This window comes from Streptomyces sp. NPDC050085 (assembly GCF_044460595.1).
In the GTDB taxonomy this organism is placed as follows: Bacteria; Actinomycetota; Actinomycetes; order Streptomycetales; family Streptomycetaceae; genus Streptomyces.
Window position 1 is genome coordinate 705,018 of the sequence record NZ_JBITJZ010000001.1, and the last position, 230,686, is coordinate 935,703.

Genomic DNA, 230,686 nt, shown 5'->3' on the forward strand with positions numbered 1-230,686 from the left:
CGGCCCCCCGCGGGGGCGGGGGGGGGGGCCCGCGCCGGGGGGGGGGGGGGGGGGGGGGGGCCCGCCCCCCCCCCCCCCCGGGGGGGGGCCCCCCCCCCCGGGGGGGGGGCGGGGGGCCCCACCCCCTTTTCCGCGGTCACCGCACGACGTCGAAGACGTTCTTCTGCAGACCGTTGGCGTACGCCTCGTGCTCGACGAGCCGCAGCTTCTGGGCGTCCTTGTCCGTGGCGCTGAACAGGCGCTTGCCCGCGCCGAGCAGCAGCGGGAAGACGAGCAGGTGGTAGCGGTCGATGAGGCCCGCGTCCGACAGGTTCCGGTTGAGGGTCGCGCTGCCGTGCATGATGATCGGGCCGCCCTCGGTCTCCTTCAGCGCGGCGACGTCGTCGAGCGAGCGCAGGATCGTGGTCTCGCCCCAGTCCGACACCAGGGCGTCCTCCTTCAGCTCGGTGGACACGACGTACTTCGGCAGCGTCTTGTACCGCGCGAAGTCCTCCATGCCGGGCCACACCGGACTGAACGCCTCGTAGCTGACCCGCCCGAACAGCATCGCGGCGGCCTCCTCCTGCTCACGCCCCTTGATCTCGAAGGCCTCCGGCAGGAACTCGATGTCCTTGAAGGTCCAGCCCGCGTTCCGGTACCCCTCCTCGCCACCGGGGGCCTCGACGACACCGTCGAGCGAGACGAAGGCAGTGCTGATCAACGTACGCATGTGAATCTCTCCCAGTGGTCAGCCATGGTTCCAACATTCTTCATGACTGCGGGTCCCGGGAAAACTCATCGCGGACGGTCAGAACGGAGAACCCCTGGAAGGTCTCCCCCCGGTCCACCACCTCCGTGGTCAGTCGCGCCTTGCGCAGTGACTTCCGTACGTAGGCGAGGACTTCGCCCCAGCGGTGGGCGTCGCGGGCGACGGGGCGGGCCGTGCCGTCCCCGTCGATCAGGCACGGGACCAGACCGCAGGAGCCGATCGCGCCGTCCTCGACGTGGACGAGTGCCACGGCGGTGATGCGGGCGGCCGGGTGGAAGGGGAAGGCGGGAGAGCCCGGGCGCGGATAGAAGCCGTACTCACCGAACGCCTCCCTCAGGTCGGCCTGGCTCGTGCGGTCGGGGTCGACGCCGTGGGCCCGCAGGTCGTCGGGGAACCGCGGCAGGTCGAACACGATGTGCCCGAGGCCGTAGAACACGGGGGTGCGGCCGATGAACTCGACGCCGCGCCACAGATGGTGGTGGTGGCCGAGGATCAGATCGGCGCCCGCCCCCGCCAGGAGTTCGGCACAGAGCCGCTCGTGATCGGTGATCACCCAGGGCCGGGTGTGGTCGCCCCAGTGCACGCTGACCACCACGAGACCGGCCCGTGCGCGGGCGTCCGCGACGGCCTTCTCGACTGCCGCCCAGTCCCGTTCGTCGAGGACGGACACCACCTTGGCGGGCACGCCCGGGCAGATGTGGCCGGGCAGCGGCGCGGTGTAGCAGTCCTCGGAGCGCAGCGGTGCGACGCCGGGGGCTGCGGGGCCGGCCTGGGCGCCGATCGGCAGGACGGACGCGCAGGCCACGACCGCGATCTCGGTGCCGCCCACCGGGAGGACCACCGGGCGCAGGGCGTCCGTCAGCGTCGGTCCCGCGCCCACCGCCTTGACGCCGCGGTCGGCCAGCGTCGCCACGGTGTCGGTGAGGCCGCCGTGGCCGGCGTCCATCGCGTGGTTGTTGGCGAGGGACAGCACGTCGAACGCCGACAGGGGCGCGGCGTTGGCGGTCGCCACCACCGTCGACGCGGTCATGCCGGGTGCCACGGGGTGGGTGTCGGTCAGGACGCCCTCGAAGTTGCCGAGGACGAGGTCGGCCGCGTCCAGGAGCGGCCGCACCCCGTCCAGCGCGTGCTCCGGGCGGGCCCGGTCGACGAGGACGTCCCCGACCGCCGCGAGGGTCCACGTGCTCATGTGCGGACGAGCCGGTCGGCGATCGCGCTCCACAGCGTGTGCCGGGCCGCGAGGGCGCGCCGGACCGTGACCGCGCACTCGGCCCACTTGTCCTCGTCGTCGGCGCACAGGTCGATCAGCATCTGCATCGCCATCGGGGTGTGCTGCTCCCCGTCGAGGTCGATGTGCCGGACCAAGTAGTCCTTGAACGACGTGAGTTGGGGCTGTGCGTCCTCGATGCGCAGCACGCGTTCGAACATCTCGGGGATCAGGTCCTCGCGTCCGAAGGCGAAGGCCGCCGCCTGGGCGTGGACCGGGGCGGACTCGATGATGTCCCAGGTCCCGGCGACGAAGTCGGCGGCGGCCGGGGGTGCTTCGGCGAGTTTCAGGGCTTCGGGCACGGGCGTGCCGGTGCCGAGCCGCCGGATGAAGGAGTCGATGGGCGTGCGGTCCGCGCCCGCCTCGGCCATGGCACGGAGGTACAGCTCGAAGTGGCTGAGGTACCCGTCGCCGAACTCGTCGCTCTCCTCGGTCAGGACGATGTCGTTGATCAGCCGGCGGCTGGTCGTCGGGCCCTGCGGCACCCAGGGCACGGCCACGCAGGTGAGCTCGTGCTGCAGGCCCTTCAGGAGCGACATGAAGTCCCATACGGCGAAGACGTGGTGCTGGAGGAAGACCTGGATGCGGTCGAGCCGGTCGAGGAGGTGGTACATCCGGTGGTTCACGATCAGGGCCCGGTCGGGCTCGATGGCCTGCTGCAGGCCGGTGAGCCCCGGGTGGGTGCGGTTCCAGTGGTAACGGTCGGACATCATGCTTGGCTCCGGTGGAGAGAGTGCCTGGGGTCGTGGACGAGGGAGGGTTCGCGGGCGCCGAGCCCGTCGAGTCGCGCGCTCATGTCGCCGAACGCCGAGCGCCAGCAGCCGGGATCGTCGATCCGCAGGCCGAGGCGGGCCAGCTGTTCGCGGGGCGGGGCGCTGCCGCCCGCGCGCAGGAACGCCGTGAAGTCGGCGCCGAAGGAGGCCGGGGCGCCCCGGCGGCGGTGGTGCAGGCCGATCGCCGTCAACCAGGCGAACGTATAGGCGTAGTTGTAGAAGCGGCCCTGGAAGATGTGCGGGATGCGCATCCAGCCGAGGCGGTGCAGCGGGCCGGGGGTGAGGGCGGATCCGTAGGTGGCGCGGTGGGCCTCCTCCCACAGGGTGCCGAGTGCGGGGGCGTCCAGGACGTTCCCTTCGGCGCGCAGGTCGTACGCCGCCTGTTCGAAGGAGGTGACCAGGGCCTGCCGGAACACGGTCGTCACGCAGCGGTCGAGCCACAGTTCGGCGGCCGCCGCCGAGGTGTCGGGGTCGCCCTCGGTCATGAGCCGGTCGAGGACGGCCAGTTCGGCGAAGCAGGCGGGTACTTCACTGAGCGCGGTCGGCGCGTCGAAGACGAGTGCCGGTTGCGCCTCGGCGGCCAGCACGAAGGCCACGGCGTGGCCGAGTTCGTGGGCCAGGTCGAGCAGATCGGCGGGCCGGCCGTCGTAGCTGACGAGGACGAAGCAGGTCCGCTCGGACGGGACGGGCAGCGAGAAGGCGCGGGACACCCGGCCGGGGCGTGCGTCGGTGTCGATGCGGCCGTCCGCGACGATGCGCCGGGCGATGCGGGCCATGTCGGGCGAGATCCGCGCGAAGGCGGCGCACACGGTCTCGACGGCTTCCGGCAGGTCCATGCGCAGGCCACCGCGCGGCCCGCAGAGCGGGGCCCGCTCGTCCCAGGGCGCGAGCGAGGAGGCACCGAGCCGGTGGGCCTTGTACGTGAACCACCGCTCGGCCAGCGGGCGTTGGCGCTCGGTCTCGGTCAGCATGCGGTCGACCGTGGCGGGGTCGAGGCGGTTGTCGAGGTCGCTGAGCGCCCGCGGCCGGGCGATGCCACGCAGCCTGTCCGTGGCCAGGTGGTCGGCGACCAGGGTGTCGTAGGCGAGGGCCAGGGTCGCGGCGTGCGGTGCCAGGCCGCGGGCCAGGGTGTCGTACGCGGAGCGGCGCACCGCGCGATCGGGGTGCGCGAGCCCGTACAGGGACTCGTCGTACGGGGCGAGCAGCCGGTCGTGCAGCAGCCCCCAGGCCTGCGCCGCGGGTTCCCGCGTCGCGAGGACCGCCTCCTCGTGCTCGGGCAGCCGGTGGGCCGCCGCTTCCCGCGCGCTGCACAGCAGATGGCGGTAGGGAGCGAGCAGCGGGTCCCGCAGGAGCTGCTGCGCGCGGGCCTCGGGCAGCGCCTGCCACTCGGTGTCGAAGAAGCGCGTCGACCGGTCGACGACGTCGTTCACGGCGTCCGCCTCCAGAGCGAGGCGGGCGCCCTTGTCTCCGTACAGGTCGAGGGACTGGTGGAGCGTCGCGTACGACACGAGGTGCAGCAGGCCCGCACGCGTCTCACCGAGGTCGTTGAGGAGCCGCGCGAGGTCGCGCGGGCCGAGGCCCGCCACGCGGCCGCGCCAGCGTTCGGCGCAGCCCCGGGCGCGCGCGGCGACGGCCGGGCCGCCGGGCGGCGGGGCCAGGGACGACAGATCCCACTGCATCCCGCTATCCCTCCGGCCGGGTGGCGCGCAGCGAGAACAGCAGGGGCAGCTCTCCCTCGACGTGCGCGGGGAGCCGGTACCTGCCGTCCTCGCACCGCTCCAGATAGGGCAGTACGGGGAACGACGCCGAGGGGAACTCGTGGACGAACTCCAGGCGCAGGCCGGCGTCGACCACGCTCGACACGATCGCGCCGAGCGAGTGGGCCCAGGTGTACCCGGACTCGGTGACGTCGTCGGACGCGTCGGTGTAGGTGCCGTGGAGTTCGTGCGCGATGGGCTCGGCTCGGTCGAAGTACGGGTAGCGCAGCACCGGTTCGCGGACGCCGTCGTCGAAGTCCAGTACGTGCAGGACCGGGTGGTACTCGGCGACGTACAGGACACCGCCCGGCGCGAGGAGGCGGGCAGCGGAGCGTGCCCACCGGGCGATGTCCGGTATCCAGACGACGGAGCCGAACGACACGTAGACGATGTCGAAGGTGCCGTCGAGCGAGGCGGGCAGGTCGTCGATCCGGGCACAGGTGAACTGCGCGTCCAGGCCTGCCTCTTGGGCGAGTTTCCCGGCCGCCGCGACGGCGGCGGGCGAGAAGTCGACGCCGGTCACCCGCGCTCCGCGGCGGGCCCAGCTGAGGGTGTCCAGGCCGAAGTGGCACTGGAGGTGGACGAGGGAGCGCCCCGTCACGTCGCCCAGCTCGGCGGGCTCGAAGGGCTGCAGGGTGCTGCGGCCGCGCAGGAAGCCCTGGACGTCGTAGTGGTCACTGGTCACGTGGAAACCGGTCCAGGTGTCCCACAGTTCGCGGTTGCGGTCGACGCAGCGGTCGGGCTCGTCGGGCGCCCTGGTGGTGACGCGGGGTGTACGCATCGGGATCTGTTCCCCTCTTCCTTGCGGTCCGGTGGCCGACCGGCTCAGGCCGCGCTGCGGGCGGGCAGGTGGGCGCAGACGGGGCAGTCGTCGCGGCGGCTCCAGCGTTCGGACTCGCGCGGCACCACGTCGTCGAAGTAGGCCTCCATCAGACGGCCCTGGGACGTGGAGGGAGCGATGCCGGTGGCGAGGCGGACGACCTCGGCGAGTACGTGCGCGGTGTAGAGGGTGACGAGGGCGCCGAACGCCGACATGTCCTCGGGGAACCGCGGCTCGGCGGCGTTGCTCTCGGCCCATTCGGTCTTCCGGGCGCTCAGCCCGGCCGAGACGGGGTCGCGCTCGGCCACGTCCGCCTTCCAGCACTCCACGCACCCGGTCACGCCCGGGATCATCGTGTAGTAGGCGATGCGGCGGCTGTCCACGCCGCCGGTGATCAGGGTCGCGCCCGCCCTGACACAGGCCTGGTTGATCCAGTTGACGACCTGCATCTTCGGCATGTCGACGGCCGACAGGACGAGGTCGCGGCCCTCGACCACGGCGAGTGCCTCCTCGGCGCAGCCGATGTAGGTGGACCTGGTGTCGAGCTTGAGCAGCGGGTCGTAGGCGAGGATGCGTTCGGATGCGACCTCGATCTTCGCGCGGCCGATGTCCTCCTCGCGGTAGAGGATCTGCCGGTTGAGATTGGACAGTTCGACGGTGTCGAAGTCCACGATCCTGATGTCGCGCACGCCGAGTCCCACCAGGTCGTACAGCATGTGGCTGCCGACGCCGCCGAGGCCGAGGAGGACGACGCGGTAGTCGCGCATCCTGCGCTGCAGGGCGTACTTGCTCGTCGTGAGGGAGCTGTAGTTCTCGAGGAAGCCGAGGTTGCGCTTCCAGCGCTCCAGGTGGTGTGCGTCGAGCCCGGTCTCCGCGGCGCCGTCCTCCAGGAGTCCGGCCTGGTCGAACTTCCGTATGGCGTCGGCTATTTCGTCCTCGGGCAGGTCGGTTCCCGAGTCCTTGAGAGCGGCGCGCACCTCGGGCAGGGTCCGGGTGCCGTCGAGAAGGCTGACGAACGTCTCGACAGCGTGGCTCTCGTCGGCCATCTCCACGCATTTGCCGGGCAGTTGGATGTAGAGCTGGTCGGCGACGCGGTACACCGGCAGGGTCGGCTTGATCCGTGGTTTGCTGCTGTTCGACATGGCTTGTCCCCCGTTGTCAGGTGGTGTGGGGCGGGAGGGGCGGGGGGGGGGGGGGGGGGGGGCGCGCCCCGGCGGGGGGGGGGGGGGGGGGCGGGGGCGGCGGGGGGGGGGGGGGGGGGGGGGTGGGGGGGGGGGGGCCCCGGGGGGGGGGGGGGGGGGGGGGGGGGGGGGGGGCGGGGCGGCTGACGCCGCACGCCCGCGTGGTGCATCAGGTGGCGACGGCGCGGCCGGCAATGCTCGTCTTGCGGGTCTTGAGGACGATCGACATGCTGTTCACCTCCCCGGCGAGTGGATCCGACGGGTTCCACACTGCCGCCGCGGCCGGTCCCCGGGTATTGGCACATACCCCAGGTCGTTCCGCCCGTCAGGTGCTCATGGCAGCCCGGACGACCGCGCTGGCCAGCGCGGCCCGCGAGGGGACGCGGAGCTTGGCGAAGGCGTGCGAGAGGTGCATCTGCACGGTCTTCTCGGTCACTTCCAGCCGGTGCGCTATCTGCCGGTTCGTCAGCCCCTCGCTCACCAGGGCGGCCACCTCGCCCTCGCGCCGGGTCAGGAGCTCCACGGCGCGCTCGCCGCCCGCGGCGGGGTGCGCGGCGCGGCCCAGCACGCGGCGGCGCTCGGTCGACGCGGTCCGGGCCAGTGCACGCGCCCCGCAGCGAGTGAACACATCCTGAACCAGGGCGAGTTCGGCCGAGGCGCGGCGGCTGTCCCCGCCCGCCGCGAGGGAGGTGGCGGCGAGCAGCCGGGCCCGGTGGGCGTCGACCGTCTGCCCGGCCGCGGTGAGCCCTTCGTACGCGGCGACGGCCATGCCGTAGGCCGCTTCGGGTTGCTCGACGAGGAGCACGTGGCCCCGCGCGAGCAGCGCGAGCCCGGTCCGCCCCGGCAGGCACAGGGGCCGGGCCACGTCCATGGCCCGGCCCGCCCAGTACGCGGCCGTGTCGGTGCGCCCGTCCGTCAGCGCGGCCCGCGCGAGCAGCTCGCACCAGTCGACCCGCGACCACGCGTCCACCGCGGTGAGGGCGGCGCCGCCCACCTCGTGCACCGCGGCCAGGCACGCCGTCGCGTCCCCCGCGGCGAGCCGGGCCTCGGCGACGGCAAGGACCACCGACGCGCCGAACCAGTCGTCGGGGACGCGCGGCTGCCGGCCGAGCGCCGCGTCCCCGGCCCGCAGCGCGGCCTCGTGATCGCCGGTGGCGACGGCGTTCCGGCAGAGCAGCGCGAGCGCCGCGGCCCGCGCCTCGTGCGCCCCGCAGCGCACCGCGAGGTCGAGCGCCTCCGTCGCGGCGCTCTCCGCCTCGCCGAGCCGCCCGGCGAGCTGGGCGGCGAAGGCGCGGCCGGTCAGCAGGTGCATGAGGGCGAACTCCCGTGCCGAGCCGCGCGCGAGGGTCACCGCCCGGTCGAGATGGGCCAGCGCCTCGGGCTGGCGGCCGAGCAGCGCCTCGCTCCAGCCGAGCCACACCGCGGCGTCGAGCCGCTCCACCACCTGCCCGTCGAGCAGCCCGTCGAGGTGGGCGGCGGCCGACGTCCGGTGCTCCCGCGCGGTGGCGACGTCGCCGGTCAGTACGCCGGTCAGGGACAGCAGCGCGTGCGCTGCCGTCGCCCTGGCCCGATCGCCGTACCGCTCCGCGTCGTCGAGGGCGTGCGCGGCCCGCTCGGCGCATTCGGCGGGCCTGGCGTCCGCCAAGTCGCCGTGGGCCAGGGCGAATTCGAGGACGCCGACCGCGTCCGCGTCCTGGCCGCCCACGCCCCGCAGCGCGTCCGCCAGGAGGGACCGCGCGGCGGCGCGACGCCCGAGGGAGCGCTCGGTCAGTGCGCAGGCGGCCACCGCCTCGGCATGGCGTCCGGCCGGGTCGCGCGGCAGCTCTTCGAGGACGGTGTGCAGCAGGTCCCGGCTCTCCTGCAGCCGCCCGATGGCCCCGAGCAGGCGGGCAAGACGCAGCCGGAGCCGGTCCCGCAGCGCTCCGGCGTCGGCGGGCAGCAGGCGCAGGGCGGCGCGCAGCCAGCGGACCGCGTACTCGGGCCGCTCCAGGCGCACTTGACGGGCGGCGTCCGCCAGCACGCGTACGGCGTCGAGGTCGCCGGCCCGGCCCGCGTACTCGATGTGGCGTGCGAGATCCGGCGCGTTCGCCCCGCGGCGGGTCAGCGTCGCCGCGACGCCGGTGTGCACGGCGACGCGCCAGCCCGGCGGGGCGCTGCCGTACACCGCGTCACGCAGCAGAGGGTGGCGGAAGGTGAAGCTGCGGGGCGCCTCCGCGGGCCTGACCAGGTCCTCGCCGACCAGTTCGTCCAGCGCGGCGAGGACCGGGAGTTCGTCCATGCCGACCGCCGACGCGACCAGCTCCGAGGTGAACGACTCGCCCACCACCGAGGCGGCCCGGGCCACTTGGCGGGCCGTTGCGGAGACCCGTGCGAGGTCCCTGGCGATCTCCGCCTCGTACGCGGCGATCACTCCGTCGCCCCCGCCCGCTCCGTCTGCCCCGTCCGCCCCGTCCGCCCCGTCACTGTTCTTCTCACCGCGTACGTCCCCGGCGCGGGTCAGGAGCTTCAGATAGAGCGGATTGCCCTCGGCCGCCCGGTACAGCGCGCGCGGGTCGCCGCCCGGGCGGGCGGCCGGGCCCGTCAGGCTCGCGGCCTCCTGCTGGGAGAGCGGGCCGAGCCTGATCCCCTCGACGAGGAGTCCACCGGTCAGCGCGGTGCCGAGGAGAGCGCGCAGCGGCGGGGACGCCTGCCGGTGCCGGTAGGCGAGGGCGAACAGGACGGGGGCCTTCGGCGGGTGCCCGAACAGCCCGTGGAGCGTCGAGAGGCAGTCGGTGTCCGCGCGTTCGAGGCCGTCGAGCAGGACCACGAGCCCCGCGGCGGGCGCGATCGACTCCATCCGCTCCCTGAGGTACGACGCGTCGACGGGCCCCTCGGCGTCCAGGAGCGCACGGAACACCTCCGCCGTGGTGCCCGCACCGTGCGCGGCCGCTCGGCCCGCCCGCACCGTGCAGCCGGCGGCGGCCGCGGTCCGCCCCAGTTCCGCGAGCAGCCGGGTCTTGCCGATGCCGGGTCCGCCCGTGATCTCCACCACCTGTCCCGGACCTTCGCCGAGCCGTGACACGGCGCGCGCGAGCGTGCGCCGCTCCGCCGACCGGCCGACCATGGGCTCCGCTGTCTTGGCCACTTCCGTCCTCCCCGTGTGGACGTGTCGCGGACACCTCGCCGCTGTGGCGGGCGCCCGTGCCGATATCCGGGGTACGGCTGCGGCGGTGCGCGCGTTCAGTAGGAATTCAGGGAGTCTGCAGGTCATAGGGGGAAGCTCCGCTTCCGTCCCCCTGCGCGGAGCCCTGCACGGAGCCCTGCACGGAATGAGCCCATCCGGCACGGACACGCAATTTGCTGCGCAGGTCATGGGCGTCGGGGAGGCCGAGTTCGGTCGTCAGGGCCAGGGACCGGCGCCAGGCGTCGTGGGCCCGGCCCGTGTGGCCCGCCTCCGCGTGGGTGTCGCCGAGGTAGGCGAGTCCCACGGCCTCGCTGCGCCGCTCCCCCGCCCTGCGGAAGAGGGCGAGGGCCCTGTCGTAGCACTCGACCGCGCGCTCGTAGCGGCCCAGGCGCCGGTGGATGTGGGCGAGGCTGTCCCAGGTGTGCGCCTCGGCACTGAGGTCACCGACGTCCTGTACGAGTGGCAGGGCCCGGCGGCAGTACGTGAACGCCTCCTGGAACCGGCCGAGTTCGGCCAGGTACCAGCCGATGTCGTTGAGCGTGACCGCCTGGCCGCCGCCGTCCTCTGCGGCCCGGAACTGCTGGAGCGCCTGGTAGGAGTGGCCGAGTGCCTCCTGCGCCGCGCCGTGTGTCCAGGCCATCTTGGCGAGGTTCTGCCGGGCTCGGGCCTGCCCGGCGTGGTTGCCGAGCCGCCGGTAGAGCTCCAGGGCCCGCGTCAGATGGCGCCGGGCCCTGCGCGCGTCGTGGCGCTGGAGCAGCGCCAGGCCGAGCCCGCGGTGGGCGGACGCCTGCCCGGCCGCGTCGTCGTGCGCGAGGGCCGTGCGCAGGGCGGTGGTGTGGGCGTCCGTGAGGGCCTGCCAGTGACCCTGCCGTTCCAGGTAGGTGGTCAGCGTCGCCGCCAGCTGCCAGGTGTAGGCGTCGCATCCGGGCGGGGTCCGTTCGATGGCCGACAGCAGCACGGGGTGTTCCGCGGTGAACCACCCCAACGCCTCCTCGTAGTCGGCGGGTTGGCGGACCAACGCGCCCGGCGCCGCGGGCCCGAGCTCCATCGGGTCGCACCGCCGGGTCAGCAGGGCGTCGGCCGCGTGCGCGGTGTGCAGGTAGTGGTCGAGGACGCGGCGCGTCGCCGCGGCCGCCCCGGCCCGGTCGTCGTCGGCGGCGGCCAGCTCGGTGGCGTAGGCGCGCAGGAGGTCGTGGCAGGAGTGGCGCCCGGCCGGCTGCTCCGTCAGCAGGTGCGCCGCGGCCACCTCGCGCAGCAGCACCTGTACGGTCCTAACGCCGGTGCCCGCGAGGGCGGCGAGCGCCGTGGCGTCGGCGCTGGGCCCCGGGTGCAGGGCGAACAGCCGGAACAAGCGGCCCGCCTCGGGAGTGAGCATCCGGTACGACCAGTGGAGCACCGCCCGCACCCCGGTGGCCGGATCGCCGGTGTCCAGGACGTCGAGGATGCGCCCGTCAGGACCCAACTCCCGTGCGCAGTCGGCCAGATCGAGGTCCGGGCGGGCGGCGGCACGGGCGGCGACGACGGCGAGCGCGAGCGGCAGCCCGGCGCACCGCGCGACGATCTCCTCGACGGCCTCGGGCGCACCCTGAAGACGGGGCGCGCCGAGGCGTACGGCGAGCAGGGCACGGCACTGCGCGGGGTCGAGCAGCCCCGGGGTGAGCAGGTGCGCCCCCTCGGAGACGGCCAGGCCGGTCAGCGGGTCACGGCTGGTGACCACGGTGAGGCAGCCGTGTGCGCCGGGCAGCAGCGGACGCACCTGCCCCGCGTCGCGGGCGTTGTCGAGGACGACCAGGACGCGTCGGCCGGCCAGCAGGCTGCGGTACCGGCCCGTGAGCGCCTCCAGGGTGTCGGGGACCTGGCCGGCGGGGACCCCGAGCGCGTCGAGGAAGCCGCGCAGCGCGCGGTCCGGGACCAGGGGCGCACCGCCCGGGTCGAAGCCGCGCAGGTTCACATAGAGCTGCCCGTCGGGGAACGCGGCCCGCGCCCGCCGGGCCCAGTGCACGGCGAGCGCGGTCTTGCCCACGCCGGCGGCGCCGGAGATCACCGCGACGACTCCGCCGGAGGAGGACTCGCGCAGGCCCGCAAGGAGACCGTCAAGCCGGGTCAACTCGTGGGCACGGCCGACGAACCCGTGCACCCCCATGGGGAGTTGAGCGGGTGCGGCGGCCACCGGTGCGGCCTCGACGACCGGCGGGCGGGGTCGTGCGGCAGCCGTTCGGGGGCTGTCCTTCAGGATCAGCTCGTGCAACTCACGCAATTTGGGGCCCGGTTCGGTGCCGAGCTCGTCGACCAGACGGCGGCGGATCCGCGCGAAGCAGCGCAGCGCCTCGGCGCCGTCCCCGGTCGCGTGCAGTGCCCGCATCAGCACCTCGGTCAGGGGTTCGGTCAGCGGGTACTCCTCCAGGAGTTCGGTCAACCGCCCGATCGCGGTGGCCGGTTCGCCGCCGCGCACTTCGAGGTCCGCAAGGCGTACCGCGCTGTCCACGCGCTCGCGCCGCCAGGCCTCGCGCACCCGGTCCGGCCAGGTGCCGTGCAGACCGGACAGCGGCTCGCCGCGCCACAACACGAGAGCCTCGCGCAGCAGGGCGACGCGCTCCGAGTCGGGGAGCGTGCGCTCGCGGGACCGCCCGGCCAGGGCGCGGAACCGGAGCAGGTCGACCGCGTCGGGGGCGAGGTCGAGCTGGTAGCCGCCGGAGCGCCGCAGCACGGGTAATCGACCCGCGTCGGCTCCCTTGCCGACTGCCTCGGCACTGCCGTCCGCCTGCCCGGTCAGCCGGCGGATCCGCGCGAGATGGGCGTACAGGGAACGGCGCGCCCCGTCCGGCGGCGCCCCGCCCCACACCCGCTCGAGGAGCGTCGCGACGGGGACGGGCCGCCCGGCGTCCACCGCGAGGGCGGCGAGCACCGTGCGGCGCTGTGGCGGCCCCACGTCCAGCGACCGGCCGGGCACGAGCACCTCCACCGGCCCGAAAAGGCACAGCCGTACCACCATGTCGCGCCCCCGTTTCGCCCCCGTCCGACGTCCGTCCGGCGTCTGCCCGACGTCCGCCCGACGCCCTCCACGGTCCTCGCACGCGCCTGAGCAGGGCGACAACCTTTCGGCAAAATTTCGGCCGCACCGCCCCCACACGCTGACTCCATGTCACTTCCTTCGCCCACGGGCCATCTCGCCCTCCTGGCAGCCGAGTTCGACCGCGGCCACGACGTGTGGCGTTCGCGGACGGGGTCGGTGTGCGTGGCCGGGCCCGATCAGGCGCGGGCCGTCATGGGCAACAGGGACGCCCTCGTCGCCGACACGTCCGACTTCTACCGGACGCGGCGCGGGGTCTTCGGAGACCGCACCGAGCAGACCGGGATCGGGCGCGCCGCCCGGCTACTGATCAAGCGTCACCTCTCCGACCACCGAGGGGAGTTGGCCGGCCTGGTCGCCGATCGCCTCGCGCCCACGAGCGACTGGCCGGACGCCGCGAACCTGCTCGTCCTGCACCATCTGCGCGACGTCCTGCTGCACCCGGGCGCGCCGCCCTCCGTGCACGCCGTGCTCGACGAGATCGTGCGGCGCGGTGTGCTGGCGGGCGCCCGCGACCGCCACGGGGCTCCGTCCAGGTTCCTCTTCCGCCGCCGCGCACACACGGCCCTGCACCGGGAGGTCCTGGCCCGTCGGCAGCGTGGCCGGGCCGAGCCGCCGCGTGACGTGCTCGACGTCGTCGTGACGGGCGCCGCGCCCGAGGCGTACGTGCCGGACCTGGCGGAGGTGTACCTCTCGTTCCTCTTCGCCACGGTCGGCTCGATCGGCTTCGCGCTCGCCTGGGCCGTCCTGCTGACCGCGACGCACCCCGGCTCCCGCTCCGCGCACCCGAGTTGGATCGTCCGCGAGGCGCTGCGGCTCTGGCCCGTGGCCTGGCTGTTCGCGCGGACCCCGAGCCGGGCGCAACTGCTCGGCGGCACCGAGGTGACCGGGAGCGACCGGCTCGCCGTCTGCACCTACCTGGTCCACCGGCACCCCGCGTACTGGGAGCGGCCCGACGAGTTCCTGCCGACCCGCTGGTCGGGCTCCGTGCCCGACGAGGCGTATCTGCCGTTCGGCCACGGCCCCCACACCTGCGCGGGCGCGACGGTCGCCCTGCGCCTCCTCGAGGACCTCGTCGAACTCCTCACCCGTGACTGGCAGTTGTCGGTCACCCATGACGGCGACGGGCCCCAGCTGGGCCCGGCGCTGGCCCCGCCGCGCTTCACCGCGCTGCTGAGCCGCCGAGACGTTCGCCCCGGAGGGAGGTGAAGCACCATGCGCGCGCTGTATCGCCAGGCCAAGTCGGTCCTCAACATCCGACGCCAGTACGAGTACTTCTGGTACCTCTACCACCACATCTGACCGGCCCGGCGCGGGGACGACCGCCCGGTCGGCCCCGCGCCTCCTCTAAGGGGCGCCCACGATGACCACCCCGCAGCACCCGGACGACTTCCTCACCCTGATGCGGCTGCGCAGCGACGCCGAGGACGGCATCTTCTGGGTCGACGACGAACGGCTCGCCGTGTTCACACCGGACGCGGCCCGCCACATCAGCGCCACCACCTGGCACCGGTTCGTCATGCACGACCGCCTGATCGACGTGGTGCGCCGCCGCCGGAGCGCCGAGATGCCCTGGAGCCGGGTCCGCTCGGCCTGGCTCACGCAGTTGCACACGCTCGCCACGGCCGAGCACCACGGCCGACTGATCGACCGCATGGAGCGCGTCATCGACGCGCGGCTCGGCGAGGACGTCGACCTGTCGATGCTCGCCCAGGACGTGGCGGTGCGCTCCCTGCTGCCCCTCGCCCTGTCAGGGCTGACGGCCGCCGAGGACCGACTCGTGCGTCAGGACCTCGAGTTGAAACTGGCGCGCCTGGTGTCCACCGACCCCGGGTCGACCTGGCAGCACCTCAGGTCGCTCTCCGTGCAGGTCCGCTCCGGCCTGGTCGTCCGCCGCGTCCTGCGTGAACGTGCCGCGGGCCGGCGCCCCCGCAGGCCGGACCTGACCGATCCCTTCGTCGACCTGCTGCCCGTCCTCGGGATGGACCGTGCCCTCGACGTGGTCACCGCCGTCCTCACCGCCATCGCGGGCCCGCCCGGCACGGCCGCCGCGAGCCTGCTGTACGAGTTCGCCCGCCGCCCCGACTGGCGGCGCAGGATCGCCGACGAACTGCGCGCCGTCGACCCGGCCGAGTTCCGCGCGGCACCGACGAACGTCGCCCCGGTGACCCACCGCTTCGTCAAGGAGGTGCTCCGGCTGTGGAGTCCGCCGCTGCTCCTCGTACGCCGCTCCACGCACGCCTTCGACCTGGGCAGGACCCGCCTGGAGCCGGGCCAGTGGTACCTGCTGAGCCCGCACATGATCCACCGGGACGCCCGCGTGTGGAAACGGCCCGACGACTTCGACCCGGACCGCTTCCTGCCGGGCGCCCCGCACGGCCCGGCCGACCGCTCCTGCTACGTGCCCTTCGGCTGGGCGCCCAAGAAGTGCATCGGCGCGAACATCGCCACCGTCCAGCTCATGGCCCTGTGCCAACTCCTGAGCACCCGTTACGACTTGACCCCGGACCGGCCGGACGAGGCCACCATGGCCCTGCGCTTCGCACCCGTCCCCGAGAACTTCCGGGGCCGGCTGACCCGCAGGTGAGCCGGCTCCGCGTTCACGAACGGGGCGGCCCGTCGGCCGCGACGCCCGGCTCCCGCCCGGCCATCAGCGCGAGATACACCACGAGCGACGCCCCGAGCCCCACGGCCCACCCGTAGTCGGCCAGCGGTTTGAGGAACGGGATGATGCCGTCGGCCGGGAACGGCCCGGCCTTGTTCCCCTTCGCGTCGAGCGTCGAGTACGACCCGCCGACCGCGAGCACGCCCCCGACGGCGAAGGCGACGACGGCCCGCCAGTTCCAGCCGCCGCTGTACCAGTACCGGCCGCCCTCCGCGTACAGGTCCGCCAGGTGCAGCACCGTCCGGCGGATGATCCAGTAGTCCGCGATGAGGATCCCGGCGACCGTCCCGAGCAGCCCGCCGACCACCCCGAGCCAGGTGAAGATGTACAGCTCCGGCGAGGACGTCAGCTTCCACGGCATCACCAGGACGCCCACGACGCCCGTGATGATCGCGCCCGTACGGAAGTTGATGACCTTCGGGGCGAGGTTCGCCAGGTCGTAGGCCGGGGACACGACGTTGGCCGCGATGTTCACGGAGATCGTCGCGACGAAGACGGTGATGAGCGCGAACAGCAGCCCGAAGACGTTGTCGGTCTTGCCGGCCAGCGCGACCGGGTCCCAGATCGCCACCCCGTACACCTTCTCCGAACCGGCCGTCACCAGCACGGACATCAGGGCGAACACGGTCATGGTGGTCGGCAGTCCCAGCGTCTGCCCGAGCACCTGCGCCTTCTGCCCCTTCCCGAACCGCGTGAAGTCGGGGATGTTCAAGGACAGGGTCGACCAGAAGCCGATCATGCCCATGAGGCCGGGGAAGAAGACCTTCCAGAAGTCCGCACCCCAGCCGACCTTCGACGGCTCGTGCAGCAGCGGCCCGAACCCGCCCGCCTTGTTCGCGATCCACACGAGCAGCACGACCGCGCCGACGAGGACGAAGGGCGCCGCCCAGTTCTCGAAGCGGCGCAGGGTGTCCATCCCCCGGTAGATGATGGCGAGTTCGAGGACCCAGAAGACGACGAAGCAGAGCCACAGCGTCCACGGGTAGCCGCCGATCTGCCCGGCGTCCGCCCAGCCCCCGAAGATCTTCCCCAGGAGCACGAAGATGCCCTGGCCGCCGATCCACGTCTGGATGCCGAACCAGCAACAGGCCACCGCCGCCCGCACCATGGCGGGCAGGTTCGCCCCGCGGATCCCGAACGAGGCCCGGGCCAGGACCGGGAAGGGTATGCCGTACTTCGGCCCGGCGTGCCCGGTCAGCAGCATCGGCAGGAGCACGATGACGTTCGCGAGGCCGATCGTCAGGACCGCCTGTTTCCAGTCCATGCCGAGCGCGACCAGGCCCGAGGCCAGGGTCCAGGACGGAATGCAGTGCGCCATGCCGATCCACAGCGCCACGAAGTTGTACGTGGTCCAGCGGCGTTCGGCGAGTGGAACGGGGCGCAGGTCGTCGTTGGCGTAGCGGCTGCCGGCCGGATAGGCGTCGGCGGCCAGTTCCACCGCGGGCGGTGGCGGAGCCGTGTTGGTCATGGGGAGGTCCCTTCTACGGAAGGACAGGAGGGGGACGAGGGAACAGTGCGGGCATGCGGGTGCCGTGAACTTCCTTGCGCTGTACGGGTGTTGCTAAGCCGGGGGTCATGCGTTCACCGCCGGAATCACGTCCCGGCCGTAGGCGTCGATCACCGCCTCCTTCGCGTCGTGCATCGCGTACACGGCGAACTGGTCCACGCCCAACTCCCGGAGCGCGCGCAGCTTTTCGACCTGTGCGGCGACGGGGCCGATGAGGCAGAACCGGTCGACGATCTCGTCCGGCACGAACGCGGTGTCCGGGTTGCCCGAGCGGCCGTGGTGCGCGTAGTCGTACCCCTCGCGCGCCTTGATGTACTCCGTCAGCTCGTCCGGGACCATCGACGAGTGCGCGCCGTACTTCGCGACCAGGTCGGCGACGTGGTTGCCGACCATCCCGCCGAACCAGCGGCACTGCTCGCGTGCATGGGCGAGCGCCTGCTCCGAGTCGTCCTCGGTGACGTACGCGGGGGCCGCCACGCAGATCTTCACGTCGTCCGCCGAGCGCCCGGCGGCCACGGCCGCGTCCCGCACCGCCTTCACCATGTACTCGGTCAGGAACGGATCGGCGAGCTGGAGGATGAATCCGTCCGCCTCCTCACCGGTCATCTTCAGCGCCTTCGGCCCGTACGCGGCCATCCAGACGGGGAGTTCGGCGCCCGGGCGCACCCAGGGGAACCGGACCACGGCGCCGCCGCCGAGGTCGGCCTCGTCGCCCCTGCCCAGCGCCCTGATCACCTTCATCGCGCCGCTGATCCGCGCGAGGGTGTTGGGCGTGCGCCCGGCGACGCGCATCGCGGAGTCGCCGCGGCCGATGCCGCACACGGTGCGGTTGCCGTACATGTCGTTCAGCGTCGCGAAGGTGGACGCCGTGACCTCCCAGGTCCGCGTCCCCGGGTTCGTCACCATCGGACCGACGATCAGCCGCTCGGTCTCCGCGAGGATGCGGCTGTAGATGACGAACGGCTCCTGCCACAGCACGGCGGAGTCGAACGTCCACCCGTGCGTGAACCCCGCACCCTCCGCGCGCTTCATCAGTTCCACGACCCCGGAGGCCGGCGGGTCGGTCTGCAGGACGAGTCCGAAGTCCATGGGAAAGCCCCTTAGTTCAGGTTCTGACAGGCTTCAGGTACTCCAGCGCACGCCGGCGGATGCTGCCACTTCAGGCCATGCCGAACCCTGTACAGCGCTGCCTCGATCGCCACTCGAGGAGGCACAATCCTGGACTTCTTCCTGGGGGTTGGCAAGAGGTGGTCTACGCGCGTCCAGCTTTTGTCGCCCGGCTGCGGCGGGACGAGTCGACCGCGCTCGGTGAACCAGGTCCGAAGGAACGGTCCTCGCTCGAACGGCCCCCGAAACCTTGCTCGTTACGTGGCCGTGAACGTCCAGTAAGTTCCAGCAGATCGCGCTTCTCGGACCTGAGTCGTGGTGTACGTCGATGATCACGTAACGGGCCGGAAACGGACCGGCGCACCGACCATGCCGCCCCGACGGAGCCGAGTCCGTCGGGGCGGCCGAGCAGTCTCGCGGTCAGGCCGGTGCCACCGCCCGGCCGGTCTGCGGGGAGATCATCCCCGCACACAGTCCGCGCGCCGCGAGGCCCTGCGCGATCCGCGGTATCGCGGCGCGGGTGTTGGCGGCCCAGTCGTGCATGAGGATGACCTGGCCGCTGGTGAGCCGTGCGGCGGCCTGGACTATCGCGTCGGTACTGGCCCCGTTCCAGTCCTGCGAGTCGACGTCCCAGATGATCTGCGTCAGGCCGTACTTGGCCGCGACCGACTGCACCGTCGCGTTGGTCTCGCCGTACGGGGGACGGAACAGCCGGGGTGTGCCCCCGCCCGCTTGACTGATCGCCTGCTGGGTGCGGGAGATCTCCGACTCGACTTGTGCCGGGGTGAGTTGGGGCAGGTGGGGGTGGGTGTAGCTGTGGTTGCCGACCCACATCCCGGCGGCGACCTGTGCGCGCACGAGGGAGGGGTTGGCTGCGGCGTACTGCCCCTCGTTGAACATCGTGGCGCGCAGCCCGTTCTGTCTGAGCACGTCGAGCAGGGCCGGCGTGCTGCTCGACGGGCCGTCGTCGAAGGTGAGCCCGACATAGCCGGTGCAGGTGGCGGCCTGCGCCGGGGCTGCGGCGTTGACCGTGAGACTGCAGGCTCCGGCCAGCGTGGCGGCGGCGAGCCCGGCTCTCAGGGATCGTGACGTGCGCTGCGGGTGGATTCTCATGCGGGGGTCCTCCGGCCTGCGGGGCGAACTCGCTCAGTACACCGTGATGTTGGAACTGCCACTGCTCTGATAGCCCTCGGTCGCCAGGATCATGTAGTACGCGAAGGAGCCCAGCGGCATCCCGGCCCGGCCCCAGGCGTCGAAGTGGTTTCCGGTGGTGATGGTGCCGCCCGTGCGCTTCGCCTGCCGCACGCTCCAGTACTGGTCGAAGGTGCGCGTGCCCTCGACGGACGGAGCGTTGTACCGCGTCGTCCGGTAGATGTCGTAGGTGCCGCCGTCGCTGGTGACGGTGCCCTTGTACGTGCCGGTGGGCCGGTAGGTGCCCCAGTTGTCGACGATGTAGTACTCGACGAGCGGGTTCGACGTCCAACCGTAGAGCGCGAGATAGGCGTTGCCGGACGGGCTGAAGCCGCCGTAGTAGTTCACGGTCCGCCGGGAGCCGTTGGCCCAGCCCTTGCCCGCGACGAAGTTCCCGGTGTTCCGCCATGACGTGCTGTAACTGCCGCCGGAGGACAGGGTCATGGAGACCGTGCCCGGGGCATCGGTCCAGAACGAGTAGTAGTAGCCGTTGTTGGTGCCGGTCTGATTGGTCGTGACGGTCGTGTCCGCGTACGCGGTGCCCGGCAGTGCCAGCGCGGAGGCCGCGACGGCCATGGCTCCGGTGGTGCCGAGGAAGGTACGGCGGCTCATGGGTGGTGTGGGGGTCTTGTCGCTCATGTTCATGCTTCCTCCTGGTGGGACGCGAGAGGCTGCACAGCCATTGAGGTGCGTGTCGACGCCGTCAGGTTGCTGCCGCACCTGGACACTGTCAACAGTTTCGACATTGAAGACGAAACTTTAGAAGCCACAGGCTGTGCGGCGGTATCGCGTCCGCCCTGGTCAGAGCCTCAACTGGGCCATCTCGCAAGAGGTCTGACGACGCGAGCAGCAGGTCGGGCAGCAGGTCGGGCAGCACAACGGGGCGTCCGCCCCACGAAGGCTTCGAAACTTTTTCGACGTGGTGAGAAGCTCAGTCACGCGGTCGTCGGCACTCCGCCGTGCTCTGTCGCACGACCAGGCTCGTCGCCAGCTCCAACCGGGTCGCCACCGGCTCCTCGGAGCGGAGACTCATGAGCATCTGCGCCGCCCCTTCGGCCATCTCCCGCAGGGGTTGGTGGACCGTCGTCAGCGCGGGGCTCGACCACTGGGCCAGGGGTACGTCGTCGTAGCCGACCACGGACAGGTCGTGCGGGACGCGCAGGTCCCGCAGCCGGGCCGCCTCCAGAACGCCGAGGGCCTGGAGGTCGCTGCCCGCGAAGATCGCGGTCGGCGGATCGGCCAGGTCGAGCAGTTCGGCCGCCCGCTCGCGACCGCCCTCCACGTGGAAGTCCCCGTACCGGACGAGTTCGGGGTCCGCCGCCAACCCCGCCATGCTGAGCGCCGAGCGATAGCCGTCGAGGCGGGCCAGCGAGCAGAGCATGTCCTGCGGGCCCGTGATGATGCCGATGCGGCGGTGTCCGAGCTCGACCAGGTGCCGCGTGGCGGTCAGCCCTCCGCTCCAGTTCGCCGAGCCCACCGAGGGCACGTCGGGGTCGGGGTCCCCGGCCGGATCGATGACGACGAACGGGATGGAGCGGGAGCCCAGTCGCTGCTTCACTTCAGCGGGCAGTGTCGAGAAGACCAGGACCACGCCGCGTGGCCTGCGCCGCATTACCCCCTCGATCCACTCGGGCCCGGGGGCGTGGCGCGTACCGCTCTCGGTGAGCACCACGCTCGCCCCGTTGGCCTTGGCCACCTTCTCCACGCCGCGGATGAGCTCCAACGCCCAGACGCTCTCCAGCTCATGGAAGACCAGCTCGATGAGCGGCGCCTCACCGGCGACCCGGTTCGTGCGGCGGTAGGCGTGCTCGTCCAGGACGCGCTCCACCTTCATGCGGGTCGGGGCCGCCACGTCACGTCGTCCGTTGAGCACCTTCGAAACTGTCGAAATGGAGACCCCCGCCTGCTGGGCCACCTGCGCCAGGGTGATGCGGCCAAGGCCCTCGTCATCTCGCATGACCAGGAGCATAGGGCAGCATCAACCGCCCTCCCAGAGGGACGAAACCTTTCGACGGGTGAGCGCGGCCTCAGCCGAACAGCCGCCGCTGGATCTCCCTGCGGTAGTCCTCGAGGGTCCGGTTGAGGTGCGCGGCGGCGGCCTCGGCGGCCCGCTCGGGATGACCGTCGCGAATGGCCCGGTAGATCGCCTCGTGTTCCTGGACGGCCAGTTCGGCGCCGTCGCCGAGCTCGTCGTGGATGCCGATGGCGCTGGACTGCCGCTGGAGCCGGCGGGCGTCCCGCACGGAGCTGACGAGGAAGGTGTTGTGCGAGGCGGCGGCCACGGCCGCGTGGAAGTCGTCGTCCGCCCGGTTGAACTCCTCGACGTTCCCGTGCACGAAGCCGTGCCTGCACAGTTGCATGGCGACTTCGATGCTGCGCAGCTCGGAAGGGGTCGCGCGGGTGGCCGCGAAACTGCCGGCGGCCATCTCCTGCACCCTGCGGAACTCGAACAGCATCAGGACGTGGTCGAGGTCGACAGGGCGGAAGAAGCCGCCCCAGCGACTCGTGACGAGCATGCCCTCGTCGTCCGCGACGAACAGCCCGCGCCCCTTGTGCGCCCGCACACGGCCGAGTGCCGAGAGGATCTTCACGGCCTCCCGCACGACGGCTCGGCTCGTGCTCAGCGTCTGCGCCAGGTCGTTCTCCGTGGGCAGCCGCTCGCCCGGCACCAGCCGCTCCTGGGCGATGTACTCGAGAATCCGCTCGGCGACGATCTCGTAGCCGGGCCGGTAGTCGCGCGGCTCCTCGCCCGAACCGTTCACCGCGGCGGCCCCGGTCGCGGGCGCGTGGTCCATCTGTCCTGCCTCCAGGGCTACTTGACGAGGGCGGCTCGCTTCGCCGGGAGCCGAACTCATCGTAGCCCAGCCAATAATGAGTCGTATTCATATGCTCGTGACCTTGCTGGTGAACCACGCACTCTGGACACCCACACCGCCCCAACTCCCTTGATTTTACGGGGATTCGCAGGGAAAAGAACGTCGCCACCCTTGACGCCCCTCTCGATAGGGCGACTAATTTCATCCCCAACAGCACGCATAGAGCCGCCATCTGCCCTCACACCCAGTGGAGTCGCTCATGCCCTTCAACAAGCGTTCGGTCACCGTGACCGGCTACGCGGCGGCCATGATGCTGACCGCGGCCGCCTGCAGCGGCTCCGCCTCTCCCACTGACACCAGGGACGGATTCGCCCAAGTCCGCCAGGAGAAGGGCACGTTGACGGTATGGGTGGACGCGACCCGGCTCACCGCGGCCAAGGAGTACCAGCGGCTGCACCCGGACGCGAAGCTCAACATCGTCACCTTCGACGGCAATGCGAACGGGTCGAACTACCTCCAGACCAAGGTCCAGCTCTTCGACCGCACCAGGAAGGGCTGGCCGGACGTCGTCTTCAGCTCCCAGAACAACGAGGTGACGTGGGCCGTTGACGCCCGCTTCGCCGCACCGCTGAACAAGGGCCTGATCCCCGGGGCCACTCTCGGGAAGTTCGCCAAGGGCGCCAACGACGTGTGCACGGTGAACGGCACCGTGTACTGCCTGCGCAACGACCTTTCCCAGACGGTGCTTTGGTACAACGCTCCGCTGCTGAAGAAGTTCGGGTACAAGGTGCCCACCACCTGGGAGGAGTACCAGCGCCTCGGCACGCAGGTGGCCGCCGAGCACCCCGGCCGTCTGGTGGGTGACGCGGGCGACTCCTTCACGCCCGAGATCTACCTGTGGGCGAGCAAGTGCGGCGCGAACCACATCACGGGCGCCAAGTCCGTTTCGGTGAACACCACCAGCCGGGCCTGCACCAGGATGGCCCGGCTCATGGACGTACTGATCAAGAACAAGTCCCTGTCCACCAGCGGCGTCTTCAGCACCGACTTCGCCAAGAACAAGGCCGACAAGATCCTGCTCATGCCGGGGCCCGCCTGGTACGGCGGCGCGGTGTTCAGGGACACCCTCAAGACCCCGGCCAAGCAGATCGCGGTGGCGCCCATGCCGCAGTGGCAGGGGGAGACGGCACCGGTCACCGGCAACGTGGGCGGCGGCACCTGGCTGCTGTCCCAGCACTCCACCCACATCAAGCAGGCCACCGACTTCCTGAAGTGGGTCACCACCGACAACGCCTACCAGGGCCGGAAGGCGCCCGGCTTCCCTGCCTACGCCCCCGCCGCCGAGGCCTGGCTGAAGGCGCAGGCCTCCGCCGGGTACTTCGCCACTGACCTGGCACCGCTGAAGGACGCGTCCGCACAGGTCTGGGCGGGCTGGGGGTCGGGCCGGTTCAGCCAGGAGGCGATCTGGGCCGCCACGGTCAAGCCCGGCATGACGCAGGGCAAGTCGATCGTCTCGCTGCTGCCCGCCTGGCAGGAGTCGATCGTCAAGTACGCGAAGTCCGACGGGTACCAGGTGTCCCAGTGAGCAGTACCGCACGGCAGAGCCGGGCCGGTACGGCGTTCGTCGCCGGGTACACGCTGCTGCTGATCGCCTTCGGTGTCCTCCCGACCGGCTACGCCGTCTATTTCGCCTTCACCGAAACCGGAGGCAGGTTCACCGGGTTCTCCAACTTCCTCACCGCGGCACGGGACTTCCGCTTCATGGACGCCGTCGGCCATGTCGCGGTGTATCTCGTCCTGTGGCTGGTTTCCCTGGTGGTGCTCGTGGTGGGCCTCGCGCTGGGCCTGCACCGCCTCGCCTCCGGGCCGGTCACCAGGACGCTGCGCTTCCTCTACTACGTTCCCGGTGCGCTGGCGGGCGCGGCAAGCGTGCTGGTGTGGCTGTTCATGCTCGATCCGACGGTGAGCCCGGTGAGTTCACTGCTCGGGGCGCTCGGCTGGGACACGTTCGGCCAGGTCGTCGCGCCCGGCAATCTGCCGCTGCTGTTCACGGTCATCGCGTTCTGGACCGGGGCGGGCGGCTGGATCGTCGTCATGTACGGGGCACTCGACAACATCCCCGTCGACGTGATGGAAGCTGCCCGCATCGACGGGGCGGGGGCCTGGCAGACCGCCTGGCACGTGCAGATCCCGATGCTCCGCAAGTGGATCGTCTACATGGTGATCCTGGCGTTCGCGGGCGGCGCGCAACTGTTCGTCGAGCCTCAACTGCTCTCTCTGGCAAGCGTGGGCGCGGCCGGCCGGGACTACTCCCTCAACCAATTGACGTTCGACTTCGCCTTCCGGATGAACAACGTGAACGGAGCCGCCGCGATCTCCGTGGAGCTCCTGGTCGTCGGCGTGTCGGCCGCCGTCCTCTTCGTCGCACGGTCGGGATTCTTCGATGCCGATTGAGGTCTCCGTGCGGCGACTGCCGTTCCGGCTGCTGTCCGGCGGGGTGCTGCTCCTGTTCGCCCTCTTCTTCGTGCTGCCGATGGTCTGGCTGGTCCTCGCGGCGACCAAGACCGACCAGCAACTGGTCCACGACAACCCGCTCTCCTTCGGCTCGTTGCACGCGCTGAAGCACAACTGGGACGCGCTCACCGCGTTCCAGGACGACGCCATCATGATGTGGCTGCGCAACTCTGCGCTGTACGCGGTGGTCTCGCTGGTCATCACGGTGGGGGTGTCCGTGCCCGCCGGCTACGCCCTGGCGATGACCACCTTCCGTGGCCGTCGCACCCTGCTCGTCGCGACGCTCGTCGTGATGCTCATGCCGAACGCCACGCTGGTGGTGCCGCTGTTCCTGGAACTCAACGCGGTGCGGCTCATCGGCACGATGTGGTCGATCGTCCTGCCGTACTCGTTCTATCCCTTCGGCGTGTATCTGACGTACATCTACTTCTCCACCGCCGTACCGAAGGACCTCCTCGCCGCGGCACGGATCGACGGCTGCTCGGAGTTCGGCGTATTCCGCCGTGTGGCACTCCCCCTCGCAACGCCGGTCGTCGCGCTGGTCGGCTTCTTCAGCTTCGTCGCCAACTGGACCAACTACTTCCTGCCGTACGTGATGCTGCCCGCCGACGATCAGATGCCGGTGCAGGTGGGGGTCGGGACCCTGCTCAGCAGCGTGCCGTCGTTCAACCCGACGGTCGGTGAACTCGCCGTCGAGCGCCCCCAGTTGGCGCTCGCCACGCTTGTGGCCATCACGCCGGTCCTGATCGTCTTCCTGTTCGCCCAGCGCTTCCTGGTCAGCGGCATGCTTGCCGGTGCGACCAAGGAGTGACCCCCTGAACGGAGATCCTCCGCATGCCCCACAGCGCTGACAAGGTCCCCTCGGGCGCGCCCGAGATCCCGGCCACGGTGCCACTGCTCGAACCGCCCGGCTGGGCCGTCGCACAGCGCGCCCTGTTCGACCTCCTCGACCACGCGTGGCGCCGCTTCGCCCGGGACTTCACCGGCCCGGACGGCCGCCTGGACTACACCGGGCGGCTCAGCACGCGCGACGGCGTCGACGACTTCTACGAGGTGTTCTTCAACTGGCCGCAGCTGTACCTCCTCGGCGGCGCCGACGATCTGCTCCCGGCCGCCGAGCGGCACTGGGCGGGCGTCACCACGCAGCTCACCGAACTCGGCATGCTGCACGACGAGTTCGAGCGCGGCTACGACTGGTTCCATCAGGGCGAGAGCCTGCTGCTGTTCTACTTCCTGTGCATGGCCGCTCCGGACCGTTGGGCCGAACGCGCCCTGCGCTTCGCCGACTTGTACGTCGACCCGGCTCACGGCAATTACGACCCCGGGCACCGGATCATCACCCGGCCGCACAACGGCAGCGACCCGACGCGGCTCGGCCTGTTCGACGGTGACGTGTACCCGTGGCTCCCGCAGGAGGCAGACACGTACGGCTACCCGCTCGACTGGCTCCCCGAGGCGGGCGGCGGGCCGTACCCGCTCTCCGCCGACCCGCGGCTCGGCCCCCGGATGCGGGACCGGACGGGCGCCGGTGACACGGCCGTGAACCTCGCCGCGACCGGGCTCGTCCTCAACGCCTGGATCCTGTCCGGCGACGAGCGCTACCGGAACTGGATCGTGGAGTACGTCGACGCGTGGCGCGAGCGCACGGAGGCGAACGGCCGGCTCGTCCCCGACAACGTGAGCCCGGACGGCACGGTCGGCGGCCTCCTCGAGGACCGCTGGTACGGCGGCCACTACGGCTGGTCGTGGCCGCACGGCTGGCACAGCGTCGGCCACGCGGCCTGCGTCGCGGCGCTCGCGGCAGCGACGGTCACCGGGGACGACACCTACCTCTCGCTGGTCGCCACCTCGCTCGACGAACTCATCGGCCGCGGCAGGGTGATGCCGTTCAGCGAGTCGGACTCCAGCCTGCCGCCCAAGTGGGAGGCCGAGCTCGGCCCGGACGTGCACACGCCGACGCTCCATCTCCCCTTCCGGCACGGCGACTTGGGCTGGTTCGACTACAACCCGGCGACCCTGCCGGTACCGATGGCCCTGTGGCATCACACGGGTTCCGCCGAGGACCGCGCCCGCCTTGAGCGGCTCCGCAAGGCGGAGGGCTTCGACTGGCGCACGGTGCGGCCGTTCCGCGCCAAGGAGGAGTCGGGTCACGAGAAGGCATGGTTCGCCTTCCTCGCCGGGGACGACCCGGACTACCCGCAGCGCATCCTCGCCGCCGCACAGGCCCAGGTCCGGCACCGGCTGCGGCGCATGGACCGCTACCGGGGCCGCGAGGTGGACGAGGCCGACATCCACGTATGGCAGCAGTGCAATCCGGTGGTGACCGAGGCGCTGGTGCAGTTGACGTGGGGCGGCCCGCAGGTGCTCTACGGCGGCGGACTCCAGCAGGCCCGGCTGCGCTACCACGACGCCGACGCGGGCCGCCCCGGTCTGCCACCGGACGTGGCCGCCCTGATCACCGCCATCGCCCCGGAAGCGACCACCGTCGAGTTGGTGAACCTCTCCCCCGACGCGGAGCGCACGGTGGTCGTGCAGGCCGGCGCGTTCGCCGAGCACACCATCACGGCCGTCCGCCACACGGCGTGCGCGGACGATGCCTGGATCGGCGACCTGTACGACTACGGCCACACCGAGCCCACGGTCACCGAGACCCAAGTGGCCTGCGACAGTGCGCACTTGACCGTACGACTGCCCGCGTCGACACGAGTCCGGGTGACGCTCGCACTGCGGCTGCGCAGTCGCACCCCCAGCTACGGCGGGTAGCTCCCGTAGCTTCCTTGAATGTTTCGGAAATGCTTACGAAATATTGAGCGAAGCATTGACGCCGTTCACCGGATCCCTATCATCCAGATTGCTCGACATTCCGGCCTATGTTCGATATCACGAACACCGCTTACTCAAGGATGACGAGGTCCCCCCATGCTCAGACGAAGTCTTGGCCGCAGACGCCTGTCTGCGGTGATCGCCGCCGCGGTCACGGTCCTGATCGCTGTGGCGGCGACGCTCGTCGCAGGTCCGGCGCAGGCAGCAACCAGCGGCGCCCTCAAGGGAGTTGGCTCTGGCCGCTGTCTGGACGTGCCGAACGCGAGCCAGACCGATGGCACGTCCCTGCAGATCTGGGACTGCTCCGGCGGCACCAACCAGCAGTGGACGGCGACGGACAGCAGCCAGCTGACGGTGTACGGGAACAAGTGCCTGGATGTGCCGGGCCACGCCACCACGGCCGGTACCCGGGTGCAGATATGGAGCTGCAGCGGCGGAGCGAACCAGCAGTGGAAGGTCAACTCCGACGGCACGGTCGTCGGGGTGGAGTCCGGTCTCTGCCTGGACGTCACCGGCGCGGGCACCGCCAACGGCACGGCGGTGGAGCTGTGGACCTGCAACGGCGGCAGCAACCAGAAGTGGACCGGGCTGTCCGGGACGACGCCGCCCACCACGTGCTCCCTCCCCTCCACCTACAAGTGGTCGTCGACCGGTGCGTTGGCACAGCCCGCGAACGGCTGGGTCTCGCTCAAGGACTTCACCAACGTCGTGTACAACGGCAAGCACCTGGTCTACGCGTCGAACGTGTCGGGGTCGGGGTACGGCTCGATGGCGTTCGCCCCCTTCACGAACTGGTCCGACATGGCGTCGGCCAAGCAGACCGGGATGAGCCAGGGCACGGTGGCGCCCACGCTGTTCTACTTCGCGCCCAAGAACATCTGGGTCCTTGCGTACCAGTGGGGTCCGTCGCCCTTCATGTACCGCACGTCGAGCGACCCCACCAACCCCAACGGCTGGTCCGCGGCGCAGCCGCTGTTCACCGGCAGCATCCCGGGCGCCGCCCCGATCGACCAGACCCTGATCGCCGACGGCCAGAACATGTATCTGTTCTTCGCCGGCGACAACGGCAGCATCTACCGGGCGAGCATGCCGATCGGGAACTTCCCGAGCAGCTTCGGATCCTCGTACACGACGGTCATGAGCGACAGCGTGAAGAACCTGTTCGAGGCGCCGCAGGTCTACAAGGTGAAGGACCAGAACCAGTACCTCATGATCGTCGAGGCGCGAGGAGCCACTGAGCAGCGCTACTTCCGCTCGTTCACGGCCTCCAGCCTGAGCGGTTCGTGGACGCCGCAGGCCGCCACCGAGTCCAACCCCTTCGCGGGCAAGGCCAACAGCGGTGCCACCTGGACCAACGACATCAGCCACGGTGACCTGGTCCGCAACAACCCCGACCAGACCATGACCATCGATCCCTGCAACCTGCAGCTCCTCTACCAGGGCAAGTCGCCCACCGCGGGCGGCCCTTACGACCAGCTGCCGTGGCGGCCGGGCGTGCTCACCCTGCAGCACTGACCGAGACACACACGTTCATGGGAAGGGGCCCGGCCGACACATGGTGTCGGCCGGGCCCCTTCCTCAGGTCAGTTCCGCAGGGACCAGTGCTGGTTCGCACCGCCCGTGCAGCTCCACACCTGGATCTTCGTGCCGTTCGCGGTCCCCTGACCGCTGGCGTCCAGGCAGAGTCCGGACTGTGCCGCCGTGATGGTGCCGTCGGCGTTGACGTTCCACTGCTGGTCCGGCTGCCCGGTGCAGTCCCAGATCGCCGCGGCGGTGCCGTTGCCCGCGGACTGGCCCACGCCCAGGCACTTGTTGCCGTAGACGACCAGCTGCTTGCTCGCACTGTGGGTCCAGCGCTGGTTGGATCCGCCGTTGCAGTCCCACAGTTGGGCCTGTGTGCCGTTGGCCGTCGTGAAGTTGTTGATGTCGAGGCAGCGCCCGGACTGCTGGCCGACGATCTCCTGGTTGCCGGTGGTGGGCGGTGGCTGGTCCGAGCCGAACTGGGTGAAGAACTGCCACACCGCTCCCGACGTCCAGGTGTGCCACCCGTCGCCGGTCGAGCCGTCGATGGGCCCGGGGTCGTGGCCCGCTCCGTCGAACGCGGCCCAGACGACGGGGTGTCCTGACGTGCAGCCCGAGTAGGTGGTGATGATGTGCGTCAGGCTGCCGTAGGCGGGCTCGGGCGGGTTCTGCGGGGTGCAGCCGTTCGCCTTCACGAACGTGTCACGCAGGCCCCGGCCCAGCGAGATGGGCAGCACGTTGTCCCTGATGCCGTGCAGACCCATGTAGGCGATGGGCTGGGTGCCGCCGTTGCATCCGCTGAGGTTCGCGCCGGAGTAGACCGCGACCGCGCGGAAGACGCTCGCCCGGGCGCAGGCGATGGCGTACGACATCCCACCGCCGTAGCTGAAGCCGCCCGCGAACAGCTGCGTGGTGTCGACGCACAGACCGGCCTCGATCTGGTTGACCATGGCGTCCACGAAGGCGAGGTCCTGCCCGCCGGAGTTGGCCCAGCCGTTGTCGATGCCCTGAGGGGCCACGAAGATCGTGCCGTTGTTCGCGGCGTCGGCCAGGCGCCGCAGGCCGTAGTAGGACCAGTTGTAGCCGTCCGTCCCGCCCGAGTCGACGTCGTTCGCCGTGCCGCCCCGCCAGTGGAAGCCGAAGACCAGCCGGTACGGGTGGTTGCTGTCGTACCCGGCCGGGACCCGCAGGATGTAGCTGCGGTTCAGGCCGGCGGCCTGGATGGTGTGGGTGCCGCTCGTCAGCGTCGGGGCCTTTCCGCAGCCGGCGGTCGCCGAGACGGCGGCGGCCTTGGCCGATGCGGGGGCTTCGAGGCCTCTGCTGAACGAGGTGCCCGCGGCTGACAGTACGAGAAGTACCGCAGCCGCGATGGCCGTTAACAGGGGTATCCGTTTCATGTACTCCTTCTTCCGGGTCTTCTTCCGGGTCTTCTTCCGGGTCTTCTTCCGGGTCTTCTTCCGGAGCTGCCTTTCGTCGTCACAGTCCCGTGATGGTCCACGCGTTGTTGGTGCTGGAGTTGGGCGTCCACATCACCGTGGTCGCGCCGGCCGTGGTGCTGCCGCTGCCGTCGAGCGCGGTGCCGGTGCCGCGGTTGACGATCTGGTAGCGGCCGCCGCCGAGGCTGGTGAGGGACCACTGCTGGTTGTTGCCGCCGTTCCACGCCGCCTGACGGGCGGGGGCTCCGTTGGTGGCGTTGCCCCAGCTGTCGGCCGCCATGCCGTTGGTGCGGTTCATGATCCGGTAGTAGCCGTTGCCGAGGTCGATCAGCTGCCACTGCAGGTTGGTGCTGCCGTCGTAGTTCCACTGCTTGAGGTTGGAGCCGGAGGCGACATTGCCGCCGCTGTCGAGCACGAGACCGCTGGTGGCGTTGGCGATCTTCACCCAGGTCGTGGGGCCGCCCGGCGGGCCGAGGACGGGGATCTCTCCGGAGAAGGTGAGCTTGACCGTGTACGCCAGGGCGTTGAACGGCGGGTTGGACGAGGGCATGGCGAGGTGCAGCCCTGAGGTGTCCTGGGTCGGGGCGGGCAGGTTGACGTACGTTCCGGCGGTGTTGTCGAGCAGTTGGGCGCGGGTCAGGCTGCTGAGGTTGATCTGGTTCGAGTTCAGCGTGGTGATGGTCAGGGTCGCGCCCTGCCAGCCGAGCGCGGTGGCGTACAGGACCTTGTTGTCCTGGCTGCGGGTGAACCTGACGTCCTGCGGCTTGCCCGCCACCGGGCCGCTGAAGGAACCACCGCCCATCTTGGTGGGGCCCTCGCCGTAACTGGTCCAGGACCGGGTCCCGTAGATGGCCTCTCCGAACCGCCCGAGCCAGTCCCCCATGCCGAGCAGGATCGACTGCTGCCCGGAGGGGATGGTGCCGTCGGCCTTGGGCGCGATGTTGAGGAGCATGCTGCCGCCCTTGCTGACCCGGTCGATCAGCGAGTGCAGCATGGCCTGCGTCGAGTAGTAGCCGATGCCCTCCGTGTAGCACCAGCTGGAGGAGGAGATGCTGTCGTCGGTCAGCCAGTACGGGGTGAGCAGTCCTGCCGGGCCACCGCGCTCGAAGTCGAAGACCTCGCCCTTGTTGTCGAGCCCGTCCTTGTAGGTCGCGGCGACGTCCTTGTTCCAGGCGACCGCCTGGTTGTAGTAGTGCGCGAGGAACTGGAGCCGGTACGACTCCTGCACCAGGTTCAGGTCGAAGTCCTGCCAGACCAGGTCCGGTCGGTAGCCGTCGATGACCTCGACGAGCTTGTCGTACCAGAGCTTGTTCTCCGCGGTCGCGCCCTGCTGTCCGTAGAGGATGCGCAGGGCCGGGTCCGACTGGGACGGCACGTGGTCGTAGAAGCCGTTGAAGTGGTACGCGTGGTGCAGCGAGGCCATGAACTTCAGGCCCTGGCCGCGGATGGCCTGCGCGTGCCGGGCGACGAGGTCGAGCTTGGGTCCGTGGCGCACCGAGTTCCACGGGTTGGCGGCGCTGTTCCACATGGAGAAGCCGTCGTGGTGCTCGGCGACAGGACCGGCGAACCTGGCGCCCGCGGCCTTGAACAGCCGCGCCCAGGCCTCCGGGTCCCAACTGCCGCCCTGGGAGACCAGTTTGGGGGCGAACTGCACGAAGTTGCCGGCCTTGTCGCGGGCACCGTCGATGAAGTTGTGGTACGGCCACGCCGAGAGGTCGCCGTAGGTGGCGATGTGGTGCGTGTTCTCGTTCGAGCCGCCGATGTACATGTTGCGCGGATACCACTCGTTGCCGTACGCGGGGACGCTGAAGACGCCCCAGTGGTAGTAGATCCCGAACTTGGCGTCCTTGAACCAGGCCGGGGCCGGGGGGTGTTGGTCCACGGAGGACCAGCTCGGGGTGTAGCTCGCGGGTCCGTCGGTCGCGGCGGCCTCGGGCGCGAACCGCAGCAGGCCGAAGGCCGCGGCCGCGCCGGTCGCCGCCAGCAACCGGCGTCTGCTGATGGGGAGAATGGGGAGAGGGGAGGAGCTCATGCGGGGCCTTTCAGCGTCAGAGGGGATCGAACTCGTGTCGAGGTGGATCAACTCCAGCTGTCAGTAGGTCAGTTGCGGGTCCACTTCTGGTTGCTGCCGCCGGTGCAGGTCCACAGTTCGAGGAGGGTGCCGTTGGCCGTGCCGGCGCCGGTCGCGTCCAGGCACAGGCCGGACTGGGCGCCGGTGATGGTGCCGTCGGCGTTGAGGGTCCACTTCTGGTTGCCGCCGCCGTTGCAGCTCCAGATGTCGACCTTGGTGCCGGGGCTCGTGCCGCCGCCCGACGCGTCCAGGCAGGCGTTGCCGTAGACGCGTAGATCACCGGCCGATGTGTTGGTCCACTGCTGGTTGCCGCCGCCGTTGCAGTCCCACAGCTCCACCTGCGTGCCGGACGTCTGCGACTGGTTCGGCACGTCCACGCACCGGCCCGAGCCGACCCCGACGATCGGGGACACCGTGCCTCCGCCGCTTCCGCCGCTGCCCGGGGTGAGGGACAGGTTGTCGAACTGCGCCGTCTCCGTCTGGCCGGTCGCGTAGCCGACCTGCCCGGCGGTCCACGTACGGTCGCTCACGGAACCGACCGTGGCACCGTCGATGACGGCCGAGATGGTGGTGTCGGCGAAGGTCAGCGCCAGGGTGTGCCACCGGTTGGTGCCGAGCGCGGTCGTCGTGCCGTGGGCGAGCGTGGTGACGCTGCCGTTGGTGCCGGAGCTCAGGATCGACCACGCTCCGGTGTCGCTCACCCGCAGGTGGTAGGCGTTGAGCCCGCCGGTGCTGCTGTAGTCCTGGGTGCCCGCGCGGCCCAACACCTCGGCGTATCCCGGCTGTTCGAGCAGGACGTCGGACGACACCGTGTAGTTGCTCCAGCTCACGTCGCCGAGCAGGGCGTGCGGATCGGACAGCGCGTCCCAGGTGATCGGCTTCTGCGGGCTCATCTGGCGTACGCACTTTCCGCTGCGGCCGCCGCCGCAGCCCGCCACCTCGAAGGCGCCCTGCCAGTCCATGAGGTACTTCGCCTCGGCGCCGGACGTGTAGCCGTCGAAGGAGTCCTTGTACGGCAGGCTCATCGCGGCGGAGGCGGGTCCGGTGGCGGTGCCCTTGCCCTGGCCGGTCGTGGTGGTCAGCGTGTAGACGTGGTGCGGCTGGACCGTCAGGCTGAAGCCGCCGCCGGACGGGGTGAGGTCCGCGCTGTGCACCAAGTAGTCGGAGGAATTACCGGAGTTGGTGTCGGTGGACCAGACGTGGACGGCCCCGGTGGACAGTCCTCCGGTGACGTTGAAGTTGAGCGTCTGGGCGCTGCTCGCGTCCATCGTCTCGATGACCGTGGAGTAGTCGGAGTTGTTCGTGGACTTCAGCGAGACGTAGCTGCCGTTGCTCCGGTTGCCGCCGATGTAGCCGCTGGAGGAGTCGAGGTAGTGCCAGCCCGGGGCGGTGAACTGGGTGGTGTGCGCCATTACCCAGGCGTTCTTGCCGATCGAGTAGTGCCCGGACCACGGCTGCGAGGCCAGGGCAAGCCCCATGGTGGGATACGGGATGTTGGGCGTGACCGCAGCGACCACCGGCCAGTTGAGGTACGCGGTCATCCGGCCGTCGATGTAACCGCGGTTGATGCCGCGGGCCATGGCCGGGGCTCCCCCGTTGTAGTCGTCCGAGCCGTTCTCGCTCGCCCACAGCTGCTTGCCGGACGAGGTGGCGGCCGAGGGCACGGAGCAGTTGGTCTGCGCGGACCGGTAGCCGCACGGGTAGTGCGTGCCGATGGCGCTCACGGCGGAGGCGAACGCCGGATCGGAGTTGATGTCGTTCGCCACGGCCCAGTCCGAGTCGGCGGCGACGATCTTGACGCTGCCGTAGCCGTTGCTGTTGAGCGCGGTGCGCAGCTGCTTGTACCAGGAGACGTTGTAGCCGCGCTCGTTCCAGCCGCCGAGGTAGTCGATGGTGAGCCCGTGCTGTTTGGCGCAACCCAGCCAGGAGACAAGGTAGTTGACCATGTCGGTGGACCAGAAGTTGCCGCCGCCGATCCAGCCCGGGGCGCCCCAGGCGAGTCCGTACAGCTTGATGTCCGGGTTGCGGGCCTTGGCCTGCTCCATGAGCCACCACTCGTAGCCCCGGTCGCAGTTCAGGTCGGAGCGGGTGTGCTGGTGGCTCGGTTCCGCGCCAGAGGTGGAGTTGGTGTCTCCGCCGACCTCGGCCTTGAGGATCTGCAAGGAGGCGCCGTAGCCGGGCTTGAAGAGGTAGTCGAGGACCTGGCCGCGCTGCGGCTCGGGATAGTCGATGAGGAGCCGGCTGTTGCCGCCTCCCCCGCTGATGGCGCCGACGCCGTCGAAGGTCCGGCCGGCGGACGCGCCGTTGAGGGTGACGGAGGTGGCGGCCTGGGCCGGACCGGCGGCCGTTCCCACGAGGCCGCCGGCGGCCAGGACGAGGCCCGCGAGCACGACCGTCGAGGCGCGCATGCGCCGCAACCGCCGTCTGAATGCTGACACGTTGGGTTCCTTTCGCAGCTCGAAGAGGTCCACTCAGCGCAGGACGAAGTCCTGGTTGGTGCCCGGCGCGTTCTTGCACTGCCACTGGTCCAGTTGCTGGCCCGCGGTGCTGACCGCCCGGTAGACGTCCAGGCACAGGCCGCTGTTGCGGTTCTGGAAGGAGTACGAGCCGTCGGACTGGCGCACCGGCAGCCACTGGCCGCCTGCCGCCGCGCCCGGGGCCTGCTGGACGATGTCCGGAGTGCCCGCCGTCGTGGAACTGTCGGCGACCGCCACGTCGAGGCCCGAGTTCTGGGCGCGCAGTTCGCCGTAACCGCTCGACGTGGGTACGAACTCGAACTTCTGGTTGCTCTGCCCGTTGCAGGTCCACTGGTCGATCGCGGCGCCCGCACTGGAGGAGTTGCCGTACACGTCCAGGCACAAGTTGTCGTGGGCGGCGACGAGTTGGTGGTAGCCGACCGGGAATCCGCCCCCGCCGGCCGAGGCCGGGGTCACGTACACGGAGAACGCGTCGTGCGCGCTCTGGAACGTGAACGGCACCGTGATCGAGCCGCCCGAGGCGCTCACGTTCTGGTCGTACACGGTCTGGGGCGCACCGAGCGGCGCCTGCTCCGGGATGCGGCGCACGGTGACGTGCACGCTGCCGTCGCCGGTCAGCCAGGGCACGGACGACAGCCCGTCGAAGGTCACGGACGCGGCGCCGGTGTAGCCGTTGGAGTCGCCGATGACGGCGACCGCCCGCTTGTTGACGGAGTCCTCGGAGGCCGCGATCGCCGTCGAGCCGACCTGGCCCGAGGTGTCGACGAGCGTGCCGGTCATGTCGGCGTAGTCGCGCATCGCCCACCAGTTGCCCGTCGGCTGCCAGGTGCCGCCGCTCTGGGTGAGCACACCCGTCAGGTTGGGGATCATGCAGCACACCCAGTTGCCACGCATCGCGTCGGCGTACCCGGACTGTGCGAACCGTGCGAGGTACCAGGCGGTGACCCCGGCGGTCTGCCGGTCGGCGGGCTGGTACTCGTTCGCGGACAGCGGCAACTGCCCGATGCCCGCCGAGGTCAGGGCGGAGCGCAGGCTCTGGGAGACGGTGACCGGGTCGTCGACGTCGCCCTCGTCATGGTTCGTGATCATGTCGGGCACCGTCCCTGCCGCCTTCACGTGCGCGAGCCAGGTCTGCCACTGCGCAGCTCTGCTCTGCGGGGTGAACGCGAAGGACGGGCCCACGATCTTCGCGCCGGGGGCGATGCGCCGGATCTCCCGGTAGGCGGTGTCCCACATCTGGAAGTACTGGGCGCTGTTCACACCCCGGGTCCAGAAGACCGAGATGTCCGGCTCGTTCCAGATGTCGTACGAGAAGGTGAGCCCTGACGCCTGCAGCGGGCCCACCGTCGCGTCGATGAAGCTGATCCAGTTCGAGCAGTCGCCGTTGTCGCAGGGGTACTTGGTGGTCGACGGCTGGCCGCCGTTCGCGCCGTAGATGTCGCTGACGAGCACCTGGTACTGAGCGTGGTAGGGCGGCTTGGTGAGCCGTTTCGCCTGCGAGACGATCGAGTCGAGGTCGGCCTTGGTGGCCGAGCCGTTCTGGTAGTTGTCCTTGATCCAGCCGCCGGAGAACCATCCGCCGCCGCGGAACGCGTTGATCCCCAGCGGCTGGAGGTACTGGTCCGCGGGCTGGCTGCCGTCCTGGTTGATGCCGTAGAGGAAGCCCTCCCCCACGCCGGTCGACGGCCCGCGCGTCGACGCCAGGTTCACCGTCAGTGCCGTGGCCGCGGCGCCCTGGCTCGGGGCCGTCGCGAAGAGCGCCAGCATCAGGGCCAGGACGATGCCTGCCACCAGTGCGGGACGGCCGGGTCTCACTCTCGTACTCATCCGATCCTCCACCGGTCACTGCTCACCGGTCAGTGACCACTGATCAGCGGTCACTGATCACCGGTCAGCTCAGTGACCACTTCTGGTTGGGTTGGCCATTGCAGGTCCACAACTGCACGCGCGTGCCGTTGGCGGTGGCGGCGCCCGTCACGTCCAGGCACAGGCCGGACAGAGCGCTGGTGATGGTGCCGTTGCTGTTGAACGTCCACTGCTGGTTGGACTGTCCGTTGCAGGTCCAGGTGATGACCTTGGTGCCGGGGCTCGTGCCCTTGTCGTAGGCGTCCAGGCACAGTTGGCTGCTGCCGGAGTACACGGTGAGCTGGTTGCTCGCGGTGCGGGTCCAGGTCTGGTTGGTCGCGCCGTTGCAGTCCCAGATCTGCAGCTGCGTACCAGCGGTCGTGGACGCGCCCGGCACATCGAGGCACTTGCTCGCACCCACCGCGTGCACCGCGCCCGTCGTGCCGCCCCCGCCGGCCCCCGTCCCGTATCCGGCGGCGGTGATGGCGGCCTGGACGGCGTTCTCGGTGGCGTCCGAGGGGTAGCCCGCCGTCATCGCGCCCTCGAAGAACTCGCCGACGCCCGAGACGCTGTTGTCGCCGCCGGTGCCGAGCAGCACGGAGCTGTCGACCTTCATCGGCGAGTACCCGTTCGGCAAGGGGCCGGAGAAGGTGGTGGTCAGGCCGCCGCTCGCGCCGTTTCCGTATTTGAGGGTGAAGTTGGTGGTGCCGTTGTTCTTCAGCCACGCGCTGACGAACGGATAGTGCACACCCTGGTTGTTCGGGTCCTTGTTGGAGCCGGTGTTGGTGTGGAACATGCCGTTCTCGAGGTCGGCCTCGACCCACGGTCCTGTGCCGGTGCAGCCGCCGAACCAGCAGGCGTTGCCCCAGTAGATGGCGTTCATGGTGGCGTTGCCGGTGTCGGTGTGGGTGTTCTCGCCGCTGCCGTAGTCGAAGCAGCACCACTGGTTCGTGTAGTTCGACGAGGTCACCATGTAGATGCCTTCGGGCTGGGAGCCCGTGGCGACACCCTTCGCGTGGTCGATCCGGTAGCCGACGCCCTGGTTGACCTTGACGCCGAAGACCTGGTGACCGGCCGCGGTCACCGGCAGGGCCATCGCGTCGGCCCCGACGTCGGAGCCGTTCGGGCCCGGGCCCTTCCAGTAGCCGCCCCAGGAGATCGGGAGGTCGTTGTGCAGGGTCGTCTGGTCGTAGATCTTCGTGATCGTGCAGGAGGTGCCCGCGCAGAAGGACACCTGGGACGCGGCGTCGGCATACCCGCCCGGGGCGAGCACTCCGATGTCGCGGTACGTGTGGTCGGAGTTCCGCTGGATCTGGTAGAGCGGCCCGTTGTACGCGGCGAAGAGCGCCCTCGTCGTGGCATGTGCCGTGACACACGGTGTGCCGCCCGCGGCGTAGAGGTCGCAGGGCAGGGACGCGTCGGCCGCCACGGAGGCGTGGACGGCCGGGCGGGCCTCGGCCTTGGTCGGTGTGCCGAACGCTGGTGTGCCGAGGACGGCCAGGGCCATCGCCAGGGCGATGAGGAAGACGGCCGGGAAGTGCCTTCTTCGGCGCGGGAATCGCCCTTCACGGCGATCGGCTAATGATCCGGGCATGACGAACCTCCTGAGCGGGGGTGCCGGTGATGAAGAGGTACGGTGCGGGGTCAGCCGAGCGTCCACCGCTGGCTGCTGCCTCCGTTGCAGGTCTGCAGCTCGACGAGGGCGCCGTCGGCCGTGGCCGCGCCCCTGACGCCCAGGCACAGTCCTGACTGGGTGCCGGTGATCGTGCCGTCGGACTTCAGCGACCACTGCTGGTTCCGCTGGCCGTTGCACTGCCAGATCTCCACCTTCGTCCCGGGCGTGGTCTGGTTGTTGTACGCGTCCAGGCACATCTGGCTGCTGCCGGAGTACACGGTGAGCTGGTCGGAAGTGGTGTGCGTCCAGGTCTGGTTGGTGCCGCCGTTGCAGCTCCAGATCGCCACCTGGGTGCCGGGGGTCGTGGTCGCGTGGGGTACGTCCAGGCACTTGGCCGCGCCGACCGCGTGCAGCGGACCGGTCACGCTGGTGCCTCCGCCGCCGCTGGTGCCGCCCGCGACCCGGTACATGACCGTGCCGTGCGCCGGGACCGAGGCGCTGATGGTGCCGGAGGTGGTCGAGGTCGCCCCTGACCACAGGTCGGTCAGGGTGTAGGAGGACGCCCCGGTCTTGCCGATGGCACCGGCGGTGGTGCTGATGGTCGCCGTCGAACCCGTCTCGTTGAACAGGGCGACGGACACGTCCCCGTTGGCAAGGGGCTTGGCCAGGACGTCCAGACCGCCGGAGGAGGACACCATGGTGCCCTGCTTGCCGAGCGGGTCCTGGTCGACCGCGATCACCCGGGAGTTGGTCAGGATCGACAGGGTGTCGGGGCTCGCCGAGGGAATGTTCGTGCCCGCGATGAGCGGCGCGGCCATCTCCGCCCACAGGCTGAACTCGCTGCGGCTCTCGGTCGCCGTCATCGAGCCATTGCCGACCTCCAGCATGTCCGGGTCGTTCCAGTGGCCGGGGCCCGCGTACGAGGCGAGGCCCACGTTGCTGTGGAAGATCGACAGCATGCTGGAGTAGTTGGCGCTGATGTCCCCGGTCGTGCGCCAGCTGTTGCCGACGTCCGCGCCCCAGGTCCACACGTTCTCCTGGCCCCAGTTGCACAGGCTGTACAGGATCGGCCTGCCGGTGGCCGCGAGTGCGTCCCGCATGGCGGTGTACCGGGTCTTCGCCGGGACGCCGGTGTTGTTGCAGTTGTCGTACTTCAGGTAGTCGACGCCCCAGGCCGCGAACGACTGGGCGTCCGTGGTCTCGTGTCCGAGGCTGCCCGGGTAACCGGCGCAGGTGGCGGTGCCCGCGTCCTCGTAGATCCCGAGCTTGAGCCCGAGCGAGTGCACGTAGTCGGCGGTGCCCTTGATGCCGTCGGGGAACTTGGCCGGGTCCGGCACGAGGCGCCCGCCGGAGTCGCGGTTGTGCGTCATCCAGCAGTCGTCGATGTTGACGTAGGTGTAGCCCGCGGCCTGCATGCCGTTGGTGTGCATCGCCTGGGCGGTGGACTTGATCAGCGATTCGGAGACGTTGCAGCCGTACGCGTTCCAGTCGTTGAAGCCCATCTGCGGGGTCGGCGCGAGTCCGTTGCCGAGCGCGGCGGCGGGCCGCGCCGTGCCGAGGGAGATCAGGGGGACGGCCAGCGCGAGCAGCAGGGCGGTGAAGGCGAGCGCCAGGGTGCGGCGCAGGGGCAACGACCGGGGACACCGGTCCGTCGCGGCGTTCATGGGCATGAGTCATCGGCTCCTGGGGCGAGTTGAGGGGGTGCGGTCAGCGGTAGCCGGCGGCGGTGACGTTGGCCTGCACCGCGTTGTCGGTGGCGTCGGAGGGGTAGCCGGCGACCATGGCTCCTTCGTAGAAGGTCCCGGCGCTCAGATTGGCGCCGCCGCCCGGCTTGCAGCAGTCGCCGCCGCTGCCGAGGACGATGGCCCCTTGCTTCTTCATGGGGCTGTATCCGCTGGGCAGTCCGCCGTCCCAGAGGGTGGTCAGGCCGCCGGTCTGCGCGTTGGCGCCCTTGAGTGCGAACCTCGATGTGCCGTTGTTCTTCAGCATCGCGGTGACGAACTTGCTCGTGAACGCCCGCTGGTTGGTGTTCCAGGACTGGCTGCCGCCGGAGTACAGGCCCCATTCGAGATCGGCCTGCACCCAGGGACCGCTGCCGGAGCAGCCGCCGAACCAGCACTGCGTACCGAAGTTGATCGCGTCCATCGCCCCGGCCGCGTCGGCCTTCCGGGTCGTCTCGCTGTTGCCGTAGTCGAAGCAGCAGCCGTTGTTGACGTGGGTGCCGCTGGTCACCATGTACGCGCCCTCGGGTGCGGAGCCGGTCGGCACGCCGGTCAGGTGACCGTCTCGCCAGTAGCTGTTGCCGGGGTTGATGTACAGCGAGTACGCCTTGGTGCCTCCGGCGGTCAGCGCTTCGGAGGTCGCCTTCGCGGGGCTGCTCTGGCTCGATCCGGGGACCTGGTCGGAGCCCTGGTACCAGAGGTCGTTGCCGTGCCCCGACTGGTCGCGGACGACCGTGATCACACACGTGGTGCCCGCGCAGAACGCGTCCTGCGCCGCCGCGTCGGCGAAGCCACCGGCCGCGAGCACGCCGATGTCCTTGGTCGCGCTGTCCGAGGAGCGCCTGACCTGGTAGAGCGAGCCGTTGTACGCGTGGGAGAGCGCCCGCACCGTGCTGTGCGCGGCCACACACGGCGTACCGCCGGCGGCGTAGATGTCGCACGGGCCCGATCCGCTGGGCGGCGGGGTCGGCGCGGTCCACTTCTGGTTGCTCTGGCCGTTGCAGGTCCACAGGATGACCGCGGTGCCGTTGGCCGTCGCCGCGCCGCTGACGTCCAGGCAGAATCCGGACGCGGTACCGGTGACGGTTCCGTCGGAGTTCTGCCGCCACTGCTGGGTGGCCCGCCCGTCGCAGGCGCGGATGACCGCCGCGGCACCGGGAGTCGTCCGGGTGTCGTACGCGTCCACGCACCGGGTGCCGCTCATCGTCCGCAGCTCGCCCGCCGTCGTGAACGCGAAGGACTGGTTGGCCTGGCCGTTGCAGTCCCAGATCTCCAGTGCGGTCCCGGACGTGTCGGTGTTGCCCTTGACGTCCAGGCACCGGCCCGACGCGGCGCTGACCAACGGCGCCGCGGACGCCTCCGCCGACCGGCTCGGCGCGATCGCGAGCACCAGGGCGAGCAGTGCCATCACGCAGACGGCCGCGACGGCGGGCAGGCGTGGGAGGCGAGCCGCGGGGCGGCGGGCCGGAGCGGATGAAGGCTGCATTCCGTGTCCTCCTGTCGGCGCGCTCTCGGGGCCCCACAGGAATCGCGGGTCGCCGGTTCGCCTCACTTGAAGTTCCAGTGCTGGTTGGCGCCGCCGTTGGAGTCCCAGATCTGGACGGGGGTGCCGTTGCCGGTCTGCCCGGCGGGGAGCTCGAGGGCCCGGCCGGAGGCGACGTTGATCAGGGTGTACGAGCCGTCGGCGTTCTTGCTCGCCCGCCAGTGCTGGTTGGCGCCGCCGTTGGAGTCCCAGATGATCACCCGTGTGCCGTTGCCGGTCTGGCCGCCGGGCTCGTCGAGCACCCGCCCGCTGCCGATGTTGGTCAGGGTGTAGGAACCGTCGCCGTTCTGGTCGGCCCGCCACCGCTGGTTGCTCGCGGTGCCGTTGGCGTCCCAGACCTGCAACGTCGTGCCGTTCGCCGTCTGCCCGGACGGGACGTCGAGGACCCGGTTCGCGGCGACGTCGCTCAGCGAGTACACGGTGCCCGAGACGGGGCCCCCACCCGGATTCCCCGAACCGCCGCCGCCCAGCGCGGACAGCACGGTGTCATAGGCGGGCTTCTTGTTGCCGTTCCCGTCGAACAGCAGCGGGTTCTCCCCCGTGCGCCACGAGTCGGTGTCCCTGATGCCCCATGTGGTGATGCCGGTGCAGCGGGCGACGTTCATGCACGCCTTGACCGTGTTCGCGTACGCCGTCGGCGAAGCCTGCGCGATGTCGAGTTCGGTGAGCTGTACGTCGACGCCGAGCGCGGCGAAGTTCGACAGCGTGGTCTGGAAACTGGCGGGCGCTCCGCCGCTGCCGAAGTGGGACTGGAAGCCCACGCAGTCGATGGGCACGCCGCGGGACTTGAAGTCGCGCACCATGGTGTAGACGCCCTGCGTCTTCGGGGACGACCAGTCCTCTATGGAGTAGTCGTTGTAGCAGAGCTTGGCCGCCGGGTCGGCCGTCCGCGCGGTGCGGAACGCCTCCTCGATGAAGCCGTCGCCCAGCAGGTTCTGGAACACCGACGAGCGGTGCCGGCCGCTGCCGTCGTCGGCGAACGCCTCGTTGACCACGTCCCAGGCGTAGATCTTGCCCTTGAAGTGCGTCATCTCGGTCGTGATGTGGTTGTTCATCACGCTGCGCAGGGTGTTCGCGTCGCCGATGGAGCTGACCCAGCCGGGCAGTTGGGAGTGCCAGACCGTGGTGTGCCCGCGCATCCGCTGTCCATGTGCGAGGGCGTGGTTGACGATCTGGTCGGCGGGCCCGAAGTTGAAGTTGCCGCGGGACGGTTCGGTGGTGTCCCACTTCATCTCGTTCTCCGGGGTGATCATGTTGAATTCCCGGTCGAGAATCGTGGCGTACGTCGAGTCGCCGAGCTTCCCGGCGGCCACGGCCGTGCCGAAGTAGCGGCCGCTGTCGGCCGCCGCCGTGCCCAGGGTGCTGCCCGCCGCGTGGGCGGCGGTGCTCACGGGACCGGCCAGGGCAAGCGCCGTACCGGCCGCCAGACCTGCGACCAGGGCCACGGCCCTGCGCCGGCGGGGTTGTGTGTCGAGCCAGGACATGAGGGGTCAACCTCCTGGGGGGTGGGGTGGAAACACCGGGACGGTGTGCCGGTGCCACGGAGGGGGTCGGTTCAGGCCGGCGGGCCCGCAGCTCACGCCGGTGCGGTCCACTTCTGGTTGGCGCCGCCGTTGCAGTCCCACAGCACCAGTTGCGTTCCGTCCGTGGTGGACGAGCCCGGGTCGTCGAGGCAGCGGCCCGAGGCCGGGTTGCGGTAGCCGCCGTTGTACGGCTGCCACTGCTGGTTGCTGCCGCCGTTGCAGTCCCAGATCTCGATCCTGGTGCCGTTGGCGGTGCCGCGGCCGGTGACGTCGAGGCACTTGCCGAGCGCCCTCAGGGTGCCGTCGGAGGGCGCGGACCACTGCTGCGCGGCAGCGCCGTTGCAGGACCAGATCTGCGCGGCGGTCCCGTTGGCGCTGTTGCCGCCGTTGACGTCCAGGCACTTGCCCGCGATCCCGGAGCGCACCTGACCGCCCGTCGACACCGGCGGCTTGATCCAGCCCGCCGCGTCCGCCGCCTGCACCCCGGCGTTGAAGGCGTCCGCCATCTTGCGGAAGCCGTTGTCGTTGGGGTGCAGGGAGTCGGACAGGTCCGCGGGGGTCAGCGCGCCCATGTCGACCAGGCGTACGTGCTTGCCCGCGTCCTGCGCGGCCTGGACGATCCCGGGCAACTTGGCGTTGAAGGCAGCCCTGTTGGCCTCCTCGGTGGCGCTGGTGGAGACGATCACGGTGCCGACGAGGACGGTCGCGTCGGGTGCGTCCCGGGTGATCTGGTCGATGAGCGCGCGCATCCGGTCCGGGGCGGTCGGGATCTGGTAGTTCCCGTTGAGGTCGTTGGTGCCGATCTCCAGGGTGATCACGTTCGGGCGGTAGGCGGCGAGGACGGAGTCCGTGATCCCGGCGATCTGGTCGATCCGCCAGCCGGAGTGGCCCTCGTTGTCCGGGTCGGCCATGGTGCCGTTGCGCCCCGAGCCGACGAAGTCCAACGAGTGTCCCTCGGCAACGAGTTGGGATCTCAGGAAGTCCCGGTAGCTGTTTCCCGACGGGCTTCCGACGCCCCAGGTGATCGAGTCGCCGAGCGGCATCAGGCGCAGCGGGGCGGGCGCTGCGGCTGGTTCGGCGGCGGCCGCCTGCGCCACGGGTAACGCGGCGCCGACGCCGAACGCTGCGGTCAGCGCCGCGGCCAGCAGTACCGAGCACTTCTTCATGGTGTTCCTCCCTGGGTGCGGGACAGTGGGCGGGGATGAACGGGCACACGGACAGATGGTTCAGCGAGGCGTGAAGTCCTGGTTGCTGCCCGCCGTGTTCTTGCAGGGCCATTGGTCCAGCTGCTGACCGAGGTTGCCGCCGCCCCCGTGGACGTCCAGGCACAGGCCGCTGTTCTGGTTCTGGAAGGAGTACGAGCCGTCGGACTGCCGCACCGGCCGCCACAGCGCGCCGGTCGCCCCGCTCGCCGCCTGCTGCACGATGTCGGGCGTACCGGCGGTGGTGGAGCCGCCCGCGACCGCCACGACGAGCCCGGAGTTCTGCGCCTGCAACTGCCCGTAGCCGCCCGCGCCCGGCACGAACTGGAACTGCTGGTTGCTCTGCCCGTTGCAGGTCCACTGGTCGATCGCGGCGCCCGCACTGGCGGAGTTGCCGTACACGTCCAGGCACAGGCTGTCGTTGCCGATGACGAGGCGGTGGTATCCGGTGGGGAATCCGCCGCCGCCCGAGGCCTGAACACCCGCCTGCTGGATGACGTCCAGGGCACCCTGCGGCCAACTCGTGCCGCCCACCTGGACGTTGCCGGTCAGGACGTTGTTGTGCGGAGGGCCGGTGGCCACGTACGTGTTGCCGCCGTTGTACCAGTTGCCGGAGAACGTGCTGTCGTCGGTGTGGTTGTTGGCGTTGGCGTTGGTGAGCGCCCAATTGCCCGCGTCCTGCACCACGTTGTGCGACACCGTCAGGTACCGGGAGCCCTCGTCGAGGTACAGCGCGGTGGTGCGGTTGTTGTCGTACATGTAGTTGTCGGAGATCACCGAGCCGGGGTTCGCCGACAGGTTGTAGATGCTGCCGCCGTCGAACATCGCGTTCTTGGTGTCGTGGATCAGGTTGTGGGTGACGGTGTTGTTCTTGAGCGTCGTCGGGGTGGTGTAGACGGGCTGGTAGTTGTACGTGCCCCGGTTGACGTAGTCCTGGCTGCCGCCCGGGTCGTTGGCGCCCCAGCCCCAGCCGATGTCGATGCCGTCGTAGGGCAGGTGGTCGCACTGGTTGTGGGCGATCGTCGCGTTCGTGACGTACGTGGACAGGATCGCGGCGGTCTCCTTGTAGTCGGTGCCGACCCCGCTGACCTTGTTGTTGCTGATGGTGATGTTCTGGTTGGTCATCTTCGGGTTGCTCGGGTGGTGTGCGTCCGGCTGGATGCCGCCGACCTGGATGCCGCTGCCCGCGAGGTCGGTGAAGGTGTTGCCGGAGATCGTGACGCCGTTCGCGCCGAGGCCGGTGCCGGAGGCCGTGGCGACGGCGTCGTTGCCCACGCCGAGGCCCGCCTGTCCCAGCTCGGAGAAGGTGTTGCCGGAGAACGTGACGCCGGTGGCCGCGGAGACCTGCACGGCCCCGGGCATCTGCGCCCAGCGGTTCCGGGTGGCCTCGAACTGGGTGCATCCCGACTTGCAGGTGCTCAACCAGTTGTCGGGCATCGCGAAGGCACCGGTGATGTGCGCGCCACTCTGCTGGTCCGCGTAGCCGTCGGGTCCGCTCGGGCCGAGCCAGGAGGTGCCGGTGAACTTGATGCCGCTGAAGGCGAGACCGGTCGCGGGGGTGTCGTAACTGCCGCTGACGCCCAACAGGCTTGGCAGACGCGGGAGTTCCACGGAGAGATTGTTCGGGTTCTGGCCCGTCTCGGCCCGGTAGTAGAGGTCGCCGGTGGACGCGTCGAGGTACCACTGCCCGGCCTGCTGCAGGAACGCGTAGTTGTTCTCCAGGTACATCTTCCCGCCGGCGAACGGCGCGTTGATGGTGTCGTAGCCCCAGGAGTTGTTGTTCCACGCGGGCTGCCGCATGGTGAGGGTCCTGCCGCTGATCGACTGGACCGGTGCGTAGCGGTCGGTGAAGGAGTTGATGCTCTCGACCTCCATGTGGCTCTGGTCCGTCAGACCGGCCAGGTAGTCGAGCGACGAGTCGTTCACGGTCAGGCCGGTCTGGGTGAACGTGAAGGCGGAGCGCGGCACTTGGACCGCCGCCCGTGGCGCCTGCTTGCCGTTCACATAGAGCTGGCGGGTGGAGATGCCGGTGCCGACGTGGACCGACCAGATGTTCTTGGACTGATCATGCACCTGCCAACCAGTGACAGCCTGGGCGCCGGTCACGACCGGCTGCTGCCCGGCCGTGGCCTGGTAGGTGATGGTGTGCCCGTTCTGGCCGCCGTCGCCGGAGCCGAAGGCCAGTGGCTTGGACAACCGGTAGGTGCCACCGGCCAGATGGACGACGACGTCCGCGTCGGCCGACAGCGCGTGAGCGGGCTGGCGCGCCTGGTCGATCGTGGCGAACGGCTGCCCGGCGCTGCCGTTCCCGCCGGGCACCGCGTCCGGCGACACGTACAAGTCGGCTGCCGCGGCCCGGAGTTCGGCCGGTGCCGCGTACGCGACCCCCGCGGTGGCCGGGCCCCCGACCAGTAGGGCGAGCAGAGCCACGGGGGCGGCCCACAGGCCGCGGAGCGACGCTCTGGGTCTGGACATGGTCATCCTCCGATGACGGTGACGGCGATGGCGATGGCGATGGCGATGGCACATGGTGTGTGGTCGTCCGGTCGTGAGGGGTCCGTGACCGGCGGCGGGCCGGTCACGGACCGGTGGCGTCCAGCTCAGCCGAGGCTCCACTGCTGATTGGATCCGCCGTTGCACGTCCAGAGTTCCGCCAGGGCGCCGTTGGCCGTGGAGGCGCCGGTGACGTCGAGGCACAGCCCTGACTGGGTGCCGGTGACCGTGCCGTTGGAGTTGATCTGCCACTGCTGGTTGGCGCCGCCGTTGCAGGGCCAGGTCTCCACCTTGGTCCCGGCGGACGTCTGGTTGTTGTACGCGTCCAGGCACATCTGGGTGCTGCCGCTGTAGACGGTCAGCTGGCCCGATGACGTGCGGGTCCAGGCCTGGTTCGCCGCGCCGTTGCAGTCCCAGATCTGCAGCTGCGTACCGGCCGTGGTGGACGAGTTCGGCACGTCCAGGCACTTGCCCGCGCCCACCGCGTGCAGCGCGCCCGTGCTCGTACCACCGGAGGAGTTCGCGTATCCGGCCGCGGTGATGTTGGCCTGCACCGCGTTCTCGGTGGCGTCCGACGGGTAGCCCGAGGTCATCACGCCCTCGTAGAACGTGCCTTGGGCGCCCTTGCTGTTGTCGCCGCCGATGCCCAGGATGATGGCGCCCTGCTTCTTCATCGGGTTGTAGCCCGCGACGTTGGGGCGCACCCCGTCGTAGAAGGTGGACAGGCCGCCGGACTGCGCGTTGCCGCCGCGGATCGCCCAGTGGTTCGGGCCGCCCTTGACGACGGCGGTCGTGTACCGGTGGTTGATGGTCGGGTCGTTCGCGTTGTAGTGCTGGTTGACGCCGGAGAACAGGCCGTTCTCCAAGTCGGCCATGATCCATGGGCCGTTGCCGCTGCCGTAGCCCCAGACCTTGATGTTGCCGAAGTAGATGGCCTCCATCGTGCCGTTGCCGTCGTCGTTGTTGTCGGTCTCGGCGTTGCCGTAGTCGAAGCAGCAGCCGCCGTTGTAATGCGTACCGTCGAGGATCGCGTACATGCCTTCGGGGTTGTCCCCGGTCGCGATGCCGTTGGTGTGGTCGTTGCGGTAGCCCGTGCCGGGCGCGACGTAGACGCCGTAGGCCTTGTGGCCGGCCACCGTGGTGGGCGCGGCGGTCGCGTTCGCGAGGTTGTCGGGGCCGCCCGCGGCGCCGCCGCCGGGCGCCTGGGTGAGGTTGTTGCCGCGGCCCGACTGGTCGTAGATGACCGTGATCAGGCAGGTCGTGCCCGCGCAGAAGGCGTCCTGTGCGGCCGCGTCGGCGTATCCGCCCGCCTCCAGGACGCCGATGTTCCGGGTGGTGTTGTCCGAGGCCCGCCGGACCTGGTAGAGCGACCCGTTGTACGAGGCGTACAGCGCGCGCGTGGTGCTGTGCGCCGCCACGCAGGGTGTGCTGCCCGCCGCGTAGATGTCGCACGGCCCCGATGTGGCGGCTGTGGCCGTGCCCGCGGTGGCCGTGGCGCCGACCAGGGTTCCGGCGACGAGCGCGGCCGCGGCCCCTGCCCGGGCGAGCCTGCGCCACCGTACCGCCTCGAGCAATCGGCCGAGCCCACCACGTGGGGGCAGCAGGTGGCGTCTGGTACGTGTGGTTCCCATGTGAACTCCCTACGTGCAGTGCCGAGTTGGGGGAATGGCGCTGAGGTGGCGCGAGGCGCGTGCGGAAGCACGTGGACGCGCCATGGTTCGGCGAGAATCACAGAGAGGTGTCGGTGGTCCTGTTTCCGGTTCCACAGGGCACCGAGGGGCCTGAGCGGCTTGTTGCCGAATCGATTCGACTGCCGATTCCCGTACTTCGCAAGCTCTCTGCGCGCCTGAAAAGTTTTCAGTGTGACGACAGGTGTGCGACGGTACGGCTCCCGCCGGTCCTGCGCCGGGAGCCCCGGACGCGGGCGAATCAGCAGTTCACAGCGGACACGCGGGAGCGAGGCAGCCCGCGTCCCCCCGTTCGCGCCGTATACGCGGCACGGCAGCACGTCGACTCCACGCACCGCTGGTCGCACCCGCCGTCGAAGCGCTTGCGTCGAACCGATTCGCTCACCGCCTCGCTCGCCGTCTCGCTCACCGCCTCGCTCGCCGTCTCGCTCACCGATTCGCTCGCCGACTCGCGCCACGACGCGAAACCGCGCCCGTTCGGTGCCAGAGGCGCCAGAAGTGCCAGAGGTATCAGGGGGGCCGGAGGTGCCATTGCCACGTGTGACGCCTCGCGTGGCCGATTTCGCATCAACTCTTGTCTCAACAGAGGCACTTGAGCATCGAACAAGCCAGGCTAGAGTCTCCCATTCGAAAGACCGTAAGGCGTTCGACATACCGACCGATCCCGTGATCCGTCATGTCACAACAGCCAGGAGGTCTCCCTCGCATGGGCAGGCTCACCCCACCCGATTCCTTGCTCGCTCACCTCACCCCGCGTGATCGTCGGCTCTTCCGGCAGTTCGGCCAGGGCCAGGCAATCGCCCTCCCCCGGCTCCTCGTCCACGAGGCCATCGAGCACCGGGCCGCCGCGGGGCCGCACACCATTGCCGCCGAACACGAGGGCGTCACCCTCACCTACGGCGCGCTCGACCGCCTCGCCGACCAGCTCGCCGCCCGACTGGTCCGCGCGGGGGTCCGGCCGGGCGACCGCGTCGGCCTCTTCGTGCGCCGCTCCCTTCCGATGCTGGTCGGGCTGCTCGCCACCCTCAAGGCCGGGGCCGCCTACGTCCCGCAGGACATCGGCATCACCCCCGCCGCCCAGCTGCGCCACGTCATGCGCACGGCCCGGACCCGCGTCGTGCTCACCCAGGCCAAGTACGCCGACCGGATCCCGTCCGGTGCCGGGCACTCGCTCCTCATGATCGACGAACCGGCCCTCACACCCCCGCCGTCCGCGCAGGCGACGTACCGTCCGGAACGCCGTCCCGACCCGGACGACGGCGCGTACGTACTCTTCACCTCCGGCACCACCGGCACCCCGAACGGCGTCACCGTCACCCATCGCAACCTGTGCAACCTCCTGCTCACCGCACCCGGAGGGCTCGGCATCGGCCCCGGACAGCGGGTGGCGCAGATCCTCAACATCGCCTTCGACATGGCCGCTTGGGAGATCCTCGGCTGCTTGACCGGCGGTGGGACCCTCGTCATCCGCGGCAAGGACATCGCCGAGACCGTGCGCACCGCGGACGTCGTGATCGCCACGCCGACCGTGCTCTGCGGGATCGATCCGCAGGCGTGCACGCGCGTGCGGACCGTCGCCGTCGCCGGGGAGCCGTGTCCGCGACCGCTCGCCGATCTGTGGGCGAGCCGGTGCACGTTCTACAACTGCTGCGGCCCCACGGAGACCACCATCGTCAACACGATGCACCGCCACCGCGCCGACACGGGCCGGCTCACCATCGGCCGCCCCACCCCGAACACCACGGTGTACGTCCTGGACGCGCACCGACGGCCCGTGCCCATCGGTGAGACCGGTGAGATGTGGGCGGGCGGCGACTGCGTCTCGGCCGGATATCTCGGGAACGCGACGCTGACCGCCGAGCGGTACGTACCCGACCCGTTCCTCGGCGCCGGACGCATGATGTTCCGTACCCGCGATCTGGGCCGCTGGACCGAGGACGGCGAGCTGGAGCATCTGGGCCGGACCGACGACCAGGTGAAGGTGCGGGGGTTCAGGGTGGAGCTCGGCGCGGTCTCCTCGGTCCTGGAGTCGGTGCCGGGCTGCACCCGTGCGACGACTCTCCGGTGGGACGCGCGCCGCCTCGTCTCCTTCGTCTGCCCGCAGGACGTCGACCCCGAGCGGGCCCGCAGCACGGTCGCCGCCGCGTTGCCCTACTACTGCGTGCCCGCGGCGATCGTGCCGGTGGCGGCGCTGCCGGAGACCGACCGGGGCAAGGTCGACAGGGCGGCACTGCTGCGTCTGACGGCGGGAGCGTCCCGGTGACCTCGTACCCGTCGCTGCGCCCGCCTGTCGCGCGGGCCGCTGTCCCCGCGGACCTGCCGCCGCTCACGGCCTGGCCACGGCGGCTGCTCAAGCATCCGCGTCTGATGCACTACAACCGGCTCGCCGCCGCCGTCCTCGCGGCCAACACCGGCTGGCTCATCTGGGGCAGGCCCGACGAGCGCGCCCTCGGACACGCGGCACTGGCCAATCTCGCCCTCGCGATCCTGGTCCGCCAGCAGTACGTCATCAACTTCCTCTTCCGCGTGGCCACTTGGGCTCCGGTGCGCTGGCCGTTGAAGGTCCGCTGGACGCTGGGGAAGGTGTACCACTTCGGCGGACTCCACGTGGGTGGCGCGCTGGCCGGTGTCCTGTGGTTCCTGGCCCTCACCGTGACCCGGACCTCGTCCGGCGGCGGACCGGCGGAACTGGCCGTGTCGTACGCGCTGATCGCCTTGCTCCTCGTGATCGTGGCGACGGCGCTCGCGCCTTTCCGGTCCCGGTTCCACAACTCCTTCGAGAAGATCCACCGCTTCGGCGGCTGGGCCGCACTGGCGCTGTTCTGGGCGCACACGCTGCTGCGTGCGGACGGGCCCGGGGAGCCGGGGATCTGGGTCCTGGCGCTGGTCACGTTCAGCATGGCGCTGCCCTGGCTACGTCTGCGCAAGGTGGACGTGGTGGTCGAACGCCCCTCCTCGCACGTGGCGTTGGTCCGCTTCGACCATGGGGTGACGCCGTTCGCAGGGTCGTCGACGGCGATCAGCCGCGCCCCGCTGAAGGAATGGCACTCGTTCGCCAACGTCCCCTCGCCGGGAGAGCCGGGGTTCCGGCTGACCATTTCCCGGGCGGGCGACTGGACGGGCTCGTTCATCGAGGACGCACCCGAGCGGCTCTGGGTCAAGGGAATCACCACGGCGGGGGTCGCCAACATCGAGACCCTGTTCCGGAAGGTGGTCTACGTCGCCACGGGCAGCGGCATCGGACCGTGCCTGCCCCATCTGCTGGCCCATGAGGTGCCCGCGCGGCTGGTGTGGGCGACCCGCGATCCACGTGCCACGTACGGGGACGGGCTCGTCGACGAGATCCTCGCGGCCCAGCCCGACGCGGTCGTCTGGGACACCGGCCGGGACGGCAAGCCCGACATGGTGCGCCTCGCGTACGCCGCCTACCGGGACTTCGGTGCGGAGGCCGTGATCTGCATCTCCAACAAGAAGCTCACCTGGCAGGTGGTGCACGGCCTGGAGCGCCGCGGCATCCCGGCGTACGGCGCCATCTGGGACTCGTAGGCACAAGAATCCACCCGAGCAAGGACAGGGACTCCTCTCATGACCGACCTGACGAACCTGAAGATCGACCGGGCGGGCCGCGTCGTCACCGTGCGCCTGCACCGCCCCACCGTGCTCAACGCCCTCAGCCAGGCACTGATGACTGAACTCCTCGACGCGCTGCGCCCTTTGGACCGCGACCCCGGGGTCGGCTGCTTCGTCGTCACCGGCTCATCGGACCGGGTCTTCGCCGCGGGCGCGGACATCAAGGAGATGGCGGGCAAGAGCGCGGCGGAGATGGCGAGCGAGGACTACTTCGCGGAGTGGGAGGAGTTCGCCGCCTTCCGTACGCCGAAGATCGCGGCCGTCAACGGCTATGCCCTGGGCGGCGGTTGTGAACTGGCCATGATGTGCGACTTCGTCATCGCCGGTGAGTCAGCGGTCTTCGGCCAGCCGGAGATCACGCTCGGTGTCATCCCGGGCATCGGCGGCACCCAGCGGCTGACCCGCCTCGTCGGTCACGCCAAGGCGATGGACCTCGTCCTCACCGGCCGCACCATGGACGCCGTCGAAGCCGAGCGCTGCGGCCTGGTCGCCCGCGTGGTCCCGGACGACCAGGTCCTCAAGGAGGCGACGGACGCCGCCGAGACCATCGCCTCCTACTCCCGCCCTGCCGTGACCGCCGCCCGCGAGGCCGTGGACCGCGCCCTGGAGACCGGCCTGCGCGAGGGCGTCCTGTTCGAACGCCGATCGTTCCACGCCCTGTTCGCGACCGAGGACCAGAGCGAGGGAATGCACGCCTTCCTGGAGAAGCGCACCCCCAGGTTCCAGGGAAGGTGAGGCCGCGCCTCAGCCGGTGTGCCGGAGTTCGTGGGCCTCCGCGAGCAGGAGGTAACTGGCCGCCGTCCAGGTGTAGGCACGGTCGCGAAGGCCGCCGCCGGTGAGCGCGTCGAAGTTCTCGGCGAAGCCGTGGCTCTCGCACAGCGCGCGGAAGCGGGCGCTGATCTCGTCGGCGAGCCGCCGGTGCCCGGCGCGGCGCAGGCCGTCCTCGACGAGGACGGTCGCGGGTGCCCAGATCGGGCCGCGCCAGTAGCCGTCCGCGCGGTAGTGCGGCGAGCCGGGATGCTCGGTGGCGAGGCCGTGCGCGGTCAGGTGGGTCTCGATCCGTGCGGCCAGCGCCTTGGCCACGCCCTCGGGCAGGTGCTCGCCCAGGACGATCGGCATCAGGTCGAGCAGCCCCGAGGTGCTCCAGGTCTCCCCGCTGTCCGCGCCCCGCGTGACGAACCGCTCCCCCCTCCACAGCTCGTCGAGCAGCGCGGTCTGGGTCCGCTCCGCACGGTCGCGCCACGCCCGCGCATCGTCGGTGAGGCCCAACTCCTTTGCCAGTGCGGCGAGTTCACGCAGTTGCAGAACCAGGAACGCGGCGAGGTCGGCGGTGACGACCACGCGTTCCGGATCGAAGGCCGTGGCGTTGTCCCAGCCGCTGTCGTTGCCGTGCTGGTAGTGGGGCAGGGCCGAGCCCGGGGCGCGGCGCGCGGTGAGCCAGAAGTCCGTCCAGTGCCGCACCTTGTCGTAGAGGTCCGCCAGTTGGGCGTCATCGAGCGGCTGGGTGAGGCGTCCGCGCAGATGGCCGAGGGCCCACCCGTGAATGGGCGGTTTCACGAAATTGCGGAGCACCTCCGAGTGGGTCACCGAGTCGGGCAGGGCGCCGCTCTCCTCCTGGTGGTCGAAGGGCAGCAGGAACTGGTCCCGGGCCAGGGCGGGCGACCCGGGTGCCAGGGCGAGGGCGTTGAAGCAGTGGTCCCAGCTCCACACCTTGTCCATCCAGTGCTTGGACATCAGCACCGCGGGCCGGGTGACCAGGCCGGCCGGGGCGACCGTCGCCGACCACAGGACGTACGCGGCGAGTTCGGCGGCCGGGGTGCGCGCGGAGCGCCAGGGGGCCACCGCGTCGGCGAACGCCGTGAAGTCCCGCTCCGCCGTTGCCACGACCTCCTCGAACGACGACCGGGCGGTGTACGGACTGCGGGCGCTGTCGATCTCCTCGATGGCCGCCTCCCAGGTGCCGCCCGCGTCCGCGCCGATCGTGAGACCGCGGTCGACGGCGCCCAGGCCCTGGCCGCCGTCGACCGCGTGCACGGCACCCGACAGCACGGTGACCCGGTAGCGGCACCCCGTCTCGTACGAGGTGAACACGTACGCCTCGTCCACCGGATCGCGGAAGAAGTACGTGCCGGTGAACGGTGTGAGCCGTTGTGCCGCCGCCGCGATCCGCAGGGCGGGCCCGTCACCGCGCAGACGGACCGTGTCCGGTGATGCGTAGGCGAGGCCGATGTGCCCGCCCCCGGGGACCGTCCAGGTGAGCAGGCCCGGGGTCGCCGTGACGCGGGACTCGGAGCGTTCGCCGGCGGCGGGCTCGAGGGGGACGAGGCGCAGGACGGCGTGCATGCCGTTCTGATGGGAGACGAGGTGCAGGTCGTCGGCGTACGACTTCTCCGCCAGTACCGGGGAGATCCCGAACCAGGATCCGAAGGTGCTGAAGGGGATGTCGCGGACGGAGAAGGCCGGGCCGGGACGGGCGGCGGTCATACGGTGGGACTCGATTCTCGAGGAAAAGAAGAGGAAAAGAGAGGAGGGGAGCGGGAGTTGGGAGGTCAGTCCTTGACGGCACCGGCCGTCACACCGGCGGCGACGTAGCGCTGGGCGAGGACGAGGACGACCGTGGCCGGCAGGGAGGCCACGACGGCGGTGGCCATGATGGCGTTCCACTCCTGGTTGTTGTTGCCGATGTAGTGGTAGATGCCGAGGGTGATCGGCTCGTGGGCGCCGCCGTTGACGAGGGTGCTGGCGAGGACGAAGTCGGACCAGGACCACAGGAACGCGAACAGCGACACGGTGACGACGGCGTTGCGGCTCATCGGCAGGACGATCGACCAGAAGGCGCGCAGGTCCCCGGCCCCGTCGGTCTTCGCGGCCTGGAGGAGTTCGCCGGGGATGCCGGACATGAACGCGGTGAAGATGAGGACCGCGAACGGGACGGCGAGCGTGGAGTCGGCGACGATGAGCCCCAGGACCGTGTGCAGGACGCCGAGTTGCAGGTAGATGGCGTAGAAGCCCATCGCCATGATGATGCCGGGGATCATCTGCGCGGCGAGCAGGACGAAGCTGAGGACGCCGCCGCCGCGTGGGCGCAGTTTGGCCAGGGCGAAGCCCGCGGGTGCGGCGATCAGGACGGTGAGGGCCACCGTTCCGAGGCCGACGACGAGGCTGGTGCCGAGGTAGGGCAGTTGTTCGTCGAGGACTCTGCGGTAGCCGGACAGGGTGCCGTGCAGGGGCAGCAGGTCCGGGGGGTCCTTGCGCATGTCCTTGTCCCGGGTGAACGAGACGTTGACCATCCAGTAGACCGGGAAGAGCATGACCGCGGTCAGCAGGATGCCGATGGCCGTCTTCCACCACGTACGACGGCTGGGGTGCGGGGATACGACGCTCATGACAGGGCCTGCTTCCGCTGGGCCCGGACATAGATCAGGCCGAAGACGAGGGCGGCGACCACCAGGAGGTTGCCGACGGCCGCGCCCGGCCCGAAGGCGGGCAGGAGATTGCCGAACCCGAGCTGGTAGGACCAGGTGGCGAAGGTGGTGGAGGAGTCTGCCGGGCCGCCCTTCGTCATGATCCAGATGATGTCGAAGACCTTGAGCGTGTAGACGAGGCCGAGCAGCAGCGTGATCGCCGAGACGGGGCGAAGGAGCGGGAAGGTGATGCTCCAGAACCGGCGCCAGGCGCCTGCCCCGTCGAGCGCCGCGGCCTCGTACAGGTCGGCCGGGATGGACTGCAGGCCGCTGTGGAGGACGACCAGGTTGAAGGGGACGCCGATCCAGATGTTGGCGAGGATCACGGAGGTCAGCGACCAGGACGGTGACGTCAGCCAGTTGACGGGACCGATGCCGAGCGCGTGCAGGGCCGCGTTCACGATGCCGGAGTCGCTGTTGAGCATCCATGACCACGTGGACGCCGACACGATGAGCGGCAGCAGCCACGGTACGAGGAAGAGGGCGCGCAGCGTCGCCGAGAGCCGGAAGTTCTGGTGGAAGAAGACCGCGAGGGCCAGGCCGATGGCGTACTGGAAGGCGAGGCAGGCGGCGGTGAAGACGAGGGTGTGCAGGAGGGCCGGGGTGAAGGTCGGGTCGTCGAAGACGGTCCGGTAGTTCTTCAGGCCCGTGAAGGGCGCGTCGCCCTGGACGAAGGAGCGGACGGTGTAGTTGCGCAGGCTGAGGTCGATGTTGCGGTAGAGCGGATAGGCGTAGAAGAGAGCCAGGTAGAGCGTCACCGGGGCGAGGAAGCCCCAGGCGGCCCACTGGGTGGAGGTGGGGCGGCGGCGGGACCTGGCGGCACGGGGCGGGGCGGTGGGCACCGCCGGGGCGTGGGCCTGTTGCGTCGTGGGAGTCATCGGCGATCCGTCAGTTCCGATCCGTCGGGTTCCGGTGCCTATTTGTTCCTATTTTTGCCTATTCGTGCCTATTTGACGGCGGACTGCGCCGAGGTCAGTGCGTTCTTCGGCGACGTGGATCCGCTGAGCGCGGACTGGACCGCCTTCCACAACTGCTCCGAAATCTTGGGGTACTTGGTGCCGAGGTCGTCGGCGGTGCGCCCCTTGGCCGACTTGACGGCCGCCACCCACGGCTTCAGCTCGGCGTTCGCCGCGACCTGCTTGTCCTGCACCTCGGCGGTGGGGGCGACGTAGGAGAGGGTGGTGTCGGTGTCGTAGAGGTTCCCGGTGCTGGTCAGGCAGGTCGCGAGCTTGCTGGTGGTGCCGTAGCGTCCGGTGTCCTGCTGGACGGGGACGGTGACGAACTCTCCGCCGGTCGGCGCCGCGGCGGTGCCCTGCGCGCTGGCGGGGATGGGGAGCACGCCGTAGTCGATGCCCGCCTTCTTGGCGCCCGCGAGCTGCCAGGTGCCGTTCTCCGCGAAGGCGTAGTCGCCGCTCGCGAACTCCTGCCAACTGGTCGTCTGGGTGTTGTTGAGCACCGAGTTGGGCGCATACCCGTTCGTCAGCCAGCTCTTCCAGAGCGTGAGCGCCGACTCGCCCTGGGCGGAGTCGAGTTGGGTGAGCTCGGCGCCCGCGCCCCAGAACCAGGGCAGGAACTGGAAGGTGCCCTCTTCGGTGCCTATGGCCGAGAAGGTGATGCCCTTCTTGCCCGCCTTCTTGACCTTGGCGAGCGCGGCCGTGAGGGTCGTCCAGTCCTTCACGGAGGCGATGTCCACGCCGGCCGCCTTGAGCACCTCCTTGTTGTAGTAGAGGGCGAGGGTGTTGGCGCCGATCGGGGTGCCGTAGGTCTTTCCGCCCAACTGGCCCGCGGCGAGCAGGTTGGGGTCGGCCTTGGAGGTGTCCAGCTTGGTGTCGGCGGTCGTGGTGAGGACGCCCGCCTCGGCGAGCGTCGACACCACCGGGTTGTCGACGATCAGGAGGTCCGGGGAGTTGCCCTGTTGCGCCGCGAGCAGCGTCTTGTTCGCCAGGTCGCTGGTGTCGAACCCGGTCCGCTTGACCTTCACACCGGCCTGGGTGCCGCACTTGTCGAGGAGTTTCGTCCACGCCGAGCCCTTGGCGAACTGCGGGTAGGGGTCCCAGACGGTGTACGTGCCGCTGCTCTGGCCCTGGCTGCCGGAGCTCCCCGAGCCCGAGGAGCAGGCGGTGGCGGCGACGAGACAGACGGCTGACGACAGTGCCACGGCGGCGAGGCGCCGTCGAGAGGTGCTGTGCATGGTGGGTCCTTCGTCTTGGAGGGGCACGGGGGTGCCGCGGGAGAAGCGGGCACGTCGAGCCGCCGCACGTACCGACAGGCCGACGGTGCAGGGTTCTCGGGCGTCAGGAACGCGGAGCCCGGGCAGCCGGACCTGTGCTGGACCGCAGCGAGATCGGCGGCGTGAGCAGATGGTGCCGGGCGGGCGCCTCGGGGTCGCCGAGCCGCTCCACGAGCAGTTCGACGGCGCGGCGGCCCAGTTCGGCGGCCGGTACGTCGGCCGCGGTGAGCTGCGGCGTCACGGTCTCCGCCCAGCGGGCGGCGACGACTCCGGTGACGGAGACGTCGCGCGGCACGTGGCGGCCCGCCTGCGCGAGCCCTCGGTACAGGCCGCCGAGCGCGGCCTCGTTCAGCGTGACCAGGGCCGTCGTGGCCGGTTCGTCGTGGAGGATCCGCTCCACGCAGGCCTGTCCTGACGCGGCGTCGTCGCCGCAGCAGTACGTGCGCACGGTCAGTCCGCGCTCGGCCGCGGCCTTGGTGAAACCGCTCAGGCCGCGGTGCGCCGACTCGTAGCCCGCGCGCAGCAGTTGCTCGGGCCGGTTCACGAACGCGATGTGCTCGTGGCCGAGGTCCGCGAGGTGGTGGACGCACGCCGCCGCGAGTGCGGTGTGGTCGAGGCCTACCCACCACCCGTCCTCCGGACGGGCGGTACGGCCGATGGCCACGGCGGGAAAGCCCAGGGCGGCGAGATGGTCGGCCCGGTCGTCCTCCAGCCTGATCTCCATCAGGATCGCGCCGTCCACCCGCCGCTCGCCGAGCAGGCGCTGGAAGGAACGGTCACGGTCCATGCCGCTGGGTGACAGCAGCACGTCGTAGTCGAACGCGGCGGCGGCCTCCACCACACTGCCGATGAAGTCCAGCTGCATGCCGGTGTAGTGGTCCCCGGCCGGCGGGAAGACAAGGCCGATCGTGCTGGTCCTGCCGTTGGCGAGGGCACGGGCGCTGGCGTTGGGCCGGTAGCCGAGCTCGTCGATCACCTGCTGGATCTTGCGGCGGGTGTCGTCGGAGACGGGGCGCTTGCCGGACAGCGCGTAGGACACGGTGCTGCGCGAGACACCGGCACGCCGGGCGATCTCACCGATGTTCACGGCAACTCCTAGCTCCGACCGAGGGGGTCGACGGGATCGACGGGATCGACAGGATGCAGTGCGAGCCGGGATCCGTTGTCGAACCGGTTCGCGTGAGGAGAAGGTAGGAAGGCGCCAGATGTCTGTCAACACCTTTGACAGACACCGCAGTTGAAACAGGATCGTTCGCATCTCTTCCCGTCAAGGGGATTGCTGGGCGATCGCGCCACTGCTAGCTTCCCCGAACCGGTTCGACACGGAGATCCCTCCGGACGGCCAGGAGCCGACTCAGGCCCTGGGCCTGTCTGACGATTCCCTTCGTCGCCCGAAGGGCGGCTTCGCTCCAGGTGACCGGTTCGACCCACGCATCCCGCCGCTACTCACTCCAGGGATTGAGGACGCGATCCATGCCCTCCACCGACAGACCCGCCCTGCGCCGCGAGGCCCCTGCCGCCGTGGCCGCCGCTCTGGACGCGGGCCTGCTGACCGCACCCGCCGCCCCTGCCGACCCGCCACGGCCCACCGCCCACTACACCTTCGACCAGGACGATCTGTCCTCGGGGAAGATCGCCGACCGCTCGGGCAACGGGCTGACGGCCGGCCTGGTGAACGCCCACACCGCCGGATCCGTAGCGGGCCCGGACGGCGGCCGGGCACTGGCCCTGCCTGGCGGAGCGTCCGCCGCGGACGGCGCATACGTCCGCCTCCCGCGTGAACTCCTCGCAGACACAGCCGACTTGACGGTCTCCGCGCGCGTGAAGTGGAGCGGCGACAACGCGCCGTGGCAACGGATCTTCGATCTGGGCAGCAGCACGTCGACGTACCTCTTCAGCACGCCCTCCGACGACAGCGGAGTACTGCGCGCCGCCGTCACCGCCGGCGAGGGCGGCTCGGAGGCCCGGGTGAGCGGCTGCGCGGCGCTCCCGTCGGACCAGTGGCGCACGGTCACGGTCACGCTGGACAGCTCGGCGCAGCGCCTGACCGTATACCTGGACGGTGTCGCGGTCTCCTCCGCCGCGACCCGCGCCAAGGCCGGTGACCTGCTGGGGAGTTCGGCCACGCAGGCGGGCTTCATCGGCAGGTCCCACCACCTGGACCCGCTGTTCAAGGGCGCGATCGACGACTTCACGGTGTGGCACGCGGCGCTCACTCCCGAGCAGGTGGCCGGTACGGTCAGCGGGCAGCTGCCGACCCTGCGGGAGATCTCGAGGACCGCCTTCGAGGTCCGCACCACGACGGGCACCGCCCCGCCCCTGCCGCACGCGGTCCGCTCGTCCTTCTCCGACGGCTACGACCGTGACACCGCGATCGTCTGGGACGCCGTCCCGCCCGAGAAGTACGCCGAGCCGGGAAGCTTCACCGCGACCGGAACAGCCGCGGGACGCACGACGAAAGCCACCGTCGCCGTCGCCCGCGCGGGGCTGCTGACCGTCGACCTGGGCAAGGACACGGGCGCCTTCCACGGGGGCGCGTCGGGCACGCTCTACGGCGTGTACGGCCCGGACGTCCCGACGAACAACCTCCTCGAGGGCATGGGCCTGCGCACGGTCTCCACGAAAGCGCAGGACGGTCCCCAGCACCCGGGAGCCGACGCACTGGAGGTGGTGAAGCCGCTGGCCGACTCCACCGACGGCGACGTGTACATCTATATGACGGACATCCACCGCGGCTTCCCGTACGAGTGGCCGGGCGACACTCCGGAGCAGAAGCTGGGGCTCTACGAGGACCAGGTCGCCAAGCAGGTGGACCAGGTCCTGACGCTACCGGAGCAGTACCAGGACAACATCGTCTTCGTACCGTTCAACGAGCCCGAGGGCAACATGTTCGGCACCGGCAACTGGTCGTACAACAAGGTCAGTTGGCTCAGCGATCCGCACGACTACTTCGCCGCCTGGGACCGGATGTACCGGCTCATCAAGGGCAGGATGCCGCACGCCCGGATCGCGGGCCCCAACACCAGCGTCCTCTACGACCAGGTGAAGGGCTTCGTCGCCCACGCCCTGGCCGCCGGCACCCTGCCCGACGTCGTCACCTGGCACGAGATGAGCCACCCCGAGGCGGTGCGGGAGAGCGTCGCGAAGTACCGGACGTGGGAGAAGGACCTCTTCAAGGGCACGACGTACGAGAACACCCGGCTCCCCGTCAACATCAACGAGTACGCCTTCAATTACCACACCTCGGTCCCCGGCCAGATGATCCAGTGGGTGTCCGCGATCGAGGAGTCCAAGGTCGACGCGGACATTGCGTACTGGAACATCGACGGCAACCTCTCCGACTCCGCCGTGCAGTCCAACCGCGCCAACGGCCAGTGGTGGCTGCTGCATTCGTACGCCTCGATGACCGGCCGCACCGTCGCGGTGACACCGCCGTTGCCGGGCGAGAACTACACCTTGCAAGGCGTCGCCACCCTCGACAAGGAGAAGCGACAGGCACGCCTGCTCTTCGGCGGGTCGAACGGCGAGGGCCACATCGGCTTCGACAACATCCCGAAGACGGTCTTCGGTGACCGTGTGCACGCCTGGGTGCGGGAAGTCGGGTGGAGCGGCCAGATCGGCGACTCCCCCGGCCCGAAGCTGCTCACCGAAACCGACCTGAAGGTAAGCGACGACGGCAGGGTTACCCTCGACTTCGGCGACGGCAAGCTGCCGGACCTGGACGAGTCATCGGCGTACGAGATCGTCCTCAGCCCGACGGGAGGAGCGACGAACTCGCAGGTCCCGCCCGTGCGTTGGCAGGGTTCGTACGAGGCGGAGGACGCCGCACACACCGGTTCCGGCTACTCGAAGAACGGTCCCGAGGGGTCGCCGGTCGACGTGTCGATGTTCTACACCTCCGGCGGGTACGACGTGGGCGGCCTGCGCACCGGCTCCGACGTCACGCTCGACTTCACCGTGGACGTGCCCGAGGACGGCACGTACGACCTGAGCGTCTTCGCGAACTCCCTCAACACGTACGACAAGGTGCAGGAGCAGGGCCCGACCAATGTCTTCCTGCGCGTGGACGGAAAGGCGGACGGGGAGCAGGAGTTGCACCTCCCGCTCGCCTACAAGTGGGTGGTCTGGGACCACACCGACACCACGGTGAAGCTCACCGAGGGCAGGCACACCCTCACGCTCGCCGCACGAAGCCTCGACGGCAGGCGCACCACGAAGGGAGACGCGGTCGTCGACCGCCTCACGCTCTCCCTGCCCGCGCCGTCGGCAGCCACCCAGGTGTACGAGGGTGAACTGGCCTGGCTGGGCGGCGGGGCACAACCCGTCTACGGCACGTCGGCGGCCGCACGGAGCGGTTCCGGCGCGGCCCGTCTCGCGAAGGACCAGACGGCGACCTTCTGGGTGTACTCCCGCGCCGACCGCGAGGCAACCCTCCAGCTCGACACGCTCGGCACACCGAACGCCCGCCTCGCCGTCAACGGCCATGACGTCCTGCACGTCACCAAGGGCACGAACCGGGTGGCGGTCTCCCTCTCCGGCGGTCTCAACAAGGTGACGGTGAGGGGGAGTTCACCGCAGACCCTCGTCGACCGGCTCACCGTCACACCCACCGAGGGCACACTCAAGGCGCGTACGTACGAGGCCCAGGACGCGGCGCTCGCCGGTTCGGCCAGGCTCACCGAACTGTCGCTGGCCAGTGGCGGCACGGCCATCACCGACATCGGCGGCGCCCCCGGCAACGAGAACACGGCGACCTTCACCGTCGAAGCCGACCGCGACGGCCGCCACGCCCTGCGGATCCGCTACTCCAACCCCGAGCAGTCCCCGGCCACCCACTACAACCCCGACCCGCTCGCCCGTCACGCGGACATCACCGTCAACGGCGGCGCCGCGCAGCGCGTCGGCTTCCCGCACACCTTCCATCAGAACAACTTCTGGGAACTGACCGTCCCGGTCGACCTCGCGAAGGGACGGAACACGATCACGTTCGGCTCCGAGGAACTGCCCGACTTCGACGGCACCACCTACGCGTCCGAGACGTTCCCCGGCATCCTGCTCCGCTCCCGCCATGCCCCGCTGATCGACCGGATCACCGTGGCGCCGTACGCACGGGAGGTGCGATGAGGTGAGCCGAGGGGCCTGCTCGGCGGCGAGCAGGCCCTTCTCGTTCTCACACCACTGGACGAGTGTGCAGCCGGTGCGGTCGGCGGTGTTCTTGTAGATGTCCAGGTCCGAACTCCAGGTACGCGGTTCTCCCTTGCCCTTGTTCCGGCGGTTCGGCCGAGGTACTGGCTCGTGGCCCGCGGCAGGAACGCCCCGTGCCCGGCACGGCCCTTGAACTCCCGCCCTCGATGACGATCTCGCCGCGTGACAGCACCGTCTCCACCCGGCCCGTGACCCGAAGTCGGGTTCGGCGAGGTTGTCCGTCGACAGGAACAGGTACTGCGGACACGTCTCGCCGAACACCGCCAGGCCCTCGTCGCGCGCCCGCGCGATCTCGGTCACCGCTTCCGTCGCCGAGACGCGCACGACGTACACCGGCGCTCCGGCCACCTGCGCCAGCTTGATCACACGGTGCGTCGCCTCGGCCTCGAGCAGGGCCTTGCGGACCTCCCCGTGGTAGCGCGGGTCGGTCTCACCGCGCTCCAGGGCCTGTTGGACCAGCACGTCGATCGCGATGCCGTTCTCCGCGTGCATCATGATCAGGCCGCCGTTGGCGGCCCCCTTCTGCATCGCGCGCAGGATCTTCCCGTCGTCGCTGTAGAAGACCCCCGGATACGCGGTGAACAGCTTGAAATCTGGTCGCCGCGAGGAACCTTGCGGGGCTTGTCGATCGCCATGGCGACGGCTGCTTCCAGGGCATCGACGACGAGGGCGGAGCGCATGTGCTCGGCCATGGACCAGCCCACCACCCGGCGCGAGTGGATGTCGATGACGGTGGCCAGATACATCCGGCTGTTGCCGACCGGCAGATAGGTGATGTCGCCGCACCAGCGCACATTCGGCCGGGGCGCGCAGAAATCACGCTCCAGAAGGTCCGGTGCCTTCGGCGCACGAGCATCGGGGATCGTGGTCCGTTTTCCCTTGCGAAGGATCTCCTTCTCCAGCTCCAGCTCACGGACCTGCTTGCGCAGCCGCTTCAGCTCCTCGCGCTCCGCCGCGTCACCTGCTCACCGCCCGCGCCCGCGCCCGCGGCAGGGCCCTGGCCACCGAGTTGCTCCTCGGACCCCACGATCCGGTCTTCAAGAGATGTCCACGAACGGGGGCAAACCCCAGTTGGCAGCACACCCACCGCGGCGTACGGGGCCCGCCGCACGCCGCGCGTACCTGAGATCACGCGGGCGACGCTGCCGCCCCGGGGTCCCGGGGCGGCTCGAAGGGGGCCGTCAGCTGCACTTCACGTAGACCGCGTCCGCCGCGTGGTGTGCGTCCGTCGAGCCGTGCGAGTTCCAGTCCTTGCCCCGGTCGTGCAGGACCACCGCCAGCCTGCCGTCGCTGATCCGCACGTTCGGGGCCGCCACCCACTGCCCTTGATGGCTGGGCTGGTCGACGGTGAAGCTCGTGGAGCCGCCCGCGGAGCTGACGGTGTAGTAGGACGGATGGCCGCCCACGTGCCGGATGTCGGAGGACGCCGGGACGTGCACACTGACGCTGCACGTGCCCGAGGTGACGAGGCCGCCGGTACTGAAGGACCAGGTGGCGTAGTTGCCCGCGTCGCTCCCGTGGCCGGACATCGGGACGGAGCGGAACCGCCCGCTGCAGCCGTTGGACGCGTACCCGCCCACGGCCGTCGTCCACTGGTCGTCGTCGTTGGCCGTACGCGACGAGCCGTGCTCGCTGTAGGAGGCGCCGGACCCCGAGCAGTGCGGGCCCGCGTAGGCCGAGAACACCTTGGCGGGCGCGGACTTGGACCCCGAGCCCGCGGCGGCTCCCCCTCCGGCCTTGGCACCGGAGTCTGAGGTGCCGGAGCCTGAGGTGCCGGACGACTCGACCGCCCCGGCCGGTGACGGCTGGTCGGCGGGCGCGCGCTTCCCGGGGCCGGCGACCGCGTCGTTCTTGGGTGCCGGCGGATTCGACGCCGAACCGCGCTTGCCCCCGGGCGACTTGCCGCCGTCGGCCTGCGCGCTCGGCACGTATCCGGACGGGGACGCGTCCGGTCCCGCGTATCCGGCGGCGGCGTTGTGCCCCTTCTTGTCCTTCGCGTCGTCCCCGGAGAAGGCGCTGATGACGAACGGCGCCGCGAGCAGGAGGACACCGCCGATCGCCGCGGCGGCGACCATCGGCGGGGATATCCGGTGCGTGTTCCCCGGAGCCCCTGCCGCCCCGGAGTCCGGGTCCGCGTCACCCGAACCGCCGCCCGCGGCGGCAGCGGTCCGCCGGGAGCGCAGCCAGGAGAACCGGGCGAGGCCGGAAGCGGCGGTTGCCGCCCCTGTGGCCGAAGCGCCGGTGACCTGCGCCGATTCGGGGGCCTCCGCCTCGGACGACGACTCCGCGGGTTCCTTCGCCGCGGCCCCGGTGACCACCGACCCGCTCTCGGCCTCGGGCTCGGTCTGCGCGGCCGCGGGCTCCCGCGGATGCGCCGGGCCGCCGCCGCGGAGCGCCGAGGCGACCTCCGCCGCCGTCGCCGGCTCGGTCGCCGCCTCGGCCTCGGCCTCCGCTTCCGCTTCCGTCTCGGCCGCGACCCCGCTCTCCTCGTCGGGCCCCGACTCGGGCTCGGACTCGGGAGCGGCTTGCGCCGTCTCCGGGTCCGCGCCGATCACGCCTCTGCTGAGCGACGCCGTAGCAGGGCGCGGCTGCGCCTCCGGTGCCGTGCTCTCCTCCGCGTCGGGCCCGTCGCCCTCCGCCGTACCGTTCTCGCTCCTGTTTGCGGTCATGGCCTACTTGCTCTTCCCTTCTTCACCGATCCAGCCGACGATCTCGCCCCAACAGCCCTTCGGGGCCCCTCCCTCGCCGATGAGTTCCACGAGCGCCTCCTGAAATCCCTGGCCCGTCGCCTCCGTGTGCTCGACGTCGTCGAGGATCAGCACACCCGGACTGTCGGCCAGGCCCTTGATCTTCTTGGAGACGGAACGGCCGGTCAGGGTCCGCGTCATCACCATGAGCTTGGCGAAGTGCCGCATCTCGGCCGCCGCGAGGAACAGGCGGTCGTCCCCGATCCCGAACTTCGCGACCACCCGGTCCATCGAGGCCGAGATCTCCTTCCGCAGGGGCTCGGAGAGGCGGACCATCTTGAACGTGCGATCGAGATAGGCCCGGAACGACCTCAGCGACACCGTCTTGCACACCTCGTGCTTGTCCCCCACCTGATCCGACCGGTCGGGACGGAAGTGAATGTTGTCGATCTTCCCGAACCCGTACGCATGCATCCGATCCACGAATTCCGGCTTCTTCAAGCCGTGCCGCTCGAACAGGAAGTCCCCCAGGGATTGGTGATCCTTCTCGGCGAGCGCGAGAAGCAGCGGAAGGGAGTTGTCGATCGTCAGGTGGTCCCCGTGTTTCCGGACACCGGTAGCCTCGGGCTCCTTGTAGAACGAGCGATGGGCGAAGTCGTACAGGGACAGGTCGAACTGCATCACCATGTTGGGCACGGAGTCCCGGTCCTCGGCTTCTTCCCTCACGACCATGGGGATGTGACTGGGTTCGAACCACTTCTTCATCCCCTTCAGCCCGTCGTCCTTCCCCTCTGGTGTCGTGGCGCGCAAGAACTGCAGGCGTGCGCTGGTCAGGCTCGCGGAGCTCGTCTCCTGCGGCTGCCTGAGACGCCCCAGGTCGACCAGAGGCATGATGAAGAGGACCCGTTTCCCGTCCCGGAGCTCGGTCCTGGCGATTCCGGGTATCCCATCGAAGATCACGCTCATCTCCTTGCTCTTCGATTCGCTCCCCTGCGCCGTTTCCGCCTCTGCCGTTTTCGCCTCTGCCGTTTTCGCCTCTGCCGAATTCGCCTTGGGCGCTTTCGCCTTGGCCGTTCCGAACGACGTCGCGCCGGACATCACGGCGCCGTCCGGAAGGACGGCCGGATCGTCGTCGGGCACCTCGCGCCGGACCGGGGTCTGCGCGTTCAGGTCCAGGGCGGCGAAGCTCCCGGCGAGCGCGTTGAAGATGGCGTCCTCCGTCACGCTCGCGAAGTCGCCCGAGAGGGTCACACCGCCCGAGCGGCTGCCCGCGAACAGCGCGTGCAGATACGAGTCGGGGATCGCCGAGCGGTCCTCGCGGCTCCCGGACGCGTCCGTGTGCGCCATGAGGACGTCGGCCCGGGAGGCCCGGACCTCGGCCACGCCGCTCCTGAGCACCAGCGTCTCCGCCGGGGACAGCGTCCTGCCCCGGGCGTCGGCCGCCCGGCAGACGATCAGATGGACGTGGATGTCCTTGCGGCCCCGGCTCCGGAGCATCCGGGAGATGTCGTCGGCGAGCCGCGCTCCGTCGCCCATCTGGTGGCCGTGCCCGATGACGTGGAGGGTGCCGCCGTCCTTCAGGTTCCCGATGGCCGGTACGAGGTTCTCGGAGGCCAGCAGTCCGCGCAGATAGCCCGCCTCCTTGCTCGTCCCACCGTCGCGCAGCATCAGGATCTCGTCCGTCTCCGGGTCGACGTCGAGGTTGACGCGGGGCGGCGTCGTCGCGCCGCCCCCGGTCCGGCGGTGCGCTGCCGGGTGCGCGGGCCACGCGCTCCAGGGCACGTCCCTGGCCGTCATGTCCCGGACGAGCGTCGCCAGTTCCTCGGGGGTGGGGTGCTCCAGGGCCCGGAGGGCGTAGTCGTGCAGCCGCTCGGCCACCTCGTCCGGGTCGGCGCCGTTGCGGCCGAGATCGCCGATGCTCGCCGACTCGTCGTGATGCAGACCCAGTTGATGCGCGAGGTCAGTACGGTGTGCGGGCCGGCCCCCGGCCGGACCCGGTCCGCCGTCGAAGCCGCCGAAGGACGTCGGGGTGCCGGGCCGCTCGGACGCGCCCGCACCCGTGTCCTCGGGCAGCTGCAGAAGATCCATCCGGCGGTGGGCGTACAGGCTCCGGGCGCGCAGGGCGAGGAGGTTGCCATGTTGCCCGGCCAGGTCGCGGAACCGGTCGGCGGCGTCCCGCCCGGCGCTCTCCAGGGCCTGCTCGGCCGCCGTGACGTCCTGCGCCGCCTTGCGGACGGCCTCGGCCGCGGCTGCCTTGGCGCGGGCCACGTTGTTCTCGGCGGCCTCGGCCCTGGCGTGCTTGGCCTGGATCTCCTGTTCCGAGGCCTGCTTCGGGGACTGCCGCTGCGCCGCCTCGGTCGCGGCCTCCCGCGCCTTCTTCGCGCCCCTCTCGGCCTGCCGTACCTCCGGGGCGCTCTCCCGCGTCTTCAGCTCCGCCCTCGCGTCGTCAGCCGCCCGCTCGGCCTTGCGCAGTTCGCCCTCCAACTCGCGGACCCCTCGGACGAGTTCCTGCGGAATGCCGTGCGCGGGGTCGCCGTGGAGCAGATAGGCATCGAGGTTGCGCAGGTCGAACTCCGTGTAGCCCTTGGGCGCGGAGATCCGGACCACGGGGTCCGCCGGATCCGCCGGTTCCACCGTGCGGTGCTTGTCCGTCCTCGTCGCCTCGTCCTGATGCCATGCGGCGCGCTTCTGCGCCTTCTTCTGCTCCGCCGGCGGGAGCGACTTCTGATGGACGCCCGAGCGGGTCGGAGGCCGCGCGACGACGATCCGCTCGTAGCCCGGCGCCTCCCCGCCCTTCCCGGTCCGGCCCGTGGGCGACCCGGCCTCGTCGAGCGCCGAGTGCCACACCTCCATGCGCGATCCGCCGGCGAAGCTGTCCGGCTCCTCCAGGTAGCGGACCTCGAATCCGAGCAGCGCCATGGCCTCCAGGTTTCCGCTGCGGAAGCCGAGGTGGCGGGCGGTGAACTTGCGGTGGAGATAGTCGTAGAGCCGGAACTGTCCGGTACGGCTGTCGCCGCCCCAGGGCGCCACCCCTTCCCGGTCGTTCCAGAACTCCGTGAGATCGACGACCTTGGCGCGGAAGCCCTCGGGGCGGAGCGACTCCTCGCCCCCGACCTTGCCCTCGTTGAAGTACCGGGCGATCTCCTCGTACTTCTTCGGGTCGTTCGGCCCGCTCTTGCGCTGGTCGCCGACGACGAGGATGGCATCGAGGTCGCCGAGTCCGGAGATGATCTGGGCCATGCCGATGTGGCTGGTGTCGTGCTCGATGTGCACCTCGCCCTTCTTGCCGCTGAACCGCGACCACAGCACGGCCACCCGGGGCTTGCCGCCGGACACGTCCGTGCGGTCGAGCCGGGGCAGCCCCTTGGCCTCCAGCCATCGTGCGAGGTGGGTGTCGCGTGCCTCGTCGGGCCCCAGGCCCCAGGAGCGGCGCAGGCTCTCGCGCAGGCTTGCGCCGTACGCCTTCGCCACGCGGTTCGTGGCGTCCGAGATGCTCGGGAACGGCTTGTCGGCCTTCTTCAGCCCGGTCCACTTCTCGGCGTGCGCCATCGCGTCGCCGTCGCTCACGAACTCGTACCGGTCCCGCAGACCGGACTCGTCGTAGAACGCGCCGATCTTCCGTGCGGCAGCCTCGTGTTCGCCATCCTCCCCGGTGGTGATGAACACCTTCAGACCGGGGTCCGCGAGGAGGGCGGCCACGACGGCGAACTGGTCGCCCGAGGCGTAGCCGGGATGGTGCACGGCGGTCTCCCCGGTGGCGGCGGACGACGTGGCCCGGGGCCCGCCGCCTCCGGCCGGGAACGACCGCTGGGGGACCCGCCGTTGGGCGTGGTCGGGCGCGTCGCCGTCCCGGAGCTGCTCGTGGACGAGCGCCACCGGGTCCCGGCCGTCGCCGAGTTCGACGTCCGGGCCCGGTGCGCCAAGGCGCCACAGCGCGATCGTGCGGCGTAGCTCGTCCGGCGGCAGGTCCCGCAGTTCGGGCGGGCTCACCTGCGCCCACTGCGCGAACTCCACCAGTTCCCCGGCCGCGCCGAGGGGCCCGGCGATCCCGTCGAACCAGCCGTGCATCCACACCTCGGCCGCCACGTCCAGCTCTGCGGTGACGAAGTCGTCCAGCCCGGCGCCGCGGTCGTGCAGCACCCTCGCGAGGTCGCGCCACTCGTCATGGACGATGCCCAGGTCCCCGGCACGCCGCAGCAGGGCGGGCAACAGGCCTTCGGAGAGGCCGAGTTGAGAGGCGTGGGACTCCAGCCGGTCCCAGGCGTTGGCGAGGTCGGTGGACAGCTGCAGAACGTCGGCGACAGCCGCGACATGGTGGGGATCCAGGCCGAGTTCCTCGCCGAACTCCTGCTCCATCTCCTGGTTGTACAGCTCGCGCAGGTCTCGGGCGTCGACGACGGTGCCCTTGAACCGGGCGAGGTCCCGCGGTTCGTAGCCGAGGTCGTCCAGCCGGTCGCGGATCGCCTCCGCCGCGGCGGGCAAGTCGCCGCCGTCCAGGAGGAGTTCGCGCACGGTCCGGCCGTCGGCGGTGTCCAGATCGGGAATGCTGCGCAGCGCGTCGGGCCGGACGCCGAGGTGATCGGCGAGTTCGAGGACGGCGACAGGTTCGACGAACTCGTGGGCGTCGGCGTCGCAGAGCGCGGCGGCGACGAGGTCGGCCGCCCGGTGCCGTGCGCTCAGCCGCGCCGTCGGCGAGCGGTCGCCGCGCGCCCCTCCGGGGCCGTGCAGATAGACGGCGGCGTGGTCGGGACGCATGCCGATGCGCTGGGCGAGGACCGCGAGCGGCCTCGGATCCGAGCCGTCGGGGAGCTGAGCGTGCGGGCCGTCCAGACCGAGCCTCCACAGTGCCAGGCGGTGGGTCAGCTCGTGCAGCGGCAGGGCGAGCACGTCGTCCGGGTCCTGGTGTCCCGACCATACGGCGAAGGCGTCCCGCGCCCCGGCGGTGTGCGCGAACGCGCCAATCTTGTGGGCCAGTTCGTCGAAGCGGCCGCGCCACAGGTTCGCTGCCTGCTCCTCGGGGGTGAGCTCGGGCCGGTCGAACAGCGTGGGGTCCCTGAGCAGCGCCGTGTCCATCGTCCGCGCCAGGTGGCGCGGGTGGACGCCGAGGGCGAGAGCCCGCTGCGCGGTCTCCTCCTGGACCGGCAGGGGCAGACCCGGCCGCCACGTCGCGGCGCGTTCTCGGGCGGCGTCCCCCTGCGTCCCGGCGGCGAACAGGTCGGCCGTCGTGTGCCCGGCGCCGCGCAGATGGGCGGCGAGATCCCACCAGTGCTCCACGCCCACGCCGGTACCGGCCCGGGTCGTCAGCCCGCTCATCAGGGCGGTCAGCCGGGCCGCGGACACCGGCCCGCCGAGGGCTTCGGCGAGGCGCCGCAGTTCCGCGGCGGCCGCGTGCGGGTCGCCGAGGCCGCGCAGGAGCGCCGCCGCGCTCACCGCCTCGTGGGGATCGAGGCCCAGCTCCCCGGAGAGGACGAACAGCCGCGCGGGGTGCACCGCGTGGGCGGCCGCCAGCTGCGCGAGCTGTCCGGTCGGCTGCCACAGCGGCCGGGGCGCGTCGGAGTCGCCGGCCTCGTGGAGCGCGTAGTCGGCGATCTTCCAGGTCCCGTCGCCGCTTCGCTCGTACCGGATCTCCAGGCGGACGCCCGGCTCCGGGAACGCCTCCAGGGTCATGGCGTCCGGGCCGGACCTGCCGGGGACCGGACGGGCGGCGCGGGAATGCTGCAGCGCGGCGAGCCGGAGCCGGCGGTCCGACCAGGCTCCGCGCAGCGGTTCGGGGACCGTGCGGTCGCGGCCCGCGCTCTTGGTGAAGTGGTGGTCGGTGGCGCCGATCAGGTTCTGCTCGCTGCGGTCCCGGTCGGTATGGGGCGCGAGGTCCGCGGCGGTGTGGAGGTGGACGAGGGCGTCGACGCCGGGTTCGTGCGCGAGGGCGCCGGGTCCGTGCAGATCGAGGACGGCGGAGGCGAGGGCACGCCAGGTGACGTCGCCGGCGGTGCCTTCCGGCGGCTGCCACGCGTCGGCGTCGAGGCTTCGCGGGGCAGTGATGTACGCCTCGCCGAGGTCGGCGTCGACGTGCGCCGCCAGGTCGTCGGCGCCGACCGTCGTCGCGCGGTCGACCAGCGCGGCGTCGGCCCCGTCGTCCGGGCCGTCGAACGCGACCTCCAGATGGTGGTCCGTCCGGCCGAGCCCGGCGACGTGGGTCGCGGACAGTACGGTGCCGCGCACCAACTCGGCGGTTCCGGCGGTGTTCTGACGGTTCGGAAGGTGCAGTACGCGAACGAGGGAGGTGCTCTGGCTGCCGTCGCGGTGGAGCACCCGTGTCATCCGGTAGTGGGCGCCGCTGCCGGTGCGGAACTCTATGTCGCGCGCCTCGGCCAGCACCTCGTCCGCGCCCGGTCCGCCCGGCTGGTGCCAGGACGGCCGTACCCACTGGTGCTCACCGTCGAGGACCTGCCCGTGCATCGGGACCCCGTTCACCGTGGAGTGCCAGAGGTGGCCGCCCGTGGGCAGGACGACGAAGTTCCCGGTTTTGAGGGCCCCTTCGTGGCCGGCCTCGATGGCGGCGTCGAGCAGACCGCCGTACCAGCCCTCGGGGAAGACGGTGTTGAGACCGGTGACGCCGTCGGCGACGGTGACCGCCGGTCCCGGTGACGTCAGGGCGGTGTGCACGGGCGGAGCCGCCCCGGCGTCCCGGCCGTGCTCGGGGACGACGGCGAGGGCGTCGACGGCGCTGCGTCGTGTGCCGTTGCCGAACCCGGCGCCGTGGAACGGCTGGTGGCGTACGCCCGGATCGCCGGTCCGCACATGGCCGCCGATGCCGCGCGACCGGTCACCGAGGGCGAGGAAGTCCCACAGCCGGAGGGTGGCGAGCGGGGTGCCGCCCCGGGCGAAGTGCGTCGGCCGCGGCTCATCGGCCGGGTCCGCGAACAGGGCCGGAGCGAGGTCGCCCTGGCGGGGCGACGGCTCGAACTCGGTGATGGTGCCGTCGCGCAGGGCGCGCCCGCGGATCCGGACCCCCTGGTGGACGCCCTCGAAGGCGCCCCCCTCGGTGCGGCCGAGCCGCCGCTGCTCGCGGTGGACGTGCACCGCCGCGGCGGCGGCCTCCTCCAGCGACCAGTGCTCGGGGAACATCATCAACGGCTCGGTGACATCGCCGTTCTTGCGGGAGCCAGCCGGATAGGTGCCGTTCGGGTTGACGGCACCGGTCGGCTCCGGGCGGACGCGGCCCGAGGTGCCGGTCGGAGCGAGCCGGCCGGGCGCACCGGTACGCGGGTTGCCGCGCAGCACCCGCTCGGCCACGTCGCGCGGCAGCCGCGACGCCACCCGGTCGTGCGTGGCCGGCCGGTGGCCCGCCCCCTGCCACGCGCTGGCGACGGCCGCACCGATCAGTGCCAGGTCACGGGGCATCAGCCGCTGGTTGGTGAGCCACTGGCCGCCGCGCTGCAGCGGTCCGATGTCGGGCTGTCCGTGCCGGTCGCCGATGACGGGTCCCGCCATGAGGGCGCGATCGGTGTAGACGGGGCGCAGCGAGTTCCCGTGCTCGCGGTAGTAGTCGCGCAGGCCGAGCAGATGGGTCAGCTCGTGTGCGAAGACGGAGGGGTGGCCGCCGGGCAGCCGCCAGTCGCGTGCCTCCATACGGCCGGAGGGGTCGAGGGACAGGGCGACGAGATGGACGCCGTCGCGCGGGCTGTCGAGGAAGCCGTTCGGCAGCCACTCGACGGGCACGTCGGCGTCGGTGAACTCCACGGCGACGTGCAGCACGTCGCCGTTGGGCAGCCGGTAGCGAGGTGCGTTGAGGTACGTGTCGACCGAGGTCTTCGCGAGATGCTGGGCTGCCTCCGCGAGATGGTCGGCGCCGGGCGCGTGGACCAGCTTGACGGTGAGGGTGAGCTCGGCGCGGACGGTGCCGTCCGGGAGAGCGACACGGCGCGCTCGGAAGGCGCGCTTCTCGATCGGCCCGACGATTCCGAGCTCCGACGTCTCCTCGTGCGTCGGGGGCTTGATGTCGACCGTACCCAGGATCTTGTGCTGCCCGACGGCGGTGGCGCGGTCGCGCCAGGCGCGCACATGCTCCGCGGCGGCCTCCTGCGGCAGTCCTCGCCAGGCCCGGACCGCCGTGTGCGGGGTGTCACCGAGCTCCGCCCCGTGGACGAGATACTGCGCGAAGGAGTCCAACTGCTCGGTTCCGAGGGGGTCGACGGACTCCGGGGAACCGGTGGGCCCGCCGGTGCGGTCCGTCCCGGCCAGCAGCGGCAGGTCCTCCGTGGTGAAGCCGTGGCGCGCGAGGTCCACGCGGAAGGCCGCGGCCGCCGCGTCGAGCGCGTCGGGGGCGGCGGCGTGCCTGGCCAGGTGGTACCCGAGGAGCCGGGAGAACGGTCGCAGGGTGGCGGCGCTGCCCAGGGCCGCGGTGAGGGCGCGGACGTCGCCGAGGCCGGCCGCGGACCCGAGGTCGGCGGCGAGGCGCACGGCGTGCGACAGATTCCCGTCGGCGAGGAGTCCGGCCACGTCACGGCCGAACCGTTCCGGAGCGGAACCGCCCGCGGTGTCGGCCGCACGGGCGAGGCGGGCCAGCGCCCCGGCGTCCACGTCGTCGGGGAGGTCGCCGATGTGGTGGGCGGTGTCGAGGTACCAGCGGGCGACCTCGTCGCGCAGCTGCTCGTCGGTGATCCGGCCCAGCTGCTCGGAGCCGCCGTGCTCGACGTGCCAGGTGCGGAACTCGCCAAGGGCCGCGGCCCGTTCGGTGCCCGGGGCGGGCGCGGGGAGCAGATCATCGGCTGTCTGCGTGAAACGGGCGGTGTCCTCGCGGTTCCTGAGCCGGGCCAGGGCGTCGGGGTGGGTGTCGAACCAGTCGGCCGCGGAGTCCGGCGGCGTGCCGTCGCCGAGCTCGTCGAGGAGCCCGGTCGCGTCGTGCAGGCCGTGGGCGCGCAGGAGCCGCTCCAGCCGGACGGGCGGTATGCCGAATCCGTGCGCGGCGTCGGCGGTGGCGGTGGACGGCTCGTGGTCGGGGGCGGCCAGCCAGTCGACCACGGCGCGGCGGATGCGGCCGCGGCCGCCGTCGCTGTCGCCGTCGGCGGCCAGTTCGGCGAGTGACGAGCCCTCGTGCAGCAGGTGGTTGTCGAGGCTCTCCCAGTGGGAACGGGCGACGTGGAGTTCCGTCAAGTACGAGTCGAGGGCGACGAGCCCCGTCGTCGGCAACTTCAACAGGCCGCCCAGCTCGGCGAGTTCCGCGTCGTCCAGGGGGACCGGGGTGACCGGGAGCGGGTGCTCGCCCGGGGCGGCGGTTGGGAGCGGGGGCTCGCTCGGGGGCGGCGGCGCTTCGCCACTGTCGGGGTTCCCGGATGCGCTCAGCGCCTCGAAGATCTGCCGGGCGACGGCCGGGGTGTCCGTCGGGCTGTCCGTCGGGCTGTCCGTCAGGCCGGAGGCCGGGTTGTGAGCAGGAGTAGGAGCGGGGGCCGGAGTTGGGGCCGGGGCCGGAGTTGGAGCCGGGGTCGGCGGCGAGGTCTGCGTCAAGGTCGCGGCAGGAGGCTGCGTCTCAGCAGAAGGCTGCGTCTCAGCAGAAGGCTGCGTCTCAGCAGGAATCGGCGTCGCAGGAATCGGCGTCTCCGCAGAAGGCTGCGTCTCAGCAGGAATCGGCGCCGCAGGAATCGGCGTCTCCGCAGGAGGCTGTGTTGCAGCAGGAATCGGCGCCGCCGCAGGAGTCGGCATCTCAGGAGTCGGCGTCAACGGGGGCTGGGACTGCGACGGTCCCTGCTCCTGCTGCAGCCCGCCGCTCTGGTCGACGTACCGGTACGTCCCGTCCTTCAGATGCAGCAGCACACCACGCTCCCGGTCCCCCGGCCCCGCTTCGCCACCACCCGGCAGGAACGTGTGCAGCCGCCCGCCGTGTGCCACCGTCACCGTCACACCCCATAGCGCTGCCGCCAGCGCCGGGTGGAGATCCGCCGTGCCGTGGTCGGTGAGCGTTTCGCGGCTGCCGTCGCGGCCCGTGGAGATCGCGGCGAGCCTGGCCCGCTGGGCCTCCGTCAGCGCCCGCTTCATCGGCGGGACGGCGCCACGGTCACGGAACTCCCGCCCGGCCATGGTCGACGGGTCGAGGAGGTCGCGGTTCAGGCCCGCGTCGACGACATCGTCCCGGCTGAACCCGTCCGCGAGATCGGGCGGCGCCAGCTGCGCGAGCTCCGCGAAGCGCTCGGGCACCCGGACGGTGTCGAGCCGCTCCCCGTCCGCGTGGGCCCGGAGCAGGGCCGCCAGCTCCCTGCGCAACGCCCGGCCGGTGGCCCGCTCCGCGGAGCGGTGCCCGCCCTGTTCGAGCCCCTTCCCGAGGGCGTTGAAGAACCCGTGCCCGTCGTTCTCCACCTCGATCAGCGGATGGGTCCGACCGTCGATCGTGATCGCACCCGGATGCCCGTCGCCGCCCGCGACCTCCGTGAAATCGCTCTGCCGGTCCGCCGGATTCGGCTCCCCGTGGTCATGGCGAACGCTCGCGTCGAAGACCGGGGCCTCGGCCGATGCGCCCGGGTCACCGCGGAACATGGGGTCGGCGACACGGCGGATGCGAAGGTACTCGTCGCGGGCGGCGTGCACCCTGGCCTGCAGGTCCGCGAGCCGGTCGACGGCTTCCGCGTGGCGCTGCCGGTAAGCCGCCTCGTCGCGGTCCCGGTTGATGTCAGCCAGCTCCTCGGCGTATCTCCCGCGTTCCTCCCAGTACTTCTTGTCGTTGTCCTCCCACGCCTTCTCGGCGTCGGTCACCGCTTTCGCGGCGCCGGTCTGCGCGGAATCGAGCTGCGCCAGCTCCAGTTCCCTCACCTTCTGGTCGCTCATCCAGACGAGGACCGTCGCCTCCGTCTTCCCGGACTGCAGGGCGGCCGGGGTCGTCAACGGACGGGCGACGGCACTGTCCTTGATGTGGCGATGCGCTCCGGCGGCGAGGTGGAACGTGACGGGGACGGCGACGAGATGGCCGTATCCGACAGGCGGCTTGAGGTTGAGCCGGGTCTGTTCTGCATGCCCGGTCCGGTGTGTCTCGCCCATGCTGCTGCCGATCGTGGCGCTCGGGGCGCCGGGCGCGAGGGTGAGGCGGTCGTTGACGGCCAGGGAGTCGGTGGCGCCGGAGCCGACGTTCAGCGTCTCGGCCGTCGCGCCGGACACCTCGCCGCCCTGGCCGCCGCCGATCAGGTCGTCGAGTTTCGCCTGGCCGCTGACGGTGATGCGGCGAGCCCGCGTGAAGTCGAGGTGCGCGGCGAGAGCCAGCGTCGCGTCGACACCGCCGACGAGGTCGTTGCTGGGGAGGGCGAAGGTGTGGGTGCCGTTCTGCGCGGCGCCGGAGGTGAGGGCAGCGGTGAGGGCGACGTCGTTCAGGGCGTTGCCGAGCGCGTCCGCGCCGGCGCTCCCGTCCTTCACCAGGCTGCTCGCGCTCACGGCGCCGTTCACCAGCCGAGTGAGGTCGCCGCCCGTGAAGCTGCGTTCCGGGGCGGAGTCCCGGCCATCCCGGCTATCCCGGCTATCCCGGCCATCCCGGCCATCCCGGCCATCCCGGCCATCCCGGCCATCCCGATTGTCCCGGTCGTCAGGGGTGTTACGGGCATTCAGGCCACCCGGGTCCTTGAGGTCGTTGCGGTGGGCGCGGGAGACCAGCACCTTGGCGAGGTCCTGCACGGTGTCCGAGCCGATGACCTCATGGAAGTGGAGGCCGCCGTCACCCTTGCGGGCCGCCTCCTTGTTGTCGGCGGTGGTCGACGTGAGCAGGGAGGCGGGATCCTTGCCGCCGACCGGCGGGGCGATGGTCAGCGCGGGGGTGGGGCGCAGGCTCCGCGGCGTCGTCGGGGCGGCCGGGTCCGTACCCGCCGCAGCCACCGGCGTCGTCGGCTCCAGCAGCAGATAGGACCGCGTGGTGGTGGCGGTGGCGGCCCAACTGACCGGTTCGACGACGTCACTGCCGTCGGGGGCGGTGACCGTGACGGTGGTCCGCCACTCCGTCCTGATCACCGCTTTCGGTCCGGGGAGCGTGGTCACCTGTGTGGCGACCCCGGACCCGGAGTCGGTCTCGGCCGTCGTGTCGCTGAAGCCGGGGCCACCGGCCGCGGTGGGCCCGGCGGTTCCGGTCGGGACGCGCGACTGCTCGCCGCCGGTGGCGCTGTGCGCGGCGGACCCCGCCGTGGCGAGGGAGGTCTCCGCCGTGGTGCTGCGGCTCGCCCCGTACTCGTGGTCGGCGAAGGCCGTGTCGGTGATCACCACCCGTTCACCGGTGCGTTCATGACGGACAGTGATCTTCACGTCCATGCCGAGCACGTTCAGACCCTTGACGTGGGTCAGCACGGCGGTGCGGCCGTGCGAGCCGATCTCGCCCCCGGCCTGGACGGTGGAGCGGTTCGTACGCGCGGACACCATGGCCGCGATGGAGTGTCGGGTCTGCTCGGAGATCCCCACCGCGTCCAGGGAGCGTCCGAGCCGCGTCAGCGCCGCCGCGTCCTGCGGCGCGTCGTGCACGAAGGTGCCCCGGGTCGAGCCGTCGAGGTCACCGCGGTCGCGCCAGCCCGCGCCGGGCCCGGGACCGCCGTGGGGCACCGCCCCGAGGCCGTCGTCGAGCAGCCCGGACCTGATCGCGTCCCGCTCCCGGATCACGCCGACCCAGCCGCCCGGCTTGCGTATGACCCGGGAGGTGGCCTCGTGGCTCCCCTTGAACCATCCGCTCGGGCGGCCGAACAGGCCGAGGGGCTTGTGGCGGGCGCCGATCCGGTAGTCGGTGTCGCCCACGACCAGAACCCAACGGTCGTTGCCCAGCACCTGGTTGAGGTCACGGGTGGACGTGACCGACGAGCCCTCGGTGCGCGACCGGAACTTCTGGAACAGGGTGCCGGCGATCCCGCCCTGCCCCGTCAGGGTTGCGCCACCGGCCGTTCCCAGACCGGTGAACACCCCGGTGGTGCCGATCGTGACGCCGCCCGCCCGCCCCCGCGACCAGCCGAACATCTGCTCAAGCGCGGCGTTCATCTCGGTCGACGCCTTGAACGGCTTGCCCACCACCGTGATGGTGTGGCGGGTCCCGGTGAGCGAGAGCGAGTCGTCCCCGGCGAGGAAGGTGCCCCGGTCGTGGAGGTTGGGCAGGCCGTGGCCACCGGGCGAGAACACCTGGTCGGACAGGGCCGTCAGGGAGTGCTGCCCGAAGTACCGGCGGATCCGCTCGGAGAGCGCGGTGCCCGGGTGCGTCGGCCGCCAGGCGCCCGTGGTGTCCCCGGCGAGTTCGAGCGCCGAGGCGAGCAGCCCCGGGTCCGAACGGGTCGTCAGGGTGACGGCGGCCAGTCCGCGGGAGGTGATCTCGTCCGCGGGGGCCGCCTGTTCGCCCGGAAGCAGGGCGCGGGCCGGCTGGCTCCCGGCGAACCGCTCCCGGTCGCCCTGCGGCATCGTCCCCGTCCGCGACATGGCGTCCGGTACGTCGAAGGCGAACGCCAGGCCGTGGGAGGCGACGCGGACGGGAGTGTGCTCGTCCGGGAAGCGGCCGAGTCCACCGAGCCCCGCCCGCTCCCGCAGCCACCGCACCACGGGGAACCGCGTCTCACTGCCGTACCGGGCCAGAGCCCGCCAGCCACCGAGCGTCAGGGCCTGGACGACGGGCTGGGGGAACGCGGAACGCTCAAGGCTCACCTCAAGAGTGCCCGCGAAGTCGTACGTGTCGACGCCCGGCCCCGGCACGAACAGGTCCTCCCGGGTCGAGGTCCCCCCGGACTTCACCTGCCGGGTGGTCCGCCGGCTGCCGCTCGCGCCGAAGCCGCCGGTGCCGACGGCGAGGGGCGTACCGCCGGCGTCCTTCTTGTTCTCGCGGGCGGCGAAGCTCAGGTCGACGCCGAACGCGTAGGAGTGGGTGGTCTGTTGGCCGGTGTCGAACCGCTCGGCGCCGCCGAACGCGCTGGTGGCCGTGCGGCGGGCGCTGCTCACGTAGTCCGCGGTGGCGAGGTCGGCCCGGAGGGTCAGCGTGAAGCCGCGTTCGGTGAGGAAGGTGGGGCCGAGCAGCGGCACCCGGATCCCTTCCGGCGTGGCGGCCTGGTGCATGCCGTCCCGCAACCCCTGCGGGGAGAGGGCCGCCAGCACGGCCCGGGTGTTCGCCACGCCGTGGGCGGCCCGGGTGCCGATGCCGAACAGCCGCTTGAACCAAGGGCGTTGGGGGTAGCCGCGGTCCGCGTCCGACAGGCTCGCGAGCGGCAGCCCCGGGGCCGCCTTCCGCAGGCCGTCGAGGACCGAGTCGGCGAGCTTCCGCTCCGGGGTGCGGGGGTCGCGGGCGGCCGCGTCCGGGTGGGGCGCGGGTACGTCCACGTGGATCTCGCCCGGCCGGCCGGGGCCGAGCGCGGTGATCCTGCCGTCGCCCCAATAGGCGGGCTTCTGGGGCGGGTTGACGTCGGCCCGCAGCGACTCCTGGTTGTCCCATCCGGCGAGCCGCTGGGCCTCGCTCACCGGCATCCTCACGATGCTGCCGATGGTGGACGTCTTGTGCGTGCCGTCCGGCAGATGCACCGTGACCTGCGACTCGCGCAGCACGAGCACCGTGCGGACGTCCTTCGGGGAGCGCTCGGCGTGCTTGGCGCCCGCGGAACCGCCCAACTGCGTGGTCTGGCGCGAGAAGTGCCCGTAACTGAACACGACACCGGCCTGGGCGCTCGGTGCGGCGAACTTGTCGGCGTAGCCGGTGGGGTCGGTCCGGACTCCGGCGAACACCGAGACGTCGAGGCTGCGGTCGCCCTGGACAGTGCTCTCGTTCTTCTGCGTGTACTGGCGTGTGTCGCGCAGCTCGAAGTCGGGCAGGGCGTCGACCACCCAGTGGCGGTGGGGCCTCGGACGGTCGATGGTGACGCTCCCGTCGGACGCCCCCGCCGGGATGTGCAGCCGCAGCGGCGGGATCGGGTCACGGCCGTCCATCTCGGTGAAACTCTCGGGAGAGAAGTGACGTACGACGGCCTGATAGTTGTCGCTGCCGACCTCGGAGCCGGTGTGCTGGAGCACCCAGTCCGTCAGCTCGCCGAGATCGAAGTAGTGCTCGGTGTGCTCGATGGCCGCCCGTTCACCGGACTCGGTGACGAAGAAGTCGGGCACCCCGTCCTTGCGCGGATCGGGGCGGGAACTGGTGGTGTGTCCTTCGGGAACCCGGACGTCGATGCCGTCGGGGACGTCGTGGGTGGAGGTGACGGGCGTGGCCGAGGACTCGGTGGCGGGCAGGTCGCGGACGGTCAGCTCGAAGCGGACGTGGGTCCGGAGGTCGACCGACGCACTGTGGCTGCGGGTCTCGCTCTGCGCCATCGACTGGGTGGTGAGGTTGTGCTCCCGCCCGGTGGCCACCCCCGGCGTACCGGTGACCCGGACGACAGGTCCCGCGGCCGCACTTGCCGTGACCGACAGTTGGGCCCGGAGACTGCTGGATTCGGCGAAGGACAGACCCTCGGTGTGCTGCGAGCGGTGTGCGGTGTCGTACTTGAACGCGTCCTTGGGTCCTTCGTCGGTGACGGCCCGCCAACCGCTCGGGTCGGGAACCGCCTTGACGATCAGCTCCCGGGAGCCGCCGCCCGGGAGTGTCGCCGCGAAACGACGGCCGTCACCGAGGAAGGTGTGCGGCCGGTCGGCGAGCGCGGCGACGAGGGCGGCGGGGTCGCGGAGTTCGACACCAGCCTTCTCGGCCAGCGTGGCGGCGAGGGCGTCGGGCCCGTCGTCACCGCCGAAGCGGACGGCGAGGTGTCCTCCGACGGCACCGTGGAAGGGCGGGTGGTCGCCGGGAGCGGCGTAGGCGGCGACGTCGTGCAGAAACCCCGGTACGTGGATGGTCTTCGACGAGCCGTCGGGCTGCGGCACGGTGACGGCCGGGGTGGGGGCCGGAGCGGTGATCTCGTTCAGCTCGACGTCGGAGGAGGCGGTGTCCGCGGACGTGGACGCGGACGTGGACGCATGCGCGGTGGCAGCCGTGGCCGCGGGGGTCGTGGTGGGCGACGAGAGCGCCCTCGCGGCCTCGGCAGGCGTCAGCTGCGGGGGACGCACCGCGCTGTGGTCGGGCCCGTCGCCGGACGTGGACGTACGCGTACGAGTGGGCGCAGGCGTGGACGCGGCCTCGGAGACAGACGCAGAACCCGAACCCGAAGTCGAGGTCGAGGCCGAGGCAGACGTGGCCGACGAGGATGTCTCCGTCTTGATGGGACGCGGCGGCGCGGGGGACGCGGGCGCCGAGACGTTCGTGCCGCCCTCGGACCCGCCTCGCGTCGTACGGGATCCGGACGCGCCCTGCGTCGCCTGCGTCGCCGGTGACGAACCTGCCGACGACGAGCCGGAGTTGGAGGGAGCGGGGCTGGACGCCGTGGACGACGTGGACGCGGAGGAAGTCGTTGATGCCGAGGGCGTCGAGGACGTCGAGGACGTCGAAGCCGTCGACGACACCGAAGACGCCGAGGAAGTCGTTGATGCCGAAGACGACGAAGACACCGTCAACACCGAGGACGTCGAAGCCGTCGACGACACCGAAGACGCCGAAGACACCGACGACGTCCTCGAAAGCCCCCCGCCCGACACCGTCGCCGACGCGTCGTTCGGCGTGAGCAACGGCCCGTACTCCCCCGGCGGCCTGTCGAGGGTGTCGAGCTTGGAGTCGAGGCCCTTGAAGAAGTTGGCGAAGGCCGAGTCCGAGTGGGACAGGAACGGATGCACGACCGTGTGCCGCATCGCATGGCTGAACAGGTTCGGCCCGACGCCCGAGACGAACGTCTCCCAGCCCGTCGTGAACTGCCCCTGCGTCATCAGGTTGTACGTGCCCTCGGCCAGGTTCTGCCCGCCGGCCTCGACCAGCGACTCCGTCCCGTACAGACCCGCCGCGTAGCCGAACCGCTGCATCCGGCTCAGCGTGTCCTTCATCGCCGAGGAGCTGACGGACGTCGCCACGTCCCGGACGACGGCGTGCGAGAGCGTGTCCCGCGCGTCCTTGCCGACCGTGTCACCGACGTCCGACGCCAGATCCTTGGCGATGTTCTCGGACACGTCCTGCACGGAGACGTCCGTCGCCCAGTGCTTGTTGAGCGAACGCGCCCAGGCCTCGCCGACGCCGCGGGCCGCGTCTCCCTCGAGCCCGTCGAAGCCGTGCTTGGCGAAGGCGTTCCCGACCTTCGTGACGAAGCTGTCATTGATGGTCTTGGCCGCGCCGTCCGCCGCGTCCGGCACCACCTTCGTAGTGAGCGATTTCGCCAGGTCCCCGTCCGCCCCGCCGAGGATGTCGGCGAGGGCCCTCGCGAGTCCCGCCTTCGCGGCGTCGTTGCCCGCCAACCCGCCGAGCTGGTCGGCGATCTGGTGGCTCAGCCACTTCGCCGCGTCGCTGCCGAGGAAGTTGCCGATCTTCTTGCCGAGCGCGCTGCCGAGCGGGGAGACGAGGCCGCTGAACACGCCCTGCAGGGCGCCGAACGCGGCCGCGTTCTTCGTCGCGTCCTTGTCCCATTCATGGCGGTTGCCCTGTCCGAACTGGATCAGCTGGATGATCACGTCCATCGCGACACCCATGGCGGTGCTGATCGCGGTGTGGATCAGAATGCTCCGGATCAGCGCCTTGATGACTTCCTTGCTGACCAGCTTGACCATCAACTCGGCCAGCGTGACCAGCGAGTGGGCGAAGACGTTGAGGCCCGGGACCCAGCTCACCGCGGCCTCGAACGCCATCTCCACCATCAGCTCGATGACCTGGGCGAGGATCATCCACTTCGCGTACTCGGCCTGGTTCGCGGTGTCCCTGGCCAGCTTGGCGATGGCCTTCGCCTGCTCACCGCAGGCAGGCAGGATGGGCTGTTCGCCGCCGGTCAGGTAACCGGCGTACGAGGCGAACTGGTCGGCGGCCTGGCCCGAGAAGTTGTCCTTGATGTACTGCTCGGCCTCGACGAGGTACGTCTGCAGGTCGTTGAAGTCGCCTTCAAGGCCGTCGTAGTGGCCCGCGGCCTCCCGCAGCAGATCCTCGTTGATCGTCGGCCACTTCTCGCCGGAGAAGATCAGGAGCAGTGTCTGCGCCTCGGGCGAAGGGGTCAGCACGGGCCCCGCCCCGGGGTGGTGCGCCTCGTCACCCGGCTGCCTTCCAGTCCTTGGCGAGCTGGGCGGCCTGCTCCTCGGCGTCCGCGAAGATCTTCTTCACGTCCTGGCCGTTCCGGCCGAGGTTGGTGACGAGGGTGTCCAGCATCTGGAGGGTGTCGGTGAGCGGCGGCATGCTCTTGGAGATCTGGTCCTGGTACTGCTTCGAGGAGTCGTCCTTGCCGTCGCCGCCACCGCGGGTGTTCAGATCGTGGATGGCCTTGACGTGGTCGTGCGCGCTCGACAGCGCCGTGCCGAGGCTCTCGTAGTGGGCGAACCCCTTCCAGGTGGCGTCGCCGGCCTTCAGCTCGTTGTGCTCAACCATCGCCGTCGCCCCTCCGCTCCTTGGGTGCCAGCCGGTAGCCCTTCGTCATCTCCCTGAGCGGGGCGAGCATGTCCTCGACGGGCGAGCCCGCCAGCATCGACCGCCGCACGTCGGCGCCCTTGCCGCGCAGCGGCTCGTACGCGGCGCGCGCGGCCTCGGCGCCCTCGGTCTGTGCTCTGCCGATCAGCTCGACGAGGGTCCTGCCGAGCCGGACCGGGTCCATCTGGCGGTAGTCCTCGTTGTGGAACTTGATCTCCTGGACCTCGCCCTGAATGCCGACGGTGACGCTGATCGCGCGGTCCTTGGAGCGTGCGGTGGCCGTCCGCTCGGCCAGCTCGCGCTGGACGTCGGCGAGCTTCTGGACGTGTTCGCGGACCTGGCGCTGGATGTCGCCCATCTGCTCCTGGAGGGAGGAGCCCAGGATCGACTCGAACTGCTCGCGCGCGGTGCGCGGGCCCTGCGCCCGGCCGTCGGTGCCGTGTTCCGTCATCAGCCGATCACCCCCGTCGACGTGCACTCCGCGGTGCCCCACGTGTCCTCGTCCTCGTCCAGATAGCTCTTGCGGTCCCGGTCCTGTCCCTGTCCCGCTCCGGCCCCGGCTCCCGCCCCGCTGCCGGGCATCATCGGCGACTGCGACGACGTGCGCTGCCCGCGCGCCGCGGCCGCCTCCTCCGCCGCGGCTGCGGCGGCGGAGGGCTCGACGGAGGAGGTCCGGACCTTGGACGTGCCCGCCGGGAGCACTTCGCCGGTGAGCGGGTCGCGCGCGGAGAACGTGCCGTCGGCGTTCTTGGTGCGGTACGAGAGGTTGCCGCCGCCACCGCCGCCGTTCAGCTTCTCCTCGATGCCGGACGAGCGGACCGTGCGGCGGGCCCTGTCCAACGCCTGCTGGTACTGGCGCTGTTGGGCCTCGGCCTGCTTCTGGGCTTCCTGCTGCGCCTTCAACTCCTGTGCGCGCAGCCGCTCCTGTTCCTGTGCCTGCTGCTTGAGGCTGTCGCTCGTCCGCTTTCCGGTGTCGAGTCCGCTGCCGGTCACCTTGGTGCCGGGCGGCACCTTCACCGTGCTGCCGTCGGGGTTCTTCAGCACCTGCCCGTTCGGTCCGATGACGGTGCCGTTCGAGGTGACCGTCGAACCGGGCGGAAGGTTGCCGGCGTTATAGGTCTCGCCGCTGTTGAGGCCATTGCCGTGGACACCGTTGCCGGTGACACCGCCGCCGAGGCCGGTGTCCTTCCCCGTCCCCGTCGTGGGGCCGGTCAGCCCCGAGCCGGCGACCCCGTTGGAATGGACGCCGCCCTGCTGGTCCTGGCCGGTGTCCGCGCCGGTGCCCGCGCCCGTGGGGTCGTCGCCGGTCGGGTCGGCGCCGCCGCCCTGCTGATTCCCTCCGAGGGACGTTCCGGTGCCGTCCGGGCCGGTCGAACCGCCCAGGTCCCCCGAGCCTCCCGAACCGGCCGCGCCGCCCGCATCGCCCGAACCGGCCGCACCCGCGCCGTACGGCGGCGTCAGCCACTGCGGCGGGACGATGTCACGGATGTCCTCGCTCGTGTGGAGGTACGCCTCGTCGAGTGCGCCCGCGGACTGCTGTGCCGCCGGGTCCAGCATCGAGCCCACATGCGCCAGCCAGCCGTTCTTGGCGGTCTCCTGCATCCGGTCCCAGAAGCCCTGGTCCTTGGGATCACCCTGGCCCACCCCCTTGATGGCACTGTCCAATGCCGTGGCAAGGCCGCCCCCGTTCGTCAGGGAGTCGTTCAGATACCCGTAGAAACCCATGGCGGTCAGCCCGAACACCGGGCGCAGCACATTGATCGGCATGGACTCGGGGGTGTTCAGCCAGGCGGCGTGCGCGGCGTGCAGCTGCGTCGTGGTGTTGACGAGCTGGGTGCGTGCGGCGTCCACCTCGGCCGTCCAGTCGGCCGGGATCGTCATCTGCCGGACCACGTCCGTCAGTTCACTGTGGATGCCGAGGAGCATGTTCTTGAACGAACCGGCGGCCGTGCCCTGGAAGTCGGCGTCGGCGACATCCACACCGTCGGCCCAGCCCTTGAACTTCTGAGCCCACTGGTCGAGGAACTGCTGGGTGCCGCGCACGGCCATGCCGGCGTCGTCGAAGCTGTGCAGCTTGATGACCTCGCTGCCGCCCTCGGTCAGGGCGGGCTCCAGCCACTCGATCGGCTCGTGGACGAACTTGTAAAGAGGTGTGTCGGCGTCATTGGTGCCGACCAGGCGGCTGAGCCTGATGCCCATCCTGAAGTAGTACGTGGTGGTGTTGAAACCAGTGAAGGTCCACGACGCCTCCATCCACAGGTCGTAGTCGCTCGCCTTCTCGGACGCACCGGACGAATCGCCGAGGTAGAAGTGCGTCTTGTCGAACCAGCTCGCATACCCTTCGCCACTGCCGCCGATCTCCATGCGGCTGGTCGGAGCCGCCGTGGAGTACGTGGCGAGCGCCGTCTCCCAGTTGTACGTTCCGGCCACTCGGACTGCCCCCTCGTGCCCCTCGTGCTTTTCTCTGCTACGCGGTCGCGCCGCCGCTCGACGCGGAGCCGGTGCCGCTCGGCGCCGAGCCGGTACCGCCCGGTGCCGTGCCGCCGAGCCGGCCGAGCGCCGGGGCCGTCGCCGCGTCGAACGAACCCTTCGAGATGTCGGACGCGCTGTCCTCGCCGTCCTTCAGCGTCAGGTCGACGTTGTTGAGACCTCGCTGGAGCGTCACGAACCCGTCCGAGAACTTGACGAGCTGCTGCCGGAGCGTCTCGCTGAACTGCGCGAACCTGCCGGAGAGTTGGTCGGCGCTCTTCACACCGTTCGGCGATCCCGCGTAGATCCGGTCGCGTCCCGGCTCGCTGTACGACGCCTCGCCTGCGTAGCCGCGGAGCATCCGCACCGCGTGGTTGTTCTCGTAGTCGTCGATGAACTGCTGAAGGTTCGTGCTCGCGAAGGTCTTCAGGTAGTTCTCGGTGACCTTGTACGTGCCCGTGCCGTCGTCGACCATGTCTCACCGGCTCCTTGTCACAGCGTCGGCATGGCGTTCGCGCCGCGGTGGTCGTGATCCCGATGGGTGTCAGCCATGTTCGAGAGGGTCATATGCCCCTGGTTGAACGCCGAGTCCATCTTGTCGATCGCGGTCTGGAGCTGCGTCTGGACGGTCTGCCAGGCGTTCGCCGACGAGCCTCGGGCGGCCTGCTTGAGGCTCTCGACGCCCGTGATCAGCTCTTCCATCGCCTGACGCATGTTGGCGGTCAGTACCTGCATGTCGTTCTGGGCGTCGGCGAGGTTGTTCCACTGGATCTTGATGTTGCCCGACATCATGGTTCCCTTCGGCTCGGTGCGACGGTACGAGAGGAGGCGTCAGCCGGTGGTGCCGGCGCCGCCACCATTGCCGTTCAGAATGTTCTCGATGCTCGAGGTGTCGAAGCCCGTCTGGGCGTGCCCCAGGGCTTCCTGCTCACCGGCGTCCAGGAATCTCTGCTGGTCGGTCAGTTGCTGCAGCACCGTGTCGACGGCGGTCATCGCCTTCTGGTAACCCTCTTGCCACGTGGTGAAGTTGCTCCGGAAGGTATGCGCCGACCCGCCGTCCGTCGAGTAGTGCATCTCGAAGTTCGCCTTGATGGACTCGGCCGCGCCACCCGCCGCCTTCATGAACCCGTAGTGGGTGTCGAGCGCGGTCACCGCTTTCTGTGCGGCCTGTGCGTCCTTGACATAGTAATCGGGGTAATCGGGCATAGCTGCGCCTCCCTCTGAATCGGGCTTTTCGGCATAGCGGCAGGAGGGCGCGGCTGAGTCGTCACAACACCCCCACCGACCCCACCCGTGACTGCGAGATTATCCGTTCACTGAGTACTTGTCAGCACCGAACAGCGAGAGCTCCCCTCCGCCCGGCTTTCCTGACGCGCTGGTATCGAACTATTCATGAAACTGTTCCGGTTTCGAGGGAACCGAACTGCCAACCATTACGTCCGAGCCGACTCAACCGCCCGGTTTCCCCGCCGGGTTGCCCGAGATGGCCGACGGGTCCAGGACCGGTCCGCTCGGCAGCAGGCCGAGGAGCGCCCCCGGGAGGTCCACGGAGTTGCCCGCCGGATAGCCGAGCTGCTTCAGCCCGGCGCTCGTCACCGGATAGGCCACGCCCGAATCCACCACCAGATACAGCGAGTTGCCCGTCCCCGCCGACGACCGCGCCCGGACCAGCGTCCCCGTCCCGGGCCGTACCCACACCCGGTCCACCGGCACCTTCGCCGCCGTCACGCCCGGCTGGACGGCGGGCGCCGAGCCCGGCACCGCACGGGCCGGGACCAGCGCCACCGTCGTCTCGTGACCGTGCGCGGCGGGCGCCACACGGGCGCAGACCTGCTGGCCGGCCGGGTCCACCGCCGACACCTTCGGCACCGACGACGGCAGTCCGGCCGCCAGCTGCTGGGCCGCGGAGGCGGGCGCCTGATGGGCCGCCAGGTCGGCCGGTCCGATGGGCCGTTCCCGCACCGCACGGTCGCCGTACGCCTGCTGCTGGGTGCGCGGATCGCCGCGCAGCAGCCGGTGGGCAAGGCCGGTCAGGGGCACGAGGCCGTCCTTGCGCAGTACGTAGTGGTGGCCCTCGGACGAGAAGAGCTGCCCGATCCGGGTCGCCCCGCCGGCCAGCGACGGCCCCGCCTGCCCGCGTCCGGCGATCTCCGGCGGGGCGAGCTGCGGCCCGGCGTCGAGCGCGGTCAGGAACGACGCGTCGACCGGCACCGGCGTGATGCCCGCCCAGCCCAGCGTCGCCACGGTGCCGCCCGACGCGCCGACGCGGAACCGGCGCCCGTTCCACACCAGTTGCTGTCCCTGGCCGGGAGCCGTCACGAGGACGCCGCGGTCCGCGCCGAGCCCGTCCCCGAGCTCCGCCGGACCGTCCACGACCAGGCTGGTCAGCGGCTTGGTACCGCCCGCGGCCCCGGCCGGCTGTGCGCCCGCGCACACCGCCCACGTGGCATCGCCGGTCGATGCCGGGAGCCCGTCCGGAGCGCCCACGAGCCCGATGAGGGCGCCCCGCGGAGCGTCCTGCAGCGAGGCCGCCGCCGCCTGTCTCACCGTCATCCTGCTTCCGGCGACCAGCCGTGCCGACGCCTCGTTGAGCACCGGATGCAGCGTGCCGCCGACGTTGAGGTAGCGGGCGCCGGAGTCCTTGACGACGACCAGCGTGCCCGGCGTCTGCCAGGACGTCCCCCCGCCGGGCTTGATCAGCCCGTACAGCGCCGTCACCACACAGGCCAGCACGACCGCGAGCGCGCCCCACAACACACCGCGCCAGGTGCGCGCGGTCGGTGAGTCGGACGCGTCGGGGTCGTCCCGCAGCAGGCTGCTGGAGAGCCTGGACATCGCGTACAGGTGCGCCTGCACCTGGTCCTTGCGCGACTGCACCGGCATCAGCGCCTCACCCCCGGATCCCGCGCAGCGCGCCGAACACCCCGGCGAGCAGCACCGCGAGCGGGAGCAGCAGCAGCGCGCAGAGCGTGTGCAGCAGGTCGGCGATCCGGCCCCAGTAGGGGACGAGCCGCCGTCCCGGCACCGTCCAGGCGGCGATGGCGGTGATCGCGGCCAGCACGGCGAGCACGCCGGTCACCTCGAAGCGCCCCGGCAGTCCCTGGTCGACGGCGCGTACCACCGCGGCCAGCGCGATCCCGTACGCGCCGGGGATCGCCATGGCGAGCCGGTGCCGCACCGCGCCGACCACCCGGACGTGGAGCAGCAGCAGCACGCTCAGCACGACGGCGAGCACGGGCGCCGTCCAGCCGTCCGAGGCGGGGGCGGTGAGCAGTGCGGTCGTACAGCCCATGGCCACCAGGCCGAGTGCGGCGTAAAGGCCGGTCAGATAGCCGTCGGCGAGTGCGGCGCGCTCGCGGACCTGCCGGGCCGGGAACGGCTCGATCCCCTCTTGCAGTTCACCCGCGTTGGACGGTAGTGGGGGCATCCGCATTCCGGCGAACCGGAAGGCCAGACTGGGCACGAAGCCCCCGGCCAGCACGGCGGCCACCGCCAGCCAGCCGGCGGCGTGCGCGATCGGCGCCCCGGCCGAGGCGATGGCACCGCAGGCCGCGACGGACACGGCCAGCGTGAACGCCCCCAGGAACAGCGGCGCGAAGGCGCCCACCGCCGCCAGGGCGATGATCGCGGCGCCCGCGCCGGTCGCTCCGCCGGCCAGCAGCCGGGGGCCGAGCAGGTCCTCGCCGTGTCCGGCGGTCGGGACCAGGGCGCCCGCGACGGCCAGGTAGGGCACCGCCAGGATGCCGAGCGCGGCTCCGGCACCGGCGTCACCGACCGCCCGGGACGCGGCGAGGCCGCCCGCCACGAGCAGTACGGCCATGCAGGCGGCGGCCCCGGCCCGCCACTGGCTGTCGCCCGGGAGCAGGACGGTGATCAGCCCTGCGGCCAGCGCGGCCACGGTGAGACCGATGAGGAGGCGGCGGGTCAGCTCGGGGCGCCAGGTGTCGGGGCGGGCGCGGAGCGACTCGCCGATGCCGTCGACGAGGTCGTCGAAGTCGGCCTCCGGCAAGGCCTCGTGACGGGCCCTCAGATAGAGGGTCTCGCCGTCGCGCAGCTCCAGGGAGGTGGGGGTGCGCTCCTCGTCGAGAGGCGCGGCACCGAGGCGCTGGAGGGTCCAGCCGCCGTGCTCCAGGCCCTGCTCGTGCAGGTCGCCGCCGGCGTACTCGACGAGCACGGGGAGCAGGTCTGCGAGCGGGACATCAGCGGGTATGCCCAGTTCGAAGGCTTTCTCCGGACTTCTGACGGTTATTCGGCAGAGCCCGGCGGTCTTGTCGCTCACGGTGCGCGATTCACTCCCGCCTAATTCTTAAATCGGGGTTCTACTCGGGAACGGGTGCACATTATCGTGAAGATCCGTCAGGGCATCACGCTTACCCGTCCACTTAATCGTGATGGGCTTCTCGCCATAAAGCGGCAACGTGTACCTGCCGTATGAAATTGTCGACAGATCGATCCTGGAGCCGGTTTGAGCACCGTCACATTTCGGCGTCCCCCGCGCCGGGTTGGCCCGCAGCTGCCCGAGGGCGAACTGACCCTCCAGGAACCGCCCTCCCTCCCCGAACCACAGGGCGCCATGAGCGGCATCGTCACCTACCTGCCGATGGCCCTGAGTTCACTCGGCATGGTGCTGGTGTTCATCCGGCCCGGCGAGGGCAACGGCGTGCTGATGTGGGTGGCGATCGGCATGATGTCGGTCTCGGCCGTCGGCATGCTGGTGGCCCAGTTCCTCCGTGCCGCCGGGGACCGCAAGCGCAAGCTGCGCGCCGAGCGCCGCGACTACCTGCGCTACCTCGCGACGAGCCGGCGCCGCATCCGGCAGACCGTCGCGCAGCAGCGGCGCGCACAGGAGTGGCGTCATCCGCGCCCGGACGCGCTCTGGTCGGTGGCCCGCACCGGGCGGCTGTGGGAACGGCGCACCACCCACGACGACTTCGGCGAGGTGCGCCTCGGCACCGGCGAGCAGCAGCTCGCGCTGCGGCTCAACCCGCTGTCCACCAAGCCCATCGAGGACCTCGAACCGCTCTCCGCGCACGCGCTGCGCCGCTTCATCCACACCTATTCGGCCGTCCCCGACCAGCCGGTGGCCGTCCGACTGCGGTCGTTCGCACGGGTGTTGTGCACCGCGAAGGAGGACCACCGGGAGACCTCGCGGGCGGCCGTGCGCGCGCTGCTCGGCCAACTCGCCGTGGCGCACGCCCCGGAGGACCTGTCGATCGCCGTCGTCGCCGACGGCGAGGCACAGCCCGCCTGGGCGTGGACGAAGTGGCTGCCGCACGCCCAGCACCAGGCCGACGTCGACGGTGCCGGCTCGGCCCGGCTCATCGCCGAGACCGTGTCCGAGCTGGAGCCGCTGCTGGGCGAGGAGTTCGCCGCCCGCCCGCCGTTCGAGGCAGGTGCCGAGCCCAGCCGTGACGAGCCGTTCACGGTGGTCGTCCTGGACACCGCCGCCGTCCCCCTGGGGGCCCGGCTCGCCGAGTCCGGCTACCGCAACACCGTGGTCATCGACGTACGGGGCACGCTGGAGGGTGCCTGCCCGCCGCGCGGCACGCTGCGGCTGCGGATCGAACCGGACGCGCTGGTGCTGCTCGCCACGGCGGCGGACGGCAAGCCAACGGAGACCGCCCTCGGCGGCCCGGACGCCCTCGGCCCGCACGCCGCCCGCGCCCTGGCCACCGCCCTGGCCCCCTACCGGCTGGGCGCCGCGGCCCGCGCCGAGCGCCCGTTGCAGGAGGACATGGAGCTGACGGACCTGCTCGGCATCCGCGACCTGCACGCCGCCGAGACCTCCGAGCTGCACCGGCCCCGGAGCGCGGGCGAGCGGATGCGGGTGCCGATCGGCGTGGGCGCGGACGGCACCCACATCCATCTGGACCTCAAGGAGTCGGCGCAGGGCGGCATGGGCCCGCACGGCATGCTGATCGGCGCCACCGGCTCCGGCAAGTCCGAGCTGCTGCGCACCCTCGTCCTCGCCCTGGCGCTCACCCACTCCTCGGAGACACTGAACTTCGTCCTCACCGACTTCAAGGGCGGCGCCACCTTCCTCGACCTGGACCGGCTGCCGCACACCTCCGCCGTCATCACCAACCTCGCCGACGAGGCGGCGCTGGTGGAGCGCATGAAGGACGCCCTGCACGGCGAGTTGATACGCCGTCAGGAGCTGCTGCGCACGGCCGGGAACTACTCGTCCGTGCGCGAGTACGAGGAGGCCCGCGCGAAGGGCGCCGATCTCGCCCCGCTGCCGACCCTGTTCGTCGTCGTCGACGAGTTCAGCGAACTGCTCGCCGCGCACCGCGACTTCCTCGACCTGTTCGTGATGATCGGACGGCTCGGCCGCTCGCTCTCCGTGCATCTGCTGCTCGCCTCGCAGCGCCTCGACGAGGGCCGCATCCACCAGTTGGAGGGCCATCTCTCCTACCGGATCGCGCTGCGCACCTTCTCCGCCATGGAGAGCCGCGGTGTGCTCGGTGTCCCGGACGCCTACGAGCTGCCGCCGCAGCCGGGCAGCGGCCTGCTGAAGAACGACGTCGGTGCCCTCACCCGCTTCAAGGCCGCCTACGTGTCCGGCACGTACCGGGTGGCGCGCCCGGCGGTCCGCCAGGCGGTGGTGGCCGGGCAGGTGGTGCCGTTCGAGGCGGGCTGGGTGCCGCCCCGGGTCCTGCCCACCGCCGAGCCCGAAGGCGAGTCCGGTGAGCAGGAGGAGCAGACGTCCGGGCCCAGCCTGCTCGCCCTCGCCGTCGGCAAACTGGAGAACTCCGGGCCGCCCGCCCACCAGGTGTGGCTGGCACCGCTGGGCGAGCCCCCGACGCTCGATCTGCTGCTGCCGCCGCCGGGCGCGCCCGGCGGGACGTTCCTCACCGTCCCCGTCGGCGTCATCGACCGTCCCTTCGACCAGCGCCGCGACGAACTCGTCGCCGATCTGTCGGGCGCCGGCGGTCACATCGGCATCGCCGGTGGCCCGCAGTCCGGCAAGTCGACACTGGTGCGCACCCTGATCACCGCGCTCGCCCTCACGCACACGCCGCGCGACGTGCAGTTCTACTGCCTGGACTTCGGCGGCGGAACGCTCACCTCGCTCGCCGGGCTGCCGCACGTCGGCGGGGTCACCGGGCGGCTCGACCCGGAGCGGATGGCCCGTACGATCGCCGAGGTCACGGGCGTCATCACCCACCGGGAGCTGCTGTTCGCCGAGCGGGGCGTGGAGTCCATGGCCGACTTCCGGCGCCGCCGCGCCGCCGGGGAGTTCCCGGACGAGGCACACGGCGACGTGTTCCTCGTCGTGGACGGCTGGAACACCATTCGCCAGGACTTCATGGACCTGGCCCCCACCTTCAACCTCATAGCCTCCCGGGGCCTCAACTTCGGTGTGCACCTGATCGTCGCCTCCGGCCGCTGGATGGAGATCACCTCCGCGCTGCGCGACCAGTTGGGCACCCGCTTCGAGCTGCGCCTCGGCGACCCCGTCGACTCGATGATCAACATGCGGGCGGCGGCCACCGTCCCGGGCGTCCCCGGACGCGGTCTCACCGCCGAGAAACTGCACTTCCTCACCGCCCTGCCCCGCACCGACGGCGACCCGCGCGCCGACACCCTCGCCGAGGGCGTGTCCGCGCTGGTCCGGGAGGTCGCCGCCGGGTGGGACGGGCCAGGCGCGCCCCCCGTGCGGATGCTGCCGACGCGGCTCCCGGCCTCCGAACTCCCCGCAGCGGACGGCGACTTGCGCGTACCGCTCGGTCTGGAGGACCAACAGCTCGACGTCTTCCGCCACGACTTCGAGGAGCACCCGCACCTGGTGGTCGTCGGCGATGTCGAGACCGGCAAGACCAATCTGCTCGCCCACCTCGCCGACGGCATCCGCGCCCGCTACGGACCCGACGAGGCACGCATCCTGCTCGTCGACTACCGGCGGGGCCTGTCCGAGGCCGTTTCCGACACGCACCGGCTCGGCTACGCCACCGGCTCGGCCCTGCTCGGCCAGATGATCGAAGGGGTGGCACGGGCGATGAAGGAACGCGTCCCCGGCCCGGACGTCGCCCCGGCCCGGCTGAAGCTGCGTGACTGGTGGAGCGGGCCGCGGCTCTTCATCCTCGTCGACGACCACGAGTTGGTCTCCACCGGCGGGATGGGCAGCCCCGACCCCTTCGCCCGGCTCCACGAATTCCTGGCCCAGGCCGACGAGATCGGGCTGCACGTCGTCGTGGCCCGCAGCGCCAACGGATCGGGGCGGGCGATGATGTCCGACCAGTTGCTGCGTCGCATGGTGGAGGCGAACACGCCGGTGCTGCTGATGAGTTGCCCACCCAGCGAGGGCCAGGTGGTGCCCGGGACGAAGCCACGTATCCTGCCCGCGGGACGGGGGCTGTACATCACCCGCCGCCGCACCGTGCAGATCCAGACCGCACACCGGGCCTGACGGTCCCGCCGCCCCGGCCGCCTCCGCAACCACCTGTGGTGGGGCGCCGGCCGGGCGGCGAGGGCAACCCCCCGCGCGACGCAGAGAGGAACCGCATGGCCCGTCAGACCACGCTCACCGACCCCTACCAGGGCATCGCGCCCGCTTTGGCCGCCACCCGGCCGGGCGGTGTGATCCGGCTGCGCCCCGGCCGCTACGACGAGGCGCTGGTCTTCACCAAGATGGTCACCGTCGTCGCCGACGATCCCGACGACCCGCCCGAGATAGCCCCGCGCGCGGGCAGCGCCGTGCAGGTCGTCGCCGAGGCCGTCAAGCTCTCCGGCCTGATCCTGCGCGGCACCGACGAGGACGCCCCCGCCGTCGACGTGCCCCGCGGCCAGGCCGCCCTGGAGAACTGCCGGGTGCACGCCCTCTCCTGGACGGCCCTGCTCTCCCGCGAGCGCGGCTCGCTCGCCATGCGCGACTGCGTCGTCAGCAACCCGGAGGGCGCCGGGTTCGTCGACCTCTCGCCCGAGACCAGCGTCGTGGAGGACTGCGTCTTCGAGGACCTCGGCAGCTCCGGCCTGGTGCTGGGCGAGACCGCCGCCACCGCCGTGCGCAACTGCACGGTCCGCGACGCCCGCGGCAACGGTCTGCTCGCCAACGGCAGCGCGGCGGGCACCGTCGAACGCCTCACCGTGCGGGGCACCCCCAAGCCCGGCGTCGCCCTGGAGGAACAGGCCTCCACCCGTCTCACCGACGTGCTCACCGACTCCTGCACCATCGGCTTCCACATCTCCTCGACCGGCTGGCCCCGGCTCGTCGGCTGCCGCGCCGAGGGCAGCGTCACGCACGGTGTGCTGCTGTCCGCCTCCGCCGCTCCCGAGCTCTCCGACGTACAGGTGAACGGCGCGCGGGGCCACGGCATCCTCGCCATCGACACCGCCCGCGGCACCGTCACCGACTGCCTGGTCTCACACTCCACCGCGGCCGGGATCGCCGTCCGCAACGCGGCCGCGCCCACGATCCAGCGCACCCTGGTCAAGGACGGCGGGGCCGAGGGCATCCTCCTGGACGCCGACAGCGCGCCCCGCGTCGACCGGGTGACGGTGCATCGGACCGGCGGTCACGGCATCGTCCTGGCGGGCGGCAACCGGGCCGCGCTGCGCGACATCGAGGTCGTCGAGGCCGGCGGGCACGGCCTGCACATACGGGACGACGCCCGCGGCCGGTTCGAGAAGACCACCGTCACGGACCCGGGCCAGTGCGGCATTCGCGTGGACACCGCGAGCCCCGCGCTCCAGGACATCGCCGTACGGGGCAGCCGCGCCGCCGGGATCGCCGCCGCCGGGAAGGGCACCGTGGAGCTGGTCGGCGTGCTCGTCGAAGACTCCGCCGCGGAGGGTGTCACCGTCCTCGACGACGCCGAACTGACCGCCGTCCACACCCGCGTGCTGCGCAGCGGCGGCCACGGCGTGCTCGTCGGCAGCGGCGCCGCCGCCCAGCTGACGGAGTGCGAGATCGCCGACGGCCGCGCGGACGGCGTCCGGATCGCCACCGAACGGCCGGTCCGCGTCACCGGCTGCACCGTCACCCGCAACGCGGGCGCCGGTGTCCGGCAGACCGTCTCCCACGGCAGCCTCGCCGCCGAGGACCTGACCAGCGAGGACAACACCGAACCCGACACCCTCGGGGACCGCACCGACGGCGCCCCGACCGCCGGGACCGACGGCGACGGACCCGGGCGGCTCTCCGGGCCGCTCGCCCAACTCGACGGTCTGGTCGGGCTCGCCACCGTCAAGGAGCAGGTCACCACCCTCGTCAACCTCAACAAGGTGACCCGGCGCCGCCGCGAGATGGGACTGCCCGTCCCGGCCGCCTCCCGCCACCTGGTGTTCGCCGGGCCGCCCGGCACCGGCAAGACCACCGTGGCGCGCCTGTACGGCTCGATCCTCGCCACGCTCGGCGTGCTGCGCTCCGGGCACCTGGTGGAGGTGGCCCGCGCCGACCTCGTCGCACGGATCGTCGGCGGCACCGCCATCAAGACCACCGAGGTCTTCGAACAGGCCCTCGGCGGCGTCCTGTTCATCGACGAGGCCTACACCCTCACCGCGGACGGCGGCAGCGGCCCCGACTTCGGCAGGGAAGCGGTGGACACCCTGGTCAAGCTGATGGAGGACCACCGGGAGGACGTCGTCGTCATCGCGGCCGGGTACTCGCGCGAGATGCGGAGGTTCCTGGACTCCAACCCCGGCCTCGCCTCCCGCTTCAGCCGCACCCTGGAGTTCGAGAACTACTCGTCGCAGGAGCTCGTCACCATCGTGCGGCGGCAGTGCGAGCAGAACCGCTTCACGCTGCGCGAGGACACCGAGCAGGCGCTGATCCATCACTTCACGCAGATGCCCAGGGACGAGTCCTTCGGCAACGCCCGCACCGCCCGCAAGGTCTTCGAGGAGATGCTGGACCGCCAGGCGTTCCGCCTCGCCGAGTCCCCGAACGCCACCGAGGAGGAGCTGACGGTCCTGGTGCCGACGGACGTCGGTGAGGACGCCGCCCGCACCGTCGCGGGCGCGTCCGGTCCCGGCGACCGCCTCGCCGAGGTGCTCGCCGAACTCGACGCGCTGATCGGGCTCGACGGCGCCAAGGCGCAGGTCCGCGACCTGGTCAATCTGTTGTCGGCGACCCGCCGCCGCCTGGCCGCGGGGCTGCCCGCCCCGGCCATCGCCCACCACCTGGTCTTCACCGGCCCGCCGGGCACCGGCAAGACGTCGGTGGCGCGGCTGTACGGCGCGTTGCTGGGCGCGATGGGCGTGCTGCCGCGCGGTCAGCTCGTGGAGGTGGCGCGCGCCGATCTCGTCGGGCGCTACGTCGGCCACACCGCCCAGCTGACCAAGGCGAAGTTCGCCGAGGCGCGCGGCGGCGTGCTGTTCATCGACGAGGCCTACACCCTCACCCCGGAGGGCGGCGCGGGCTCCGACTTCGGCAGGGAAGCGGTGGACACCCTGCTGAAGCTGATGGAGGACCACCGGGACGACACGGCCGTGGTGGTGGCGGGCTACGAGGGCGAGATGGAGCGGTTCCTGACCTCCAACCCGGGCCTCGCCTCCCGCTTCGGACGCACCGTCGACTTCGCCTCGTACGACGACGGCGAGCTGGTGGAGATCGTCCGGCGGCAGAGCCACCGGGACGGCTACACGTGCCCGCCCGAGACGTTGGAGGCGCTGCGCCGCCACTTCGCCGGGGTCCACCGCGGTCCGGGCTTCGGCAACGGCCGCTACGCCCGCACCGTGCTGGAAGGGATGATGACCCGCCAGGCGGGCCGTCTCGCGTCCGTCCCTGAGGCGGACACGGACCAGTTGCGCCTGCTGCTCCCCGAGGACGTGATGGCATGACGGAGTTCGTCAGGCGGACGCAGGAGCGCCCGCCGCGGTGCAGCGTGTGCATGCAGGAGTGGGACCCGAAGTGCCCGCGCGGGGTGCGGGACGAGGCACCCCGGGCAGCGAACGCGCCGCAACCGGCCCCGGCGCCCGCGCACACGGCCCGCCCGGCACGCACCGAGCAGTCGGCGGCCGAAGCGCCGGGTGACCGCGTGAACGCTCCGGGTACGCCGGGCGCGACGGGGCGGCCGGGGATCTCGGACGGCCCGCGCGTCCCCGCCGGGCGGTTCGGCGCCGGCCGGGAACGCGGGCTCTCCCCGTCCGTGCCGACGCCCGCGGTGCCCTCGGCGACGGACGGCTCAACGCCCCCCGGCCGCCCCGGAACGGCCACCGGAGCGGCGGCGCGCTCCCGCACGCCCGAGCGCACCCCCGTCCGGGACCCGCGCCGCCCTCGCACCAGCGGCTCGGCGGGTGCGCAGTCCGCCTGGCAGTCGCGCACCACGCCTCGCGCGGCACCGGGCGAACCCGCCGTGCCCCCGCGGTCCGACGCGTCCGGCCGTCCACGCACCACCACGTCCGCACCGTCCCCTCGCCATCCCCGGGACACCACATCCACCACCGAGACCCCGACGACGGACGAGGCCACACCCCGATGACCCTCGCGCCCCGCGACCGGCACCCGATCCCCCGCGGCCCGCGCCCCGGGCAGTGCCCGGCGACCCTGCCGTGCCCGGTCCCCGCCGCCCAGCCACCCACCCACCACCACGGCCTCCATGCGATCCCCCGCGTCCCCGCCCCGGCGTGGCCGATGCGCGAAGGCGGCCGCCGATGATCCCCGTCGCGCGCCACGGCGGTCGGCGCCGTCCCGCGCGGTCGGGCCGACATGCCGCCGCGGTCGCTCTCGCCCTCCTCGCCGCGACGGCCCCGCTCTTCGCCGCGTCCCCCGCGGCGGCCGACTCCGGCCTGCCCCGCATCCCCACCGCCCCACCCCGGAACGGCGGGTGCGTCAAGCCGTCCGCCCAGCACCCGGCCGCTGTTCCCTGGCCCCAGCAGTACATCGCCCCTTCACGCGCCTGGGACACCACCCGTGGCGCGGGCGTCACCGTCGCCGTCGTCGACACCGGCGTGGACGCGTCGCACAGCCCCGCCCTCGCGGGCCGCGTCACCCCCGCCGCCTCCGACGCCGGCACCGACTGCATCGGTCACGGCACCTTCGTCGCGGGTCTGATCGCCGCGGCGCAGCAGCCCGGAACGGGGTTCGCCGGGGTCGCCCCCGAGGCCCGGATCCTCGCGGTCAGGGCCACCGCCACGGACGGCACCGCCACCGCGAGCAGCGTCGCCGCCGGGATCGGCGCGGCGTCCGCCCGGCACGCCCGGATCATCGACGTCCCGATCGCCCTCGCCAAGGGCAGCGCCGAACTGACCGCGGCCGTCCGCGAGGCCACCGGCCGCGGCGCGCTGGTGATCGCCCCGGCCTACGCGTCGGCCACCGGTGGCACGGACGGCCCGGCTCCGTCCGCCTACCCCGCCGCGCTCCCGGGCGTACTGTCCGTCGCCGCGCTCGGGCCGGGCGGCATCCCGGACCGGAAATCGGCTCCCCGCACGGCCCCCGACCTGGCCGCGCCGGGCGACGCCGTGTTGAGCGTCGGCCCGAACGGCACGGGCAAGTTCACGGGTGACGGGGCCGAGGTGGCCACCGCGTTCGTCGCCGGCAGCGCCGCGCTCGCGGCCTCCGCACACCCGGATCTGACACCCTCTCAGCTGTCCGCACGGCTCGTCTCGACGGCGTACCACTCCCCCGCCGACAAGGCGCTGGTCGGGGCGGGCACGGTGGACCCCGCGGCAGCCGTCACCGCACCGGTCGCCGCCTCCGGCACCCGCCGCGCGGCACCGCGGCAGGAGCCGTTGCGCCTGCCGTCCCCGCAGACACACTCGGGCCGCTCCAGGGCGGTCACGATCACCGCCGCCGCCGGGGCGGCCGTCCTCGTGACCGCCTTCGCCGCGTTCGCCCTCCCCCGCGCCCGCCGCCGCGGCTGGCGTCCGGGCGACACGACGGATCCGGCGGGCCACCGGTCGTCTCGGGCAGGGGACCGGTCCAGGTACTGACGGATGCCCCGAGGGCGACGACGGGGTGTGACGTCAGGCTCTAGTCCAGGTACTGGCACGTGCCCCGCGGGGTGTACGCACCATGCCCCGCCCGCCCCTTGAACTCCCGCCCCTCGACGACCACTTCACCCCGCGACAGCACCGTCTCCACCCGGCCCGTGACCCGCTTGCCCTCGTACGCCGAGTAGTCGACGTTCATGTGGTGCGTCTCGGCCGAGATCGTCTGCTCGGCCGCCGGGTCGTAGATCACCACATCCGCGTCCGCACCCGGCGCGATCGTGCCCTTGCGGCCGTACAGGCCGAACATCCGGGCCGGGGACGCGCACGCGATCTCGATCCAGCGGCGGCGCGTGATGCGGCCCTCCACCACGCCCTGGTGGAGGAGGTCCATGCGGTTCTCCACGCCCGGCATCCCGTTCGGGATCTTGGAGAAGTCGCCGCGGCCCAGCTCCTTCTGCCCGGTGAAGCAGAACGGGCAGTGGTCCGTCGAGACGACCTGAAGGTCGTTCGTGCGCAGGCCGCGCCAGAGCACCTCCTGGTGCTCCTTGGGGCGAAGTGGCGTACTGCAGACGTACTTCGCGCCCTCGAAGTCGGGCTCGGCGAGGTTGTCCGTCGACAGGAACAGGTACTGCGGACACGTCTCGCCGAACACCGCCAGGCCCTCGTCGCGCGCCCGCGCGATCTCGGTCACCGCTTCCGTCGCCGAGACGTGCACGACGTACACCGGCGCTCCGGCCACCTGCGCCAGCTTGATCACACGGTGCGTCGCCTCGGCCTCGAGCAGGGCCTTGCGGACCTCCCCGTGGTAGCGCGGGTCGGTCTCACCGCGCTCCAGGGCCTGTTGGACCAGCACGTCGATCGCGATGCCGTTCTCCGCGTGCATCATGATCAGGCCGCCGTTGGCGGCACCCTTCTGCATCGCGCGCAGGATCTTCCCGTCGTCGCTGTAGAAGACCCCCGGATACGCGGTGAACAGCTTGAACGAGGAGATCCCTTCTCCGACGAGATGGTCCATCTCCTTCAGGGACGACTCGTTCACGTCCGACATGATCATGTGGAAGCCGTAGTCGATCGCGCACTGCCCGTCGGCCTTCGCGTACCACGCGTCCAGCCCTTCACGCAGTGACTGGCCGACCGACTGAACCGCGAAGTCGACGATGGTCGTCGTGCCGCCCCAGGCCGCCGCCCGCGTCCCCGTCTCGAACGTGTCCGACGCGAAGGTGCCGCCGAACGGCAGCTCCATGTGCGTGTGCGCGTCGACCCCGCCCGGGATCACGTACTTGCCGGTCGCGTCCAGCACCCGGTCCGCCGACCAGTGCTGCGTGCCGGGGGCCGCGAGCGCCGCGATGCGGCCGTCCTCGATCAGTACGTCGGCGTGGAGTTCCTCGGCGGCCGTGATCACCAGACCGCCCGTAATCAGTGTGCGGGTCATTCCTCGCGCCTCCCTGCGCTCTCCAACTCTCTTTCCCCAACACCCCGTTGCGGGTCGGACCGTGCCCCAGGGGCTCGTGCTCAGGGGCGGGTCAGGGGCTCGTACGCCTGCGGGGCACGGTCCCGGTAGAACTGCCAGCGGTCGCGGACCTCGCGCAGTTTCGCCAGGTCGAGGTCGCGGACGACGAGTTCGGGCGCCTTGTCGTCGGCGACCTCACCCACGAACTGCCCCTCGGGGTCGACGAAGTAGGACGTGCCGTAGAAGTCGTTGTCGCCGTGTTCCTCGACGCCGACGCGGTTGATGGCGCCGACGAAGTACTCGTTGGCGACGGCCGCGGCCGGCTGCTCCAGCTGCCACAGGTAGCGGGACAGGCCCCGCGACGTGGCGGACGGGTTGAAGACGATCTGCGCGCCTTCGAGGCCGAGCGCGCGCCAGCCTTCGGGGAAGTGCCGGTCGTAGCAGATGTAGACGCCGATCTTGCCGACGGCGGTGTCGAAGACGGGCCAGCCGCTGTTGCCCGGGCGGAAGTAGAACTTCTCCCAGAAGCCCTTCACCTGCGGGATGTGGGTCTTGCGGTACTTGCCGAGGTAGCTGCCGTCGGCGTCGATCACGGCGGCCGTGTTGTAGAGGACGCCGGGCTGCTCCTCCTCGTACATGGGCAGGACGAGGACGATGCCGTGTTCGCGGGCCAGCTCCTGGAAGCGGCGGACGATCGGGCCGTCGGGGATGCTTTCCGCGTACTCGTAGAACTTCGGGTCCTGGACCTGGCAGAAGTACGGGCCGTAGAACAGCTCCTGGAAGCACAGGACTTGGGCGCCCTGTGCGGCGGCGTCACGAACGGCCTGTTCGTGCACCTTGATCATGGATTCCTTGTCGCCGGTCCATGCGGTCTGGAAGATCGCGGCGCGGATCACGGGGCTCATCGGGACCTCCGGCTGAGAGAGAGCTGCTGAGAGCTGCGCGGTGTGTCCACGACGATAGGAAGGGTGGCCGCGGCGGCCGAGTCGCACCGTGTCACGCCCTTGGCCCGCTGCCGTTCCACGGTGTCACGTCCCGCTCTGCGCGTCGTGCGCGAGCAGTGCGATGTGGACGGACGCGGCCTGCTCGAAGTCGTCGAGGTCGACGCCGAGCCGGTCCTCGATGGACTCGAGGCGCCGGTAGAGGGCGGGGCGGCTCATGTGGTGGAGCTGTGCGGTACGGGACTTGTTGCGGCCGGTGGCGAGGTACGTCCGCAGCACGGGCAGCAGCCCGTCGTCCCCGGCCTCCCTGCTCAAAAGTCCGTCCAACTCCCTTTCCGCGAAGGCCTGTACGCGCGGGTCGTCCCTCATCAGGCGCATCAGGCCGCGCAGCCGTACGTCGCCGAGGCGGACCACGGCGGGCAGGCCCGGCGGCGCCCCCGCGACGGCCTCGGCGACGTGCAGGGCCTCGCGGAGCGCCTCGGGCACGTCGTCGAGGGCGGCGCGTGCGGGGCCCGCGGCGACGACGGACGACGCGCCGGTCTCGGCGCGCAGGCGGGTCGCGAAGTGGGCGGTGAGCGGCTCGGCGGCCTGGTCGTGGGCGAGGCTGAGGAGTACGGCGGTGGCCCGCTCGGCGAGTTCGGCGACGAGGCCGTGCAGGCCCAACAGGCGCAGGAGGCGCTCCAGTTGGCCGGGGTCGCCGTCGCGCACGACGAGGGGGACGAAGGTGCGCCGGTTCACCGGCAGGCCTGCGGCCCGGGCCCGGGGCAGCAGTTGGCGCGCGGGGACGACGCCGGACAGCAGGTCGCTGAGCAGGCAGCGGGCGGACTGCTCCGCCCAGTTGGCGGTGGGGCCCGCGAGCATGCGGTGCAGCACGAGCGCCTCGGCGGCGCGGTCGGCGAGCAGGCGCCCGGACGCCCCGTCGCCGCGGTAGCCGCAGAGCACGACGGAGCCCCAGCGCTCGCCCCGGCCGCCGACCTCGGCCCTGATCCACCCTTCGCCGTCGACTCCTCCCGGTTGTCTGGCGATCCGGCCCCAGTCCCGCAGGACGTCGTCGACCGCGGGCCGCTCCCCCGCCGTGGCGAGGACGCGGTGCGCGAGGTTGGTGACGACGACCGGGCAGGCGCTGTGGGCGGCGATCTCGTCGAGCAGGCTCTGCAGCGGGGCGCCCGCGGTGATGAGTCCGGTGAGCGCGGTACGGATGCCCTCGGAGAGGCTGACGGCGGCGAACTTCCGGCGTACGAGCCGGGATTGGACCTCTTCGGTCAGCTCGGCGAAGGGGAACGGGCGGTGCAGGACCACCATCGGAAGGCCGTACCGCTCGGCGGCGCGGCGCATCCCGTCCGGCGGGGACGGGAAGGCGCGGCCGAGACCGAGCACGAGGGCGGCGGCCTCGGCCCGGTGCAGGGACCTGATGTATTCGGTCTGGGTGCGTACGTCACCGGCGAGCAGGACGCCGGTGGTCAGGATCATCTCGCCGCCGCTGAGCATGACGCCGACGTCGGCGGCCTCGGCGACGTGCACCCACCGGACGGGCCGGTCGAGGTGGTCGGCGGCGGCGACCACCTCCGGTTCACCGGCCGCGATGCGTTCCAGGGCCAGTATCTGCCGTACGGACAGGCCGTGTTCGAGGGTGGGTGCCGTCGTCATGGAGCCTCCCTCGCCGCTACGAGGCGTCCCGCAGTGCCCGGTCCAGGATCGCCGCCCCCTCTTCCGCCTCCGCGACCGTCAGCGACAGCGGCGGTGCGATGCGCAGTGCGCTGGAGTCGTGGCCGCCGCCCTTGCCGATCAGCAGGCCGCTGCGGCGGCAGGACTCGATGATCTGCGCGGCGCTCGGGCCCGCGTCGGTCAGTTCGACGCCGATCATCAGTCCCCGGCCGCGCACTTCCCGTACGCCGGGCAGGCCGGCCGTGACGGCCCGCAGGCGCTCGATGAGGAGGCCGCCGACCCGGCGCGCGTTGCCCTGGAGGTCGTGTTCCAGGAGGTACGCGAGGTTGGCGAGGCCCGCGGCCATGGTGACCGGGGAGCCGCCGAAGGTCGAAATGGAGTTGCTGTCCAGGCAGTTCATGACCTCGGCGCGGGCCACGACCCCGCCGATCGACATGCCGTTGCCGATGCCCTTGGCGAAGGTGAGGATGTCCGGCGGGCCCGACTGCCCGTGCGCCTGCCAGCCCCAGAAGTGGTCGCCGGTGCGGCCCCAGCCGGTCTGCACCTCGTCCGAGATCCACAGGATGCCGTGTTCCTGCAGGACTTCGCGGAAGCGCGCGTACAGCCCGTCGGGCGGCGAGGTGAACCCGCCGACGCCCTGCACCGGTTCGGCGATGAGCGCGGCGACGCCGCCGCGGGTCTGTCCGAGCATGTCGCGCAGGTCCGCCACGCACGCGTCGGTGAACTCGGCGTCGGACAGGTGGGCGTACGGACCGCGACCGCGGACGCCTCCATGGACGTACAGCGTCTGCAGCGGTGACAGGCTCGTCGGGGACCAGCCGCTGTTGCCGGTGATGCCGACCGTCGTGAAGGAGCGGCCGTGGTAGCTGTTGCGCATCGCCAGGATCTGGTTCGAGCGGCGGTACGACGTGGCGAGCAGCAGGGCCGTGTCGTTGGCCTCGGTGCCGGACGTGGTGAAGAAGACGCGGGCGTCCGGGATGCCGGACAACTGGGCGACGCGCTCGGCGAGTTCGACCATCGGCCGGTTCAGGTAGAGCGTCGAGGAGTGGATGATGCGGCTCGCCTGCTCGCTGACCGCCTTGGTGACCTCGGGCAGTGCGTGCGCGGTCATCGTGGTGAGGATGCCGCCGAAGAAGTCGAGGTACTTGTTGCCGTCGGCGTCCCACACGTGGCGGCCCTCGCCGTGGGTGAGTTCGATGGGGCGGTCGTAGTACAGGGCCAGCCAGTCCGGCAGGACGGCGCGGTGGCGGGCGTGCAGATCGGGGTTCATCACGGGTGCGGGGGTCCCTTCGTCGTCGGATCGGCGAGCGGCTCGAACGGGGCGGAGTGCGGGGACGTCGGGCGTGTCAGGACGTCGGGCGTGTCAGGGCCGGACGAGTCCCTCGTACGCGTCGGGGCGGCGGTCGCGGTAGAACGCCCACTGCCGGCGCACCTCGTCGATGAGCCCGAAGTCCAGGTCGCGGACGAGGAGTTCCTCGGTCTTGTCGCTCGCCGCGTCGCCGACGAGCTGTCCGCGCGGGTCGGCGAAGTACGACGTGCCGTAGAAGTCGTTGTCGCCGTAACTCTCGATGCCGACCCGGTTGATGGCCGCGACGAAGTACTCGTTGGCGACGGCCGCCGCGGGCTGCTCCAGCTGCCACAGGTACGCCGACAGGCCGCGGCTGGTGGCCGACGGGTTGTACACGAGCTGTGCGCCGTTCAGGCCCAACTGCCGCCAGCCTTCCGGGAAGTGGCGGTCGTAGCAGATGTAGACGCCGACCTTGCCGACGGCCGTGTCGAAGACGGGCCAGCCCAGGTTCCCCGGCTTGAAGTAGTACTTCTCCCAGAAGCCCTTCACCTGCGGGATGTGGTGCTTGCGGTACTTGCCGAGGTAGGTGCCGTCGGCGTCGATGACGGCCGCGGTGTTGAAGTAGAAGCCGGCCTGCTCGACTTCGAAGACGGGCACGACGATCACCAGGCCCGTCTCCCGGGCGAGTTGGCTCATCCGGGTCACGGTCGGACCGTCCGGCACCGGCTCGGCCCACCGATAGTGCTCGGGCTCCTGCACCTGGCAGAAGTAGGGCGCGTTGAAGACTTCCTGGAAGCCGATGATCCGCGCGCCCTGCCGGGCGGCCTCGCGGGCGTGCTCCTCGTGCTTGGCGATCATGGATTCGGTGTCGCCCGTCCAGGTGGCCTGGACGAGTGCGGCGCGTACGACAGGGGCCATGTGCCGCTCCTTTGCCTGATCCTCTACGCCCGTAGACCGAGTCGTAGAGGGACGAACGTAAGCCCACCCGGAAGGCTTGCCAAGACCATCGTCGTTAACCCGCTGGATCGATCTTGTTTCGCACCCGTGCGAGTGACCCGTCCGCGGCGCTTCTCCCGGGTCAGGCGGCGAAGCCCGCGACGCGCAGCGCGTGGACGACGTCCCAGTACCTCTCGTCGGAGACGGCCCGCGCCGCCTCGACGATCAGGGGGACGAGCAGCACGGGGTCGCTCTGCGCGCTGCGGGCCGCCTCCTCCGGCGTACGACTGCGCACGTACGCCGCCAGCAGGATGCGGGCCTCGCGGTGCCGCCCCTCGTCGTCGAGCCGGCCGACCGCCTCGCCGATCTCGCCCGGCGAGCGGCCCATGCCCTGGCGCAGGACCTGCTGCCCGTCGGCGGCGCGGCCCGCGGCGGTCAGCGCCTCGGCCGCGGCGACGAGCCCCTCCGGGGGCAGCGAGGCCACCTCCCACAGCAGAGTCGCCCAGTCGGCGGCGAGGCCGGCCCGCAGCAACTCCGTTGCCAGCAGGGGGAGTCGGGCCGCGGGCCAGTGTGCGGCGCCGACGAGGACGATGTGCGCCTCGCCGGTCCTGCCCTCGCGACGGAGCCGGAGCAGGGTGTCCACGGCCCGGGGCACCTCTTGACGCGCTTCGGGATCTTCGCGGACCGGGGCGCGCTGCGGAGCCGGGTCCGTACCGGCGAAGCGGGCGCCGCGGGGTGTGCCAACTCCCGCTTCGGGAGCGGACGTTGCCGGGAGGACGTCTTGGGTTTCGGGTTCGTCCTGGAGGATGCCGGCGAATCGGGCGCTGCCTCGGGGGCGGCGCTTGCGGGGCCCCCGGCCCTGCGGGCCCTCGCCCTCTCGACTGTCCGGTTGCTGCGTCGTGGGCGACTGAACGCCGCCTTGCGCCGGGCGCACGGTTCCCCGCGTCCCCAGGTTGCTCTTCCTTGCCCGGAGTTCTGCGATGCGGGCCGTCGCCCGCTCGTAGTCGTCGCGGGCCCAGGCCAGGTCGAGGCGGACGGCCTCCGACTCCTGCTGCGTGGTGGCCGCGTTCAGCCGCTGGGTCAGCTCCCGCTGGCGCTCGACCGCGTAGCGCTGCTCCGCGGCCATCACGCCCAGACGCTCGTTGATCACCTCGTCGCCCCCGGGCCGGGAGTCGTAGGCCCGCGTCGCGGCGTTCTGCAGCGCCCGCGCCCGTACGCCCTCCCGCTCGGCCCATTCGGGACCGAGGGTCGCGGAGGCGTCCTGGAGCAGGGATTCCACCACGTCCCAGGGCGGCACCTCGCGGCCGTCCAGGCAGGCCCGCATGCCCTCGGGGTCGCGCTGCCAGAAGACGCCGCACCAGCCTGCGCCCTGGTCGACCCGGGACAGGAGTTCGCGCAGGTGCCTCGCGAACTCCCCCACCTCATGCGGGAGTTGTTCCACGTCCGTCACGCTCCGGAAGGAAACACCCGGCGTGTTACGGAGCTGCTACGTCCTCTTTTCAGGCGGGCACCAGGGCGCAGTGCACGACCAGCTCGTCCATGGAGATGCCGAGCTCCCGGGCGACGGCGGCGATCGTGAAGAACGCCGGGGTCGGCGCCCGGCCCGTCTCGATCTTGCGCAGCGTCTCGACCGAGACGCCGGCACCCGCGGCCACCTCCGTCATGCTGCGGCCCTGCCGCGCCTCGCGCAGCAGCTGCCCGAGGCGCTCGCCGCGCTCGCGCTCTTCCGGAGTCAAGGGGGTTCGGACCATGCGCCCAGCCTACCCGAGATCCGATTTCTATACCGGATTCTCGTACCGGGTTCCTATACCGGATTCAAATACCGGTATAGTTATTGGCATGGTGGAACTCAAGACGGATACATCGATCGACGCGATGCGGGAGGCGGGCCGCGTGGTGGCACAGGCCCTGACCGCCGTACGCGACCACGCGGCCGTGGGCGTGAGCCTGCTCGAGCTCGACGCGGTGGCGCGCGAGGTGCTGCGCGACGCGGGCGCGGGCTCGCCCTTCCTCGGCTATCGGCCCTCCTTCGCACCGACCCCGTTCCCGGCGGTGATCTGCGCGTCCGTGAACGACGCGGTGGTGCACGGCATCCCGGACGCGTACCGGCTGCGCGACGGCGACCTCGTGTCGATCGACTGCGGGGCCCAACTGGACGGCTGGGCGGGCGACTCGGCGATCAGCTTCACGGTCGGCACCCCGCGCCCCGACGACGTACGACTGATCGAGACGGCCGAGCGGGCGCTGGCCGCGGGCATCGAGGCGGCCGTCGTCGGGAACCGGATCGGCGACATCGCGCACGCCATCGGCACGGTCTGCCGCGCCGCCGGTTACGGCATCCCGGAAGGCTTCGGCGGGCACGGCATCGGACGGCACATGCACGAGGACCCCGGGGTGCCGAACGAGGGGCGGCCCGGCCGCGGCATGCCGCTGCGCCACGGCATGGCCCTGGCCATCGAGCCGATGCTGATCGGCGGCGGCACGGACGGCTACCACGAGGCGCCGGACGGCTGGACGCTGCGCACGAACGACGGCTCCCGCGCCGCGCACGTGGAGCACTCCGTGGCGATCACGGACGCGGGGCCGCGGATTCTGACGGCGCTCTAGGGCCTGCGTCGAAAGTGGCTTCGTCCGCCCGGAGGGCGGGCCGGGCGGCGTCCGGGGATGCGCCCTGGGACCCCGGCCGGAGCCTGGAGGAGCGCCGGGTGTCCGGCAGACGCCCCGACCATCGCCGGGAGAGGCCCTTGGGTCCGCCCGGCGGCCGCCGGCCGACGGACCGGACGGACCTGGGCCCGGCCCCCGGATGGCCCGCTCGCGCATGCGCCTCCCGACTCCGGATGCTCCTCTTACGGAGAGTGGCCACCTCTCGGTGAACGGCCACGCTCCGTGAGAAAGGACCGGATGCCCGATGGCCGCACGTGCCGCACGGCCCCACCGCCGCCTTCTGCCCTGGCGTTCCACGACCGGCGTCGCGCTCGCCGTGGCAGCCGTCCTCGCGGCGCCGGGCAGCGCGCACCCCGCGACGCCGCTCGGCGCCGAGGTTCCCGACGGCGGCGACTGGGGCACGGTCCTCGCCGACGGCGGACCCCTGCAGGCCGACGCCTGGGTGGCACGGGTACGGGGACTCGGCGGCGTCGCGGACACCGCCTTGTTCGAGACGCACCACCCGGCGACCGCCAAGGCACCGCACGAGCAGGGCGGCGGCGACCGCCTCGCGGACCTGGCCCCCGGCGGCTTCGGGATCGGCGCGGGCTCCCTGCTGTTCAGCCGCGCGCTGGGCGACGCCCGCCCGGCCTCGCCCGCGAGCGAGCAGACCGTCAAGGCGCCGGGGTCCGCGTTCGCCGAGGCGGGCGGCGCCTCCGTCTCCGTGGGACTGCCCTACCTCGCCAACCCCACGGGCGGCGTCCAGCTCTCGCCCATCGGCGTCCACGTGGACGGCGTCACGGTCTCCGCGCTCGCCTCGCCCGGCAAGCCGGTGGCGTTCTCCGGCGGCGTCACCGGCGGGTACTTCTCGCTGGCCGGGGAGCCCGTCGTCACCGTGCCGAAGCTGTGGCCGACGAACTTCGGCGTCCGGCTCCCCGCCGACTACACCCGCCAGGCCATCGCCCTCGCCGTCACGAACGAGCAGGTCACCACGGACACCTCGGGCCGCCCCACGCGCGGCGCGGACGGCGGCTACAAGTTCGACCCGAAGGCGACCAGCGGCTATGTCAACGCCGTGCACGTCTCCCTGCTCGGCACCCAGGTCGCCGATGTCACCGTGGGCCACGCCGCCGTGCTGCGCAAGGCCTGACCTCTCCCCTCGTTTGCCTTCAACTCCCCCACCGCACAAGGAGATCCAGGCCATGAACCGATGGCGCAGCAGGAGTGCGCGCGGCGCGCTGACAGCAGCCGTCGCCACCCTGACGGCCCTGGCCGCGACCGCCCCCGCGCAGGCCCACATCACCCCCGGGCACGAGAGCGCCGAGCAGACCTGGGGCGCACGCGCCGCCACCGGGGCCGCGCAGGCGAACGCCTGGGTGGCCCGCATCAGCGGTATCCCCCGGCTGTCCGACGTCCCGCTCGGCGCGGCCCGCCACCCCGCGGCACCCGACGCGCCCGAGCTGCGCCGCACCGGCACCCGCACCCTCGGGCTCAGTGTCGACCGCCGCCCGGTCGGCAAGGTCTCCGCCCTGTTCGCCCGCACGATGGCCGATCAACTCCCTGGCGCCCAAGGCACGTTGAGCCCCGCCGCGACGGGCACCGCCTACGCCGACGCGGGCGGCGGCACGCTCGATCTGCGGATCCCGACCACCACGCCGGGCGGCGAGAACGACAAGCCCACGGTGATCGGCATCCACCTGGAGGGCCTGTCGACGTCGGCGCTCGCCAGGCCGGGCAAGCCCGTCGCGTTCACCACCGGGTTCACCTCGGGGGGCCTGTACGTCGGCGAGAAGAAGGTCGTGGACCTCGGCGAGCACGCGGGGCCCAACACGAAGGTGCAGATCCCGGGCCCCTCGCCGCGCTTCCCGCTCGCCGTCGCCACCGTCAACGAACAGGTCACCACCGACGCCAAGGGCGTGCCGGACAAGGTCAACCGGCCGGACGCGGAAGCGGGTTACGTCAATGCCGTGCACCTGACCGTCCTGGGCCCGGTCATCGTCGACGTGACGGTCGGGCACTCGGCGGTCATCGCGGGCGACGGCACCGAGCGCGCCGTGCAGAGCCGGAGCGCGGGCCGGGACGACGACTGCCCGCCCGATCCGTCCGTCTCCGGCGACGACATGGACGTGCGCGGCGCCCGGCTGCCGGGCGTCGGCTCGCCGCCCCCGTTCCCGCCGCCGGCCTGTGTGCCCACCCAGACCCTGGAGGACGGCAGCGTCGTCATCAAGGGCGAACACATCGACACCCACTGGTGGGTGGCCGATGTCTTCGACACCGCGTGGAAGTCCGCGTGGAGCGTCGCGGAGGGTGCCTTCAACTGGGCGATCCAGGGCGCGGCGGACGTCGGCAAGTGGATCTCCACATGGTTCTGACCGCGTACACCCCGCCAACTCCCCCTGCCAGAAAGGACCGTGCGCCGATGACATCCCGCCGCACCCCCGCCCGCACGGCCGGGGCCCTCGCCCTCGCCGCCTGCGCGGTCACGCTCACCTGCGCGCCCGTCGAAGCGGCCGCCTCCCCCGCCGGCACCGACAGCTGGGGCACCGTCCTCCAGACGGACTCCCCCGTGCAGGCCGACGCCTGGTCGGTGCGGATCAGCGGCCGCAGCGGCCTGCTCGTCTCGGGCGACACCCGGGCCCATTTCCCGGCGTTCGACGGGGCACCGAGCGGTCACGACGACCGCGACAAGGAAGCACGGCTCAGCTACAAGGCGCAGCCCATCGGCGTGCTCGACGAGCCGTACACCAGCACGGAGGCGACCGGCGCGAAGAAGGACGGTGTACGCGCCGAGACGACCTTCCACAGCATCGACCTGGCCTCCCCGTACCGTCCGGGCCCGCAGGGCGCGGCCCCGCACGGCGACGTCGGCATCGCGCTCGACAAGGTGCGCGTGGTCGCCGACTCGACGCCCGGCCACACGGTCCGCTTCACCACGAGCGTCGCCTCCGGCACGGTGTACGCGGGCGGGAAGGCGGTGCACCGGCTCGACGGCAAGAAGTGGCGCCCCAACACGGGCCTGCGTTTCCCGTCCGCCGAGAACGTCCCGCCGGTCCTGGTCGCCACCGTGAACGAGCAGATCACCACGGACGACCAGGGTCACCCCACGACCGACGCCACCGGCAGCAGCTACCGCTTCGACCCGTCGGCCACCAGCGGCTACGCCAACGCGCTGCACATGACGGTGCTCTCCCCCGAGGTCGCCGACTTCACCATCGGGCACGCGGCGGTGCTGCGCCGGCCGGACGCGGCGGGCTGACCGGGCCCCCGCCGCGCCCCCGCGCGGGTCAGCGGTCCTGCCGGTCGAGCACCTCCATGACGTAGAGGACGGCCTTGCCGGGCGGGACCGCGACGCCGCCCTTCGTCATCTTGAAGCCGGGCTTGTACCGGGCGGGCACCGCGATCTGTACGCGGCTGCCGACCCGCATGCCGCGCAGCGCCTCGTACACGCCGGGCGGCACCGCCTCCGGCGCGACGACGAAGCCGTTCGGGCCGGTGACCGCGTACGTCGAGCGGAACGGGGTCTTCTCGGCCCAGGTCCAGGCCGCGTACTGCACGACGGCGACATCGCCGTCCTGCAGTACGGGCCCGCTCCCCTCGGCCAGCATCCGCACGTCGAGCTTCTTCGGGGCGGCGGCGCCGCCCCAACTGCGCACCTGCGGCGCCTGGCCTGCGGACACGGCGACCACGGGTGCGCCCTCACGGGCCGCGCCGGGACCACCGGTGCCCTTGGCGTCGGCGGTGGGCACGCGCTGGTCGAGCCCGTACCCGCCGACGAGGTCGAAGACCAGGATCATGTGATCGCTCGGGCTGACCTGTGCGGGCGCCATGCCGTGCGGGCCGAAGCCGCTCGTGGCCGGGGTGACCATCAGGACCCGGCTGCCCGCCCTGCGGCCGAGGAGCGCCTGGTCCCAGGTGCGCGAGACGTGCTCGCCGTCGAAGGAGACCGTCGTCGGCTGGGTCAGGCCCCAGGTCGACATGAGCTTCTTGTTCCCCTCCCAGATCTTCATCTCCACGTCGGTGACGGCCACTTGGCCCTTCTTCACCGCGGGCCCGCTCCCCTCGTGCAGCACCTTCATCCGCCCCTCCTTGGGCGGGGGCAGGTTCGGCACGGTGATGGTGGGCCGGGTCCCGAGCGCCCCGGAGACCTGGGGGATGTTCTCGGGGTGCGGTGCGGCGCAGGCCGCGGCGCCCGCGGCCAGCAGGACGAAGGCGGCGGCGCCGGTGCGCACGGACGGCGTCAGCACGGGAGTCCTCCAAAGAGTCGGGGGGTGTTGGTGTCCGAGCGTGGCCGCCGCGGCGAGTGGCTCCGTGCACCCGTGCCCCGACACACCGGTTGCCGTACACCTGCGGGTGTACGGCAACCGGTACCGCTCAGGCTTCGCGCCGGGTCACCAGCAGTTCATGCCCGACGTCCGTGCCTTGGAGCGCATCGTGCCCGCGGCCTCGGCGGGCGGCGCGAACGGGGCGCAGACCATGGACCGCCCGTCCTCGGACCGGGCCGCACCCGGCTTCTGGAAGGGCGCCCAGCCGTGCGCGCCGCCCTTGCCCGGGAACGCCGCGTGCGGTGCCGCGGCCCTGATGGTGTCCCCGGGGTTGACCGGGTTCAGGTTGTCCTTCACCGCGTACTTGTCCGTGCGCTTGGGGTCGCGGATGACGGCCGCGTGGGCCACCGACACGTCCGCCACGTTGGAGCCGAGCACGCTCGCGTGGATGCCGTTGACGAAGCCGCTGGTGGCGGTGCCGTCGTACTTGTACTTGCCGTCCTTGCCGAGGGTGGCCTTGCCCTGCTGGTCCGTGGTCACCTGCTCGTTGGTGAGGGCGAGGACCAGCGGGTCCTGGCTGTAGTCGGACGGGATGCGGGCGCCCAGGTTCGAGGCCCACAGGTCCGGGATGTCGATGAGGTCGAAGCCCGCCACCGAGATGTACCCGGAGGCGGCACCGCCCGTGAAGGCGACCGGCTTGCCGGGCCGCGACCAGGCGGACACCTGGATCCCGTCGACGTGCACGCCGATCGGCGACAGCTGGGTGCCGCCGGCCGGGTTGGCGATGTAGGGAACGCCGACGTCGACGGCGCCGCCACCCGCGTCGGCGTAGATCTCGCCGCGGGCCGGAACCTCGTTGCCGCCGGCCCGGGAGTTGGGGTGGGCGTGGCCCAGGGCGCGCGAGTACAGCGCCGAGACCTTGCCGAGGCCGATGCCGCCCGGGGCGAGGTCGACGAGCTGGTCGCCGCCCGCGTGCTGCTTGGGGGCGCGGGCACTGGCCGGGTACTGGGACTCGAACATCGCGGCGTTGATGGTGCCGCCGACGCCGCTGACCCGGACGACCCAGGAGTCGGCCTGGACGCAGTCGTCGGTCTTCATGACCGTGCCCCACTGGTCGTCCTTGGAGTACAGGGTGTTGTCGTCGGCATCGGCCGACGCCGGGAACGCCGTGGTCAGCAAGGCCGTCAGGCCCGCCCCGGCGGCGAGTACCGCCCGGGTCCGTCTGATGTGCCACGAAGCCATGGCCATCGTCTCCTTCTTGTGGTGGTGCTCAGTGGTCTGTGTCAGGGCGCCGCCGGCCGCGGACCGGGTCCGCGGCCGGCGGGGGCGAAAGGTCATCGCCCGGCGCACAGCGCCCGGTTGTTCTGGATGTAGGCGCCGCAGGAGATGTCCTGGCTCGCGTCTTCCTTGACGACGGCCGTGTCCTTGACGCTGGTGCCGTTGAGGTCCGAGCCCTCGGTGGTCACCGCGGTGGTGCCCGGGACGGGACCGGCCTTGTCGCCGACCTTCACGTCCACGTTGATCGGCGGGTAGGCCTTGCCGGGCTGCAGCGCGTCGGCGCCGTTGCCGGGACGCACGCAGGTGACGCGCTGGCCGGTGACCGAGCACTTCCAGCCGTCGCCGGAGGCCTTGACCGGGGTGATGCCCGGGCCGAAGTCACGGGTGACGGTGACCTCGCCGGTGGTCGGGCCCGCGGTCGCGGCGTTGTCCACCGTGATGGCGAACTTGCCGGGCTTGCCCACGATCAGGTCGCCCACGGGGGCGGTGTTCACGGCGAGCGACGGAGGCAGCGCCGGGGCGGGCTTGACCGGGAACTTCTCGTCGGTCCTGCCGTCGCCGCCGCTGTTGCGCGGGGTGTCCGTGGTGCCGGTCACCGGCGCGTCACCGCCCTTGACGTCCTTGTCGACGATGGCCGCGATGTGGATGTCCGGGTAGCTGTCGCCGGGGTTGAGCATGTCCGGGCCCTTGCCGGGCCGGGTGCAGCTGACCGTCTGCCCCTTGATCGAGCAGTCCCAGCCGGGACCTGCGGCGGTCACCGGGGTGATGCCGGCGGGGAAGGTGCGGGTCACGGTGACGGGGCCGTTGGTCGGGCCCGCGTCGGCGGCGTTGGACGTCTTGACCGTGAAGGCCGCGTTCTCACCGGCCGTAACGGGGGCGTCGGCGGTCATCTTGGAGGTGAGGGCCGGGCCCTTCTTCAGGGTGACCTTGACCGTGTCCTCGGTGGGCGCGCCCTGCTTGCCGTCCGGGCCCTCGACCGTCGACGTGATCGTGTACTCGCCGTCGGCGTCGGTCGCGACCTTCGCCTTGATCGGGGCGGGCGGCCAGGTCTTGCCGGGGGCGAGCGCGTCCGGGCCAGTGCCCGGGTGCGTGCAGCTCACCTTCTGGCCGTCGACCTTGCAGTCCCAGCCGTTGCCGCCGGCCTCGGTCGGCGTGATGCCCTTGGGGAAGGTGACCTCGGAGGTGCGCGGGCCGTCCGTGGAGCCGGCCGCCGGGTCGTTGGAGACGTTCAGGTTGAACGTCGACTCGCCGTCGGCGGTGATCGGACCCGCCGGGTCGACGGTCGAGGTCAGCCGGTCGGGGAGCGTGGTCGCCTTCACGTTCCACACGTCGTGGTTCTCGACCGCGTCGCCGGTGGAGGCGGCGAATCCGATGCGGATGTCCTTCGGCAGCTTCGGCTGGCCGGGGATGGAGTTGAGATCGAAGTTGTCGATCTTGTTCTGGAACCCGTCGCCGTCGTGGAAGTCGACGGCCACCGAGAGCCGGCCGGCGGTCGACAGGTCGACCCGCACCGAACGCACCGCACCGGAGCGCTCCTTGGCGTCCGCCACGTCGAGCTTTCGCGTGGACGGGTACGTGGAGATGACCTGGTTGTTCTGGCTGGTCGCGCCGCGCACCGTGATGGAGTTGGGCTTGCCCTGCGCCTGGCCGGGGAAGCCGCCCAGGTTCTTCAGGAAGTTGCCGTAGCTGTCGATGCCGACGCCCAGGTAGCCGCCCTTGATGCCGTTGTAGCCCAGGCCCGAGCCGTACAGACCGGCGTCGGTGGGCAGTGCCTCGGCGCCGTCGAGCAGCATCACGGCCAGACCGTCGGCACCGCGGCCGCCCTTGGCGTCGTACGAGGCGTAGTCGAGGGTGAGGCTCAGGCCCCGGTCGGCGGGGATCGGGTCCCGCGTCACGATGAAGCCGTTCTGGTTCGGCTTGTTCGAGGTGAGCCGCAGGGCACCCTTGCCCTCGGGGTCCGGGGTGCCGTCGGCGCACGCCTTCAGGGGCCCCTTCTCTCCGGTGGCCCCGGTCAGGCAGGCGAAGCCGGTGCCCTTGGTACCGGCACTGCTGTACCAGGACTTGGCGTCGAAGGAGGAACCCGTGAAGGCCTCGTAGTGGTCGTACGGGTCCCGCTGGAACGCGGCCGACGCCGTGAGCGGGGTGGCCATGGTCAGGCCGAGCGCCGCGGCGGTGGCCAGGCCGAGGGGCGCAGCGAAGCGCGCCAGGCGTCCCGGCCTCCGCCCTCGCGTCTGTCTGGTGTCCGTCATCTTCAGGTGCCTTTCCCGGGCGCACCACGCCCTGTCGGATGCTGTGCGTGTCAGCTGACCTCCGCACGCACGTGATCGCGTACAGTGATCAGTTTTCCGAGAAGCACAACACTCAGTGACGATGTGTGCGATACGTGAAGGCCGTGCGAGTGAACCGGGGGCCGGGTCGCGGGTCAGCCGGACGGTGCGACGAGCCCCAACTCGTAGGCAAGGATGACCAGGTGAACCCGGTCCCGGGCGTCCAGCTTGGTGAAGAGCCGGGACACGTGGGACTTGGTGGTGGCGACGCTGATGAACAGCTCGTCGGCGATCTCCTGGTTCGACCTGCCGAGCCCGACCAGCGTCAATACCTCCCGCTCACGCTCCGTGACGGCCTCGACGGGGCGCGACGTGCGGGCCGCGGCCGGACCGGGGCGGCCGACGAAGTCGGCGATCAGGCGGCGGGTGACCCCGGGGGCGATGAGGGCGTCACCGGCGGCGACCACGCGGACCGCCGCGAGGATGTCCTCGAGCGCCATGTCCTTCACGGCGAACCCGCTCGCCCCGGCGCGCAGCGCCCCGTACACGTACTCGTCCTCGTCGAAGGTGGTCAGGACGAGCACGCGGCTGCCGGTGCCGGCGGCCATGATCCGCCGGGTCGCCTCGATGCCGTCCATGCCGGGCATCCGGATGTCCATCACGACGACGTCGGGCCGCAGCGCCGCGGCCCGCTCGACGGCTTCGGCGCCGCCGCCCGCCTCGCCCACGACCTCCAGGTCGTCGGTGTCGGCGATGAGGACCCGCAGGCCCGAGCGGACCAGCGGCTGGTCGTCGACGAGCAGCACGGTCACGGTCATCGCGCCGCTCCCGGCAGCGGAATCCTGGCCGCCACGCGGAAGCCGCCCCCGGGCCCCGGCCCCGCCTCGAACTGCCCGTGCAACAGGCTCACCCGCTCCCCCATCCCCGTGATCCCGAACCCCGTACCGGACGATCTTGCACCGGGGCCGCGTCCCTCGTCCACGATCTCCAGCCGCAGTTCGTCGTCGGCGTACCCGACGAGGACCCGGCACGTGTCCACGGCCGCGTGCCGGACCACGTTCGCGAGGGACTCCTGCACGATCCGGTACGCGGACAGCTCGATGTCGGCCGGGAGCGCCCGCTCGGTGCCGTTGCGGACGACCTCGACGTGCACGCCCGCGTCCCTGGCGGTGGCCTCGGTGAGCCGGTCCAGATCGGCGAGGCCGGTGGCGGGGCCGAGCGGTGCCTGGCTGCCCGGTTCTGCCTTGCGCAGCGCGACCAGGGTGCGGCGCAGCCCCTGGAGCGTCTCGCGGCTGGTCGCCTCGATGGCCTCCAGGGCCGCGCGGGCCTCGCCCGGCTGGGTCTCGATGACCCGGGCCGCGACGCCCGACTGGATCGCGATGACGCCGATGCTGTGGGAGACCATGTCGTGCAACTCCCGTGCGATGCGCAGCCGTTCACCGGTCACGGCCTCGGCGACGGCCTGTTCGCGCAGGGCCGTGGCGTGCTCGCGCCGCTCCCGGCCGAGCAGCCCGACCATGCAGGCCACGAGCAGGCAGAGCAGCGCGATCACGGCGAACCCGATGAGGTTGTACGCGGGCACCCACACGAGGATCCCGGCGGCCTGGGCAAGCACGCACAGCGCGATTCCCGTGATCCACTGCGCGCGCGACCGGGTGGCGACGAGGTACCCGAGCACCACGTCCGCCGACATGAACGCCGCCACGGTCGTCGCGCGCGAGTCGTCGAAGGGCCCGCCCGTGGGCTGCAGCGCGGTCGCGAGCAGGGTGCCGACGAGCACCACGACCAGCGTGAACAGCGGCTTGCGCCGCATGATTCCGACCAGCAGGGCGGCGGACAGCGCCACCCCGAAGGCGCGTACCGAGGGCAGCACGTCCGACGAGCCGAAGAGCGCAAGGCCCACCGCCAGTGGGTACAGGGCGAGTCCGCACCAGGCGGTGGCGTTGCGGGAGGTCGATATCGCGTTCACACCGGTGAGCGTACGAGGACGGGTGCGCGCCGACATCAGCCCCGGGGATGCATCCCACGGGCCGATGACCGCGGGTGCCGCCGCCCGGCACGGTGTCCCACATGATCGAAGTCAGCGAACTCACCAAGCGGTACGGCCGCAGGACGGCCGTCGACGGTCTGTCCTTCGCCGTGCGGCCCGGTGTCGTCACCGGGTTCCTCGGCCCGAACGGATCGGGCAAGTCCACGACCTTGCGGATCGTCCTCGGCCTTGACGCGCCGGACGCGGGCGGGGCCACGGTGGACGGGGTGCCGTTCGGCTCGCATGCGCGGGGCCTGCGGCACGCGGGGGCCCTGCTCGACGCGCAGCAGGTGCACGGCGGGCGCACCGCCCACGCCCACCTCGCGGCGCTGGCCCGGTCCAACGGCCTGGCCCGCGAGCGCGCCGCCGAAGTCCTCGCGGAGGTCGGCCTCGCCGAGGCGGCCGGGCGCCGCATCGGCGGCTTCTCGCTCGGCATGAAGCAGCGGCTCGGGGTGGCGACGGCGCTGCTCGGCGATCCGCCGGTGCTGTTGTTCGACGAGCCGTTCAACGGGATGGACCCGGAGGGCGTGCTGTGGCTGCGCCGGCTGTTCCGGCGCCTGGCCGCCGAGGGCCGTACGGTCTTCCTCTCCAGCCATCTGATGTCCGAAATGGAGTCCACGGCCGACGAGTTGATCGTGATCGGACGGGGCCGGCTCGTCGCGGCCGAGCCGCTGCGGACGTTCGCGGCGCGCGCCACCCGGCTGAGCGTCATGGTGGGAAGCCCCCGCGCCGCCGAGCTCACCGGGCCGCTCGTGGCGGCCGGCGCCGATGTCGTGCCCGAGGGCGAGGAGCGTCTGACGGTGACGGGCCTGCCCGCCGAGCGGATCGGCGCGATCGCCCTGGAGCGGCAGGTCGTGCTGCACGAACTCACCACGCGCACCGCCTCGTTGGAAGAGGCCTTCATGGAACTGACCGCCGACCGCGTCGAGTACCCGGCAGGAGCCACCCGATGAACGCCACCGCACCCGCCCGCTTCACCGATCTGCTCGCCGCCGAGTGGATCAAGATCCGCTCGCTGCGCTCGACGCCGTGGATCCTGGGGATCGTCGTCGCGACGGTGCTGGCCTCGGCGGCGTTCGCCGCGTACGGCGACTACCGCGACTTCCCGAACTACAGCGCCGTCGACCAGCGCGAACACGTGTGGGCCCTGGGCGACGCGTTCCCCGCCGGGGGCTATCTCACGCTGATGCTGGCGGCGGGCAGCGTCGGCGCGATCGTCGTGGTCAGCGAGTACAGCAGCGGGCTGATCCGCACGACGATGGCGGCGGTCCCGGCGCGACGCCAGGTGGTGCTGGCGAAGGCGGTGGTGACAACCGCCCTGTGGACGGCAGTCGGCCTTGTCTGCGCCTTCGGTTCGTTCGCCGTCTCCCAGGGGATCCTGAGCGCCCGGGACGCCGCCGTCCCTCTCCTGGACACGGGCTCGCTGCGCGCGGTCGCCGCCTCGGCTCTGCTCGCGCCGGTGTGCGCACTGATCGGCCTCGGCTTCGGGGTCCTGGTGCGGCACAGCGCGTCGACGATGGTCGGCACGGCGTTCGTGCTGCTGATGCTGCCGACGTTCTTCAACTCGCGCCGGCCCTGGGTGGAGCGGATCGACCACCTGATGGTGCAGAGCGCGTGGCAGCGGCTCGTGACGCTCTACGGCTGGGGCCCCGAGGCGTACGGCGGCGCGACGACGGCCGGGGCCTGGGCGGTGTTCGCCACCTGGCCGCTGGTCGCCGTCGCGCTCGCTCTGGTCGTCGTACGCCGCAGGGACGTGTGACAGCCCCTGCTCACTTGGCTCGACTACTTGCTGGGGTCGACCACCATCGCCGAACCGCCCCCGCGCCGCACCGTCTCGGCGGCCGCGAGCCACTTCCCGCCCGGCAGCCGCTGCACACCGGTGGCGGCGCCGATCTCCGGGTTCAGCTTGAAGGAGTGCCCGATGGCTTCGAGCTTCGCCCTCAACCCACCGTCGTACAGGGCGGGTTCGAGCTCGGTCTGCGCCGCGTTGCGCTGACTGGCGCGCGGCGCCGCGATGGCGTCGACGAGCGGCAGGCCCCGGTCGAGGAACCCGGTCAGCGTCTGCAGCACCGTGGTGATGATGGTGGCACCACCGGGCGAACCGACCGCCACCACCGGCCTGCCCGCCTTGTCGAGCACGATGGTCGGGGAGATCGACGACCGCGGCCGCTTGCCGGGCCCCGGCAGGTTCGGGTCGTGCACGGCCGGGTTCGCGGGCGCGAAGGAGAAGTCGGTCAGCTCGTTGTTGAGCAGGAACCCGCGGCCCGGCACGGTGATGCCGCTGCCGCCGGTCGACTCGATGGTGAGGGTGTAGGCGACGACGTTGCCCCACTTGTCGGCGGCGGTCAGATGCGTGGTGTTCTCGCCCTCGTACGTCGTCGGGGCGGCCTGGTCACCGGTCTTGCCGCAGGTCCCCGGATGCCTCGGGTCGCCGGGCGCGAGCGGGCTGGTGAGCACGGCGTCGTCCTTGATGAGGCACCCGCGGGAGTCGGCGAACTTCTGCGAAAGCAGCTGCTTCGTGGGGACGTCCTCGAAGGCCGGGTCGCCGACCCAGCGGCCCCGGTCGGCGAACGCGATCCGGCTCGCCTCGATGAAGCGGTGCAGGTACTGCACGTCCGAGGCCTTGGAAAGGTCCGTCCTCTCAAGGATGTTGAGGGCTTCCCCGACGGTCGTGCCGCCGGACGAGGACGGCGCCATCGAGTAGACGCCGAGCCCGCGGTACGAAGTCCTGGACGGGGCCTGGTACTTGGCGGTGTACGCCTTCAGGTCCTTGGCCGACAGCTTGCCGGGCCGCGCGTTGTAGCCCGAACCCGGGTCGACCGGCGGCTTGTTCACCGTCCGCACGATGTCGGCGCCGAGGTCGCCGCGGTAGATCGCGCCGACGCCCTTGCGCGCCAACTCGCCGTAGGTGCGCGCCAGATCGGGGTTCTTGAACGTCGAGCCGACGACGGGCAGCTGCCCGCCCGGCAGGAAAAGCTTCGCCGTGTCGGGGAAGGTTCGGAACCGGGCCTCGTTCGACGCGGTCTGCGAGCGGAAGGTGTCGTCGACGGTGAATCCGTCGCGGGCCAGTTTCCGCGCGGGTTCGAGGACGGTGCCGAGCCGCTCGCTGCCCCAGGCGTCGAGCGCGGACTGCCAGGTGGCCGGAGTGCCGGGCGTGCCGACGCTCAGCCCGCTGGTGACCGCGTCATTGAAGGCGAGGGGCTTGCCGTTCTCCAGGAACAGGTCGGACCCGGCGCTCAGCGGCGCGGTCTCGCGCCCGTCGATGGTGTGGACCTTGCGGGACTTGGCGTCGTAGTAGACGAAGTAGCCGCCTCCGCCGATCCCGGCGGAGTACGGCTCGGTCACGCCGAGGGCGGCCGCGGTGGCGACGGCGGCGTCGACCGCGTTCCCTCCTCTTCTCAGTACTTCGATGCCCGCGGCCGAGGCGTCGGCGTCGACGCTGGCCACGGCACCCCCGTACCCGACGGCAACCGGAACCTTCCGTGGCGCACTGGAAGAAGCGGAGGAAGGGGGTGCCGCGGCACCGACCCCCACCATGGTCACCGCAACCGCGCACAACGACAGATTCCGCGACAGACTCCGCCCAACTGAACGCCTCATCAGTACCTCCAGTCAACAGCCGTCCGCGCAGCGTAACTTGACTTTCCGAAGCCGTCAGGACCCCCTCGAACACGGGTGCGCCGGTTGGCTAGAGTGCGCCCCCATGACTGAAGACGTGCGTTACATCGTCCTCGGCCTGGTCGCGGTGTGCCTGGGCGGCGCCCTTGGCTGGCTCGCCCGCACCCAGCTGTGGAAGCGGAAGCTCCGCCGCAGGCAGGCCTTCTTCGGGCTGCCCGACAACTCCGAGTCCCTGCTGGTGGTGACCCGCGACGCGGGCGGCCCCGAGCTGACGGTGAAGCGCCACGACGTCTTCGCCCTGCTCGAACTGTCCTCCCTCATCAAGGACTGCGGCGCCCACGCCCAGGTCGTCGCCCACGACACGGCCCAGCAGGGCTTCGGCGAGCGCACCGAGTTCTGTGTCGGCGGCCCCGCGTCGAACCGCCGCATGGCGGCCCACATGGTGAGCCTGCTGCCCGGCGTCCGCGTCAACACCGACCCCGAACCGGGTCCTGACCGCGGTGCGTTCCAGATCGGCTCCGAGCGCTACCGCCTGGAGCCCGGCAGGACCGAGTACGTCGTCCTGGCCCGCCTCACCGCGGGCGAGGCCAAGGAGGCGAGACCCGTCTTCCTCTTCTGCGGCCAGCTGCCCATCACCCATCAGGCGGCCACCCGCTACCTCGCCCGCCACCACGAACGCCTCGCCCGCAAGAACGGCAACAACGCGTTCGTGCTGCTCCTGAAGGTCGTCAACTCCCAGGCGTACGGCCCCGACGTCGTCGAGCTGGTCGCGGACGTGACGCGGGCGGCGCAGACCCCGCTGCCCGCCTCGGCCACCCCGCGCAATTCGCACCGCGCCAAGTAACCCCCCGTAAAAGCCAAGGGAGCGGTACCCCTGTCGCGTACGAATGCGACAAGGGCCCGCTCGGCCTCGGCAAGCAGGCGCGTCCCGTGCCGCGCGCAGCTGACCTTCTCCTCACGCAAGCTGAGAAGTGATCTCCGGCTGCTGCCGGGCAGGGACTGCCCATGCTCCGCCTACTGCGCTCCCGGCAGCAGCGTCCCTGGTTCGGCCGGGGCGACTTCAACGGCCTCGGTCTTGGGGTTGCGCCGCTGCCGCTTCGCCATCCGCTGGGCGAACCACGACAGCAGCATGCACATCCCGATGTAGATCGGCGAGATCACCATCACCACGGGGATGAAGGGCAAATCGTAGTCGAGGTTCGACGCGATGAGCTTCCCGGCGTGGAGGAACTCCTCGTAGGTGATCAGATAGCCGAGCGAGGTGTCCTTGAGGGCCACCACCAGCTGGCTGATGATGGCCGGCAGCATGGCCCGCACGGCCTGCGGGACCAGCACGTGCGACATGACCTGCGTCTTGCGCATGCCGAGCGCGTACGCCGCCTCGCGCTGCCCGCGCTCCACGGAGTTGATGCCGGAGCGGAACACCTCGGCGAGCACGGAGCCGTTGTAGAGGGTCAGGCCCGCGACGAGCGCGGGCAGCGGCTCCACCTTCAGGGCCACGTAGATGAAGAAGATCATCACGAGGACGGGCATGGCGCGGAAGAACTCGACGCACAGTGTCGCGAGCCAGCGCACGGGCCGGTGGTCGGAGAGCCGCCCGACGGCGAGCACGGTGCCGAGGACGAGCGAGAGCACGGCCGCGATGGCGAACGCCTTGAGCGTGTTGCCGAGCCCGCGCAGCAGCAGTTCCTGGATGCCCTTGTACTCGAAGGGCATCCACTTGGTGTACGTGAACTGGTCGGTGTCGAAGAGGAGATAGATGATCCAGCCGACGAGCGCGAGCACGGCGACGGTCGACAGGGCGCCGTACAGCTTGTGCCGGCGCTCGGTCTTGGGGCCCGGGATGTCGTAGAGCGCGGTGGCGCTGTGGTCGAGGGCTTTCATCGGGCGACTCCCCAGCGCTTCTCGAGGACGTTGAAGACGGCGCTGATGGCGAGCGTGATGATGAGGTAGCCGAGCGCGATCCAGACGAACGTCCAGATGATGTTGTAGCCGAGTTCGCTGAGCGTCTTGTACGTGCCGAGCAGCTCGGTGACGCTGAACGCGCCCGCGATCGCCGAGTTCTTGGCGAGCGCGATGAGCGTGGAGCCGACCGGCGGGATCACGGACCGGAACGCCTGCGGCAGGATGACGGTCGTCAGGGTCTGCCCGAACGTCATGCCCAGGCTGCGGGCCGCCTCGCCCTGCCCCTTGGGCACGGTGTTGATGCCGGAGCGCAGCGCTTCGCAGATGAACGCCGAGGTGTAGCAGCCGAGCGCGAGCACCGCGAACACCGTGAAGGGCAGCACGAGTCCGAAGCGCGGCAGGCCGAGCAGGACGGCGAAGAACAGCAGGGTGAGCGGAGTGTTGCGGAGCACCGTCACCCAGGCCGTGCCGAACGCCCGGAAGGAGCCGACGGGAGCGACGCGGAAGGAGGCCATGACGAAGCCGAGCACGAGGGCCAGGATCGAGGCGTAGACGGTGAGTTCGACCGTACCGAGGAAGCCCTTCCAGTACAGCGAGAAATTGTCGGTCAGGACATTCACAGGACGCCTCCTCAGTTCGCCGGGTAGCGGTCGATGGCGGGCGGCTTCGGGGCCGGCACGCCGGACAGGCCGAGCGTGACGTCGTACGCCTTCTTCCAGTCGCCGTCGCCCTCGCGCTGCTGCAGCGCCGTGTCGATGGCAAGGCGGAGCGCGTTGTCGGACTTCGGTACGCCGATGCCGTACGGCTCCTGGGAGAACGGCTTGCCGACCAGCTTCAGCTCGTCGGGCACCTTGGCCGCGTAGCCGAGCAGGATCGCGTCGTCGGTGGTGACGGCGTCGACCTGGTAGGTCAGCAGGTTGTCGACGCAGACCGAGTACGTGTCGTAGGCGACGAGTTCGGCCTTGGGATAGTCGGCCTGGATGCGCTGGTACGGGGTCGATCCCGCCGCCGAGCAGACGCGCTTGCCGTCGAGGTCGCCGGGCCCGTGGATGTCGTCCTCGTCGGCCCGCACGAGCAGGCCCTGTCCGGCCATGTAGTACGGCCCGCCGAAGCCGACGAGCTTCTTGCGGTTGTCGTTGATCGTGTACGTGCCGACGTAGTAGTCGATCTGGCCGTTCTGCAGGGCCGTCTCGCGGTTGGCGGACGCGATCGTCTTGAACGCGATCTTCTTCGGGTCCAGGCCGAGCGAGGCCGAGACCATCTTGGCGATCTCGATGTCGAAGCCGGAGTAGACGCCGTTGGCCGGGTTCTTCTCGCCGAGGTAGGGCTGGTCCTCCTTGGCGCCGACGACGAAGTGCCCGCGCCGCTGCGCCTTCTTCCACGTGCTGGAGTCGGGCAGCGTAAAGCCTTGTGCCACTTGGTACTTGGGGAGTTCGGCGGCTGACGGGCCCTTGGTGGGCGGGCTGCCTTCCTTGCCGCAGGCGGTGGCGGCGAGGGCCGTCACCGCCAGGGCGGTGAGCAGCCGGAGCGACTTGGCGATCATCTGGTGCTGCACTCCCCCGTCAGTGCTTGAGGATCTTGGAGAGGAAGTCCTTGGCGCGCTCGCTCTGAGGGTTCGTGAAGAACTCCTCGGGGGCGCGGTCCTCGACGATCTTCCCGTCGGCCATGAAGACGACGCGGTCGGCGGCGGTGCGCGCGAAGCCCATCTCGTGGGTGACGACGACCATCGTCATGCCCTCGTGGGCCAGTTGCTGCATGACCTCGAGGACCTCGTTGATCATCTCGGGGTCGAGCGCCGAGGTCGGCTCGTCGAAGAGGAGGGCCTTGGGGTCCATGGCGAGGGCGCGGGCGATGGCCACGCGCTGCTGCTGGCCGCCGGACATCTGCGCGGGGAACTTGTCGGCGTGGGCGGCGAGTCCGACCCGGTCGAGGAGTTCGCGCGAGCGCTTGTCGGCCTCGTCCTTCTTGCGCTTCCTGACCTTCACCTGGGCCAGCGAGACGTTCTGCAGGACCGTCTTGTGCGCGAAGAGGTTGAACGACTGGAAGACCATGCCCACTTCGGCGCGGAGCTGCGCGAGGGCCTTGCCCTCCTCGGGCAGCGGCCGGCCGTCGAGCCGGATGTCCCCGGACTGAATGGTCTCCAGACGGTTGATCGTCCGGCAGAGCGTCGACTTGCCCGACCCCGAAGGGCCGATGACCACCACCACCTCCCCCTTGCCGACGGTGAGGTTGATGTCCTGCAGGACATGCAGCTCCCCGTAGTACTTGTTCACGTCACGCAGCTCGATCAACGGATCGACGGCCATGGCAGTACCTGCCCACTCTCAGCTGTGTCGGTCCGCGCAAACTATCCACGCCGATATGGGACTTAACAGACGACACGCACTTATGGGCATTAACCGTATTTGAGGCTCTACGTGTTCGACGCTCCGGCCCGTCAGGACTCGGCGGCCTCCGCGTAGAACTGGGAGAGTTCGGGAGCGCCGCTCTCCGCCCAGTCGTGCCCGGCCTCGACGACATCGATCTCGCGGTCCGACGCGAGGCGCACCACCGGCTGCCCGTCGGCCCTGATCAGCCAGGAGGCGCCGGGGACCTGGCGCACCAGGACGGTGCCGAGGTACAGGCCCGCGTCGTTGCCGAGCCACTGCAGCGCCTCCGCGTCCTCGCGCCAGCGCGGCACGAGCTGGTCGAGGGCCTCCAACGAGCCGACGGTGTCGTCCAGTTCGACCCCGGCCTCTTTCGCCTGGGCCCGCAACAGCTCACACTCGGAGAGGAGTTCGGCGACACCCTCGGCATCCGCGCCGTCCGGCGAGAACACGGCGATGGCCGTCACCCCGTGACGCTTGCGCCAATTGCTGACGAAAGGGATCTTCATACCGACCAGCGTCGCATCCGGCCCCCGTCCGGCACCACAGGCGCGCGGGCCGACGTTCGGCGTGCGCCGCGCCACACGCGGCCGTCCCACATTGACGCGCCCCCACCCCCTCCTCATACGGTCGGGGCACACCCGTCACACCAGTCACACCTCGGGAGGGATCCGGTCTTGCGCCTGCGCGCATGGGGAACAGCTGTCCTGACCACCGTCTGCGCAGGACTCCTGCCGGTCGCTCCGACGGCCGGGGCCGCGCCACAGTCGTCCGGCCCGGTGCCCCTGCAGCAGTTGTTCAACAATCGCGGCGTCAGTGACAACGCCACCCCCACCGAGGCGGACTTCGACGGCCTGGGCGGTTCCCTGTCCGCCCAGGACCTGGCCGCCGCGGGATGGCACCCCGGACGGCGGCTCGACATCGACGGGGCCCGGCTGACCTGGCCGAGACCTGCGGGCAGCGGACCGGACAACGTGGTGGCACACGGGCAGAAGGTGCGGGTGAGCGGACAGGGGGACGCGCTGTCGTTCCTGGTGGCGGGGACGCGCGGAGAAGCGAAGGGCACGGGCGTCGTGCGGTACGAGGACGGCTCGCGGTCGGCGTACCGGCTCACCGCCCCGGACTGGCGCACGGGCCCCCTCGGCAAGAAGTCGGTCGCACTGCCGCACCGCAACACGCAGAACGGCCAGATCCCCAAGCGGACCCGGCTGTCCACGGTGACGGTGCCGGTGCGGCCCGGGCAGCGGATCGCGTCCGTGGACCTGCCGAAGGCGACGGGGCGGGCCGCGCTGCACGTGTTCGCGGTGTCCGTGCACGCGGGGACACCGGGCTGGACCGGGACCTGGGCGGCGTCCACCGGCGGCCGGATGGCGGTCGGGCCCTGGGACGACCGCACGGTGCGGCTCGTCGCGCACGCGAGCGCGGGCGGGGACCGAGTGCGGATCCGCCTCGCCAACACGTTCGCGGCCGAGCCGGTACGGATCGGCAGCGCATCGGTAGCGTTGCAGGCGACCGGGGCGGCGGCGCGCGGAAAGCCGGTGCCGCTCACGTTCGGGGGCCGGAAGGAGGCTCAACTCCCGGCGGGTGCCGAGGAGTTCAGCGACCCGGTCGACTTCCGCGTACCCGCGGGCGCCGATCTCCTCGTGAGCCTGCACCTGCCCGGCACCGTCACGTCGGCGCCCGTGCGCACGCAGGCCATCCAGGACTCGTACGTCAGTGAGCCCGGGGACCACGCCACGGAGTCGTCGGGATCGGCGTACACCTCGAAGATCGACTACTGGCCCCTGCTGACGGGGATCGACGTCAGCGGCGGGCCCGGCTCCGTGGTGGTGCTCGGGGACTCCGTCACCGCCGGCGTGAAGTCGACGCAGGACGGGAACAAGCGGTGGCCCGACGCGCTGGCCGCACGGCTGCGGGAGCAGTCGGACGCGCCGCGGTACGGCGTCCTCAACGCGGCGATCTCGGCCAACCGGATCCTCAGCGACCGCTACTCAGGGGACGGGGTCTCCAAGGACACCGCGGGGGTCCGCGCGCTGCACCGGCTCGACCGGGACGTGTTCGCGCAGACCTCGGCGCACACGCTCGTGATGGCCATCGGACTCAACGACCTGCGGTGGAGTGCGTCCTCGGACGACGTCGAGCACGGGATGCGGGAGATCGTGGACCGGGCGCACGCACGGGGCATGAAGGTGATCGGGGCGACGCTGACGCCGTGCGCGGGAGAGTGCAAGCCCGCCGTCGACGCGCGGCGGGTGGCCGTGAACTCGTATGTGCGGGGGCCGCGTTCGGGCCTCGACGGGGTCACGGACCTCGATGCGGTGGTGCGCGATCCCCTGATGCCGACGCGGCTGCGTCCCGCGTACGACAGCGGGGATCATCTGCACCCCAATGACGTGGGGCTGAAGGCGATGGCGGGGGCCGTGAACCTGGCGGACCTGGCGGACCTGGAGCCGTAGGGGCCGCGTCCTGGCTCCCCTACGGCTTTGTGGCGATGAAGTATCCCTGCGGGCCCTGTCGCGGGTTCGTGCGGTGGTCCGGCTCCGTGATCAGCCTGGCGTCCACCAACAGGCCCGCCTCGCCCAGGAGTTCGGCGACGGTGTCCGGTGAGCGCCAGTAGACGTCGAGCGCGAGGTCGTGGCCGTACGCGTGCTCCAGGCGGTGCAGCCGGTCGCCCGCCTTGAAGGCGATCACGAACTGGCCGCCGGGCGCGAGCACCCGGTGGAACTCGGCGAACACGACCGGGAGCACCTCCGGCGGCGTGTGCACCGTCGAGTACCAGGCGACGGCTCCGGCGAGCGAGTCGTCGGGCAGGTCGAGCCCGGTCATCGAGCCCTCGTCGAACCGCAGGTCCGGGTGGGTCGCGCGGGCGACCTCGACCATCCGGGGCGAGAGGTCGACGCCGAACGCGGACAGACCGAGGCCGTGCAGGTGCGCCGTGACGTGGCCGGGCCCGCAGCCCAGGTCGGCGACGGGACCGGCGGGCTCGGCACCGGCCCGGACGCGCTCGGCGAACGCGCTCAGCATCGCGCGGCCGAACAGATCGTCCTGGAACAGCGGCGGCACGATCTCCGCGTATCCGGCGGCGGCCGTGTCGTAGGCCCGCCGCGTCGCGGGGAGGTAGTCGAGCGCGCCCTCGGTGCCGATGGCGTCCGTCATGGATCAGACGTCCAGGTCCACCACGACCGGGGCGTGGTCGGAGGCGCCCTTGCCCTTGCGCTCCTCGCGGTCCACGTAGGCGTCCGAGACGGCCTTCGCGAACGGCTCGTTGCCGTAGACCAGGTCGATGCGCATGCCGCGGTTCTTGGGGAAGCCGAGCTGGCGGTAGTCCCAGTACGTGAACGGGTGGTCGTACTTGAGGGGGCGCGGGACGACGTCCGTCAGGCCCGCCTCGCGCAGGGAGGCGAGGGCCGCGCGCTCGGCCGCGGTGACGTGCGTGGCGCCCTCGAACGCGGCGATGTCCCAGACGTCCTCGTCCGCCGGTGCCACGTTGTAGTCCCCCAGCACCGCGAACGGGCGGGAGCCCGCGGCGTCACCGGCGACGGCCGCCTTCAGCGCCTCGAACCACTGGAGCTTGTACGCGTAGTGCGGGTGGTCCACCTCGCGGCCGTTCGGCACGTAGACCGACCAGACGCGGACCGGGCCGCAGGTCGCGGAGACGGCGCGGGGCTCCTCGGCGCCGTCGTAGCCGGGGTCGCCGGGCAGTCCCGTGACCACGTCGTCGAGGCCGACGCGGGAGAGCAACGCCACCCCGTTCCACCTGCCGTTCGCGTTCACCGCCGACTCGTAGCCCAGCTCCCGCAGCTCGTCCGCGGGGAACTGCTCGGCCGAGCACTTGGTCTCCTGGATGCACAGCACGTCCGTGCCGCTGTTCTCCAGCCAGGCGAGGAGGCGCGGGAGTCGTGCGGTGATCGAGTTCACGTTCCAGGTAGCAATGCGCATGCCTCACAACCTACCGGGCGGGTATGACAACGGGCCCCCGCGGCACCCACATATAGACAGGCAACCTTGCAAGTTTTCCTGTTTGGTAGGTAGCCTGCTGAACATGAGCAACAGCACCCCCACCCCCGCTGCCACCCCCCTCTCCCCTCTCTCCCCCCTCTCCCTCGACGAGCGCCCCGCCCTCGTCCTGATCGACCTCCAGAACGGCATCCTGGGCCTGCCCACCGTGCACCCCTCCGGCGACGTGCTGAAGAACGCGGTGCGGCTCGCCGACGCCTTCCGCGCCAAGGGCCTGCCGGTCGTGCGGGTGCGGGTGGCCTGGTCGGCGGACGGCGGCGACCTTCCCGTGAGCCGGTCCACGGCGCCGGGCCTGACGCAGGCGCCGCCGGCCGAGTTCGCCGAGTTCCCCGACGACCTGGGGCCCGTCGGCGACGACATCGTGATCACCAAGCGGCACTGGGGCGCGTTCACCGGCACCGAGCTCGACCTGCAGCTGCGCCGGCGCGGGGTCACGCAGATCGTGCTCGGCGGCATCTCGACGTCGATCGGCGTCGAGTCGACCGCGCGGTCGGCGTTCGAGCTGAGCTACCACCTGGTGCTGGTCTCGGACGCGACGACCGACACGGACGCCGCGTCCCACGAGCACGCCTTCGGCAAGATCTTCCCCCGGATCGCCGAGCTCGGCACGACCGACGAGGTGCTCGAACTCCTGGGCGACTAGGGCCTGTTGGGCGGTCGGACTGCTCAGACCTGCGCCGAGGTTCCCGGGGCCAGGCGCAGGTGTTCCGTGCCGCCGAGGCCGCCGATCTGCCGGTCGTAGATCGGGCGGGCCAGGTCCGTCAGGAGTGCGTCGTGAATGTCGTACGCGCGGCGCGGCCCCACCTCGCGTACGTAGTCGATGACCTCGGAGATCTTGTTCCAGGGCGCCTGGACCGGGAGCATCAGCGTCTCGACCGGCCGGTCGGGGACGGTGAGGGCGTCGCCCGGATGGAAGACCGCGCCGCCGTCGGCGTCCCCCTCGACGAGGTAGCCGACGTTCGTGATGCGCGGGATGTCGGGGTGGATGACGGCGTGCAGCTCGCCGTGGACCTGGACGTCGAAGCCCGCCGCGGTGAACGTGTCGCCGTGGCCGACGGTGTGGACGCGGCCGGGGAACACGGCGGCGAGCTGCTCCGCGACCGACTTCAAGGTCCAGATCTGCGCGCCGGGACGTGCCTCCATCCCGGCGCGCAGCCGTGCCTCGTCGAAGTGGTCGGGGTGCTCGTGCGTCACCAGGATCGCGTCGGCGCCGAGCGCGGCGTCCTGCTCGGAGAACCCGCCCGGGTCGATGACGAGGGTCTGGCCGTCCTTCTCGAGGCGGACACAGGCATGGGAATTCTTGGTGAGCTTCATGACCCCATCCTCCGCCCCGGGGAGCCGCTGGTCCTGTGCGGGGCCCGCCGGTCCGCCGGCCTGCGGGTCCCCTGTCCCCTACTCCTCGGGGGTCGTCTCCTCCCGGATGACCTGCTGGGCGATCCTGAAGGCCGTGTTGGCCGCGGGAACCCCGCAGTAGATCGCCGTCTGGAGGAGGACCTCCTTGATCTCGTCCGCCGTGAGGCCGTTGCGCAGGGCCGCGCGGACGTGGAAGGCCAGTTCGTCGTGGTGGCCACCGGCGACCAGGGCGGTCATGGTCACCGCGGAGCGCAGCCGGCGGTCCAGGCCGGGGCGGGTCCATACCTCGCCCCAGGCGTAGCGCGTGATGAGCTCCTGGAAGTCGCCGGAGAAGTCGTCGGCCGAGGCCAGCGCCCGGTCCACATGGGCGTCGCCCAGGACCTCACGGCGTACCTTCAGACCCGCGTCGTACGGGTCGGGGCGGACGGCGCCCTCCGAGGCCTGCGCGACCTGCGCGGCCGGGGCGATCTCGGCGACCGGGGCGACCGGCAGGGGCGGCGGGGCGAGGACGGGCTTGACCGGGGCGGCCTGGATGGCGTGCGGGCCGGTCTCGTGGGCCGGGGGCCACGCCGTGGAGAAGTGACGGACCAGGAGGTCGGTGACCGCCGCCGGCTGTTCGACCGGGGCGAGGTGGGAGGCGGCCGGGACCACCGCGAGGCGGGCGTCGGGTATCCCGGCGACGAGCGTACGGGCCTCGGCCGGGCCCGTGACCTGGTCGTCCGAGCCGACGAGGACGAGGGTGGGGACGCCGATCGCGCCGAGTTCCGTACGGACGTCGAAGGCGGCCAGGGCCTCGCAGGCCGCTATGTAGCAGCCGGGGTCGGTCGTACGGACCATCTGCACGGCCCAGTCGGTGATCGCGGGCTGCGCGGCGGCGAACCCGGAGGTGAACCAGCGCTCGGGCGACGTACGCGCGATGGGGTCCAGGCCGTTGCTGCGGACGATGACGCCGCGCTGGCGGAACTCGTCGGCGGTGCCGAAGCGCGGCGATGACGCGATCAGGGCGAGCGAGGCGACGCGCTGCGGGTGGCGCAGCGCCAGTTCCGTGCCGATCGCGCCGCCGAGGGAGCAGCCCGCGTAACCGAAGCGCTGCACGCCGGCCGCGTCGAGCGTGGCGAGGAGGCGGTCCGCGAGTTCGGCGACCGAACCGGCCGGGTGGGCGGGGGCGCCGCCGTGCCCGGGCAGGTCGAAGCGGAACACCCGCCACTGCCGGGTCAGCTCCGGTATCTGGCGGTCCCACATGTGCCATGTGGTACCCAGTGAGGGACCCAGGACCAGGGCCGGGGCGTCTTCTGGCCCGTCAAAGCGGTATTGCAGGGTGTTCATCGGTGTCTCACTCACCCGCCTGACCCTCTCATCTCTCACGAAACTCAACACGGCCGGGGTGAACGTAACGGGCTCTACCCCACTCATGACAGGAGCCGGCCCTGCCGAGCCCGCCGAGGCGGTCCGTCTATGGGCACTCCGGTTTGCAGTTGCGACCGAGTCGGCGGTGCCACCCACCACCTCGCGCTGCGAGGCTCTGCGAGTCACCGATCGACAGCCCCAGGGCTCATCCTTCCGCCTCGGTCGAGCCCCCGTGCAGACCGCCCCAAGTAGCGGCGGCCCCCCTGAGATCCTCAACATCCGGCTTGACATACCAGCGCTTTGTCGTCTTCACGTTCGTGTGTCCAGCCCACCGCGCGAGGATGTGGTCCGGGACGCCATTGTTGGCCAGGAAGGTGAAGCACGACGAGCGCGCATCATAGAGCCGTACACGACGCAGCTCCAGTAGCTCCATAAGCCGGTACGCACGCCGCCGAAGTTGCTTGATCGTGAAGGCTTCTCCCGACTCATGCACCAGGACGTAGCCGGACGGCGCATACACCTCCCCCAGAGCGAGTCGCTCCTCAGCCTGCAGAGCCCGGAATGCCTTGAGAGCACTCAACACCAGAGTTGGCAGCGGTAGCTCCCGCTCGCCGGCAAGTGACTTGGTGTCCTTCTCCACCACGTACCGATTACCCATCATCGTGCGGGTGTTGGCTATGACGATCGTGGCCTTCTCCAAGTCAACGTCTTGCCACCGAAGGCCGCAGACTTCAGCTGGACGCAGCCCCATGAGCGAAAGAAGAAGTGCAGCATAAAGACGCTCACCTTCAATACCTTGAATGAACTTCTGAACTTCAGGGACGTTCCAGGGTGGAACCTTCTCTTTCGTCTTCCTCTCCTGCTTGCGCGCTCGCCGAGGTATCGTCACATACGCGGCCACATTGACATATACCAATCGCCGGGTAACCGCCCTTCCGAGCGCTTCTTTCAAGCGAGCAAGACTCATATCCACGGACGTAACACTGAGGGGACCTCCTGCCCCTTTTCCTCGCACACGGCCATGCGCGAGGGCCCAATCCCGCCATTCCTCTACGTGCTCTTCAGTGAGTTCCTGGAGCCCGATATTACCGAGCCTCCCGCGGACCCTATCGAGGGTAATCTTGTAATTGTATATGGTCGTCTCCTCTAGATCCTCCGTCTTCATGGCTAGCCATCGGTCGAGCCACTCGTTTACCGTCATCTTGATGGGTGGAACAAATGTCCCCTCGTTCCGCCGGTTAGCTATCTTTGCGTACTCAGCCCTCGCTTCCTTCAATGTGTCAAAGGTGCGCATTACCTGCTTACGCTTCCCAGAATCCGGATCAACACCCACATCGACAACGAATCGGTATCTAACCTTTCCTTTCGAGTTCGGCGGGAGCCTCTTGATGAGATCAGACAAAATATCCACCCTCGCGATCGAGATTAACGAAAATTCCGCACACAAGCCGTCGCGCCAATTTCCAGCCAGAAGGACGCAGATTAGATTATGCGCAAGATCGGCCACTTCCCTAACGGCTAGCCCGGGTGTATAAGTGGCGCCTCCCTCTCGGCCAGCGGCTTTTGCGACGGCACGCCCTCGCGGAGCTTTCGCCTTTTCAGGCCAGTTCGTCCCATGCTGATGGTTCGAAAACATCGCGTAGAGCCGCTATCGCGGCAATGCGGCATGCTCACGGACCTGTCGCAGATCAACGATGGTGCGGCGGCCATGCGTCCCATAGCGCTTAACGTGGCCGCGCGATACCCAGGTGCGAACCGTGGAGTCTGATATCCCGCACTCACGTGCAGCGCTGGCGATGTCCATCAGCAGCGCATCCTCAGGTGCTCCTGAGACATCCGGCAGCAGCAACGCATCCCAGGCTGGAACGAGTTCCAGGGTCGTTGTCTTGGCCATGTCGCCCGGGCGTGTGCCGGGACGCTCCCGCCGCGGTCCAGGTTCTACGCCATGGACTGGCTGAGCCGTGGCAAGGCGATTGGGGGGGACGCTTTCGGTGGCGGTCGCGTCGGAACGAGACGGATCTCGACGCTGCTCGACTACTGAACCCTGTGCAGGGAGGGCCGCCAGGTGCAGCATGTGTGCCACGACGATCGGCGGGACGGCCGAGGTCGCGGCGACAAGGAAAGAGGATGTACCCATGTAACCCGCCGTGATGAGATGCGCGACGACCTGAGCCGCCAGGGCGAGACACAATGCAACGGCCGCGCCGACTAGGGCGCTGCCTCGGCCAGCTGCGCCGAAGGGGCGAGACGCCGCAATCACCGCTGCGACGGCGGCATATACCGATAGGGAAACCGGCATGAGCCAGGCGACGGCCGGGCCCCAGCCCGCGAGACGGGCGAGTTCGTACTCGCCGGGCGCAGACATGGCTAGTGCAGCAGTCAAGACAACGGGGCGGCCGGTGGTGGAAGCGAAACGGGCGTACCAAGGCATGGCGGAAGACACGAAGGACCTCACGAGACGAGACAAGCCGCAGGCGGCGAAGGAGAGGGGAGGCGGGTGCAGACCGTCAGGAGGCGGTGACCAGGCGCGGGTGCATGAGACCGCGCAGCACGCTGACGTGCTCGCGAACCGCAATGCTCATCGAGGCCGTGACCGGGAGCCGTGTGCCCTGGCCGACCAAGCGGCAGCTGCGGCAGGTGCCGGTCTTCGTCCCGCGAGGAAGGGGGTCTCGACACTCGGAGCACTCGCCAAGCGGTTGGGTAGCCGGGCCGGGCGCGCGGCGCCCTCGGGGGGCAGGCAGTTTGCGGCGGAGCCGGTCGGCGAGAAGCGCGCGCGGGCTGTGAATCGCTGACGGGAGGCCGGCCACGAGCACGGATGCGACCTGGGCATCAGTGAGGCCGCGGGCACGCCACGGTGCCAGCAGCGGCGCGAGCGCCAGTACGTCCGACATGCTCAAGGCAAGACGCCCATCGAAGCTGGCCAGAGAAGCCAATAGGCGCTCGCCAGATCCCATCGCCATGGTCTCCGTGCCCTGCAGGGCTGCCGGAGCGGACGCCTGCGGCTCCGTCGAGCCCGTCGCCGGGTGGGTGGGTTCTTTCTCCTGGTGTTCTTCCCCTTCAGGGGAGCTTCCCGCCTTGCCCGCGCCCGGTCTACCGGCTCCCGCCGACACGGGAGCCGGGGGCGTTGCGGGATGTGCAGCGTCGGGAACGTCCGTGACGTATGTGGAAGTGCTGATTTGTCCCGTGCAGTCGTCCCGCAGGGTGCGACGACCGTAGTAGCCGTGAGCGATGAGCTCGTCCAGCGCCTTGGCGATGCCCCGCCGGCCGACTCCGGGGTTCCGGTCGGCGAGGGTGCGGACATCCTCACGGGCACCATCAGGCAGGGACAACAAGTAGCTGAGCAACCCGCGGGCGGTGAAGCTCAGGCGCCGGTCCTGGAGCACGTCGTTGCCCAGCACCGTGAACGCGCGTCGGCGCGCTGTACGATGGATTCGCACTGAAGACTTTCCTCTTCGGTGTCGGACCCCGGAGCGTTGGCGCGCTGCCGGGGTCACCTGTATGGGGTGATGTGGCAGCGAGAGTAGCTTGCAAGCGCGCCCTTGATCCAGTGCCAATTTCCTTTGCAGGCCACCGCTTCCAGGTCCTCCCGCCTTTCCCTTCTGCCACCCTCGTCCATTCCTCATCCAGCGGGTCACTGCGATACCCCAGCCACGCTCCAAGTATTGGAGATCCACTTGGGCATGGGACTCGTGGGACGCCGAGGCCGCGACGTCCAGCTACTGATGGCGTCCCGCCGAGTGCGGCGCCGTTGCACGACCGGGGGCACGACTGAGCTACTGAACCATGCGATAGCACCTATCAGCCGGAGTAGAGAGTGCAATCGAGTACCGCAGCCGAGTAACGCGGGGCCGCCTCAACTTCGTAGGGGTATCGGGTTCGTAGAGAGGGCGGGTATAGGCGGAGCCGGCAGTGTGCCTGCCGCTGCCCCCCCCCAGAGCTCCATGGAGCGTGGCCTCGCGAGCGAGCGAGCGAGGGCTGGGCTGGGCTGGGCTGGGCTGGGCTGGGCTGGGCTGGGCTGGCGAGTGTGGGCACGCAGGTGCCTGGCCTAGACCCCCGAGACGGGCGCAGTCAGCCCCCACATCCCAATCCCAGGCAGATTGTCAACCCCTCCCACCACGCATCCAGCAGACGGGGTCCTCGATCACCAGGGCCGCCGGCTCCACCGCAAACCACCAAGATCGCTTAGAAGTCGTCCGCAGCAAAGTCTGCGATGGGGCGATACCCGATCCGCTGGTAGAGGCTGTTGCTGGTGGGATTGGACATGTCCGCGAAGAGGAGCACCTCTCTCGCACCGTCGGCCAGCGCGGCCCGGCTCACTTCGACGGTGGCGGCGCTGGCGTAGCCACGGCCTCGCAGGTGAGCGGGGGTGTACACGGGGGCGACGCGGATCTGGCCAGCGACCATCGGAGTGCGGCCGGCCATCGAATCGGGAGTGCCGTCCGGTGTTTCCCACAAGGTGATGCGTCCGTGGGCGATGCGTGTGTCGGCCCACGCATGGTTGTCCTCTGCGGGAATGCCTCCGATGTCGGTGATGAACTCGCAATGCCAGACCATGAGTTGGTCGCGATCCTCCGCGTTCGCGATGCGCGCCCGGCCCTGCGGGAGCGGTTGCGGGGGTGTGAGCGCATCCAAGCGATACAGGCGCTCGCGCTCGTGCACCGTGGGGACCGCACCGGTGTACCGCTGCCACGCCTCGGTAAATAGGGCCGCCGTCCTGTGGTCCGCGTTGACCCCGGTGAGTGGGTAGCCGAGGCCCGCGAGATGAGCGGCGAGGGTGTCGGCTTCGTTGCGGGTTAAGAGGGTGGGGGTCAAGCGGCGGGGCAGAGTGTGGAAGAAGGCTGCTCCGGCCTCGCCCGCCCTCTCCAGCACGCCAAGCGTGGGTGCGGTGACACCGTACGTATCCGGGCCGCGTGTCCTCAGAGCTTCGGTCACGGACAGCGGAACGGTGTGCAGGGCGGGACGCGAGTGCAGGAAACCTTCGGCACAGGCTAGAAAATCATTGACGTCTGTGGTGAGGTGCCAGTCATGTGGGCTCATACCCCATGCTCGCGCGCCTTCTTCCGGCCCCCACCGGGACGACGAACCCGCCTCAACAGAGCTCACCCAGAGTGCAGTTCAGCCGCTCCTCGAGAGACTGTGCCCTCCCGAACCCCGGCCGCAGCAGCGACAAGCCTGATCCCACCATGCCCCAGCGACAATGCCTCCGCACCTATAGCCAGCCGACGCTGACGCTCATCCAGATGCGGCAACAACACCTGAAACTTCACCGCTAGGACGGCCTCGATCCCCTCCGGTCTCCCCATGCCAGAACAACGAGCCCCGCAGGCGGAAGCCACGACTTGTTTCCCGGCAAGCCCTTATATGCAGGTTCCCCCAACCTCATCGCATGAAAGAGGCCGTACTCGCTATCGGCACCGGAAAGCCCGGCGACGTCGGTCCCTTCGGCTCCTGCGGCGCGGGTCACGACGCCGCCGAGGAGCCCATGACGGGGCCACGACAGGAAGGGATCATGCATGGCCACGCGCCACGACGTACATGCAAACTCATCACCGCCTATGCGCCAGGCGGTGATCCTCTCAGCCGACATCGCAGGCCGCGGTCTGCTCATCACCGGGCCAAGCGGTGCTGGGAAAACTGACCTCGCCCTGAAACTTGCCCGGCAGCTCCCTGCCCGTGTCATCACCGTCGACCGCGGCATCATCGGCCACGACAAGGACCATCTGGTCGCCGGGACGCTGCCATTCGGAATGAACATCCACCGCGACACCCTTCGGGACCTCGGCTGCATCGACGCCGTCTTGAGCCGGTACCCGTCGATGAACGGCAAGCACTACCTACCCGCCGCCGACGCCATCTGCCACTGCCAGATCAGGCTCGTTCCCCGCACTCGCATCCACGGACTCGTCCAGCTCGCGCCCGCAGCGGCAACGCCCCAGTGGCACGGCCTCAGCGTGGCGCGCCTGACCCGCACCCTGCACGCCGCCGACACCACCAGCACCGACCCCGGCTACTAAACCGACTGGCTCGGGCTGAACACCGACCAGGCGCTCGCGCCCCTCCAATCTAGCCGCGCCACGACCGGAATGGATGCTGCGCTACCGTCCAGGCCATCCGCTTCCACACGCCTGGCTGAGGGCCATCGCCCAGACGCTCGGCGCCGAAAACCCCAACTGCTCCGGACCATTACCCCCACACGACGAATTAGGTTGGGCACCGTGACGACCAAATGCAGCATCGAGTGCTGGATCATCAGCCCTGCCCAGGACGTCCTCCTCCTTGAGGTACCAGCCCGGGAAGGCAAGCACGAAGCGTTCTGGCAGCCGATCACCGGCGGTATCGAGGCCGGCGAAACCCCACTCCAGGCCGCCTTCCGTGAGATCCGCGAAGAGACCGGACTGGACGTCACCGACACCGACACCGAGCTCACCGAGATCGCCACCGACCTGACCGTCGTCATCTCCCCCGAGCTGACCATCAGCAAGACCCTCTACACCGCCCACACGCCAGAGACCACAGTCACCATCAACCCGCACGAGCACCAGGCCCACCAGTGGCTCCCGCCTGCCCGCGTCGCCGAGGCCCTGTTCTGGGACAGCAACCGCGACACCTGGAAGCTCGTCAGCCAGCACCACGGGTACGACGACAGCCCCGAGCACGATGCACAGTGACACCCAGGCGGGGATCGAGGCGGCCCTCCGCTGCCGTCTCACCCCGATCACCCATGACCAAGGGCCCCACAAGAACACCCACTACAAGGGCGCCACAGCTGACAACACCGCCCTCTTCGTCAAGGTGATCGACGACCACCCGTCCTACTACACCGCAGAAATCCGCGCACAGCACCACCTCCAAGCCTCCGGCATCCCCACACCCCACCTGGTCGATCACGGCGTCCTCGACGACAAGCGCCGATGGCTGGCGTACAAATGGCACGAGCTGAAGCCTTTCGCCCCCTCCCCAGACCACATCGCGCGTGCCGGGCGCCTCTTGGGCGACCTCCACGCGGCAACCAGCGAAATCCAGGACGATCAACTACGCCGGTACGCCGATGTATGCGAACTCATCGCGGATAAGATCGCGCTCATCGCCCGGTTTGACCCACCGCTGTCCGACCGGGTCCAGAAGATCAGCGACCGACTCTTCACCCATGGTCACACGACCGTTTCTGGAGGTACCGTGTGCCTCCTTCACGGCGACATGGGCTGGCGCAACCTCCACATGGACCACCGCGACCAGATGTGGCTGCTCGACTTCGAACATGCCGCCATCGGTCATCCGCTCCTGGACTTCGCGAAACTGTGGGACCGCGAACTCCACGCCCCCGAGGACCGCGAAGCCTTCCTCCGCGGCTACAGCCAAAGTGAGGCTGGGCGCGTAGGGCACAACGAGATCGACGCTGTCCGACTGTGGGCTGCAGCCGGGATTTTCCCGTATGCCCGACCCCGCGAAGATCATGACTTTGAACGCCACGCCTACGCCATTCTGGACCGGCTGGAACATCTCGGGTGAACGTCCGCGCGGTCAGGCATGCGAGAGCGCGTCATCTTCATGGCTCGCGGCGCAGGATGCGCCGTTGGCCGATGGCTATGCCGGAGCCCGCATTCCCGTCACGGGGCGGGAACCAACCTGAATAAGCTCGAAGTGTTCTTGTCCCAGCCATCGTCACAGGGCCTCCCCCTCCAGAAGGCTCGGTTCCTTCCTGACGGAGTGGTGGGGTACTCAGTCCGTCTCAACAGGGTCAGAAGCCAGCGCCTGCGCAAAGGAGCGGGACTCAGGTCCAGCAAGTTAACAACGGAGAGGTGGCGGTGAGAGATCATCTCCAGTCGTAAGGCCGTCGTCCAGGTCTCGTACGCACGGCTCGTTCTGCCAGGGAGCGGCCGCCCGGTTACAAGAGCGGGAGTCAACGACTCTCTCCATGCGACGCCTGATCCAAAAGATGCAGCACAGCCACGCGGACAACCGAAACCCTTGCGCGCCGAATCACAGGAGACCCTCCAATACCCTTCGACCCGCTGCTACGGTCAGCCGCATGACGCTGTCAGTCCCCGCTGGCCGCTCGGTTGACCTACGGATCAAACCGGTTGATGAAATCCTTGATCGTGTTGAGCACTGTCTACAGGTGCGTCTGGCCCGCGAAACGCTGGTCCGTAAGCGGCGCTCGGTGGGTGCTCGGACTGATCGTGACTCCTGGGTCCGAGTTGAGCGGCGATTGCTCGAGAAGATCGGTGATCAGGGCTGGAACGGCATCGAGCGTGCCGCCCGCCTCGACGACATCGCACAGCCTGTTTGGCAGGAGTGCCTCGTGTGGCGAGATCCGAATGAGCCTGTGATGTGGCGAGCCGACGAGACCACCCTCCTGCCATCACCCCCGATCGGCACTGCCGTGCTGAGTGAAGACCCACAGCTTTCCGACGAGTGGTGGCGCGCGTTCAATGCATCACTGGATGCTCTCGCGGCTCAGCAAACGCGGCGAATCGCAACGCCGGACACCCTCCCGATCACCCAGACCCTCGTCACCAAGTCCATCCAGAACGGTTCTCCGGCGGCTTCGACACCACAGTTGAGCGGTGGGTTTCTGCCCACGCGGACTTGAACTGGGCCAACATGACGGGCCCGACATTCTGTCTCTTCGACTGGGAAGATTAGGGCAGCGCTCCCGTGGGGCTCGACTCCGCCTCACTCTGGGAAGTTCCCTCGCCATCCCAGCTCTCGCTGACCGTGTACGTCACGAGCGGCGCCGCGACCTTGACAGCCGGGATGGCATGTTGATGACCCTGTTCATCTGCTCGAAGATCTTGGGGCCAGATGCGCACCCCGAAGACCCTCGCCTGACGCCGGCTCGCCGTATGGCGGAGCAGGTTATTGAGAAACTTCAGACACGGTGAACGCGCTGTCGGCCTCGCAGAAGTCTCCGGTACTCGTGCCGTACACGCTCGTCGGCTTCGGCACTCAAGGCAACAACGAATTCACCGAGGTATGCGGGGGGCATCGGGGCCCACGGCCACTCTGCCGACCCGAGGCAGGCACGAACCCTCGCAGTCGAGCGCCATCCGGGCTGCTCTCAGCCCCGGGAGGGGGCATGAGAGGTCATCGTGAATAACCGAGGCGCTCACCAAGGCCAGTTCTGCCAGATGTACATAGAACGGCAAAGTGCAAGTTCTGCGCATGCTGTCTTAGCACCATGCTCCAATGCGGCCGGAACCTGGGCATGGCCACGGCCACGACGTACCCTCGGACCGTGATGGCGATCGGGTGGGCCTACGACTTGGCAAAGGAACTGCTCAGCGAGACCCTGCCGCGGCGGTGGGCGCACACGCAGGGCGTGGCTACCTGCGCCAGGCGGCTCGGGCCTGTTATGGGGGAAAGGGCCGAAGTCTTGGAGGCGGCCGCCGTGCTGCACGACATCGGGTACGCGCCGCCACTCGTCCACACCGGCTTCCACCCTCTCGACGGCGCACGCCATCTCCTTGCGGCTTGCGTGGCAGACGATCGAGTGGTGCGGCTGGTGGCGAACCACTCCTTCGCGCTGCTCGAGGCCGACGAGCGTGGGCTTCAGGCGGAGCTGGCCAACGAGTTTCCGTTGCTCGATGATCCACTGCTCGTGGACGCCTTGGTGTACTGCGACATGACCACCACGCCGGATGGCGAGCGTACGACGTCCCAGAAGCGGGTCGCCGAGATCCTGGGTCGCTACGGCGAGGACAGCGTCGTTGGACGGTTCATCCGCCGGGCCGCACCCGAGATCCACGAGAGCGTGGGCCGGGTGCAGGCGGCGGCAAGCGAGCTGGGCATCGTGCTCTGAGCAGCTATCCGAGGTAGGGGTAGGTGCCGGCCAGGTAGTCGCCGATCTGTTGGCGCATGCTCGGGTGGATGTCGTAGTCGTCGAGGCTGTCGGGCTGGACGAAGCGGACCCCGTCGGCTTCGTCGTTGATGGTGGGCTCGCCGCCGATGGGGCGGCCGATGTAGGTGTTCTCGTACTGCTGGCGGATCTCACCGTCGGTGTAGGCGACGATGTGGTGCGGGTTGGTGTAGACGCCCAGGAAGCCGGTGATCTCGGCAACGATGCCGGTCTCTTCCTCGCATTCGCGGACGGCGCACTGGGCTGCGGTCTCCCCGATGTCCTGGGCGCCTCCGGGCAGGGCCCATTGCCCGGTGTCGCGGCGCCGCTGCAGGAGGATCTCGCCTGCGTCGTTCACGACGAGCATGTTGCTGGCGGGGATCAGGGTGTTGGCCTTGGGAGCCTTGGGGTCGTTGTAGTACTCAGTCCTGCCCACTGCGGTGGTGCTCCTTGCTGTCGGCGTTGTCGGGCGCCCAGAGGCGTGCGGTCTTCCAGACCGCCTCGAAGCTCTCGTCGTACCGCTCGAACCACTCGGCGTTGGCGGTACGGCGGAGCTGGAAGAGCGGGTTCGCGCTGGCTGGCTGGCCCCAGATGTGGGGGTTCACCAGGAGGTGGTCGTCGTAGCGGAAGATCGAGTTGTACAGCGTCGTGTCGTGCAGCCGGACCTCGCAACCTGGGTGGCCGACCAGGCTCCGGTAGTAGGTGAGCGAGGCCCTGATCTTGGCGGACAGGGTGTCTCCGATGCCTTCCTCGCGCCCGCGGATGCGTACGGCCTCCCCTTCCGGATCCCCGAAGCAGAGCCGTACCCGTACGCCGGCCTGCGCGCGTTCTTGGAGCATGCGCGCGATGCGGGGGTTGGTCTGGGCGAAGAAGGTGCCCGAGTACACCAGAACGTCGACCTGCTTCATCGTCCCTAAGAGCAGGGAGATCCAGACATCGCGGGGGACGCTCGCCCGGTTCGGGTAGGTGTCGACGATTTCGGACTGGGTGGCTCCGAAGCGCGACGTCTTCTGGTCCGCGTCCGGCCACAGGTAAGTCTCGTCCACCCGGAGCAAGTTGGTGATGGTCCAGCGATGCCGGCGGTGGGGAACCCGTCCGCCGACCCAGCGACTGGCCGTCTTGGGATCGACGGAGCAGGCTTCCGCCATCTCTTCTACCTTCAGCCCGCGTTGTACGAGTGCGGAGCGCAGTCGCTCATTCACTCAGGTAAGACAACCGGACCCCTGTGACGGCCGCAAGACCATCTTCCGACATCCGGTGGAGGGTGGGACCTGCCTGTCTGCTTACGCTGACGGTGTGCCACTCATCGTGCTCTGGGATATCGACCACACACTCATCGAGAACTCCGGTGTCAGCAAAGAGATTTACGCGGCGGCCTTCGCCGCAGCCGCCGGCCGCACGGCCGTTCACCCGGCCCGTACGGAAGGCCGGACCGACCGCCTGATCCTCGCCGAGATGTTCCGGGATCACGGGATGCAGCCGCAGCCGTGGGAGCAGATTCTGCCGGCGTTGGAAGCCGCGGGCGCCGGGTGCGAGGCGGATCTTGCGCGACGCGGCCGGGCCCTTCCCGGTGTGCGTGAGGCCCTCGTGGCGGTCGCGGATGAGCCCGGCATGATTTCGTCCGTGCTGACCGGGAACATCGCCGCCAACGCCCGGGTGAAGTTGCGGGCCTTCGGCCTGGACGTGCTGCTCGACATGGAATGCGGGGCATACGGCGAGCAGTCGGAGGACCGAGCTGCTCTGGTGAAGGTGGCCCGCGACCACATCCAGGAGGTCCACGGACTTCCGCACGACACTCCTGTCGTACTCATCGGAGATACCCCTCGCGATGTTCAGGCCGCCCTCGACTCCGAGGCGCACGTCGTCGCCGTCGCCTCCGGGATCCACAGCACCGAGGACCTGAGTGCGGCGGGAGCGTCCCTGGTGCTCCCTGACCTGCGTGACACCGCCGCACTGCTGGACCATCTGCGGTCGCTGGCCCCGTAGCCGACTGAAATCGTCCCAGGACGTCCCCGAGAGATCCCAGGACGGCGTTCGGCGTCCTCGCATATCGCGAAAGTCTCTGCGTGTCGTCGGCGGCGGAATTCCTCCACGGGCCGCCGACGGCCACCCCCCTCCGGCGGACTGGACGGAGCACGCGCATGACGGCATTACTCAGTGGGCAGACCGGCATGATTCCCACGCTTGAGGGCGTGGAGAGGCTCGCGGCCCGGTACCGCGTACCTGTCGAGGACGCGCTGCTCATCGCGATCAACCTGTACGGCATCGACTCGGACACTCCGCGCCACCGGGCCCGAGTCCAGGTTCGCCTGGCGAGCGCACCCTCGGTGCCCTGGCAGCTCATAGTCCCTCTGAACGCATCTGCCTCTCCATTCCGGCTCAAGGATGGGCAGTTGACGGTGGCGGGTGGGTCGGTTGGCACGGTGGAGCGCATCGATGCGGACGAGGCCGTTGGCGGGTACTTCCGCGATGGTGGAGCGGCCCTCACGCTCAACCCGAATGCGCGTAGCCGCTGTGTGGGGTGCGCCTTCTGCCCCAACACCCTTGAGGCCGCTGCCGATCCGAGGCTGTCGGAGGAGCGGGACTTGCGGGAGCTGTTCGCGGCGCTCCGTCAGCAGCACCCGCGGCACGATCTCACGGAGCTTCGCGAAGTGACCGTCTCCACTGGCTGCTTCGAGCGCGAGGCGGCAGCGGTACAGCATCTGCGCTCCCTGCGGGCCGTGCTCGCCGAGCACGATGTGGAAGCGCGCATTGGATTCCTGACCTCGGTCCTTGAGTCCAGGAAGGCATTCGAAGAGCTTGCCGCTGACGTCACCCCCTTCGTGCTGCGACTGACCGCGGAGTGCTTCACCCGCCGGGACCTGCTGCTCAAGGCCAGCAAGGCGGCCCTCGCCGCATCCGAGATGCCCGGCGTGCTCAGCCGGGCCCTGGCCGCCGGTCACGGCACGTCGTTCACCTACATCGTGGGGCTGGACAGCCTTGACGCGCTGCACGCGGGCGTCGGCGCGCTTGCTCCGTACGTCACCGAGTTCCCCAACTTCCAGGTCTACCAGGCCCATAACTCGGTCATGGCCGGCCTTCGCACTGCCGGAGCCCGGGACCTGGAGCACTACCTGCAGGCCCGCGTCGTGATCGAGGACATCATGGGCCCCACGGGTCTGCGTCCTGCGGCGTGGGAGTGCTACCGGCCGCTGTGGTACTTCACCTTCGCCTGCGAGCCCCTGGTCGGCGTTCGATGACCGAGACCGCCATCTTGGCCGATGCCCTGTGGAGAGCCACCGTCTATGCCTCGGTCTGCCAGATCCATCTTCGGGACAATGTTCTGCTCAGCGAGCCGCTGTCCGCCGAGCACGTGAAGGAGCGACCTGCCGGGCACTGGGGCACCGTGCCCGGCACTGCGTGGGCCCTGTCCCATGTCGTGCTTGCCGCCGGACAGCTGGACCGGCGCGTGGATCTGGTGCCGCTCATCGGGGCCGGACATGCGGGTGTCGTGCAGCTCGCCGCTTCCTGGGTCACCGGCGAACTGGGCAATTTCTATGGTCTGTTCGGGCCGGACGAGGAAGGACTACGTCAGCTGGCCCAGGCGTTTCCGGACGTGCCCGGCCTCGGCTCTGAGGTCGCTCCCGCTCTGCCCGCCGGAGGGTTCCTCGGTGGGCGGCTGGGCGGCTGTCTGCCCTTCGCCCAAGGTGCTGCGCTTGACGCCCCTGGCAGGGTTGTCGTCCCGATCATCGGCGACGGGGAGTGCGAGACCCCGACTACATCAGCCGGCTGGCTGGGGCAGAGAGCCCTCGCCGACGCTGCGGTGTTGCCCATCGTGCACGTCAACGGCTTCCGTATGGGTGGCCGGTCCGTCCTTGGCGAGATGAGCGACAACGAGCTGCACGCCTACTTCAACGGCCTCGGCTGGGCGGTCAGGCTCGTCCGCGTCGTGACGGGCTCTGCGCGGGAGCACACCGACTTCCAGATGACCTTCTGGGACGCCCTGGAAGGCACGCTTAGTGGGCGGCGTACCGCACTCGTCCTACGCTGTGTGAAGGGATGGGGCGGTCCTGCCTCGCTCGGAGAGCACGTCCTGCTGGGTACGTCCGCCCTGCATAAGACGCCGCTGGTCAGCCCGCGTACCGATCCTGAGCAGCTCGCACGGCTGGGGCACTGGCTCGCCTCCTACCGGCCCGCGGAACTCTTCGATGCCGACGGCCGGGCTCGGGGAGATCTTGCGGAGGCCGTGGCCACGGCCCGTTGGTGCTCATTCCCTCCAGCGGAGCGGTCGGCCCCGGAGGAGAAATCCTTGCGGAACCAAGGTGGCGGCACATTCAGCGAGGCAGTCACTGGCATCGTCAAGCGACATGCTGCGCGCGGGGACTTCCGGGTCTTCAGCCCGGACGAGCTGTCCTCCAACCGACTCCCTGACCTTGTCGGCGAGCGCTGGACGCACGAACTGCTCGCTGAGGAAGTCCTGCTGGAGTGGCTGGCAGGCTGGACATCCAGTGGACGACGCGGCGTGGTGATTTCCTACGAAGCGTTCGCGCCCCTGACGGCCAGCGGTCTGGTGAGCCACATCAAGCAGCGGCAGTTGGTCGGCGCGAAGCACCTCCCGAGCCTTAACCTGCTGCTCACGTCTTACGGTTGGCACAACGTCCACAGTCATGGTGACCCGTCCCTGGCCACCACGCTCCTGGGCCTGGGCGTTCCTTCGGTACGTGTGCTGACACCGGCCGACCCGGCCAGGACCGCAGCCGCCCTGGACGAGGCATTCGACTCTGTCGGCAAGGTCAATCTCGTCGTGGCCGGCAAGCACACCCGCACTGCTCACCCTATGGCGACGATCGAGGAGGAGCACGAGCGCGGTCTCGCCATCTGGCCGCACTTGAGCGACGACGGGGAGCCCGACCTCACGATCGTCACCGCAGGGGATATTCCGGCCGCCGTCGCAGCGGATGCGGTGGCCCACGTCCGAGAACGCCATGGATGCCGTATTCGTGTTGTGAACCTGCTCGACCTGGCCGTGCTCGGATCCCCCCAGATCTGGGGAAGCGGCCTCAGCGCCCGCGAGGTCGACCACTATCTCGGCGCTCACGCCGCTGTCCTCATCCTCACCCTCGGCCACCCCGCCGCGATCTGGGGCCTCCTGGCCGGACGCCTCCAGCGCCCCGTCGACATCATCGGATGGCAGGAACCATCCGGTCCGCTGCCGCAGCAGTTCCTCGCCCACACCCTCGGCATGGACCGTGCAGGCGTGGAGCAAGCCGCCGGCCTCTTGCTGAGGACCCGCGAGGCGGTCCGATGACCTCGTCGACCATCGAGCGCCTAGAGATCACCCAGGTCCACGAGGGCGTCGCCCCAGGCGACGACGCCGTCTTCGTCGAGGTCCACGGCGGCGGGCTGGTCGGCAGCTACGGCCCGGTCAGCGAGCGGATCGGCAGTTATGCGAAGGACACACTGGCATCCGCCGTAAGGGGCGCCGACGCGACCGACCACCGTGACCTACTGGAGCGGATGCGCGCTACGGCTCGCACCACCCCGTCGGACAGCGCATCGTGGGCGGTCGGCGCAGTGGACTGCGCCGGCTGGGACCTCCACGGGCATCTCGCTGACGGCCCCGTTACCTCCCTCCTGGCACCTACCGGATCGCAGCCTTCCGTGGCGGCCTACGCCTCGTGGCTCTCCCAAGACCTCGCCAAAATCGACGACTTCGACAGGTTGCGCAGGGTCGCTGCGGGCGGCTGGAGCTTCACCAAGTGGGGGCTGCGCCGAGCGCCGAGAGACACATCCGACGCGGCCGCGATGCATATGGCACAGGCAGTGGAGCGATGCGCCCAGGTCCTCGGCACGGCGCTCGCGGTCGATGCGGTCGGCACGTGGACCCCGACCGTGGCCATGGCGTTCGCGCGGATCGTGGACACGACCGGTCTCTGCTGGCTCGAGGACCCGCTGCCGCACCATGACCTCGACACCTACGAACTCCTCGCAGCGACTCGCCTGCCCTTGGCTGTCGGCGAGCGCGCGCACTGCGACGAGGACCCTGCCGGGCTCATCCAGTACGTCAGGCCCCGAGCTCTGACTCTCGACGTCGTCGGCTGCGGCGGGCTGACCCGTGCCCTGCAGATCCTCGCAGTGGCCCGGGCTGAAGAGATCCCCATCTACCCGCACGGCCGCTCGCTCGTTCCCGGTCTCCATCTCGCGGCCGCCTTCCCCGACGCCGTGCCGACCATCGAGTACCGGCTCCAGTGGGAGCCGCGGCGCCAACGCCTTTACCGCCTACCGCTTCAGCCCGAGCACGGACACATCCACCTGCCGGACACCCCAGGTCTCGGCACAACCCCGAGGAGCACACCATGGCCAGCACAACGCTGAACGTCTTTGTCCATGGCACGGTCACCCACGGTCCGGAGGGCCCGCTGCTGGTGCTCTCCGGGCGGCTCGACGGACACGACACCTTTCTCAGGGGCAACCTGGAGCTGGCAGGGAAGTTGGTCCCGGTCCGCATCCTGACGCTCGACGACGTCACGGTGTTACGTCCTGTGGACCACTCAGCAGCTCCCCCGGCGGGAACCAGGTGGCAGGGAACGCTCCACCTGCCCCACGGACTGCGCCCGCGAACGGTGCCACCGGACCTCCAGGACAGCGCCGTACGCGAAGGACGGTCCTTGACGACATTGGACGAGGCGGAACTGCGCTACGTCCTGACCTTCCTCTCCGAATCCACGACGCCCACCATCCGGCGGGCCCGCGTCGAGGCCATCGTCTCCGCCCTGCCCATGGCCGCGAGGAGCACTCAGTGACAACAACTCCCCCTCTCCTGGTCACGGTTGATGTCGGTGGAACGCTCGGGATCGCCGAGGGACCCGGACTGACGATGCGGCTCGCCGAGGCATCTCCACTGTCCGCGGTACGTGCCCGCGAGGTCATGCGGACCAGCCTGCACACCCAACCGGCGCTCACCGACACCGTGGTGGCAGAAGTCTGCGAGGCGCTGGAGGTGCCGACGGACGCCTTTCCCCGCGATCTTCCTCCGGCACCGTTCCGGCTCTTTCCCGAAACGATCGAGGCTCTGCGCCGCGTCAGCGCCGTGGCCACCGTGGTGACCCTGTCCAACGTCACGTGCGTCGACGCCGACACCGACGGACTGCGCGGCCTGCTCTCGCCCTGGGTGAGTGACTACTTCCCCTCCTGTCGCATCGGCCACACGAAGCCGGACCCGCGCGCCTTCCACGCCGTTGTCGACCAACTCGGCGTGCGGCCCGACCGCGTGATCCACGTCGGTGATGACTGGACCTGCGACATCGTGGGGGCTGTCGCATCAGGTATCAGAGCCATCTGGATATCTCGGGGACGCCAAGTCCCCGACGATTCCTTGGTCGTTGACCATGGCGTACTTGTCGCCGCCGACCTGGCGGCAGCTGCCACGCACATCACCCAACTTGCAGCAGGGAGCCTCCAATGAGCCTCTTCACCGGAACCACCACCTACTACCGCCAGTTCCGCCCGGGCATCCCCGCCGATGTGGCGGCCGTACTCGACCAGGCAGCACCCGCACGTCCAGACATTGGTCGGCGGCTCCTGGACGTCGGCACCGGAACCGGTCTGGTGGCCGAGGCCCTCCTTGACCGCTTCGACGACGTCATCGCCATCGACAACGACGCCGACATGCTCGCCGCCGCCGAGTCGGCGCTGCGGCCCAAACTGCCCGCGGGCTCCCACCTGGCCCTCGTGGAGAGCACGGCTGAGGACTTCACCCCGCCCGCCGGCTGGCAGGCCGAACTCGTCACCATCTGCCGGGCGTTCCACTGGCTCGACCAAGCCACCGTGCTGAACCTTCTGGACAGCCAGGTCGCCCCCGACGGCGTTGTCGCGATCTTCGGAGACAACAGCTTCTGGGCGGCTGGCAGCGACTGGAAGGAAGCCGTGCGGGATGTCGTCAAGAGCTTCCTCGGCGAACAGCGACGCGCAGGGTCGGGGACCTTCCAGCACCACAACCGGCCCTACAGCGAGATCATGGAGGAATCGCCCTTCAATGAGGTCGAGGAAGTCCGCGTACCAGTCGAGCGCACCTGGAACGCCGAGAGCATCCTCGGCTATCTCTACTCCACCTCCTTCGCCGCTCCCCACCTCTTCGGCGACCGGCTCAAGGAGTTCGAGGCCGCCGTGAAGGTCCGGCTGACCGACTTCAGCGACAACGACACCTTCGCCGAGGAGAACGAGTTCCTCATCCGTCTCGGCCGGCGTGGTCACGATGCCGGCTGACGATCAGGAGCGGTCGTACGGAAGGCTCACCGCCCCACGGGTCACGGCGGAGCTGACCGAGCAGTCGATCATCTGCCTGCCGGTCGGGTCCCTGGAACAGCACGGCCCGCATCTGCCCCTCAACACCGACACGGTCATCGCCGAACGCTTCGCCGCCCGCCTGGCCACCCACGTCGCGGACCGGCACGACCTGTGGGTGGTGCCGACCGTGCCGTACGGGCTTTCCCCGGAGCATGCGTGGTCACCCGGCACGATCACTTTGACCATACCGCTCTACGTCAGCCTGATCGAAGCTCTGGTGGCGGAGTACCTCCGTGCCACTCCGGCGCGGACGGTTCTCCTCGTCAACGGGCACGGCGGGAACAAGGGCGTCCTTGAAGCCCTCGTCCATCAGCTCCAACGCACGCACTCCGTGGCCACCTGCGTGGTCAACCCCGGCTCTCTCGCCGCGGGGCAGCTGAGTGACGCCGGCGCGTTCCCCGAGGTCCACGCCGGCATCCGGGAGACCTCTCTCATGCTCGCCCTCGCCCCCGATTACGTGCGCCTCGACCTCCTGCCGAACGACGCCCTGCCCAGCTCCAGCCAGCAGGAGGCGGAGGTCCAACGCCTCGTCTTCGGCCGAGGCGCGACCTGGCCCTGGTCCTCGGACAACCCGGCGATCTCCGCCCACGGCGTCATCGGCGGCGACCCGCACCAGGCCACCGCCGCGCACGGCCAGGAACTCGTCACCGCGGCCCTGAACGTCTGCACCGACATCCTCGGCCGCCTCGTCCCGCCGCCCGACTGACGTACGGAGAATCCCCATGCATCTCACGGCTGAAGAGAAAGCCGCCTTCAAACAGGACGGCGTCCTGATACGACGCGGCCTGGCCACCCCCGACCAGACCAAGCGAGCCATCGCCCTCATCGACGAGGCGTACCGCAAAGACATGACCGCCGACGACATACCCGCCTACTCCCAACGCACCTTCGCCCCTCACCTGGGAGACAGCGCTGAACTACTCGCGTTGTACACGAAGACCGGTGCGGCCGACCTCGCGACCGACCTCCTCGGCGCCACCACCCCAGTCAGCACCACCCAGACCCAGATCCGCGTGCCCGAAGCCGAGTTCCCCGGCGTGCAGCAGGAGAAGGCGATGCACGTCGACGGCGTCTCCTGCCCCCACCTGGACCCCAAGGAGCTGCGCACGTTCTCCCTGCTTGTCGGCGTCGTCCTGTCTGACATCAGCGACCCACAATGCGGCGCGCTGCACTACCTGCCCGGCGGGCACCTCACCATGGCCCGCTGGTTCAACCAGAAGTGGTCACTCGGCCTGACGGACCAGGTCCCGCCCGAGATCGACCGCGAGCGCGGCGTCCCGTTCCTCGGTAGGCCCGGGGACGTACTGCTCATGCACCATCTCGTCCCCCACACCGTCGCGCAGAACCTGATGCCGTTCCCCAGGGTGATGGCTTACTTCCGCATCTCCCACCCCGACCACGCGAGCCGCCGGCTTGAAGCCCTGCGCAACCCCTGGCTCGACTACCCACCGCTGGCCGAGATCCCCTCGGCTCCGACCTCTCAGGAGCAGTCCCATGCGCATCGTCCGCCCCACTGAGCTCGACTCCGCGGCCCGCGCCATCGAGGCCGGAGAGCTAGTCATCGTCCCCACCGCCCGCTGGTACATGATCTGCGCCGCCGCGAGCAACGCCGAAGCATCCGCCAGCATCTTCAAGGGCAAGAAGCGCCCCAGCAGCAAGTCCCTCGCCTACGTCGCCCCCTCCCTCGCCGTCTGCGAGCAGCACTTCCAACTCAGCGCTGAGGCACGGAAACTCGCCGAGATGTTCTGGCCCGGCGACCTCGCACTGCTCCTGCCGTGGCGGAACCCGGAAGACGCGGCCCGGCACGCCGCCGTCGGATCGCCAGCGCTCACCACAATCGCCCCCGGAGTCCTCGGAGAACTGGCCGCAAGGGCGAAGGTGCCCATCGCCGCGACCACCGCCAACATCTCCGGTAACGCGGGCCCCGACGACCTGGGCCCCGCCGTAACCCTCGAAGAGGTCCACGCTTTCTTGGCCGCCTCCGGCCTCCCCGTCTCAGTCATCGTCGACGGCGGAGTGTGCCCAGCCGCCAACCACATGACGATCGTGGACTGCTTCACCCCCGAAGCGAAGCTCGTACGCACTGGGCTGGTGCACCAGCGCGCCGTCACAGCGGCGCTGGGCCGGGAGGTGAGGGCTTCCTGATGCTCTTACCTACCCACACAGGGGTGGTGGCCATCGACAAAGGCAGCGAGATGACGAAGTGCTTGTGATAGCCGCCGTCCACCCAGGTCTTGCGGATCGTGGGATCGTCGGCGGCGAGCAGGTGGGTGCCAGCGATGGAGTCCTGGACGCCGGCCGCAGTGACCAGGACCGCCAGCAGCAGGCCGAGGGTCGAGATCGCCCCGAATCTCGCGCGGCCGACCATGACCCCACGGAGCCAGGACGTCCTCACACGACGGACACGTCAACTCCCCGTGCCGCAAATGCTGTTCCACCTAAACGACATCGGTATCGACGACGAGTACGTACAGCCTCCTGGAGAGGCCCGTCCTCTTGACGCGCCTGCTGTCAAGAGGAGCTACACGGAAACGTGGAGACAGTTTGTACGCGCACGGTACTCACGTAATGAGATCTTGACATTGCGCTCGGTTGCCCGGGGTCCACCAGCTCCAAGGTGCCGAACGTGCTGAATGTCCGTCATATCGCTTGCCTGACAGCTAAAAGGGAACCGATGACCCAGGAGCAGGATCACGCAGTGGAGCGCACTCTCGTACTTCTCAAGCCGGACGCGGTGGTCCACGGCTTCGCCGGGAAGATCATCAGCCGGTTCGAGGACGCTGCATTGAAGATTGTCGGCGTCAAGATGAAGAAGATAACTGCTTACATCGCGATCAGTGAAGTCCGCCGCCGCATCACCAAGTTGCCGCGGTGGCTCTGTTCGGCGCCGAAGGTGTCGCTGGCCTGATCGCACCAGATACGGCACGGGATTCCGCCAAGGTGATCTCCGTGCCGCGCCCCGTCGTTCCCGACGGGAGAAGACCCGATCATGTCTCAGAGCTAGAAGAAGACGGCCCTCCCTCCCCGGCTCGGGGCGGAGTGGACGGCGATGCGGACGGCGCGTATTTCCGTTGCCGCCGACGTGGCGCGTGCCGATGATGACGGAGTCCAGCGCGATGTCCACGCATCGGTGCTCGTTCACGAACCGCCCTGCCCGGCCCGGCCGGTGGCGACGGCGGTCCGCTGGCCGGAGGCATCACCCGTTGGTACCCCTTGACCAGGTGGCCAACCCCGGTCCGTTTGCCGCGCGACGTTCTGGGCCAGGTCTTCCGCCAGCTGCTTCCTGCTCTCACCGGAGGCACCGGGAGACGCCTTGAATGACGGGGCCACGACAGGAAGGGGGAGTTGACGAGTACACACCAGGAGGTGAACGCCCGGTCTGCGCCACCCGTGCGCCAGGCAGCGACCCAAGCAGGCATCCGCCAGTGCGGCCCTCGTGGTGAATCGTCATGACACTGCCAGCCGTCCACAGAATCGTGGCCACTACCGACAACGCCCTGGAGTTCTCGCATGTCCAATGTGGTGCAGACAAATCCGCTCGCTCCGTACGTCCGCAGCGACCTGCCCGGCCGCTTCAATGAACTCGACGTGCTCAGGCGGCACTGGGCTCGGTTCGCTGCCGTGTCCCAGGGTGCGGTTGTTCCCCCGTACGAGGTCTTGATTCATCCGTCGAGCGGATGCAATCTGCGCTGCGCCTGGTGCATCGGAGACCACGTGCCCGTTGAGCTGTGGGACGAGCAGCGGGAGCAGTTGGTGATGCTGGACGCGGCCAAGGACGCGGTGGACCGGCTCCCGGACCATCTGGCGAGCCCGAAGAACATGCTCAAGCTGATCGGTGACATCGTCGACTACGAGGTTGAGGCTCCCTATCGGCAGGGCGGCGAGGACCGCTCCGATGTCTTCAAAGTGGAAGCCGTGTCGTTCTCGGGACTGATCGGCGAACCGCTCGTCGCCCGCAAGGCACTGATCCCGGCATTCGCCCTCCTGGCCGAACGCGGAATCCGCTACGGGATCTTCACCAACGCCGTACTGATGGACGACGCCTGCATAGAAGCTCTGCTCCCCGCGGGATACGTGCACATCAGCATCGACGCCGGCACACCAGTGACCTACGCCAACCTGAAGTATGGCGGCCGCAAAGCCGGCAAAGTCATGTTCGAGCGCGCCATGGCCAACCTGACGCGGCTCGTGCAGCGCCGAGCCGAAACCGGATCGGAAGTGGAGATCAACACTTCCTTCGTCATGTATCCCGAGAACTACCACGAGGTGTACACGGCCGCCCGCCTGATCCGTCAAGCAGGCGCCAACAGCTTGCGCTTGAAGCAGGACAACTCCGGCGAACGTCCGCTGACCCCCGAACAGGCGAGTCATGCCTCCCGGTTGATCGAGCAGATCCGCAGTGACCTGACGACCGACACGTTCCGGCTGCTTGAGATCCACAGGGTCGGCCAGACTGCCGAGATGGCGCGGACGTGTTCTACGTGCTCGATCACCGATCTGATGGCCGCGGTGGGCTCGGACGGATGCCTGTACCCGTGCAACTACCACCCCCGGCCTGGCGGCTCTAGCTACGGGAGCGCGTTGGAGAAGTCCTTCGCGACGGTCTGGGAGGGCCAGCTGCGCCGAGAGTTGCGCAGCCAGCTTCCGGTGATCTGCCCCAAGGTGTGCGACCCGTTCAAGAACCGCTCGAACCGACTTCTGGCAGAAGCCAAGCAGGTCGTGGCGACCAGCGGAATCGACCGTCTGGAGGGACACGTGGCCGACTTGGTCGACGGCGGCGCCTACTTGGTCGAGAGGTGACCTCCGTGCAGGACGGCCTGTCGATCAGTGATCTGGACGCCTGGGCACGTCGCCCCTCTGCTTACCTTCGCCGAGACCGTCTCGGCCTCGTGATGGCTGGGGTTGAGATCATCGCGCCGTCACCGGTCGTCGACTACGTGGCTTGGTACACCGAAGACTTCTTCACACGAGGGGATTGCCCGGTCAGAGCGCGGCTTTTCATTCATGAGCTGGACCTAGAACTGATCGGCTCGGTCAAGGACGCCCGGCTCATACCGCCCTTGCGCCGAGCGGTTCTGCCCACCGCGCCGGAGGCGGTCTGCTTCGTGGATGACACGCACGCCGCGGTCCATCTGTTCCTGGCGGCAGCCACCAGGGACGAGCACATGCTGGTAGCGGTCCGGATACTTCGTGCACTCGTACTCTGCGCACTCCTTGAGAACGGCTTCCCGTTCTTCCACGCGGCGTGTTTCACGCTGCGGGGAGTGGGCGTGGCTGTGGTCGGGAGGCGGACAGCCGGCAAGACGACGCTGCTGCTGCACTGCCTGGACAGCCTCGGGGCGGTACTTGTGGGCAACGACAAGTTCGCCCTCGTTCAAGACGCAGACTCGGACGCCGTGGACGCTCTTGGCTTCCCCATCCAGATCGGGATCCGTGCGGGCAGCGTGCTGGCCCTGGGCGACGGCCCACTGCGGACCTCTCTCATGCGCAGGTGGTCGCAGCGTTTCGGCGGCATCGAGGCCCACCGCGATGACCTGGAGATGCGCCTGGGGATACGTCCGCAGGAGTTGGCCGCCGCGGCGGACAGCATGGTGATGCCTCGATGCCGTCTCGGCGTGGCCATCGAACCGTACGTTGATCCAGACGCGCTCGTACCGCGTCTGGAGAGGCTCAGCGATGACGAACGCCGGACGCTGTGGACGCGCAACGTGCTGCGCCGTCCGGCCGAAGTCTTCCCCCAGCAGGCCGCCTTGGCCGGCCCGGCGAGCGAGACCGAGCTGCGGATTCCGCAGGTTCCCACGTACCGGCTGGTCCAGCCGCCGGCGGCGGGTCCGCTGACGAGCCGTGTGATCGAAGACCTAGTGTGCCGCGTGTCGGTGGATGGATGAGGACTATGCGCATTCTCGGAATCGCCAGCGATCTGCACATCGCCTCGGCCGCGCTGGTCGAGGACGGACACGTCGTGGCGGCAGCGGCGGAAGAACGTTTCACCCGGCGCAAGCACGCTCGCGACTTCCCTGCCCACGCGATCGAATACTGCCTGTCTACTGTCCCCGGCGGTCTCCGCGGCGTGGACCGGATCGCGGTGAGCACGAACCCGACGATCGACTTGAGCGTGCCCGACGGCCGCTATGCGGGACGCGCCCGCTGGCATCCCGAAGGGCTCTACTCGATACCGAACAACCTCGCCGCTGTGCTGGACGCGCCCTATCAGGGGTGCGCCACGCAAATCCTGCAGACCGCCGGTGAGCCGCTGCACATCGACTACGTCTATCACCATGATGCGCACGCGGCGAACGCCTTCTTTCTCTCACCCTTCGAGTCGGCCGCCGTCCTGACCGCCGACGGCCGAGGCGAGGACTGCACCGCGCTGCGCGCCGTCGGGAACCGCAACGCCTTCACCACGATGGACACCATCCCCTACCCCCACTCGGTAGGACTGCTCTACGGAGCGGTCACCCAATATCTGGGCTTCCGGATTGACCGGGACGAGTGGAAGGTCATGGGGCTGGCCGCCTACGGAGACCCCAACAGCACCGCCTACAAGCTGCTCCGGGACCTCATCGACTTCAAGGACGGCACGATCCGCCTCGACCTCAACTACTTCGGCTACTACCTTCGCCCCTCGCGCGGTGCCGTGAGCGAGGCGTTCGTCCACCGCTTCGGGCCATCGCGCCAGCCGGATGAACCCATCACCGCCCGGCACCATGACATCGCCGCGGCCGTCCAGCACGTGCTGGAGGACGCCCTCCACTACCTTCTCGCCGACCTGCACCAGCAAACGGGGTTGAAGAGAGTCGCGTTGGGCGGAGGGACGTTCATGAACTCCGTCTTCAACGGGAAGGTTCTGTCCTCGACGCCGTTCGACGAGGTCTTCATCTCAAGCTGCCCCGATGACAGCGGCACCTCCATCGGCGCGGCCCTGTACGCGCACTGCGTCCTGCTTGAGGCCGAGCGCGGTCCGGCAATGACGCACAACTACTACGGCCCCGCCTTTGAGCAGACCTCGATCGACGAGGCGCTGTCCCTGGCCAAGCTGCGGGCGCCGGCTGTGGACGATCCGGCCGATGCCGCCGCACACGCGCTGGCCGAGGGGAAGATCATCGGCTGGTTCCAGGGAAACATGGAACTCGGGCAGCGGGCGCTGGGCAACCGCTCCATCCTCGCCGATCCCCGCAGCGTGCACATGCGTGACCAGGTGAATGACGCGGTGAAGTTCCGTGAGCAATGGCGGCCCTTCGCTCCGGCCGTACTCGCCGAGGAGTTCGCCACCTACTTCGGCCCGCAACCGGCGGTGTACTTCATGGAGCGCACGCTGCCGGTGCGGGACGAGGCGCGGAACCTGATCCCGGCCGCGGTCCACATCGACGGCACCGCCAGACCGCAGACCGTGACCGTTGACACCAATCCGCTCTTTCACCGGCTGATCACGAGATTCCGTGACCGGACCGGTGTCGGCGCGGTCCTCAACACCTCGTTCAACCTGGCAGAGGAACCGATCGTGTGCAGCCCCCGGGACGCGATCCGCACCTTCTACTCTTCAGGGCTGGACATGCTCGTCATGGGGAATCGGGTGCTGACCAAGTGACTACGACGATGGGCGCGACGGAGCTGTCCGCCTGCCTGCACCAGTACGGACTACGAGCAAGCGGATCTGCGCGGCTGCTTCCCGGTGGGCATGTCGGACAGTCCGCCGTGGTTCCCACCGCCCAGGGGTGGCTCGTCATCAAACGGTTCAACCGGCGGTTCGACCCGGCACGCGTTCAACTCGCGGCTCAAGCACATCAGCACGCGGCCCGGGCCGGCCTCGCCCCGCCCCTGCAGCTCACGCGAGATGGCCAGCAGGCCGCCCAGGTCGACGACGCCACGTACACCGTGGCCGAGTACGTCCATCACGTGGAGCGGGCTGGGCCAGCCGCCTTCGCCTCCGCGCTCGCCGCCCTGCACCGCCACTTCGAAGGCTTCAGCCCGCAGGGCCGCTGCGAGGATTTCCTTCAACTGCCCGATCCTCCCGCAGCAGACCTGGAGCGGATCCGGCGGCAGACCGACGACGCAGCCACCCGGGAAGCGATCGACTGGCGAATCCAGGTCCTCGCGGAGTTCGGGCTCGACGCCCAGTCGCTGGCCGCCGTGCCCCGAAGCTGGGTGCACGGCGACGCACGTCCGGACAACCTGCTCATCACGCGCAGCCCGGACCGTCGCCTGTTCATCGACTTCGATCAAGTCTCCCGCTTCCCGCGGCCCTATGAGATCATCCGGGCCTTCATGGCCTGCATCAGCCCAGGGCTGTCCGCGTCCCTGCTGGGCTCTGCGTTCCGGGACTATCTGAACGCGTACCACGCCGTCACCCCGATCCCCGCAACACACCGTGCCGTCATGATCGACCTGTACGTCACCGTTCAGGCGGCGGAGACGCGCACCTTCACCACGCCCGAGGGCGAGATCCGCGGCATGCTGGCTTTCGCGCGTGCCCGCCACCAGCAGTTGACCTGGTTCGTCGAGCACTGCGGCCTCCTGCGCAGGGTCGCAGAGGAGGCTCAGCCGTGACCACCCTCGCCCTCTACGGCGGGCAGCCCATACGAACCCGCGCCTTCCAGCCCTGGCCGCAGTTCGACCAGACGGAACTCGGTGCGCTTGCCGGTGTCCTCGCCAGCCGCCGGTGGGGCGGGATCCACAGTGGATCACAGGGTGAGGTGTTCGAAAGGGCGCTTGGCGAGTACCTCGACGTGCCCTACGCGGCGGTGGTCTCGAGCGGCACGGCTGGACTGATGATCGCGCTGAGAGCCTTGGGCGTCCGGGCCGGTGACGAGGTTGTCGTCCCCGCCATGACCTATGTGGCGACGGCCACCGCCGTGTCCGTGCTCGGCGGTGTGCCGGTGTTCGCGGACATCAACCCTGATTCCCACACGGTCGACCCCTCGTCCGCGGAAGCTGCGATCAGCGAGAAGACGAAAGCGATCATTGCCGTTCACCTGGGCGGGCACCCTGCTGACATGGACCGCCTCGGGCTCATCGCTGCCGAACGCGGTGTCCCGATCGTTGAGGACTGCGCGCAGTCTCTCGGCGCGACTTGGAGCGGCGCTCACACCGGATCGCTGGGCAAGGTCGGCGTGTTCAGCTTCGCCAGTTCCAAGAACATATCCGCCGGAGAGGGCGGAGCGGTCGTCACACGAGATGGTGAACTCGCAGCACGCATCGCATCGCTACGCGATCACGGCCGCCCCCTCGGCGTCACCGGTCACCACCCCGAACTGGGCTGGAACTTGCGGCTCAGCGAGTTTCAGTCCGCCATATTGGGCGCCCAACTCGAACGCCTGGACGACCAGCTCATAGCGAAAACGAAGAGCGCAGCCTTCCTCACCGGCGCGCTGTCCAGCGTGCCAGGACTGCGGCCTGTACCCGCCGACCACGACCCACGGGTAACCAGACACGGCCGGTTCTCCCTCGCGTTCACCCTCGATCCAGAAGCATTCGGCACATCGGCCAGTTCCTTCCGCGCCGCGCTGAGAGCGGAAGGCATCCCTGTCGGTCTCCGCGACCTCATCGCGTGTCCCGACGAGCCGATTTACGCCGACGCCGCATCCCAGGACCACGCGCACTCACGGACCGTGTCGTGTACGCGGGCCCGTGCGGCCTGCACCAGGCTGGTGCTGTTCGGACAAGCCGCCGGGTCGGGCATGTTGCTCGAAGACCCGTCGGAACTCGCCGATGTCGTGCGTGCAGTGGAGAAGGTCCGCGACAACTGCGGACAACTGCGCGAAGCGGAGCATCAGCACGCCACGACCCGTGTTCCATCCGATTCCTGACCAAGGAGAAGCACATGCCCCGAGCACCATTCCAAATCCTCGTCGTACCATTCCGCCGGGTCGGCGAGCAGATTGAATTCGCTGTTCTGCGCCGCCAGGACATGGACGTCTGGCAGGCAGTCGCCGGCGGCGGTGAGTCAGGCGAGAGCCCGCATCAGGCCGCCGTCCGCGAGGCGCGTGAAGAACTCGGCCTCGACCGGACAGTCCCGCTCTATCCCCTGCAGACCACCGCCAGCATCCCGGCACGATTCTTCGCCGATCGAAACAGCTGGCCAGCGGGAACCTACGTTGTGCCTGAGTACTCGTTCGCCGCGGACCTGACCGACACCGAGATCAAGCTCTCTGACGAACACACCGCCGTCCAGTGGCTGGACTACAAGGCGGCCGGCGAGCTTCTGCGTTTCGACAGCAACCGCACAGCTCTGGGCGAGCTTCACGAGCGTCTGCTGGCCGCCGACCTGCCCCGACCGGTGGAGTAACAGTGGCCGACGCATCCTCCGAACGGCTGCGCACAGTGATAGTCGGCCAAGGCTACGTCGGCCTGCCGCTAGCCATCCGGGCAGCGCAAGTCGGCTACCAGGTCGTGGGGTTCGATACCGACGCAGACCGCGTGAAGCAGCTGCAGGCTGCGGAGTCGTTGAGCCCTGATGTGCCGGCGGAGCAGATCGCGGCGCTTCTGGCGAACGGGCTCTACTCGCCAACCACGCGCCCAGAAGACTTGGCCGGATTCGAGGTCGCAGTCATCGCGGTCCCGACGCCATTACGCGACGGCGCACCAGATCTTTCCGCGATCGAGCATGCCGGCCTGGCACTCGCGCCGCACCTTCAGCCGGGCTGTGTCATCGTCCTGGAGTCCACCACATATCCGGGAACGACTGACGATGTTCTCAGACCCGTGCTGGAAGCCGCCTCCGGGCTGCGAGCGGGCGAGGATTTCCACCTCGGTTACAGCCCCGAGCGAATCGACCCCGGTAACCGAATATGGACCTTCCAGAACACGCCGAAGATCGTCTCCGGGATAGACGATGCGTCGCTTAGAGCCGTGGGTGACTTCTACCGGAGCGTCGTCGACACTGTCGTCGAGGTCGCCTCGGTACGCGACGCCGAACTGGCGAAACTCCTGGAGAACACCTTCCGCCAAGTCAACATCGCCTTGGTCAACGAACTCGCCGTCCACGCCCAACAACTCGGCACCGATCTCTGGGCTGCACTCGATGCCGCCTCCACCAAACCATTCGGGTTCATGCGCTTCACGCCCGGCCCGGGCGTTGGCGGGCACTGCCTTCCGGTCGACCCCACCTACTTGTCCTGGCAAGTCCGGAGGCAGACAGGCCGGGTGCTGCGGCTGGTCGAGGCGGCCGACGAGGTCAACGCCGCTATGCCCGGATATATCGTGCAGCGCCTGACCGATGCCCTGAACCGGAATGGCCTGCCAGTCAACGGCTCACGCGTTCTCCTGCTCGGCATGGCCTACAAGCCCAACACCGGCGACATCCGGAACTCACCGACGATTACCATCGCCCGGCTCCTGGCCGGACACGAAGCGCACGTTGAGATCGTCGACCCGCACGTCGACGATCCGCTGGGCCTCGATGCCCGAGTGCACTATTCCCAGCTCACGGCGACCAATGCGGCGTCCTCCGACGCGGTCGTCCTGCTGACCGACCACGATGCATTCGATCTCCGGCTCATCGAGGAACACGCGCCGTACGTCTTGGACTGCCGAGCACGCCTGAGCGGCGCGAACGTCGAACGCCTGTGACCTGTCTTTACCCCGAGGACATGGACACGCCCAACTCTCTCAACAACGAGGGATATCGCCTTGAGTGACCGCCCCCTCGCGAACCTGCCGAAAGCAGACCTGCACCTCCACCTCGAGGGCGCCATGCGGCCTGGAACCCTCGCGGATCTGGCGAACACCTACGGCGAGCCGACGCCGCAGATCGGTTGCTATCGCTCGTTTGACGCGTTCCAGCACTGCTACCGAGCCGTGGTCAAGCTGATTCGAACACGAAGTGACATGCGGCGCCTGGTACGAGAGGTCGTCGAGGACGCGGCAGCCTCAGGGGCCGTCTGGATCGAGCCACATTTCAATCCGACGACCTATGCCCCCGCACTCGGCTCGGCCGAAGACGTACTTGATCTCATCTTGGACACCGGAACTGCGGCAGGCAGACCCATCGGCGTCGGTTTCGGACTCACACTCGGCGCAAGCCGCAACCGTGATCCCCGAGATGCCGTTGTCCTTGCAAGACTCGCCGCCAGGTATGCCGGCCGCGGCGTTGTGGCTTTCGGCCTTACCGGTAATGAGGCCGCCACTCCTCCGGAGGCGTTCGGTGAAGCCTTCGCCATCGCCCGGGATGCAGGACTGATCATCGCGCCGCATGCAGGGGAACTCATGGGCGGGCTGAGCATCCGCAGCACACTCGACGTATTGTCTCCCGACCGGATCGCCCATGGAATCCGCGCCGTTGAACAGCCGGCGCTTATGGAACGGCTTGCCACCGAACGGATCACCTTGGACGTGTGCCTAACGTCCAACCGCGTTCTGGGAGTCGTCAATCACATCGATGCGCATCCCCTGCTGCACCTCGTGGAAGGCGGAGTGCCATGCTCCCTGGGCTCCGATGACCCTCTGCTGCTGAATACCAGCGTGCTCGCGGAATACCAGATCGCCCGAACCCAGCTGTCAATGACGGACAGGCAACTGGCCGCGATGGCGCGCACATCAATCCAATCGTCCGGCGCGCCTGCCGATTTCATCGCACAGACCTTGACGGGAATCGAGGCTTGGATGGAAGGAGACGTCAGCGACGCCCTCGGCGCCGAAACCCCCAACAGCACCTGCCCTCAGCTTCCACACGATCCAGGTGGGGCTCTGTGACGACCAAATGCACTATCGAGTGCTGGATCGTCAACCCTGACCAGGACGTCCGCCTCCTCCAGATACCGGCCCTGGAAGGCAAGCACGAAGCGTTCTGGCAGCCGATCACCGGCGGCATCGAGGACAGCGAGACCCCGCTCCAGGCCGCCCTCCGCGAGATCCGCGAAGAGACCGGGCTGGAGCTCACCGAGATCGCCACCGACCTGACCGTCGCCATCTCCCCCGAACTGACCATCAGACACCACGTCACTTCAACCGCATCAGGCACGAGGCCAGATGCTGTCGGCTGTCACCGCGTCACCCCACGACCTTCGACCTCGCCTGCTGGCGGCTCGCCCCGATGGTAAAGATTCCCCGGACAAATTGTCCGCACTTTGCTCTCGCCGACCACTTGACACTCGTCAGTTCTTGAGAGTTGAGATTGGTCAATTTGCACCGAATTTTAGGGTAAATTCTGTCTTGTTCATATGGAGTTGAGACGTCCCAACTCCAGCCTCCGGCGTACTGGCCCTCGTCCGGGCTCTGGAGCAGGGTGCTTCTGCGTGCCCGCTCCGTTAACTCTCGGCCACTACAGACGTGGCCCGCGCGATAGTCCGTACTCTGAAGTGAGTGCCCCATCGCGAAGGGACCGATCCACCGATGAGTGAGAACCTCACGCTCGGAGACCGCCTCCGGGTAGCCCGCAGGACCCGGAAGCTATCTGTCGCGCAGTTGGCGCAGAAGGTCGCCATCTCGCCAAGCTATCTACAGAAGCTGGAGTCCGGCGCCCGGAAGGCGTCACCGTCACTGATCCTGGCACTCTCGAAAGCCACGCACTTCGGGCCCGAGGTGCTCACCGGTCAGCCCTATTATGGTGAACCCGAGGCCGAGGACGGGGTGCACGCAGTCATCCCAGAGTTGCGCCGCATCATGCTGTGCTACGACACGCCGGACGACATCGAGGTTGCGCCGCGTCCGCTTCCTGTGCTGGCGTCGGAAGTCGATCAAGTAGCGGCACTGCGCCGTGACGCCCGCTACGCCCCCATGGGGCCGCTGCTGCCGCCGATCATCACCGAACTGACCCACATTGCGCTTGGAGGGCGTGGTGACGACCGACCTCAGGCATTCTTCCACCTGGCACGCGCCTATCGGGCAGTGAATTCCCTGGCTCACAAGATGGGGCACCCAGACCTGAGCAACACCGCGTTGGAGCGCGTCCGTTGGGCGGCCCAGCATTCGGGCGATCCTCTGATGCAGTTCACATCCGGCTACCTAGTTGCCGGTGCGATGCTCCGCCAGGGCGCCTACTCGTCAGCCCGGCGCAAGCTCTTGTCTCTTCGGGAAGAGCTGGAACGCATACAACCGGAACGCTCTTTCACCAACGACGCGCTCGCCGTCGACGGTGCTCTGCTCCTGAAGCTCGCCGTGCTCGAAGCCCGCGAGAATGATCCCGAAGGCGCTATCTCTCACCTTACTGAGGCTGAGGACGTCGCCCGTATGGCAGGCAACCGTGATTCCCTCGCCTACGAGATGTCATTTGGCCCCACGAACATCCGCATCCATCAGATCCACACCTTGATCGACATGGGCGACACCGAACAAGCTCTGGCTCTGCTGTCCGAGTGGTCACCGGCCTCGGGCAGGGAGTGGTCCCCGCCGGCCACCACCGTGGGGGAACGTTCCAGCCACCACTTCATAGACGTCGCGTCGGCGAAACTCGGAGCGGGTGACCGAGCGGGGGCATTCGAGGACCTTAAGCGCGCCCGGAAGGTCGCTCCGAATCACACCCGCTTCCACCCTTCGGTGCGCGAAACCGTCTCCGCACTCCTGCGCATGGACGCCTACCCGTCCAATGAACTCTCTGCGTTCGGAAGTTGGGCTGGCTTTACCACAACGTGAGCCCGCGTCAAGGGAGTTGACGCAACAAGCCTGCGCACAACCTGTCCGCGCACCGCACCTCCAGAGTGGAATGGTCTCCTCATACTCGGTAATGAGGAGGCCGTTTCCATGTCCGACGCTAGCCATGCGGGGCAGGCCCTGCCGCCCCGCTGGATGCCCATAGGTGACGAGCCCGAGCTGTGCTCCGTTGGCCAGTGGTGGGATGCAGTGCGCGCGACAGAAGCGGTCGGGCGACGGGCCATCGAGTTCCTCACAGATGCTGGAGCCCCTGTCGGTGCCGTCATCTTGGAACCCGGCGGCCCGGAACCTCGGATGTACTTCCTCGTGCCGCTGGGGACGGCGGCGCAGTGGGAAGAGCCCGGAACCGTTCCCCTGGGCCAGTCGTGTCACGTGGTGGTCCCCCCGTCTACGGCGACCACTCCTCCGGGCTTGCACTGGCACATTTTCCCGCCCGGCCCACGGGCCCTGACTCACGCCGACCCGCTACAGAAGGCGCTCCGTAAGGCGCGCCGAGAACACCACAGCTCGGCCGACTAGTCGGCTCGGATGTCGCTGACTATCTCTCTGGTCTTACTCCTGGCCGTCGTGGTCGTGGTGTTGATGAGGAACGGCTCGTTAAAGGCCGGTCCGGGCGTGGTTGCCGTCCTGTTCGGGTTCTTCCTGGCCCGTAGTTCCGCGGCGCCGAACATCACCCGGTCTATCTCCAGCATCGCCGACATGATCGGCCAGGTCCGCTTCTGAGCCTCCCTGCTCCGTCTAATCCCCCACACACCGGAAGGTCGCAGCGCCGTGAGCGCTCTCTCGATCAAGCAGCCCACCCAGCTGCCTCGCCTGCAGGCCACGCAAGGGAGTCGCACCCTGGCCTCCCCCCATCCGTCCGACCTCGCGGCGTCCTCAATATGCCGCCTGCACCTTGGGTCATGCGTTCCAATTCAGCTCGTCTCGCCTCCGGTTCACAGCGTCCAAGTTCGGGGGGCGTCGTGCAGCTGATCTACCACCCCGCCGGCTCCGACGAACTCTTACGGGGGGCCGTGAGCGACCTACAGACGGGCAGGTGGCTGGCCACTCGTGATCTGCTAGCGCAGACCGGGCAGAACTGGGCGCTGCGTACGTCGCGCAGCCAGGTGCTCGCCGTGGCCGCCGCACCTTCGGGGGTCGTGGAGGCGTGGCTGCGCGAAGAGCCGAATCATCCGGATGCGCTCATGATGCGGGCGCGCGTCGCGGTCGAGCGAGCCCTGCGGGCGCATCGCCACCAGCACGATATGACAGCCCAGTTGGAGCGGGACGCGCGCGAAGCGGCCCAGGTCGCGGCTCGCTGTTCCCCGAAAGATCCCGTGCCGTGGGTGTGCCTCGTGGCACTGGCCCAGGCGGATGTCCGCCAACTGCGCCCGGAACACCACGTGAAGCCGCGGGAGCCGATGCTCCCCTTCGGCCCTTGGACTCTGGTGGACGAGGTCACCGCCAGGGACCCAAAGGGCAACCGGGAGGCGTTCCATCGGCTGTTGCATCTGTTGCGTGAGCAGTCGGTGTCGCTGGGCGCCATGCTCGACTTCGGGCAGTGGGTTGCTTCGTGGGCATCTGCGGGTTCACCGCTGTTGCTGTTGCCGCTGTACGCACAGGCGGAGCAGTCACGCCGGCACAGCGCCCTATCCGGTCGTGCCGATCCGTTGTGGCGGCAGTACTGGACGCACGAGCCGGTCCGCATGCATGCCCTACGCGCCTTCGAGTTCTGGTTTCGCACCGTTGATCCGCGCTGGTGCTCGGTCGCGGACCTCAGCCATCTGGCGTATGCGTTGTGGGCGGGAAACCAACAGGTAGAAGCCGCGCACGTATTCACGGCTATGGGCCCCTACGGGTCGACGTCCCCCTGGTCCTCCCTGCGCATTGATGACGGCCCCGAAGGAACCGGAGAGGCTCTGCTGCTGAAGGCGCGCCGCGAGTCCTTGGGTTTCGCCCGACGGGCCGGGCCAGCCGTACCGAAGCCGGAGCCATCCCCCGCCCTCCGACTTGGCATGCCCCTGCCGGAGTGAGGGGCCGGTCCGAACCCTATCTCCCCTATCCATTCAGCTACTTCTCGCTCTTGTGGAGGCTTTTTCATGGCAGATGACCTGCGTTCCCATCGCAGAACAACACCGATCGCCGACGACGATCTGCTGCGCCAGCTCGGCTACAAGCCGGAACTGACGCGCCGTATGGGCCCCTTTGGCAACTTCGCGATCAGCTTTTCGGTGATCTCCGTGCTCTCGGGGTGCATGACCTTATACGGGTTCGGCTTGAACACCGGTGGCCCCTCGGTGATGATGTGGGGCTGGGTCGGCGTCGGCCTCATGGTGATGCTGGTCGGCGCCGGGCTCGCGGAGATCACCTCCGTCTTTCCCACGTCGGGCGCCTTGTTCCACATGGCCGACCAGCTGGGCGGCAAACGCTGGGGCTGGTACACCGGCTGGCTCAATCTGTTAGGTCTGCTCGGGGCGATCGCCGGAATCGATTACGGGGCCGCGATGTTCAGCGGCGCCTTCCTCAATCTGCAGTTCGGATTCGAGCCGACCCCCGGCAAGATCATGGCGATCTATCTGTGCATCCTGCTGCTGCATGCAGGGTTGAACTTGTTCGGGGTCCGGCTGGTGAGCGTACTCAACAGCATCAGCGTGTGGTGGCACCTGGCCGGCGTCGCAGTGATCGTCGGCGTGCTCACGCTAGTTCCCTCGCACCACCAGTCGCCGTCGTTCGTGTTCGGCGAGTTCGTCAACAACACCGGCTGGTCGTCCCATCTGTACGTGGTGTTCATCGGGTTGCTGCTGGCGCAGTACACGTTCAGCGGGTATGACGCCTCCGCACACCTGTCGGAGGAGACCACCAATGCGCAGGTGTCCGCGGCGCGTGGGATCGTGCGCTCCATCTTCTGGTCGTGGATAGCGGGGTTCGTGCTGCTGGCCGGGCTCACCTTCTCGATCCAGGACTACGCGGCCACCCAGGCGAGTGGGACGGGGGTGCCGCCGGCGCAGATCTTCCTGGACGCGCTGGGCGAGTCCGGCGCGAAGGCCCTGCTTCTCATCGTGATCATCGCGCAGCTGTTCTGCGGGAATGCCGAGACGGCTGCTGCCTCGCGGATGGTGTACTCCTTCTCCCGCGACGGCGCGCTGCCGGGGGCGGGCTGGTGGCGGCGGGTGCACCCGCGCACCGGCACCCCGCGCCACGCCGTGTGGCTGGCCGTCATCGTGGCCGCGGTGCTCGCCGCGCCGTCCCTGTACAGCCCGACCGCGTACGCCGCCGTCACCGCGATCAACGTGATCGGGATTACCCCGGCCTATGCGATCCCCATCTTCCTGCGGGTCAAGAACCGGGCGACGTTCACGGCCGGACCGTGGAATCTGGGCCGGTGGGGGGTGCCGGTCGGGTGCATCGCGGTGGCCTGGGTGGCACTGGTGACGGTGCTGTTCTGCCTGCCGCAGTCCCGCCCGGAGCACGGCTGGGTGTCGGTGACGACGTTCAACTACGCGCCGGTGGCCCTGGGAGCGGTGTTCTTCTTCGCGTGGCTGTGGTGGCACGTCGCCGGACGCCGCCATTACGAGGTGCCCGCCCCCGTGAGCCAGGACCTGGCCAACCTGGAAGAGGAAGTCGTGTAACGGCCCCTGCTTCCAGCGCCTCCGCCGGCACCGCAGCCAAGGGGCCCTGCCTCGCCTCGGGGCCGGTAGGTGCCTCACAGCCAAGGCGTGTATCCGGTCGCCCGCGCCGCGACCCACCGCGCCGGGCCGGCCTCAATGCACGCCCCGTGCCGCCCTCGGAATGCGACGTGGTGCCGCGGCCAACTTCCGGGCCCGTTCGGCGCGTTGAGCCGCCCGACGTGACCGGCGGCACCCCTTCCCTGTCGGCCCGCTCGCGCCCCTGGTGTTCATGCAGGCCCGGACAGCGAGGGTCCACGGCCCGGTCGGCCGGGGCGAACCGGGGCTCCAGAGATCCAAGCAGGAATGGAGAGCATGTGAGTACCTCCGATACAGAGACTGTCGCTACACGTGCCGTTCTGGCCGCGCAGCCGCCGCCTGGCCGCCGCAAGATGCCGGTGGGGTCGCTGACGGTGGGGCAGCTGCGCGACCTCGCCCGTCTGGGGCAGCTGGATACGGTGCTGCTGGCGGTGCCGGACCTGCAGGGCCGGCTGAAGGGCAAGGCGTACGCGGCCGGGCATTTCGTGGAACGGGTCCTGGGGCCGGGCGCCGAGATGTGTGCCTATCTGCTGGCGACCGATGTCGACATGCGTCCGGTGGACGGGTTCGCGCTCACCTCATGGGAGGCGGGCTATCAGGATCTGCGGGTGGTCCCGGATCCGGAGACCCTGCGGATGATCCCCTGGATGCCGCGCACCGCGCTCATGCTCGGCACCGCGGTCGACGCCGCAGGGATGCCGCTGCCCGTCGCACCCCGGCAGATGCTGCGCGAGCAGCTCGACCGACTCGCCGAACACGATCTGCACGTCAAGGTGGGCGTGGAGGCGGAGTTCGTCGTCTGCCGGCAGCCCGGCGACGATGCGGGACTGGGCGGTGAGCCGGTGCCGGTGGTGGCCGAGAATCTGGACTACGCCCTGGATCATCCGCCGGCCTTGGACCGGTATCTGCGCCGGCTGCAGGCCGGGCTGCTGGGCGCCGGACGTCCTGTTGAGGCCATCAAGACCGAGGCCGCCCCCGGGCAGGTGGAGGTCACGTTCCCCTACGGGGATCCGCTCAAGGCGTGTGACGGGCATCTGCTGCTCAAGCACGCCGCCCGCCGGATCGGCGCCCGCTCGAGGCTGCTGCCGACGTTCATGGCCGCCCCGGTCACCGGGGTGGGCAGCGGCCTGCACCTCCATCTCTCGCTGTGGCGCGACGGCCGTCCGCTGGCCGCGCCAGGCGAGGGTGGCGGCGTTGCGCCGGTGGTGGGCCGGGCGATCGCGGGGCTGCTGGCGGCACTGCCGGAGCTAGCGGTGCTGTATGCGCCGAACACCAACTCCTACCGGCGGTACACGCCCGATTCGTTCGCGCCGACCCGGATGGTGTGGGGGCGCGACAACCGCACCTGCGCGGTGCGCATGGTCGGGCATGCGCACCAGTCGCACCTGGAGATCCGGGTGCCAGGCGCGGACGCCAACCCGTACCTGGCCCTGGCCGCGGTCGTCGCCGCGATCCGCCACGGACTCGAGCACGACCTGCCACTGCCGCCCGCGCACCTCGGCAGCGCCTACGCCCACCCCGAGGCACCCCGCTTTCCGCCCACCCTGAACGAGGCCGAGGCCGCCTTCCGCAGCAGCAAGGTCGCGGAGGAAACGTTCGGCAAGGCCACCATCGCGCACTACGCCCGCCTGGCGCAGATCGAGATCGAACACGCCCGCACCGCGGTGCCGGACACCGAACGGGCCCGCTGGCTCACCCGCGCCTGACCTTGGCCGCCGGGCCGGCTGTCAGTGGCTCGTGGCAGGATCCCCCACTTATCGACTACCCACCGCACCTGATTGGTGACCATGTGTTGCCGCGGGTGTGAGCGAAAGGCACTGCGCATGACCGTCCTCCCCGAGCTCCCGGAGCCGCTGCACCGGCTGGTCATCACGGTGACCGACTCCTACACGGTGCTCACCGAGCACCAGCGTCCCAGCAATATGCGCCCGTCGGTCTGGGAGATCCAAGGCCCTGGCCAGCAGCGGTGGTTCGCGAAAGAACACGTGGGACCCAAATTGCACGGCCGGGAAGTGGACGCGTACACGAACTGGACGTATCTGCTCGGTGACGGCCGCGCCCCGCAGCTGGCCGCCGCCGACCCCGCCACGCGGACGGTCGTCATCACCGCGGTGCCCGGGCACAGTCTGGACGATCTGCGGCTGCCGGCCGCCGAGGAACGCGAGGCGTACCGGCAGGCCGGAGCGCTTCTGGCGCGGCTGCACGCCGCCGTCGACGCGCCGGCCGCGTACGAGACCACGCCCGTCACGGATCCGGCGGCGTGGACAAACAGTGTGGAGCGCCTGCTGAACGCGGCGGCGCCGCACCTGCCGGCGGCGGATGTGTCCCTGCTGCGCGCCCTGCTCGGTCGCGTGCCGCCGCAGCAGCCGCTCGCGCTGACCCACGGGGACTACATGCCGAAGAACTGGCTGTGGGACTCGGCCGAACAGTTTCTGCGGATCATTGATTTCGAGCGGACCTGCCGTGATGTGCCGGCCCGGATCGACTTCGCCCGGCTCACCTTCCGCCGGCTGCGGCAGCGCCCCGATCTGGAGAACGCCTTCTGGTCCGGGTTCGGGCGCTCGCTCAGTGACGAGGAAGAGCTCGCCTGCCGCGTGCACGCCGCCGTCGATGCCCTCGACTCGCTGGTGTGGGGCATCGAGCACCACGACCTTGGCCTGGTCGAGGAGGCGCACACGATGGTGGAAAACCTCCGCCACGTCCACGCCCGGCACCTGTGGGCTGGAGGCGTCGCATGAACGACGACCCGAACCCGCTGGCCCGGCACGCGTCCGCGTCCGCGTCCGCGTCCGCTGCCTCGATGGCGGCCCCCTCGGGCGGTGTCGGCCCCGACGGTGTCGTGATGGCCGAGGTGCTGGCCGAGCAGTACGGGATGGACGTGATCGGCTGTGCGCCTGTGGCGATGGGCACACAGACCGTCAACCGGGTCGTTGAACTCGACGGCGGACACAGGGTGTTCGTCAAGGAATACCGCACGCTCGAGGAGGCGGACCGCGCCTGGGCGGCGTGGGAGATGTCGGAGTACTGTGCGCGGCACCGGTTGCCGGTGCCGCGCGTGGTCCTCAACCAGGACGGTGTCCTGGTGACGCGCGCGGCCGGCACCGTGTGGGTGGTCACCGAGCTGGCCGACGGACGGGTCGCCGACACTCCGATGACCCCGGCCTCGGCGGAGGCCATCGGGGCCGCGCTGGGGCGCATGCACCGGATCCTGGCCGGCTACCCCGCCGCAGCCCGCACCCGGCACACCCGCTGGCGCACCGGCGAGGTCGACGTCATGCTGCGCAAAGTGGAGCGGGTCCGCCAGCGGGCCACCGCCCAACTCGAGCCACGCCTGCACCAGTTGCGCCAGGACCTCGACCAGCGGTGTGAGGACGTCCGCGCGCACGTGCCGCGGCTGCGCGCACAGCTGCACTCCCGGCTGACGGTGCAGCCCACGCACGCCGACTTCGCGCGCACCAACCTGCTCCTGGACGGCGACCGACTGACCGCGGTGATCGACTTTCAGGCCGAGAACGGGGTGCTGGCCTGGGAGTTGGGCAGGATCGCGTTCGATCCGCGCACCGTCACCCACGGCCTGCACTGGGTGCAGTGCGCACTGCGGCTGATCGAGGCGTACCGGGCCGAGAACCCGTACCTGGCCGGTCGGGAGGTGCGCGCGTGCGCGCGGATCGTCCTGCTGTACCTGTTGATGAGCCTGTACGGGGCGACGACCCGCGAGTACCAGCTGCCCGCGGCGGCGGCCGAGGACCTGTGCCGGTACTGGGACGAGCGGCAGGTCACCATCCGGCGGATGATCGCCCAGCTCGATGAGATCGAGGATGCCCTCGGCGCCACCGAGCGCGGGAGGCGGCGATGACGAGTCTCACCGCGCCGGGGCGGCTGGCGGACGATCCGGTCTATGGCGCCTGCCTGTTCGTGGTGATCGATTTCGAGGGCACCACGCCGGCCGGCGCTCCGCCGGAGCCGACTGAGGTGGCCGCCCTCGCTCTGCGCCATCGTCCCGGACGTGGGCCGTGGCCGACCGGCTGGCAGTTCCAGGCGCTGATCAAGCCGCCCGCGCACGCCGTTATCACCGAGGCGGACGTGCGCCAGACCGGGATCACCCCCGCCATGGTCGCCACCGCCCCGCCCGCGCGGGAGATGCTGCACCGCCTGGAGACCACCCTGCCGATCACGGACGGCGAAGACGGGGGCGGGGTGCTGCTGGTGGCGCACCACGCCAGTGTCGAGGCGAACTTCCTTGACCGTTACCGCACCGCGTGCCCGCGCCTGGCCCGCACCCGCCTGATCGACACCCGCCTACTGGCCCGCCATCTGCTGCCCGACGCGCCCTCCTACACGCTCGACGCGCTGCTGCACGCGGCCGGGATCGGCCGGCCCGCCGACCGTCACCGGGCCCTGCCCGATGTCGCCGTCACCGCCGAGCTGTTCGCCCATCTGCTCACCGTCGCGGCCAGCACCCGGCACGTGCGCTGCATGGCGGATCTGCTGCGGATCGCGGCGCGCACACCGCGCTCCGCCCGCCCCACCCAGCTGTCCCTGACCCACTCGTGAAGGAGGCACCGTTCATGCCCCGTGCCCTCACCCCGCCCGCTGCGGGGCCACTCCTGTCGCCGGCCGCGTACGCGCGCTCTCGCCATGCGGCCTGGCTCGGTGCCGCCGCCCTGTTCACCAACGCCGCCGACGACATCCTGCTGGTGGAGCCGTCCTATGCCCGCCACTGGCTGCTGCCCGGCGGCGCCGTGGAGCCCGGGGAGTTCCCCCGCCAGGGCGCCGAACGGGAAGTGGCGGAGGAGATCGGCCTGTCCCTCCCGCTGGCCCGGGTCCTGGCCGTGGACTGGGAGATCCCCGCGGCCGGCACACCGTCCAGAGAAAGGGCGTTCCCTGGCGAGCAGCACACCGTCTTCGACGGCGGCACCCTCACCGACGCCGACATCGCCCGGCTGCGCCCCGCCGCCGGCGAAATCAGCACGATCAGGTTCTTTCCTCCCGAACAGGCCGCCGCCCGCATGCGGAGCCACGATGCGCGGCGCATGCTCGCCGCCTACCGGGCCCGCACCGAGGGGGGTGCTCCGGTCCTGCTGGAGAACGCGCTGGCGCCGCGCGTCTTCGAACAGCTCGAGGCCGCCAGCCCGTTCGTGCCCGTGCACTGCCAGCAGTGGCCCTGGACTCCGGCCGACGAACTGCCCGAGCAGCTGCCCGTGCGCCAGTCCTGGGGCTGGCTGCTGCACCCTCATGACGGGCGGTGCGTCGTCCTCCTGGATGAGCAGGACCACCTTCCCCTGCTGCCCGGCGGCACCATCGAAGCCGACCTGGATCACAGCGATCCTTATGCGGCCCTCGTCCGGGAGGCCGCTGAGGAAGCCCAGCTCGCGATTGGCCCCGGCCAGCTGCTGGGGTACGTCTTCGACGCCGACGGCACCTTCTACGGCGGCATGGGACCTTGTGTTAGGGCACGCCTGGCAGCCCCTCTCACCCACATCGGTGCCGCCGCCGCAGACCCCTCCACCGGACGCCGCCTGGTGCGCCTGCTCGCTCCGCCGCACCAGGCTGTCGACCTGCTCGGCTGGGGCGACGGCGCACACGGCCAAGCCGAGGCCGCGCTGCGGGCTGCCCGCGACCTGTGGGGGATCCGCCCGGCCGCGCACGCGCCCGTCGAGCTGATCCCCGCCGAGGGAGTGCGGCTGTGAACCGCCCCGCCACAACTGCCCCCGCCGCTAAGGCGACGGCGCTCGCCCCGCTGCCGGAGCCGATCGCCGCCTGGGCGCGGGCGCACCTGGGCGACCTTGTCCCCTGGGTGCTGCCGCTCGGGGTGGACGGGGTGCCGTCCTGGCGCGCCTCGGCCGGTGGCCGCGGCCTGGTCGACATCCGGTGGGCGCGCACCGACGAGGGATTTCGCCGCGAGGTGTTCGCGCACCGCCGAGCGGTGCCGCTGCTGCACACCGAGCAGGCCCCCCGGCTGCTGGCCGCCGAGCCACGCCTGCGCACCCTGCTGGTTCTTCAGCCCCGCGCGCAGCGCGTGGCCGGCTCTCCTCTGGCCACAGTGCCCCGCATCCATGAGCAGGCCGGGCGGCTGCTGCGCGCCTGGCATCTGCTCGGCGACCATCTCGAGCAGGGCGCCGACACCGCCGCCCGCCACGTCCGGCAGTACACGGACCGCCACGCCCGGCTGCTGGACGAGCCGTTCACCGCCTGGCTCGGGCCCGGCGACAGCATGACCATCCACGACTGCATCCGTGAACTCACCCAGCACGCACCCCAGTTGCCGCACGCCTACGCGCACGGCGTGTTCGGGCCGGCCGTATGGCAGTGGGCCGTCCCCGAGACGCTCACCTTCACCCACTTCGGCCAGGCCCGGCTGCTGCCCGCCGTCCTCGACTTCGCCCGCCCCGCCCTGCTGTGGGCCGACGAACCCGACCTCGCCGACGCGTTCACCCGCGGATTCGGGCGCCCGCTCATCGCAGCGGAACGCAGCGTACTCGCCGCCGTGTCCGTACTGGCCGCCCTCGACGACCTCCACCACGCCCTGCACATCCACAACGACGAAGCCCGCCGCCACGCCCGCGAACACCTGCGGCTCGCCGTGCGCCGCTACTGCACCTGGCACGCGCCAGCCCCCAGCGCCGGCCCGGACAAAGCCAGTCAGTCCGCGGCAGCCGGCCCCTGCGATCCCGGAGGCAAAGCGTGACCACACTCCACACGCTCACCACCGCCGCTGCCGCCCCGGACGCATCGAGCACCACGCCATCCCGCCCCACAACGGACACGGCGGGCACCGCGGACAAAACCTTCGAGGCGGCCCGCGCCACCTTGGCCCGGCATCTGTATGCGGTGCGCCGCCGCGCCCGGCTCACCATCGCCGACCTCGCCCAGCGGGCCGACTGGGAGATGTCGCGGGTGCGGGCGTACGAACGGGGCACCGCCCCCTACTACCCCTACCCCGACATGCAGATGTGGGCCCGGATCTGCCGCCTGGACGGCACAGCCCACCAACTCCTGCGGGAAACGGCCGATCTGGAACGGCTCGCCTTCCTGGAGCGGCGCGTGCCGGGCACGATCGCCCCGCCGTCGGTGTGGAACGACGTCTACCGGCTGCGGATCTACGCCCCCACCCAGGTCCCCGGCCCCGTGCGGCTGCCCGCATATCACCAGCTGCTACCCGCCGATCCCGGCTGGGACGACGGGCTGCACGTCCCCGACGGACTGCCGGTAACGGCGCTGCTGGAGGAGGCCGCCCTCCTCCACCCGGTCGGCAGCGACACCGTACGCGCCGAGCAGATCCAGCACCTGGCCCAGCTCGCCGAGTCCCCCGACCACGCGATCACAGTGCGGGTCATTCCCCACATTCCCCACCGGCCGCCCCTCGACCTGCCGGGGCCCGCGTTCACACTCCTGGACGGACTCGGTGTGTCCCTCTCCCCCAGTGCCGTGCCCGTGCTGCTCACCGAGCCGACCCTGACCGCCCCCTACCTCGCCGACTTCGCCCGCCTGAACCGGCTCGCCCTGACCGGCGCCGACGCCGCCCGCTACCTCGAACACCTCCAGTACATCCGGTAGTCGAGTCGACCATGAAAGGTCTGTCCATGCGCACCGCCCGCTGGCCCGCCCTGGCCGCTGTTGCCGCCATCGGCCTCGCCCACCTTGCCGCCGGTGAGCGCCAGCACCGTCAGCGGCTGCGGCTCGACGGCGCCCGTCTTCACCAGCAGCTCCTCGCCGACCAGATCACCCATCCCGAACTCGCGGTCCTGTGGGGCCGGTTGAGCGACCTCGGCGAGGACGGGCATCGTCTGGACGTGCACCGCGAGCAGTGGATACGCCTCCGGGAAGCGCTGTTCAGCACCCGCTGCCTGACCGAGGCGGGCCTGCGCACCGCCGCCCGCGCGTTCTTCGCCGCGCCCGCCAATCAGCAGTGGTGGGACCGGGTCCGCGAGGACCGCGCGGAGATGGCCACCGAGCGTGCCGCACGCCGCTTCCACTGCCTGCTGGACACCGGCTACCAGGACGAGAGCGGAACGCTGTAACACCCTGCGCTCGCTGTACTGACGGGCGCCCCCACAATCGGCAACTTCCGGAAAGAGACACGGCGTTGGGCTACACCGAACAACACGAGTGGCACGAGCACTACGCGAGCGGCAAGAACTTCCGCCCCCTCGGCGCGGACGAGCGCGCCCTGCTGGCGCGTCTACTGCCGGCCCGGCCGGGCGCCCGCGCACTGGAAGTCGCCTGCGGCACGGGGGAATTGGCACTCCATTTGGCCGATCACGGCTATGCGGTGGACGCGGTCGACTACGCCGCGAGCGCGATCGAACGCGCCACCGCACTGGCGGACGACGGCGCGGCTTCGGTGCAGTTCGCCCTCATGGATATCGAGAACGATCCCCTCGACCTGCTGCCGCACCTGCACTACGACCTGGTCATCATGCGGCAGGCGTACGCGTTCCTGACCGACCGGGCCGGCACGATGGACGCGCTGGTCTCGCTGCTCGCCGTGGACGGCACGCTGTGCGTGATCACTCCGCATGCGGACCGGGTGTCCGCCGCTCAGCGTGACATCGCCCTGGACGAGGCGGAGATCAACATCCTGAGCGCCCGCTGGAAGGAGGTGGTGCGCGAGGAGTCCGGCCCGCTGACCGTCCTGGTCCTGCGGGATCCGGTCCGCAATCAGGTCACGTATGCCGACAAGGCGCGGCCCGCCCCGAACGCGGTCACCGGGGCCGGCGTGGTGGTCCTCGATGAGGACGGGCGTCTGCTGCTGGGCCACTCGGTGCGCGGGCTGCTCGAACTGCCGGGCGGCAAGAACGAGGCCGGCGAGGACTTGCTGGCCGCCGCGGTCCGGGAGTTGAAGGAAGAGGCCGGGCTCATCGCCGATCTCTCGCAGGCCCGTCTGCTCGCCCTGTTGATGGGCTCCACCCATGGCATCCCGTGGATGACCGCCGCGGCCCTCATCTCGCGCCATACGGGAGTCCCCGAGGTGCGCGAGCCGCATCTGATCCGCCGCTGGCAGTGGTACGACCCGGCCGAACTCCCCCGGCTCGGGCGGAGCTTGTTCACGCCGAGTGCGCACGTCATCGACACCGTCTGGCCGGGCCTGCTGCCCCATCTCCCGCCTGTGCACCGCCACCTGTTCAAGGCCAGCCCGCGCCAGGAGAACACCGAGCGGCAGCGGGAGGGGCAGGCGCTGCGGCATGCGATGGTCGACCGGCTTCAGGAGCAAGGCCATCTGCGCACCCCGCCCGTGATCCAGGCGTTCGCGCGCGTTCCGCGGCACCGCTTCGCCCCTGCCGCACCCCTTGAAGAAGCGTACGGCGACGACAAGGCGCCCATCACCCGCCGCGACGGCGAGGGGCGGCCCACCAGCTCGGTCTCGGCCGCCTGGCTCCAGGCTCGCATGATCGAGAAGGCGCAGATCGGGCCGGGCAGCCGGGTGCTGGAAGTGGGCTCGGGCGGCTGCAACGCGGCCTATCTCGCCGAAATCGTCGGCCGGCACGGACAGGTGGTCAGCGTCGACATCGACCCGGTCGTCTGCGAATCCGCGCGCCGGCTGCTGGCCGATACCGGCTACCCGGACGTTGAAGTCCGCCTCGGGGACGGCCGCAGCAGCGCCCTGTGCGCGGGGGCGGGTCGGGACGCGGTCCTGGTCACCGTCGAGGCCCGCGATATCGCCCCCGCCTGGACGGCGGCCCTGGCCGAGCAGGGCCGCCTCGTCATCCCCCTCACCTTGCACGGCTACACCTGGGCGCTCACCCTCGAAAAGCGCGGCGAGCTGCTGGTCGGCGACGGCGACTGGACGGTGTGCGGGTTCGTCCCCATGCAGGGACCGGTGCCCGAGGTCCCTCAGATCGCGCTGCATGCCGGGCTGATCCGGCTGCGCCGGGAGGACGGCCCGCTGCCCGAGCACGACCTGCGCGCTCTGGACGCCGCGTTGAACCTGCCGCGCCACGAGCACCACACCGGCGTCACCATCGGCGGCATGGTGCCCTTCGACCAGCTGATGCTGCATCTGGCCTGCACCCTGGACAACTTCGTCCGCCTACAGGTGGACCCGGGCGCCGATCACCCCCAGGTGGAGCCGCCCAAGGGCTGGAACCGCGCCGCCGTGGTCCACCACGACTCCTTCGCCTACGTCGTCACCGAAAGGACCGAGCAGACGGCCGCCGACGGCACGGGAATGTGGGAGTTCATCGTCCACGCGTTTGGCCCACACGCACGGCAGGCCGCCGCGCGGATGACCGAGGCGGTCCGGACCTGGGACCGCGACCTGCGCGATCACCCGGGCCCCCGGCTCACCGTCCTCCCGGCCGGCACGCCAGATGAGGAACTCCCCCCGGGAGCGGTCATCGACAAGCCGCACTGCCGCATCGTCGTCGACTGGTCCCCCGCCACCCCGGCGGCCGACAAGGCACCAGGCCACAAGGAGGGGCCGGCATGAACCCGACCCGGTCGTCATCTGAACCGGACACCCCGCAGTCCCCTGCACCTGTGTGCGAGGGGAGCACCGTCCCGCCCGTGGATCTTTCCCCGGAGATTGCTGGTCAGTCCGGCTATCCGAATCTGCGGAATAGTTCATGCTCAGCGTCGAAGGGAGAGCCCGAGGCCCACAATCGGGTCAGTCGCGGGCCTTTGGGACGGAGCAGTCAGCGTCGTGCTCGATTCAGAGGGAGTCGTGTCGCTGCGGCTGCGGCGCAGCCGCCGATGGCGATGGCTACCCATGCAGCGAGTCCGAGCCAGATCAGTGTGCCGCCGACGCCTACGACGATCAAGGCAAGGAGAGAGGGGAAGAGCCAGGGTGGCAGTCCTCGCGCCTGCGGGGCTTGGCCGCCTTTCCAACCCAGGAGGTTCGACATACGTTTCTCCGCTCTACGTAAGCTGGTTGACGAGGCAGCCCGCGGCGGCGACGGAGACGTAGCCCCAGGGGCCACCAGCGAACTTCACCATGCGCAGACCATTGCGGGCGCGTTGAATGTTGACCGAGACGTGGTGAGCCTGAACCGGAACGTATGCAGCGAGTGCGCCAACACCACACTTCTTCGCGCGATCCTTCACCCAGGACCCCGACCTTTTGATGATCTTCTTCCAGTTCCAGGTGAAAGGGTTCCACCAGGGGTCGGCGACGACAGGGAAGTCGGTGTCCTGGTCGAAGGCGATGGTCTGGATGAGGGTGCCATTTTCGATGCGGTAACTGGTGGGAACCGAAGCGCCGTTCGCGTCCTTGGCCCAGGGGGCGTCGAAGGCGCCGATGACATCAGCGTCCTCAGTGCCATCAGCGAGGACCAGGACACTGCCGTCGTCGAGTTGTTCGATGACGGCTCCGTCAGGCAGATCGAGGTCGAAGCGGTACTCGTGGGCGGCGTCCGCATTCTTGACGGTGATCAGGGAGCGAACCCCACCGCCAGCGGTGGGCTGGACAGCGAGGTCGGTGTTCTTGGCCGCGTCAGGGTAGACGATGGTGCCGTTGTCACTCGTGGCGCCCTCGGTCTTGGTGGTGGCAGGCAAGCCGATACCGATTCTGGAGCCGTCGGCGGCGGCGCTGACGGGCGCGTCTGCGGTGGCCGGGGCGGTGATCGTGCTCTGCTCGCCATCCAGGATGGTGATCGCCTGACTGGTCCCGTCGGCGAGCTGGTCGCTAGGGGCGATGTCGGCGGTTCCAGTGACCTGCTCAACTACCCTGGCGGCGCGTTCAGTCGCGGAGCCGCCGTTGTCTGCCATGGCGGCGGGGGCGATGCCGAGCATGAGGGCGCCGGCGGTAGCAGCGGCTATGGATCTGGCAAGTGCGCGGTGACGGAGTGTCACAGGGCCTCCCGTTGTGCGGCTTTGGCAGTCATAGCGGCGTGGGGTCAACGGGAGAGAAGCCACCCGAGCCGCCACGACCATGAGGTGAACCTGGCATACGGGATAAGCGTTTTGGAAGGTTCTGCTCTGAATCAGGAGGAAAGTGAGGGCTTTAGTCCTGACGTCCCGTCATGTCGATCAACTATCGGCAACTGGAAAGCGGCGGGGCCCACGTCAAACGACGTGGAGTTGTGTGGACCAGACCGCAAAACAAGTCCGCCCATACAGCGTCTTGGCGGATGCGGTGGCCGTCGGCGGGCCGCCGACGGCCAGTTCAGCGGTGGATCGTCTCGACGATGTAGGCCGCGTGGTCAGCGCCAGCGATGCGCGGCCAGGTGTCGGCCGTGGCCTGACTCAGGCCGAGCAGGTGGCTGACGACCACGGCGGGCATTCCCCCCGCGAGTTCCACCAGGGCGGTGCTGCGGGCGATGCGGGTGGGCCACGCCGTTGAGCAGCACCAGTCGGGCGGCGCCGTGAGGCAGGTCGGCCGTCGTCACGCTCCCTCCCTTTCAGAGGCGCGTGAATCGTGCAGCAGATGAGAGATCCACGGCAAGAGGGCTGGTCTTCGCCCCTCAACTTCATTAAGCAGGAGGTACGTTGATGCCGCAGGTACCGAGGTCGCCGGATCCAGATTCGCGCATCGGATGCAATTCCCCGGGGACGGTCAACGTCCGCGCCTGGAACGACTATGGGCGCTTTCAGCTCGATCGCGGCTATATGCCGGAGGATGCCGACCGTGTCCACTGGGGACCGAAGCCCGGCATCGGCCCCGGCGACAGCATCCTCGGCCCGCTGCACGGGCGGCGGGTGCTGGAAGTGGGCTGCGGAACCGGCCGGTTCGCCGCCCACCTCGCCCGCGACCACCACGCCGTCGTCGACGCGATCGACCTCTCCCCCACCCAGCACCAGCGCGCCCAGACCCGGTACGGCGATATAGCCGGGGTGCGGTACCTGCTCGGCGACGCCGTCACCCACCTGCACACCGCCGACCCGTACGAGTTGGTGTTCTCGGTGGAGTCGCTGGCCTATGTCGACCCGCACCGCGCTCTGCCCGCACTGCGCCACAACCTGCCCGCCGGCGGGCGGCTCGTCTTCTCCGTCCTGCACACCGACCTTGACGAGCGCGGCCCCAGCTCCACGCTCGCCCCACGCGAACAGCACATCCGCCTCAAGAACCGGCCGCCCGCGCCGGTATGGATGTGGGTGCTCACCCCACTGCTGTGGCAGGACCTACTCGACGAGGCCGGCTTCACCGTGGACCACCACGACCTCCTGACCGTGCCCGACGCCGACAATCCGGTGACGTACCAGCTCATCCAGGCCCGCCGCCGCACCGACCGCCCGCACGCCGCCGGCCGTGACAGCGGCGCATCGGACGGGGGTGCCTGATGCGGCTGCTGCGTCGCCCGAAGCCCGGCCCGCCCGTGGTCTCGGACAGTGAACAAGAGCTGTTCGGCGGCCCGTTACGTCATGACGCCGGCTGGAGCACACACGAGTACGCCCGGCTCGACCTCACCCTGCGCAGTGCGCTGAAAGCCCTGCCCCACCTGGTAGCGACAACCATCCGCCTGGCCTGGCGGGCCGACCGGCGCGCCCTGCTCACGGTCGGCATCACCGAAGCCGGTCAAGGTATCGCGGCCGCCCTGAAACTCCTGGCAGCCAATGCCGCGCTGCATGCCGTCGTCGCCGCCGGCAATGACGTACACCAACTGCGCGCCGCCGTGCCCGCCGCCGTCATGATCGCGGTGGTGCGGACCGTCAACTCCTTGCTCGCCTCCAAGTCCACCGCCGCGGCCGGAACGCTGGAGCCGAAGGTGGAGCGCGCCGCCCAGGAGCAGTACCTCACGGCATGTCAGCGTGTCGAGCTGGCGGCCATCGAGGACGGCGCGTTCAGGGAGCTGATCGACCGGGCCCACTACGGCGCCACCGAGGCCCGTCACATGATCGGCTCCAGCGTCGCGGCCATGAACAGCGTCCTGTCCCTGGTGGCCGCCGCCGGCGTCCTGTCGGTGCTCGACCCCATCTTGCTGCCGATGCTCATCCTGATCGTCGCACCGCGCGGCTGGGGCGTGATGCGGGTGGCCCAGGAGCGCTATTTCTCGACCATGACCTGGATCGAACACCTGCGGGCCAGCCGGGTGTTGTCCCAGCTGCTCACCTCCGTCACCGCCGCCCTGGAAGTCCGCGTGCACCGGGTCGGACCGTTCCTGCTGCGCCACTTCCGCGTCATGTCCCACACCGCGGAGAAGGAGCAGGCGCGCCTGGCCAAGGACAAGGCGGCCACCGAACTCATCGCCGATGCCCTGTCCGGCCTCAGCTACGCGCTGACCGTCACGATGATGGGCGTGCTGTGCCTGACGGGGCACATGGGCGTCGCCGTCCTGGGCACCGCCATCATGGCGATCAACGCGGGGTCGGCCAGCATCGGCGCACTGGTGAGCACCATGAGTCAGCTCCACGAACAGTCCCTGTATGTGCACGACCTGACCGAGTTCCTGGAGCGTGCCGAAGAGTTCGCCATTCCCGAGGGCGGAGTGCCGCTGCCCGAGCGCCCGCGCACCATCCGCCTGGACAACGTCACCTTCCGCTACGCCGGCCGCGACAAGCCGGCCCTCGACCGCGTCTCCCTCACCATCGAGCTGGGCAGCGTGATCGCCCTCGTCGGACCGAACGGATCTGGCAAGTCGACGCTGTCCCGGCTGCTGGCCGGGCTGCACCTCCCGGCCGAGGGCGGCCACGCCTACTGGGACGACGTTGATGTCGCGGACGCTGATCGCCAGCACCTCTTCGACCACGTCAGCCTCCTCACCCAGACCTTCGAACGGTGGCCCTTCAAGGTCGCCACGAACATCCGGATCGGCCAGCCCGAGCGGGACGCCACCCCCGAGGCCCTGCACGCCTCGGCCCAGTACGCGGGCGCGGATCAGGACATCGCCGCACTGCCACGCGGTATGGACACCCTGCTGGGCAGGAACTTCCGCGGTGCCAGCGACCTGTCCGGCGGGCAGTGGCAGAAGATCGCCTTGGCCAAAACTCATTTTCGGCTCGCCTGCATGATGATCGTCGACGAGCCGACCTCCGCGCTCGACCCTGAGGCCGAGCAGCGTGCGTTCGATCAGATCCTGGGTCTGGCCGGGCCCGACCGCATCATCGTCCTGGTCACCCACCGCATGGCTGCCGTCCGCCACGTCGACAAGATCTTCGTCCTCGACGACGGACACCTGATCGAGGAGGGCAGCCACGCCGACCTCCTGGCCGCCCGGCCCGCCAGTCGGTACGCGCAGTGGTACCGGCTGCAGGCAAATCAATACGACCAGCAGATCCCGCACCAGAACGGTCACAGCACGCCTGCCCGGCCCGCCGCGCATCCCCGCGGAACCTCAACTGGCCCTTAATTCGCCCTCGTTCACCCACGCGCCCGGGGCGGACATCGACGCGACCGCCCCGCCCCCTGCCCGCCATGCGAACCCGCTCTTGGAGGTGCCTCCCGCATGTTTGCCGCTCGCCCCGCCCTCCGTGCGGCCCCGACGAGGCGCCGACGCCGTTCCGCCGAAACGCCGCCCGCCCCCGCAACTGCCCTGCTCCACAACCGCTACCAACTGCCCACGCTGCCCGACGCCCAGCGTCTGCAGGTCACCCCCTTGCGAGCCGAGGACACCTACACCGGCCAGGAGATCGTGCTGGAGTCCTTGCCGCTGCCCGAGATCCTCGTCCCGGACGGCGACGCCGCTCCACATGGCGTCGATGCCCCGGAGATTACGGCAGTCGCCCAGGCCCTGACGGCGGCGCGCACGGTCATCGCGCTGCCCGACCATCCGCGGCGAGCGCAGGATTTCGACGTCTTCACCGCCGACGGCGCGATCTGGATCGCCGGGGAACTCCTCGACGGGCGCCCGCTGGCCGCCCTGCTCGCCGACGGGCCACTCACCCTCTACCGGGCGGCGGAGATCGGGCACGGCATCCTGAACGCGCTGCGCCCCCTGCACCATCTGGGACTTGCTCACCTCAACATCACTGCCCACAGCGTGTGGATATCCGGCGACGGCGGCGTCACGCTGACCGGACTCGCCCACGGCATCGTGCAGGACATCCTGTGTGGCTACGGCCCTGTTGCTGCCGAACACGCCGCGCCCGTCACCGAGTCCCCGCCCGATCGACAATCCGGCAAGTCCGCAGCAGCGGCGACGGCGGGCCGCGCCCCCGCGACCGGCCGCGTGGCGGCCCCGGGCGCGGGTGCCGGAACGGAGGCGCTGCGCGCCGACGCTCAGCGCGATGCCCGCCATAACGCGCCTGCCTGCCCTGCCTCGGCCCGCGCCGCGGCGGCCCCTCCTGCTTCACCGACGCCTTCGCCCGCGCCCACGGCATTCGCGTACGCGAGACCGGTCGGCGCGCGGGAGGCCGAGCGGGCCCGGCAGGCACGGCTCATCATGGTCGGCGCGGTCACCGAACGGTGGGCCCCGGAGCAGGCTGCCATGGCGCACCCGGTGTGGCAGCTGGCCCCCGAGATCACACCCGCGACCGATCTGTGGGCGCTCGGCGCCCTGCTGTTCCGTACCGTCCACGCCCACGCCCCCTACCCCGAGGACGATGCGCACGAACTGGTGGAGATGGTGTGCGCGGAGCCGCCCGCGTACGCCGAGGATGCCGGCCCGCTGCGCCCGGTCATCGAGGCCCTGCTGCATACCGATCCCGAGCAGCGACCCACCCCGGCCGAGGTCGAGGGATGGCTGGGCTCGCTGCTGCGGAGCGCGCCCGAACCCGCCCGGCCCCCGATCGCCGTGGAACAACCCATCGGCGCGGCGGGCCGGTTGCCCGTCCTGCGCCATCGCGGGCCGCTGATGCCCTGGCGGCGTCCGCGGCCACCGGCCGTCCGACACCGGGCCCAGCACGCCGCCCGTCGCCGGTCCCGTTCGCGCCGGCCGGTCCTGATCACCGCTGTCACCGTGCCGCTCGCACTCACGGCGGGCGGCCTGTGGATCGTGCACGGCACGGTCGGCGCTCCGACCGCTGCGAGGCCGCGCGCGGGGGCCTCGGCCACCCCCGGCAGCGCAACAGCCCCTGCCGTGCGGCCGTCAGCCAGCGCCACACCCGTCCCCGGCTTCCGGCTCCACCAGGACCGGGCCGGCTTCACCATCGCTGTTCCTGCCGGATGGTCACGTCATGCCGGGCGCGGCGGCCAAGTGCGCTTCACCCACGGCGAGTTCACCATGATCGTCACCTCCGCACGGTCCTCGGAACACGGGCCCGGCCACGGGCGGGATCCGCTGGCCTATCAGCGCATCGAGCGCGAACTCGACGACTACCGCCAGGCCGCCTGGGGCACGGCCAGCGGTGAACGAGAGATCACCATCGGCACCAGCCAGCACTGGGCCGAAGGCCGCTACACCTGGAAGACCACGCACGGCGCCACCGTGCTCGCCCTCAACCAAGTCCGCGTCATCGACGGCCGTTTCCACGTCCTGCAGATACGCGGCCCGGCCGCCGAGCAGGACCGGATCACCGCGATCTACACGCAGGCCACCGCCACCTACACACCCCGCCACCGCTGACCCGCACCGACCGCCGGGAGACACACCGTGCGTATCGCCAACCTGAACGCCTACAAACTCAGCCCCCGTGACCGGGGCACACCGTCCTGGGTCGCCCGGGTGCACGCCATCCAGGAGATCGCGCCGGACGTCCTCGCGCTGCAGGAGATCGTGGTCGACGAACGCACCGTCAACCGCGACGCCTGGGACCACGTCGCCGCCGCCTTGATCCACGACCTGGCCGACGCCTGCCATCTGAGCGCGCGCATCTCCGCGAGCGCCGGATACCCGCACGGCACCGCCATGGCCGCGAACTGGCACCGCCCCTGGTGGACCGCCCTCCTGTGGAATCCCGCCACCGTACAGCTGGCCGAGGGTTCCTACCGCCCCTACGGTGCACCGGACTTCTGGCACGGCTGCACCACCGGCATGTTCGACATCGGCGCCCACGAGCCGATCAAGGTGGTCAGCTACCACGGCGACCCGTTCCGCCCCAACTTCCGGCGCGACGAAGCGCTCCGCCTCAAAGGAATCTTCCGCACGACCGGCGGTGTGGTGCCCGGGGTCTGCTGCGGCGATTTCAACTCGATCTCCGCAGCGCGCGTCGGCGAGGGCGAGGGGCCTGCCGGGCAGCAGCGCTACTACGACCCTGAGCCGTACGTGGAGATGCGCCACGACGATCTCGAATACCAGCTGCTGGACGGCACGCTCGGCACGACGCAGCTGGCGGACCGGCGTCAGACCGAAGCCCTCTTGCGCAACGGGTACATGGTCGACGCCGCGGCCCACCTCCAAGCGCCGTGGCAGCCGACGGTCGGGCACTGGAAGGACGGCGACGGCGACCCGGACCCCTGGGGGCAGCGGCGCATCGACCTGATTCTGGCCACCCGACCCGTCGCCCCCGCACTCACCGCCTACCGGACCCACCACACTGCCGCTGCCGAAAGGGCCGCCGACCATCTGCCCGTCTACATCGACCTACAGCCCGACTTGATTGCCCGCACCGCGTGATGCGCGACGCCACTCGGCTTCCCACCAGCACCGCCCTCACTCTGGCCGCGGCAACCACACGCGCTGCACGAGTTGCACGGTGCATTCACGGGATGTCCAGTACGTCGTCTGCAACTCCCCTGCCCTACACCGATGAAAGGTACGGAAACTGATGCGCGTCTTCATGGCCCCGGACAGGATCTGGCAGAAGCCCGGGGCCTCGCAGGCCGACCGGGGACGCCCGCACGTGCTCTGGACCATGCAGGATCACCCGCACGTCCTCGGCTATTTCCGCGAGATCCGACAGATCCTCGCCCCCTACACCGACATCGTCACGCCGATCGCCGAGGACGATCTCCACTGGACCATCCAAGGGGCCCACGCCGTCGACATCGCCGGCGACCGCGTCGGCGCGCCGCAGCTGGCCACAGCGGCCAAGGCAATCGGACACGAGCTGTCCGGCATCCAACCGTTCGAGGTGACCATCGGCCCGGCCGCACTGAGCCGCTCCGCCGTCATGGTCCGCGTCCTGCCCCGCACCCCGGGCCGGGACGTCTTCGCCGACCTGAGCACCGCGGTGCGCACCGGACTGACCGCCGCCGGGCTGACCATGCCCGCCGCGCCGAAGATCCCGCACGCATCGGCCGCGTACGGCGCCGCCGACACCTACAACGACCCGCAGCTGGCACGGCACTGCGACGACCTGGCCTCCGTCCTGATCCACGAGGCCCGGCACGAGGTCACCGTGACCGTCGACACCCTGCACCTGGTCATGGAGACCCAGGACGTCGCCGGCAATACGTATCACTTCGACCGCGTCCACGACCTGCCCCTCGGGCAGCGCTGAAACAGAGGAGTCACGGTGCAAAAATTCACGCCCTCCTGGCGGGGCCGGCCCTGGGAAGACGGTTTCGCGGCACTGCACGCCTACCTGGCGCCCCGGGCCGGGGTCGACGACGAACTGCTCGCTCTCGCGCACGCCTGTCGACCCGCGATGCTGTCCTACCCGATCGACCCGGCGATCCCCGCCGAACCCGGCACCCCCGGAACCCTCCACGTGACCATCGAAATGATCGCGGATGTGCCGGCCTGCGACATCAGCGTCCGGGAGCGTGACGTGCTGATCGACGCGCTGCGCAAGGAACTGGCCGATGTGGCGCCGTTCGTCGCGGAGCTGGGCCCGCCGCTGGCGGGACGAGCGGGAGCTGTTCTGGACGTCTGGCCCGACGGGCAGGTCCTGGCGCTGCAGGAGCGCGTGCGAGCAGCGATCCGGGCCACCCGCGGCGAGGCCGCGCTGGTTCACTCCGGGGGCCGGCCCCACTGCTCCTTGGGCTACAGCAACCCTCGGGAGTTGCATCAGACGGGCGCGAACGCCCTGGTCGGGAGGTCACAGGCCGACGCCCTGACACTCCGGGGAGCCTACTCTCTAGCCGTCTGACCTGCCACTCTTGATACCTCTTCCCGTCTGATGCAAGATACGCCCATCAGGCGGGAAAGGGATTTTCGTCGTGCAGCGAACCGTGGACTTGGCCGGGTCGGCTCACCTTGAGCTGGTCTCCGGGGTCATTCAGCTGCGCCCCGAGGACGCCATGTTCGACGCCATGCTGCGCGGCTGGCGGAACCAACAACTCGCCCGCAACCTCAAGGCGAAGACGATCAGCGACCGCGAAAAGCTGATCCGCAGGTTCCTCAAGTTCGTGAACGACTACCCCTGGGCGTGGGCCCCGGCACACATGGACGAGTGGTCGGCCCAGCTCACGAGCGAAGACCACCTCTCGCCCTCGTCGGTCCGGAACTACCAGGGAACCGTCCGGCTGTTCACCGAGTTCCTCATCGATCAGCGCTATGGGTGGGCGCCGGCGTGTGAGCAGGCGTTCGGCACCTATCCCGTGGCGATCTGTCACGAGTGGAATACGCTGCCTCACCTGCAGGACTACGAGGGAGACCCCGAAGCCCGCCCGTTCACCCGCGAAGAACTGCAGCTCTTCTTCGACTACGCCGACGAGCAGGTCGAGCGCGCGATCCGCGCAGGGCGCAAGGGGGCGCTGGCCGCCTACCGGGACGCCACCTTGTTCAAGGTGATCTACGGGTGGGGGCTGCGTCGCACGGAGTGCTCACGGCTGGACCTGGTCGACTTCGGGCGGAACGCGAAGGCGCCTCAGTTCGGCAGGTTCGGCACGCTCAACGTGCGCTATGGCAAGGCAAAGAAGGGGCAGCCGCCGCGCCGACGGAACGTGTTGTCCTTGATGGACTGGGCCGTCGAGGCGGCCGTGGACTATGCCGAGAACGTCCGTCCGCGCTTCGGGTTTCCGGATCAGCCCGCGTTGTGGATTACCGAGCGCGGGGGCCGTCTCCAGCCCAGCTCGATCAACGATCGGTTCGAGACCTACCGCGACGCGCTCGGGCTCCCCAAGGAGTTGGTCCCCCACTCGCTCCGCCACTCGTACGTCACGCATCTCACGGAGGACGGGGTAGACCGGATGTTCATCCAGCAGCAGGTTGGCCACGAAAATAGCAGTTCGATGGCCACGTACACCCACGTCAGCGACGACTACATGAACTCGGCCCTGCAGCGGGCCCTGGCCCCGGCCTTCGCCTGAGACCGCTGCCGAGGAAGGACGTCCCGATGCCCGCAGCGAAGCTCGACTACCTGTGGCACCTGCGCAAAGTCATGGCCGAGCACGGCATGTTCAACACCAGCGACCTGATCCCGTTGCTCGCCGAGCGCGGCATCACGCTCTCGTCCAGCCAAGTCTACCGACTGGTGACCGAGCGCCCCGAGCGGCTGAGCATGAAGGTCTTCATGGCCCTGCTGGACATTCTCGACTGCCGGATGGAGGACCTGCTCGAGCCTGTCGCTGGGGCGGGGACGGTGAGCACCCCGAAGAAGAAGGCCGCCTCGGCCGGCAACAGCGCTCCGGAGCCGGGGCTGGGAACTCTGCGGCCCAAACGGGCCCGCATCACCGGAATTGAATGATGGCCATAGACATAGAACAGTTGATCGCCGACGATCCACTCGGCGCTGTCGTACAGCAGATCGCGCATGTGGAACACGGCCTGTCCACCGAGCAGATCCGGGAGGTGGCGCAAGCCGTGCTGCGCGGCCCCGCACCACGACGGCGGGTCGCGCGGGAGGTGCGGGACAATCCGCAGGTCCTGGTCACCGGCCGCTCCCCGTCGATCTGGGCGGTGGGCAAACTGCTGGCGGCGCTCGCAAAGCGCGGAGCCGGGCAGTTGGCGACACCACGGTGCTGTGACTGCGATCGTGAGATCGTGACGCTGTGCAGTCGCAAGGGCGGCCTGTGGGCCTGCGGCAGTTGCAACCGGCCCAAGGTGGAATGCGCGTCCTGTGGCACCCTGGCACTCGTCAGCAGCCGGGACCGGCAGGGGCGCCCGCGGTGCCAGCGGTGCCGGGACGGCGATGATCCCACCGAGGAACTGATCGACCAGATCGTGGGGCTCGATTCCGGTCTGAATCGAGACCTGGTGGCGAAGGTCCTGGAGGAATGCTCCCCCAAGCGCGCCGTGCGCCGGCGGGTTGCCTGGGCCGTCCTGGACCAGCCGGAGCTGCTGACCGACGGTGGGCACGCGGCGCCCGCTCCGTCCGTGCTTTCCTTCATCAACGCCCTTGTGGACGCCGGTGCCACTGCGGTGAAGCGGCCAGGGTGCGCCCATTGCGGAGCGACTGAGCGCCTCCGTGCGAAGCAGGACGGACTGCGGATCTGCTGGCGCTGCGAGGAGGCGGTACGTGCCGAGGACTGCTCGCGGTGCGGCAAGCACCGTAAGGTGAGTTCTCGCGATGACAGCGGCCGCCCGGTGTGTACGGACTGTTGGAGGAACGATCCCGCCAACCGTGAGCTGTGCACGGGGTGCCGTCGGCGCCAGAAGATCAAGGCCCGTACTGCGGAAGGACCTTGGTGTGAGAGGTGCAGCCCGCGGGAGGATCAGGAGTGCAGCGTCTGTGGACAGCTCACCCGGTGTTCCACATCGCGCGCGACGGGCAAACCGTGGTGCCGTAACTGCCGAGTGCGCCATATCCGGTGCGTATCTTGCGCTGCAGTATCGCCGCTCAAGGGCGGAACACTTGCTGCCCCGCTTTGCGCCAGGTGTCTGAACCCGGATCCGGACTTCTGGGATCGCTGTCCTCTCTGCGAGACGACGTGGCAGTTCGGCACGGAACCCTGCCAACGGTGTCTGGTCGACCAAAAGCTCGGTGATCTTCTCGGAGGCGGCGCTGACGTCCCGGTGGAACTCGTGCCGTTCCGGCGCGCGCTGGTGGCGGTAGAGCGTCCCGACCACGCCATGGCCTGGATGTCCAAGCCGAAGGTCCACGCGTTGTTGACTGCCCTGGGTAAGGATCCCCGCCCGGTGACCCACGCACTGCTCGACGAGCTGACACCGGGCAAGACCTTGGACTACCTGCGCGACCTCCTGATGGCCACGGGATCGCTGCCCGCCCGAGATCAACGCCTCGCCAACCTGGAACGATGGATCAGCGAGAAGCTGGCCGGGCGCGAGGACCTCGAAGAGCGGCGGATCCTGCACGGATACGCAGTCTGGCACCATCTGCGCCGACTGCGGCAACGCGTGCGCGGACACCAACTGACAGTTGACCAGGACCACAACGTCCGTACACACGTCAATGCCGCTGTCCAACTCCTCGACATTCTTCAAGATCGCGGCGTGCTACTGAGCGCATGCACCCAGAACGAAGTCGACGATTTCCTGGCCCACCACGCGACCTACCCCTCGCGTACGGCGCACTTCGTGCGCTGGGCCGTTGCTCACCGCCACGCTCACAACCTCACCGCCCCGGCCACCCGGTGGGTGGGCCCGACCGGCCCACACGACGAGGACCGGCGGTGGGAGGTCGCGCGACGGCTCCTGCACGGGGACGACGCGCCGACGGCTGACCGGGTCGCCGGCCTGCTCCTGCTGCTCTACGCGCAGCACGTCAATACCATCCGCCACCTCACTGTTGACCACGTGCGGCACGACGGCGGCCAGTGGAAGATCATGCTCGGCGACCGCCCGATCATGCTGCCCGCGCCTCTCGATGTCCTGATGGAGGAGTTGATCACGAGTCGACGCGGCCATTCACTCGTCGATGCGCCGGGAGGATGGCTCTTCCCCGGACGGGTCCCAGGTCGGCCGCTCAGCCGTGACCAACTCGTCCTGCGTCTTAGGGCATTGGGTGTCATTCCGCGACAGGATCGAGCCACGGCCCTGTTCACGCTGGCCTCTCAGGTTCCGGCGGCGATCTTGGCGCGCATGCTGGGCATCCACCGTGCGGTAGCCGTGCAGTGGCAGCAGGCCAGCGGCGGGGACTGGGCGGCGTACGCGGCCGACGTTGCCGCCCGGCCGGTACGCACCAACCCAACGAACTGACGTAGGTCAGCAATTGGGATGCCTCGTTCCGCTTCTTTAGGGTTCCTCGCCAGAGGGCGCCAGGCCGCGCACCAGGTTGGCGAGTGTCTCCCTGACGGCGGCTTCGCAGTGCTGCTCCGAGGCGTCAGGAGGGATTGGTATGGGGGCCCACCAGTAGTCCGCCTCCAGCTCTTCGGCACGGAACTCGAAGTCGGCGAAGGACTGTTCGAACTGCGCGTTGATCGCGGCCACGGCCAAGCTGTATGCATCGTGTACGTGGCGTCGCTGATCGGCATCCTCGATGCCAGAACCCAGGATCCAGAATGTGGCCGGGGAAGGGCAATGCGGTGTCCAGCTCGCCGGTTCGAAGCCGACGTACACGGTAGTGGGCCCGACGCTGAAGTCCGAGCCGTAGTAGTAGCGATCAAGGGTGGGTTCGATCCTCCACCGAGGTGACCTCGGAGCGGTGATCCCTTGGTGTCCTTGAAGCGCACCCACGACACGCTGAGTCGCCACGACCCCCTTGGTGAAGCTGTCCCCAATGCCGTGGGTCAGTTCGTGACGAGTCAGCGCCTCCAGGCCGCTCTCGAAGACCTGAACGATCCCCTCCAGTTGGCGGAGTTCACCCTCCAGGATCGGGTCCTCTCGGCCGCCGTGACCGCGGAGGGCCGTGATGAGGTCGAGCCACCCCATGACGGCAAGGTGCCGGGCGTCTTCGAGCTTCAGCCAGTGAATACCGGTGGCCGAGTCCGGCTCGAAGCTACCGGCCCTTTGACCGGCGGGTATCCGCTCGGCAAGCTGGTGGGACAGCGCGACGACGCGGTGGCCTGGGCACACGAACAACAGGGTGCCTCCCCGCGGAAGTCCTGCAAGGTATCCGTTGGGTTGATACTCCGTCAGTCCCGCTTCGAACTTCCCCTCGATCATCAGCAGCGGCAGCCCGCCGACCTCACCGACCACGTCCGGCCTGCCCTCGTGCTCCGGCGAGGTGGCTTCGCTGCGAAACCGCAGTCCGTCCGGACGGCCAACCAGCAGTTCGACGTTCCGGACGAATCCGGTGAGCACTTCACGGACCGGGCGGTAGTGCTCCGCAAGGTAGTAGAGGGCTTCCGTGGCTATCGGCTCACGTCTGGCCTTGAACCGGTCCGATAGATGAGCGAGCAAGGCGTTGGTCGTCATGCGCTGACCTCCCGGCGCGGGGTCGGTTGGGGTGGCCTTTCCCCTTCGACTGGAAGAAGGACACCGCCAGCAAGAAGGGGGAAGAAGGGGCATGTGAACCTACAACTGAACAGCGATCCTCAGCTGCGCGCACCCAGCGGGATCGTCGCGACGTGGTCCCACGTGATCGTCATAGCCTGCGCGTCCGCGGTGACGTCCACGAGGTGAACGGCGTCCACCCGCATCGGGGCATGCCCCGGGCGCACTCCATTGCGGAGCTTCCTCTGGACTTGGTCGGAGTCGCATTCCTCGGCCGCGTATCCGAGCGTGAGGTGCGGGACCTTGGTGGGATAGCCCGTCGCGTTGGGCCCGCGCACCGTCTGGATCGCGGCGCGGACGGTGGTGTGGATGTCGTTGAGGGGCTCGTCGGGATGGACGTTGGCGATCACTCCGGTCGCGTACGACCCAACCGATCCGATCATGGGGTCGAACGGCTCGACGTTCGCGAGTCGCTTACCCAACTCCACGACCAGGGCGTCGCGTTCGGCTGTCGAGATGGCCGCTCCTACGCGGTCAGTGATTTGGTCGACGGTGATGTGCACCCAAGGACGCGCGACCAGCGTGATCGGGAAGTCCTTCAGCACGTCGTGCGTGCGCGCGTAGGTCCGCAATCGGAATGGCCTATTCCGTCGTGGCGACCTGCGCGTTCGCTCGTTGTCTCATTAGGGTGGCCCGTCACTCTGTCTCACCATCTTGGCCCTTCGTCCTCCCCGGGAAAGTCGACCGACGTCCCCTTCCGCTTGTACGCGCACCGGCCCAGCCTCGATGAGCTTCCAGCCGCGGCCCTCCCTGTAGAGCTGGAGGTGGGCTTCGCCGTTATTGCCAGTGCTAAATTGCCTTGGCTCGCACACTTATTGGACCCTTCGACAGCATCTTGGCAGGCACGTAAGACATCGCCGGGATCTTGTGTCCCCTTGTGACTGACGGCGGCACCGCCGGGCCGGATGGTCTCCTTGGTCGTCCAGAGGAAGGTCTTCGTAGAGCCGTCGGCCACGACGTCCCACGGCGACCGACTCGATGTAGAGCGGGGCATGGCTCGGGTGAACCCGGCGTACGCGCCGTCGGACCTGGTGACGGTGGCCAAGTCGACCCCGGCGAGGTCGGGATACGCGGTGGCCCGGCCCTGATGGATGACCTCGGTGCCGGGGTTTTCGTGCAGCCAGAGCCCCGAGCCTCGGCGAGATCTTGGCACCTGCGTCTGAGTGGATGACTGTGGGAAGCTCGTGCTGCACTGCCGAGTCTGTGACCATGCGGCTTCAGGAGAGGCACATGAACCAAGCGCCTGGAAACCCCCAATCGATCGTCGTATCGGGGCAGTTGGTGCAGCAGCTGACGAGCGACGCTGCGATGCTGCGCGGAGCCCTGTCCGAACTGAAGCTCGACTCTTCAGGGCACCCCTTGCCTCGCGATGCGGACCTTGAGTCGATGGCTTTCCGCCTGCTCTCCACGATCGACCTCGTGACCGGGGCGACCTCTGAGACGTGACGTGCTTCGCGTCCGAGCAGCTGCCCCGAATCTTGGTCGGGTAGCGGGGCCCAAGGAGGTGACGGAGCGGAACGTCCACGTCTCGATTGCTGAGATGGCCCGATGGGCTCTATTCGGTCATGTTCCCCTGCCGGGCGGGATCCTTGTGATGCGCCCGAACTGCAACTTTCTGCGCTGAATGCTTCCTCTTCTGCGGCTGGGCGCACACGTTGTGGCGACGATCAGTCCGCTTTGAGCTGGCCCCTGTCCCGTGTGACCGGTGGATGGTGGTGTGCCGGGAAGCGGCTGGCTGCTTCTCGTCGGTGGTCATCATAGGGGGACCTGCTGAACTGACGTCATAAGGGGCGGAAAGGTGCAGGTGCGGCAATGTTCGTATGCGTGCAGGCGCCACCCAACATTTCCCAAGTCCCTTGCCAACCCTCTCTGCACTTGCCATGGTTTGGACCACACGGAACAGCCTGACCCGGTACCACGCCTAAGAGACTTCAGGGGCCACTCGGCATGTGGGGGAGTGCATTCTGCGTGCACGTAGGGATACTTGACGATGTGCAGTCCGGGCTCGTGAACCGCACCCGGGCTCCATAGGGCGGTTCCTTGCTCTTCTGGCCAGGCGGGCGGCGGTACTTCAGTTGCCGACGATCTGATCCGGCCTGGCCATCTCCGTTGTCCCCAACGCATATGGAGATTTCATGACTGCTGCGACACAGCTCCCACAATTTCGCGTGACACTCAACTCGAGGTGCGGCAGGGCATGCTTCTTTTGCCGACCTTCAGGTGAAGCAATCTCCACAGCAGCAGGAACCGAAATCGACGTCGGTGATCTTATACGGGTCGCCAAGGCCCTTCGCCAGCGGGGCATCTCGAGCATCAAGCTCACCGGTGGCGACCCGGCTCTCTATGATCCGCTTGAGGAAGCGGTCAGTCGGCTCCGTGATGAAGCGGGCTATGCAGACATTGAACTGATCTCCCGGCACCCACAGATCGGTGAGCGTGCGCCTGCACTTGCCGAGGCCGGCGTAACGCTGTTCAACATGAGCGTGGACACCCTTGTACCTGAACTCCACAAGGAGATCTGCGGTGTTGACGACCTGTCACTGGTACTCAAGGCTCTGGATCAGTGTGCAGCCACGGCCGTACCTGTCAAGGTCAACACGGTAGTGATGGGCGGGATCAACGATGCCGAGATACCCGACCTGGTGGCCTACTGCGAAGCGCGCGGAATCCGGCAGCTCAAGCTACTCGATGTGATCAAGGATCTTGACGAGGGAACGGAGAGTTTCGCACGCCGCCTGGTAATCAAGAGGGGTTCCGAACTGCGGGAGCTATACGCGCCGCTGGAGGAGATCGCCGAGCGCTACCGAGGGCTCGCCGTGAACTCCGAGGTCCGTCGACAAGGCGGCCTGGGACATCCCATGACCGTGCTGACTATGCCCTCTGGACTGGAGATGGTCCTCAAGGACAGCCGGGCCGGCGCCTGGTACGGCTCCGTCTGCAAGAGCTGCCCTCTTTTCCCGTGCCACGACGCCCTGATGGCACTTCGTCTCACGGCCGACATGCGGCTGCAGTTCTGCCTGCTCCGCGAGGACAACGCTGTCGACCTGAGCGGCCTCATGGGTCAACCAGCGGCTGCACGCCTGGAGTCGACTCTGGACGAAGCCCTCAGTGTGTATGCCGGCGCGTGGTTCAGGGCCGAGGAGCCTGCTTCCCGTGCGGCGCTCCCCCTGGTCCAAGGGCAGCCGTAGGTGACTGACACAGCCAAGGCGGGAAGGACGGCATGAAGGAACTGCTCGACCGCGTGACTCGCATTCTCGCAGATCAGGACGGAGTCGCCGCCGCAACCACTGTCTGCGTGCAGCATGGCAGGCAGGACATCGTTGTCGGCGTGGTGCAGCTGGACGGAATCACGAGCGAAATTGAACTCCGCGCCAAGGTGACGGCCGAACTGGGCGACGCGTGCCCGCCGATTGCCGTCTGGGCGCCGGGTGGCCAGGTCTCTGCCGAAGCGGCCATCAGTTCGGAGGAGGTGAAGGCCGCCCTGGAGAACGGATGGTGCGTTCCCTTCGTTGCCCCGGCCACTCCTGCGGAGCAGGTGATCGCGGATTTGTGGAGCAAGGCGCTGGAGGTCCCCGCGATTGGGATGCTCGACGACTTCCTCGACCTGGGAGGCGACTCGCTCGGCGCTGTGCTCATTCTGTCTGGGATCGAGGACAAGCTGGGGATCAAGATCGAGATTCGCGACTTCATGGACGCCTCAACTATCAGAGGACTCAGTGAACTTGTCGCCGGAGGGGGCGATAATGGCCAGCCTTGATCAGGCGCGGGATGCTACCGGGACATCCGTAGCTCTACAGCTCCGTGCACTGGCGGCGGTCGATCCGCAGGCTCCGGCACTCACCTGGCAGACGCCGGAGGGTCCATGGAGGATGTTGACCCGAGAAGATCTCTGCCGGTACGTCGATGCAGCGGTAGCCAAGCTCGCTGCGACCGTACCCGGCGGAATTCGCGCCACCGTAATCGATCTCCCTAACGGTGCGCCCTTCGTTGTGGCGGTCCTCGCCTCCTGGTGGACCGGACGGACTCCACTCATCGTCCCGTCCGGCTCCACCCCCCAGGAGCGTGAAGCCCTCTTCGCGCGAACGAACGGCTCGCCGCCTGCCCCCGACATCTCCGCGGACGTGCTGAACGTCCTTGAGGGCACCGGTCAGTGCGCTGGCCAAGAGGCGCATCCCATCGAAGACGAGCCGAGCGAATCCTGGTGCTTGCCGTCCGGGGGGAGCACAGGGCTGCCATCGCTCGTGCCTGTGCAGGGCAAACCCTCCGCAGTGATCGCCGGACAGCAACTTCTGCTGTCGGCCATGGGCTGGCATGCAGCGTCGGTTCAGCTGGTCCTCGGCCCGCTCTTTCACGCGGCCCCGTTCACCTCGACGTTCAGCGGCGTCGCCGCAGGCAACCATGTGGTGATGCCAGCCCGGTTCTCGCCCGCGGACCTGGAGGAGGCGCTGGACCTGGCGCCGCCAACCTGGTGCCAACTCACACCGCACCAGATGGCCTTGATCGCTGCGGACGAGCAGCTGATGGAGGTGTTCTCCTCTCGCCTCGAGGGCATCATGCACACCGCAGCTCCCTGCCCGGCTGACGTCAAGCAGGAGTGGATCGACCGCATCGGTCCGCAGCGCGTCTTCGAGATGTACGGCTCCACCCAGATGATCGGAGCCGCCGTGTCCAGCGGAACCGAGTGGCTTGAGCGACCCGGAACGGTGGGACGCCCCTTTATGACCCAGGTCCGCATCCTGGACGACAACGGCCGTCGCCTACCCCCCGGCACGGTCGGCGAGGTCACGATGCGGTCCACCGGAACCCGCCGCCTTGCGCCGGCCACCGCATCCCATGTGCGCACCCATCCCGGAGGCTTCTACGGCGTAGGGGATCTCGGTTACCTCGACAAGGACGGCTACCTCTACCTCACCGACCGCCTCGACGACGTGATGATCATAGGCGGCGCCAACGTTAGCGCTCGGGAAATCGAACTCACGCTGCTCGCGCATCCCGATGTCCGCGAGGTCATCGTGTGCGGAAGACCGAACGAACTGATGGGGGAGACACCGCACGCTGTCGTGGCGTGCGTGCCCGGTAGCGCACCCACGATTGCGGATCTCAAGGCCCACTGTGCTGCACGGCTGGCCTCCTACAAAGTGCCAACCTCGATCGAGTTGGTGCCGGAGCTCGCCCGGTCCAAAGCCGGAAAGATCCAAAGGTTCCGGTACAGCGCCTGATCCGAACTCCTCAGCTGAAGGCGAGCAACGTCAGAATGACCGAAGCGCACCAGGATCTGCAGCACACGCTCACGGATCTCGTGGACGATATTCTTGGGGTTCGGCCCGGCCCCGACGACGACTTCTTCGCGGTGGGCGGCACTTCGCTGTCCGTCATGCAGCTTTCTGCTATGGCTCAGGCCGCTGGCCTGGAATTGACCGGCCGTCAGATATTTGCCCTGCGGACCATTCGTGCCTGGGCCAAAGCCGTCAAGCGCACCGAGCCCAAACCTGCAGGTGTACCAGGGTCCGGTTCGCATTTCGAACCTGTCCCCCTGGGCGGCCCAGTCCCGCTGTCTCCGCTGCAAGAAGCGCGTCTCCTGCGGTGGCAGGACGAAGCGGCCCGAGGCGACCATTCCATTCACGATCGGTACACTGCCGCGTTCCGTTTGCGTGGACCGTTGGATAGCGGCGCCCTGTCCTCCGCCATCACGGCTCTGGGGGAACGGCACAGCATTCTTCGGGCCGAATTCCATGTCGATGAAGACGGCGCAGCACATCAACGCATTAGCGCCACCGGCGGCCCCCATCTTGAGCTGTTCGACGAACCGGCCGACGGCGAACGATGGAAGCAGGCCGTCGAGGCGTACCTGAGAAGGCCCTTTGCCTTCCCCGACGGCCCGCTCCTGCGCACCGCACTCTTCCGGATCAGCGCCGACGACGCCGTATTGGCCGTATGCGCACACCATCTCCTGCACGACGGCTGGTGGTCCATGGGCGTGCTGCTAGGCGACGTCTGCGCCGCATACCAGCGGACGCCCTCGCCCACCGACGACCCGCCGGCCAGCCTGCCGCACCAGTTCAGGGAGTTCGCCGCCTGGCAGCGAGAACAAGTCGACGGGCCACAGGGGCGCGAGCTGCTGAACTGGTGGCGCAGCCGACTCGAGCACACCGGCCCGATACCCCGATTCCAGCTGCGCGGCGCTCCGCTGGCACCGGTGAGGTCGTCAGCACCGGCCGGGCACACGGTACGTGAGGTGGCCCAGGAAACGCGGACTGCCCTGCTGCAGCTGCAACAGGTGTCGGGCGCCACCCCTTTCGTCGCGGTGATAGCGGCTGTCCATGTTCTTCTCCACTGCCACGGCGGTGGCAGGAACGTGGGAGTGATCGCCCCCTTGGGCAATCGTGACCGCCCCGGAACCGGCGACGTGATCGGCCCGTTTGCGCACCTCTTGCCCTTCACCGGTCAGATCGAACCGGTATCGACGTTGTCCAGCATTGTGGAGCAGACCAGCAAGGGCGTCGCCGAAGTCCATACGCACGCGGACCTACCGCTCGACGTCTTGCTGCGAGAGCTGGCACCCGAGTCCTACCTGGGCGCCTGGCCTCATCGCGCCCTTGTGTTCACCGCCACCCAGGACCACCCGCTCGAGCAGCTCATCCCTGGTGTACACATCGAGCGAATCGGGCTGCCCAACCCGCGGATGGACAACTTCTCCCTGTGGTTGAGTCACAACGATGACGACGCGTCGCCGTGGCGGCTCGGGGCGGACTACGACGCTGACTGGCTGGCAAGCGAGACGGTTGCCGACTTCCTAACCGACCTCGAGACACTGGTGCGTCTTATGGCAACGAGGCCGCACTTGCCCGTCCACGAAGTGGAGGCAGCACTCAGCCCCAAGGACCTGCGCCATGCCTGACGCAACACGGCCACCCCTCGACGTCCGCGTATTGGTGGAGCCACAGCAGGGGGCGAGCTACGCCCAAGTCCTCAACGTCGCGCAGGCGGCCGAGGAGCTCGGCTTCGCAGGGCTCTTCAGCGCAGATCACTATCAGCGCATCCCCGAGGTCTGCGAAGGCGATGGGATGCCCGGGCCGTTGGATGCCTGGACCACGCTCGCCGGCCTTGCACGCGACACGACACGACTACGGCTGGGCACCCTCATGAGCCCGGTGACCTTCCGTCACCCCAGCGCTCTGGCTATCCAAGTGGCCCAGGTCGATGCCATGTCGGACGGACGCGTCGAGGTGGGTCTGGGCACCGGATGGTACGAAGCCGAACACCGCGCCCGCGGCATCCCCTTCGGCTCTCAGGCGGACCGCAACGCACAGCAGGAAGAACAGATCGCCATCCTCACAGGAATCTGGCGAGCCGAAAGTACCTACACCTTCCACGGCCGCCACTACCGCCTGCAGGACTGCCCCGCCTTGCCCAAGCCTGTACAGCGTCCGCATCCGCCACTCATCCTCGGCGGCAAAGGCGCCCGCCGTAGTCCCCGCATCGCCGCCCGCTACGCAGACGAATACAACCTCTCCTCCCTCACGCCCACGGAGTGCTCCGCGCGCTACGAAACCATGGCCCGGGAGTGCGTCGCGGCTGGCCGTGAGCCCGCGCACGTGGTCCGCTCCTGCACCCTGACGGCGTGCATCGGCCACAGCCTGAGCGAAGCGGAAAAGCGCGCAGACACGCTGGGGCGTTCGATGGCCCAGCTGACGCTGCGCGGGCTCACCGGATCACTGCGGCAGGCGACCGACCGGTTGGCGGCCTACACCGCCGCCGGCGTGCAACGCGTTTATGTCAAAGTCCTCGATCTCGACGACCTCGACCATCTCGAGTTGCTCGCCGAGCTTGCCCGGACACAGGGATCACACGAGGCCCTTGGAAGTTCGATCTCCCCTATCCAGGAGTGATGTTCGATGTCAGCGACCTTTGTCGGCATGCCGGCCCATCGGCCGGTCGTCATACTCGCGTACCCGAAGATCGATCACGAGAAGGACTACGTCTACTTCTGGATGCCCTTCTCCCTGCTCACCACGGCAAATCCCCTGCTGGACACCGGCCTGGCCGACGTTGTTCTGTTCGACGGCAACCAAGCGGAGCACGGTGCCTGGGAACGGCTGCTTGATGAGCACCTCGGCAATACCCTGTGCATCGGCGTCAGCGTGATGACCGGCGGGGGGCAGATCGCGCACGCGCTGGACCTCGTGCGCCGGGCCAAGAACCGTGACGGATGCCCCCCGGTCGTCTTCGGCGGACCTCACGTCAACGTCCTCGCCGAGCAGACCGCCGATGACGAACTCGTCGACGCCGTCCTGGTCGGTCCCGGCCAGCACTCGATGCCCGTCTATGTCGAAGCATTGCTCGGCAAGCGCCCCCTGGCCGACGTCCCCGGACTCATCGTCCGCGAGGGCGGCAAGGACGCCGTCCGCGGCCCCGTCAACCCGCCCCGGACCAGCTCACTGGGACGCTATCCCTGGCACTTGCTCGATGTGCCCAAGTACATCCGATCCGACCCCACAGTCGCCTCGCGCACACTCAACTACATCTCTTCCCAGGGATGCGTCTACAAGTGCCGCTTCTGCTACGAGCTCACCTATCAGCGCAAGTACAGCTCGATGCAGGCCCATGACATGGTCGAAGACCTCCACGCGATGCAGCACCAGTTCGGCATCAACGGCGTCAAGTTCTATGACGCCGACTGGTTCGTCAACATCAAACGGGCCGTGGGGTTCTGCGAAGAACTGATCGACCGCAACATGGATCTGGCGTGGGCAGCGTCGATCAACCCGAACGACGTCCTCAAGGCCCGCCGCAGCAACACCCCACTTCTGAAACGGGTCGCGGAAAGCGGCTGCACCCGGCTGCTGATGGGCGTCGAATCAGGGTCGAACCGCGTACTGCAAGATGTGGTCAAAAAGGAGATCACGCGGGAAGGCATCCTCGACGTCGCGGCGGAAATCGCCGACAACGGCATCCTCGGCTCCTACACGTTCATCGTCGGATTCCCCGGTGAGAGCCCCCAGGAACAGGACGACACCTACCGTCTCATCGAGGAACTGCGCGACCTGTCCCCCACACCGGAATCTCGGGTGCACCTGTTCGCCCCGTACCCCGGCACCCCGCTGTATGACGAAGCGCTCGCCCATGGATTCGAGCCCCCGGACACCTTCGCGGGGTGGGCCAATTACGACTACTACGACACCCAGACCCCATGGACTTCCAAGGACACGGTGGCCCGTGCACGGGCCCATACAATGATGCGCTTGAGCCCCACCGGGGCCGCCCAATCATCTTGACATGCACAGGAGTTGACCGCCCATGATGCGGGCCGTGATCCTAATCGAAAGCCTCAAGGACCCCCATGCCATCGAAGGCGTTGAGGGAGAGGAGGTGAGCCGCTACCCGCTGCCCCTCAACGGCGGCACCGTGCAAGTAGTCGAACTGGACGTCCCCGACGACTCCGTACAGGCCGCGTGCTGGCATCTGGCTCAAGTACTGCAGCCCCAGCGCTACTTCGCCCAACTCCAGGACGCGGAGCAGATGTACGTCGTTTTTCCCGACGCGGTGGCGCTTGTTCGACGGGGCATCGCGGCCACCGAAGAAACCGCTCAGAAGATCGGCGCCTTGTTCGGCATCCCGACATCCCAGATGCGTTTCCTCGAGATGTTCGAAACCGCCCACCCCGACGTACAGGATGCCCGGTAGACCATGCCCGTCCGGCCATTGGACCAGCACGTGGGTCTCAGCCTGAGGCCCGCCGCTCCGTTCCACTTCGACGGAACGTTCTGCAAACCCAGCCATTTCCCGACTCCACACCGTGAGCATGAGTCCGGCACGTTCCGCCAGACTCTGCGGTGGGGGGATACGGTCTATGGAATCCGTGCCCGCAATGCGGGCACGACCGATGCTCCGGCCATCGATCTGACCGTCTTTTCCGAGCGGGACCTAGACGAGGGGGAGGTCGAGAGCATCGCGGCGGAACTCTCGCGACGCTTTGACCTCGCCGCCGACCTGCGCTCGTTCACCGAACTCGCCCAGAGCGACGACCTCCTCGGCCCCGTGGAACAGCGATGGCGAGGCATGCGCGTGGGCGCCGGATACTCGCTGTACGAGTTCCTGGCCATCACGTGCGTGCTACAGAACACCACGGTCCGCAGAAGCCGGGACATGCTCAGCGCTCTCTTCGAGCATTACGGCACCCGCGTACGCTTCGATGGAACAGAGCTCAGCGCCTTCTGGCCCGCATCCGCCCTCGCCCACGATGAGGCCGAGCAGGAACTGCGCGCCCTCAAAGTCGGATACCGAGCCAAGACACTTCACCGGGTGGCGTGCGACTTCGCTCAGCGCGACTGGGACATGAGCACACTGCGGGCCCTGCCCCGCCAAGAGGCGCGGGACAAGCTGCTGGGGATCTACGGGGTCGGTCCCGCGTCGATCTGGTACCTGCTCTTTGAAGTCCTGCATCACTACGACGCCTTCGACACGATCTCGCCCTGGGAGCAGAAGATCTACTCCCGGCTGCTGTTCGACAGCGAGCTCACCGACGCCGACAAGATCCTTCAAGAAGTGCACAACCGTTGGGGAGACTGGCGCATGCTTGCCTCCCACTACATCTTCGAAGACCTCTTCTGGCGGCATCGCCAGGACCCCATCGACTGGCTGCGTGACCTCATCCGTCTCTAGCCGCGCGGCACACCGCCAGCGCCACACTTGGACCCGTGGGAGCCCTCGTGAACACCCGGCCGATAGCCGACCTGCATGCCCACACCATGGCAAGTGGCCATGCCTTCAACACCCTCGACGAAATGGCCCAGGCTGCTGCGGCCGCCGGCCTCGCGGTACTCGGCATTACCGATCACGGTCCGACCATGACGGGGGCACCCACCCACGGCTACTTCGAGATGGCCCACCGCATCCCCAAGACCCTCCACGGTGTGCGCATTCTCCTCGGCTGTGAGGCCAACATCCTTGACCACCAGGGGAGCATCGACATCGACGACCAGTGGGCCCCCGCCCAGGGCGTCCTGCTCGCCGGACTGCATGGCCGCACCCCGTACGACTCCGAGAGCACCATCACGCAGAACACAGCCGCCGTCATCGGGGCCATCGAGAATCCGGCCGTCCACATCATCTCGCACCCGTACCGGCCGCACTTCCCTGTGGAGCCGGAGACCGTGGCCCGGGCAGCAGCCGCATGCGGAACAGCACTCGAAGTTAATCTGTCCCTGTTCAAGCCGCTTCTCTCCGACGTTGAGCACCTGCAGACGCATCCCTCCATCCGCGCCACGCGGGAGATGCTCGCCGAAGTCCTGCATCACGGGGGCTCATTCGTTCTCAACAGCGACGCCCATCACGCGAGCGAGATCGCCGCGAACCATGCTGCGGCACAGCACGTGTGCGCGGCCTTGCGGATTCCCTTGGCCCAGGCAGCCAACTACGGCAGTCGGCTGGGGCTCGACCTGCCCAACCTCAAGGACAACGAGCCGCTCGAGCCAGTCGTCTGACACCCTCCTGCTCCCCGCCGAACGAGGACACATCTGTGCTGGTACGCCTGTCGAAACCCGTGCGGTCCTGGCTCGCCCCTGTGCGACTGCTCCGCTTCGCACCACGCGCGTTGGCCTGGGCCCTGCTAGGGACCGCCGCCGTCCAGTGGGCCCTGCCAGTGATGGCCACCTACGCAGCCGGCACCGTAGTCGAACACGCCAGCCACATCGGCTCGGCATCCACCGCCATCACCGCAGTGGTCGGCCTGAGCGTCCTCCTTACCATGCAACAACTCGCCGCTATCGCCGTCGCCCCGCTGCGCGAAGCGGTGGCACGCTCAATCGATGGACGATTCCGCCGACAAGTGGCGGAGATATCCCTCACACCCACCGGCATAACCCACCTCGAAAACCCGGCACTGGCCAACCAGTTCGCGCTGGCAAGCAGGGACCTGGATCAATTTACCCCCGGCAATGCGGCTACCGCGCAGGTGAGTGTCATCTGCCAGGCGGTCTCCGCAGCAGCCTGCGTGGTGATCATCAGCAGTCACTCTCTACTCGGCGCAGCCGTGATCGCTGTCCTCGCCCTGACCCGCCGAATGGTCGTCCAACGCCTGTTCGTGGGACTCAACTGGGTGAAGATCCGCGCAGCCTCGGCGGCGCGCCAGTTTCGCTACTGGCAGGACTTTGCCGGAGGAGCAGAAGCTGGAAAGGAAATCCGCGTCTTCGGTCTCCAGCACTGGGTCGTCGCCAAATTCCGCACGGCGATGCTGAGTTACCTGAGGGGCATCTGGCGAGCGCGCATCCCCGTCGTGCTGCGCACCTGGATTCCGCTCCTATTCGGCATCGCTCTGGCCGCCACAGGATTCATTACCCTGCTGCCACGGCACGGGGCAGCCGATGCGCAGACCGTCGTACAGGGCACCACCGCACTGATCGCCGTCCTTGCGGCCAGCTCAACGACATGGGAAGACTTTGAGGTTGCACACGGCCGCCCCATGATCGACGCTGCCCAAGAACTGCACCAACGTCTCAAGCCCACTGCATCGTCCGCCGCTGCAGGCCCGACGATGCGCGCAGCGGCCCCGCCAGCCATCACCTTCGAGAGTGTCGATTTCCACTACCCCGAACATGACACACCGGTCCTGAACGGGCTCAACATCGACATCAAGCCGGGTGAAGTTCTTGCCATCGTTGGGGTAAACGGCGCCGGCAAGACCACGATCACTAAGCTACTGGCGCGCCTCTACGAACCCGTCGCAGGACGGATCACTGCCGACGGCATCGACATCCAAGACCTGGCGCCCGAAGCCTGGCGACGCCGCCTGGCCGTCGTCGTGCAAGGTTTCCTCCGTTACGACCTGTCCGTGCGCGAGAACGTGACACTCGGCGCCCCTGAACACCACGGCGACCGAGAGTTCTTCGCGAGCGTCGCCGACACCTTGGATCTCAACGACATCGTCGCCCCTCTGCCCCAGGGATGGGACACCGTGCTGTCACGGGGCCGCAGCGGCGGCTCGGAGCTCTCCGGAGGACAGTGGCAGCGCATCGCGATCGCCCGGGCCCTCTTCGCCCTCCGGGCCGGCCGCACGGTCCTCGTCTTGGACGAGCCGACAGCGCACCTCGACGCCGAAGCCGAGTTCGACGTCTTCCGCAAGGTCGTGGAGGCCGCCCGTGGAGCTAGCGTCCTCCTGATCTCGCACCGCTTGTCCACGGTCCGGCTGGCGGACCGAATCGCCGTGATCCGCGACGGGAAGGTCAGCGAGATCGGGACCCACGAGGACCTCGTGCGGAGCGGCGCAGACTATGCGCGCATGTTCGCCACTCAAGCACGCCAGTTCCTGGAGACCTCATGAACCGCCCGAGGACCCAACGAGCCCATCGATGGGCTCACCTGACCGCCATGACGTGGAAAGCCAGCCCTCTGCGCTGCTCCATCATCATGATGACCTTCGCCGTGGACATCGTCGGCCTGCCGCTTCTGGCGTTCATACTCCGAGACTTCACCAACGCAGCGTTGCACGGCCACCGAGACGCGGCCCTGCGCTATGGCGTTATCGCAGCGCTCACATGGGCCATCAGCGACCAAGGCATCGGCGTCCGCAACCTGCTGCGCAACGACCTCCGCGAACAAGTGGGGCTCGCACTCAGCGAGCGCCGGCTTCACCTCGTCTCCGGCATCCCCGGTATCGCTCATCTCGAAGACCCCCACGCACTCGACCAAATCCACATCGGCGAAAACGGCCAGCAAGTCGCTGACGTCGTGTGCGCCGCAGCCGAGACCATCGCCAACATCCTGGCCGTAGGAGCCACTCTGGTCGTCCTGTCCTCGGTGTCCCCCTGGCTCATGCTCCTGCTCCCGCTGGGCATCCCCACCCTCTGGTTCAACCGCCGCGGCCAAACCGCGGTGCGAACCGCCATGGACAAGGCCGCGCAGCCCCAGCGCATCGCCGACAGCCTCATGGACCGCCTGCTCGATCCGGTGTCGGCGATCGAACTCCGCGTCACCGGCGCCGGCCAGACACTCCTCGACGAGTACGAGCAACGCTGGAATACCGCCACCCGGACCATCATGCGAGCAAAGGTACGAGCTGCCCTCTGGCTGGCCGCTGGATGGCTCATCTTCCTCGGCGGATACGGCGGCGCGCTCATTCTGATCGTGTGGAATATCAGCCATGGTCACGGTAGCCCCGGCGACCTCGTCTTCATGCTGGCCATCGCCCGCCAGCAGCAACAGCTCATCCAAGAAACCGTGCTGCGGTTTCGCAACATGCTCGAAGGACTACAGGTCGCGGAGGCGTACTTCTGGCTCCAGGACAGTGCCACTGAGCATGCTGAAGTGCACGAGTCCCAGGTCGCAATTCCGCAACGCCTGACCCACGGCATTGACCTCGAGCATGTGTCGTTCGCCTACCCAGGAACAGATCGGAAGGTCCTCGACGATATCACCCTCCACCTGCGTGCCGGCTCCATGGTTGCCCTTGTTGGCCCACATGGTTCTGGCAAGACCTCGATCGTTAAATTGCTGACACAGATGTACCAGCCCACCGAGGGGCGCATCGTCATCGACGGAACCACCTCCACGGGCCTATCCGTCAATGACTGGCGCGAAAGAACCAGCGCCGCTTTCCAGGACTTCGTCAGATTCCAGACTCTTGCCATGGAAGCAGTCGGCGTCGGCGACCTCCCGCACCAATCTGACCGCACACGAGTACGACAGGCCATTCACCTCGGCGGCGCCGAAACCGTCATGGACACCCTGCCCGAAGGGTTGGATACCCAACTCGGTTCGGTTTTCTCTGGGGTAAATCTGTCCGGAGGACAGTGGCAAAAGCTGGCGCTAGCCCGGGCCTGTATGCGGAACAATCCTCTCCTGCTGGTTCTGGACGAACCTACGGCAGCCCTCGACCCTATCAGTGAATACAAAATATTCCGTCATCATCTGGCCATTGCCCGGCGCATGGGAAAAGACTACGGAACCGTCACTATCATCATCTCCCACCGGTTCTCCACAGTCCGCATGGCCGACCAAATCGTCGTACTCGCGGGCGGTGCAGTCATCGAACAAGGATCCCACGAATCCCTGATAGGCGCTCAGGGAACCTATGCCGGAATGTATGAGGCGCAACAGCGCGCTTATCTGGATGGAGAACGCCATGATGGCTGACACATTCCCAGACGGTACCTTTCCCGTGAGCCCCGAACAGGAAAGTACCCTCCACCTCGCCAAAGTGTTCGGTAGTGCCGTACAGCGCAACGTACTGATCGAAGTGCCACTCCCCCGACGACTAGACCGCGACCGCATAAGATCTGCCCTGGTGCAGCTCAGCGAGATTCACCCCGCACTGCGGTATGCACTCTCCCCGAACGACAGCAGTCGGCAGTACATATCCGACCGACCTTTGAGCCTGGACCCCGCACATGACGGGAAGATCCCTGAAGTTGACGCCTGTCGACTGGCCCTCCGCCTCCGCAGCCCAGGACGCGACAACGGGCCACGTGGATATGCTGAAATCCACCACGCCGAGGACGGGCGCCCCACGCTGCTGGCCGCTTTCGATCACTTGATATGCGATGGAGCCTCGCGCGACATACTCATACGCCACATTATTGAGCTCACCAGCGGACTCGACATCCCTACCCCGGCGGTGACACTGAAGAAATACTGCACCGACCGGATTTCCGTTTACACCCAGGAGAGAACCGGCGAGCAGGAATGTAATTCCTGGTCCAGGTTACTTCAAAACGTGCGGCCGCTGACCGGCCTTCACGAGTCTATGCTAAGTGCCGCACCCGCCCGACAAGGCAGCGCGACATGGAAATCATCGGCCATCTATCCAGCCGTGCGGGCCCTGGTGTCAGAGACGCGCAGCACGCCGTTCGCTGTAGTGGCAGGACTCCTCGCTATAGCCATTTGGAGGCGAACTCGGATAGAGTCGAGCGCCCTCGTCACTCCGATCTCCAATCGCCGCACCGCACCATTGGAGAATCTGGTGGCCAATCTAGTAAATGAACGACCGATCCCTTATCGCGTGAAACCAGAAATGACCCCCAAGCGGGTAATTGAACTCATTCAGCAGAATACGTACTCGGCGATGCAGAACTCACAGGTATCGATCCCGACGCTCGGGGAAAGAGTTCCGGAATTCTCTGACTTCTTCGACGGCAACGGGGTCAACTATCTGCAATTGCAGGTCACTTCCGCAGAACGGGACGACCCAGGGTTTCGGGATGTTCAGGATGGATTCGGGATTGATGTAGATGCGGGCATCTATCAACCTTCGAGCAGTGTCACGTGCACCATCATGAGAGTCCACATAATGCCTTCCGCGGTGCGTATCGGAACTTTTCATGGGGGTTCCCTGGGTGGTCACGAGGTAGCGAAGCATCTATCTGAGGAACTCAAAGATCTGATGGAAATGTCCATCGAGCAGGCGAACCGTCCCCTTTCTTCCTACGCCTGAGATACGCCTCGGACGTACTCGCGGCGATACCCCGCGTGGAACCGCAGGTTCGCCAGCTGTCGGATGGCGAGCCGCTGATCAGGCGGGATGCCAGGTGGTTTGAGAATGCGGAGGCCCGGTGTTCTCAACCGACTTGGCTTTCGCGGAAGTCGCGTTCGCGATAGAGGCAGAATCTCCGGTAGAGGGGGTCCTGGGTTCCGAGGATGGTGTAGATCCGGGCGAATCGTCGGCTCAGTTCGGCGGTTGTCGCCAGGTAGAGCTCCTTGGGGTCGAGGGCGGTGGTGGGCGGGTCGAGGATCAGGTGCGTCAGCACCACGATCTCGGGGAACGCCGCGAGGTAGCTGCGGTCCTCGGCCGAAATCTTCTCGCTGACGGCGATCGCCTCGACTCGGTCGAGGCGATCGGTCCACTCCCTCCCGAGGTCAATCGGCATGCCATAGGCGGACCAGTCCTCGACGATTTTCCGCGCCAGTGTCAACGGCCATGTAGTTCTGGCTCTTCGGCGCTTTCCGTGAAGCCGTTGATCTTGGGGTAGCCCTCCCGGGTGGGGGATCATGCCTGTGGTCTGCTGAAAGTTCTGCTCCCGTGCCTGTCCAGCGTGGTCATCGACGAGGTGGTCAGGAGCGGCAGTTCCGTACGGTTCACCGCGAGATGCGTGGCGCCGGCGGCGCGGTGTCCCGGGTGCGGGACGTCTGCGAGGCGGGTCCACAGCCGGTACGTGCGAAAACCTGCTGATACGGCGGTCGGCGGGCAGCCCGCGGTGATCGACCTGCAGGTCCGTCGCTTCTTCTGCGACAACAGCGACTGCGGGAAGAAGACGTTCGCCGAGCAGGTCGAGGGCCTCACCTGGCGATACGGGCGGCGGACCGTGCTCCTGCAACGGGCCCTGGAGCAGGTGGCGTTGATAGTGGGTGGCTCGGCTGGTGAGCGGCTTGCGGCCAAGTTGTCCATGCCGGTCAGTGGCTCGACCCTCTTGCGGCTGATCCGGCGCCTGGAGCTGCCGGCGGTCCCCGCGGTCGAGGTCCTGGGGGTCGACGAGTTCGCTTTCAGGCGTGGTCGGAAGTTCGGCACGATTCTGGTCGACATGCACTCGCGCCGCCCCGTGGACGTGCTCCCCGACCACACCGCGGACACTTTCGCCGCCTGGCTCCAGGGGCGTGACCATGTCCGCGCGGTCTGCCGGGATCGCGGTGGATCGTTCACCGAAGGCGCCCAACGCGCCCTGCCCGGTGTTCCGCAGGTTGCCGATCGGTGGCACGTCCTGCACAACCTGGCCACCGCAGTTGAGAAAACGATTCGCCATCACCGCCCCTGCATCCAGCCGCCCGAACCGCCACCCGCTCCGGACCCCGGACCCGAGCACGAGCCGCCCGTGATCACCCGCTCCGAGGAGAACGCCCGAGCCCGGTGGCAGCAAATCCATCCCCTCTACGCGAAGGGCATGAAGATCGACACGATCAGCCAGATCACCCGCTACGACCGCACCACCGTCCGCCGTTACGCCAAGGCCACCTCACCTGAGGAACTCATCCGGCCCCGCCCTCGCCGCCGCACCAACCTGGACATGCACAAGCCCTACCTGCTCGCGCGCTGGACGGAAGGCTGGGACAACGCGCAGATCCTGCGTGACGAGATCGCCGCCTGCGGCTACACCGGCTCCCGCAAGACCGTCCGTCGCTTCCTCAACTCCCTGGGAAACAGGGCGAAGCCGCCAACCATCTCGACCCCTCCGCCATCGGTGGCCGACGTCGTGCGCTGGATCATCGGACGGCCCGAAAACCAGAGCGAGACCGCCCGACAACAGCTCAAAGACCTATGCGACCGCTGCCAGTACATCGCGGCCACGAACCGACTCGCTCGCAGCTTCGCCACAATCCTGCGACGCCGCGACGGACACCGTCTCGTCGACTGGCTCGAGGAAGTCGAACAGAGTGAACTCAAGGAACTGCACGTCTTCGCCAACGGAGTGCGCAACGACCTCTCGGCCGTCACCGCCGGCCTGACCGTCCCCTAGAACTCCGGCGCGGTCGAAGGACACGTCAACCGGATCAAGATGCTCAAACGCCAGCACTACGGACGAGCCAGCTCGACCTACTCCGACGACGCATCCTCCTTGCTCACTGACCCAGCCCACTCAGCACGCCCCTTCGGGCAGCAGCTGAACGACACCCACCCAGGGGAACTCGCCCGTCGTGTGGACCGCACGGACGCGCCACCGGCCAGCCGACAGAGCAACCGGAGCCTGCTCGGGCCGACCACCGTCCGGGTACTCCTCGTTGAGTTCGGCTCCTGCCGTGGTGGAGTCCATGAGCACGGCCGGTCCGTCCGTCTCCCAGACACCGACGTCTTCCCACTCGGCATCGGGATCGGCGAGGACGGCCTGCGCCGCAGTGAGCAGTTCGCTTTCCGAGTCGGCGGCCAGCCAACGTATGAACACCCGCCGCTCGGGCAAGTAGCGGCTCGTGGCAGGCTCGTCTGCAAGGACCAGGGCCTTGGCGCCGTTGGAGCCAACGTCGAGCAGTCCGGCCCAGTCCTCGACGGCGCAAGCTCGGTCATAGTCCTCCACGGGACTCGATTCCTCGCCCCAGTTCTCCGAACAGCCACCCCATTCCGCCAGCACGGACACGGGCACAGCGATCAACGGGCCGCCCAGGGACTCCACCCAGCCCGCAGACCTTCGGCTTGAACGAGAGACAGCACGCGAAGAGTGATCCATGCGAGCAGTGTGCCGTCAGCCACTGACAACGTGCCGCCGAGAGCCCAAGATCCTCAGCTTCACGGAAAGCGCCGAAGAGCCAGCTTGTCATGGCCGCCGTCACCGTATTCCCGACGTCACCGGGGACGTCGACGGCTCTGTCTCAACCTCGGGCCAGGCCCACGCTATCTGCTCGTCGGTAACCACGACGTACAGCAGATCTGCCGTGCGCTCGATGTCGACCTGGAACAGCACTACCCCCACACCGATGATGTGCGGCGTTACGTCGCGGCAGGGCACCCGCTGCGCTGTCTGCGCATCCGCCTAGACCCCGGCGACGGCTACATCGCCCCCACCGAGTTCCTGCCCCACGACGGCTCCACCGCCGCCATCAACCAGCCCTCTGTCGCAGCCTTCTGGCACGGGCATGCATATCGCGTCAGTCCCCCGCTTCAATTCGACGTGCCCAGTTGTTAGGCACTCCATAGAGCCGCACGTCGAAAACTGGTCACGTGAAGGCTTTAACTCGACATACTCCAGGCCGAGTTGCGCCGTAGCGTCGCTGTCGCCCGTCAGCAGATGCGGCATCTCACGTCGCGGGTTACCGCAGGACTACGAGGCTGAGCCCTCTCCCCTGATGAGATCAAGGAACGGAGCAAACCGTGGTGAATCTCCGGGCATTCCAAGAGTTCCAATATCCGACGCTACCGTTATTCGGGGACGCCGACACCGACTCGCTGGCCAGCACGCTGCGGGCCATCACGCCGCGGCGCGCACCGTTGCACGTGGACACGCTGCACCTGCTGAACGTCCGCTACGACATGCTCCCGGACACCGGCGCGTGGCACATGTCCTGGGAGCCGGTCGCCCAGATCCCGTTGGGCGGCGCCGCGGCCGGGGAGGCGGGCCGTGGACGGTGAGTCAGGCGTGCGGGCAACCCGCCCGCACGCCGAGGCTTCGGCCGGCCAGGAGCGCGGGCGGCCCGGGACGCGATGGCCTGCCTGGGCTGCACTGCGCGCGGACCTCGCCGTTCTGGCCCACCGCAGGCCCGCGGTGTGCCGGATGACAGAGCTCGGCCGCTCGCGCGAGGGCCGCCCGCTGGAGTTGCTGAGTATCGACGGCGGACCGCATGCACTGCTCGTGGTCGGCGGTGTCCACGCGAACGAAGTGGTGTCAGCGGCGACGCTGCAGGTCCTCGTGCGCCGGGTCCTGGACGAGCCGGAGCTGCGCCACCAGTGGTCGTGGCACTTCGTTTCCTGCATCGACCCGGACGGAGCGGTCCTCAACGAGGGCTGGTCCCACACCGGCCGGCCCCCTGAGCTGAGCGCCTATCACCGCGGCTTCTTCCGCCCCGCCCTCAACGAGCAACCGGAGTGGTCCCTGCCCGGCGATGACACCGGCGCCACCACCGCAGAGGGCACAGCCTTGATGAAGGCGATCGACCTGACCCGGCCGGCCCTCATGGCGGCGCTGCACTGCCGGGACTCGCAGGGAACCTATCTGACCGCATCCACGGCGGTGGACGGACTCGACACCCTGCTCGCCGATGCCGCCGCCCGCCATGGGCTGAGCGTCGATCCGCACCCGTGTGACGGCATCGGCGCGCCCGCCGCAGGACGCGGTGTAGTGCTGCTGCCGCCACCAGACATCCCAAGGTCGCCGGACACCGTTCCGCGCGGGAGGGGCAGCGCCGCGCATGCCTCCCGGTACGGCACGCTGAGCGTGTATCCCGAAGTGCCGATGTGGCACAGCCGCCCACTGGCCCTCGGCGCGGAGGACGGGGCGGACCACCTCGACCAGGCGTCCGCCCGGCTTGGCACGCTCTGGCAGACGGTGCGTGCGCAGGGGCCGGACACCGTGTTCACCACCGCGATCACCGACACGCTCACCATCATGGACCGCATGGCGCCGCTGCTGCGTCAGCATCCGCAGGAAGGAAACCAGCAGGACCTGGCCCTGCTGGTACCCCTGCGGGCGACGGGCATGCTGCTGCGCCATCTGGACACCCTGCTCGCCTGCTCCCCCGGCCGCCCCCGCGGCCTGGCAGACCAACGCGACGCAGTGAGCGACGAGTTCGAGCGCCGGGCCCGAGCAGCCGCCGCGGCCCTTACCCCCCGGCCGCAGTCCGTGGCCGCCCTGACCGGCTTCCAGATCAGCATCATTCTCGGCGCCGCCCGCCTCATCACCTGACCCGCCATACACCCGCAGCAATTCGGCCAACTCATCAGCCACACCGGCCACTTGAAGCAGACGAAGCGACAGGATCCCCTCCGGATCCGCGCGCCCCCTTCCCCTCACCGCCCGAGCAGCTCCGCCCGAAGGAATCATGACTGTGTCCGCGTTCACCTCACCGCTGTGCGAGCGACTCCTGCACGCCAAGTCCGCCCACGCACACGGCGCCTTTGATACCGCCGTCACCCGCTACACGGCGCTCCTGCCCGACCTGGAACAGCACCACGAGCCCGCCCACCCGACCGTCCTGGACGCCCGGCTGCAGCTCGCGTTCTCCCTGTACGGTCTGGCACGATACCCGCAGGCAGAGCAGCAGTTGCGGATCGTCGTCGAAGCCCGCACCGCCCTGCATGGGCCCGCGCACGCGGACACCCTCGACGCCCGCGCCCGCGCCCGCCTCGCCGAGGCCCTCGCCGCGCAGGACCTGCTCGAGCAGGCAGAAACACTCCTGGCCCAGGCCGTCCGCGACACCGACCACCTCCCCGCACCCGAGCGGGAGCCCGCCTTAGCCGACCTGCGGCTGGCGCTGGCCTGGCTGCACTACCGCCGCGAGCAGTACGCGCAAGCCGTGGCGCTCATCGAGCCGGCCCACGCCCAACTGGCCGCCGCCCACGGGGACGACCACCACAAAACGGTGTCGGTACGCACCCTGTGGGCCGACTGCCTCACCCGCACCGGAAACCACACCTCCGCCGCCTCGCACGCCTCTGCGGCGCTGCAGACCCGCACCCTCGTCCTCGGCGCCGACCACCCCTACACCCTGTACAACGTCGCGCTGCTTGCCTCCATCGAGAACAGCGCCGGGAACACCGCCCGCGCCGCCGAGCTGGCCCGGGCCGCACTGCCGAAAGCGGAACAGGCCCTGGGCGGCGAGCACCCCCTCACCACACGGTTGCACATCCTGTCCGAGGGGGCACAGACGTGATCGGCAGCACGCCACGGGGCAGCGCATGCCGGAATCCGATCACGGTGAGACCCGCGGCATGCGGGCCCTGCCGACGACGCCCGCCGACCGGCACGGCCGCGGGGACCGCCCTCCTCGAACGCCGCACTCACCCGGGCACTGCCGTACCCCACCGACGCGAGAACCCCGTCCACAACCGGCCGTCACCTTTCGGTCAACTCCACATCGCCACCGCCCGTTTGACGGCCACGGACGGCACGATCCGACGGGGAGGCCGGGAGGCCGGACCATGGCCATGTCACGATCGCGCAGGGGGAAGTCGATGACGCTGCTCTATTCGGTATTGCCGCTCAGAAAGACGCTGCTCTATTCGGTATTGCCGCTCAGAAAGCGGCTGCTGTTCGCCCGTTTCACCTTCGCACTGGCTACGTTCCGCCAGGGCGACTTCGAGGCCACCGTGAAGCGGTTCGACAAGCTGCTCCCCAGGCTGGAACGCTCCTGGCCCGGCCTGGTGAAAGATGCCCGCCTGCACCTCGCCTACGCGCTCTGCGGACTGGGCCGGCATGCACAGGCCGAGGCGCATCTGCGGATCGTCGTCGAGAATCGGTCCGCCGTCCGGGGCCTGGAGCGCGCGTCGACCGTCGAAGCCTGCGCTCTGCTGGCCAAGACCCTCGGGGCGCAGGACCGTATCGAACAGGCGCAAACCCTCCTGGACGAGGCCGTCCCTTACGCCGAGCAACTCCCTGAACTGTGGCGCACCACGGCGGTCGCCGACCTGCAGGTGGCCAGGGCCGGGCTGCTGTTGCAGCGGGGCCGGCCCGCCGAGGCCGCTGCCCTTGCCGGCCCGGCCCACACCCTGTTGACCGCTGTCCATGGCACCGGCCATTACAAGGTGCTGTCCGCGCAGAGTCTGTGGGCCGACTGTCTCGCCCGCACCGGCGCACTCGACCATGCCGTTCGGCAGGCCGAGGGCGCCCTCGCGATCCGCACCCGTGAACTCGGCCGCAACCACCCCTACACCCGGGACAGTGCAGCCCTGCTGGCCAGGATCGAGAACCTCGAGAACGGGGGCCACCCGCGTGCGGGCGCCACCGGTCCAGCCGGGCAGTCGCCGCCGAAGGCCACCCCCGGCCCATTAGAGCACCCGGACGTCCCCGACGCGGAGGCAGACGAATGAGCCGCGCACCACGGTCTGTCGGACAAGACGGCCGACGGTGGCACTCGCGGCTCCCGGTCAACGAGGTGTTCCATCAAGGGGTGGTGCAGGGCGAGGGCCCGTACGCCGGGCGGGCCTGCGCCTTCATCCGGCTGGGCTGGTGCAATCTGCACTGTCCGCCGTGCGACACCAAACCGACCTGGGACACCACTCAGTACGACCTCACCGAGACCTGCCCGGACACCGAGATCACGGCCATCGTCGCGGGGCTACCGGACACGGTGCGCCTCGTGGTGATCTCTGGCGGCGAGGGGCTGCTGTGGCAGCGCGTCCCGGCCTTCCACCACATGACCGACGCGCTCGCCGCACGCGGGATCGAGATGCACATGGAGACGAACGGAACCATTCCGCCCAGCGAGGCGACCAATGCGCGGATCCGGCACTACAGCGTCTCGCCGAAACTATCCGCGATGGGCGGCGCCGACCCCGCCCACCGCCGTATCAAACCCGCCGTGCTCACGGCCTTCACCGAACTCGCCCACCAGGGGCGTGCGGTCTTCAAGTTCGTGGTCGCCGACGACGGACACCTCGACGAGGTTGCCACGTTCGCCCGCACCCACCACCTCGACCCGTCCTGGGTATGGGTCATGCCCGAAGCCGGCGACCTCGACACGCTGCTGGCCCGCCAGCCCGCCATCACCGCAGGCGGCGCGCAGCGCGGCTTCAACGTCTCCACCCGCCTGCACCTGATCGCCCAATGCCGTTGACCACACCCGCCGAGCACATCCCGCAACGAAACGACGCCTTCACGGAGGACAACCCCCATGGACACGGACAGCGCCCACAGCAACTACCACGCGGCAGAGAGGGCCTACGCGGCCGGCCGCTACGCCCAGGCCCTGCCCCTGTTCCGGCAAGCCGTCGCCGAACTGGAGGCCCTGCACGGGCCGGAGCACGACCTGGTACTGCAGGCCCAAGTGGACCAGGGCATCACCCTGTTCAACCTGGGCCGCTACCCCGACGCGGAGACCGTCCAGCGCCGCGCCCTGGAGGGACGGCTGCGCACGGTGGGAGCCGATCACGGCGCCACGCTCCACACTCGGGCCCGGCTGGCCGAGTCGGTCGGATACCAAGGCCGCTGGGAGGAGGCCGAGGCCCTCGCCCAGGAGACCATCGCCCGCGGCCAGGCCCGCGGACGGGGTGCGCACACCGCGGTGATATCGGCCCGGCTCACCCTCGCCTGGATCCGCCGCCACCAGGAGAACTGGCCCGAGGCGATCGAGGGCGCCCGCACCGTACTGGAGATGTGCCAAGGACAACGCGACGTCACCCACGACGCCATGGCCGCCCGCTGCCTGCTGGTGCGCTGCCTCCTGGCCGCCGACGACCTGGACGAGGCCGAGCAACAGGCCGTCGCCGTACGCGAGTTGCGCCACCGCCACTTGGGGGCCGAGCACCCGTACACCCTCTCCAGCAGCATCGATCTGGCGCGCGTTCTCCACGCCGCCGGCCGCCACACCGACTCCCGGCCGCTCGCCGAGAACCTCCTGCCCGCCGCCGAACGCGTCCTGGGCACCGGGCACACCGACACCCTCCAGCTGCGCGCCCTGCTCGCCGCATAACCCAGCCACCACACACCGCCCGCCGCGACCCCGAGCCCCCGCACCGCCTGACCCTGCACACCCATCGTTCCTACACCCACTGGAGAAGCATCTGATGGACACCGTGACGATCATCCCCGGCCTGACCGTTGACCGGGAGTTGTACGACGCCGCCGTCGCCGGCCTGGCAGCCCACCTCCCCGAAGAACAGCTGACCTGGCAGGAGTTCACCAGCCGTTATGCGAAGGCGAGTTGACGGAAGGAGTTCCGGACGTCGGTGAGGGGCTGGCGGTCGCGGGTGTAGTAGAGCTTGTTGGTCAGCAGTACGGCCCACCGGTCCTGGGCCGGGCTGATCCACATGCCGGTGCCGGTGAACCCGTAGTGCACCCACACGTCCTGCTCGGCGGTCGTGCCGGGAGCCGGATGCCAGAACAGACCTCGCTCCGGCTGGAGTTCGCCGGTCTGGATGGTGAGCGAGGCGGTTGTCCACTCGGAACCGAACCCGGCCCGGGTGGCTGCGGCAGAGCCGTTGAGCATGTAGCGCAGGAACGCGGCGAGGTCGTCGAGGATCGTGAAGACGCCGGCGATTCCGCAGACGCTGCCGAGGAGGCGGGCGGAGAAGTCGTGGGCGGTGCCCTTGAGGTGCGTATCGGAGTCCTGGTCGAGCTCAGTGGGCGCGCAGCGGGCCGCGAGCTGCGTCGGCAGCGGGCCGAACTGGGTGGAGTTCATGCCGAGCGGGTTCCAGGTGCGGGCACCGGCGAGCTGGTCGAGGGGCTGGGCGGAGAGGTGCTCGGCGAGGAAACCGAGGATGAGGGCGGCCCGGTCGGTGTATTCGACGGCCTGCCCGGGTGGGCGGTGCAGTTCCTCGTGCAGAACCCCGCTGCGGATCGCGTCCTCGTTCGTGCCGTACAGGTTCTTCAGCTGGGCGCGCAGCGGGACGCCTGCGGTGTGGGTGAGCAGCTGGTGGGCGGTCACCACGGCGAGCGGGTGGCCTTCGACGTCGGGCCAGAAGGTGCCGAGGGAGGCGTCGAGGTCGAGGACTCCGTCTTCCCACAGGGCGCCGATGGACGACCAGACGGCGAGGATCTTGGTGAGGCTCGCGGCGTCGAAGATGGTGTCGGGCCGCATCTTCACGCCAGGGTCGTCAGGGTCGAGGACGCCGGTGGCCCCCGAAGCGTGGACTCCGGCCGCGGTCCCGACGGCCCACACCGCGCCGGGATAGACCTTGTCGCGGACGCCTTCGTCCAGCAGAGCTTCGATGCGGTCGATCGCGTACGTCATGGTCTCCCTGTTCGCCGTCGGCATCCCGCGTGTCAGCGTAGTGAGACGCCCGTTGTGATCCGTGGCTTTCCCGGCCGAGGCGAGCCGGGTTCCTCCTGGTGCCGGGTGCGTGGTGCCCCGGCCCGTCCGTACGCACGCGCCGACTGGGTGGCTCGGGCGCCCGGTCCGGCCGCTGCCGGGACCCACCCGTTCGAGTGAATACGTTGGACGCCTTGGCATCGTGTCTGACTATCTGTTCCGCATGTATCAGAACGTCCCTTTGGGATCCCTTGGCCGTGCCTGGGCGAAGCGGCAGTCCGGCTGTGACTACTGCGGCAACGGCGTCGCGATGACGAAGCGCGCGCAGCACCGCGTGGACCCGGACTTCGACGCGTGGCCGTCGCCGGCGGGCGAAGTGTCCACGATCGTCGAGCTGTGGTCGTGCGACTACTGCGGCAAGGTGACCGTCGATCTGAGCACCGTCCGCTATCGGATCGAACAGGCTGAGAAGGACGGGGCCGAGGAGCCGGAGCTGGAAGAGCTGGAACACCAGCAGCTGTGGCCGTTGGCGCAGCCCCGCGAGCTCGCAGACGATGTTCCCGCCTGTGTCCGGGAGGTCTTCCACGAGGCAGCGACGGCCGAGTGCCACGCTCTGTACCGGCTGGCCGGCGTCGGATACCGGTCGGCTGTCGAGGCCATGTGCAAGGAGCGCGGCTCGACCGGCGGCAACATCAAGGCGCGCATCGACGGCTTGAACCAAGTGGCGGGTCTCCCGCAGAACGTCGTGGACGGGCTCCAGGAGACCCGGATCGTCGGCAACGACAGCGTCCACGACGGCCTGGCCTACTCGGCCGAGGAGATCGCCGACCTCGCCGGATACATCGAGGAGGCGGCCTATCTGCTCTATGTCGTTCCGGCGGAGCGGGCGCGGATGAGCGCGTCCCGCTCGGCCCGACGTTCGGCGAGCCAGTCGGGCGCCGCCCTGCCCGCCCCGGCCGCGGGCCGGCCGTGAGGGTGCTGCTGCGGGCCCGGTGGGGCGGGCCCCTAGTTCTCGTGTCTGGCCTGCGGGTTCAGGTGAGTTCACGGCCGAGTTCCGTCAGGGCCTCGGCGGTCGCCGACAGGGGAAATCGGGCGGCATTGGCGTAGCCGGCCTGGCTCAGGGCGGGCAGCAGGCCGGGGGCCGTGCGCAGCCGCTCGATCTCATGGGCGAGCGCAGTGGTGTGGGTGAAGTCGGTGGCCACGCCGGAGGCGGCGAGGGCCTCGCTCAGCCCGGGGACGGGTTGGTAGAGGACCGGCAGGCCGCAGGCTTGGGCTTCGAGAGCGACCAGGCCCATGGCCTCCAGGGTGGTGGAGGGCATGACGAGGACGTCGTGCTCGGCGAACGCCTGCCACAGCTGCGGGCGGCGCAGCCAGCCGAGATAGCGGGCCCGCACGCCGGATCTCTGCAGCAGCGGGGCAAGGGCGTGGAACTGGGTGGTTGGGGCGGCGATGGACAGTTCGACACCCGGGATCGGAGCCAGGCTCTTCACCAGGTTCTCGGCGCCCTTCTCGGCGGTCAGCCGGCCCGCGTACAGCAGCCGCAGATGGCTGGTTGACGTCCGCGGGGGCCGTACGGGCGGGGCGGCGAGCAGCCGGTCGGGGATGCCCCAGGGGATGCGGGTGATCTTGCGGCGGTCGAGTTGCGGGGCGAGGCGCAGGAGGCGGTCGGCCATGGCGCTGGTGGGCACGACGATGGTGTCCGCGGCACGCGCGCTCTCGCGCAGGATCTGCAGCTGGTCGCGGTGGGTCTCGGCGAACAGGAGGTCGGTGCCGTGGACCAGGGCGATGCGCGGGTGGTCGGGAAGGGCGCGGATCAGGGCGGGGGTGGCGCCGAAGGCGAGGTGCTGCAGGTGCAGGACGTTGATGCGGGCGGCGTCGAGCGTGGCGGTCAGGGCCCGGCGTAGTGAGGCGACGTAGTGGCCGAAGGTCGGTCCCTCCAGGCACTTCCCGGCGACGGACAGCAGCTCGAGCCCGGCCGGCAGGCGGGGCGGCACTCCGGGCGGGGCGAGCATGAAGGCCCGCGCGGGGATGAGGGGTTGGTCTCCGGTGTAGAGGTCGAGGAAGAGTTCGACGCTGCCGCCGGGGCTGCCGGCGGGCAGGTCGAGCATCGTGGCGGCCAGCGGCGGGGGGCTCGCAGAGGGGCTCATGGACGGCCTCCGCGGATCTCCTCGTAGAGGCGGGAGATGTCGATGCCGTTGGTGGTCGCGTACTTCGCGGCCTGCTGCTGGTAGCTGGCGGCGGCGCCGAAGGCGCTGAGGAAGATGAGCTTGCCGAACGTCATGCCCGGATAGATCCGTACCGGACGGGCGGCCCGGATCTCCAGGGTCCAGCGGATCGCGTGGCCCTGGTGCCCCAGCGGCGCGGAGACGTGGACCCAGATGCCGAGCGAGCCGGTGGTGCGGTCGCCGTTGAGCATCTGGGCGAACTTCTCCGAGCCGGTCTTCTCCAGGGTGACGCCGAGGTACAGGACGTCCGGTCGGAGCACGAACCCGTCGGCGGTCAGGGCCCGTTCGGTGAAGTCGGTGGGCGCCGCGGCGTCCAGGTCGCCGCCGCAGATACGCAGCGTGTCGCCGAGCCGCCAGTCGTAGGCGTTCGGGGAGAGGCGGGCCGGGTCGAAGGGGTCGATGGTGATGTCCCCCGCTTTCACGGCGTCGGCAATCGCGGGGCCGGTGAGGATCACGAGGCGACCGCCCGAATCCGGGTGACGTCGCGCCAGTAGGCGGAGGGCTGCGGGCCGGTGGCGGCCTGGTACTTGCCCGCGTAGAGGTCGACGTCGCCGGTGGAGACGAAGAACATGATCTGCCCGATCTTCATCCCGGCGTACACGCGCAAGGGGCGGATCGGGGAGAGCATCAGGGTCCACTGGCCGTGGAAGCCGATGTCCCCGATCGGGGCGGTGATCTCGACGAACAGGCCGAGCCGGCCGACCGAGGAGCGTCCGAACAGCAGCGGGACGAAGGTGTCGGAGCCGACCGTCTCCAGGGTGTGGCCCAGGTAGAGCTCCCCGGGCTGCAGCACGTACCCGTCCTCACCTATCTCGATGGACCGGGTGGGGTTGGGCCTGAAGGCGTCGATGACCGCCACGGTGTAGGTGAGCAACGTGGGGCCGAGGCGGACGTTGTAGCTGTTGGGGTTGACCTGGTCCGCCTCGAACGGGGCGATGGACAAGCGTCCGTCGTGGGCGGCAGTACTGATCTCGGGACCGGTGAGGATCATCGTTCGGCCTCCTACGGGGTCTGGGGAAGCGGCGTGGCGATGACGGGGCGGACGGCCTGGCCGAGGCGGAGCCCGGCCTGGTGGGTGCGGCCGTCCAGGAAGGTGCCGGCGAGGTAGTCGGTGGTCAGCACGGACCGCAGGTCGTGCGGCAGCGGGCGCGGGGCAACCACCAAGGGGCCAGTCTGTTCGGTGAGTTCGGCCAGCAAGGCGTCAAGGTGGCCGCGGTGCCGGTCGGGCAGGCGGGCGTGGACGAGCTGGTTGTCGAAGGGCTCGATGGCCAGGAGGTCGGCGAGGGTGAGGTGGTCGCCGAGCTGGACGGGGCGCAGGACCGTCTCGTTGAGCAGGACGGCGTCCGCTCCGAGCCCGGTGTGCAGGCGCTGGGCGATCTGTCCGAGGAGGCGGCCCCGGTCCAGGAGCGTGCCTCGGTAGGGCTCGTTGACGGTGCCGAGGACGGCGGACAGGGTCCGGCCGGTGAAGGCGATCTTCTCGGCCAGGACCGCGAGGTCCTGGGGGACGTGCTCGGTGTGGGGGAAGCGGGTGGTGCGGGCGCCCCAGCCGCCGGGGACCGCTTCGGCCAGTGCGTATCCGGCGCCGAGCTCGGCGCCCTTGAGGACGAGGGTGTCGCCGACGTTGATGGGGCCGTAGGTGTCGCTGTGGCAGTGCCCGGCGAAGATGACGTCGGCGAACGGGCAGGCGGCGGCGAGTTTCAGGTCCTCGGCGAACCCGGAGTGCGACAGCACGATCCAGGCGTCGGCCCGGTGGTGGTGTTCCAGCATCACCGCGCGCAGCGCGCGGGCCGGGTCGGTGGCCTGCTGACCTTCCCGCTGATGGGCGGGGATGCAGTTGAACGCCTGCACGCCCATGACGGCGGTGACGGCGACCCGTCGCCCCTTGATCCGTACAAGGCGGACCCTGGCGAACAGCGGGGCGCCGTCGGCTTCGCGCACCGCGTTGGCACACACGGTCATCGCGTGCAGCTCGGGCTCGAAGTAGTGCAGCCAGCCGTGGTTGCCCGGGGCCAGGACGTCGTACAAGCCGGTCAGGATCTCGCGCTCCAGCTGACCCTTCCCCAGGTGGTAGTAGCCGCTGCCTTCGAAGAAGTCGCCGCAGTCGGCGATGAGCGAGGTGGCCTTCAAGGCGTGCAGGTGGGCGAGCAGGCCGGTGGCGGCGGTGCCGAGCGTGGAGTGGACGTCGGTCGTCGCGATGATGCGCTGCAGTTTCCGGGCGGCCATCACGGTGCCTCGGTGATGTCGGCGCCCAGGCGGCGGAGCTTGGCGGGCAGGTCGGCGTGTCCGCGGCGCAGCTGGTGAAGGCCGGAGACGGTGGTGACGCCGCGGGCGTTCAGGGCGGCGATCAGCAGGGCCGATCCGGTGCGGATGTCCATCGCCCTCACCGCAGCGCCGGTCAGCCGCTGGGATCCGGTGAGGCGGCACAGGGTGGGCGTGAGCTCTTCGATCTCCGCGCCGAGAAGGCCGAGTTGGGGCAGCAGGTTGCCGTGGCGCCCGGGGTTGATGTCGTCGCTGAAGGTGTGCAGGCCGGGCAGCGTGAGCGCGAGCGCCATGAGCGGGGGCTCGAAGTCGGCGTCCAGGCCGTCCGGTTCCAGGGTGGCGATCGCCCGCAGCGGCCGGCCGGGGAGGTCGCCGGGCCGGTGGACGGTGAGCGCGTCGGGGGCGATCGTGACGGGGATGCCGAGCCTGTTCAGCAGTTCGGCGAACGGCGCCAGGTCGGGGCCGTGGATGCCCTCGATGCGGCCCTCTCCGCCGGTGGCGGCGATCGCGCAGGCCAGGGTGCCCGCCTCGATCTTGTCGCCGGGCACGGAGAACGCGACGCTCCCCGCCGTAACTTCGGGTGGCGGTGACAGGGAGATGCTCTCCTGGCTGGCGTGGGCGTTCCACCCGGCGGTGCGTAACGCGGCGAGCACGCCGGTGGTCTCCGGGGCGAGGTTCGGATTGCCCAGCTCCAGACGGCTTCCCGCGGCGACGGCTCGCAGGATGGCGGCAATGGTGGCGCCGCGGGAGCGGAACGGCAGGGGCAGGCGCACCCAGTCGCGTCCCGGTCCGGCCAGTACGTGGTAGCCGGTGTCATCGCAGAGCACGGTGTCGCCGAAGGTCTCGTACACCTTGAAGTGGAGTTCCATGCCGCGGTCGCCGACCTGGCAGCCGCCCGGCCAGGGCAAACGGGCCTCACCGCACACGGCCAGGAGCGGCGCCACCAGGTAGTACGAGGCGCGGATCCGTGCGGCGTCGGCCAGTTCGGGGATCCCGTCGACGCGGGGGCCGGGGCGCAGGATCGCCGCGGAAGGGCTGGTGACGGGGCGGTCGACGCGGTAGCCGGAGTGCTGCAGCAGGTCGAGCATGAGCTGGACGTCCGCGCTGGCCGGGACGTTGGAAAGCTGAACCGGTCGGCCCAGTGCCGCGGCGGCGGCCAGGAGCGGCAGGGCCGCATTCTTCGAGCCGTCCACGCAGACGGTGCCGGTCAGCGGACTGCCGGGGCGGACAGCCAGGGCGTCAGGGCCGCACCTGCGGGTGGGGACGATCGACATCAAGGACCTCCAGGTCAGGCACGGTTGGGGCTGAAGGCGGTGCCGCAGTGCGGTGGCTCATCGCTCAGGGGCGGTCCGGCCGCCGGCATCAGGTGCGGCAGCGGCCGGACCGCGTACGGTGCCGCCCGTCAAGGAGGAGGGGCGGGCGGCGCCCGCCGCACGCGTGTCCCGGGCCGCCGGAACCGGTGGTGCGGCACCGGCCCTGTCGACGCCCGCTCACGGGGGCGGCCATCGAGGGGCCGGAGGAACAGCGTCAGATCACGTGCCGGTGTACGGGAGATGGGCCCGGACCTGCTTGCCGATCGGGGTGAGCGCCACGTCCCAGCCCGGCGCGAGAAAGTCGATCAGCGACAGGCCCCGCCCGGAGACGGCCGTCGGATCGTCCATCGCCACCCCGGACCGCTCGGGCATCTGCACCGGATCGGGGTCATGGACCTTCACCCACACTCCCTCATCGGCGGTGTCCGCCTCGACCTCCACGACCAGCGGGACCAGGTCGCCGCAGGCCCGCACCGCGTTCCCGATGAGTTCGGAGGCGACGAGCTGCGCGTTCTCCGCGGTCTCGCTGTCGACGCCGACCTCAGCGAGGGTCTTGCCCGCCATCTCCCGGACCAGGTGCAGGTGGTCGGCGGACGCGTTTATGTGCACCGCGAACCCGCGGTCCTTCGTCACCAGGTAGAACCCGGGGGCGGCCTCCATCACCGTCTCCGCCATGAGCGTCATGGCTTCCTCCGTGGCACGGCGCACGGCCGCGCATCGCGATCTCGCTCACGCCAAGCACCCGCCAACTCGCGGACGGTGACGCGCCTTTGAAAAAGAGCATGCACCGCTTGAACGCCAACTCGCAATATTGTCACCGGAAGTTGAGAGTCGGTTCTGTTGTTCTATCGACTTGAAACCCGCGGTGGTGAAACACTCCGCATATGCCGAATGCGCGCCCCGTACCCACCGTGCGCCGCCGTCGCCTGGGCGAGGCCCTGCGCCAGTTCCGCACCCAGGCCGGGCCCGGCGGCGAAGGGCTCACCCTCGACGAGGCCGTCGAGGAAGTCATCCGCCGCGACAAGGAAGCCGGCGGCGACGGCGGCACCTGGGCCTCCTCGAAGCTGTCCCGGATCGAGACCGCGAAGGCCCATATCCGCCCCGCCGAGGTCACCCAGCTCCTCAAGGCGTACGGCCTGGACGCCAAGAAGGAAGCCGACATCTTCACCGCCCTGGAGGGCCTGGCCAAGCACGCGAGTCAGAAAGGCTGGTGGCAGACCTACAGCGGCGTCGTTTCCCCGGCCTACGCCGACTACATCTCGCTCGAGTCCGACGCCGAGTCCATCCGGATCTGGTCGCCCCAGCTCATTCCGGGGCTGCTGCAGAACGCCGCGTACGCCCGCGAGACCATCGCCACCAACGCCACGACCCGCACCGCCGAGGAAGTCACCGCGCTCGCCGAGGTCCGCATGGCCCGCCAAGCCGTCCTGTCCCGGCCGGAAGGCGCCCTGAAGTTCTGGGCGATCATCGACGAGCGCGTGCTCCACCAGCAGTTCGCCACCCGGCCCACCCTCATGCGCGACCAGCTGCGCCGCCTGGTCGAGGCCGCCGAGCTGCCCAACATCACGCTCCAGGTGATGCCGCTCCACACGGCCCTGCACCCGGGCACCAGCGGCGGCTTCAGCCTCGTCGGCTTCCCGCGCCCCATGCCTGACGTCGTCTTGTTGGAGAACCTGATCGGCGCGTCCTACGTTGAGGCCGACGGCGACGTCCAGACCTACGCCGACGCCTTCGAGAAGATCGTTGCGTCTGCGCTGTCGAGCGACGAATCGCTGGCACTGATCACCCGCAAATTGGAAGAAGGAAACCGTACGTGAACCACGACAAGGCCGAGCTGTACGCCCTCGACCTCACCGACGCCGACTGGACGAAGTCCTCGTTCAGCGCCGGCGAGAACGACTGCGTGGAGATCACCGTCCTGCCCGGCGGCGGCCGGGCTGTGCGCGACTCCAAGCACCCCGAGCGTGAAGCCCTGCGCTACACCGCCACAGAATGGGCCGCCTTCCGGCAAGCCATGATCGCCGGGGAGCTCTGACCTGCGGCTACTGAACATACGGCGCCTGCTTTCCCCCGAACCAACCGCGGGAAAGCAGGCGCCGCAGTATGTCAGCACTACCCCGATCACCGCCCGGTGTCACACCCCCACGCCACCAGGGACCGGGACCACGAGCGCTGCGCCAGCGCGGCACCTGTATGTGAACGCACCAGCGTGCCGCGGTGGTTGAGCTGGAGAGCCCGGGACCCGCGGGTATGCCGGCCCTGTTCCCTCGGGCAGCGCGCTACTGGATGATCGCTTTCGACGGGCCGCACCCCGGCGGGCGGCCGGGAGGAGATACACGTGTTCGTCGACGCAGCCGTCACCAGCAAGCTGGTCGAGCAGGCTCTGCCCCTGATGCCGTTCCTCGACGACGGCCAGGAGTTCGCCACCTATGACCATCTCGAAGAATGGAAGGAGCGTCGCAAGCAGAGCGGCAAGGGCCCCGATCTGGGCGATCCCGAGAAGTGGTCGGTCCGGCTCAGCGCCCCGCTTATGCCGGAGATGATCGAGGTCGGGCATGAGCAGGTGTTCTCGGCCCTGAGCACGATTGCCTACCACGACCGGGACGCCAGTCCCTGGGGACGGGCCACTCAGGATCTCCAGGCATGGCTCTTCCTCCCGGAAAACGTCTCGGGCCTGGAGAGCAAGCCCAGCGACGCATCGGCCGTCGCGGTGCTGCTGGCCGCCCTGTATGGCGACCGAGGCTACCTCTTCCTCGCTGAGGCGAACCGCTACCTGGAGACGCCCCGTGATGAACAGTGAGCCGGCCATCCACGAGATCATGGCCGCTTCCTTCGAGCCATATCTCGCGGCGGTAGCTGCCCAGTTCAGCTGGGAGCGTCCTCGGCCCTCGCGGTGAAGCGCAGCCACGCGCTGAGTGCCGCCTGCAGCTCGGTCACCGCAGCCCGGTCGAGGTTCTCGCCGGTCCTGCCGACGTGCAGCCTCACCCCGTCGCCTGTGACGGTCCAGCCGACCGGCAGTCGCGGCGGGGAGCTGATGGACGAGCCGTGGGCGAGGGTCCGCAGCATCGCCTCAACGCGCGGCGGGACAGGCTGTTCACGGGGTTTCCAAGCGACGTTGGCGGGCCGGGTGGGCAAGCCGAGGGAGGTACGGAATGCCTGGATGGCGGTGTCCAGCGACTGCGGCGTATTCGGGGCCGCCCCGGTGAAGGCATGCAGCAGCTCGCGGTGCGGAGTCACGGGGAGGGGCGGAAGCTCCTCCACGTCGAGGCGAACCACGGCCGGCGGGA

The 230,686-nt window shown here is 69.7% G+C and carries 174 protein-coding genes and 7 pseudogenes (1 of these 181 running past the window's edge); 96 read left to right on the forward strand and 85 right to left on the reverse strand.

From position 1 onward, the window contains the following. Positions 1 to 136: 136 nt before the first annotated feature. From ACIBUY_RS02920 to ACIBUY_RS02955, 8 genes are all read right to left on the reverse strand, one after another. Positions 137 to 709, reverse strand: a complete 573-nt coding sequence (locus ACIBUY_RS02920) for a dihydrofolate reductase family protein (protein WP_365576360.1) — start codon at positions 707 to 709, stop codon at positions 137 to 139. A gap of 40 nt (positions 710 to 749) precedes the next feature. Beyond that, positions 750 to 1,937, reverse strand: coding sequence for a CapA family protein (locus ACIBUY_RS02925; protein ID WP_365576358.1), 1,188 nt, complete (start codon positions 1,935 to 1,937; stop codon positions 750 to 752). Then, positions 1,934 to 2,728, reverse strand: coding sequence for a DUF3050 domain-containing protein (locus tag ACIBUY_RS02930; RefSeq protein WP_399151521.1), 795 nt, complete (start codon positions 2,726 to 2,728; stop codon positions 1,934 to 1,936). Before ACIBUY_RS02930 ends, ACIBUY_RS02925 begins: the two co-directional genes overlap by 4 nt. Next, a complete protein-coding gene (locus ACIBUY_RS02935; RefSeq protein ID WP_399151522.1) occupies positions 2,725 to 4,467 on the reverse strand; it encodes a M3 family metallopeptidase in 1,743 nt (580 codons plus the stop codon). Before ACIBUY_RS02935 ends, ACIBUY_RS02930 begins: the two co-directional genes overlap by 4 nt. Positions 4,468 to 4,471: 4 nt before the next feature. Beyond that, complete coding sequence (locus ACIBUY_RS02940) at positions 4,472 to 5,326, reverse strand: methyltransferase domain-containing protein (protein ID WP_365576352.1); 855 nt, start codon at positions 5,324 to 5,326, stop codon at positions 4,472 to 4,474. Positions 5,327 to 5,370: 44 nt separating this feature from the next. Then, the gene (locus tag ACIBUY_RS02945; RefSeq protein ID WP_399151523.1) at positions 5,371 to 6,507 is read right to left on the reverse strand and encodes a HesA/MoeB/ThiF family protein; all 1,137 of its coding nucleotides are present in this window, start codon (positions 6,505 to 6,507) and stop codon (positions 5,371 to 5,373) included. A 364-nt stretch (positions 6,508 to 6,871) separates the two neighbouring features. After that, positions 6,872 to 9,670, reverse strand: coding sequence for an ATP-binding protein (locus tag ACIBUY_RS02950; protein ID WP_399151524.1), 2,799 nt, complete (start codon positions 9,668 to 9,670; stop codon positions 6,872 to 6,874). Between the two features lie 106 nt (positions 9,671 to 9,776). Beyond that, positions 9,777 to 12,701 (reverse strand): AfsR/SARP family transcriptional regulator, encoded by a 2,925-nt coding sequence (locus tag ACIBUY_RS02955; RefSeq protein ID WP_399151525.1) that lies wholly within the window; start codon positions 12,699 to 12,701, stop codon positions 9,777 to 9,779. A gap of 147 nt (positions 12,702 to 12,848) precedes the next feature. On the opposite strand from ACIBUY_RS02955, the gene ACIBUY_RS02960 reads away from it, so the two are divergent. Beyond that, entirely contained in the window at positions 12,849 to 13,988 is a 1,140-nt protein-coding gene (locus ACIBUY_RS02960; RefSeq protein WP_399151526.1) for a cytochrome P450, read from the forward strand. A 154-nt stretch (positions 13,989 to 14,142) separates the two neighbouring features. Then, on the forward strand, positions 14,143 to 15,366 hold the full coding sequence (locus tag ACIBUY_RS02965; RefSeq protein ID WP_365580744.1) for a cytochrome P450: 1,224 nt from the start codon (positions 14,143 to 14,145) through the stop codon (positions 15,364 to 15,366). A gap of 13 nt (positions 15,367 to 15,379) precedes the next feature. Here the strand turns inward: ACIBUY_RS02965 and ACIBUY_RS02970 are convergent, their stop codons facing one another. The 6 genes from ACIBUY_RS02970 to ACIBUY_RS02995 form a co-directional block, all read right to left on the reverse strand. Next, positions 15,380 to 16,912 carry an NCS1 family nucleobase:cation symporter-1 gene (locus ACIBUY_RS02970; protein ID WP_399151527.1) on the reverse strand — a complete coding sequence of 511 codons (1,533 nt, stop codon included), beginning with the start codon at positions 16,910 to 16,912 and terminating at the stop codon, positions 15,380 to 15,382. Positions 16,913 to 17,017: 105 nt separating this feature from the next. Beyond that, positions 17,018 to 18,040 carry a TIGR03842 family LLM class F420-dependent oxidoreductase gene (locus ACIBUY_RS02975; RefSeq protein ID WP_365573808.1) on the reverse strand — a complete coding sequence of 341 codons (1,023 nt, stop codon included), beginning with the start codon at positions 18,038 to 18,040 and terminating at the stop codon, positions 17,018 to 17,020. A gap of 438 nt (positions 18,041 to 18,478) precedes the next feature. Beyond that, positions 18,479 to 19,171 carry a polysaccharide deacetylase family protein gene (locus ACIBUY_RS02980; protein ID WP_365573811.1) on the reverse strand — a complete coding sequence of 231 codons (693 nt, stop codon included), beginning with the start codon at positions 19,169 to 19,171 and terminating at the stop codon, positions 18,479 to 18,481. Positions 19,172 to 19,204: 33 nt separating this feature from the next. Further along, the gene (locus ACIBUY_RS02985; protein WP_365573813.1) at positions 19,205 to 19,888 is read right to left on the reverse strand and encodes a glycoside hydrolase family 11 protein; all 684 of its coding nucleotides are present in this window, start codon (positions 19,886 to 19,888) and stop codon (positions 19,205 to 19,207) included. A 292-nt stretch (positions 19,889 to 20,180) separates the two neighbouring features. Continuing rightward, the gene (locus ACIBUY_RS02990; RefSeq protein ID WP_365573816.1) at positions 20,181 to 21,218 is read right to left on the reverse strand and encodes a LacI family DNA-binding transcriptional regulator; all 1,038 of its coding nucleotides are present in this window, start codon (positions 21,216 to 21,218) and stop codon (positions 20,181 to 20,183) included. 58 nt (positions 21,219 to 21,276) lie between these two features. Then, on the reverse strand, positions 21,277 to 22,044 hold the full coding sequence (locus ACIBUY_RS02995; RefSeq protein ID WP_365573818.1) for an FCD domain-containing protein: 768 nt from the start codon (positions 22,042 to 22,044) through the stop codon (positions 21,277 to 21,279). 280 nt (positions 22,045 to 22,324) lie between these two features. Between ACIBUY_RS02995 and ACIBUY_RS03000 the strand changes: the two genes are divergently transcribed. From ACIBUY_RS03000 to ACIBUY_RS03020, 5 genes are all read left to right on the forward strand, one after another. Further along, positions 22,325 to 23,650 (forward strand): extracellular solute-binding protein, encoded by a 1,326-nt coding sequence (locus ACIBUY_RS03000; protein ID WP_365573821.1) that lies wholly within the window; start codon positions 22,325 to 22,327, stop codon positions 23,648 to 23,650. Next, complete coding sequence (locus tag ACIBUY_RS03005) at positions 23,647 to 24,519, forward strand: sugar ABC transporter permease (RefSeq protein WP_365573824.1); 873 nt, start codon at positions 23,647 to 23,649, stop codon at positions 24,517 to 24,519. Before ACIBUY_RS03000 ends, ACIBUY_RS03005 begins: the two co-directional genes overlap by 4 nt. Continuing rightward, complete coding sequence (locus ACIBUY_RS03010) at positions 24,509 to 25,390, forward strand: carbohydrate ABC transporter permease (protein WP_399151528.1); 882 nt, start codon at positions 24,509 to 24,511, stop codon at positions 25,388 to 25,390. The genes ACIBUY_RS03005 and ACIBUY_RS03010 overlap by 11 nt, the downstream gene beginning before the upstream one ends. Before the next feature lie 23 nt (positions 25,391 to 25,413). Further along, positions 25,414 to 27,342, forward strand: coding sequence for a hypothetical protein (locus ACIBUY_RS03015; protein ID WP_399151529.1), 1,929 nt, complete (start codon positions 25,414 to 25,416; stop codon positions 27,340 to 27,342). A gap of 156 nt (positions 27,343 to 27,498) precedes the next feature. Next, on the forward strand, positions 27,499 to 28,917 hold the full coding sequence (locus ACIBUY_RS03020) for a non-reducing end alpha-L-arabinofuranosidase family hydrolase (protein WP_365573833.1): 1,419 nt from the start codon (positions 27,499 to 27,501) through the stop codon (positions 28,915 to 28,917). A gap of 68 nt (positions 28,918 to 28,985) precedes the next feature. Here ACIBUY_RS03020 and ACIBUY_RS03025 read toward each other — a convergent pair whose 3' ends face one another. The 11 genes and pseudogenes from ACIBUY_RS03025 to ACIBUY_RS03075 form a co-directional block, all read right to left on the reverse strand. After that, entirely contained in the window at positions 28,986 to 30,320 is a 1,335-nt protein-coding gene (locus ACIBUY_RS03025; RefSeq protein WP_399151530.1) for an RICIN domain-containing protein, read from the reverse strand. A 79-nt stretch (positions 30,321 to 30,399) separates the two neighbouring features. Next, the gene (locus tag ACIBUY_RS03030; RefSeq protein WP_399151531.1) at positions 30,400 to 32,391 is read right to left on the reverse strand and encodes an alpha-L-fucosidase; all 1,992 of its coding nucleotides are present in this window, start codon (positions 32,389 to 32,391) and stop codon (positions 30,400 to 30,402) included. Between the two features lie 68 nt (positions 32,392 to 32,459). Then, the gene (locus ACIBUY_RS03035) at positions 32,460 to 34,868 is read right to left on the reverse strand and encodes a ricin-type beta-trefoil lectin domain protein (protein WP_399151532.1); all 2,409 of its coding nucleotides are present in this window, start codon (positions 34,866 to 34,868) and stop codon (positions 32,460 to 32,462) included. A gap of 33 nt (positions 34,869 to 34,901) precedes the next feature. Continuing rightward, entirely contained in the window at positions 34,902 to 36,734 is a 1,833-nt protein-coding gene (locus ACIBUY_RS03040) for an RICIN domain-containing protein (protein WP_399151533.1), read from the reverse strand. Between the two features lie 64 nt (positions 36,735 to 36,798). Beyond that, a complete protein-coding gene (locus ACIBUY_RS03045) occupies positions 36,799 to 38,346 on the reverse strand; it encodes an arabinofuranosidase catalytic domain-containing protein (RefSeq protein WP_399151534.1) in 1,548 nt (515 codons plus the stop codon). Between the two features lie 50 nt (positions 38,347 to 38,396). Beyond that, the gene (locus tag ACIBUY_RS03050) at positions 38,397 to 40,037 is read right to left on the reverse strand and encodes a glycoside hydrolase family 27 protein (protein WP_399151535.1); all 1,641 of its coding nucleotides are present in this window, start codon (positions 40,035 to 40,037) and stop codon (positions 38,397 to 38,399) included. Between the two features lie 37 nt (positions 40,038 to 40,074). Next, positions 40,075 to 41,496 (reverse strand): arabinofuranosidase catalytic domain-containing protein, encoded by a 1,422-nt coding sequence (locus ACIBUY_RS03055; protein ID WP_399152150.1) that lies wholly within the window; start codon positions 41,494 to 41,496, stop codon positions 40,075 to 40,077. A gap of 143 nt (positions 41,497 to 41,639) precedes the next feature. Then, positions 41,640 to 43,115: pseudogene (locus tag ACIBUY_RS03060) on the reverse strand (endo-1,4-beta-xylanase); the annotation flags it as partial. A 92-nt stretch (positions 43,116 to 43,207) separates the two neighbouring features. Further along, the gene (locus tag ACIBUY_RS03065; protein WP_399151536.1) at positions 43,208 to 44,320 is read right to left on the reverse strand and encodes a ricin-type beta-trefoil lectin domain protein; all 1,113 of its coding nucleotides are present in this window, start codon (positions 44,318 to 44,320) and stop codon (positions 43,208 to 43,210) included. Between the two features lie 60 nt (positions 44,321 to 44,380). Next, a complete protein-coding gene (locus tag ACIBUY_RS03070) occupies positions 44,381 to 46,831 on the reverse strand; it encodes an RICIN domain-containing protein (protein WP_399151537.1) in 2,451 nt (816 codons plus the stop codon). A gap of 125 nt (positions 46,832 to 46,956) precedes the next feature. Next, positions 46,957 to 48,480 carry an arabinofuranosidase catalytic domain-containing protein gene (locus ACIBUY_RS03075; RefSeq protein WP_399151538.1) on the reverse strand — a complete coding sequence of 508 codons (1,524 nt, stop codon included), beginning with the start codon at positions 48,478 to 48,480 and terminating at the stop codon, positions 46,957 to 46,959. Positions 48,481 to 49,243: 763 nt separating this feature from the next. Here ACIBUY_RS03075 and ACIBUY_RS03080 point away from each other — a divergent pair. Genes ACIBUY_RS03080 through ACIBUY_RS03090 form a run of 3 tightly spaced genes read left to right on the forward strand, consistent with a single transcriptional unit; the run spans position 49,244 to position 52,902 of the window. Continuing rightward, complete coding sequence (locus ACIBUY_RS03080) at positions 49,244 to 50,800, forward strand: amino acid adenylation domain-containing protein (protein WP_399151539.1); 1,557 nt, start codon at positions 49,244 to 49,246, stop codon at positions 50,798 to 50,800. Next, positions 50,797 to 52,083 carry a hypothetical protein gene (locus tag ACIBUY_RS03085; RefSeq protein WP_399151540.1) on the forward strand — a complete coding sequence of 429 codons (1,287 nt, stop codon included), beginning with the start codon at positions 50,797 to 50,799 and terminating at the stop codon, positions 52,081 to 52,083. The genes ACIBUY_RS03080 and ACIBUY_RS03085 overlap by 4 nt, the downstream gene beginning before the upstream one ends. Before the next feature lie 39 nt (positions 52,084 to 52,122). After that, positions 52,123 to 52,902, forward strand: coding sequence for an enoyl-CoA hydratase-related protein (locus ACIBUY_RS03090; protein WP_399151541.1), 780 nt, complete (start codon positions 52,123 to 52,125; stop codon positions 52,900 to 52,902). Between the two features lie 9 nt (positions 52,903 to 52,911). Here the strand turns inward: ACIBUY_RS03090 and ACIBUY_RS03095 are convergent, their stop codons facing one another. The 5 genes from ACIBUY_RS03095 to ACIBUY_RS03115 all read right to left on the reverse strand — a co-directional run bounded on the left by ACIBUY_RS03095 (position 52,912) and on the right by ACIBUY_RS03115 (position 58,948). Continuing rightward, the gene (locus ACIBUY_RS03095) at positions 52,912 to 54,651 is read right to left on the reverse strand and encodes an amylo-alpha-1,6-glucosidase (RefSeq protein ID WP_399151542.1); all 1,740 of its coding nucleotides are present in this window, start codon (positions 54,649 to 54,651) and stop codon (positions 52,912 to 52,914) included. A 65-nt stretch (positions 54,652 to 54,716) separates the two neighbouring features. Further along, positions 54,717 to 55,553, reverse strand: coding sequence for a carbohydrate ABC transporter permease (locus ACIBUY_RS03100; RefSeq protein WP_365573875.1), 837 nt, complete (start codon positions 55,551 to 55,553; stop codon positions 54,717 to 54,719). Further along, positions 55,550 to 56,509 (reverse strand): sugar ABC transporter permease, encoded by a 960-nt coding sequence (locus ACIBUY_RS03105; protein ID WP_365573878.1) that lies wholly within the window; start codon positions 56,507 to 56,509, stop codon positions 55,550 to 55,552. The genes ACIBUY_RS03100 and ACIBUY_RS03105 overlap by 4 nt, the downstream gene beginning before the upstream one ends. Positions 56,510 to 56,577: 68 nt before the next feature. Further along, positions 56,578 to 57,822, reverse strand: a complete 1,245-nt coding sequence (locus ACIBUY_RS03110) for an extracellular solute-binding protein (RefSeq protein ID WP_399151543.1) — start codon at positions 57,820 to 57,822, stop codon at positions 56,578 to 56,580. A 103-nt stretch (positions 57,823 to 57,925) separates the two neighbouring features. Next, on the reverse strand, positions 57,926 to 58,948 hold the full coding sequence (locus ACIBUY_RS03115; RefSeq protein ID WP_365573884.1) for a LacI family DNA-binding transcriptional regulator: 1,023 nt from the start codon (positions 58,946 to 58,948) through the stop codon (positions 57,926 to 57,928). A 386-nt stretch (positions 58,949 to 59,334) separates the two neighbouring features. On the opposite strand from ACIBUY_RS03115, the gene ACIBUY_RS03120 reads away from it, so the two are divergent. Next, the gene (locus ACIBUY_RS03120; RefSeq protein WP_399151544.1) at positions 59,335 to 62,985 is read left to right on the forward strand and encodes a LamG-like jellyroll fold domain-containing protein; all 3,651 of its coding nucleotides are present in this window, start codon (positions 59,335 to 59,337) and stop codon (positions 62,983 to 62,985) included. A gap of 276 nt (positions 62,986 to 63,261) precedes the next feature. Here the strand turns inward: ACIBUY_RS03120 and ACIBUY_RS03125 are convergent. From ACIBUY_RS03125 to eccD, 12 genes and pseudogenes are all read right to left on the reverse strand, one after another. Next, positions 63,262 to 63,657, reverse strand: a pseudogene (locus tag ACIBUY_RS03125) (dihydropyrimidinase); the annotation flags it as partial. 47 nt (positions 63,658 to 63,704) lie between these two features. Next, positions 63,705 to 63,953: pseudogene (locus ACIBUY_RS03130) on the reverse strand (DDE-type integrase/transposase/recombinase); the annotation flags it as partial. A gap of 294 nt (positions 63,954 to 64,247) precedes the next feature. Continuing rightward, the gene (locus tag ACIBUY_RS03135; RefSeq protein ID WP_399151545.1) at positions 64,248 to 65,735 is read right to left on the reverse strand and encodes a hypothetical protein; all 1,488 of its coding nucleotides are present in this window, start codon (positions 65,733 to 65,735) and stop codon (positions 64,248 to 64,250) included. Between the two features lie 3 nt (positions 65,736 to 65,738). Continuing rightward, on the reverse strand, positions 65,739 to 83,780 hold the full coding sequence (locus tag ACIBUY_RS03140; protein ID WP_399151546.1) for a hypothetical protein: 18,042 nt from the start codon (positions 83,778 to 83,780) through the stop codon (positions 65,739 to 65,741). 28 nt (positions 83,781 to 83,808) lie between these two features. Next, on the reverse strand, positions 83,809 to 84,141 hold the full coding sequence (locus ACIBUY_RS03145; protein ID WP_365573896.1) for a hypothetical protein: 333 nt from the start codon (positions 84,139 to 84,141) through the stop codon (positions 83,809 to 83,811). Then, positions 84,134 to 84,631, reverse strand: a complete 498-nt coding sequence (locus ACIBUY_RS03150) for a YbaB/EbfC family nucleoid-associated protein (RefSeq protein WP_399151547.1) — start codon at positions 84,629 to 84,631, stop codon at positions 84,134 to 84,136. Before ACIBUY_RS03150 ends, ACIBUY_RS03145 begins: the two co-directional genes overlap by 8 nt. Beyond that, a complete protein-coding gene (locus tag ACIBUY_RS03155; RefSeq protein WP_399151548.1) occupies positions 84,631 to 86,610 on the reverse strand; it encodes a hypothetical protein in 1,980 nt (659 codons plus the stop codon). Before ACIBUY_RS03155 ends, ACIBUY_RS03150 begins: the two co-directional genes overlap by 1 nt. 37 nt (positions 86,611 to 86,647) lie before the next feature. Continuing rightward, the gene (locus ACIBUY_RS03160; RefSeq protein ID WP_399151549.1) at positions 86,648 to 87,124 is read right to left on the reverse strand and encodes a hypothetical protein; all 477 of its coding nucleotides are present in this window, start codon (positions 87,122 to 87,124) and stop codon (positions 86,648 to 86,650) included. Between the two features lie 17 nt (positions 87,125 to 87,141). After that, the gene (locus ACIBUY_RS03165; RefSeq protein WP_365573907.1) at positions 87,142 to 87,441 is read right to left on the reverse strand and encodes a hypothetical protein; all 300 of its coding nucleotides are present in this window, start codon (positions 87,439 to 87,441) and stop codon (positions 87,142 to 87,144) included. Positions 87,442 to 87,480: 39 nt separating this feature from the next. Further along, complete coding sequence (locus tag ACIBUY_RS03170) at positions 87,481 to 87,855, reverse strand: hypothetical protein (RefSeq protein WP_365573910.1); 375 nt, start codon at positions 87,853 to 87,855, stop codon at positions 87,481 to 87,483. A 243-nt stretch (positions 87,856 to 88,098) separates the two neighbouring features. Then, positions 88,099 to 89,532 (reverse strand): type VII secretion protein EccB, encoded by a 1,434-nt coding sequence (gene eccB, locus ACIBUY_RS03175; protein ID WP_399151550.1) that lies wholly within the window; start codon positions 89,530 to 89,532, stop codon positions 88,099 to 88,101. A 7-nt stretch (positions 89,533 to 89,539) separates the two neighbouring features. Next, positions 89,540 to 90,928, reverse strand: a complete 1,389-nt coding sequence (gene eccD, locus ACIBUY_RS03180) for a type VII secretion integral membrane protein EccD (protein WP_365573916.1) — start codon at positions 90,926 to 90,928, stop codon at positions 89,540 to 89,542. A 186-nt stretch (positions 90,929 to 91,114) separates the two neighbouring features. Here eccD and eccCa point away from each other — a divergent pair, with 186 nt between their 5' ends. From eccCa to ACIBUY_RS03200, 4 genes are all read left to right on the forward strand, one after another. Then, a complete protein-coding gene (gene eccCa, locus ACIBUY_RS03185; protein ID WP_399151551.1) occupies positions 91,115 to 95,059 on the forward strand; it encodes a type VII secretion protein EccCa in 3,945 nt (1,314 codons plus the stop codon). Between the two features lie 95 nt (positions 95,060 to 95,154). After that, on the forward strand, positions 95,155 to 98,430 hold the full coding sequence (locus ACIBUY_RS03190) for a right-handed parallel beta-helix repeat-containing protein (RefSeq protein WP_399151552.1): 3,276 nt from the start codon (positions 95,155 to 95,157) through the stop codon (positions 98,428 to 98,430). Beyond that, a complete protein-coding gene (locus tag ACIBUY_RS03195) occupies positions 98,427 to 99,071 on the forward strand; it encodes a hypothetical protein (protein ID WP_365573924.1) in 645 nt (214 codons plus the stop codon). The genes ACIBUY_RS03190 and ACIBUY_RS03195 overlap by 4 nt, the downstream gene beginning before the upstream one ends. 172 nt (positions 99,072 to 99,243) lie before the next feature. After that, the gene (locus ACIBUY_RS03200; protein ID WP_365573927.1) at positions 99,244 to 100,521 is read left to right on the forward strand and encodes a S8 family serine peptidase; all 1,278 of its coding nucleotides are present in this window, start codon (positions 99,244 to 99,246) and stop codon (positions 100,519 to 100,521) included. Between the two features lie 40 nt (positions 100,522 to 100,561). On the opposite strand, the gene hydA is transcribed toward ACIBUY_RS03200, so the two are convergent. From hydA to ACIBUY_RS03235, 7 genes are all read right to left on the reverse strand, one after another. Then, positions 100,562 to 101,953 carry a dihydropyrimidinase gene (hydA, locus tag ACIBUY_RS03205; protein ID WP_365573930.1) on the reverse strand — a complete coding sequence of 464 codons (1,392 nt, stop codon included), beginning with the start codon at positions 101,951 to 101,953 and terminating at the stop codon, positions 100,562 to 100,564. 80 nt (positions 101,954 to 102,033) lie between these two features. Then, the gene (locus ACIBUY_RS03210) at positions 102,034 to 102,876 is read right to left on the reverse strand and encodes a nitrilase-related carbon-nitrogen hydrolase (protein WP_365573933.1); all 843 of its coding nucleotides are present in this window, start codon (positions 102,874 to 102,876) and stop codon (positions 102,034 to 102,036) included. A gap of 123 nt (positions 102,877 to 102,999) precedes the next feature. Then, positions 103,000 to 104,559: a PucR family transcriptional regulator gene (locus tag ACIBUY_RS03215; protein WP_399151553.1), complete on the reverse strand. Its 1,560-nt coding sequence runs from the start codon at positions 104,557 to 104,559 to the stop codon at positions 103,000 to 103,002. A 16-nt stretch (positions 104,560 to 104,575) separates the two neighbouring features. Continuing rightward, a complete protein-coding gene (locus tag ACIBUY_RS03220) occupies positions 104,576 to 105,847 on the reverse strand; it encodes an aspartate aminotransferase family protein (RefSeq protein ID WP_365573953.1) in 1,272 nt (423 codons plus the stop codon). Positions 105,848 to 105,940: 93 nt separating this feature from the next. Next, positions 105,941 to 106,783 (reverse strand): nitrilase-related carbon-nitrogen hydrolase, encoded by an 843-nt coding sequence (locus ACIBUY_RS03225; protein ID WP_399151554.1) that lies wholly within the window; start codon positions 106,781 to 106,783, stop codon positions 105,941 to 105,943. A 160-nt stretch (positions 106,784 to 106,943) separates the two neighbouring features. Then, positions 106,944 to 108,251 carry a hypothetical protein gene (locus tag ACIBUY_RS03230; RefSeq protein WP_399151555.1) on the reverse strand — a complete coding sequence of 436 codons (1,308 nt, stop codon included), beginning with the start codon at positions 108,249 to 108,251 and terminating at the stop codon, positions 106,944 to 106,946. A 49-nt stretch (positions 108,252 to 108,300) separates the two neighbouring features. After that, the gene (locus ACIBUY_RS03235; RefSeq protein WP_365573944.1) at positions 108,301 to 108,552 is read right to left on the reverse strand and encodes a helix-turn-helix transcriptional regulator; all 252 of its coding nucleotides are present in this window, start codon (positions 108,550 to 108,552) and stop codon (positions 108,301 to 108,303) included. A gap of 88 nt (positions 108,553 to 108,640) precedes the next feature. Here ACIBUY_RS03235 and map point away from each other — a divergent pair, with 88 nt between their 5' ends. The 4 genes from map (at position 108,641) to ACIBUY_RS03255 (ending at position 112,700) form a co-directional block, all read left to right on the forward strand. Continuing rightward, positions 108,641 to 109,408 (forward strand): type I methionyl aminopeptidase, encoded by a 768-nt coding sequence (map, locus tag ACIBUY_RS03240; RefSeq protein WP_365573947.1) that lies wholly within the window; start codon positions 108,641 to 108,643, stop codon positions 109,406 to 109,408. A 301-nt stretch (positions 109,409 to 109,709) separates the two neighbouring features. Beyond that, positions 109,710 to 110,594: a hypothetical protein gene (locus tag ACIBUY_RS03245; protein ID WP_399151556.1), complete on the forward strand. Its 885-nt coding sequence runs from the start codon at positions 109,710 to 109,712 to the stop codon at positions 110,592 to 110,594. A gap of 52 nt (positions 110,595 to 110,646) precedes the next feature. Then, the gene (locus ACIBUY_RS03250; protein WP_399151557.1) at positions 110,647 to 111,816 is read left to right on the forward strand and encodes a hypothetical protein; all 1,170 of its coding nucleotides are present in this window, start codon (positions 110,647 to 110,649) and stop codon (positions 111,814 to 111,816) included. Positions 111,817 to 111,863: 47 nt separating this feature from the next. Beyond that, on the forward strand, positions 111,864 to 112,700 hold the full coding sequence (locus ACIBUY_RS03255) for a hypothetical protein (RefSeq protein WP_399151558.1): 837 nt from the start codon (positions 111,864 to 111,866) through the stop codon (positions 112,698 to 112,700). A gap of 28 nt (positions 112,701 to 112,728) precedes the next feature. On the opposite strand, the gene ACIBUY_RS03260 is transcribed toward ACIBUY_RS03255, so the two are convergent. The 5 genes from ACIBUY_RS03260 to ACIBUY_RS03280 form a co-directional block, all read right to left on the reverse strand. Beyond that, positions 112,729 to 113,688: an FKBP-type peptidyl-prolyl cis-trans isomerase gene (locus ACIBUY_RS03260; protein WP_365579938.1), complete on the reverse strand. Its 960-nt coding sequence runs from the start codon at positions 113,686 to 113,688 to the stop codon at positions 112,729 to 112,731. A 144-nt stretch (positions 113,689 to 113,832) separates the two neighbouring features. After that, positions 113,833 to 114,948: a hypothetical protein gene (locus ACIBUY_RS03265; protein WP_399151559.1), complete on the reverse strand. Its 1,116-nt coding sequence runs from the start codon at positions 114,946 to 114,948 to the stop codon at positions 113,833 to 113,835. A gap of 92 nt (positions 114,949 to 115,040) precedes the next feature. Further along, a complete protein-coding gene (locus tag ACIBUY_RS03270) occupies positions 115,041 to 117,233 on the reverse strand; it encodes a hypothetical protein (RefSeq protein WP_365579932.1) in 2,193 nt (730 codons plus the stop codon). A 173-nt stretch (positions 117,234 to 117,406) separates the two neighbouring features. After that, on the reverse strand, positions 117,407 to 118,069 hold the full coding sequence (locus ACIBUY_RS03275; protein ID WP_399151560.1) for a response regulator: 663 nt from the start codon (positions 118,067 to 118,069) through the stop codon (positions 117,407 to 117,409). Then, the gene (locus ACIBUY_RS03280; protein ID WP_399151561.1) at positions 118,066 to 119,220 is read right to left on the reverse strand and encodes a sensor histidine kinase; all 1,155 of its coding nucleotides are present in this window, start codon (positions 119,218 to 119,220) and stop codon (positions 118,066 to 118,068) included. The genes ACIBUY_RS03275 and ACIBUY_RS03280 overlap by 4 nt, the downstream gene beginning before the upstream one ends. A 101-nt stretch (positions 119,221 to 119,321) precedes the next feature. On the opposite strand from ACIBUY_RS03280, the gene ACIBUY_RS03285 reads away from it, so the two are divergent. Then, a complete protein-coding gene (locus tag ACIBUY_RS03285; protein ID WP_399151562.1) occupies positions 119,322 to 120,233 on the forward strand; it encodes an ABC transporter ATP-binding protein in 912 nt (303 codons plus the stop codon). Continuing rightward, positions 120,230 to 121,039, forward strand: coding sequence for an ABC transporter permease (locus ACIBUY_RS03290; protein ID WP_399151563.1), 810 nt, complete (start codon positions 120,230 to 120,232; stop codon positions 121,037 to 121,039). The genes ACIBUY_RS03285 and ACIBUY_RS03290 overlap by 4 nt, the downstream gene beginning before the upstream one ends. A 23-nt stretch (positions 121,040 to 121,062) precedes the next feature. Here the strand turns inward: ACIBUY_RS03290 and ggt are convergent, their stop codons facing one another. After that, on the reverse strand, positions 121,063 to 122,817 hold the full coding sequence (gene ggt, locus ACIBUY_RS03295; protein WP_399151564.1) for a gamma-glutamyltransferase: 1,755 nt from the start codon (positions 122,815 to 122,817) through the stop codon (positions 121,063 to 121,065). A gap of 166 nt (positions 122,818 to 122,983) precedes the next feature. On the opposite strand from ggt, the gene ACIBUY_RS03300 reads away from it, so the two are divergent. Further along, entirely contained in the window at positions 122,984 to 123,742 is a 759-nt protein-coding gene (locus ACIBUY_RS03300) for a hypothetical protein (RefSeq protein WP_365579913.1), read from the forward strand. A gap of 170 nt (positions 123,743 to 123,912) precedes the next feature. Here the strand turns inward: ACIBUY_RS03300 and ACIBUY_RS03305 are convergent, their stop codons facing one another. The 5 genes from ACIBUY_RS03305 to ACIBUY_RS03325 all read right to left on the reverse strand — a co-directional run bounded on the left by ACIBUY_RS03305 (position 123,913) and on the right by ACIBUY_RS03325 (position 127,678). Further along, complete coding sequence (locus ACIBUY_RS03305; protein WP_365579911.1) at positions 123,913 to 124,782, reverse strand: amino acid ABC transporter permease; 870 nt, start codon at positions 124,780 to 124,782, stop codon at positions 123,913 to 123,915. Continuing rightward, the gene (locus ACIBUY_RS03310; protein ID WP_365579908.1) at positions 124,779 to 125,423 is read right to left on the reverse strand and encodes an amino acid ABC transporter permease; all 645 of its coding nucleotides are present in this window, start codon (positions 125,421 to 125,423) and stop codon (positions 124,779 to 124,781) included. The genes ACIBUY_RS03305 and ACIBUY_RS03310 overlap by 4 nt, the downstream gene beginning before the upstream one ends. An 11-nt stretch (positions 125,424 to 125,434) precedes the next feature. After that, complete coding sequence (locus ACIBUY_RS03315) at positions 125,435 to 126,346, reverse strand: glutamate ABC transporter substrate-binding protein (RefSeq protein WP_399151565.1); 912 nt, start codon at positions 126,344 to 126,346, stop codon at positions 125,435 to 125,437. 19 nt (positions 126,347 to 126,365) lie between these two features. After that, positions 126,366 to 127,109 carry an amino acid ABC transporter ATP-binding protein gene (locus ACIBUY_RS03320; RefSeq protein ID WP_365579903.1) on the reverse strand — a complete coding sequence of 248 codons (744 nt, stop codon included), beginning with the start codon at positions 127,107 to 127,109 and terminating at the stop codon, positions 126,366 to 126,368. A gap of 131 nt (positions 127,110 to 127,240) precedes the next feature. Next, the gene (locus tag ACIBUY_RS03325; RefSeq protein WP_399151566.1) at positions 127,241 to 127,678 is read right to left on the reverse strand and encodes a DUF6278 family protein; all 438 of its coding nucleotides are present in this window, start codon (positions 127,676 to 127,678) and stop codon (positions 127,241 to 127,243) included. 168 nt (positions 127,679 to 127,846) lie between these two features. On the opposite strand from ACIBUY_RS03325, the gene ACIBUY_RS03330 reads away from it, so the two are divergent. Then, on the forward strand, positions 127,847 to 129,625 hold the full coding sequence (locus ACIBUY_RS03330) for an SGNH/GDSL hydrolase family protein (protein WP_399151567.1): 1,779 nt from the start codon (positions 127,847 to 127,849) through the stop codon (positions 129,623 to 129,625). 19 nt (positions 129,626 to 129,644) lie between these two features. Here ACIBUY_RS03330 and ACIBUY_RS03335 read toward each other — a convergent pair whose 3' ends face one another. Together ACIBUY_RS03335 and ACIBUY_RS03340 are read right to left on the reverse strand one after the other, a co-directional pair. After that, the gene (locus ACIBUY_RS03335; protein WP_365579895.1) at positions 129,645 to 130,325 is read right to left on the reverse strand and encodes a class I SAM-dependent methyltransferase; all 681 of its coding nucleotides are present in this window, start codon (positions 130,323 to 130,325) and stop codon (positions 129,645 to 129,647) included. 3 nt (positions 130,326 to 130,328) lie between these two features. After that, positions 130,329 to 131,108, reverse strand: a complete 780-nt coding sequence (locus ACIBUY_RS03340) for an exodeoxyribonuclease III (protein ID WP_365579891.1) — start codon at positions 131,106 to 131,108, stop codon at positions 130,329 to 130,331. 103 nt (positions 131,109 to 131,211) lie between these two features. Between ACIBUY_RS03340 and ACIBUY_RS03345 the strand changes: the two genes are divergently transcribed. After that, positions 131,212 to 131,829 carry an isochorismatase family protein gene (locus tag ACIBUY_RS03345; RefSeq protein ID WP_399151568.1) on the forward strand — a complete coding sequence of 206 codons (618 nt, stop codon included), beginning with the start codon at positions 131,212 to 131,214 and terminating at the stop codon, positions 131,827 to 131,829. Positions 131,830 to 131,852: 23 nt separating this feature from the next. On the opposite strand, the gene ACIBUY_RS03350 is transcribed toward ACIBUY_RS03345, so the two are convergent. The 7 genes and pseudogenes from ACIBUY_RS03350 to ACIBUY_RS03380 form a co-directional block, all read right to left on the reverse strand. Next, entirely contained in the window at positions 131,853 to 132,500 is a 648-nt protein-coding gene (locus ACIBUY_RS03350; RefSeq protein WP_365577699.1) for an MBL fold metallo-hydrolase, read from the reverse strand. A gap of 78 nt (positions 132,501 to 132,578) precedes the next feature. Then, positions 132,579 to 133,880, reverse strand: a complete 1,302-nt coding sequence (gene pcaC / locus ACIBUY_RS03355) for a 4-carboxymuconolactone decarboxylase (RefSeq protein ID WP_399151569.1) — start codon at positions 133,878 to 133,880, stop codon at positions 132,579 to 132,581. A 211-nt stretch (positions 133,881 to 134,091) separates the two neighbouring features. After that, positions 134,092 to 135,288: a site-specific integrase gene (locus ACIBUY_RS03360; protein ID WP_365577703.1), complete on the reverse strand. Its 1,197-nt coding sequence runs from the start codon at positions 135,286 to 135,288 to the stop codon at positions 134,092 to 134,094. A 246-nt stretch (positions 135,289 to 135,534) separates the two neighbouring features. Beyond that, positions 135,535 to 135,780, reverse strand: coding sequence for a helix-turn-helix domain-containing protein (locus ACIBUY_RS03365; protein ID WP_365577705.1), 246 nt, complete (start codon positions 135,778 to 135,780; stop codon positions 135,535 to 135,537). 613 nt (positions 135,781 to 136,393) lie between these two features. Further along, positions 136,394 to 137,284, reverse strand: coding sequence for a helix-turn-helix domain-containing protein (locus tag ACIBUY_RS03370; protein ID WP_365577707.1), 891 nt, complete (start codon positions 137,282 to 137,284; stop codon positions 136,394 to 136,396). Positions 137,285 to 138,068: 784 nt separating this feature from the next. Next, entirely contained in the window at positions 138,069 to 138,923 is an 855-nt protein-coding gene (locus ACIBUY_RS03375; RefSeq protein ID WP_399151570.1) for a GNAT family N-acetyltransferase, read from the reverse strand. Positions 138,924 to 138,988: 65 nt separating this feature from the next. Then, positions 138,989 to 139,189: pseudogene (locus ACIBUY_RS03380) on the reverse strand (ISAzo13 family transposase); the annotation flags it as partial. Between the two features lie 210 nt (positions 139,190 to 139,399). On the opposite strand from ACIBUY_RS03380, the gene ACIBUY_RS03385 reads away from it, so the two are divergent. The 5 genes and pseudogenes from ACIBUY_RS03385 to ACIBUY_RS03405 all read left to right on the forward strand — a co-directional run bounded on the left by ACIBUY_RS03385 (position 139,400) and on the right by ACIBUY_RS03405 (position 143,688). Then, the gene (locus tag ACIBUY_RS03385; RefSeq protein ID WP_399151571.1) at positions 139,400 to 139,900 is read left to right on the forward strand and encodes a hypothetical protein; all 501 of its coding nucleotides are present in this window, start codon (positions 139,400 to 139,402) and stop codon (positions 139,898 to 139,900) included. A 201-nt stretch (positions 139,901 to 140,101) separates the two neighbouring features. Continuing rightward, positions 140,102 to 140,554, forward strand: coding sequence for an NUDIX domain-containing protein (locus tag ACIBUY_RS03390; RefSeq protein ID WP_399151572.1), 453 nt, complete (start codon positions 140,102 to 140,104; stop codon positions 140,552 to 140,554). Further along, on the forward strand, positions 140,544 to 141,395 hold the full coding sequence (locus ACIBUY_RS03395) for a phosphotransferase (RefSeq protein WP_399151573.1): 852 nt from the start codon (positions 140,544 to 140,546) through the stop codon (positions 141,393 to 141,395). The genes ACIBUY_RS03390 and ACIBUY_RS03395 overlap by 11 nt, the downstream gene beginning before the upstream one ends. 520 nt (positions 141,396 to 141,915) lie before the next feature. Next, positions 141,916 to 142,771 (forward strand): annotated as a pseudogene (locus tag ACIBUY_RS03400) (hypothetical protein). Between the two features lie 356 nt (positions 142,772 to 143,127). Next, positions 143,128 to 143,688 (forward strand): HD domain-containing protein, encoded by a 561-nt coding sequence (locus ACIBUY_RS03405; protein WP_399152151.1) that lies wholly within the window; start codon positions 143,128 to 143,130, stop codon positions 143,686 to 143,688. A gap of 4 nt (positions 143,689 to 143,692) precedes the next feature. Here ACIBUY_RS03405 and ACIBUY_RS03410 read toward each other — a convergent pair whose 3' ends face one another. Then, entirely contained in the window at positions 143,693 to 144,160 is a 468-nt protein-coding gene (locus tag ACIBUY_RS03410; RefSeq protein ID WP_365577717.1) for an NUDIX domain-containing protein, read from the reverse strand. Further along, positions 144,147 to 144,770 (reverse strand): XRE family transcriptional regulator, encoded by a 624-nt coding sequence (locus ACIBUY_RS03415; RefSeq protein ID WP_365577719.1) that lies wholly within the window; start codon positions 144,768 to 144,770, stop codon positions 144,147 to 144,149. Before ACIBUY_RS03415 ends, ACIBUY_RS03410 begins: the two co-directional genes overlap by 14 nt. Before the next feature lie 250 nt (positions 144,771 to 145,020). Here ACIBUY_RS03415 and ACIBUY_RS03420 point away from each other — a divergent pair, with 250 nt between their 5' ends. The 10 genes from ACIBUY_RS03420 (at position 145,021) to ACIBUY_RS03465 (ending at position 154,194) form a co-directional block, all read left to right on the forward strand. Continuing rightward, positions 145,021 to 145,710: an HAD family hydrolase gene (locus ACIBUY_RS03420; protein WP_399151574.1), complete on the forward strand. Its 690-nt coding sequence runs from the start codon at positions 145,021 to 145,023 to the stop codon at positions 145,708 to 145,710. A 155-nt stretch (positions 145,711 to 145,865) separates the two neighbouring features. Further along, on the forward strand, positions 145,866 to 146,963 hold the full coding sequence (locus tag ACIBUY_RS03425; RefSeq protein WP_399151575.1) for a hypothetical protein: 1,098 nt from the start codon (positions 145,866 to 145,868) through the stop codon (positions 146,961 to 146,963). After that, positions 146,960 to 149,011, forward strand: a complete 2,052-nt coding sequence (locus ACIBUY_RS03430) for a hypothetical protein (RefSeq protein WP_399151576.1) — start codon at positions 146,960 to 146,962, stop codon at positions 149,009 to 149,011. Before ACIBUY_RS03425 ends, ACIBUY_RS03430 begins: the two co-directional genes overlap by 4 nt. After that, complete coding sequence (locus ACIBUY_RS03435; protein WP_399151577.1) at positions 149,008 to 150,078, forward strand: enolase C-terminal domain-like protein; 1,071 nt, start codon at positions 149,008 to 149,010, stop codon at positions 150,076 to 150,078. The genes ACIBUY_RS03430 and ACIBUY_RS03435 overlap by 4 nt, the downstream gene beginning before the upstream one ends. Further along, entirely contained in the window at positions 150,060 to 150,506 is a 447-nt protein-coding gene (locus ACIBUY_RS03440; RefSeq protein ID WP_399151578.1) for a hypothetical protein, read from the forward strand. Before ACIBUY_RS03435 ends, ACIBUY_RS03440 begins: the two co-directional genes overlap by 19 nt. Next, positions 150,503 to 151,168, forward strand: a complete 666-nt coding sequence (locus tag ACIBUY_RS03445; RefSeq protein WP_399151579.1) for an HAD family hydrolase — start codon at positions 150,503 to 150,505, stop codon at positions 151,166 to 151,168. The genes ACIBUY_RS03440 and ACIBUY_RS03445 overlap by 4 nt, the downstream gene beginning before the upstream one ends. Then, a complete protein-coding gene (locus ACIBUY_RS03450) occupies positions 151,165 to 151,968 on the forward strand; it encodes a class I SAM-dependent methyltransferase (protein WP_365577733.1) in 804 nt (267 codons plus the stop codon). Before ACIBUY_RS03445 ends, ACIBUY_RS03450 begins: the two co-directional genes overlap by 4 nt. Continuing rightward, positions 151,958 to 152,755, forward strand: a complete 798-nt coding sequence (locus tag ACIBUY_RS03455) for a creatininase family protein (RefSeq protein WP_399151580.1) — start codon at positions 151,958 to 151,960, stop codon at positions 152,753 to 152,755. The genes ACIBUY_RS03450 and ACIBUY_RS03455 overlap by 11 nt, the downstream gene beginning before the upstream one ends. 16 nt (positions 152,756 to 152,771) lie before the next feature. Continuing rightward, positions 152,772 to 153,566, forward strand: coding sequence for a phytanoyl-CoA dioxygenase family protein (locus ACIBUY_RS03460; protein WP_365577737.1), 795 nt, complete (start codon positions 152,772 to 152,774; stop codon positions 153,564 to 153,566). Continuing rightward, entirely contained in the window at positions 153,544 to 154,194 is a 651-nt protein-coding gene (locus tag ACIBUY_RS03465) for a Sua5/YciO/YrdC/YwlC family protein (protein WP_365577739.1), read from the forward strand. Before ACIBUY_RS03460 ends, ACIBUY_RS03465 begins: the two co-directional genes overlap by 23 nt. A 52-nt stretch (positions 154,195 to 154,246) precedes the next feature. Here the strand turns inward: ACIBUY_RS03465 and ACIBUY_RS03470 are convergent. Continuing rightward, positions 154,247 to 154,417: pseudogene (locus ACIBUY_RS03470) on the reverse strand (IS5/IS1182 family transposase); the annotation flags it as partial. A gap of 306 nt (positions 154,418 to 154,723) precedes the next feature. On the opposite strand from ACIBUY_RS03470, the pseudogene ACIBUY_RS03475 reads away from it, so the two are divergent. The 23 genes and pseudogenes from ACIBUY_RS03475 to fxlM form a co-directional block, all read left to right on the forward strand. Beyond that, positions 154,724 to 154,867, forward strand: a pseudogene (locus ACIBUY_RS03475) (nucleoside-diphosphate kinase); the annotation flags it as partial. Between the two features lie 692 nt (positions 154,868 to 155,559). Beyond that, a complete protein-coding gene (locus ACIBUY_RS03480) occupies positions 155,560 to 156,849 on the forward strand; it encodes a radical SAM protein (RefSeq protein ID WP_365577742.1) in 1,290 nt (429 codons plus the stop codon). Positions 156,850 to 156,854: 5 nt separating this feature from the next. Continuing rightward, entirely contained in the window at positions 156,855 to 157,937 is a 1,083-nt protein-coding gene (locus ACIBUY_RS03485; protein WP_365577744.1) for a hypothetical protein, read from the forward strand. Between the two features lie 5 nt (positions 157,938 to 157,942). Next, entirely contained in the window at positions 157,943 to 159,637 is a 1,695-nt protein-coding gene (locus tag ACIBUY_RS03490; protein ID WP_399151581.1) for a carbamoyltransferase, read from the forward strand. 107 nt (positions 159,638 to 159,744) lie between these two features. Beyond that, the gene (locus ACIBUY_RS03495; protein ID WP_399151582.1) at positions 159,745 to 160,596 is read left to right on the forward strand and encodes a phosphotransferase; all 852 of its coding nucleotides are present in this window, start codon (positions 159,745 to 159,747) and stop codon (positions 160,594 to 160,596) included. Further along, entirely contained in the window at positions 160,593 to 161,855 is a 1,263-nt protein-coding gene (locus ACIBUY_RS03500; RefSeq protein WP_399151583.1) for a DegT/DnrJ/EryC1/StrS family aminotransferase, read from the forward strand. The genes ACIBUY_RS03495 and ACIBUY_RS03500 overlap by 4 nt, the downstream gene beginning before the upstream one ends. Before the next feature lie 14 nt (positions 161,856 to 161,869). Continuing rightward, positions 161,870 to 162,334, forward strand: a complete 465-nt coding sequence (locus ACIBUY_RS03505) for an NUDIX pyrophosphatase (RefSeq protein WP_399151584.1) — start codon at positions 161,870 to 161,872, stop codon at positions 162,332 to 162,334. Positions 162,335 to 162,336: 2 nt separating this feature from the next. Further along, positions 162,337 to 163,617, forward strand: a complete 1,281-nt coding sequence (locus tag ACIBUY_RS03510; protein ID WP_365577755.1) for a nucleotide sugar dehydrogenase — start codon at positions 162,337 to 162,339, stop codon at positions 163,615 to 163,617. Between the two features lie 60 nt (positions 163,618 to 163,677). Further along, a complete protein-coding gene (gene add / locus ACIBUY_RS03515; RefSeq protein WP_399151585.1) occupies positions 163,678 to 164,739 on the forward strand; it encodes an adenosine deaminase in 1,062 nt (353 codons plus the stop codon). Next, complete coding sequence (locus ACIBUY_RS03520; RefSeq protein WP_399151586.1) at positions 164,736 to 165,086, forward strand: NUDIX domain-containing protein; 351 nt, start codon at positions 164,736 to 164,738, stop codon at positions 165,084 to 165,086. The genes add and ACIBUY_RS03520 overlap by 4 nt, the downstream gene beginning before the upstream one ends. A gap of 292 nt (positions 165,087 to 165,378) precedes the next feature. Then, positions 165,379 to 166,617 (forward strand): helix-turn-helix domain-containing protein, encoded by a 1,239-nt coding sequence (locus tag ACIBUY_RS03525; RefSeq protein WP_399151587.1) that lies wholly within the window; start codon positions 165,379 to 165,381, stop codon positions 166,615 to 166,617. 546 nt (positions 166,618 to 167,163) lie between these two features. Then, on the forward strand, positions 167,164 to 167,358 hold the full coding sequence (locus ACIBUY_RS03530) for a hypothetical protein (protein ID WP_365577763.1): 195 nt from the start codon (positions 167,164 to 167,166) through the stop codon (positions 167,356 to 167,358). 239 nt (positions 167,359 to 167,597) lie between these two features. Next, positions 167,598 to 168,647, forward strand: a complete 1,050-nt coding sequence (locus ACIBUY_RS03535) for a hypothetical protein (RefSeq protein WP_365577765.1) — start codon at positions 167,598 to 167,600, stop codon at positions 168,645 to 168,647. A 66-nt stretch (positions 168,648 to 168,713) separates the two neighbouring features. Continuing rightward, positions 168,714 to 170,243 carry an amino acid permease gene (locus ACIBUY_RS03540; protein ID WP_399151588.1) on the forward strand — a complete coding sequence of 510 codons (1,530 nt, stop codon included), beginning with the start codon at positions 168,714 to 168,716 and terminating at the stop codon, positions 170,241 to 170,243. A 428-nt stretch (positions 170,244 to 170,671) separates the two neighbouring features. Beyond that, positions 170,672 to 172,024 (forward strand): glutamine synthetase family protein, encoded by a 1,353-nt coding sequence (locus tag ACIBUY_RS03545; protein WP_399151589.1) that lies wholly within the window; start codon positions 170,672 to 170,674, stop codon positions 172,022 to 172,024. Between the two features lie 117 nt (positions 172,025 to 172,141). Continuing rightward, the gene (locus ACIBUY_RS03550; RefSeq protein WP_365577771.1) at positions 172,142 to 173,056 is read left to right on the forward strand and encodes an aminoglycoside phosphotransferase family protein; all 915 of its coding nucleotides are present in this window, start codon (positions 172,142 to 172,144) and stop codon (positions 173,054 to 173,056) included. Continuing rightward, a complete protein-coding gene (locus tag ACIBUY_RS03555; RefSeq protein ID WP_399151590.1) occupies positions 173,053 to 174,174 on the forward strand; it encodes a phosphotransferase enzyme family protein in 1,122 nt (373 codons plus the stop codon). The genes ACIBUY_RS03550 and ACIBUY_RS03555 overlap by 4 nt, the downstream gene beginning before the upstream one ends. After that, complete coding sequence (locus ACIBUY_RS03560; RefSeq protein ID WP_365577775.1) at positions 174,171 to 174,872, forward strand: 3'-5' exonuclease; 702 nt, start codon at positions 174,171 to 174,173, stop codon at positions 174,870 to 174,872. The genes ACIBUY_RS03555 and ACIBUY_RS03560 overlap by 4 nt, the downstream gene beginning before the upstream one ends. Before the next feature lie 14 nt (positions 174,873 to 174,886). Next, the gene (locus tag ACIBUY_RS03565) at positions 174,887 to 176,008 is read left to right on the forward strand and encodes an NUDIX domain-containing protein (protein ID WP_365577777.1); all 1,122 of its coding nucleotides are present in this window, start codon (positions 174,887 to 174,889) and stop codon (positions 176,006 to 176,008) included. Further along, positions 176,005 to 177,006, forward strand: coding sequence for a hypothetical protein (locus ACIBUY_RS03570; protein WP_399151591.1), 1,002 nt, complete (start codon positions 176,005 to 176,007; stop codon positions 177,004 to 177,006). Before ACIBUY_RS03565 ends, ACIBUY_RS03570 begins: the two co-directional genes overlap by 4 nt. Then, on the forward strand, positions 177,003 to 177,875 hold the full coding sequence (locus tag ACIBUY_RS03575) for a Scr1 family TA system antitoxin-like transcriptional regulator (RefSeq protein WP_399151592.1): 873 nt from the start codon (positions 177,003 to 177,005) through the stop codon (positions 177,873 to 177,875). Before ACIBUY_RS03570 ends, ACIBUY_RS03575 begins: the two co-directional genes overlap by 4 nt. A gap of 26 nt (positions 177,876 to 177,901) precedes the next feature. Continuing rightward, positions 177,902 to 178,339 (forward strand): DUF6082 family protein, encoded by a 438-nt coding sequence (locus ACIBUY_RS03580; RefSeq protein WP_399151593.1) that lies wholly within the window; start codon positions 177,902 to 177,904, stop codon positions 178,337 to 178,339. A 65-nt stretch (positions 178,340 to 178,404) separates the two neighbouring features. After that, entirely contained in the window at positions 178,405 to 180,747 is a 2,343-nt protein-coding gene (gene fxlM / locus ACIBUY_RS03585) for a methyltransferase, FxLD system (RefSeq protein ID WP_399151594.1), read from the forward strand. A gap of 428 nt (positions 180,748 to 181,175) precedes the next feature. Here the strand turns inward: fxlM and ACIBUY_RS03590 are convergent, their stop codons facing one another. Continuing rightward, a complete protein-coding gene (locus ACIBUY_RS03590) occupies positions 181,176 to 182,048 on the reverse strand; it encodes a hypothetical protein (protein WP_399151595.1) in 873 nt (290 codons plus the stop codon). An 816-nt stretch (positions 182,049 to 182,864) separates the two neighbouring features. Between ACIBUY_RS03590 and ACIBUY_RS03595 the strand changes: the two genes are divergently transcribed. From ACIBUY_RS03595 to ACIBUY_RS03635, 9 genes are all read left to right on the forward strand, one after another. Beyond that, complete coding sequence (locus ACIBUY_RS03595) at positions 182,865 to 183,536, forward strand: class I SAM-dependent methyltransferase (protein WP_399151596.1); 672 nt, start codon at positions 182,865 to 182,867, stop codon at positions 183,534 to 183,536. Then, a complete protein-coding gene (locus tag ACIBUY_RS03600; protein WP_399151597.1) occupies positions 183,536 to 185,542 on the forward strand; it encodes an ABC transporter ATP-binding protein in 2,007 nt (668 codons plus the stop codon). Before ACIBUY_RS03595 ends, ACIBUY_RS03600 begins: the two co-directional genes overlap by 1 nt. Positions 185,543 to 185,638: 96 nt before the next feature. Continuing rightward, positions 185,639 to 187,696: a hypothetical protein gene (locus tag ACIBUY_RS03605; protein ID WP_399151598.1), complete on the forward strand. Its 2,058-nt coding sequence runs from the start codon at positions 185,639 to 185,641 to the stop codon at positions 187,694 to 187,696. A 27-nt stretch (positions 187,697 to 187,723) separates the two neighbouring features. After that, on the forward strand, positions 187,724 to 188,686 hold the full coding sequence (locus ACIBUY_RS03610; RefSeq protein ID WP_399151599.1) for an endonuclease/exonuclease/phosphatase family protein: 963 nt from the start codon (positions 187,724 to 187,726) through the stop codon (positions 188,684 to 188,686). A 151-nt stretch (positions 188,687 to 188,837) separates the two neighbouring features. Continuing rightward, on the forward strand, positions 188,838 to 189,512 hold the full coding sequence (locus ACIBUY_RS03615; protein ID WP_399151600.1) for a 2'-5' RNA ligase family protein: 675 nt from the start codon (positions 188,838 to 188,840) through the stop codon (positions 189,510 to 189,512). A gap of 15 nt (positions 189,513 to 189,527) precedes the next feature. Then, entirely contained in the window at positions 189,528 to 190,103 is a 576-nt protein-coding gene (locus tag ACIBUY_RS03620) for a 2'-5' RNA ligase family protein (RefSeq protein ID WP_399151601.1), read from the forward strand. A 70-nt stretch (positions 190,104 to 190,173) separates the two neighbouring features. Continuing rightward, positions 190,174 to 191,265, forward strand: coding sequence for a tyrosine-type recombinase/integrase (locus tag ACIBUY_RS03625; protein WP_399151602.1), 1,092 nt, complete (start codon positions 190,174 to 190,176; stop codon positions 191,263 to 191,265). Between the two features lie 26 nt (positions 191,266 to 191,291). After that, positions 191,292 to 191,642 carry a helix-turn-helix domain-containing protein gene (locus tag ACIBUY_RS03630; RefSeq protein WP_399151603.1) on the forward strand — a complete coding sequence of 117 codons (351 nt, stop codon included), beginning with the start codon at positions 191,292 to 191,294 and terminating at the stop codon, positions 191,640 to 191,642. Then, positions 191,639 to 194,053 (forward strand): site-specific integrase, encoded by a 2,415-nt coding sequence (locus tag ACIBUY_RS03635; RefSeq protein WP_399151604.1) that lies wholly within the window; start codon positions 191,639 to 191,641, stop codon positions 194,051 to 194,053. The genes ACIBUY_RS03630 and ACIBUY_RS03635 overlap by 4 nt, the downstream gene beginning before the upstream one ends. Before the next feature lie 36 nt (positions 194,054 to 194,089). Here the strand turns inward: ACIBUY_RS03635 and ACIBUY_RS03640 are convergent, their stop codons facing one another. Next, complete coding sequence (locus tag ACIBUY_RS03640; RefSeq protein ID WP_399151605.1) at positions 194,090 to 195,211, reverse strand: hypothetical protein; 1,122 nt, start codon at positions 195,209 to 195,211, stop codon at positions 194,090 to 194,092. Positions 195,212 to 195,330: 119 nt separating this feature from the next. Beyond that, on the reverse strand, positions 195,331 to 195,861 hold the full coding sequence (locus tag ACIBUY_RS03645; protein ID WP_399151606.1) for a 2'-5' RNA ligase family protein: 531 nt from the start codon (positions 195,859 to 195,861) through the stop codon (positions 195,331 to 195,333). Positions 195,862 to 196,519: 658 nt separating this feature from the next. On the opposite strand from ACIBUY_RS03645, the gene ACIBUY_RS03650 reads away from it, so the two are divergent. The 13 genes from ACIBUY_RS03650 to ACIBUY_RS03710 all read left to right on the forward strand — a co-directional run bounded on the left by ACIBUY_RS03650 (position 196,520) and on the right by ACIBUY_RS03710 (position 211,715). Continuing rightward, entirely contained in the window at positions 196,520 to 196,735 is a 216-nt protein-coding gene (locus tag ACIBUY_RS03650; protein WP_399151607.1) for a hypothetical protein, read from the forward strand. Between the two features lie 689 nt (positions 196,736 to 197,424). After that, entirely contained in the window at positions 197,425 to 198,477 is a 1,053-nt protein-coding gene (locus ACIBUY_RS03655; RefSeq protein ID WP_399151608.1) for a radical SAM protein, read from the forward strand. Positions 198,478 to 198,509: 32 nt separating this feature from the next. Further along, positions 198,510 to 199,046 carry a phosphopantetheine-binding protein gene (locus ACIBUY_RS03660; RefSeq protein WP_399151609.1) on the forward strand — a complete coding sequence of 179 codons (537 nt, stop codon included), beginning with the start codon at positions 198,510 to 198,512 and terminating at the stop codon, positions 199,044 to 199,046. Then, positions 199,033 to 200,508: an AMP-binding protein gene (locus ACIBUY_RS03665; protein ID WP_399151610.1), complete on the forward strand. Its 1,476-nt coding sequence runs from the start codon at positions 199,033 to 199,035 to the stop codon at positions 200,506 to 200,508. Before ACIBUY_RS03660 ends, ACIBUY_RS03665 begins: the two co-directional genes overlap by 14 nt. A 35-nt stretch (positions 200,509 to 200,543) precedes the next feature. After that, positions 200,544 to 202,187: a condensation domain-containing protein gene (locus tag ACIBUY_RS03670; RefSeq protein ID WP_399151611.1), complete on the forward strand. Its 1,644-nt coding sequence runs from the start codon at positions 200,544 to 200,546 to the stop codon at positions 202,185 to 202,187. Beyond that, the gene (locus tag ACIBUY_RS03675) at positions 202,180 to 203,178 is read left to right on the forward strand and encodes an LLM class F420-dependent oxidoreductase (RefSeq protein ID WP_399151612.1); all 999 of its coding nucleotides are present in this window, start codon (positions 202,180 to 202,182) and stop codon (positions 203,176 to 203,178) included. Before ACIBUY_RS03670 ends, ACIBUY_RS03675 begins: the two co-directional genes overlap by 8 nt. A 6-nt stretch (positions 203,179 to 203,184) precedes the next feature. Next, positions 203,185 to 204,564, forward strand: a complete 1,380-nt coding sequence (locus tag ACIBUY_RS03680; protein ID WP_399151613.1) for a B12-binding domain-containing radical SAM protein — start codon at positions 203,185 to 203,187, stop codon at positions 204,562 to 204,564. Positions 204,565 to 204,586: 22 nt separating this feature from the next. Beyond that, positions 204,587 to 204,973, forward strand: a complete 387-nt coding sequence (locus ACIBUY_RS03685) for a hypothetical protein (protein WP_399151614.1) — start codon at positions 204,587 to 204,589, stop codon at positions 204,971 to 204,973. Positions 204,974 to 205,003: 30 nt separating this feature from the next. Continuing rightward, positions 205,004 to 205,951, forward strand: coding sequence for a DNA-3-methyladenine glycosylase family protein (locus tag ACIBUY_RS03690; RefSeq protein WP_399151615.1), 948 nt, complete (start codon positions 205,004 to 205,006; stop codon positions 205,949 to 205,951). Positions 205,952 to 205,986: 35 nt separating this feature from the next. Further along, complete coding sequence (locus tag ACIBUY_RS03695; RefSeq protein ID WP_399151616.1) at positions 205,987 to 206,772, forward strand: PHP domain-containing protein; 786 nt, start codon at positions 205,987 to 205,989, stop codon at positions 206,770 to 206,772. Positions 206,773 to 206,933: 161 nt separating this feature from the next. Then, positions 206,934 to 208,607 carry an ABC transporter ATP-binding protein gene (locus ACIBUY_RS03700; RefSeq protein ID WP_399151617.1) on the forward strand — a complete coding sequence of 558 codons (1,674 nt, stop codon included), beginning with the start codon at positions 206,934 to 206,936 and terminating at the stop codon, positions 208,605 to 208,607. A gap of 47 nt (positions 208,608 to 208,654) precedes the next feature. Continuing rightward, the gene (locus tag ACIBUY_RS03705) at positions 208,655 to 210,418 is read left to right on the forward strand and encodes an ABC transporter ATP-binding protein (protein ID WP_399151618.1); all 1,764 of its coding nucleotides are present in this window, start codon (positions 208,655 to 208,657) and stop codon (positions 210,416 to 210,418) included. A 25-nt stretch (positions 210,419 to 210,443) separates the two neighbouring features. Further along, positions 210,444 to 211,715: a condensation domain-containing protein gene (locus ACIBUY_RS03710; protein ID WP_399151619.1), complete on the forward strand. Its 1,272-nt coding sequence runs from the start codon at positions 210,444 to 210,446 to the stop codon at positions 211,713 to 211,715. Between the two features lie 124 nt (positions 211,716 to 211,839). On the opposite strand, the gene ACIBUY_RS03715 is transcribed toward ACIBUY_RS03710, so the two are convergent. Next, entirely contained in the window at positions 211,840 to 212,193 is a 354-nt protein-coding gene (locus ACIBUY_RS03715) for a hypothetical protein (protein WP_399151620.1), read from the reverse strand. A 177-nt stretch (positions 212,194 to 212,370) separates the two neighbouring features. Between ACIBUY_RS03715 and ACIBUY_RS03720 the strand changes: the two genes are divergently transcribed. Beyond that, positions 212,371 to 213,729: an ISL3 family transposase gene (locus ACIBUY_RS03720; protein ID WP_399152152.1), complete on the forward strand. Its 1,359-nt coding sequence runs from the start codon at positions 212,371 to 212,373 to the stop codon at positions 213,727 to 213,729. A 120-nt stretch (positions 213,730 to 213,849) separates the two neighbouring features. Here the strand turns inward: ACIBUY_RS03720 and ACIBUY_RS03725 are convergent, their stop codons facing one another. Then, positions 213,850 to 214,431 (reverse strand): Imm21 family immunity protein, encoded by a 582-nt coding sequence (locus ACIBUY_RS03725; protein WP_399151621.1) that lies wholly within the window; start codon positions 214,429 to 214,431, stop codon positions 213,850 to 213,852. 764 nt (positions 214,432 to 215,195) lie between these two features. On the opposite strand from ACIBUY_RS03725, the gene ACIBUY_RS03730 reads away from it, so the two are divergent. From ACIBUY_RS03730 to ACIBUY_RS03760, 7 genes are all read left to right on the forward strand, one after another. After that, complete coding sequence (locus ACIBUY_RS03730; protein ID WP_399151622.1) at positions 215,196 to 215,330, forward strand: hypothetical protein; 135 nt, start codon at positions 215,196 to 215,198, stop codon at positions 215,328 to 215,330. A 7-nt stretch (positions 215,331 to 215,337) separates the two neighbouring features. Then, the gene (locus ACIBUY_RS03735) at positions 215,338 to 216,600 is read left to right on the forward strand and encodes a M14 family zinc carboxypeptidase (RefSeq protein ID WP_399151623.1); all 1,263 of its coding nucleotides are present in this window, start codon (positions 215,338 to 215,340) and stop codon (positions 216,598 to 216,600) included. Between the two features lie 136 nt (positions 216,601 to 216,736). Continuing rightward, complete coding sequence (locus ACIBUY_RS03740) at positions 216,737 to 217,567, forward strand: tetratricopeptide repeat protein (RefSeq protein ID WP_399151624.1); 831 nt, start codon at positions 216,737 to 216,739, stop codon at positions 217,565 to 217,567. Positions 217,568 to 217,868: 301 nt separating this feature from the next. Further along, complete coding sequence (locus ACIBUY_RS03745; protein ID WP_399151625.1) at positions 217,869 to 218,723, forward strand: tetratricopeptide repeat protein; 855 nt, start codon at positions 217,869 to 217,871, stop codon at positions 218,721 to 218,723. Between the two features lie 80 nt (positions 218,724 to 218,803). Continuing rightward, positions 218,804 to 219,469 carry a 7-carboxy-7-deazaguanine synthase QueE gene (locus tag ACIBUY_RS03750; protein WP_399151626.1) on the forward strand — a complete coding sequence of 222 codons (666 nt, stop codon included), beginning with the start codon at positions 218,804 to 218,806 and terminating at the stop codon, positions 219,467 to 219,469. A 57-nt stretch (positions 219,470 to 219,526) separates the two neighbouring features. Next, positions 219,527 to 220,324 (forward strand): tetratricopeptide repeat protein, encoded by a 798-nt coding sequence (locus tag ACIBUY_RS03755; protein ID WP_399151627.1) that lies wholly within the window; start codon positions 219,527 to 219,529, stop codon positions 220,322 to 220,324. A 94-nt stretch (positions 220,325 to 220,418) separates the two neighbouring features. Continuing rightward, entirely contained in the window at positions 220,419 to 220,559 is a 141-nt protein-coding gene (locus tag ACIBUY_RS03760; RefSeq protein WP_399151628.1) for a hypothetical protein, read from the forward strand. Here ACIBUY_RS03760 and ACIBUY_RS03765 read toward each other — a convergent pair. Next, positions 220,541 to 221,584 carry a serine hydrolase domain-containing protein gene (locus tag ACIBUY_RS03765; protein WP_399152153.1) on the reverse strand — a complete coding sequence of 348 codons (1,044 nt, stop codon included), beginning with the start codon at positions 221,582 to 221,584 and terminating at the stop codon, positions 220,541 to 220,543. The genes ACIBUY_RS03760 and ACIBUY_RS03765 overlap by 19 nt on opposite strands. A gap of 241 nt (positions 221,585 to 221,825) precedes the next feature. Between ACIBUY_RS03765 and ACIBUY_RS03770 the strand changes: the two genes are divergently transcribed. Next, complete coding sequence (locus ACIBUY_RS03770; RefSeq protein WP_399151629.1) at positions 221,826 to 222,575, forward strand: DUF4145 domain-containing protein; 750 nt, start codon at positions 221,826 to 221,828, stop codon at positions 222,573 to 222,575. 58 nt (positions 222,576 to 222,633) lie between these two features. Here ACIBUY_RS03770 and ACIBUY_RS03775 read toward each other — a convergent pair whose 3' ends face one another. The 6 genes from ACIBUY_RS03775 to ACIBUY_RS03800 all read right to left on the reverse strand — a co-directional run bounded on the left by ACIBUY_RS03775 (position 222,634) and on the right by ACIBUY_RS03800 (position 228,083). Then, on the reverse strand, positions 222,634 to 223,749 hold the full coding sequence (locus ACIBUY_RS03775; protein WP_399151630.1) for a glycosyltransferase family 4 protein: 1,116 nt from the start codon (positions 223,747 to 223,749) through the stop codon (positions 222,634 to 222,636). Beyond that, positions 223,746 to 224,282, reverse strand: a complete 537-nt coding sequence (locus ACIBUY_RS03780) for a dCTP deaminase domain-containing protein (protein ID WP_399151631.1) — start codon at positions 224,280 to 224,282, stop codon at positions 223,746 to 223,748. The genes ACIBUY_RS03775 and ACIBUY_RS03780 overlap by 4 nt, the downstream gene beginning before the upstream one ends. Then, complete coding sequence (dcd, locus tag ACIBUY_RS03785) at positions 224,279 to 224,818, reverse strand: dCTP deaminase (RefSeq protein WP_399151632.1); 540 nt, start codon at positions 224,816 to 224,818, stop codon at positions 224,279 to 224,281. Before dcd ends, ACIBUY_RS03780 begins: the two co-directional genes overlap by 4 nt. A gap of 11 nt (positions 224,819 to 224,829) precedes the next feature. Next, positions 224,830 to 226,050, reverse strand: a complete 1,221-nt coding sequence (locus tag ACIBUY_RS03790; protein WP_399151633.1) for a bifunctional metallophosphatase/5'-nucleotidase — start codon at positions 226,048 to 226,050, stop codon at positions 224,830 to 224,832. Continuing rightward, the gene (locus ACIBUY_RS03795; protein ID WP_399151634.1) at positions 226,050 to 227,360 is read right to left on the reverse strand and encodes a UDP-N-acetylglucosamine 1-carboxyvinyltransferase; all 1,311 of its coding nucleotides are present in this window, start codon (positions 227,358 to 227,360) and stop codon (positions 226,050 to 226,052) included. Before ACIBUY_RS03795 ends, ACIBUY_RS03790 begins: the two co-directional genes overlap by 1 nt. A gap of 258 nt (positions 227,361 to 227,618) precedes the next feature. Beyond that, the gene (locus tag ACIBUY_RS03800; RefSeq protein WP_399151635.1) at positions 227,619 to 228,083 is read right to left on the reverse strand and encodes an ATP-binding protein; all 465 of its coding nucleotides are present in this window, start codon (positions 228,081 to 228,083) and stop codon (positions 227,619 to 227,621) included. A 200-nt stretch (positions 228,084 to 228,283) separates the two neighbouring features. On the opposite strand from ACIBUY_RS03800, the gene ACIBUY_RS03805 reads away from it, so the two are divergent. The 3 genes from ACIBUY_RS03805 (at position 228,284) to ACIBUY_RS03815 (ending at position 230,199) form a co-directional block, all read left to right on the forward strand. Beyond that, positions 228,284 to 229,216: a helix-turn-helix domain-containing protein gene (locus tag ACIBUY_RS03805; protein WP_399151636.1), complete on the forward strand. Its 933-nt coding sequence runs from the start codon at positions 228,284 to 228,286 to the stop codon at positions 229,214 to 229,216. Further along, complete coding sequence (locus tag ACIBUY_RS03810) at positions 229,213 to 229,434, forward strand: DUF397 domain-containing protein (protein ID WP_399151637.1); 222 nt, start codon at positions 229,213 to 229,215, stop codon at positions 229,432 to 229,434. Before ACIBUY_RS03805 ends, ACIBUY_RS03810 begins: the two co-directional genes overlap by 4 nt. A gap of 303 nt (positions 229,435 to 229,737) precedes the next feature. Continuing rightward, entirely contained in the window at positions 229,738 to 230,199 is a 462-nt protein-coding gene (locus ACIBUY_RS03815) for a hypothetical protein (RefSeq protein ID WP_399151638.1), read from the forward strand. Between the two features lie 65 nt (positions 230,200 to 230,264). Here the strand turns inward: ACIBUY_RS03815 and ACIBUY_RS03820 are convergent, their stop codons facing one another. Continuing rightward, positions 230,265 to 230,686, reverse strand: partial view of a hypothetical protein gene (locus ACIBUY_RS03820; RefSeq protein ID WP_399151639.1) — the 3' portion only. 262 nt of this gene lie beyond the right edge of the window; the window shows 422 of its 684 coding nt (coding positions 263-684); its start codon lies beyond the right edge, outside the window; the stop codon is at positions 230,265 to 230,267.

Excerpts from the sequence above, each read along its gene's own strand:
- ACIBUY_RS02920 (WP_365576360.1), bottom strand. The coding sequence starts at position 709 with ATGCGTACGTTGATCAGCACTGCCTTCGTCTCGCTCGACGGTGTCGTC.
- ACIBUY_RS02925 (WP_365576358.1), bottom strand. The coding sequence starts at position 1,937 with ATGAGCACGTGGACCCTCGCGGCGGTCGGGGACGTCCTCGTCGACCGG.
- ACIBUY_RS02930 (WP_399151521.1), bottom strand. The coding sequence starts at position 2,728 with ATGATGTCCGACCGTTACCACTGGAACCGCACCCACCCGGGGCTCACC.
- ACIBUY_RS02935 (WP_399151522.1), bottom strand. The coding sequence starts at position 4,467 with ATGCAGTGGGATCTGTCGTCCCTGGCCCCGCCGCCCGGCGGCCCGGCC.
- ACIBUY_RS02940 (WP_365576352.1), bottom strand. The coding sequence starts at position 5,326 with ATGCGTACACCCCGCGTCACCACCAGGGCGCCCGACGAGCCCGACCGC.
- ACIBUY_RS02945 (WP_399151523.1), bottom strand. The coding sequence starts at position 6,507 with ATGTCGAACAGCAGCAAACCACGGATCAAGCCGACCCTGCCGGTGTAC.
- ACIBUY_RS02955 (WP_399151525.1), bottom strand. The coding sequence starts at position 12,701 with ATGGTGGTACGGCTGTGCCTTTTCGGGCCGGTGGAGGTGCTCGTGCCC.
- ACIBUY_RS02960 (WP_399151526.1), top strand. The coding sequence starts at position 12,849 with ATGTCACTTCCTTCGCCCACGGGCCATCTCGCCCTCCTGGCAGCCGAG.
- ACIBUY_RS02965 (WP_365580744.1), top strand. The coding sequence starts at position 14,143 with ATGACCACCCCGCAGCACCCGGACGACTTCCTCACCCTGATGCGGCTG.
- ACIBUY_RS02970 (WP_399151527.1), bottom strand. The coding sequence starts at position 16,912 with ATGACCAACACGGCTCCGCCACCGCCCGCGGTGGAACTGGCCGCCGAC.
- ACIBUY_RS02975 (WP_365573808.1), bottom strand. The coding sequence starts at position 18,040 with ATGGACTTCGGACTCGTCCTGCAGACCGACCCGCCGGCCTCCGGGGTC.
- ACIBUY_RS02980 (WP_365573811.1), bottom strand. The coding sequence starts at position 19,171 with ATGAGAATCCACCCGCAGCGCACGTCACGATCCCTGAGAGCCGGGCTC.
- ACIBUY_RS02985 (WP_365573813.1), bottom strand. The coding sequence starts at position 19,888 with ATGAGCGACAAGACCCCCACACCACCCATGAGCCGCCGTACCTTCCTC.
- ACIBUY_RS02990 (WP_365573816.1), bottom strand. The coding sequence starts at position 21,218 with ATGCTCCTGGTCATGCGAGATGACGAGGGCCTTGGCCGCATCACCCTG.
- ACIBUY_RS02995 (WP_365573818.1), bottom strand. The coding sequence starts at position 22,044 with ATGGACCACGCGCCCGCGACCGGGGCCGCCGCGGTGAACGGTTCGGGC.
- ACIBUY_RS03000 (WP_365573821.1), top strand. The coding sequence starts at position 22,325 with ATGCCCTTCAACAAGCGTTCGGTCACCGTGACCGGCTACGCGGCGGCC.
- ACIBUY_RS03010 (WP_399151528.1), top strand. The coding sequence starts at position 24,509 with ATGCCGATTGAGGTCTCCGTGCGGCGACTGCCGTTCCGGCTGCTGTCC.
- ACIBUY_RS03015 (WP_399151529.1), top strand. The coding sequence starts at position 25,414 with ATGCCCCACAGCGCTGACAAGGTCCCCTCGGGCGCGCCCGAGATCCCG.
- ACIBUY_RS03020 (WP_365573833.1), top strand. The coding sequence starts at position 27,499 with ATGCTCAGACGAAGTCTTGGCCGCAGACGCCTGTCTGCGGTGATCGCC.
- ACIBUY_RS03025 (WP_399151530.1), bottom strand. The coding sequence starts at position 30,320 with ATGAAACGGATACCCCTGTTAACGGCCATCGCGGCTGCGGTACTTCTC.
- ACIBUY_RS03030 (WP_399151531.1), bottom strand. The coding sequence starts at position 32,391 with ATGAGCTCCTCCCCTCTCCCCATTCTCCCCATCAGCAGACGCCGGTTG.
- ACIBUY_RS03040 (WP_399151533.1), bottom strand. The coding sequence starts at position 36,734 with ATGAGTACGAGAGTGAGACCCGGCCGTCCCGCACTGGTGGCAGGCATC.
- ACIBUY_RS03045 (WP_399151534.1), bottom strand. The coding sequence starts at position 38,346 with ATGCCCGGATCATTAGCCGATCGCCGTGAAGGGCGATTCCCGCGCCGA.
- ACIBUY_RS03050 (WP_399151535.1), bottom strand. The coding sequence starts at position 40,037 with ATGCCCATGAACGCCGCGACGGACCGGTGTCCCCGGTCGTTGCCCCTG.
- ACIBUY_RS03055 (WP_399152150.1), bottom strand. The coding sequence starts at position 41,496 with ATGGCACTGCTCGCCCTGGTGCTCGCGATCGCGCCGAGCCGGTCGGCG.
- ACIBUY_RS03065 (WP_399151536.1), bottom strand. The coding sequence starts at position 44,320 with ATGAAGAAGTGCTCGGTACTGCTGGCCGCGGCGCTGACCGCAGCGTTC.
- ACIBUY_RS03070 (WP_399151537.1), bottom strand. The coding sequence starts at position 46,831 with ATGTCCAGACCCAGAGCGTCGCTCCGCGGCCTGTGGGCCGCCCCCGTG.
- ACIBUY_RS03075 (WP_399151538.1), bottom strand. The coding sequence starts at position 48,480 with ATGGGAACCACACGTACCAGACGCCACCTGCTGCCCCCACGTGGTGGG.
- ACIBUY_RS03080 (WP_399151539.1), top strand. The coding sequence starts at position 49,244 with ATGGGCAGGCTCACCCCACCCGATTCCTTGCTCGCTCACCTCACCCCG.
- ACIBUY_RS03090 (WP_399151541.1), top strand. The coding sequence starts at position 52,123 with ATGACCGACCTGACGAACCTGAAGATCGACCGGGCGGGCCGCGTCGTC.
- ACIBUY_RS03095 (WP_399151542.1), bottom strand. The coding sequence starts at position 54,651 with ATGACCGCCGCCCGTCCCGGCCCGGCCTTCTCCGTCCGCGACATCCCC.
- ACIBUY_RS03100 (WP_365573875.1), bottom strand. The coding sequence starts at position 55,553 with ATGAGCGTCGTATCCCCGCACCCCAGCCGTCGTACGTGGTGGAAGACG.
- ACIBUY_RS03105 (WP_365573878.1), bottom strand. The coding sequence starts at position 56,509 with ATGACTCCCACGACGCAACAGGCCCACGCCCCGGCGGTGCCCACCGCC.
- ACIBUY_RS03110 (WP_399151543.1), bottom strand. The coding sequence starts at position 57,822 with ATGCACAGCACCTCTCGACGGCGCCTCGCCGCCGTGGCACTGTCGTCA.
- ACIBUY_RS03120 (WP_399151544.1), top strand. The coding sequence starts at position 59,335 with ATGCCCTCCACCGACAGACCCGCCCTGCGCCGCGAGGCCCCTGCCGCC.
- ACIBUY_RS03135 (WP_399151545.1), bottom strand. The coding sequence starts at position 65,735 with ATGACCGCAAACAGGAGCGAGAACGGTACGGCGGAGGGCGACGGGCCC.
- ACIBUY_RS03145 (WP_365573896.1), bottom strand. The coding sequence starts at position 84,141 with ATGGTTGAGCACAACGAGCTGAAGGCCGGCGACGCCACCTGGAAGGGG.
- ACIBUY_RS03150 (WP_399151547.1), bottom strand. The coding sequence starts at position 84,631 with ATGACGGAACACGGCACCGACGGCCGGGCGCAGGGCCCGCGCACCGCG.
- ACIBUY_RS03160 (WP_399151549.1), bottom strand. The coding sequence starts at position 87,124 with ATGGTCGACGACGGCACGGGCACGTACAAGGTCACCGAGAACTACCTG.
- ACIBUY_RS03165 (WP_365573907.1), bottom strand. The coding sequence starts at position 87,441 with ATGATGTCGGGCAACATCAAGATCCAGTGGAACAACCTCGCCGACGCC.
- ACIBUY_RS03170 (WP_365573910.1), bottom strand. The coding sequence starts at position 87,855 with ATGCCCGATTACCCCGATTACTATGTCAAGGACGCACAGGCCGCACAG.
- eccB (WP_399151550.1), bottom strand. The coding sequence starts at position 89,532 with ATGCCGGTGCAGTCGCGCAAGGACCAGGTGCAGGCGCACCTGTACGCG.
- ACIBUY_RS03190 (WP_399151552.1), top strand. The coding sequence starts at position 95,155 with ATGGCCCGTCAGACCACGCTCACCGACCCCTACCAGGGCATCGCGCCC.
- ACIBUY_RS03195 (WP_365573924.1), top strand. The coding sequence starts at position 98,427 with ATGACGGAGTTCGTCAGGCGGACGCAGGAGCGCCCGCCGCGGTGCAGC.
- ACIBUY_RS03200 (WP_365573927.1), top strand. The coding sequence starts at position 99,244 with ATGATCCCCGTCGCGCGCCACGGCGGTCGGCGCCGTCCCGCGCGGTCG.
- hydA (WP_365573930.1), bottom strand. The coding sequence starts at position 101,953 with ATGACCCGCACACTGATTACGGGCGGTCTGGTGATCACGGCCGCCGAG.
- ACIBUY_RS03210 (WP_365573933.1), bottom strand. The coding sequence starts at position 102,876 with ATGAGCCCCGTGATCCGCGCCGCGATCTTCCAGACCGCATGGACCGGC.
- ACIBUY_RS03215 (WP_399151553.1), bottom strand. The coding sequence starts at position 104,559 with ATGACGACGGCACCCACCCTCGAACACGGCCTGTCCGTACGGCAGATA.
- ACIBUY_RS03220 (WP_365573953.1), bottom strand. The coding sequence starts at position 105,847 with ATGAACCCCGATCTGCACGCCCGCCACCGCGCCGTCCTGCCGGACTGG.
- ACIBUY_RS03225 (WP_399151554.1), bottom strand. The coding sequence starts at position 106,783 with ATGGCCCCTGTCGTACGCGCCGCACTCGTCCAGGCCACCTGGACGGGC.
- ACIBUY_RS03235 (WP_365573944.1), bottom strand. The coding sequence starts at position 108,552 with ATGGTCCGAACCCCCTTGACTCCGGAAGAGCGCGAGCGCGGCGAGCGC.
- map (WP_365573947.1), top strand. The coding sequence starts at position 108,641 with ATGGTGGAACTCAAGACGGATACATCGATCGACGCGATGCGGGAGGCG.
- ACIBUY_RS03245 (WP_399151556.1), top strand. The coding sequence starts at position 109,710 with ATGGCCGCACGTGCCGCACGGCCCCACCGCCGCCTTCTGCCCTGGCGT.
- ACIBUY_RS03250 (WP_399151557.1), top strand. The coding sequence starts at position 110,647 with ATGAACCGATGGCGCAGCAGGAGTGCGCGCGGCGCGCTGACAGCAGCC.
- ACIBUY_RS03255 (WP_399151558.1), top strand. The coding sequence starts at position 111,864 with ATGACATCCCGCCGCACCCCCGCCCGCACGGCCGGGGCCCTCGCCCTC.
- ACIBUY_RS03265 (WP_399151559.1), bottom strand. The coding sequence starts at position 114,948 with ATGGCTTCGTGGCACATCAGACGGACCCGGGCGGTACTCGCCGCCGGG.
- ACIBUY_RS03270 (WP_365579932.1), bottom strand. The coding sequence starts at position 117,233 with ATGACGGACACCAGACAGACGCGAGGGCGGAGGCCGGGACGCCTGGCG.
- ACIBUY_RS03275 (WP_399151560.1), bottom strand. The coding sequence starts at position 118,069 with ATGACCGTGACCGTGCTGCTCGTCGACGACCAGCCGCTGGTCCGCTCG.
- ACIBUY_RS03285 (WP_399151562.1), top strand. The coding sequence starts at position 119,322 with ATGATCGAAGTCAGCGAACTCACCAAGCGGTACGGCCGCAGGACGGCC.
- ACIBUY_RS03290 (WP_399151563.1), top strand. The coding sequence starts at position 120,230 with ATGAACGCCACCGCACCCGCCCGCTTCACCGATCTGCTCGCCGCCGAG.
- ggt (WP_399151564.1), bottom strand. The coding sequence starts at position 122,817 with ATGGTGGGGGTCGGTGCCGCGGCACCCCCTTCCTCCGCTTCTTCCAGT.
- ACIBUY_RS03300 (WP_365579913.1), top strand. The coding sequence starts at position 122,984 with ATGACTGAAGACGTGCGTTACATCGTCCTCGGCCTGGTCGCGGTGTGC.
- ACIBUY_RS03305 (WP_365579911.1), bottom strand. The coding sequence starts at position 124,782 with ATGAAAGCCCTCGACCACAGCGCCACCGCGCTCTACGACATCCCGGGC.
- ACIBUY_RS03315 (WP_399151565.1), bottom strand. The coding sequence starts at position 126,346 with ATGATCGCCAAGTCGCTCCGGCTGCTCACCGCCCTGGCGGTGACGGCC.
- ACIBUY_RS03320 (WP_365579903.1), bottom strand. The coding sequence starts at position 127,109 with ATGGCCGTCGATCCGTTGATCGAGCTGCGTGACGTGAACAAGTACTAC.
- ACIBUY_RS03325 (WP_399151566.1), bottom strand. The coding sequence starts at position 127,678 with ATGAAGATCCCTTTCGTCAGCAATTGGCGCAAGCGTCACGGGGTGACG.
- ACIBUY_RS03335 (WP_365579895.1), bottom strand. The coding sequence starts at position 130,325 with ATGACGGACGCCATCGGCACCGAGGGCGCGCTCGACTACCTCCCCGCG.
- ACIBUY_RS03340 (WP_365579891.1), bottom strand. The coding sequence starts at position 131,108 with ATGCGCATTGCTACCTGGAACGTGAACTCGATCACCGCACGACTCCCG.
- ACIBUY_RS03345 (WP_399151568.1), top strand. The coding sequence starts at position 131,212 with ATGAGCAACAGCACCCCCACCCCCGCTGCCACCCCCCTCTCCCCTCTC.
- ACIBUY_RS03350 (WP_365577699.1), bottom strand. The coding sequence starts at position 132,500 with ATGAAGCTCACCAAGAATTCCCATGCCTGTGTCCGCCTCGAGAAGGAC.
- ACIBUY_RS03365 (WP_365577705.1), bottom strand. The coding sequence starts at position 135,780 with ATGGCCAAGACAACGACCCTGGAACTCGTTCCAGCCTGGGATGCGTTG.
- ACIBUY_RS03375 (WP_399151570.1), bottom strand. The coding sequence starts at position 138,923 with ATGAGCCCACATGACTGGCACCTCACCACAGACGTCAATGATTTTCTA.
- ACIBUY_RS03385 (WP_399151571.1), top strand. The coding sequence starts at position 139,400 with ATGGCCACGCGCCACGACGTACATGCAAACTCATCACCGCCTATGCGC.
- ACIBUY_RS03395 (WP_399151573.1), top strand. The coding sequence starts at position 140,544 with ATGCACAGTGACACCCAGGCGGGGATCGAGGCGGCCCTCCGCTGCCGT.
- ACIBUY_RS03405 (WP_399152151.1), top strand. The coding sequence starts at position 143,128 with ATGGCGATCGGGTGGGCCTACGACTTGGCAAAGGAACTGCTCAGCGAG.
- ACIBUY_RS03425 (WP_399151575.1), top strand. The coding sequence starts at position 145,866 with ATGACGGCATTACTCAGTGGGCAGACCGGCATGATTCCCACGCTTGAG.
- ACIBUY_RS03430 (WP_399151576.1), top strand. The coding sequence starts at position 146,960 with ATGACCGAGACCGCCATCTTGGCCGATGCCCTGTGGAGAGCCACCGTC.
- ACIBUY_RS03435 (WP_399151577.1), top strand. The coding sequence starts at position 149,008 with ATGACCTCGTCGACCATCGAGCGCCTAGAGATCACCCAGGTCCACGAG.
- ACIBUY_RS03440 (WP_399151578.1), top strand. The coding sequence starts at position 150,060 with ATGGCCAGCACAACGCTGAACGTCTTTGTCCATGGCACGGTCACCCAC.
- ACIBUY_RS03450 (WP_365577733.1), top strand. The coding sequence starts at position 151,165 with ATGAGCCTCTTCACCGGAACCACCACCTACTACCGCCAGTTCCGCCCG.
- ACIBUY_RS03455 (WP_399151580.1), top strand. The coding sequence starts at position 151,958 with ATGCCGGCTGACGATCAGGAGCGGTCGTACGGAAGGCTCACCGCCCCA.
- ACIBUY_RS03460 (WP_365577737.1), top strand. The coding sequence starts at position 152,772 with ATGCATCTCACGGCTGAAGAGAAAGCCGCCTTCAAACAGGACGGCGTC.
- ACIBUY_RS03465 (WP_365577739.1), top strand. The coding sequence starts at position 153,544 with ATGCGCATCGTCCGCCCCACTGAGCTCGACTCCGCGGCCCGCGCCATC.
- ACIBUY_RS03480 (WP_365577742.1), top strand. The coding sequence starts at position 155,560 with ATGTCCAATGTGGTGCAGACAAATCCGCTCGCTCCGTACGTCCGCAGC.
- ACIBUY_RS03490 (WP_399151581.1), top strand. The coding sequence starts at position 157,943 with ATGCGCATTCTCGGAATCGCCAGCGATCTGCACATCGCCTCGGCCGCG.
- ACIBUY_RS03505 (WP_399151584.1), top strand. The coding sequence starts at position 161,870 with ATGCCCCGAGCACCATTCCAAATCCTCGTCGTACCATTCCGCCGGGTC.
- ACIBUY_RS03525 (WP_399151587.1), top strand. The coding sequence starts at position 165,379 with ATGAGTGAGAACCTCACGCTCGGAGACCGCCTCCGGGTAGCCCGCAGG.
- ACIBUY_RS03530 (WP_365577763.1), top strand. The coding sequence starts at position 167,164 with ATGTCGCTGACTATCTCTCTGGTCTTACTCCTGGCCGTCGTGGTCGTG.
- ACIBUY_RS03540 (WP_399151588.1), top strand. The coding sequence starts at position 168,714 with ATGGCAGATGACCTGCGTTCCCATCGCAGAACAACACCGATCGCCGAC.
- ACIBUY_RS03545 (WP_399151589.1), top strand. The coding sequence starts at position 170,672 with ATGCCGGTGGGGTCGCTGACGGTGGGGCAGCTGCGCGACCTCGCCCGT.
- ACIBUY_RS03550 (WP_365577771.1), top strand. The coding sequence starts at position 172,142 with ATGACCGTCCTCCCCGAGCTCCCGGAGCCGCTGCACCGGCTGGTCATC.
- ACIBUY_RS03555 (WP_399151590.1), top strand. The coding sequence starts at position 173,053 with ATGAACGACGACCCGAACCCGCTGGCCCGGCACGCGTCCGCGTCCGCG.
- ACIBUY_RS03560 (WP_365577775.1), top strand. The coding sequence starts at position 174,171 with ATGACGAGTCTCACCGCGCCGGGGCGGCTGGCGGACGATCCGGTCTAT.
- ACIBUY_RS03565 (WP_365577777.1), top strand. The coding sequence starts at position 174,887 with ATGCCCCGTGCCCTCACCCCGCCCGCTGCGGGGCCACTCCTGTCGCCG.
- ACIBUY_RS03580 (WP_399151593.1), top strand. The coding sequence starts at position 177,902 with ATGCGCACCGCCCGCTGGCCCGCCCTGGCCGCTGTTGCCGCCATCGGC.
- ACIBUY_RS03590 (WP_399151595.1), bottom strand. The coding sequence starts at position 182,048 with ATGCTCGGCATCGCCCCCGCCGCCATGGCAGACAACGGCGGCTCCGCG.
- ACIBUY_RS03595 (WP_399151596.1), top strand. The coding sequence starts at position 182,865 with ATGCCGGAGGATGCCGACCGTGTCCACTGGGGACCGAAGCCCGGCATC.
- ACIBUY_RS03600 (WP_399151597.1), top strand. The coding sequence starts at position 183,536 with ATGCGGCTGCTGCGTCGCCCGAAGCCCGGCCCGCCCGTGGTCTCGGAC.
- ACIBUY_RS03605 (WP_399151598.1), top strand. The coding sequence starts at position 185,639 with ATGTTTGCCGCTCGCCCCGCCCTCCGTGCGGCCCCGACGAGGCGCCGA.
- ACIBUY_RS03615 (WP_399151600.1), top strand. The coding sequence starts at position 188,838 with ATGCGCGTCTTCATGGCCCCGGACAGGATCTGGCAGAAGCCCGGGGCC.
- ACIBUY_RS03630 (WP_399151603.1), top strand. The coding sequence starts at position 191,292 with ATGCCCGCAGCGAAGCTCGACTACCTGTGGCACCTGCGCAAAGTCATG.
- ACIBUY_RS03635 (WP_399151604.1), top strand. The coding sequence starts at position 191,639 with ATGATGGCCATAGACATAGAACAGTTGATCGCCGACGATCCACTCGGC.
- ACIBUY_RS03640 (WP_399151605.1), bottom strand. The coding sequence starts at position 195,211 with ATGACGACCAACGCCTTGCTCGCTCATCTATCGGACCGGTTCAAGGCC.
- ACIBUY_RS03650 (WP_399151607.1), top strand. The coding sequence starts at position 196,520 with ATGAACCAAGCGCCTGGAAACCCCCAATCGATCGTCGTATCGGGGCAG.
- ACIBUY_RS03655 (WP_399151608.1), top strand. The coding sequence starts at position 197,425 with ATGACTGCTGCGACACAGCTCCCACAATTTCGCGTGACACTCAACTCG.
- ACIBUY_RS03660 (WP_399151609.1), top strand. The coding sequence starts at position 198,510 with ATGAAGGAACTGCTCGACCGCGTGACTCGCATTCTCGCAGATCAGGAC.
- ACIBUY_RS03665 (WP_399151610.1), top strand. The coding sequence starts at position 199,033 with ATGGCCAGCCTTGATCAGGCGCGGGATGCTACCGGGACATCCGTAGCT.
- ACIBUY_RS03670 (WP_399151611.1), top strand. The coding sequence starts at position 200,544 with ATGACCGAAGCGCACCAGGATCTGCAGCACACGCTCACGGATCTCGTG.
- ACIBUY_RS03675 (WP_399151612.1), top strand. The coding sequence starts at position 202,180 with ATGCCTGACGCAACACGGCCACCCCTCGACGTCCGCGTATTGGTGGAG.
- ACIBUY_RS03680 (WP_399151613.1), top strand. The coding sequence starts at position 203,185 with ATGTCAGCGACCTTTGTCGGCATGCCGGCCCATCGGCCGGTCGTCATA.
- ACIBUY_RS03685 (WP_399151614.1), top strand. The coding sequence starts at position 204,587 with ATGATGCGGGCCGTGATCCTAATCGAAAGCCTCAAGGACCCCCATGCC.
- ACIBUY_RS03700 (WP_399151617.1), top strand. The coding sequence starts at position 206,934 with ATGGCCACCTACGCAGCCGGCACCGTAGTCGAACACGCCAGCCACATC.
- ACIBUY_RS03705 (WP_399151618.1), top strand. The coding sequence starts at position 208,655 with ATGACGTGGAAAGCCAGCCCTCTGCGCTGCTCCATCATCATGATGACC.
- ACIBUY_RS03725 (WP_399151621.1), bottom strand. The coding sequence starts at position 214,431 with ATGGATCACTCTTCGCGTGCTGTCTCTCGTTCAAGCCGAAGGTCTGCG.
- ACIBUY_RS03740 (WP_399151624.1), top strand. The coding sequence starts at position 216,737 with ATGACTGTGTCCGCGTTCACCTCACCGCTGTGCGAGCGACTCCTGCAC.
- ACIBUY_RS03745 (WP_399151625.1), top strand. The coding sequence starts at position 217,869 with ATGACGCTGCTCTATTCGGTATTGCCGCTCAGAAAGACGCTGCTCTAT.
- ACIBUY_RS03755 (WP_399151627.1), top strand. The coding sequence starts at position 219,527 with ATGGACACGGACAGCGCCCACAGCAACTACCACGCGGCAGAGAGGGCC.
- ACIBUY_RS03760 (WP_399151628.1), top strand. The coding sequence starts at position 220,419 with ATGGACACCGTGACGATCATCCCCGGCCTGACCGTTGACCGGGAGTTG.
- ACIBUY_RS03765 (WP_399152153.1), bottom strand. The coding sequence starts at position 221,584 with ATGACGTACGCGATCGACCGCATCGAAGCTCTGCTGGACGAAGGCGTC.
- ACIBUY_RS03770 (WP_399151629.1), top strand. The coding sequence starts at position 221,826 with ATGTATCAGAACGTCCCTTTGGGATCCCTTGGCCGTGCCTGGGCGAAG.
- ACIBUY_RS03775 (WP_399151630.1), bottom strand. The coding sequence starts at position 223,749 with ATGAGCCCCTCTGCGAGCCCCCCGCCGCTGGCCGCCACGATGCTCGAC.
- dcd (WP_399151632.1), bottom strand. The coding sequence starts at position 224,818 with ATGATCCTCACCGGTCCCGAGATCAGTACTGCCGCCCACGACGGACGC.
- ACIBUY_RS03790 (WP_399151633.1), bottom strand. The coding sequence starts at position 226,050 with ATGGCCGCCCGGAAACTGCAGCGCATCATCGCGACGACCGACGTCCAC.
- ACIBUY_RS03795 (WP_399151634.1), bottom strand. The coding sequence starts at position 227,360 with ATGTCGATCGTCCCCACCCGCAGGTGCGGCCCTGACGCCCTGGCTGTC.
- ACIBUY_RS03800 (WP_399151635.1), bottom strand. The coding sequence starts at position 228,083 with ATGACGCTCATGGCGGAGACGGTGATGGAGGCCGCCCCCGGGTTCTAC.
- ACIBUY_RS03805 (WP_399151636.1), top strand. The coding sequence starts at position 228,284 with ATGCCGAATGCGCGCCCCGTACCCACCGTGCGCCGCCGTCGCCTGGGC.